Raw genomic sequence first — 230686 nt, 5'->3', positions numbered from 1 at the left:
GAACGAGACCGCGCCACAGGGCATAACCGCCCATGTCCGGCACGAGGCCCCATTTCAGTTCCATGATGGCCATACGTGTTTCAGGGTGCGCGATCCGAATGTCGGCGCCGCTGGCAATCTGCAATCCGCCTCCGAAACACACGCCGTGCATTGACGCGATGACCGGTACCGGCAGTTTGCGCCATTGCATCGCGACCTGCTGAAACTTGTTGGAATTGCCATAGGTACGCTCAGTCAGATCGGGTTCGTCCGGGCTTGGCGTGCGGGCAAAGCTCGCGGTGTCGAGACCAGCGCAGAACGCCTTCCCCTCGCCCGACAGAACCACCGCACGCAGGCCTTTCATGCTGTGAAGAGCCGAGCCGGCCTCGATAATCCGTTCAAACATTTCCGGATCGAGGGCATTCATCTTGTCACCGCGCGTCAGGCGAACCTGCGCGACGCCGTTTTCGGCCAGATCAATCGAGACACGATCATTGGCGGCCAGTGTGGGAGCATGAGACATAGGGGGTACCTCGATTGAGTGTTGCAGATTGTTTCCATGAAACTATCGCCGCGCTTTGAACTGGTCCAGCCTATATCACGATCAGACGAACCACGCGCCCTTATCAGCCATGTTTAAGTGCTCTTGGGCGCTCCAAACGAAAACGCGCTTGGCTCTGGCGGGACATCGAGGAAATAGCCGCCTTCTGGATGGGTGACCAATATCGCATCAAGCCCGTAGGTAGAAAGCTTCGCCCTGACCCGAGCCACATGGACAGCAACGCTATTGCTTTCCGGTTCAAAATCGAGCCTCCAGACGTCAGCCAGCAACTGCTTTTTTGTCATGGGCCGGCCCGGTGTTTCTGCCAACCGCCACAGCAATTCAAACTCGCGCGGATGAAAGCCGATCCACTTGGCCTCAACCCGCCCGTCACGATGAATAAGATCGAGGGTAACGTCGCCCGCTACGCGAAACCGAGGGATAAGCGTGTCACCGTCTGGAAAGATCGTATACGCTGCATTGGAGTTCACATATGCCCCCCTGCGCGCATCGAATACAGCGCACGATCAGTGATGATGAGATGATCAATCAATTCGATATCAAGAGCGGTGGCAATTTCATTCATCCGCTTGGTCGCTTCGATATCCAGCCGACTGGGCCGGCAATCTCCGGATGGGTGATTATGGGCAACGATCAACCCTTGCGCTCCCAGACCAAGAGCAAGCCCGAACAGATCGCGCATTCTGACCGATAAAAACGCGCTGCCGCCAGCGCCCAGTTGTGTATCGCTGAGATAGGTCCGCGCCCCATCTAGAAAGATCGCGTGAAAACGCTCTCGTTCAACCGGCTCGGTCAGGATCATACGGCGAAGGTAATCGATCATCGAAGCGCTGTTCTGGTTGCGCAAATCAGAAGTCGGATTGTTCGGCCGGTCCAAAACAGCACTCATAACTGGCTCCTGAGGCCTGCAGGCTTAGTCTTTGAATTAAAAGGAGCAAATGATTGCACACGCCAAGCGCGATACTCGCCATATCGTTTCTTTCGGCGGATATGAAACAAGAGACCTCCACCCATCAGGATCAACTGAAAATACGACGGACCGATCGCAAGAACAGCGTAGGCTAGCGGTGACACCGCATCGACGACGCCTCTCACCAAGTGGGATGCAAGCGGCACGATCTGGAAACCTGCGATCCATAAAGTGTAAGTTCGGTTGGCATTTAGCGCTATCGCAAGAAACAGGGCCAAAGCGACTAAATCGAGGGCTATGTAAATCGAACCGCTACCGCTAAATATCAGGGGTCCTTCGGCCCAAAATTCGAACGCCGAAAGCGGTAAAGTGAACAAAACCGCAAAAACCAACGTTACCGCTCTTTCCGGGGCGCTCCCCCATTTCAGTGCTGCCAGCATCAATAAGATGCTGGCAAGACGCTGAAATTCGACGCGATATTCTAATACTGTTTCGAACATCGCTGCCGATCTTATTAAGTTGGTTCGGTTACTGAAAATTGCTCATCATCTAGAGAAGCAAGGGCTTCTGGGCCGAACTCCGTTGGAATCTTTTCGTCGCCGCCCATCTTCTCACGAGCAACCTTGCTCAGCTCATCGTGAACACGCAGCAGGCTTGTGGACATTGCCATTGCCTGGCCTTCTGCCTGATTGAGGCGCATCAAAGCGCGCTGTCCGGTGTCCACTTCAACGCCCGGATTCTGGCGGGCGGCCAGCATCGCCTGTTTCAGGCGCGCAAAGGCGATCATGGATTCATCTGCAAGCGCTTCTGCTTCGCGGATCAGTTTTTTGAGGTTTTGGGCATCATTAAGTACGCGATCGGTCATCGGGAATCTCCTGCCCCCCATGCTCAGGCGGAGGGTTTAACTTCATCCACGGGGACGCGCGCTGTGCCGTCCATTGCCTCGCTCAATGCGACCGCTGCCGTAACGGACAGCACCACCGCGGCAAGAACGCCGAATGCGATGCTGATAATAGCAGCGAGGCGAAACAGAACGGCATGTTCGCCGTCGAGCACCCCGGGGACGACCTTTGGTTCGCCAGAACGCAGCCAAGGCGCCTGCTCGATCAGCGGGAGAACGTCGCTCATCACGAGCTCTCCCCGGTCGACCCGGAAATCCGTATCGCCGATTTTGCCTAAGTCAGGGACCTGATTTTTACTATATACAGATTCCGTGAAGTCCTTTTGCTCGCTGGCTGAAGGGTCGCTGTCCGCATCCTGTTTAGAGGGGGGGCGATCAGAGGGGGAAGAGCCCGCCTCTTCCCGTTCTGCCTTTGTCGAAGCCCTATAGATTTCAACAAGATCACCAAGGCTGCCTGCACTGTAGATATCTTTCAAGGCCCGGATATGCTGGTTAATCCGGGTCTCGGATACGCCGAGTTCCTGAGCGATCACCTTTATGGGCATTCGCCGGTCAATTCGTTTGATCACGGCCCGCTGCCTTTCGGTCAACGGCCGCGCCGCTTCGGGCGGCATCCGATCCTCCATCAAATAAAAAGCCTGTGCTATAAGTTAATGCATATTACACAACTTTGCTCCCTCCTTTTTAAAGAAGTTGCTTAGCCGTTGAATCCATAGGCTAAGTTTGCGGAGCCTTTATTCCCAATGACGATAGGTAACGCTTAACATTGCGCGCAGCCTGCCTCAGTCGTTGCTCATTTTCTACCATGGCAATTCTGACAAAACCTTCGCCCTTCTCTCCATATCCCACACCCGGTGCGACAGCGACTTGAGCCTCGGTCAGCAACTGTTTGGAAAATTCGAGGCTACCCATCTCCACCAGCTCCGGCGGAAGCGGCGCCCAGGCAAACATGGATGCTGCAGGCGCGGGGATATTCCACCCGGCTCTTCCGAATGCCTCAACCATGACATCGCGGCGCTTTTGATAAAGCGCGCGATTGCTAGCGATGATGTCTTGCGGACCGTTCAAAGCGGCACAGGCCGCAGCCTGAATCGGAGTGAATGCACCGTAATCGAGATAGGATTTCACCCGTGTGAGAGCCGCAATAAGCTGTTTGTTGCCAACGGCGAAACCCATCCGCCATCCGGCCATCGAATAGGTTTTGCTCATGCTGGTAAACTCTACCGCGACATCTTTTGCGCCCTCTACCTGCATGATCGAGGGGGTTGGCACCCCATCAAAATACAGTTCCGAATATGCAAGGTCAGAGAGGACCCAGACCTGATTTTCGCGCGCCCATGCGACCAGCCGTTCATAGAACGCCAGATCGACCGTTTCAGCCGTTGGGTTGGAGGGATAACTCACCACAAGGACGCTGGGCCGCGGCACAGTAAAATTCATCGCGCTTTCGAGGGCGCGCCAATATTCTTCGTCCGGGGTCGTCGGGACAGAACGAATGGTGGCCCCGGCAATTATAAACCCGAATGTGTGAATCGGATAAGACGGGTTGGGCGCCAGCACGACATCGCCCGGCGCGGTAATTGCATTGGCAAGACTGGCCAGCCCTTCTTTCGATCCCATCGTCACAACGACTTCGTTTTCAGGATCGAGATCAACGCCAAAGCGCCGTTCGTAATAACTGGCTTGCGCACGGCGCAGCCCGGGTATGCCTTTCGATTGCGAATATCCGTGTGCATCAGGTTTAGCGGCGACCTCGCACAGCTTGTCAATCACATGCTGCGGCGGCGGTTGATCTGGATTGCCCATCCCAAGGTCGATGATGTCCTGCCCGCTCTGACGCGCGGCATGACGCATCGCGTTAACTTCCGCGATTACATACGGCGGCAACCGCTTCATGCGATAAAATTGTTCGTCCATTGCGCATCCTACCCTCGTCCGCGCAATCAAACTGGCTGCGGACGTAATTTTGTATTTAAGCCATTAACGGTCGATGTGTGAAGGCGTTTTCGCTAAAGTTACAGCATAGTTGCACATCTTCGCGATTCCCTTGACCGGAATCGTCCCAATCAGGACAGTTTAACGTATGGCCAATGATAACAACGGCAGCCCCTTTGGCAGCAACGATGCGTTCACGTCATTCTTTGAAATGGGTGGAGAAAAATTGCGCGAATTGTTTGGCAATGGCCTGCCCGGCGCGGCGGGCAGCGCTGCCGACAGCATCAAATCGCTTCTTCCCGAGGGCATTTCAGCCGGAGAAATGGGCGATTGGGCCAAATCGAGCGCAGAGCTGCAAAAGATGTGGTTTGAATATGTCACGGATCAGGCAAAGAGCGCGGCCCAGAATGCCACCAAAGGCAAAAACCCGATTGATCCAGCCCAGTGGCTGATGATTTCGCAAGGCATGGTGAAACAATTCCCAACCGGTGCATTCGACGCTCAGGCCAAACTTGCCCAGGATTCGCTAGCCCTATGGAAAGGCGTGTTCGAACGATTTGTTGCGAAAGCCACACAAAGCGAGACCTCTGACAGCGGGGCCTCTGATAATGCAGGTAGCGCGCAGCTTCCCTTGAACGACCGCCGTTTTTCCGACCCCGCATGGCAAGAGCATCCTGCCTTCGCCTTGCTGCATCAAACCTATCTCATGCTGACCCAGTATTTTCAGCAATCGGTGCGGTCCCTGCCCGGCTTGGACAAGGAAAAGCGCAGGCAGCTGGAATTTGCAGTAACAGCACTCTCCGAAGCGATGAGCCCGGACAATTTCCTCCTGACAAACCCCGTAGTGATGAAACGCACTGTCGAAACGCGGGGGCAGAACCTTGTGCGCGGGATGCGCCATCTGATCACGGATCTGAAACGCGGTCAGCTGACCCACACCGATCCCGACGCCTTTACCCTTGGTGAAAATCTGGCTGCGACACCGGGCAAGGTCGTTTATGAGACCAATCTGTTTCAGCTCGTTCAATACAGTCCTTCAACGAAGGATGTTTATGAAGTGCCGCTCATCATCTTTCCGCCGTGGATCAATCGTTTCTACATTCTCGATCTGACGCCGAAAAAGAGCTTCATCAAATGGGCGGTGGATCAGGGGCTGACTGTGTTCGTAGTCAGCTGGAAATCGGCTGATGAAACCATGGCCGATACGGTGTGGGACGATTACATCCGATCACAGATTGAAGCGATCGACCACGTTCGTGACCGTTTGCAAGTGCCGCATGTGCACGCGATCGGTTACTGCGTTGCCGGCACAACGCTCGCGGCGACGCTCGCGCTGTTGGCGAGGCGCGATGAAGCCGACAAAGTGAAAAGCGCGACCTTCTTCACCGCTCAGGTCGATTTTGAAAAGAGCGGGGAGCTTAAGCATTTTATCGAAGACGGTCATTTGGAGATGATCGGCAATCTTTCGCAGAAAGGGTATCTGGACGGGCGGTACCTGGCGGCGACATTCAATGCGCTGCGCGGCAAAGACTTGATCTGGAATTATGTGGTCAACAATTACCTGCTTGGCGAAGAGTACCCGGCATTCGACCTGCTGCATTGGAATGGCGACGTCACCAATCTGCCTGCGAAATGGCATAACGACTATCTGCGCGATCTTTATAGAGACAACAAGCTGGTCGTGCCCGATGCGCTTTCGGCTGATGGCACGCCGATTGACCTTACGCTCGTCAAAACGCCCAGCTTTGTGCAGGCTGGCCGCGATGATCATATTGCGCCGGCAGAGAGTGTTTGGCGGATTACAGATCATTTTTCTGGACCGCTGGAATTTCTGCTCGCCGGATCGGGCCACATCGCAGGCGTGGTGAACCCGCCTTCTGCTGGTAAATACCAGTATTGGCTGGGCGATAGCGATGCGCCGTCGTTAAAGGCCTATATCGAAAGCGCGGAAGAACATCCCGGAAGCTGGTGGCCGCATTGGCTCGGATGGCTGGACAGCCAGGATGATGTTCGTGTGCCCGCAACCGGCAAACGCAAGCCCGGCGGACGCGGAGATCAGGTCATTGAAGATGCTCCCGGTCGCTATGTGCAAACGCGTTAGGGCATAATATCCATTAAAATCAGGGCTTAAGCCACAAATTGTGCACTGCACAAAAAATTCTTGACTTCGCTGCTGCAATGCCTATTTTGTGCACTGCAACATGAAGCGAGGAAATTATGGCAGACGCCAACACTCAATCGAAGATCGATGCAGCGACTGAAAAAGCGTATGAAGACGCTGCTGCTAAAACTGCAAGTGCAGCAAAGGTAGCAGACGCGGTTCAGGCAGATGCTCCGAAGCCAGCCCCGAAAGTGGCCGCTGTGAAAGAAGCAGTAAAAGCTCCGGCGAAACGCACTCCTGCGAAAAAGCCAGCGGCGAAAAAAGCTCCGGTGAAAAAAGCCGTTGTAGCCAAAACGCCTGCAAAGCCCGCTGCGAAGAAAACACCAGCCAAAAAGCCAGCTGCGAAAAAAGCACCTGCCTCGAAGGCTAAAATTGCTGCGAAAAAAGCAGCCCCCAAAACAACGACCACCAATCCGGTCACCAAACTTAAGGAAACCATCATGGCAACCGCAGAAAAGAACGATTTCACCGCCACCGCCAAGGAAATGGCCGCAACTGCACAAGAGCGCCTCAAAGCTGCTTATGGCAATGCAGGCGAGTTCGCCGGTGAATTCGGTGAATTCAACAAAGCAAACGTCGAAGCTGTCGTCGAAAGCGGCAAGATCCTTTTCTCCGGCGCACAAGAGCTGGCCAAGGACAATGTCGAAACCGGCAAGAGCGTTGTTGAGATCGTAACTGCAGACGCCAAGAAAATGGTTGCTGTAAAGTCGCCAACCGAACTCTTTCAGCTGCAGGGCGAGCTTGTACGTCGTAACTTCGACGCAGTCGTCGGCTACGGTTCGAAGCGCACCGAAGCTTGGGTCAAACTCTACAACGATGCGTTCGCACCAATTTCGAACCGCGTAAGCGTTGCTGCCGAGAAAATCTCGAAAGCCGCGTAAGAATTCCTTTCTGAACCGGGCCTCTCCTCTCTCCCAATCCCGGTTTATGAAATGGGCGCTAGGCGCCGGGCCGGATAGACCTATGGTTTATCCGGCCTTTTTCTATTCCCGGCTCTTGGCGCGAATGGAACATCTTACCGCACATCTCGTTAAGCCAACTTACGCTATGCGATGCGTGATGCCTCTTGCGATCACAGATACGAATCCCATAATGGAGCCTCATGGCACAGATCCGTCCCCATCTTGAACCAATCAGCCTGCCGGTTTTGCTGCGTCCGCTTTGCGCGGATGATGGTGATGGCGGGAAAGATGGCGATACCGGGACAGACGGGGAGGCCGGGATTGCGACGAAGACCCGCACAAAACCGAAAAAACCCAGCCAATACAAAGTTCTGCTTCTGAATGACGATTACACCCCGATGGAGTTCGTCGTTATGGTCCTTAAACGGTTTTTCTCGATGGATATCGAGCAAGCGACCCGAGTTATGCTGCATGTGCATCAAAAGGGCGTGGGAGTGTGCGGCATTTTCACTTACGAGGTCGCTGAAACCAAAGTGAATCAGGTGATGGATTTTGCAAAACAAAACCAGCACCCGCTGCAGTGCACACTTGAAAAGGCCTAAGGCAGACGTGTGAGCATGTTCGGCCATCCTGACCCCGATCCGATCGGCCCCGGTCAGGAAAGCGTCTGGGATTATCCGCGTCCGGCAATCTGCGAGCCGACACCGCGCAGAATCCAAATCATTCACAACAATATTGTGCTCGCCGATAGCACACAGGCATGGCGTACCCTCGAAACCAGCCATCCGCCGACGTATTATATCCCGCCTGCCGATGTGCGGTTGGAATGCCTTGAACCAAATGCAAAGCGCAGTCTTTGCGAATGGAAAGGCCAGGCGCGTTATTGGGATGTAGTCATGGATAGCGGCCGGCTGGCGGGGGCTGCATGGTCCTATCCTGCTCCAACACCGAGCTTTGCCGGTATCAAAGACCATCTCGCCTTTTATCCTGATCCGTTCGATCAATGTCTGGTCGATGGAGAAGTGATCACGCCGCAGCCTGGCCAATTCTATGGCGGCTGGATCAGTCAATATGAAGCAGGGCCATTCAAAGGCGGGCCCGGCAGCCGGTTCTGGTAAGACAGTCCCGCCATTGGCAAGAATACATGACCACGCGATAATTTCGCGCTATGGCGGTCGCACCAATCGAAATTGCGCAAAGCGAAGGGCAATGATCCAACCGTGCTGAAGTTCATCCCCAGTGTTGACCGGTATATTTTCCGGCTGGTGATCGTGCCGATGCTGGGCGTGTTTGCGCTCGCGGCTTCGCTGCTGACGCTCGACAAGATGCTGCGGCTGTTCGATTTTGTCGCTGTTGAAGGCGGCCCGATCGGGGTGGTCTTCAAAATGCTTGGCGCTTTGATCCCGGAATATGCCAGCCTCGCGATCCCATTGGGCCTGCTTCTTGGCGTCCTGCTCGCCTTTCGCAAGCTCGCAACCTCAAGTGAGCTGGATACGATGCGCGCAGTCGGTCTGTCCTACTGGCGGATGCTGCGGATGCCCTATGCGATCACATTGGTGTTGGTGGCAATCAATGTCGCGTTGGTCTTCTATGTCCAGCCGCTTAGCAATTATTACTATCAGCAGATGGAGTACGAGCTGCGCTCTGGCGCGCTCGGCGCCTCAATCAAAGTGGGAGAGTTCACCACTTTGGCAGACCGGATGGCGCTGCGGATTGAGGAAAGCGAAGATAACGGTCAAAAGCTGAAAGGCATCTTTGCCCGCGTCGCTAACGAGAAAAAACAGGTCCTTTCCATCAGCGCCCGCGAAGGCACATTCATGGCGACAACAGATGATCCCAATACGATCATCTTGCGGTTGTCCGAAGGCACCATCGTTCAGGATACCGGCAGCGAAACACCGCGCGTTCTGTCTTTCAGCCGCCATGATCTGCCGATCGATTTGCCAGCAATCGAAGATTTCCGCGCTCGCGGCGATGCGACACGCGAGTTTATATTGCCAGAGCTCCTGCGCATCGGTTGGAGCGAAACCAGTGCAGATGCCGAACGCGATGCCAGTCTGGCCACTTTCAATTTCCGTCTGGTCGAAATTGTGATGATGTTCTTGATGCCGCTTCTAGCCGTCAGCCTCGCGATACCGCCCAAACGATCAACGAGCGCGCTTGGCGTGTTTGTCTCGATCATCATGGTCGTCGCGTATCACAAGGTAAACCAATATGGGGAAGACGTCGCGACGCTTGGCCGGATTGATCCCGTTGTCGCGCTTTGGGGGCCGTTTGTGATCTTCGCCGCATTGATCATCTGGATGTATTACCGGGTTGCCTATGTCCCCGGCGGTCAGGCAATCGGAGCGCTGGAAAGCGTATTTGCGAAGATCGGCAAAGGCATCAGCAAACTCTTCAAGCGCCGAAGGCCCAAGACAGCCCTTCCCGAAGACGCAGATCCGCAATTGTCTCCGGCTGAATAGACGGCCATAGGCGTTTCATAATGCAGCTCGATTTTTTCCCTTCACGGTCGCTGACGCTCTATCTGGCAAAGATGTTTGTGGTGCGGATCCTTGCCGTGCTGGTCATGCTGGTATTGGTGCTGATGGCGCTCGATCTGCTGTCGGCAACCGGGCGCATCCTTACGCCGGAGGGGAACGGGCAAGGCGAAATTCTTAAATATGTTGGTCTGCGCATTCCGCAGCTCATTTCCCGCTTTTTGCCGTATTCGGTGTTGTTGGCGACGCTGATCACGCTGGTCACGCTCAACCAGAACAGCGAAGTTGTGGCCATGAAGGCCGCAGGGCTTTCCGCGCATCAGGTGCTGGCGCCGTTATTGCTGACCGCTGCTGTTGTCGCTGCCCTCAGCTTCGCTTTCAACGAACGGGTCGTGACCCGGGCCAATACAACTTTGAAGGCTTGGGATGCGGTTCAATATGGCCCCATCCCCGAAGACACTGGTGTTCGAACAAACGTCTATCTGACAGATGGCGTCAATATCCTCACGGCAGCTACGCTGGTTGGTAGCGGCGCGGCTATCACGCTGGACGATGTGACTTGGTATGAACGCGGGCCTAGCGGCATTATCCGCGAACAGATCCGGGCAAGCTCTGCGCGATATGCAGGACCCGGCTGGGCTCTGGAAAATCCGGTCCGCTTCGATGTCGGCAGCGCCGAAACCGAAGCAATCGATGAAATGGTAGTGGGCGCGGCTTTGACGCCCGAACAGATCGATTTGCAATCGGTGGACCCGGATGGCCTATCGTTCTGGGAACTGTCGGAGACAATTGACGAATTTGACGCAGTTGGCAGACGCACGTCCGAAATGCGGGCGAATTGGTGGCACCGGATTTCAGGGCCGCTCTCTTCGATTTTGATGCCGCTGCTCGGCTCTATCGCGGCATTCGGACTTGCACGGTCTGGCCAGCTATTTGTGCGCGCGATCATCGGGATGGCGCTTGGATTTGCGTATTTTGTGGTCGATAATGCGGCGCTGGCAATGGGCAGTTTCGGCGGGTATCCGCCATTCCTTGCGGCATGGGCGCCATTTTTCCTGTTTCTGCTCGTGGGTGAAACAGTCTTGATCCGAACCGAGGAATGAGCAGGGCAAATTGGTCTTTGCGCCTTGCGCGCCAGACAGATGCAGACGCGATGCCGGATATCGAAATCGCTGCCTCGGCAAAGTTTGCAGACGATCCTGATCTCGCCAATTTCGATTTCAGCGATCACTGGCAGGCAGATGAACTGCGCGGTCTGATCCGAAAAGGCCACTGCCTTGTCAGCTTTGTCGGTGATCAAATGGTCGGATTTCTTGCCGCACAGCCATTCCGGCGCGAATTGCATATCTGGGAGATGGACGTTCTTCCCGCCCATCAAGGCAAAGGCATTGGCGCAGGCTTAGTCCGAGCATGTCAGATAGATGCCCGCAATTCTGGCTTCAAAGCGCTCACGCTGACAACCTTCCGCGACCTCGCATGGAATGGTCCGTTCTACCGCAAGCTCGGGTTTGAAGAGGTGACTGCACTGGACGCACATCCCCGCCTGGCGGGAGAACTCGCTAATGAAGCAGATGACGGCCTACCCGCAGCGCGGCGCTGTGCAATGATCCATTTTCTCGATTGAATACACGCGGAGCCTAACGCTCAGCGTATCATGGTGCTGCGCGCAATGCGGCCTACCAGCGGGAACATTCCAGCATGATTGGCACCATCATAGGTCGATTGATCACCCAGCTCGCTTTTCAAGCGCCGGTGCGCCTCGGGCAGGTCATGATACGGCATAGACGGCATCAGGTGATGCAACGCATGATACCGCAAACCGACAGGCGCCCACACTTCGGCGATTCGGCCCGGCGGCGGCACATTGACGCTGTCCAGAAATTGAGCGGTCACTGTCATCGGTTCGCCTTCGTTTTCCCACAGATGCGCAACCAGAGTGCGCAGCTGATTAAGAACCGCCGTCACAGAAAAAATCGCCAGAGCAGTCAATAATGGGCGCCAGTCGAAAACGAGCGGGCTTAGCAGGACTGCAATCGCCCAGATGCTCGCTGCGGCCTCTTGCCAGCGGACCCGTTTGATCAGCTTGCCCGTCGGGGCCTTGCGCCGGAAATCGGGATTGATCGAAAGCGCCGAAAAACGCTGCCATACGAAATTGCGCACAGGCGGAATGAAAAGACCCAGCGGGACCAGTATTCCGAACCGAACGATCAACGCCAGTGGCGCGAGCAGAGCGACCAGCACGAAAACAGGCAGGCTCCACGGCTTCATCAAAGCCAAAGGAAGATATTCAGGGTCTTCGATTGTGCCGTATTGAGTCCGCTTGTGGTGGATCACGTGCACACCTTCATACATGAAACTTGGCGTGAGCATCGGGATGCCAACGATCAGGTTCCAGCCCAAACGGAAGCCGGGCAAAGCATCACTGCGAATATGTGTAAGTTCATGGATGAACATCAGCGCGCGATAAAGCGCGAGCGATGCCGCAATCCCGGCGGCAATGGCAATCGCAATGTTATCGGTGAGAATAGCAGTCGCAATGCCGCCATAGCCAATTCCGGCAGATATCAGCATGTCGGGCCAATAAATGCCCGGCTTCGCTTCGCCCAGATCCTTCGTCAGATCACGGGCCGCGCGCAGCATATCTTTATCATCTTCGGTTTGAAAATCGACACGCGTCGCGCGCCGCGCCAAAGGCGCGTCTTGTGCTGCGTCGGATGCAGGAATTGAGGCAGATTGTGGGTTCATCGGTTTCACTGTCGTTGGCTTTACCGTAAAAAAGGCGGCAGCGCCAAATTGGATATGTTGGCAAGAGTAATCGACTGACTTGCGCGTAGACCCGATAACGGGGCACATGTAACATCAATCAAAATAATAATACGGGATATATCGCGTGACGGACGCTCAAATAAGCATTGAGATGATCAAGGGCAAGCGTGGCCGCGCTCGGTTCGTGGATGTCGGACGGGATTTTGCCGCTAAAACCCCGAATTCGGTGCCGCAATTGCGCAGCGAACAGCTCGAACTGGTAAACCCGGACAAAAATCCATTCTTCGGGCATGCCCGCGCGCAGTTCATGATTGCTTACCGCAAAGGTATTCCGGTCGGCAGAATTTCAGCGCATATTGATGAGCTCGCTCTGCAAATGCCCGCCAGTCAGGGCTTTGGTCCGGGCACCGGGATGTTCGGATATTTCGATGCCGAAGACGAAAGCGCCGCCCATGCTCTGATCCAAGAAGCCGAAACTTGGCTACGCAGCCAAGGCATGACCCGGGTCGTAGGGCCCATTTCGCTGTCGATCTGGGAAGAGCCGGGATTGCTGGTGCATGGCCAAGATCACCCTCCGATGATCATGATGGGCCATCACCCTGCACATTATGCCGCGTGGATCGAAGCGAAAGGTTATCAGGCTGCGCAAACCTTGTTCACCTATGATCTGGATATCAGCAAGGAATTCTCACCGCTAATCCAGCGGATCGTGAAGTCGGGGGAGCGCAATGAACGGATCAATATCCGGCCCGTGCGCAAAGCACGCTGGGATGAGGAAGCCGAAATCGTCTTGTCGATCCTGAACGATGCATGGTCAGACAATTGGGGCTTTGTGCCTTTTACACCCGATGAAGTCGCCTATGCCGGCAAGAAATTGAAAACGATCATTCACGAAGATCTGAACATGATTGCCGAGGTCGACGGACGACCCGTGGCTTTCATGCTCACATTCCCGGACATCAATGACCCGTTAGCCAAGATCAACGGCAAACTTTTCCCGTTCGGTTGGCTCCATATGCTGCGCTGGATCAAAAAACCGCGCGGATCAGGAATGCGGGTTCCGTTGATGGGAGTGCTGAAAGAAATGCATAACACTCGCATGGCCAGCCAGCTTGCATTTATGATGATCAGCGCGATCCGCAAACATGCAGCAAGCACTTTTGAATCGACGCGGGGAGAGCTGGGATGGGTGCTCAAAGACAATCAGGGCATGATCGCAATCGCTGATACCATTCAAAGCGCGGTAAACCGGGAATACACGATCTACGAAAAATCGCTCTGACACGCGCGGTGATCCGACAAAAAAGGCCTCCACTTGGGAAAGTGGAGGCCTTTCGGGATCGTATCACCAGCCGCTTGGACGGGAGGGGGGTCTCGGCGGTGATAATAGCAAAATGCGCGCACCAAGATGCGGTTCCCGCAGTTTGAATTATTTTTCGAATTTTTTGATCCGAACCGATCTTTAACGTGACGCTGAAAGATCGGGCCTCCCCGCTCATGCCTGAATTCATCTGGAGTGGAGACGTCAGCGTTTCAACACGCTATGGACCTGAGCGACGGCCAGGCTATGCTAGGCTCACAAGTTCATAACAGCGAGAAATTATGTCTTTAGGTCAACAAGTTGCAGCAAACCTTCCATTCCTTCGCCGCTATGCGCGCGCATTGACTGGATCACAGGCGACCGGCGATGCCTTTGTCCGGGCAACGCTCGAGGCCGCGCTTGCCGATGAAGATTTGAAAGCATCGCTCGAAGGTGGACGCATTCCGCTATACCGCGCGTTCAACAAAGTCTGGGCCAGCGCCTATCTTGATGCGGATGCCGGCACAGCAGCAAGCGGTGAGCATGAAATCGGTGCCCAGGCCCGGCTTGGCGCGATCACACCGCTCAACCGTCAGGCATTGTTGCTTACGACGCTGGAAGACTTTTCTCCTGCACAAGCCGCCCAGATTATGGATATGGATGTCGCCGATATCGAATCGCTCATCGCCGAAGCGGTCAGTGAAATCGATCGCGAACAGGCGACTTCGGTGCTGATCATCGAAGACGAACCGCTTATCTCGATGCAGCTTGAAGACCTTGTCAGCGGTATCGGCCATGAAATCTGCGGGACGGCTGCAACGCGCACTCAGGCACAGCAAGTGGTCGAAGAAAAGATGCCGGGCCTCGTTCTGGCGGACATTCAGCTTGCCGATGGATCTTCGGGACTGGACGCGGTCGATGATATCCTTGCCATCGCAAAGGTGCCGGTGATCTTTATAACGGCGTATCCGGAACGCCTGCTTACAGGCGACCGGCCAGAGCCCACCTATCTGGTAACCAAACCATTTCAGGAAAAGACGGTGCGCGCCGCGATTAGTCAGGCTTTGTTTTTCGGGTCCACCCGCCCGCTTGATTGAGGGCTTTCAACCCTTGCCCTGATCCGTAGTTTGACGGATTTGAAACGCGCTGCGCTGCCGCACGGGAACACGCAAAGTGCAACGCACGCCGGTCTCGTCAAAATGCAGCTCCACGGGCTGCTTGAGCTCATGCGCGACGATTTTCTCAATCAGATCAAGGCCAAAGCCGCGCTTTTGCGGCGGTTCGACGATTGGCCCTCCCGTTTCCGTCCATTCGACCTCTACAAGATTATCGTCAATCAATCTCCACTGGATCGCAACTCGCCCGTCGGACGTGCTGAGCGCGCCGAATTTTGCAGCGTTGGTTGCGAGCTCATGCACGGCCAATCCGAATGACAGGGCATCATTGGGTGCAAGCTCAACCGCTGGTCCATCAACCGTAAAAGAACTGTCGGTGTTGCTGCGGAAATGCTGCAGCTCGGCCTCTATCACCTGGCTCATAGCGGTCGTCCCCCAATCGCTTCCGGTGAGAAGATCGTGAGTCGCGGATAAAGAGCGCACGCGCCCTTCCAGACTGTCAGCAAAATCGTCCAGATTGGTCGCGCGTCTGCGGGTTAGCGAAACGATCGATAGAACATTCGCCAATGTATTTTTGACCCGGTGATTGAGCTCGCGGCTGAGTGAATTCCGGATCGAATGCTGTTCTTCGTAAAACGCGAGCCTTTCGCGATCCTCATGGGCCTGCTGCGTTATCAAACGCGCCAGCAGCATAAGAAGAGACGCAAGCGCGAGCCCGAACAAAAGGGTCACCATTGATAATGGTGCCAGGACGCGGGTGGTGTCGGTTTCGACCACAAGCACCAATTCGCGATTGGCGATAACCACCGTCTCTTCGATATGGTGCGTCATCGGCCCTTCGGTGTGTCCCCCCGCAAGCCTGAGATCTTCGTCCACTAAGCCGTCGTAAAGCCGGACATCCAAATCGCCCGATGCCGTGCGCTGGATCGCCGCATCAAGGAAACGCGCCGCGTTAAAGGGGCTGTAGACATATCCGGCGAGGCTTTCATCGATATCCCTTTGCGAGGGTTCACCGTTATAGACAGGCATGAAGATCATGAATTCAGAGCCGGACCCTGCGCCATCAACAATCGGTTCAACCCTGCCAGAGGCGGTGGGCTGCACAGTGCGCCTTGCTTCGTCCATCGCTGCGGCGCGGACAGGATCGGTGTACATGTCCAGACCAAGGAGCCCGCGGGTGCGGGCGGAGTCGGGTGAAAAATATGTGACCGGCGCAGTGCGCCTGGGTGATGCGCCGATTTCGGGCCGGATATCTGGAAAATCAGGTTGGGACATGCGGGACTGTTCAAGAAATGCCGCCTCTCCTCCGCTGGGAACAACCGTTATCCATCCGATCCCCTCTGCGCCTTTGTAATCAAGGTTGACCCTTAGCTCGCTGACAAACTGGCGAAAAACCTTTGGGCTGACTTCGTCGACACTGGAAAACAGGGCGGCACCTGCGCGAAGATACGAAGAAAAACTGTTCCCCCGCCGCTCAAGCTCCGAAGCAATCGACTGTGCCTGTTCGCGCATCTGCGCTGTTTCGCTTACGCGTTCGCTGCGCTCGACCGAAAAAACGCTGAGCGCGGTGATGGCAGCTATGGCTGCGAAAATTGCGAGCGGAATGGCACGCGGGTAGTTGAGCAGCCAAAGGCGCACACGGCCCCGACCAATAAGCGGGCCGATTGGGGTTTCCCGAACCCCGGAACCCTCGGGCCGGTCATGGCCTTCGTGTTGCCTATCCGTTGTTTTGGCGTCCATGCTCACAATCTGCTAATCCGTCTGGACGGAACCAAACAGACACCGCATCGTTCCCATTACAGAGAATAAAATGCTCTGCACTCACCGCGAGCGGTATGGCCACGGGCCAGCAATAAATTAGGGATTTTGTCGAGCCAATGGCTTCGAAGAATAACGAAAAGGGCGAAGAAGCCCACAAAGACACGGACGGTGGTGAAACACCCGATTGGGCAGGCGGCTTGCGCCAGCTATACGATTCGGTTGTCGATGAACCCTTGCCAGACAGCTTTATGGATCTGCTCGCGCAGCTCGATGAGAGCGATACCGACGAAGGAAAAAAAGCCTGATGGCAGAGAAAAAACCTCTGCCAGAACGCACCCCGGCAGAAAGAGCAGCGTTTAAGCGCGAGCTAACCGAAGTCGTCCCCCATTTGCGTGCGTTTGCGCGCGGTCTTTGCGGGCGGCCCGATATGGCCGATGATCTTGTGCAGGAAACCATGCTGAAAGCGTGGGCCGCGCAGGATCGGTTTGAACCGGGCACATCGATGCGGGCGTGGACTTTTGTCATTCTACGCAACGCCTATCTTACCGATATGCGCCGCAACCGTTTCCGCGGCGAGTATGATGAAGGCGTCGCCGAACGCATCCTGACCGCGCCTGCTGGACAGGAAGAACCCATTCACCTTTCCGATATGCACCGCGCGTTGCTAACCCTGCCGCCAGAACGCCGCGAGGCATTGTTGCTCGTTGGTGCAGGCGGTTTCTCGTATGATGAAGCAGCCGAGATTTGCGGCTGCGCAGTTGGTACAATCAAAAGCCGTGTGGGACGCGCCCGCGCAACATTGAATTCAATGTTGGCCGACGGCGATATTCCCCAGCGGTCGATTGATGATGCAACCGCGCACCGCGCGATCCTTGAAGAACTCGATGAAGTCGCTGCCGGTAGAGGGATCGCCGCAGCAAAAAGTTAATCGGTTGCTGTATCCGCTCCGCCCTGATCCACAGCTGATGCCACGGCGACGTTCATGGTGACATTGGCCAGCGTGCGCATGATGTCGGGTATCATTTCAACCGCCACGAGCAACGCCAGCGGCTCTATCGGTATACCCATAGCCAAAGCGATCGGGCCGATCGAAACGACAAAGCTGATCGACCCCGGCAAACTCACTGATCCGATACTGATGATCACAGCGATCAGAATACCGACCACCATCAACGAAACTGGAACATCAATTCCAGCCAGCGCTGCAACGTAAAGCGCCACGGCCAGATTCATCGCAACACTGGTCGAACGGAAAATCGCAACGGCCAACGGCAAAACGAATTCGCTTGTCTCGGCCCGCAATTTCAAACGGGTCGCGCTGTCGAGCATGGCGGGAAGGCTGGCGAGCGAGCTTTGCGTTGATACCGCAACAGCCTGAGCCGGGGTGATCGCTTTGGCAAAACGAAGCGGATTGATCCCGCCAAGGGCAAACGCAATCACATATGCCAAGACCAGAATAAATCCGCCCATCGCGGAAATGATCAATATGTAATGTGCCAGCGCAGCGAATGCTCCGCCGCCGCTCCGCATGCCGACCCCAAACGCCAGCGCAAACACGCCGATCGGAGCGATCCACAAGACCCAGCCGATAATCATCAACATGGCGTTCGCAAGTGCATGGAAAAAACCAAGCATAGTTGCATTTTGATTGGCGGGCAATTTCGCGATGGCAATCGCAAACAGCGCAAAGAAAATGGTGAGCGGAAGCATCGCAGTCTCCGCCGCTGCGGCAATCATGTTGGGCGCGATAAGCGATGCGGCAAAGTCCAGAATACCCGGCACCTGTTGCTTGTCATCGGGCACGGCTGCCATGAAACCGCTGGCCGCTTCGGGGATTGGAACCGCTTGCAGGACCAACGGCATCACCAATGCAGTGAAAATTCCGCCCGCGATCAACACACCGAACACCAGCAGCAAGAATTTGACCGCCGCTGCGCCGGCTCTTGCCGCTGCGATCATTTGCGCAATACCCAGCACCAACAGGCTCGCAACGAGCGGGATGATCGTCATCTGCAATGCCCGCAGCCACAATGTCCCGACCAAAGCGATAAAATCCTGCAATCCTTGGGCGATCCCGCCCCCGGCCAGAACCACGCCAAAACCCAGCCCAGCGATCAAAGCAACAAAGGTCGCGATCACCGGAAGACGGATCGCTATCAGCTCAAAATTATCTTGCGATGCACGGTCAAAACCTGCCCGATCATTATTGCTCACTGAAACGAACCCCTGTTACGTGCAAATCTTTACGTTCACGCTCTTCACTTTGCGCGATAACCGCGCCAGAAGCGCCTGACAAATACGACCGATCATTGAAGGAGCTCTTTCGAGCATGGCACGCAAGTTCTTTGGCACTGACGGGATCCGGGGTCGCACCAATTCTGGCATAATGACAGCCGAAACAGCAATGAAGGTCGGGCAGGCCGCAGGGCGGCACTTCGTCCGCGGCGGCCATCGTCACCGCGTTGTGATTGGTAAAGACACGCGTCTTTCCGGCTATATGGTCGAAAGCGCACTGGTCGCCGGTTTCACAAGCGTCGGGATCGATGTGATTATGACCGGCCCCCTGCCAACCCCGGCAATCGCTTTGCTTACGCGGGAAATGCGCGCTGATATGGGGGTCATGATTTCGGCCAGCCATAATTTATACGCCGATAATGGAATCAAACTGTTTGGCCCCGACGGTTTCAAATTGTCCGACGCAGCCGAAGCTGAAATCGAACGTCTGATCGAAACCGAGATCCCCCTTGCCCCCGCGGAGAAGATTGGCCGCGCCCGCCGGATCGAAGACGCGCGCGGACGCTACATCCACGCGGTCAAGGATTCCGTGGCGAGCGAAGTGCGGTTTGACGGCCTGAAAGTGGTTGTCGATTGCGCGCATGGCGCCGCCTATCAGGTGGCCCCGTCGGCAATTTGGGAATTGGGCGCAGACGTTATTGCGCTGGGCGTGAATCCGAACGGCGTAAATATCAATGATGGCGTGGGATCCACCGCCATCGAAGCTCTCCAGGCCCGCGTCGTCGAAGAACAGGCGCATATCGGGATCGCTCTGGACGGAGATGCCGACCGCCTGATCGTAGTCGACGAGAAAGGCCGCGCGGTCGACGGTGATCAGATCATGGCTTTGATCGCGACGCGAATGCACGAAAAGGGTTCACTCAGAGGCGGCGGCATCGTTTCCACCGTCATGTCGAATCTGGGGCTGGAGCGGTATCTGGCCTCGAAGGGGCTTACACTTGAGCGCACCAAAGTCGGTGATCGCTATGTGCTGGAACGGATGAAAGAAGGCGGGTTTAATATTGGCGGCGAGCAATCGGGCCACATGATCATGTTGGACCATTCGACCACGGGCGACGGCACAGTTGCCGCTCTGCGGGTGCTCACCAGCCTGGTTCGATCCAAACGGCCCGCCAGCGAGATTTTGCATCTGTTCGATCCGGTGCCGCAATTGCTCAAGAATGTCCGATATTCCGGCGGAGCGCCGCTTGAAAACGAAACAGTCAAAGCGGTCATCGCCGAGGCCGAAGCCGAGCTGGAGGGCAAAGGCCGCCTCGTCATTCGTCCGTCAGGCACAGAGCCCGTTATTCGCGTTATGGCCGAAGGCGACGACCAGTCTCAGGTCGAAGCGGTGGTTGACCGCGTATGCGACGCTGTGCGCGCGGCGGCATAAGCGTAGCATCTGGTATGTTGGAAATGCGCCCCGATTGCGAACGCTGCGGCACCGATGTTCCTGCCGAGGCTCCCGGTGCATTCATCTGCAGCTTTGAGTGTACATTCTGTGCCACTTGTGCGGAGGAATTGGACGATCAATGCCCCAACTGCGGGGGTGAATTGATGGACCGGCCAACACGGGCCGCGAAACTTCACGAAGAATACCCACCATCCACCACCAGAAAGTTCAAAGGGTGAGCGAGACCCGCCCTCCCCGTATTCTGGCTATCGCCGGGTCGGATTCCTCCGGCGGAGCAGGTATCCAGGCAGACATAAAAACAATCACGATGCTCGGCGGTTATGCCATGAGCGCGATTACGACGGTCACAGCGCAAAACAGCGTCGGCGTTCAGGCAATCGCCCCCATGGGCGGAGCCATCGTGCGCGAGCAGATTGCCTCGTGCGTGAATGATATCGGGGTCGACGCTATCAAGATCGGGATGCTCCACGATGTGGAGATCATCACCGCCGTAACCGAAGGGCTCGCGCTGATTGATAACGCCGTGCCGGTTGTGCTGGACCCGGTTATGGTCGCAACCAGCGGCGCGACATTGATCGCGCAGGATGCAATCGCTGCGATGCGCGAAATGCTGTTCCCGCGTGCCGATTTGATAACCCCAAACCTGCCAGAGCTTGCGCATTTGCTTGAGCGCAGCCTCGATAATTCGTCACAAATGGCGGAGGCGGCGCAGGAATTGGGTGAAGACACAGGGGCGGCCGTGCTCGCAAAAGGCGGGCATACCAGCGATGCCCGCATCATCGACATTCTCTATGTACCCGATGCGCGTGCCGTTCAATTCGACCACGCACGGATCGATACGCGGCATACGCATGGTACGGGATGCACTTTATCCTCGGCAATCGCGACTTTGCTGGGCCATGGGCAGCCGCTTGAACATGCTGTGCGGCTTGGGCGAAACTTTGTCCGTGAGGCTATCGAGAACGCGCCCGGCTATGGGCTTGGCAACGGGCCGTTGGGCCATCAGGCAGTTCGCAAACTGTGATGGAGCCGGTGATCCGGGTCGACGACGCTGGATGATCAAAGGCGCGAGAATTCAGGCATCAAACCTGCGTGGCCTTGGCCTCATCACCTATGGCGAGTGTTGGCATAACAATCACCGCGCGCAGAGCGCCCGGGACGACTTGATCGAACAAGTCCCGCTTTAGCTTTTGAGGTCGTAAAATTCGGAAATGTGATCCCAGGCTTCATCTGCGGTTTCACACCAGCGGAACAGCTCCAGATCTTTCTTCGAAATCGTGCCTTCTTCCGCAATCGCATCAAAATCGACGACGCGGGTCCAGAAATCCTTGCCAAATAACAGGATGGGCACAGCCTTCATCTTGCCGGTCTGAATCAGCGTCAGCAGTTCAAAGAATTCATCAAATGTTCCGAAACCGCCGGGGAACACCGCAACAGCGCGCGCGCGAAGAAGAAAGTGCATCTTGCGCAGCGCGAAATAGTGGAAGTTTAGCGACAGATATGGCGTGACATACGGGTTTGGCGCCTGTTCGTGCGGCAACACAATGTTCAGGCCGATGGACTCTCCGCCTGCATCGCTTGCCCCGCGATTGCCTGCCTCCATAATCGAAGGGCCACCGCCGGTCGTGATGACAAACTGACGTTTGCCGTCCTCGATAATGGCTTTTTCCGTTATGAGCCGGGCGAGCTTATACGCTTCATCGTAATATTTGGCTTTTTCGGCCAAACGACCGGCGACTTTCTGTTCGAATTCGGTGCCATCTTTTGCGGCATCGATCTTGGCCTGCGCCTGCTCAGATGATGGAATGCGCGCCGATCCGTACATCACCATGGTCGATCCGACGCGGGCTTCATCCAGCAGCATTTCGGGTTTCAGCAATTCCAGCTGAAACCGGACCGGACGCAATTCATCACGCAGCAGAAAATCATGGTCGCGAAACGCCAGCTTATAGGCCGGGTGCTCCGTCTGGGGCGTTTTATCGGGCGCTTCTTCGGTGAAACGCGATTCTTCGCCCGCGTGGTAAAACTTATGATCGGTCAGGTCTTTTTCTGTCATGGCGAACCCCTAGGCGCGCGCAAGTGCATCGGCAAGGCGACGTTTGGCAGCGCATGGTTGAAAATGGATGCCCCGTGAGGATTCGAACCTCAATTGACGGAGTCAGAGTCCGTAGTCTTACCATTAGACGACGGGGCATTACGCGGGGGGATAAACGGCAACCCTCAGCGCGAGAGCGCGCCTCCTAGTTTCGCGTTGCAGCACAGTCAAGGCCCGGCTCGCTTGCTCTTGCTGCCCGCATGAGTTAGCTCTGGCCTCAGGTGCTCGTGCCATATTCGTGCGAGTGAGATGAAAGATACAGTATTATGGCGGCCGCTCATCCGCCGGACGCAGATAAAAAAGCTGGTAAGAAAAGGGGCCGCAGGTCCGGCAAAGTAGCTGATTTTCGCTACAAACGTCCCTTCCGGCATGATGGAAAAAGCGATTGCGCCAAAGGGCAAACCCGCGCGCATTGCCAATCCGAAAATCAGGGTTCACCCCTAAATCAGACACCGAATGGTAAGCCGCAGGCAGCGCATAACGGGCATCGTCCGGGTGAGGCCTATGCCGCGCTTGACCTTGGCACGAATAATTGCCGGCTTTTGATTGCCCGCCCTTCTGGCAAGGATTTTACCGTGATCGACGCGTTTAGCCGGGTTGTGAAACTGGGCGAAAATCTGGCGACGACGGGCAAACTGTCCGATGAAGCGATGGACCGCGCCTTGGGCGCTTTATCGGTTTGCGCTGACAAATTGCGCCGGCGCAAGGTGCGGCTTGCCCGATCCGTCGCGACCGAGGCATGCCGCCGCGCTGCCAATGGTCCGGCATTTATAGAGCGCGTGCGCAACGAAACCGGCATTGCGCTTGATATAATCACCGCTGAAGAAGAAGCGCGGCTGGCGGTTCTGGGCTGTCACATCTTGCTGGAACAGGGCGAAGGTCCGGCGATGATCTTTGATATCGGTGGGGGTTCGACAGAACTCGTGCTGCTGAAACCCGGCGGCAAAATTCCGCGAATCATTGATTGGCAAAGCGTGCCGTGGGGCGTCGTATCACTCACCGATACTGTCGGACGCGGGGAAAACAATCGCGATGCAAGAATGGCTCGCTATGCCAAGATGCGCGAAATCGTATCGGGCAGCTTTGCCCCTTTTGCGGATCGGATTGCCGATGCGGCCACCCAAGATGATATCCGTCTTTTGGGCACGAGCGGGACGGTGACAACCTTGGCGAGCTTGCATCTGGAATTGCCGCATTATGATCGCAAAGCGGTGGACGGTTTGATCGTTCCCTCGGACGCGATGCGCGATATCAGTGGCAGTTTGTCTGCAATGTCGCCGGAAGATCGCTGTACATTGCCGTGTATTGGCAATGACCGTGCCGATCTGGTTGTGGCCGGGTGTGCCATACTTGAATCCATTTTGGACCTGTGGCCAGCCGAACGGCTCGGCGTGGCCGACCGGGGAATTCGCGAAGGCATTCTGCGCAGCCTGATGGCGGCAGAACGGCAAAGCGAAAGGGCGCTCAAGGCGCTGCATGACAATCGAATAGGCAAGGCAGAATAATGGCGCGTTCCGGCCGGGATCCTGAAAAACGGGTCAAGACAGCAAAGAAGCGCAGCGAATCGTCGATCCGCTGGCTTCAGCGTCAGCTTAATGATCCATACGTCAAAAAGGCCAAGGCCGATGGCTATCGCAGCCGCGCGGCATACAAACTCATTGAACTGGATGACAGGTTCGGTTTGATTCGGGGGTCAAAGCGCGTGGTTGACCTTGGCATTGCTCCGGGCGGCTGGGCTCAGGTGGTTCGGGCAAAATCTCCCAAAGCGAATGTTGTCGGGATCGATTTGCTACCAACCGAGCCGATTGAAGGCGTCACCATTTTCGAGATGGACTTTATGGACGATGCTGCACCCGCAGCATTGGAGGATGCGCTGGAGGGTGCCCCCGATCTGGTCCTGTCAGACATGGCGGCGAACACTGTCGGCCATAAACAGACCGATCATTTGCGCACTATGGCACTGGTCGAAGCGGGAGCATGGTTTGCGACAGAGACGCTGGAAAAAGGTGGATCGTTCGTCGCAAAAGTGCTGGCAGGGGGAACAGACGCCGATTTGCTGGCTCTGCTCAAGAAACACTTCAAGACAGTCAAACATGCCAAACCGCCGGCGAGTCGCAAGGATTCGTCCGAATGGTATGTCGTGGCTCAAGGGTTCAAAGGGCGCGAATAATCGCGCCCCTTTGACAGATTATTCGGCGGGCGCTTCTTCGGTTTGCGCCGCTGCATCCTGCTCAGCTGCTGCTTCGCCTTCTGCCCCGGCTTCAGCAGCCGCGTCCTCTTCGGCGACAGGCGTGAATTCCGGAGGCGTAAGGCTGCCGCCATTTTCATTGAGGTACAGCGCAACTGCCGCGCGGTCTTCGATTTTGCCGAGACCGGCAAAGCTCATCGAAGTTCCGTTTACGTAACCTTTGGGTGATTTGAGCCACGCATCCATTTCTTCCCAGCCCCAGTTGCCACCGGCGCTTGAAAGCGCGGACGAATAGCCAAACCCGGCTTTGCTGGCGAAAGCTGCGCCCATGACGCCATGCAGATTGGGGCCGATTCCGTTAGGACCGCCCTGCGCGACATTGTGACAGGCCTGACACTTGGCAAAAACTTTCTCGCCATCTGCGGCCGACACCAATGAAATCGCTTCGGGAAGACTGATTTCCGCAGGTCCGTCTGCCGGTCCCTCTGGCTCCGCGATGAAATAACCGGGCTTTTCCGGCATCTCAGGACTGTCAGCGTGGAAAAATTTCCCGCTGAGAATCGAAAGGCCGAGGCCCAGACCTGCTGCGAACAGCACCCAGCCCGCTGCTGTGTTGAACATATCGCCACCGCCATTGGCGGCTACGGGCGTCGCTTCCGAAGAGTTTTTCTGTGTCATCTGTGCGGTCCATTAATGCCCGGCTCCGCTGCTTGCAAGAGAGATCGCAACATCTATCATTGCATAACGCGCAACCGGGCTTGCCGCGGCTGCTTTGCCGCACTAGCAAAGCGCGTATCATGCGCAGTTTTCCCGGACCAGCTCTCGCCATCGTAGATCAGCTTCGTACAGAAGCCGAAGCCGATCCGCCGCGCGCTATCGCATTTCAAGGATCGCCCGGCGCAAATTCGCATCGCGCCGCCAGAGAGGCGAGGCCGGATGCCCTGCCCCTTCCCTGCTTCAGTTTCGAAGACGCCCTGGAGGCGGTGAAAGATGGCCGCGCAGGTCAGGCGATTATTCCGATTGAAAATTCTCAACACGGCCGCGTCGCCGACATCCACTTTCTGTTGCCAGAAAGCGGGCTGACGATTGTCGGTGAATATTTCATGCCGATCCACCATGCTTTGATGGGTATCGGCAAAGGTCCGTTTGAGGTCGCGTACAGCCACCCTCAGGCGCTGGGTCAATCGCGCCTGTTCCTGCGGGAACGCGGCATTGTTCCGCTCAGCCACGCCGATACGGCAGGCGCTGCCGCCTTTGTTTCGGAAAAAGGCGATCCAAAACTTGCCGCGATCGCACCTGCAATTGCGGCCGAGCTGTACAATCTCGACATTGCCGAAACCAATGTCGAGGACAGTCATGATAATATGACGCGGTTTGTTATTCTGGCGAACGATGCAGCGGCGCAGCCGGTGTCACCGGACAAGCAGGCAATCACCACCTTCGTTTTCGAGGTAAAGAACATTCCGGCGGCCCTGTATAAGGCGATGGGCGGCTTTGCGACCAACGGCGTCAATATGACCAAGCTGGAAAGCTATCAAAAAGGCGCGAGTTTTTCCGCAACGATGTTTTATGCCGATATTATCGGGGCGCCGGGCAACCCGGCTGTTGACCGGGCGCTTGAGGAATGTGCGTTTTATTCCAAGGAATTGCGGATTCTGGGCACCTATGAACAGGCCAGAGCGCGCGGTTAGAGCGTTTGCTTTAATGCGCTGTTGCGCCGCGCCTTTAGCCGTGCCACCACCAACGATGGATGACCAACGCAGCCTCGTCTTTGCCTGTCGAAACGCGTGCTGATACAAGCGCGAGCGCCACAAATGCTGCGCTGGAAAGTTGGGACGATGTCCGCAGCGATAGCGACATACAATTCGAACCTGTCGATATTCCGCCGATCGAGCCGCGTGAGCCCAATTTTATAGAGCAAGCGCTCGATGCATTGTTTGGCTTCCTCGCAGAATTGCTGGCCCCTATCGGCGCATTGATCGGGGCGTCTTGGCCCGTATTGCAATGGGTTCTCTTGGCGCTCGCCATTGCGTTTGCGGGCTACATCCTTTTCCGAACGATTGGGCCGGTCAGCCGCAAACGGCGCGCTGAACAGGCAAACCGGGCTGCCCGCGGCGAACCCGAATGGGCTCCCAGCCGCAGTGAAACGCTGTCGCTGCTGGAAGATGCCGACCGGTTGGCGGCCGAAGGGCGCTATGCCGAGGCCACCCGGCTGCTGCTGCAACGCAGTGTTGGCCATATCGCTGCGGCCAAACCGGAATGGGTTGAGCCGTCGAGCACCGCAAGAGAGCTTGCCTCCCTGCCCGCTTTGTCTGACGCAGCCCGTCGGGCCTTCGGAACAATTTCCGAACGCGTGGAGCGCAGTCTATTCGCGCTGCGCTCACTCGATCAAAGCGATTGGGAGGCAGCGCGCGCAGCCTACACCGAATTTGCTCTCGTCAAAATCGGAAGCCGCGCATGACCGGCACCGCCTCGGCACGGCGATCCGCCTCTCCATTCAGCCGCGCAGGGGTGCTGGGCATCGTGCTGGTCGGCTTTGCCGCCTTTATCGCGTTGCTGTATTTCATCAGCGCCGGCGACACCGGTGATCGCGGCAATACCGGGGCTGCTCATGCCAGCGCGACAGGTTTGAATGGCTATGCGGGCCTTGTCAGACTGCTTGAGAATGAACAGTTCGACGTCACGCTGTCACGCACACCAAGCGGGCTCGAAACCACCGATCTTCTTATCCTTACACCGCCGCTCTATTCCGATCCCGAAGACATCGCGCAAATCCTGGAGGCACGCGATTATCTGGGGCCGACGATGGTCATTTTGCCCAAATGGTCGGCCAGCGGCCCGCCTAACAATTTGCCCGCCGAAACTGCCGATAAATTCAAAGACGGCTGGGTTGCACTTGGCAGCGCCAACACCCTCCAGTGGACCAGCGAGCTTCCGGCACCCTTTGCTCTGACGCAGAAAATCGAAACTCTGGAAGACGATGAAGTGCCGCAGTGGAGCGGGCTGGATCAAAGCGGAGAGGTGCCGACCAAGACCATCGCCTATGCCGAACAAAGCGCCCTGCATGACCCTTTGATCACCGATCAAAGCGGGCATATTCTTGCGCTAAGCGTGCTGGGCGAGGAAGACAGCGAATATTACAACAATGCCCATTGGACAGTCTTTGTCGTCGAACCCGATCTGGTGAACAATTACGGTCTATCCCGCCAAGAAAACGCAGCCGCAGCCATCGCGCTTGTCCAGCAGGCTGGATATGAAGGCGATTATTCTGCCGTTACCTTTGATTTGACTCTGAATGGATTTGGCGGCGCGGAAAATCTTCTGACGCTCGCGTTTCGACCGCCCTTTCTGGCGGCCACATTGTGCCTGATACTGGCGATGCTGAGCATCGCGTGGCGCGCATTTTTGCGATTTGGCCCTGCTGCGATTGGCGGTCCGGAAATTGCATTTGGCAAAAAACAGCTGGTGAGCAATGGAGCTGGCCTGATTGTCCGGGCCAGGCGGTTTGGTTTGCTTGCCGCGCCCTATGCCGATTTGTCTGCCCGGCGGCTGGCGAGCCGGCTTGGATTGATAAAGCATGATGCCGAAGCGATTGATGCGGCGCTCGCGGTGCGTTTGCCCGAAGAAGAACCCTATTCGCTTCGCGCAGATCGGTTGCGCGAAGCCCGATCATCCACCGAAATACTACGCGCCGCACAGGCGCTGAGAGAGCTTGAAGGGAAACTTGCGAAATGAGCATGAGCCTAGACGAATTGCGCACTTTGGCCGATGCGATCCGCGCCGAAATAGCAAAGGCCGTAGTCGGTCAAAATGAGATAATCGAACAATTGCTGGTTGCGATGGTCAGCGAAGGGCACGTGCTGCTGGAAGGCCCTCCGGGAACAGCCAAAACCTTTCTGGCGAACAGTTTCGCAGCGGCGCTGGGCCTTGATTTTGGACGGATCCAATTCACACCTGACCTTTTGCCGGGCGATATTCTTGGTTCCAACCTGTTCAATTTTCAGACCAGTCAGTTCACGCTAACGCGCGGCCCGATTTTCTGCGAGGTGCTGCTCGCCGATGAAATCAACCGGACGCCGCCCAAGACGCAGGCCGCCTTGCTCGAAGCGATGCAGGAACGGCGCGTCACACTGGATGGGGAAACACACCAATTGCCGCCGCGCTTTATGGTGGTCGCCACCCAGAACCCGATTGAGAACCAGGGCGTTTATCCTTTGCCCGAGGCACAGCTTGACCGGTTCCTGTTTAAACTCCTGGTCGAGTATCCTGATGAAGCTGAGGAAACCCGGATCGTTACCGATTTCGGTAAGCGCCAAGGGCCGCAGCGTCCGGCCGATTTGGGTGTCAAAGCTGTCGCCAACACCAATCAATTGGTCGCGGCCAGTTCCGCGCTTCAACATGTCACCGTAGCCAAAGAGATCACGCAATATGTCGTGCAGTTGATCAGAGCGACGCGTGAACACGCAGAACTCGCCGTCGGTGCCAGCCCGCGTGCCGCCGTCATGCTTGCCAATGCGGCTCGCGCGCGCGCCGCGCTGGCCGGACGCGCCTATGCCATCCCGGACGATGTCAAAGCGCTCGCCGTTCCTGTTCTGCGCCACCGTCTGACACTCAGCCCGGCTGCTGAAATCGAAGGGCGCGACATAGAGGCTCTGGTCGCTGAACTGGTCGAAAGCACCGAGGCGCCGCGTTAGTCTGATGGCGCTGCCCCGCCCCAACCTTCCTCTTGTGCCAACAGAGCGCGCAGCTTGGCTGATTGCGGCGTTTGCTCCGGTCGCGATTGTGATCGCGGCGCTTGCGCCGCAAATGTGGGTGGCCGCGCCGGCTGCAGCGATCGTATTAATCGCTCTCATCATTTTGGATGCGTTGCTCGCAGGGACATGCCGCGAATGGATCGTCCAGCTACCGGCCGATACAGAAGTTGGTCAGGCGACCCCGATCGAAGTGTTCGCCCGCTTTAACCGGCAGGCCGCCTTTGGTCCCGAGGCTGCCGTCGAATTTGATCCGCGCCTAGGCCAGTCTGGCCGTGCAAATCTCACGCTGCTTAAGGATGAAGACACAGACACGTATAGCGGTGCTTTTGATGTGTTTCCAACGCGGCGCGGAACGGCAACAATCTCGCGCGCCTGGCTGCGGTGGACAGGGCCTTTGGGCCTTGGCGCGCGGCAGACGATCCAGTCGCTGGATAAAGAGCTGCGCATCTGGCCAGACCTCTCCCCTGTTCGCAGCCGCGAATTGCAGACGTTTCTTCGCAATTCGCAAAACGGCCTGATCGCGCGCCGGATTCGCGGCGAAGGCACTCAATTTGAGGCCTTGTCGGAATACGAAGCAGGAATGGACCGGCGCCGCATCGATTGGAAAGCAAGTGCGCGGCACAACCACCTTTACGCTCGCGAAAATGAAAGCGAGCGCAACAATCAGATCGTCTTTGCGTTTGATTGCGGACAGGCCATGTGCGAACCGGTTGATGGCATGCCGCGCATCGATAGAGCCGTCTCTGCCGCGCTCACATGCGCTTATGTCGCTCTTAAAGGAGGCGATAAAGTATCGCTGTTCGGCTTTGCCCAGCGCCCGCAGGTCTTGACGCCATTCGCTTCAAACAGCCGATCTTTTCATCGCTTGCAGAGCGCCGCTGCCGCACTTGATTACGAAGCGAGCGAGCCCAATTTCACTCTGGCTCTGGCAACCCTGACAGCAAAACTTCAGCGGCGCTCGATGGTTGTGCTGTTTTCCGATTTCACTGATCCGACCGCGGCGGAAATGATGATCGAAAGCATTGGCAGGCTCGTCGAGAAACATCTCGTCTTGTTTGTCACGATTGCCGATAGCGAGCTTGAGACTTTCGTCAGCGAAGAACCCGGAGATATCGCCACACTCGCCCGCAGTGTCACCGCCGATACACTGGCGACCCAGCGTGCCGTGGTGCTGCAACGCCTGCGCCGTATGGGTGTCAATGTGGTTGAGGCACCATGGGATCAGATCGGATACCAGCTGATCGACCGCTACTTCGCGATCAAGAACAGCGAGGCCATCGGATGAGCGCTCCTTTAACCACTGCTGCGGGCGTAAAGCACCGGATCGGATCGTGGTTCGGCAGGGGCGAGATTGAAGCGCCTGCAGATATCGAAAGTGCGGCCCTGCGGTCGGACCGGTTCCGACTGGAGCGCGAAGGCGACTGGCGCAGGCTCGAAGATATTGTTGTCGCTATGGAAAAAGGCGGAACACGCAGGATCACCGATGAGGACCTGCTTGCTTTGCCGACCCTTTATCGGACCGCTGCATCAAGCCTTTCCGTGGCGCGCGAGACCACTCTTGATGCGGCGACACTGACGTATCTGGAAAGCCTCGTTCAGCGCGCCTGGTTTCAGGTTTACGGTCCGCGCAAAGGCTTATTTGGGTGGCTGCGCGAATTCTTTCTGGGCGGCTGGAGCCGGGCCGTGCGCGAAATATGGCTCGACGTGTGTATTGCATTATTCGTGATGGTTGCAGGCGCGCTGGTTGGTTGGCTTCTCGTTCTGCAGAATACCGACTGGTATTACCGCCTTGTACCAACCAATCTTTCAGATGGCCGTGTACCGGGAGCCAGCCGGGACGTCTTGCTTGAGACCATAGAAGTTGAAAACGAAACAGCCGGTTTATCGGTCTTTGCCGCTTATCTTTTCAGCATTAATGCAGGCGTCTGCATCCTCGCATTTGCTCTCGGGTTTGCGTTCGGTATCCCCTCGTTGCTTTTGCTGATTCACAATATGGCGATGCTGGGCGCGATGGTCTGGCTGTTTGCCAGCGCCGGATTGGGATGGGAATTTGGCGCTTGGTTAAGCGTTCATGGGACCACAGAATTGTTCGGCATCCTTTTGTCAGGGGCTGCGGGTCTGCACATTGGCCGCTCCATGGCCTTTCCCGGAGAACGCTCCATTCTAGACGCGGCTTCCGAAAGCGGCCGGCGCGGCGCGGTTGTTATGGTCGGTGTTGTCCTGATGATGGTTGTGGCCGCGATGCTCGAAGCTTTCCCGCGCCAATTGGTCGAAGGAGCCGCAAGCCGTTACCTGATCGGCGGCGCGTTTCTGCTGTTCTGGATTGCGTATTTCTTTGTCTATCAACCGCAACGCGCAGAAGATGGCCAATGAATCCAGCAGCCAAAGCGATATCGGTCGATCGCAAACGCGAACGCACATTGATCACGCCAGAGGGGCTGGCGATCCCGATGACAATCGCCGCGCGTGGATCGCGCATTGGCGCATTGATACTCGATTTTGTGTTTATCTCGCTGGCGCTGATGGCGGTGCAGATCATTCTGATGCTGATCCTCGGCGGTCTGTTCGAAGACGCCGCCAATGCGATGGAGCAGAGCGTTTCTGGTGCTGCAGAATTCCTGTTCATCATCCTCATTTTGCTCGGCTTCCTGGCCCGCTATGCGTATTTTCTGAGTATGGAATTGGGCCCGCGAGGCGCGACTTTTGGAAAACGGATTGTCGGTATCAGAGTGGCCTCCCGCAACGGCGGCAGGTTAACCCCCGAAGCGGTCATTGCGCGTAATTTGCTGCGGGATATCGAACTGTTCATGCCGTTCGTTTTCATCATGGTCGCCCCAAGCGGCGCGGCGGGCAATGCCGGGATCGCCGGGTTGATCTGGTTTCTCATCTTCATGCTGTTTCCCTTTTTCAACAAAGACGCTTTGCGCGCAGGGGATGTAATTGCGGGGACATGGGTGGTCGAAGCCCCGCGCACCAAACTTGCCCAGGCTCTTTCGACCCAGGGGGCCGCGGCCAAGGGATCAAGCGCAATCACAGGCGCACGCTATGCCTTTGGGGATGCAGAGCTTTCGATCTATGGCGAGCATGAATTGCAGACGCTGGAACGGATGCTGCGCGACAATCAAACCGATGCGCTTTCGGCGGTCCATGAAACCATCTGCCGCAAAATTGGCTGGGATCCGGGTGCAGGAGACGAGCGCGCATTTCTGGAGGCATTCTATGCTCAGCTGCGCGCCAAGCTCGAAGGCGATATGCGCTTTGGCAAACGCAAGGCCAACAAGTTCTCATGACGCAATTCGATATCCAGCCGGATGACCTATCAGGCCATGATGCGCTGGGTCCGCCGTGTCTTCATCTAATCAAGGTGCCTGAAGCGCGCGAATATACGTGGTTAAGTCTGAAAAACGGCCGGACTGCGCCTTTTCGCCCCGCCGTCCACCTTGATGAAGCGTTCGGATTTGCCCAATGCCGCGCTTTCGGCGACTATGGCGCTGACGAATACGACCTTTGTATGGAGAAACATCTCGCATGATCCGGCGGCGCGCTTTTATGGGTGGAACACTCGCACTTGGTGCATCGGCATGCCTTCCGCCGGATCAGAGCCCGCTGGGACGGTTGACGGCAAAGCTGCGCATTGCAGAGGCGGCGGCCAATGGCATGCTGGGTGCAGAGATTTATGATACAGCCACCGGCTATTGCGTCGGCCTGAACCGGGATAGGCGGTTCGGCCATTGTTCCTCTTTCAAACTGTCGCTAGCCGCGATGGTGCTGGCGCGGAATGCGGCGGGACAGGACAGTCTGGACCGGCGAGTAACATGGACGCGAGACGCGCTCATGTCTGTTTCTCCTTTCACGACAGAGCGGCTGGGCGAAGGCGCAACACTCCTCGAACTGGCCGAAGCCGTGCAGAAATTTTCCGACAATGCGGCTGCGAATATTCTGTTGCGTGAAGTGGGCGGACCGCAAGCAATGACAGGTTTCTGGCGCTCGATTGGCGATGAAACCAGCCGCCTCGACCGGATGGAACCTGCGCTAAACAACGTGCCCATCACGGAGGTCCGCGATACGACTACGCCCTCTGCCATGGCCCGCACCGTTGCAAAAATTGCCTTTGGCGATGTTCTGCCCGCATCCGAGCAATCCATGCTGCGCCAATGGATGACCGATACATCCACGGGAATGCGCCGTGTCCGTGCAGGGTTGCCGGATGAATGGCGTTCGGGCGACAAGACCGGCACCTCGATCTGGCCAGGCATGGGCAGCCTGTATGTTGATATCGGTTTTGTCGAACCTGAAAAACACCCGCCGATCACATTCGCGACCTATTTCCGGGCTCGTGAGACGCATAAAGGCATTGATCCGACGTCAGAAACAGCCTTGGCGCGGGTGGGCGAAATCATCGCTGATTTCGCCCGAAGAGACCGAATTCTGCCATTCTAGCAGCAAATTGCAGCGTCACTCCGCAGCGAAAATCGCAACTTCGTTTACCCCGTCGCTGGTCGCGCGGCCTCGGTACATGCCGGTTGTGTTAAAGCTGTAGAGCGCGTGGCCTTCCCGCGTCACCAGAATAACCCCTCCATCGCCGCCCAGATCCTTTACATCAGACATAACGATGTCCGCTTCTTCCTGAGCCGCCTCTAGGCTGAGTGGCATTTCGTAGGAGTGGATATAGTAGGATGGATTGCCTTCTTTGTCCTTGGGGACTGTCAATTGCGCGGCATTGAGATCAATCTGAAAGCGATAGCGCAACCGCGTGCAAATCTCCTGCGCCACGCCGACACGGATGAAGTATTCGCCCCACCCCGTTGCCGAAACCGCGCAGCTGCGATTATCGGCGTACGTTCCAGCTCCGATGACCGGCGCATCGCCGATCCGGCCCCAGCGTTTGCCCGTCATCCCGCCAGTTGATGTCCCCGCGGCGAGATTGCCGTCCATGTCGAGCGCCACCGCGCCCACTGTGCCGAATTTGTGATCAACATCCAGCGCCGACAGCTGATTTGCCTTCATCCGCTCCAGCGCGCTGCGCCGGGCTTCGGTTGCGAACCATTCCGGCGGCGCTGTTTCAAGCCCTTGCTCTCCTGCAAACTGTTCTGCGCCCTCTCCCATCAGGAATACGTGCGGGCTATCGGTTCGCACTTTGTCAGCGAGCAAGATCGGATTCTTGATCGTGGTTACGCCGGTTACAGCGCCCGCGCTGCGATCGCGGCCATCCATGATCGACGCATCCAGCTCGTTGCGCCCTTCCCATGTAAACACCGCCCCGCGCCCGGCATTGAACAGCGGGTTGTTCTCAAGCGGGATAATCGCCGCCTTCACCGCATCCATGGCACTGCCTCCATCCGCCAGCACAGCTTTGCCTGCGTCCAGCGCGCCTTGCAGAGCGGCCTCATAAGCAGCGCGGCGTTCTGGCGTCATCCGGTCAGGATCCAGCGTGCCTGCGCCGCCGTGAATTGCAATCGACCAGCGTGGATCAGAATCCTGCTCTGATGCTTTTGCCGAAAACAAATTCCCCGCCATCATTGCAGTAAACAATACAAATGTCAGGGCGAGCGAACGAAAATTACGCATTTCCAAAACTATACCTCTTTTCGATGTAAATATCTGTAATTTGTACCGGCGTTCTGTTTCAAATTCGACAGGATCCCCTACGCCGGTCAAAGAAATCTATTCTTACATTCCAATCAATCCAACAAAGGGGGTCCCAATGCAAATTGGTAACTACAAATTTGATCCAGAGCTCGCAATGCAGCTCGGCGAAAAGGCAGTGTATGCCATCGGAATTCTGATTGTCACATGGCTGCTTGCGAAAATGGCCCAATGGGCGTTTGCCAAACTGGTCGATAAAGTGTCCTTCCTCAATCGCGGCATCAGCGGCGGAAGCAGTATCGGGATGTCACTGGGCAAGATTGTCTCGCTGCTGATCTGGCTGTTTGGTCTGATTGCTGTGCTTCAAGTGCTGGAACTTAACGCTGTGGCAGAGCCGATCAACGGATTGCTGAACACGGTCATGGGATTCATCCCGAACCTTGTCGGCGCAGCCTTGTTGCTGATTATCGGCCTCATGATCGCAGGGATCGTGCGCGACATCGCTGTGACCGCAATGCAAACGGTAAACATCGACAAATGGGCCAACAAAGGCGGCGTCGAAGAAGTGACGGGCAACACCACAGTCAGCACAACTTTGGGCACTGTGGTTTACGCTTTGATCGCCATTCCGGTGGCGATTGGCGCGCTTGGCGTGCTCAACATTGCCTCTGTCTCCGGTCCGGCGACGGATATGCTGACCATCGTGTTGGCGGCAATCCCGAATATCATCGCTGCCGGTGTATTGCTCGGTATCGGCTATCTGATCAGCCGCTTTGTGGTCGATCTGCTGGCCGGATTGCTGGGCGGGCTTGGTTTTGATGGTCCAATCTCGGCATTGGGCCTGCTGCCTGCCGAAACCAAAGCATCCAGCGTGATCGCGCGCGTCGTACAGATCGCCATCATACTGTTCTTCGCCATCGCGGCGACACGGATGCTTGGCTTCCCTGAATTGACCGCCATTCTTGACGAAGTGCTTGCCCTTGGCGGCAGCGTGATCTTTGGCGGACTGGTTATCGCAGCCGGTTTTCTCATCGCAAATATGCTCGGCAAAATGCTGGCCGGTGCCGGCATGGCCGGAACAGTTGTGCGCTATGCCACCATGCTTTTGTTCGCCTTCATGGGTCTTCAATTCATGGGTGTTGGCCAAGAGATCGTGCAGACGGCCTTCAGCGCGTTGGTGATCGGCCTTGCTGTTGCGGGATCGTTGGCCTTCGGTCTGGGCGGACGCGAATGGGCAGCAAAGAAACTTGAACAGATGGATGCGACTGACGAAAGCTGATTACCGGCTCCAGATCCATCCTGTAAACTGGGCGCGGCGGACCATCTGCCGCGCCCTTTTTTGCGTTTAATTGCCGCTTCGATTGTGGTTAGAACGCGGGCATGATTATGCGCCCAGCCCGATTGAATGACGTGCCCGGCCTCGCATTGCTGGGCAAAGAGAGCTTTTGCGCCACGTTCGAGCACCTTTACAGTGCCGATGATCTCAACAAATTTCTGGCCACCGCGTATTGCGAAAAGACGATCCGCGCGCAAATCGCGATGCTGGGTATCAGTCACTGTCTGGCGCAAGAAAACGAAAGTCTGATCGGATTTTGCAAAATGAGCGCGCCCAGCGATTATGCGCACCACTCCGATGCGAAAAATCCGATAGCCTTGAACCAGCTGTATACCGCGCCTGATCGCACAGGCGAAGGGATTGGCGCTGCGCTGATGGATTGGGCGCTCAACCATGCACGCGTCGCAAACCATGATGCGATCCAGCTGTCGGTCTATTCTGAAAACTTCGGTGCACAGCGTTTCTATACCCGTTATGGCTTTACCAAGATTGCCGATATCACATTTGAAGTAGGCGAGCAGATCGACGAAGAGTTTCTGATGGAGCTCCGTCTTTAAGGGAGAGAAGCATGAGCGATTTTGGCGAAAGCAGCACCGCAGACGATGTCCTCGCGGGCCAAGACCTGTCGGGTAAAACAGTATTCATTACTGGCGGAAATTCGGGTCTGGGCCGGGAAACGGGCCGGGCTATGGCTGCAAAAGGCGCTCATGTTGTGCTGGCGGGACGCGATCAGGAAAAGCTCAACGCTGCCGTGACCGCAATCAAAGCCGATCACCCTGAGGCGCAGATTGAAAGCATCATATGCGATCTTGGCGCTTTGGAAAGCGTTCGGGCATGCGGCAAAGAAGCGCGAGACCGTTTCGACAAGATTGATGTTTTGATCAACAATGCAGGGGTCATGGCAACACCCAAAGGCGCCACCAACGACGGTCTCGAAACCCAGTTTGGCACCAACCACATAGGCCACTTCTTGTTGACCAAGCATTTGATGCCTTTGGTCGAAAAAGGGCAAGACAAACGGATCGTCAACTTATCGAGCCGGGGCCATCATATGGCGCCCGTTGACCTCGATGATCCCAATTTTGAAAACCGTGATTACAATGAATGGGTCAGCTATGGCCAATCGAAGACGGCCAACATTCTGTTTACAGTCGGGCTTGAGCAACGCTTTGGCGGCAAAGGGATCCACGCTTATGCTGTCCATCCGGGCGGCATTCGGACCAATCTCAGCCGGCATTTAAGCGAAGATCAGTCAAAAGCGCTGATTTCGCGGGTTACCAAAAGCGATCCCGGCTTCTCATGGAAAACCATACCGCAAGGCGCCGCGACGCAGTGCTGGGCCGCCACAGCAAGTGAATTGAGAGACCGCGGCGGCGTGTATTGTGAGGACTGCCACGTCGCCGAAGTGGATGAAACCTCGTCCACTGGCGGCGTTCGCAGCTACGCACTTGATAGCGCGAGCGCGGATCGGCTGTGGTCGATGAGCGAACAGATGGTCGGTGAAAGCTTCACCGCTTAGCGGGACTTCACGCCGCGATAAATTCGCCAAGCAATCTTATCGTGTCCTTGGATTCGCGTGTGGGCGTGATCGCCATGAAGACGTGCGGTGCGGCTTCGTATTCGTACAGTTTGGCATCCACGCCAGCTTCGCGCAGCGTGCCTGTAAAAGTCCGGCTGTCGATAATGAACAGATCATGCCGCCCTGTCCAAATCCGGGTCGGCGGCAGCAGGGCAAGATCCTCTTTAGTCGCATAGAGCGGGCTGCAGGCCGGGCTTGCCGGATCACGGTCCTCCGCCCAAATCGCACCGAATTCTCGCAATGCGTCGATTTTCAGCATGAAGTCGTGCGGCTCAACCTGCCGCATGGCATCGTCACGCATCGTCACATCGAGCCACGGCGCGAACAATGCCAGCTTGCCCGGCTGTGCATTGCCCGTCCTTGCAAGGCGCAAAGCAAGAGACAGCGCCATATGGCCGCCCGCGCTATCGCCGTTCAAAATGATGCGGGAGGGATCATGCGATGCTGCGATCCGTGCAAAGGCGGCATCGGCCAGCGCGTCCTGATCTTTATACGAATGCTCCGGCGCAACATGGTAGAGCGGGACAGTGACGCTGATCCCCAATTGGTCCACCAGCTCGGCGGCTAAAGGCCAGTGAACATCGAACATGGGCAGGATAAACCCGCCGCCATGAAAATAGAGCATGTGCCATGCACCAGGCCCGGATTTGGGATGAAGCGTGACAACCTTCTGCCCTTCAGCCTCCCAATGTTCGACCCGAAAACGCGTTTCGAACTTGGTAGGCATCGGCGCGTCATGTGGGAGCGAGCGGCCGTCAAGGAATTGCCCGATATCAACAGGATCAGTCGGAAAGACCGATTTGCGCTTTGACAATAGCCATTTGATACCGCGCAAAAGCATACTTGGCTTTGCACTGCGCAGTTCAATCGAGGTTTCGCTTAACATCCCAACACTCCCTTTCGCGCGAGCCTGACGCACGGCGAGCCAGAGTCAAGGATTCAGGCCGGTGATAATACCTTCATTCAGCCATTCCCCTACCATAGCGCCCACTTGCATTGCCGCTTTCTGGATGGTCGCCAGGCCCGCATCCTCCCCTGCAATCATCACAATTGCATCACCATAGGCCGCGCCGTTTTGCATGGCCGAAAATGCTCGCGCAGCCTCCGGCGTAGTCATTTGAAAGGTCGGAAGTTCCGCTTCGCGCGAAACGATGCAGCCTTTGGGTTGATCAAGCATGGGTGCCGGCCGTGCGTCATCAAAACCATCCTCCAGCGCGTTCCAGAGTCCGGTCAGGTTGGCCGAGACTTCGCGGGCCCGTGACAGGGGTTGAAACTGCAAGCGAAGCTGCATCCAGTCATCATCATCGAAGGCTGATGTTTGCTGACCAAAAGATTGCGCATCCAGCGGTGTCTGATCGGGTCCGCTCGATACGCGGAGCATCACCCATTCAAGCCATGCGAGCTCGGCCACTTCAGGGTTATTCGTGAACAATTGCGCACAGGTCATATCAAAGCCCGCACCGGCTTCATCGATAGTCCAGCCCGACGGAGGATGGGCAATCGCGTGATGCGCACAGGCCTGTTTGAATGGCCCTTCGCCAACATAACGGGCGGTGCGTTCAAACGTGTTTTCCAGCGCACCGACAAGAGCGGAGCGGTAATTGCCGCGATAGACTGCCATCCCGGCGGCTTGCGAATTGCTCCACCCTTCGGGCAGGGGCGCGTTCTCGTCCAAAATCGCGCGCATGAAAGCCGCCTGACGTTCGGCTAAATTCTGTTGCCTGCTCATGCCCTGAGCAATGCTTTGCCTGCGATGCCGCGCGCACGGTCAAGCTCGGTCAACAATTCGGCAATCGGGGGGATGTCTTCATCGCGCTCGATCATTGTTGCGACCGGTTGCGGCAACATCGCCATGGCCTTTGAATACAGATCCCACACGCCGTCCACGACGGGGCGATCATGCGTGTCGATGATCACAGGGCGATCCCTTGTCGCCGGATCGTGGCCAGCCAGATGGATCTGGCGCACCCGCTCCAGCGGCAAGCCAGACAGATAGTCATCCTGCGAGAAACCGTGATTGCGCGCGCTGACATAGATATTGTTCACATCCAGCAGCAGGTAGCATCCCGTCCTGCGGGTCATTTCACCAAGGAATTCCCACTCGCTCATCTCGTCTTCGGGAAATGTCAGGTAACTGGATGGGTTTTCGAACAGCATGGCGCGGCCCAGTTCATTTTGGGCCTGATCAATATTTGCACAGACGGCCGCCAACGCTTCCCGGGTTAATGGCATTGGCAACAGATCATGGCTGTTATGCGCGCTGGTCCGTGTCCAGCACAGATGATCAGAAACCCACAGCGGGTTGATCCGACGCTCAAGCCGTTTCAGCTTTGCAAGGTGGTCTGCATCCAATCCGCCAGCCGAACCAATCGACATCGAAACACCGTGCAGGATAACCGGATACCGCTCGCGCACAGCGTCAAGGATCCGCAGCTGTTTGCCGCCTTCGATCATGTAATTTTCGCTGATCACCTCAACGAAATCGACAGGGACAGTCGCTGTGAGGAAGTCCTCATGGTGCGTACGCCGAAGGCCAAGGCCAAAGCCGCCAAACGCGGTGATAGAGGTATGATGCTCCATAATTGCCTCTCATAGCAGAAGGTTAGAAATATCTAAGCCGCGAATGATTTTGGTCAGGCAGGACACCGAAGCGCCTGGTTGATGAGATATGCAGGCTCTGCGCGCGGCCATTCATAGGATCGAGTTCGGCGCTGTGTCCCGCTGCGTTACAATCAACACCAAGACAGCAAAGCGGCAAGATTATTTGACCCTAATGTAACCACATCGCACAATGGCGCGAATGGCATCATGTGTCCGGCAAAGCGCCGGGCGAACTGACAAGTTTTGGAGACAACCCATGAATGCCAAATCAATCGCAAACATCGCCGGCCTTGCCCTAACCGCAGGGATTGCAGCTGGTCTTGCCGCCACCCCCGTTGCCGCTCAAGGCGCCAAAGAGAAATGCTACGGCGTGTCCAAAGCCGGCAAGAATGATTGCGCCGCCGGTCCGGGCACAAGCTGCGCCGGCACCTCCACCAAAGATTACCAGGGCAATGCGTGGAAGTATGTCGACAAAGGCAGCTGCGTTACAATCAAGACACCAAAAGGTAACGGCTCACTGAAGCCGATCAAATAATAGAAAACCGCAGTGGCTGGGGCCCGTCAGGCAAAAAATCCGGGACCCCGCTGCTGACAATTCAGGAGGAATATTATGAGCGGAATTGTGACCATGTATAATCGTCTGGTTGGATTGCTGTCCGGCACGATAGTCGAGAGCATTGCGCAGCTTTTTGCGCGGATCGCGCTAGCCGGGATTTTCTGGCGTTCATACAAAACCAAAGTGGTTGAGGGAACGTGGCTGAAAATCGACGAGACGCAGTATTTCATTTTCGAGAACGAATTTTCCGGCCTGCCTATCCCGACCGATCTGGCGGTTCCAATGGCCACGTATAGCGAGTTTCTGTTTCCTATCCTGCTCGTTCTGGGTCTCTTTACGCGCTTTTCCGCTTTGGCGCTGATGGGTATGGCAGTGGTTATCCAGCTGTTCGTCTTTCCTGATGCCGCACACTTCTTTGGCTGGGCCATTACCGTTCTTGCCTTGGGCGCGTTCCTTGTAAGCCGCGGCGGCGGAGCCATTTCGCTCGATGCTATCACCGCCCGTTTCATGGCACCGAAAGCCGCGTAGCGTGGTTGCCGATGAGCCAACTTTCGCCCGCCTTATGGTGGCGACACAGGACGGTGATAAAGTCGCCGGCAATGTGCTGCTCACCGAGGTAGGCGTCTGGTTGGAGCGGTATTTTCGCCGCCGTGTCCCGCCCCATCAGATCGATGATCTGGTGCAGGAGGTGCTGATATCGTTTTATACCAAACGCGGGACATGGGATCCTTCCCGTCCGTTTCTTCCGTGGCTCGCGGCCATTGCGCGCTATCGCTGGGTCGATCATCTGCGCAAAGTGTACAAGCATGACAGCCAGGAACTGATGGAAGACGATGCGGTAGAAGACAGCGAAGAAGAAGTCGTCCTAGCCCGCGTGAGCCTTGATCGATTGTTCGGGCAAATCCCCGAAAAACAAGCCGAAGTGATCGAAATGGTCAAAATAGGCGGATTGTCCGTCCGCGAAGCCGCCGAGAAAACTGGCCAGAGCGAAAGCCTGGTCAAAGTCAATATCCATAGAGGCCTGAAAAAACTGGCATCTTTGGTTGAGGAAGCTGATTGAAATGACTGATTTTTCCACCCGCCCCCAATCCCGCGAAGACCTTATCGCGTCCATGACCGAAAACCTTGCTCCGGTGCGCCGGGTCAAACCGATCGAAGGCGTGCTGTTGATTGCGGCGGCGACTGCAATTGCGACAATCGGATCGATTGCGATTCATGAATTCTGGTGGGGCCTGCTCCACGGCGAGGCATCAGGTTATTTCCTGATCACGCACGGTCTTTTGCTGATTGTCGGACTCGCCAGCGCGGCTGGCATTATCGCCAGCGCTCAGCCCCGTGTCGGCTCACGCGGCAATGCACCTGCGTGGAGCTTTGCCATGTTGTCGATAGTACCGGCGGCTGCGATCATCAGCTTGATTTCGGCTGGCGGGTCAGGCGCGCGTTCAGGTTTTAACGATCCGGCTGCATGGCTCTGCACACAAGCGTCTCTGACGGCTGCTCTGGTGGTCGCTGCGGCCTCGATCCTGTGGCTTCGCCGCGGCGCGCCCGTATCGATTGAGCGTTCTGCGTGGCTGACCGGCCTTGCAGCGGGATCGCTGGGCACTCTGGCATATGGGATTACCTGTCCGGTCGACAGTCTGTCACATGTTGGCCTGTGGCATTTTGCACCGGTTGTGATTGCGGCAGTGATTGGACGTTTCGCAGTCCCTCCTCTGATCCGCTGGTGAGAATTGGAGTGAGCCGTCTTGCGGGCGGCTCACAGCCATTTCCAGCGCCAGAACAGAAACAGCTGAACGGCAATAATTGCAAAGCAGATGCCGGCCACAATCCAGAACGCATCACCGTCCTCGGTCCCTGGCATTCCGCCGACATTGATGCCCATCAAACCTGTTAAGAACCCCAGCGGCAGAAATATGCCCGCCACGATTGTCAGCATGTAGGTCGCGTGTTCATTCGACGCGAGGCTCCGCGCCCTAAGCTCGTCTTGCAACACAACGGCGCTTTCCTTGCTGATATCGATATCATCGAGATACCGCCGAAGGCGTTCAATCGATTCTGCAATCTCGCGGCGATCATGGTCTTCAAACCAGCCGGGGGCATCGCGCGAAATCCGCTCCAATGCCTCGTGCTGCGGCGACATATGACGTTTCAGCGCAAGACAATTGCGGCGGATCGAGGTGATCTTGGGAAGAATTTCGTCATGATCCTCCTCCACGTCGAGCGCTTCGAGTTCGTCGATTTGCAGGTTCATATCGACAATCGTCTGACCCATTCTGACAACAAGCTGTTCGACGATCTGCGTGATCGTGCCGCCGGCATCGGTTGGGCCATTGCCCACGTCGAGCATGTCCCGCACATCGCGCGGCGTCTGCATCGGCATTTTACGCAAGGTGATCAGCCGCGTACCGTCTGACCAAAGCTGCAGGGAGATCATGTCTTCCGGCTCTTCATTCGGATTGAAATTGATGCCGCGCAGCGTCGCAATCAGCGCGTTTCCTTCACGCAGGGCGCGCGGACGGGTCGAATCCGAAACCAGCAGCTCCGCCGTCACTTCGGAAATCCCGAGGTCAGAAACGAGCCACGGCTCCACCTCCACCGCATGCCGCCGCAGATGAAGCCAAAGGATCTCGCCCGGCGCCTCCGGCTGCCAATGGTCGACTTCCGATCTGCTGATAGGACGCGCCCCGCCTTTACCATCGAGCACGCGTCCGAAAATAATTGGGTCCATGCCTTCGGCGGCATCTGTATCAAATCGTTCCATTTGCGCATCATGCCCGACCTGTGCGTGCTTGTCATTGCCGCGTCATCAATGTGGGACTATATGGCGGTCATGTCTTCAATACGGCCTTGGCGCGATATCGAACGGCGGCAGTGCCGCCAGATCATGGTAGGGAATGTACCGGTGGGCGGCGATGCGCCGATCACTGTGCAAACCATGACCAACACCCCCACAGAGGATGCAGCGGCGACGATCGACCAGATCCGCCGTTGCGAAGACGTGGGTTGTGATATTATCCGCGTCTCCTGCCCCACAGAAGAGGCAACCGCCGCGTTTCCCTTGATCACGCGCGCCGCGAATATTCCGGTCGTTGCCGACATCCATTTCCATTACAAACGCGCGCTCGAAGCAGCGGATGGCGGCGCGGCCTGCCTGCGCATCAACCCCGGCAATATCGGGTCGGCCAAAAAGGTTGCCGAGGTTGTCCGCGCAGCGAAAGCCAATGGCTGCGCAATCCGCATCGGCGTGAATGCGGGCAGTCTGGAAAAGGATCTGCTCGAAAAATATGGCGAGCCCTGCCCAGAGGCTTTGATCGAAAGTGCGCTTGATCATATCAAGCTGCTCCAGGATCATGATTTTCACGATTTTAAGGTCGCCGTGAAAGCAAGCGACGTTTTCCTCGCGGTTGCCGCCTATCATGGTCTGGCAGAGACGGTCGATTGTCCGCTGCATCTCGGTATTACCGAAGCGGGCGGACTGATCGGCGGAACTGTCAAATCCTCGATCGGCATGGGCTCGCTGCTCTGGGCCGGAATTGGCGATACGATCCGCGTTTCGCTTTCTGCGGAGCCGGAAGAAGAAGTCAAAGTCGGCTACGAAATGCTGAAATCGCTCGGCCTGCGGACACGCGGCGTTCGCGTGGTGTCCTGCCCCAGCTGTTCGCGTCAGGGTTTCGATGTCATCCGTACCGTGGAAACGCTTGAAAAACGCCTTGAACATATCAAAACCCCGATGAGCCTTTCGGTTCTGGGCTGCGTTGTAAACGGTCCGGGCGAAGCGCGCGAAACCGATATCGGCCTGACTGGCGGCGGCAGCGGCAAACACATGGTCTATCTATCGGGCATGAAAGCCCACACGATCGAAGACGAAGATATGCTCGATCACATCGTTAAACTGGTCGAGGATAAAGCTGCCAAGATCGAGGCCGGCGAAGCCACCGCGTTTGATCCGCACGCAGCCGAAGCCGCCGAATGATCCGCCAGATTTTGACGCTAGGCGCAGCGATAATCCTAGCGGCGGCGATTGTCGGAGGTGATTGGTTTTTCAATCACCGCGCCGCGCATCATGATTATCCCGAAGCCGAAGCCTACATCGTCTCTGACGATGCAGAAGGCGATGTCGAGGCGGCTTTGCTCCGTGCCGCGGACACGGGAAAACGCGTGCTGCTCGTGATGGGCGCAAACTGGTGCCACGATAGCCGGGCGCTCGCCGGTTGGATGGAAAGCGAGCCGATAGCGTCGATGGTTGCCGATAAATACGAGCTTGTATTCGTGAATATCGGAATGCCTCAACGCGGCGACGGGCATAACCTTGGAATAGCGCGCAAATTCGGCGTCGAAGATTTGCCCGGCACGCCAAACCTGCTCGTGATTACGGCAGATGGCGAGCTTGTGAACGGGGACACAGCGACCACCTGGCGCAATTCGGCGAGCCGCAGCGAAGACGAAATCTTTGCAGAGTTGGTGATGCTCGCAGATAAAGGCGCCTAGGCCCTGCTGCACGTCGTCCACCACGCCGATTACATGGCACCGCAACCGGAACGCGGGACATTCAAGTTCGACAAATACTACCTCGTGATGGAGGCGCTGCGCGCGAGCGGCGCGGCTGTTACTGAACATTCGCCCGATCCCATGCCGCGCGAATGGCTCGAGGCGGTGCATGATCCCGATTATGTCGATCAAGTGTTCCGTGCGAAAGTCCCGCGCGAAAAAGAGCGCCGGATTGGATTCCCCGTCACAGAGCGCATTCGCGACCGTGTGCGGCATACAAATGGCGGGACGTGGCTGGCCGCGCATCTGGCCATGAAGCACGGATATGCTGCAAACAGTGCCGCCGGAAGCCACCATGCGCTTGCCGATACCGGGGCGGGTTACTGCGTGTTCAATGATCTCGCCGTCGCATCCAATCGCTTGATCGCGCAAGGTGACGCAAGCCGGATCCTGATCATCGACCTCGATGTGCATCAGGGCGATGGCACCGCCAGCCTGACTGCCGGACGCGAGGATATCTTCACGCTGTCATTTCACGCGGAAAAGAATTTTCCAGTGCGCAAGGCCCGCTCCACCCGCGATGTTGGCTTGCCCGACGGGGTTGATGATGACGGATATATGGAAGCGCTGGAAACGCATTTACCGAAAGTCTTCGCCGAATTCGATCCTGATCTGGTGCTGTATCAGGCCGGTGTCGATCCGCATGTGAATGACAAGCTCGGCAGGCTGTCCTTAAGCGATGCCGGGCTGTCGATGAGAGACCGATATGTCGTTCGGCAAGCGCGCATGCGCGGCCTGCCGATCGCTTCGGCCCTTGGCGGGGGATACGGTGATGACCAACGCGAAGTTGCCGGGCGGCACGCGCAATCCATGCTGGCGATGGCGGCAGAAAATGTCGCGGTGTCACAGCCTGGCAATTGATGCTACCGAGCAACCTGCACCCCGCAGGAGAAAAACATGGCCGATTTTGAGACCGATTATCTGATCATTGGCGCCGGCGCAGTCGGTCTGGCCTTTGCGGATACCCTGCTGGACGAAGACCCCGATTGCCATATTACAATCGTCGACAAACATGCGCGGCCCGGCGGTCACTGGAACGATGCATACCCGTTCGTCGCCCTCCATCAGCCGAGTTCTACATACGGTGTGAATTCGATGGAATTGTGCCCCGACCGTGTCGATCAACATGGCCATAATGCCGGCATGTATCCGCTCGCAAAACATGCAGAGATCCTCGCCTATTACAGTAAGCTGATGAGCGAACGCATGATCCCGAGCGGCCGCGTGGCCTATCACCCGCTCACCGAATATCGCGGCAAAAACGAAGCACAGCATTCGATCAAAGGCATCCTGTCCGGTGAAGAACGCAGCGTTACAGTGCGCCGCAAGCTGGTGGACGGTACCTATTTCAAAACTTCGGTCCCATCGACGCACAAGCCCGATTTTGAAATTGCCGAGGGCACGCGTTTCACGATCCCCGGCGATCTTCCCGGGCTTTGGAAAGACACGGGCAATCTTCCGGACCATTACATCGTGATGGGCGGCGGCAAGACCGCGATGGATACCGCTGTGTGGTTATTAGAGGCCGGTGTGTCCCCTGAAAAAATCGGCTGGGTCCGCCCGCGCGACAGCTGGATGTTCAATCGCAAGCTGCTGCAACCGGCGTATCACCGCATCGAAGGACTTATCGAATTCCAAGTCGCATTGGTCGAGGCAGCAGCCGCGTCAGAAACAGGCGATGCAATGTTCGAGGAGCTGGGCAGGCGCGGCACAATGCTTAGGATTGACGAAGATGTCATACCCAAGATGTTCCATTTTGCCGTCATATCCGAAGCCGAAATCGCCATGCTGAGGACGATTAAGACTGTCTATCGTCAAGGCCGCGTCACCAAAATCGAACCCGGCAAAATGCACTTTGCCCAGCAGTCGGTGGATGTGCCCGAGAACACGCTGTTCATAGATTGCACTGCCAGCGCAGTGCCGTTTGAAGCGCGTGGTACAGTGGCCAAATTCTTTGATGGCGATACGATCACACTACAGCTCGTTCAGGCGCCTTTTGTACCTTACAGCGCAGCTCTCGGCGCGTTTCTTGAGGCCAATTTCGATGCCGATGATGAAAAGAATGCCCTGTGTCCTCCGGCACCGCTCACCGATACGACGGACACATATCCCTATGCTGTGATGGCCAATCTGATGAGCACCGCGATTCTATCAAACAATGAAAAAACCAACGCTTTCAACGCGAAAAGCCGCCTTCACCCGACCGGACCCGCGATTGCGCGGATGATGGCAGAAGGCGACCCTCGGCTGGCAGCGCTCGGCAAAATTGGTCCAAAAATTCAAAGCAATATGCCTGGCGTTATCAAACTGGGCATGGCTGCGAAGGCTATTCACGAAGGCGTGTAATTCCCTATTCACGGGAACCTCATATTTGCGCTAGTAGTATTGTTGTTATGAACCGCCGTGATGTATTGAAAACCGGGATTGTGGCAGGCGCAGCGGCATCGCTGCCCGTCACACTGGCCGCTGCCCCGCGCAAAGGCTCCGAACGCGACCGCAAGTTGTTTGCATTGGCCAAAGACCAGCTTGACCGGGCTGGTGATGTCATATGGAAAAAAGACATTGTGGGAATCGCGGATTTCGGGGTCCATTCGGCGGAAAAACGGTTTCACTTCGTCAATCTCGACCGGGAGGAAGTGCAGAGCTTTCATGTAAGCCACGGCACAGGGTCCGATCCGGAGCATGATGGCTGGCTTAACCAGTATTCCAACGTCGAAGGCTCCAATGCGACGAGCAAAGGCGCGTATATCACATGGGAATGGTATGTCGGGCGCTACGGCACATCGGTTCGGCTTGGCGGGCTGGATTCTACCAATGATGCTGCCCTGCGCCGCTATATCGTCATGCACCGCGCCAAATATGCAGAGCCTGACCATATAGATCGCTGGGGCCGACTTGGCCGATCAAACGGATGCTTTGCGCTGGGCGAAGAGCAATTCCGGATTGCACTGCTTAATCTTTCAGGCGGGCGTTTGCTTTATGCAGACAGCCTTGGCTGGTCGGACGGATCGCTGACTACGCTTCAGCCAGAAGATCCAAGCGCGATACAAAGGTATGCGCCCGGAACCTTTTGAGAAAGCTGTTTCTGATCTGCGCGGCTTGGACGCTTAGCCTCCGACCCGCGGATCATCCTCGATCACGATAATTTCATCATCGATCACATTGCTGCGATTGCCTTCACGCGGTTTATCAAGGCTGGCCAGAACCGGCGCATCTCGGTCATAAATATCAGCGAAGGTCTGCATCTCGCCATTGATGTCGGACGCCATCGTGAAATAGGTGATGTAGGCGGGCAATTTATCCTCGATCATCACCTTGGTGTATTCACCAGATGTCGCGATCTCGACCGCCTCTTCCTTGCTCGCACCCTTGCCCAGAATCGCCATCGTAATCGCGAGCTCAAGGGCGCGCTCGGTACGGATGCAGCCGTGGCTCAGCGCGCGATTGGCATTACCAAATAGACCGCGCGAGGGCGTGTCATGGAAGAAAATCGCATGCGGGTTCGGCATTTCGAGCTTCATCCGGCCCAGCGAGTTGGTCGGCCCGGGCTGCTGGACGACTGTGATCCAGCCATTCGAACCTCTTGTCGCTTTGTATCCCTTTGCTTTCGCCCAAGCGGGATTGCTCAGCACGCGCTCGCCCAGCCCTTCGCCCTTTACGATGCTTTGGGGCACTGTCCATGTCGGGTTGAACACAATGCCAGATACCATTTCGGCAAGCTGCGGTGTCGCGGTGCGCCCTGGCTTTCCGACGATCGTTTTGTAGGTCGAAATAATCCGGTCACCAACAGTCAGCCGCAACTGATACTCGGGGACATTGGTGATCAGATACTTCTTGCCCAGATCACGCGAGAGCCACCGCCAGCGATCCATATTCGCGCGGATCAGCTTGCGTTTCTTCGACTCGCTCTCGGGCGTATTTGCAAGCGCATCCTTAAGCCGTGCATAATCCGGGTGCGTTGGATTAAGATCAGCCAGGGTGCCGGAAACGTCACCGCTCTCAAGCGCTTTGCTCAACAGATCGCCGGTGCGCAAAGTGTCGCGGTCAGGATCGACCACAAACCATTGTTCGCGCGCGCCCATGGGCGTGCGGCCATCGCGCAAATCCTCGACCAGCCAGACGAAATTCTTGGACGCGATTTCGCTCAGCTCTTCAGATGGCCCCGCGCGCATCGAAACTTTCAGCGCCTGCAGGTCATAATCCCTCGGATCGAGCCCCTCAGCGGCTATGTTTTCAATGACGCCAATCAGGCTTTGGACAGCGTCAAGGCTCCATTCCTGAACCAATGGCCCCGGAGGCGCCAGGTCACCCTGCACCACTTCACCGGAAACCATTTGCGGGAATGCTTCTTCGAAACTGGAATCTGCTGCTACCGGCGAGGCCTCTGCTGCGTCGGCCGCTTGATCCTGCGCCATTGCGCCGCTCGAAACCAATGAGGCAGCCGCAATGCCGCTTGCCAATTTGCCGGTCACTTTGATCATGACGTTACTTCTGTCCCTAAAACGCCGCACGTCGCGGCCGAGTACCTACGCGGTAACTATATCCCTGCTTGCACGCCTCTATCAACCAAGATTGCTATATCAGGCATGAATATCCGTTAAAAAGCTGGCTAAACGCGGCCAGAGCGTGACCTGATCGGCCCTTAGGCGTAAAGGGCATCCGATATGTCTGCATCTTCTTCACCGGGAATAGACCGGCTGTTGCCATTTTTCGCCGCGGCCGCAGGCGTCGGCTTTCTGTCGATGATGGATGCGTTTATGAAAGATGCGGCGCTGGCAGCCGGGACATACACCGCAACCGTTTTACGCTCTTTATTCGGAGCCGCGATCATCGCGCCGTTTTTCCTGTGGCAGCGCAAAGGCTGGCCGGGGCGCGACGTGATGAAATTGCATATCGAGCGCGGCATTATCTCGGCATTTATGGCGCTCAGTTTTTTCTATGCTCTGACAAAACTGCCGCTGGCAGAGGCGATCGCGATCAGTTTTATCGCGCCGCTGATCGCCCTATATTTTGCACGGGCGCTTCTGGGTGAGGAAATCCAGCAAAAAGCCATTCTGGCGAGCCTGCTGGGCTTTTTGGGCACACTGGTGATAGTCGGCGGCAAACTGGGCCGCAGCGAGATGTCGGATGATGTGCTTCTTGGTCTTGGCGCGCTGGCTTTTTCTGCCATCCTCTATGCGTATAATTTTGTGGTCATCCGGCGACAAAGCCAGGTCGCAGGGCCGGTAGAGGTCGCAACCTTCCATAGTGGTATTGGCGGACTGGTCCTGCTGCTGCTCGCTCCATTTTTCGCCGTGGCCCCTCCCGCAGCGGCGCTTTGGTCGATCGCAGCCGCAGGAGCCTTGACGGTGGCAGGGGCCATGGCAATCGCGTGGGCCTATGCCCGCGCCGAGGCACAGGCGCTGGTACCGATTGAATATACAGGATTTTTATGGGCGAGCGTGCTGGGCTGGGCGTTCTTCAGAGAGCCGGTTACTCTGCCCACAATTGCAGGGACGGCGTTGATCGTAACGGGTTGCTGGATTGCCACGCGTAAGCCGCGCGAAAACGTTGCCGCTACGGCCCTGTAATCCTTTGCCAGAAACCGACCTGTTTACAGGGGCAAACCCTTGACGAGAGGCACTCAAACTAGCAGGTGCTGCTGACAGAATTATCGTTCCGGGACGCTTCGCGATTCCGGAACTCAACTCCCGCACCAGCCTCTACTGGACCGGGACAGCCAAAGGATGGGATATCCCGATGACAGCTATCGGCAAAGACACGCTCAAAGTCCGCTCGACACTTTCAGTGGGCGGCACCGATTACGCCTATTATTCGCTCGCCAAGGCGGCAGAGCAGTTGGGCGATATATCGAGACTTCCGAATTCGATGAAAGTGCTGCTGGAAAACATGCTGCGCTTTGAAGATGAAGGCTTCACTGTCGGCAAAGAACACGCGCAGGCGATTGTCGATTGGCAGAAAAACCCCGTTACCGGAAACGAGATCCAGTATCGCCCGGCCCGCGTGCTGTTGCAGGATTTCACCGGCGTTCCATGCGTTGTCGATCTCGCCGCGATGCGCGATGCGATCAAGAAGCTCGGCGGTGACACCGCCAAAATCAACCCGCAGGTTCCGGTAAACCTTGTGATTGATCACTCTGTGATGGTCGACGAATTCGGCCATCCCAAAGCGATGGAAGCGAACATGGCGCTCGAATATGAGCGCAATGCAGAGCGTTATGACTTCCTGAAATGGGGATCGAAGAGCTTTGAGAATTTCTCCGCTGTCCCTCCGGGCACTGGCATCTGCCACCAGGTGAACCTCGAGCATATTGCGCAGGGCATCTGGTCCAGCAAAGATCCCAATGGCGAAATGGTCGCCTATCCCGACACCTGCGTCGGCACGGATAGCCACACCACCATGATCAATGGCCTTGGCGTTCTGGGCTGGGGCGTTGGCGGAATCGAAGCCGAAGCCGCGATGCTTGGTCAACCGATCTCGATGCTGATTCCAGAAGTCGTGGGCTTCAAACTGACCGGTGCGATGGCCGAGGGCGTCACTGCGACTGACCTTGTTCTGACATGCGTACAGATGCTGCGCGAAGTCGGCGTTGTGGGCCGCTTTGTCGAATTTTACGGACCTGGCGTTGCCAACCTGACCCTCGCCGACCGCGCAACCATCGCCAACATGGCTCCGGAATACGGCGCGACCTGTGGTTTCTTTGGCATTGATGACAAGACCATTGATTACATGCGCCTAACCGGCCGCACCGAAGAAAACATCGCGCTGGTCGAAGCCTATGCCAAAGAGCAAGGCATGTGGTTTGATCCGGAGCACGAGCCCGTGTTTTCAAACACACTCGAGCTAGACATGACTGCCGTTGTCCCAAGCCTTGCCGGACCAAAACGCCCGCAAGACCGCGTAATTCTTCCCGAAGTGGACGAATTGTTTAACAACGACCTCGCCAGGATTTACAAGAAAGCCGCCCCTGTGCGCACCGCAGTCGAAGGCAAAGACCACGACATTGGTGATGGTGATGTTGTGATCGCTGCGATCACCAGCTGTACCAACACATCGAACCCCGACGTGCTGATCGCCGCCGGACTGGTGGCCAAAAAAGCTAATGAGCGCGGCATGAAGCCAAAGCCATGGGTAAAGACGTCGCTGGCACCGGGATCGCAGGTTGTGACCGACTATCTGGTTAAATCGGGTCTGCAATCGGACCTGGATGCGCTTGGCTTTGATCTTGTTGGTTACGGCTGCACAACCTGTATCGGCAATTCGGGTCCGCTTGCACCGCCGATCAGCGCGGCCATCAACGGCAATGATATCGTCGCCGCCTCTGTCCTGTCCGGCAACCGCAATTTCGAAGGCCGCGTAAGTCAGGATGTGCGGGCAAACTTCCTCGCATCACCACCGCTGGTCGTGGCCTATGCTTTGCTGGGAACTGTCACAAAAGACATCACCACCACCCCGCTTGGTCAGGATCAGGATGGCAATGATGTCATGCTTGCCGATCTGTGGCCGACCAACGCAGAAATCGCGGAAAACCGGGCTGCCAATATCGATCGTTCGATGTTTGTTGACCGGTATGCCAACGTCTATGATGGCGATGAGCATTGGCAGGCGATCACGGTTGAGCCGTCGGACACGTATCAATGGCGCGCGGGCTCGACCTATGTCGCCAACCCGCCCTACTTTGACGGGATGGACATGACGCCTGCGCCGATCGAAGACATCAAAGGCGCAAAACCACTCGCAATTCTGGGCGACTCGGTCACAACCGACCACATCTCGCCTGCTGGTGCGATCAAGGAAGACAGCCCCGCAGGTGAATACCTGAAGGGCAATCAGGTACCGAAAAAGGACTTCAACTCCTACGGCTCGCGCCGCGGCAACCATGATGTCATGATGCGCGGCACCTTTGCCAATATCCGTATCAAGAACGAAATGGTCCCCGGCGTCGAAGGCGGCGAGACCACGTATAACGGCGAGCAGATGCCGATCTATGATGCGGCTATGAAGCATAAAGCCGATGGCACCCCGTTGATCGTGGTCGGCGGCAAGGAATACGGCACGGGATCAAGCCGTGACTGGGCCGCGAAGGGCACAATCCTGCTCGGCGTGCGCGCGGTTATTGTTGAGAGTTTCGAACGCATTCACCGCTCCAATCTCGTCGGTATGGGTGTGCTGCCCGTCCAGTTCAAAGGCGGCGATACACGCGAAACCTTGGGCCTGACATCGGATGATACATTCTCGATCAAAGGGCTCGGTGAATTGAATCCGGGTCAGGACATCGAAATCGAAGTCACCCGGCCTGATGGCACCACCTTCAGCTTCACCGCGCTTTGCCGCATCGATACCGCAAACGAGATGGAATATTACCGCAATGGCGGGATCCTTCATTACGTCTTGCGCAAATTGGCGGCATAAGGACCGCGATGAACCGCTTTCGCTTCTCTCTTACCACTGTCTTGGTTTTCGGGCTGTGCGCCTGCGCGCCAAGCAGTGCGGGAGACGATAAAAGCGGCGAAAGCACGCCAAGCGTACCGCCCGGTTTTGAACTGGCAGCAGCCAAGACGGCTACTGCAGATCGGCGTGGAAACGACGCCGGAATCCCGCGTGATTTCACAAATGACCGGTCACAGGTCGTTGATCTATCGGTTGAAGAACTTGCGGCTTTGTCGGCGTCAGATGATATCTGGTTGATCGATGTGCGCACCGATGAAGAGGTAGCGAATGGCATGGTGGCTGGGGCCACGCATATCCCGCTTGCCGCGTTTTCGCCCGGTCCAGACCTGATTGATCAGGCCAAGGGCCGTGAAATCGTTCTCTATTGCCGATCGGGACGTCGTTCAGCGATCGCCGCCAAAAACCTTTCTGGATACCTTGGTGAACCCGTGAAGCATCTGACCGGCGGCTTTAACGCTTGGAAGGAAGCGGATCGGGATACTCAATAACGCAGCACCGCTGCGCTTCATATCGGCCGATCAAACAGCGAAATCGGGACTAACAAATAACGATATAAAAAGGGCGGCTCCGCGAGATGCGAGGCCGCCCTTTTCTATTGGTTATGGACGAGGTCGTTAGACGCTCTTTTTCACTTTGAACTTGCGGCGTCCCAAGATCGCTGCGGCCGCAAGCCCGAACAGAGCCATCATCGGCGGTGCCGGTACTTCTGTTCCGCTGGTGGTCGCGCCAGATGTCGAGCCGCTTGAAGAGCTGGAGCTTGAAGACGAAGACGAAGACGAACTGCTGCTGCCCGATGAGCCGCTGCTGCCAGATGAGCTCGATGAGGACGAACTGGACGACGAAGTCGAAGAACTCGTGCTGCTAGTCATATCGCCTGAGGTGCCGCCACTGGTTGCACCGCCCGAAGAAGAACCGGAGCTGGAGCTCGACGACGAACTGCTCGACGAAGATGAACCACCGGTCGAAGTTGCACCGCCAGAAGTGTTACCGCCGCTTGTTCCACCGCTTGATGAACTGCTCGAGGATGAGCTGGAGCTGGAGCTGGACGAGGAGCCGCTCGAAGATCCACCAGTCGATGTCACACCGCCAGAAGTATTACCGCCGGACGTGTTGCCTCCTGAAGTGTTCCCGCCTGAGGTATTCCCGCCTGAGGTATTCCCGCCTGACGTGTTGCCACCCGAGGAGCTCGATGACGAGCTGGAGGATGAAGACGAAGACGAGCTGGAGCTAGAGCTGCTGGAGCTCGAAACATTGCCAGAAGAGCTGCTCACATTTCCGGATGAGCTGGATACGTTACCGGAAGAACTTGAAACATTGCCGGATGAGCTGGACACGCCGCCGGTGCTCGAAGACACGGTACCCGTGCTCGAAGACACAGTGCCAGTGCTCGACGACACAGTGCCAGTGCTCGAAGACACAGTGCCAGTCGAGCTGGATACGTCACCCGAAGTCGTCGAGGTCGTGCTTGAGATACCGCCGGAGCTGGACGAAACCTGACCAGTCGAGCTGGAAACATCGCCAGTCGATGTCGAAGTCGAAACCTGACCAGTCGAAGAACTGATCGTGCCAGTCGACGATGTTGTCGATGTTGAATTATCAATGTCGATGATAATGCCGCCGCTCGACGAGCCCGGGTCTCCGCTTGATGTCGACCCTCCGGTTGTTGTTGTGCTTACAACAGAAACATCACCCGAAGACGAACCGCCTCCGCCAAAGAAGCCCCCGAAGAAGCCGCCGCCGCCGCCAAAGCCGCCACCAAAGCCGCCGCCGCCGCCGATAATGATCGGGGCGCCGCCACCGCCGCCGCCGCCTGTGATTGGCGGAAGCGGAGGAAGGGGAGCAGGTGCATAGGCGACCCGCTGAATTGGTGGGCATTCATTTGCGTCAATATAAGCGCGCGTTGCACCAGCCGGAAGCGGCGCAGAGCCAGCAACCGTTTGAGCGCCCGAACCTACGCCTGGACCTGCACCGATGGGCTGACACTCGATCGTGCGCTCCACAATACGGCGACGGCGCTGTTCTGGGCGCGGCAATTCGCGAGCGCGCGTTTTGATGTAGCGCGGCCCGTCCACATATTGCGGCCCCTTGATGTAGCGCGGCTCCGCAATAGGAACACCTTTCCGGCTCTCTTCGACCAACTCGCCGTCGAGGTTCGTGGTGTATTGCGGCTCGTCGGTGTTGAGCGGCTCGGCCACGCGCACTGCGCCACCCTGGATAAGGGCGACACCGGCGACAGCGGCGGAGAGCTTTGCAGCAGCCAATTTGAGCGACATAAGTTCAGACCTTGCTTTCTGATGGTGTTGGAATGCGGCCCACCCGCACCTCCACCAATTCCAAGCCTGTCATGCGGGAGGAAAGCCGGTCGCCGCAATGCGGTTAACCATGAATTAGGGCCGTTAACGCGGCTAAGGCGCCCCAAACGGGCGGATTTCACCCCCGCTGTCCCGTTTTGATACCGATTAAACAGCCTAAGTTAGCCAAATCGTTATCCTTAAACCGGAAAACGCCTGATCAGCGCCGCGTGCGAATCTAGCCTTCAGCCCTGTTCCTGGTCACCAAACAGCCCGTCTTGAGCTGGTGGCTTGACCCTTGGAGGGGCCATTTCAAGATGCTCCCAACCGGCATCATTCAACACACGTCCGCGCGCGGTGCGCGCCAACAATCCCAGTTGAATCAGGTAGGGTTCAACCACATCCTCAACCGTATCGCGCGGTTCAGCCAAGCCCGCCGCCAACGTCTCAACCCCGACCGGACCCCCTTTGTAAGTGGTTGCGATCATTGCAAGATACCGGCGGTCCATCGCATCCAGACCAAGCCGGTCAATCTCCAGACGAGTCAAGGCATCATCCGCACCTGCGCGCGTGACGGTGCCTTCGCCAGCCACATGCGCAAAATCGCGCACGCGCCGCAGCAAACGCCCCGCCACTCGCGGGGTCCCGCGCGCACGGCGGGCGATCTCACGCGCTCCGCTGGCTTCGATTTCCAAGCCCAGCAGCTTTGCGCCGCGGGTTACGACCTGATCCAGCTCATCATGGGTGTAGAATTGCAATCGCACCGGAATGCCAAACCGGTCGCGCAGCGGCGTGGTGAGCAAGCCCTGACGGGTTGTCGCCCCGATCAGAGTGAACGGCGGAAGATCAATTCGCACGCTGCGCGCAGAAGGCCCCTCGCCGATGATAATGTCGAGCGCGCGGTCCTCCATCGCAGGATAGAGCACTTCCTCGACCACCGGATTGAGCCGGTGGATCTCGTCAATAAACAGCACATCATGCGGCTCAAGATTGGTCAGCAGTGCGGCAAGATCGCCCGCTTTGGCAATCACCGGCCCCGAGGTAGCGCGAAAACCCACGCCCAGCTCATTCGCGACAATCTGTGCCAGCGTGGTCTTACCCAGCCCTGGCGGTCCGAAGAACAGCGTATGGTCCATCGCCTCACCGCGCGATTTGGCGCTTTCGATGAAGACGCGCAAATTATCCCGCGCGCCTTCCTGACCGATAAATTCGGCAAGGCTCTTGGGCCGCAAAGCCTGATCGGGATCGCCGATTTGCCGGTCGGGCGAGTGGATGGGATCGATTTCGGACATCAGAACGGATTAAGCGTATAGCCCTGCTGCTGCAATTCGGCGTGGACGGTCATCGCGGAAAGATCCATATCGACCCCGTCGATCAGATGCTCTCGTTTGACCTGATAGACCGATGCGCTCTGGCCGCAGATGACGAACAGCACGCCCTTTTCAAGCATTTCGCTGACCATCGCGGCCGATGCGTTCGGGCCCATCTCGCGTGCACCCCGAGCTTTGTCCGTGATCAAATCGAGCACTGCCGTGCCGTGGACCACAACAACAATGCGGATATCCTCCGCATCTACCCCGGCGGCAACGTGCATGTTGATGAACCGCGCCGCGCTTTCAAATCCGCGATTGCGCGCGCCGTCATCGGCCTTCTTGGCAACGTCGAATGCAACCGCGAATTCAGTTCCGTCGGGAAACGACTCCACCCCCTCGACAGGCGCATGTGGGCCGAATTCTTCGAAGACCGGGCCGGTTTTGAAAGCCGACATATCGGCCTGTTGCGCAGCAAGGGGCGCGGCGCAAACGCTGATCATGGCGAGGATGAACTTCATTGTTTTCATTTGTCACCTAACTGCCGGGTGAGACCTTTTTCGAGAGTCCGAGTAAAAACGCAAACACGCCAATACCTGCGAATTGCAGCACCGGTATGATAAAAAACACCAGACCTCCCTGAGCATCCGGTCTGCCGATGTAGAACGTATCGATATAACCCCAGAGGCCGAATAGCGCCGCGATCGCGGCGGCAAGAGTCCATGCAGTTTGAGTGGAATCCATAAACGACGCCAGCCCGACAGGAGCAATGGCGACAATCAGGAACGGGATGGCCAGTGCAAACCAGCCGATGCTGTCCGGATCACCCTGATTGGTCATAATAGCTGCCACTATCGCGGCGTAGATAGCGGTCACGATTGCTGCCGATCTGTTCTTTATCATCCAGCCGCCCTTTTCAGCGCCACGCGGATCAAGTCGCCCTCTTTCGCTCCCTCGCCCAATTCCGCCTGCGCCCGCGCGACGGCCTGCGCCGCGACCGCTGGTTTAAAGCCGAGATTTTCGAGCGCGCTCAACGCGTCCGCACTGGCGCTGCCTTTGGGCAATGCGGCACCTGCCACACCAGAAATACCGCCGCCGGGTAATGCGCCGGCTTTGTCCTTAAGCTCATTAACGATCCGGCTTGCGAGCTTCGGCCCGACGCCATTCGCGCGCGCCACCGTCGCCGCATCGCCGCCTGCACAGGCATCGCGGACTTCGCCAATGGAAAGCGCCGACAGGATCGCAAGCGCCACTTTGCTGCCCACACCCTGAACCGTAGTCAGCAACCGGAACCAATCCCGCTCCGCGCTTTCGGCAAAACCGAGCAGCCGCATATCGTTTTCGGACACCTGAAGATCGGTGTGAACCGTACAGCCTTCGCCAACCTCGCCGAGGGCGGCGAGCGTTTTGGTCGAGCAATGGACCAGATAGCCCACGCCTTGAACATCGACGATTGCCCAGTCCTCGCCCGTCTCATCCAGCCGCCCTGATAGCTTTGCGATCATTCTTGGTGTCTCTTGGCCACGCTAAAATACATAATTTGTTCTGGCGCATACGAACCCGCAGCGCCAGACATTATGGACACCGGCCCACAGTTGCGACATGAGAGCGGCATGAGTGTGAATACCTTCGGGCGCGTCTTGCGCTTTACAACATGGGGCGAAAGCCACGGTCCCGGTCTTGGCGCGGTTCTGGATGGCTGTCCACCGGGATTGCCGCTGCGTGAAAGCGACATTCAACCCTTTATGGATGCACGCAAGCCGGGCCAGAGCAAGTACACAACGCAGCGTAAAGAGGCAGATGCCGTGCGCATCATGTCCGGCGTGTTCGACAATGCAGACGGCCAGCAGGTGACAACCGGCACCCCAATTCATCTGATGATCGAAAACACCGATCAACGTTCAAAAGACTATTCTGAAATCGCGCAAAGCTATCGCCCGGGACATGCCGATTATGTCTATGATGCGAAATACGGCATTCGCGATTATCGCGGAGGTGGCCGTTCCAGTGCACGCGAAACGGCAGCGCGCGTTGCCGCGGGCGCAGTCGCGCGGCTGATTATTCCAGAGGTTGAGATCACGGCGTTTGTCTGCGAGCTCGGCGGCGACCGAATTGATCCGGCCGCCACCGACTTTAAAGAGATTGGCAACAATCCGTTCTTTTGTCCTGATCCCGCGGCGGCAAAACGTTGGGAAGAACTGGTCGATAATGCCCGCAAAGACGGATCATCACTGGGCGCAGTGGTAGAATGCGTGGCGACAGGCGTTCCGGCGGGCTGGGGCGCGCCCGTCTATGGCAAGCTTGACAGCGATCTTGCCGCCGCCATGATGACAATCAACGCGACCAAAGGCGTGGAAATCGGCGCGGGCTTTGAAGCCGCGCGACTGACCGGCGAACAAAACGCCGATCCGATGTCACCCGGCCCCGATGGCAAACCTGTCTATGCCAGCAACCATGCCGGCGGCACAGCCGGCGGAATTTCAACCGGGCAACCAGTTGTTTGCCGGGTCGCATTCAAGCCCACCAGCTCGATCCTCACTCCGGTTGATTCGATCAATTCGGCAGGCGAGGCAACGCAGGTTCGCACGAAAGGCCGCCATGATCCTTGCGTAGGCATTCGCGGCACGCCGGTGGTCGAAGCGATGATGGCATTGGTGCTCGCCGATCAAAAAATGCTCCACCGGGCACAGTGCGGTTAGTGCAGTTAAAATCTCCGCGCTGCTACAGGCTCGCCAGCTTACACGTTTTTACTTAGACCATGAAACCAAAGGCTATTTTGATGTTCTTGCCGGGTGACAAACCGTTCAGGTATTCGTAAGGCTGTGGCGGGATCAGTAACTTTTGGAGAATTCGTATGAAAAGACTGCTGGCCCTTGCCTCATTCACCGTGATCGTGGCAACCGCTGCCAATGCGCACGACGTTTTGCACGGATCGCATGACGATCACGACCACGGCAAACAATGCGGACACGCCGCACTCGAACACGCCGGCCATGTCGATTATCTGCATGGCAGCCACTTGCATCACTCACATGATGGGCATGTTGACGAACACACCCTTCCGGTAAGCTCGAGCAATCCCAATGCTGAAGAGCTGGTCAAATCTGTCGGAGGCGAAGATCATATGCACGGCCACGAAGGCGAAGAGCATGATGTGGTTCAGCACGGCGCTCATTTCGATTACGTTCACGATGGCCGGTTGCACCATTTGCACGGCGATCACACCGATGATCATGGTTCTGTGAATGTTATGCAAAACACCTAATTTCTTGCCGCCAGGCCGCGCTTCACCGGCTCTGGCGGCAATTTTCACAAGCTCCGACAAACGGTGATTGCTTCGAGCCTCGCGGGTTGATAGCTAGGTAATTCGATCAACCTCCCCAGTTGAAACCCACAGGTATTACCATCCAATCACTATCCACTGACCAGCCCGGCAAGTGCTCCCAACTTTCGGGCGGCACCGGCGAAGATCACGTTTCGCACGCCGATTCACGAGAAAGCGGCATTGCCATCAATCCGCGCGCTCTGGCACGCGAACTGGCGGCATTTCGCACGCCGCGCACCTCGCGCAGCATATGGGAGGTCGCGTCAACTTTTGTGCCGTTCGCGGTCCTGATCGGCGTGATGCTGTTTGCGCTGCAGGCGGGATATTACAGCGCGCTGGCGCTCACCCCTTTTGCAGGGATGCTGCTGCTGCGGCTGTTTATTATTCAGCATGACTGCGGGCATGGATCATTCTTCAAAAGCAAGAAAGTGAACACCTGGCTGGGCCGTTCCATCGGGGTTCTGACACTAACCCCCTATGATTGCTGGCGGCGCAGCCATGAATTGCACCATGCCAGCACCGGTAATCTGGACGCGCGAGGATATGGCGATGTCGATACGCTGACCGTGCGCGAATACCGCTCAAAAGGCCGCTGGGGCCGGTTCAGCTATCGCCTGTATCGTCATCCGATCGTGCTGATGGGACTTGGCCCGGCATACCTTTTTTTGGTGCGGCATCGCCTGCCTATCGGGTTAATGAAGGCCGGCTGGCTTTATTGGATCAGCGCGCTGGGCACCAATGCAGTCACCGCGGCGGTCCTCATCGCGCTCGGCCTGATATTCGGGGCTTTTGTGACCACAATGGTGTTTTTGCCGGTGCTGCTAACGGCGGCTTCGGTGGGTGTGTGGCTGTTCTATGTCCAGCATCAGTTTGAAGACACGCATTGGGATAACCGTGAAGATTGGGACTATCACGCATCGGCCATTGGCAGCAGTTCATACCTGCACCTGCCCGCTGTGATGAACTGGTTCACGGGCAATATTTCGATCCACCATGTCCACCATCTGGTCAGCCGCATTCCGTTTTACCGGCTACCCGCCGCCCTAAAAGCGCATCCCGAACTGATGGAGGTCAATCGGGTTTCAGCCCGTGAGGCGGTAAGCACGATGTGGCTTACGCTGTGGGATGAAGATCGCCGCAAACTGATCAGTTTCCGCGAAGCATCGCGGCTTCCGGCCTAATCTGCCGCTAACCCGAAAAAACGTTTCACCGTGTTCGGGAACGATTTCAAATCGTTCCCGTTTTTGTGATTGAAAATTCCGATCTTCGCAATCGCACAAATCGTCTTTTGTGCGATGCAGCAATCGCTATGTGAGCTGCAACAGAGATTTCAATCCAACAACATTTTAGAACAAGGGAAATTACAATGGGTATTATCGGTTCAACCGTTCAACCGTTCACCGCCACGGCATTTCAGGCCGGCAAAGATTTTTTCGACGTCACTGAAAAAGACATCGAAGGTAAATGGACCGTATTCTTCTTTTATCCGGCCGATTGGACCTTTGTTTGCCCGACCGAGCTTGAAGACATGGGTGAAAAGTACTCTGTCCTTCAGGACATGGGTGTCGAAGTATACGGCGTCAGCACCGACACGCATTTCAGCCACAAGGCATGGCACGACAGCTCCGAGAAAATCGGCAAGCTGAGCTTCCCGTTCCTGGGTGACCAAATGCACAAATTGTCGAACCAGTTTGGCGTCCTGCGCGAAGGCGTAGGTCTGGCCGACCGTGCGACGTTTGTGGTCGATCCCGATGGCGTTATCCAGATCATGGAAATCACTTGCGAAGGCGTTGGCCGCAATGCCAACGAACTGACCCGCAAAATCAAGGCCGCACAATATGTCCGCGCCAATCCAGGTCAGGTTTGCCCCGCAGCGTGGGAAGAAGGCAGCGACACACTCGCACCTTCGCTCGACCTCGTCGGCAAAATCTAAGCCTTACTTTTACAACCTTCGCCGCGCGGGCTTCTCCCCCCTCCCTGCCCGCGCGGTTTAACACCCGAACCCTCCCCCAATTTGGGTTCAGGTCGCAAAAAGGGTCCGGCTCGCGCACGCTATCCCCCTCCCAAGCATGCAGCGAACCGGACCCGATTGCCCTTTATAAACGGCAATAGCGGGGACCGAAATTCAAGCAGACTTTCGCCAAAGGAAACACCATGCTCGACGCCAATATGCAGACCCAGCTCAAACAATATCTCGCCAATCTGCGCGAGCCGATCGAGCTTGTCGCATCGCTGGACGATAGTGAAAAATCGCAGCAAACCCGCGCGCTTCTTGCTGAAATCGCCGAGCTGCATGATGATGTTTCCGCACAGTTTGACGGCACACATGATCGCAAGCCGAGCTTCATCATTCGCCGCGCTTCCGATGCAAACAAGTGGGTGCGGTTTGCCGGTCTGCCGATGGGACACGAATTCACGTCTTTGGTGCTGGCTCTGCTTTGGGCAGGTGGTCACCCGCCAAAAGTAGACGCCGATCTGATTGAGCAGGTTCGCGCTCTCGAGGGCGATTTCGAATTCGAAATGTTCTTCTCGCTCAGCTGTCACAATTGCCCGGACGTGGTGCAGGCTCTTACGCTGATGGCATTCGAAAATCCGCGTATCACCGCGACTCTTATCGAAGGCGGCACTTTCCAGGACGAAGTTGAAGATCGCGGCGTGCTCGCGGTTCCTGCTACTTTCCTGAATGGCGAAAGCTTTTACAACGGCAAGATGGAACTGGCGGAAATCCTGTCCAAATTGGACAGCGGCGCAGATGCCAAGGCTGCCGAGAAACTGTCTGCTAAAGACCCCTTCGAGGTTTTGATTATTGGCGGCGGACCAGCCGGTTCAGCATCCGCAGTCTATACCGCCCGCAAAGGCTTCCGTACCGGAATCGCCGCAGAACGCTTTGGCGGCCAGTTGCAGGATACTCTGGGAATCGAGAATTTGCCCGGCACCAGCTACACCGAAGGCCCCAAACTTTCCGATAATCTGAAAGCCCAGGTGCGCGAGAACGAAATTGATCTGATGGATCTTGCCCTCGCGACGCAGCTAAAACCGGCAGGCCAGCCGGGCGGAATGCATGAAGTCACCTTTGCCAATGGCGCGGTGTTAAAAGCCCGCTCGCTCATCCTGTCGACCGGTGCCCGCTGGCGCAATCTCGGGGTTCCGGGCGAAGCAGAATACCGCAACAAAGGCGTTGCCTATTGCCCGCACTGCGACGGGCCGTTGTTCAAAGGCAAACGGATTGCAGTCATCGGTGGCGGAAATTCCGGCGTCGAAGCAGCAATCGATCTGGCAAAGATCGTTGGTCACGTGACGCTGGTGGAGTTTGATACCAAACTGCGCGCAGACGAAGTTTTGCAGCGCAAATTGCGCTCGCTCTCAAACGTAGAAATCATCACCAATGGTCAAACAACCGAGATTACAGGTGATGGATCACGCACCAATGGTCTGATCGTAAAAGACCGCGAGAGCGGCACAGAACAGACCATCGAACTTGAAGGTGTGTTCATCCAGATCGGCCTTGTACCGAACACAGAATGGTTGAAAGAAACCGGTTTGGAACTGTCCAAATATGGAGAGATCATCATTGATCAGCACGGCGCAACCAATCTGCCCGGCATTTACGCCGCTGGCGATGCGACCACTGTGCCGGACAAACAAATCGTCGTTGCTATGGGCGAAGGCGCAAAAGCCGGCCTTGGTGCATTCGATTATCTCATCCGCAATGAGCCGGTCGAGGACATCGCTCAGGCAGCGTGATCGCAAAAGCCAATCAATCAGAGCGCATTAATCGATTGGACTGATCAGAGCGCGTCCACCATACTCTTGCCATCACGCTCGGATAGACCGAGTCTTATGTGCGAGAGGAGAAACAAATGGACGCGAAAACTGGAGATATGAGCGGCGGATGCCCGTTTCACGGCGATGGAGGTATGCGCACTCTATTGGGCCGTACCAACCGGGACTGGTGGCCCGAGGCAACACAACTCGACATCCTGACCGAGGAAGGCAAAAGCGCCAATCCGTACGGCGAAGATTTCGATTATGCCGAGGCTTTCAACGCGGTCGATTACGCAGCTTTGAAAGCTGACTTGACTGCTTTGATGACCGATAGCCAGGATTGGTGGCCGGCCGATTACGGTCATTACGGACCATTTTTCATCCGCATGGCATGGCACGCAGCCGGCACCTATCGCACAGGCGATGGCCGCGGCGGTGCAGGCACAGGTCAGCAACGCTTCGCGCCTCTGAACAGCTGGCCGGATAACGGCAACCTCGACAAAGCGCGCCGTTTGCTGTGGCCGATCAAACAGAAATATGGCCGCAACATCAGCTGGGCCGATCTCTTCATCCTCACCGGCAACGTCGCAATCGAAAGCATGGGCGGTCCCGTCTTTGGTTTTGGTGGCGGTCGTAAAGACGTGTTCGAACCGGAAAGCGTATATTGGGGCACGGAAGAGCAGTGGGTGAACGAAGGTGTCGCCACGCGCATCCAGCCAACCGAAGGCCGGGCTCTCGAAAACCCGCTTGCCGCGATCCAGATGGGACTGATCTACGTCAACCCTGAAGGCCCGCAAGGCGATCCGCATGACGCCGAAGGCATGGCCCGCGATATGCGTCAAACCTTTGCCAATATGGCGATGAATGACGAAGAAACCGTCGCGCTGACCGCTGGCGGTCACGCCTTTGGCAAAGCGCACGGCGCGCAGCCATCAGAAACCTTCAGCGGTGCCCCTGAAAGCGAGATGCTGGAACAACAAGGTTTCGGCTGGCTGACCGATGATGAGGAAATCGGAAAAGGCCACATCACCACCTCTGGCATCGAAGGCGCTTGGACACCAAACCCGACACAATGGGGCGGCGACTATTTCCGTTTGCTGTTCAAATACGAATACGAGCTTGTCCAAAGCCCCGCCGGTGCGAACCAGTGGCAACCGATCAACCCGGACCCCGAAGACATGGCGCCCGATGCGCGTGATCCTTCGAAAAAGGTTCCGACGATGATGACCACTGCCGATATGGCGCTCAAACGTGATCCAGAATATCGCAAGATTTCAGAGCGTTTCCGCGATGACCAGTCTGCTCTGGATGATGCGTTTGCGCGCGCATGGTTCAAATTGTGCCACCGCGATATGGGGCCAAAGGTCCGTTATCTCGGCCCGGAAGTTCCTGCGGAAGATTTGATTTGGCAGGACCCGGTTCCAGCGGGAACACAGGTCTCCGATGCCGACGTCAAAGCTTTCAAATCTGCTGTTCTTGGCAGCGGTCTCACTGTGTCCGAGCTGGTAAAGGCGGCGTGGGCTTCGGCCTCGACCTACCGCAATTCGGACCATCGCGGCGGTGCCAATGGCGGGTACATCCGGTTTGATGCAATGAAGAATTGGGCCGCCAACGACAGCGAGGAACTGGACAAGGTGCTTGGCAAGCTCGATGAGCTGCGCGGGAGCATTTCGATGGCCGATGCGGTTGTGTTGGGCGGTGCGGCTGCGGTTGAAAAGGCAGCCAAAGACGCAGGCTACGATGTGACCGTTGACGTCACGACGGGCCGCGGCGATGCCACCGAGGACCAGTTCGATGCCGAAAGCTTTGAGCCGCTGGAACCGTTTGCCGATGGTTTCCGCAACTACCTCAAAACCAAAGCGAACATCCGCACCGAAGACATGCTGATCGATAAAGCACACTTGCTGGGCCTTTCGATCCCTGAATTGACCGTATTGGTCGGCGGGATGCGTGCACTTGGCGCAAATAGCGGCAACCGTCCGCATGGTGTGTTTACAGATCGTGCAGGTCAGCTGACGCCGGACTTTTTCACCAACCTCCTCGACATGAGCACGAAATGGGTTCCGGTCGATGACAGCGGTGACGAGGAATATGTCGGCACCGATCGGTCAAGCGGCGAAGAGCGTTTCCGCGCAACCCGCACCGATTTGATCTTTGGTTCCAATTCGCAGCTTCGCGCGCAAGCCGAAGTCTATGCCGAAGCCGGATCGGAAGAGAAATTCGTCAATGACTTCATCGCCGCTTGGACCAAAGTCATGGACGCTGACCGGTTCGATCTCAGCTACGCCAAGTATCACAGCTGAATGATCGCAAAAATGCCCTGATCCCATAAGGGATAGGGTCGCAAGAGACCCCCGGTGCCGCCCTATTCATAATAGGCTCGCCGGGGGTCTTTGCTTGCCCGCCCTGCATTTCTACCGCAAAAGCGCGCGATGGACGCAATCACCAACAATGCCCGGTTCTGGGCTGGAATCATCTTTGCCATCGCGGCAGCCGCTTTGATCGTGCAGCCGATGCTTGGCGATGGAACCTATCTGGAAAACTTGGGCGGAATGGTTCGTTTCTTCACGATCTGGGGTAACATCGCCGCCTGCTTTGTCATGGGCTGGATCGCATTTGGCGGAAACCTCTCACGCGCGTGGATGGCAGCGCTGGCGACCGCGCTCACAGTTATTGCTCTGGTCTATTGGGGCCTGCTGTCAGGCCAGCATCATCCGGTGGGTTTTGACCGGATCACCAATCAGGCTCATCATACCATCGTTCCGGCTGCAACAATCGCGTGGTGGCTACGATTTACGCCGCGCGCAGCCGCAATCCGCCCCATGATCCCAGCGATAATGATCCCCCCGCTAAGCTATGGCGCGTTCGCATTCGGGCTGGGTGAGCTAACGGGATTTTATGCGTATTTCTTCCTCGACCTGCCGATGCTGGGTTGGGGCAGTTTCCTGCTCAACAATGCGCTGCTCGCGCTGTTTTTCGGATGTTTGGGCGCGGGATTGGTCGCAGTGAAAAATGCCGTTTCACGCGATCGTGAACCAGTCGCTTTGACTTAAGAGAACCGTGCTTTTCTGACCGATCAACGGCGCCGTTTCAGCACGAGATAAAGCGCACCCTCTCCGCCATGGCGGATATGGGCGCGGCGAACCGCTGCGATGCTGTCTGCGTGATGACTGACGGCGAGCCAATCGAGCATTTTGGCGCGAATCGCACCGCGTTTATGCTGACGATCGGCGGGATCAACAGGCCGTTCTCGCCCAGCAATCACGAGCACAAGCCGCGCATCCATCGCCCGCGCCTGATCAAGGCCGCTGATGATCCGGCCATAAGCGCTGTCGAGCGTATGACCATGCATATCAAGCGTGTAATCCGGCGCGATCTGACCGGCCTTTAGCTTGCGATTCCAGTGCGAATCCAATTGCGATGAAAAAGCGCGCCCCGCGGGACGAGGCGGTTGAGGCGGCGCAGGGCGCATGAGCCCCGGCGCTGATTTTGGCCGCTTGGGTGCAACCGGTTTGGGCGGCGGTCTGACCGGTGCCGTTTTCGGATTGGCGGCGGCTTTCGGCAGGCTCGGCGGTGTTCGTCCGGCGAGCGGTGTTATGCTTTCTGCCAAGCGCGCCCAAGCGGTCTGCTCTTCGGCGCTTAGGCCGCGCGGGACGCTCATGGCTGATCGGCGCGGAGGCGCTCCGCGCTGGTTTTCGGCAGCAGGATTATGGCCGATCCTCTGCCGCTCATACCGCCTGCGATTGTGCGGGCATCATCGCCCGCGCCCCAGAACGTATCAAACCGGTTTGGCCCTTTGATTGCGCCGCCTGTATCCTGAGCGATCCACACGCCATCGGCCACATCACGGTCCAGATCGAGCACAACGGGCGCGCCATAGGGGACATAGCGCGGATCAACAGCCACCGCGTTGCGCGGACGGACTGGCACTCCGATTGAGCCTAGCGGCCCCTCACCTTCAAGCTCGCGAAAGAAAACCCAGCTTTCATTCAAACGCATCAGGTCGGCGCCATCTTCGGGCTCTTCACGCAGATACTGGATGATGCCTTGCATCGAACCGGGATACCGGCCGGGCCCATCGCCCAGCAGATCGCGCTGGCGCATTACCGCGCCAATGCCAGTGTAGGAATGGCCATTCTGTCCCGCATAGCCGATCCGGACGACCTCTCCATCTTCGCTAATCAGGCGGCCCGACCCCTGAATTTGCAAAAAGAAAAATTCGATCCCGTCGCGCGCATAACCAATTATTGGCGCACGGCCATCGAGAGCGCCCTGCTCAATCTCGGCGCGGGTAAAGTATTGCACGCATGACCCATCGGGCAGGCGGCGGCTTAAAGGCGGGCGGCCTGTGCGCTCGCTTTGCGCCGTGCCATCGCGCCAGCATCGCTCAAGATCGCGCGGCACGCCATAAACCGGCACATCATCCGCCGATTGGCGCGTACGGCCGCCGCGAATTTGCGGCTCGAAATATCCGGTGGCAAAGGCTGCGCCATCACCGACCCGGACCGGTACAAATTGCGAGGTAAAGAATTCTGCGGCCTGATCACGGGGCCAAGTCGCCGCGGCCCGGCACGGTTCCGACCAATCGGAAGGCTGGGTCAGGCCGGATAGATCTGTCCGGCGCGTTGCAACGGGGCAGGATAACAGGAATGCGTCGAGATCGGATCCGATTTCGGCCCGGTCAGCCCCGCCAAAAGAAACTGCACCAATAGGCGATGCACCCAAAAGCGCGGCCGTTGCTGCGATGGGACCAGCTGGCGGTGTTGAAATTGGGGTTGAGGGCGGAACGGATCCAGGAATGATACGACCGCATCCAGCCAACAGCAGCAGGATCGCCAATGCTGGCCCGATACGCATCCCATATTCCTATCTGTTGAAACCGCGCAAGCGGCCCGGCTTAACCTTCGTCAGTTTCGTCCAGAACCCAGTTAGGATCGCGGGCGCTGACATTACGTGAGAAAGTCCAGATGTCGCGGCTTTCAATCGCATCATCCAGAGAGCCGGCAACCACGTTGCCATCCTTGTCACGGGTTACCGTGGCGATATCGGCCACAAACAGCATCGAAATACGAGCCATCTTGCGGTCGAGCGATGCCGAATGAATGCGAGTTTCTTCGATGCGGATCAATTTGTTTGCAAGCGTATAACCGGCTTCTTCGCGGGCATCGAGCGCGGCGGCAAAGCCTTCATACACATCGTCATCGCACAATTCGCGCAGCGTATCACGGTCACCGGTCCAAAACGCCTCAAGGATCATGCCATAGGCACCCTTTGCGCCTTCGATGAAGCTGGGCAGATCGAATGACCGGTCCGAATCGCTGATTTCGCGAATTCCCCGCTCAACTGCAGGCATCACGCCATCCATTTCCACCACACGCGGCGCAGCGGCAGGAGCAGCAGCCTGAGATTGCGGAGATCCAGCCGATTGGTTTTCACCTGCGTCAAAACGCTGCGGGATCACCTCTTCTTCGTGGTCGGCACGGCGGCCAAGCACCGAATAAAGCCGCAGCCCCAGAAACGCGGCGATCATGGCGAGAATGACGATTTCGTAAATCACTATATTGGGTCCGCTTACCTTTGTGGCCATGAGGCTGGCCAAACTGCCTACAGGGCTACATCTGAGCGCGATCCATTCCCGCGCGCGTAGCCCTATATGTTTCTCTCGTGCCCTAAATAGGCATCAATTACAATTCGCCAACAGCCAATCGGTTGCACTTATTTGCGCGAACTGAACGTTTCGTCCGGTTGCGAGCACGCCCTGCGCCTGCTAGGCGCGCGCCGGAATATGAAGTACGCACTGTAACGATGCTTTGATGCAGAGTCAGGTGCAGTCAATGCAAGTTTACTTACAATCTTTCGAAAGATCACGAATATGGCCGACGAAGGCGACATCCTCCAAAATCTCGACAGCATGCCCAATGGCGCGGATAACCAGCCGACAGCTGCGATTATCACGCAATATGTGAAAGACCTTTCGGTTGAAAATCCCAACGCGCCGGCAGTTTTCCAATGGACCGATCAGCCCCAGGTTGATGTCCAGTTCAACATTGGCACCGAAGCCGTGAACGACGAAGTCCACGAAGTGACTTTGAAAATCAACATTGCAGCCACAGCCGAGGCAGGCGCAGCCTATCTCGTCGAGCTCGCATTTTGCGGCCTTGTCGGGATTCGCAATCTGGCTGAAGATCAATCGCATGCGTTTCTTTTTGCAGAGGCACCGCGCATCCTGTTTCCATTCGCCCGCCGCATCATTGCCGATGCGGTCCGCGATGCAGGGTTCCCGCCGCTGTTGATTGACCCGATTGATTTTAACGGACTGTACATGCAGCAACTTCAGGCAAAACGTCAGCAGGAAGGCTCCGCCGGTGCCCCTCCGCCCGCAGAAGGCAACGCCTAACCGCATGCGTGCGCGGGCCTGATTCATGAGCCTGCTAAAAAACGTCGGAACGATCGGTGGGTTGACGGCTGTCAGCCGGATATTTGGCTTTGTGCGCGATATTCTGGTCGCGCGCGTCCTTGGCGCAACTGCGATGGGCGATGCGTGGCAGCTTGCCTTTATGCTGCCCAACCTGTTCAGGCGTTTGTTTGCCGAGGGCGCATTTGCCAGCGCGTTCGTGCCGCTGTTCAACCGGCGCATGAAAGACGACGGCTCGCTGGATGAGGCGCAGAGCTTCGCCTCCAGCGTCCTGTCGGTTCTGTTGCCGATCCTGATCGTGTTTGGCGGTCTTGCGATGCTCGTGATGCCGTGGGTGATCGAGTTTTTCGCACCCGAGGGGCTCGGCGACAATCCCGGCAACCTTGAAGTCGCTGTGATGCTGGGCCGGATCACGTTCCCGTATCTGATGTTCATGAGTGTCGCCACGCTCGTCGCCGCAGTGCTCAATTCCCTTTCGCGTTTTGCCGCAGCAGCCGCAGCCCCTGTCCTGCTCAATATTTGCTTGATCGCGGCACTGGGCTTCGGATTGACACTGGACGGTGATCTTGAAGCCCGGCGCACCACGGCTCAGGCGATGGCCTGGGCGCTGTCGCTGTCTGGCCTGTTGCAGGTGGTGTGGCTGGGATATTTCATGCGCCGCTCCGGCTTCCAGCTTTCGCTGGCATTGCCTAAGGTTACACCAGGCGTAAAGGAACTCGGCATCCTGATGGTTCCGGCGATCTTCGGGGCCGGCGTGTATCAGATAAGCCGGTTTGTGGACTTGTTCTTCCTCTCCACTCTACCCGTCGGCAGTTACACTTATTTGCAGATGGCGGACCGTTGGAATCAATTGCCGCTCGGCATAATCGGGATCGCTTTGGGTACAGCGATCCTTCCGGCGTTATCACGCTATCTTTCAAAGGAAGAAGGCGAGGAAGCATCACGTTTGCAATCAAACGCGATTGAGCTGGCGATGCTGCTCACTGTGCCCTGCGCCGTCGCTTTGTTCTTTACCGGCACGGCGTTCGTACAGACATTTATGGCGGGTCAGGCCTTTACACAAAGCGATGCCCTGGTCACCGGAACTGTGGTTCAGGGGCTGGTTCTGGGACTCCCCGCCTATGTGCTTGTCAAAGTCCTCACACCCAATTTCTTTGCCCGCCGTGACACACGCACGCCCGTGTTCACAGCGGCAATTTCACTGGTCGTCACAATTACGCTCAACATCATCCTGGTTCCGCAGCTGGGCGTGACAGGTCTTGCCATTGCCGGCGCTGTCGGAGCGTGGTGCAACATCATCCTGCTTGGCGGGATATTGCATGTCAGACATTTCTACCGCCTCGAACCGCGGTTGCTGGGACGAATTGTCAGGATTACACTCGCTTCGGCTGCGATGGGCGCTGCGCTGTATTTCCTTATGCGTGAAATCGATGGGTGGTTTACCGCCAGTATTCTGGAAAAAACGCTCGGCATTGCGGCAATTCTGGGCGTAAGCGCGATCACATATGGGCTGGCCGCTGTAATTCTGGGCGTCCTCGACAAGGCGACAATTGCCCGCCTAATGCGCCGACAAGGTTAGATAGAAAGAAATACAATGAGAGTCGTCTCCGGCATTCAACCCACAGGCAAGCCGCACCTTGGCAATTATCTGGGCGCGATCGTCAATTATGTGAAGCTGCAGGATGAAGCGCACGCCAATGGCGGACAATGCTTTATCTTTCTAGCCGACTTGCACGCCATATCGCAGCCACATGATCCCGCCGAACTGACCCAGAATACCCGCGAAATGGTCGCAACTCTGGTGGCCTGCGGCGTTGATCCGGCAAAAACCGTCCTGTTCAATCAGGCTCAGGTTCCCGCTCATGCGGAATTGCAATGGCTGTTGAATGGTACGGCACGGATGGGCTGGCTCAACCGCATGACTCAGTGGAAAGACAAGGCAGGCAAGAACCGCGAAGGGCAATCGGTTGCGCTGTTCACCTATCCGGTGCTGCAGGCCGCAGACGTCCTGCTGTATCAGGCGACCCATGTGCCCGTAGGCGAGGATCAAAAGCAACACCTGGAGCTCGCCCGCGATATTGCGCAGAAATTCAACAATGATTTCTGCGCCGAAGACGCGCCGCTATTCACCCTGCCGGAACCTTATATCCCCCCGGCTGCGGCACGGATCATGTCCCTGCGCGATGGCACGGCCAAAATGAGCAAATCCGATCCTTCTGAAATGAGCCGGATCAGCCTGACCGATGATGCCGATACGATCATGAAAAAGATCAAGAAAGCCAAAACGGATGCCGAACCGCTTCCGAGCGAGGAAAAGGATTTGGAGCCTCGCGCAGAAGCGCGAAACCTTGTCGGCATCTACGGCGCACTGACCGGTAAGAGCGCGCAGGAAGTTCTCGATGAACATGGCGGACAGGGTTTCGGCGTTTTCAAACCGGCGCTGGGCGAAGTGTTGGTGGAAACGCTCGCGCCGATCAATGCGCGGTTTCTCGATCTGAAAGACGATCAGGAAGCGCTTGATGCGATTCTGGCGCGCGGTGCGGCTCGTGCGCGCGAACAGGGCCTGCCCACTCTGGATGCAACTTACAATGCGATGGGATTGGTACGCGGATAAATCGCGCGCGCCCTTTCATTCAATCTCGGTTCAGGCCTCTTCTTTACAGTCTCCTTTGCTAATGGCAGTCTGCGCGTTGGAGGTCGGGTGCACACCCAATTGGATGACTCAAAGGGGGGACGTGCGCGATAACATTGGTGAAAAAAAGCGCGCTTTCAATCGTCAGCGCGATCAAACAACAGGGTATGCCATGAAACAACCTCACAAAACCTCTCTCAAACGGTTCGTACTGCCAGTTTTGCTGGCCGCTGGCCTATCTGCTTGCGCACCGACTTTTAATGCCGATGTATCGCGCTTCGCGACCACGCTGCCTGCGCCGCAAGGCCAGACTTTTGCGGTTGTCGCCGATGATCCGAAACTTGCCGGCGGGCTCGAATTTGCGCTGTACGCCGATCTGGTGGCCGATCAGCTGACAAAGCTCGGTTATTCTGCTGCGGCGTCTCCTGCAGAGGCAACGATGCTGGTCCGTTTTGATTACGGCGTGGACAATGGCCGCGAACGTGTTCGTACAACCGGCGGCCGGTTTAACGATCCATTCTTCGGACCATGGGGCCGGGGCTTTGGTTTCCGCCGCGGCTTTGCCTTTGGTTTCCATGATCCGTTCCTCGCCGGGCCGGAAGTGCGCAGTTACACTGTCTATGTCGGCGACGTCGATCTGAAGATCGACTCGACCACTACAGGTGAGCGTTTGTTCGAAGGTCAGGCTCAGGCAGCCTCGCGTTCAAACCGTTTGCAGACACTTGTGCCAAATCTTGTCGACGCCTTGTTCACTGATTTCCCTGGGAATTCTGGTGAAACGCTACGGATAACGATCAAAGATGACGGAAAGACCGTGCGCGAGGTACAGTAATAGGGTACGGACTATACCGAACAGACCCTTGGACGGGACGTAAGGGGCGGCGCAAGGGATCAGCGCCGCCCTTTTTGATTCCAGGATCCGGTTTGTGATCGATAATGCAAAAGCGGCGAACGGGAATTAAAGTTTCGCGTGGCCGCCGGTTGAACCAAAGCCGCCAGCTCCGCGCTCGGTGGCATCCAATTCGCTGACTTCCCGCCATGCGGCCTGCACCACGGGCGCCAGCACCAATTGCGCCACGCGGTCGCCGCGTTTAATCTCAAACGGCTCGGTCCCGTGATTGATCAGCAGGACTTTCAGCTCACCGCGATAATCGCTGTCGATCGTACCCGGAGTGTTCGGCACCGTAATCCCGTGTTTGAGCGCAAGGCCCGAACGCGGGCGCACCTGAATTTCATATCCAAGCGGGATCGCAACCGAAAGACCGGTGGCCACTGGATAACGGGCACCCGGATCAATCGTCACATCTTCTGCCGAAACCACATCCATGCCTGCTGCGCCTGACGTTGCGTAGGCGGGCAGCGCAAGCCCCTTTCCATGAGGCAAGCGTTTGACCTCTACCGAGACGGGAGCAAATGTTGGCGCGCCCTCGGCACCAGCTTCGCGGCTCATTCGGCGGCCTCTGCTTTCAGGGATGCGGCAATCCGTTCGACCAGCGCCATGGCGACAGCGGCCTTGGGCATTTCATCCAGGCTCTCGGTTCCATCACCGCTGACAATATGGACGCGGTTGTCATCGCCGCCCATCACGTCGCCTGAAACATCATTGGCAACAATCCAGTCGCAGGCTTTGCGTTTGCGTTTCTTCTTGGCGTTATCGAGCACATTTTCTGTCTCTGCAGCAAATCCAATCACCAGTTCAGGCCGGTTTCCGCCCGCCGCTACATTGGTGAGAATGTCCGGATTCTCCGTCAGCATCAAAGCAGGCGGCGCAGAGCCGCGCTTCTTGATTTTTTCGCCAGTGTATTCCTTTGGCCGCCAGTCCGCGACGGCGGCCACCATCACCGCAACATCGGCAGGCAAAGCCTGTTTGACCGCAGCGCTCATATCCTGCGCGCTTTCGACATCAATGCGGTCCACCCCGGCGGGGGTTTTAAGCGATACAGGCCCTGCAACCAACGTCACTTTCGCGCCGAGCGCAGCCGCCGCAGCGGCAATGGCAAATCCTTGCTTACCGCTGGATCGGTTTGCGATATACCGCACCGGATCGATCGCTTCCCAAGTGGGGCCAGCGGTGACGAGGACGTGCCGCCCATCAAGCGGGCGATAGGCAGCGTCAACCGCGTACACTTCCCCGCCCAAGGCGTCTTCATCGGCGCTTTCAATCGGCGCGGGACCAACAGGAGCCGCCGCCTGCTCGCCTTTGATATGTTCGGGCTGTTCCTTACGATCGTCGACCTCGTGATTGATCGCTTCGGGGTCGATCGGAGGTGCCGATCCTGCCCCGCCTTTCTTGGCAAGCAACGGCCCGCCAAGATCAGGATTGAATTCAATCTCTTGTTCTTCGACCGGCGGCAAGTCTGCATCGGCGATCTCTTCATCCGGCAGCTCTTGGAGATCGGCAATTTCGGTTTCGATATCTTCGTGGCTGCGCTTGGCAGTAGAGCGCGGGATGATCCGCGATAACAATCCGCTGAGACCGGTCGCTGCGCCGTCATCTTCCGGTTCGATTGCTTCGACTTCGATCTGTTGATCATTCGCGGGCGCAGGAGGTGCAGATTCTTCGACTTCGATGCCGAAATGGGCGGCGATTTCGCGCCAGATTGCTTCTGGTTCTGGCAATCGGCCATAACCGAATTCACCGCAAGCCATCGGCCCTTCATCGGGATGCAAAACCTGAACGCCGGCCTGCTCTAACAGGGTGACGTTGCGCTGGGTCGCGGCGTGTTCCCACATCCGCACATTCATCGCAGGCACCGCCATAACAGGTTTATCTGTGGCGAGGATCAAAGTGGTGGCCAGATCATCAGCGATGCCGGCGCTCATTTTGGCCATCAAATCGGCGGTTGCCGGGCATACGACCACAAGATCCGCCTCGCGGCTAAGCTGAATGTGGCCCATTTCCGCTTCGTTTTTAAGATCGAACAGGCTGGTATAAACCTGATTTTCGCTGAGCGCAGCGAGCGACATCGGCGTTACAAACTGCTGCCCGCCTTTCGTCACAACGCAGGTAACATCGCCCCCACCCTTACGGATCAGACGAACCAATTCGCAAGACTTGTAAGCCGCGATCCCGCCGCCAACCACAAGCAGGACTTTAGGTGCCGCAGCGCTCATCGCGTCAGCCCTTCTGATTTCACTTTGGAAAAGCCGATCAAGCCAGTCATTTCCGTCCAAGTCTCCTGCACCCAAAATGGCGCTCTTTATATTTGCGGCAATAGCCTAGCCGCGCATCTGCGCCTCGCCAAGACTTATGGGCCAGGGCAACGCGCGAATTCCCATTCTGCCTTGGGGTGCAATGGTTAAATTTTCTTGAGCGCCGGCGCGCCTTGGTGAATAGAACGGTCAAACGAGGGGATTTGTGAGATGATTATCGCATTGCGCATCGGGCTCGCTTTGGGCGGGCTGCTTTTGGTATTTATGGGATTCGGTTTTCTGACCGACCCGGTCGCCGCGGCTGCCGATTTCGGGCTTTCGATCGAAGGTGCGCATGGCATTACGTCGATCCGCTCTGATATGACTGCATTTTTCGGGGTCGGCGGCGCGTGCTTTATCGTCGGGGCATGGCTGCGGCGCGGTGATCCTCTGGTCATTGGCGCGGCATTGATGCTCGTGACACTGGCAACGCGCCTCTTCAGCCTTGCAATTGATGGCGGCTTTGAAGGCTACATCATTCCCATGGCGGTCGAAGCTTTGCTGGGTATCTTTGGCCTGATCGGTGCCAAAGTCCTGCCGCAAACACGGTAAAAACCGTAAGGCCTTATCCCAGCCAGCCCATGCTGGACGCGCCCCACATGGCGCCCGCTCCGACGAGCAAGGCGACAAGATAGCCCAATCGCGATCCGCCGCCACTTTGGCTGCGATCTGTCAGCAGCTTGATTTCGGGTAAAGGCGCGGCTTCGGGTGCGCCGCCTTTGGGCGGGAAGCGTTCGTCGATCCGGCGGATCAGATCGGGCAGCCGCATCAAAGTTTGCGTGTCTTCCTTGATGCGTTCGGCAACGGCCGCCTCTGGCCCCAACTCATCGCGGATCCAGCTGCGTACATAGGGCGCTGCGGTGTCCCACATATTGATATTCTCGTTAAGCTGGGTCGCGATGCCCTCGACCATCACCATGGTTTTTTGCAGCAGCAGCAGATGCGGCTGTGTCTGCATGTCGAAATCACGGGTGATCGCGAACAAACCGTCAAGCATCTGCCCCACGCTCAGCTCTTTGACAGGCTTGCCCCGCATCGGTTCACCAACCGCGCGCAGAGCGGTCGCGAACTCGCCGACCGAGTGATAGCTGGGCACATATTGCGCTTCGAAATGGATTTCGGCGACGCGTTTGTAATTGCCCGTGGTCAACCCATAGAGGATTTCGGCAAGCCACTGGCGCGCGCGCCGATCAATCCGGCCCATAATACCGAAATCAATCGCGACAATTGTTCCGTCATCTTCAACGAACAAATTGCCTTGATGCATATCGGCATGGAAAAATCCCGCGCTGATCGCCTGGGTAAGGAACGAGATGACCAGTTTTTCGGCGATCGCATCCAGATCATGCCCGCGTGCCAGCAATTCATCGGTGCGGCTGATTTTTACCCCGTCGATCCACTCGATCGTCAGAACGCGGCCATTGGTCCGGTCCCAATCGATTTCAGGGATACGGTATCCACCGATGCCCGACATTTCCTCGGCCAATTCGGAGGCTGACGCCGCCTCGCGCCGCAGATCAAGCTCCGAATTGCTCCACCGCTTAAAGTTCGCAATTGTCAGGCGCGGGCGCAGTCGCGTCGCCTCGCCGCCCATCGCCTCAACATGTGCAGCGGCCCATTCATAGGTTTGAATATCGCGGGCAAATTTCTCCCGGATGCCAGGCCGAAGCACTTTGACAGCCACAGTGCGGCCGTCAGTCGTCACAGCCTTGTGAACCTGAGCAATAGAGGCTGCCCCGACAGGATCGGGATCAATCTCAGCAAACAATGCGCCGATCGGCTGGTCAAAGCTCGCTTCGATCTGGGCTTTGATTTCTTCAAACGGCACTGGAGGCAGGCTGTCTTGCAGGCTCAACAGATTGGAGGCGGCTTCCTCGCCGACCAGATCAGGCCGCGTCGCCAGCGATTGCCCCAGTTTGATCGCCGCAGGACCGATGGCGCGGAATGCGCCGGCATAATCGGGCTCGCCGCGCTTGCTTGTGAAAGTTGCCCAACGCGCAAGCTTGACCAGTCTTTTTACCGGTGTCGGCGCATTGGGATCATCTTCGATCCCCACCAGCGCACGGCGGCGCGCCAGTGTGGTGCCCCATCGCGCGAGGCGGGCAAGGTGAACAACAGGAGAAGTCATGGTCTAAATGCGCCTGGAAGCTCTTTCCGTTCCCGTCGGCTCAAATCTTCCAGCCCGAATGAATCGCTACCGCGCCGCCCAAAATCGGTTCGACCTTGGTGTTGGTAAAGCCGGCAGCACGGATCATGCTTTCAAATTCGGGCATCGTCGGGAATTTGCGGATCGATTCGACAAGATAGCGATAGGAGTCCGCGTCTCCGGCAATTGCCTGACCCATCCGGGGCAGCAACTTATCGGAATAAACGTCATAAATTTCCTTGAAACCGGACCATTCGGTTGTCGAAAACTCCATGCAATAAAACCGGCCACCGGGACGCAGCACCCGGTATGCCTCGGCCAAGGCCTTGTCTTTAAACGTCACGTTTCGAATGCCGAATACGATTGTGTAGGCATCAAAGCTGCTTGATGCGAAGCTGATTTCTTCGGCGTTCTGGCAGGTAAAGACCAGACTGCCGGTTTCATCGCTGGCCGGGCGGTCCATCGCACGTTCCGCCCCGACATCCAGCATGTCCTGATTGATATCGGCAACTGTAATATCCGCGCCGCGATCCGCCATGCGAAATGCAATGTCACCGGTGCCGCCTGCCATGTCGAGGATCTGCTCGCCCGGTCGCGGCTTCACACGCTTAACAAAACGATCTTTCCAACCGCGATGCATCCCGATCGACATCGCATCGTTCATAATGTCGTATTTGCTGGCAACACTTGAAAAGACCTCTCCCACGCGGCGGGTCTTTTCCTGAGGAGTTACATTCTCATAGCCGAAGCTGACGGTGTCTTGCGATGTTTCGTTCATGCAATGTGCCCTAGATGGAATTGTGCGCCGCGCAAAGGGTGTTAGAGGGTCAGCGATACGTATATCCAAATAGAGAGCCGCCCGCGAGCCCATATCAATGCCTGAGCTACCCGAAGTCGAAACCACAGTGCGCGGCCTTGCCCGGTTCCTCAACGGAGAGCGGATAACCCGTGTCCAGTTGAACCGCCCCAATCTGCGCCGCCCTTTTCCGCCCGATCTGGTTCAGGTGATGACCGGCGCAATTGTTACCAGCCTCAGCCGGCGTGCAAAATACGGGCTGCTTCATCTTGATCGCGGATCGGCGATGATTTTCCATCTTGGCATGAGCGGTCGCTGGCGAATTGATCCCGATGAACCGGACAAACACGACCATCTCGTGCTTGCAACCAAAGACCACCAATTTGCGCTGTGCGATCCGCGCCGGTTTGGATCAGTCGATCTGATTGGTGATGATGCGCTGGATCAATGGCCGCAATTCGCCGCTCTTGGTCCGGAGCCGCTTGGCCCGGGCCTGACGCCAGATCATTTGAAAACCGCGCTGAAAGGCAAGACGCAAAGCATCAAATTGTGCTTGCTGGATCAACGCATCGTGGCGGGCCTCGGCAATATATACGTATGCGAAGCGCTGTGGCGGGCCGGTATCAATCCGCGCAAAGCCGGCGGTAAAGTGACCAAGCCGCAGCTTGCGCGTCTGGTTCCTGCGATCAAAGACGTGCTGGAAACGTCGATCAAAGACGGCGGCTCGTCCTTGCGCGATTACGCGCAGCCAGACGGCGAATTGGGATATTTTGCCACCCGCTTTGATGTTTATGGCCGCACGGACGAGCCGTGCCGCAATATGGATGGCGGCGTTATCAGCCGGATTGCGCAAGGCGGACGCAGCACATGGTACTGCGCGAAGTGTCAGAAGTGAGGGAATTCTTGACGATTCGGCTGCTTAGCCTTATGTGCGCCGCTTTCCGGCTGTAAAACGCCGTTTTTCGAACACACCACAGATTTGATTCGGTCGCGCATTGCGGCCTCTTAAAAACGCGAGACAGAAACAACCTATGGCCAACACGCCGCAAGCCCGTAAGCGTATCCGTCGCAACGAACGTCGGACCGAAGTCAACACCGCCCGCATGAGCCGCATCCGCAGCCATGTTAAGAAGGTCGAGAGCGCCTGCGAAGCTGGCGACAAAGACGCCGCAGCTGCTGCATTGAAAGCAGCGCAGCCTGAAATGGCACGCGGTGTCGCTCGCGGTGTCATGCACAAGAACACCGTCGCGCGTAAAATGTCGCGCCTGTCGAAGCGCGTCGCTGCACTCTGATTCGCTTCGCAATGGCCGATTCGGCCATTCCTGACGCGTTTCTACAAATGAAAATCACTTAGGGCTGCTCCTTAACGGAGCGGCCCTTTTTGATTTTACAAATTGAGAGCCGGGATGCGCTGGGCCATTTTATTGAAAAGCCTAGGTTTCCTCGCGATTCGCAAGCCCTATATAGTGAAAAATGTGTTAAAACAGGCACTTGAACGCAAGCCTGCGGCATAGGACCGAGTCAACTGGATTATTTCAGGTTTTTGACAATTCCTCGCTTGCACAAAAGCCCGCAAGCCTCTTAATTCAGGCCTCACTCGGGGCGGGACAGCCTGAGTTTTAACAAGCTGAACGATAGGGGGCCCCTGAAGACTCACGTCTTTGGGCAGAGGATGCTTTTTCCTATCGAACAAGAAAATTTCACTCTGAAAGCGATTTCGGAGGCGGGAAAGTTGTGGGGACCGAATACGTGCATAATTTTGATAAGGCGCGGCCAACGCGTCGGAAAGCGGACGATGACCTGATGGAAGATTCAGAAGCAGTAAATCTCGCCGCGGACTGGTCCGACATCAGCCAGGGTCTTCGCAAAGATCTCGGTCATCAACTTCATAGCCAATGGATCAAGCCGATACAGGTCGGTGGGATCAACAAAGAGAACGGCACACTCGACCTTTTCCTGCCCACCGAATTTTCGGCGACCTGGGTCAAAGACCGTTTTCACGACCGCCTTCAGCTTGCATGGAAAATCGCGCGCAGCGAAGTTCGCAGCGTTAACATTCAGGTGCATCCGGGCCGCCGGCAGCTTCCAGAGCTGCGGCTGGACGATGGCCGCCGCCCCGCCAATGACGGAGCGAGCGCCATTGCGGTTGCAGCCGGAACAATCGGCGAAGCAGGTTTTACCAGCTCGGTCGGTCTTGACCCGTCGCTGACGTTTGCGGCTTTTGTAACGGGTGAAGCCAATGTGCTTGCCTGCAACGCCGCGCAGCGCATGGCCGCGACCGAACAGCCGCAATTTTCGCCGCTTTACCTAAAAGGCGCGACTGGCCAGGGCAAAACACACTTGTTGCACGCGATTGGCCACGCCTTCCTTCAGGCACACCCGCGGGCTCGCATTTTTTATTGCTCGGCCGAACGGTTCATGGTCGAATTTGTGCAAGCGCTCAAAGCCAACCAGATGATCGAATTCAAAGCACGCCTGCGCAGTTTCGATCTGCTGCTGGTGGATGACATCCAGTTCATCATCGGCAAAGCCTCGGCTCAGGAAGAGCTGCTGTATACGATCGACGCGCTGCTGGCCGAAGGCAAACGTCTGGTCTTTGCCGCCGACCGCGCTCCGCAGGCGCTCGACGGGGTCGAACCGCGCCTGCTCAGCCGCCTTTCGATGGGTCTGGTCGCCGATATTCAGGCCGCCGATATCGAGCTGCGCAAGAAAATTCTTGAATCGAAACTGTCGCGCTTTGCGCCGCTTTCGGTGCCAGAAGACGTGATCGAATTCCTCGCCCGGACCATTACGCGCAATATCCGCGAACTGGTTGGCGGTCTGAACAAACTGATCGCGTATGCGCAGCTGACCGGTCAGGAAGTTTCGCTCAACCTCGCGCAGGAACAGCTGACGGATATTCTGTCCGCCAATCGCCGCCGGATTACGATTGACGAAATTCAGCGCACGGTCTGCCAGTTCTACCGGATCGATCGCAGTGAAATGTCGTCAAAGCGGCGCGCCCGCGCCGTCGTGCGCCCGCGTCAGGTCGCGATGTATCTGTCCAAAGTGCTGACGCCGCGCTCTTATCCAGAGATTGGCCGCAAATTTGGCGGACGCGACCATTCGACGGTTATCCACGCCGTACGCCTGATCGAAGATCTGCGTGAACGTGACGCAGATATGGACGGCGATGTACGGAGCCTTTTGCGTCAATTGGAGAGTTAATCTCCACGCATCATCCACAAGTTGCGCAACCTTTTGTCGACAGGGCCATCAACAGCCCTGTCGACAGCTTGTACACATGATGCCAACAGCTTCTCCATGGCTAATGCACAGCCCCCGATAGCTGCGATTGATCTACCCGCGAGCCTGCCAGCAGCGGGCTTGCGCGGTGCATTGGGCCAATGCCCGCGTTGCGGCGAAGCGGTGCTGTTTCGCAAATGGCTGAAACCGGTCGATACATGCGGACATTGCCAGCAAGATTGGTCGATCCAGCAAGCGGACGATTTCCCCGCCTATATCGGCATATTTGTAAGCGGACATGTTCTGGCCCCGGTGGTCATTGCAATGATTGGCCGTTTTGGGATGTCGCCATGGCTGACGCTGGCGATTATCCTGCCGGTCGCGCTCATTATGTGCATCGCCCTGCTCCAACCCTCAAAAGGGGCCGTGATTGCGATATTATGGTGGTTCGGCGTTGGCGGATTCCGGCAAGAGCGGCGTGAGGATATCGCAAGCGAAGAGGATATTGCATGAGTTTAGGGCCGGCCCGTCTTGATCGCTTTGCCCGCCACATCGTGCTGCCGGAAATCGGCGGCGCGGGTCAGGTTGCGCTGGCAGGAAAGCATATCGCCATTATCGGGCTTGGCGGGATTGGATCCCCCGCTTTGCAATACCTTGCAGCAAGCGGGATCGGGCGCTTCACGCTGGTCGATGACGACACAGTCGATGTCAGCAATCTGCAGCGCCAGACGATATTTACATCGCGCGATGTCGGCCACGGGAAAGCGACAAGCGCGCGCCGCTGGCTCGCCAATTTTGATGAAGCCTTGAACGTCGATATATCCGATTCGCGGATCACCTCTGAAAACGCAGGCCGCTTGATCGAAGGCGCGGATCTGGTGCTCGATGGAACGGACAATTTCGCGACCCGCCTTGCCGTATCCGATGCCTGCGTCGCTGAACGTACGCCGGTCCTCTCTGCCGCCGTAGGTCGCTTTCAGGGTCAGGTTGGTGCGTTTGCCGGACACCTCGCCGAATATCCCTGCTACCGCTGTTTTGTGGGCGATGCGTTCGATGCTGAGGACTGCGACACCTGCGCCGATGATGGCATGTTGGGCGCGATGGCAGGATGGACCGGCAGCTTTGCCGCAATGCAAGCGATCAGAGTTCTGCTCCAGGGGATCAGCACCTTCGGCCAACCGGGCTGGGGGAAACTGCATATTCTGGACGGCATGAAGCCCGGAATGCGCACGCTGAACATCGCCAAGGATCCAGCCTGCAAAGGATGCGGAGTGATCGAATGAGCGATACTAAGGATTCCAATGACCTCGCCGAAGATCGGACCGATCTGGCCAAGGACCGCACCGATTGGGCCGAAGATCGGACCATGATGGCCAATGAGCGAACCTTTGCCGGATGGATGCGGACCGGTCTTGCGGCGGTTGGCATCGGGCTTGGTTTCAACGCGCTGTTTGGCACTCTGAAACCGGCATGGGTGCCCAAAGCGATTGCCACACTTTTTATGGCCATCGGCATCTTCATTTTCTGGGCTGCGCAGGACAAAGGCTGCGCGGTTCAAACACGGCTTGATGCGCATAAGGCAGAACCGATCAAGCGGATGAATATGCGGCTTATTGCAGGGTTTATGGGGTTGGCCAGCGCCGCGCTTATCGCGGCCATTTGGTTGATGAGTTTTCCCGACAGTTAAAGCTGCCCGGCTGAGTCCGGCGATTGTTGCCGAGTGTATCCGTCATGTTAGGCTGGCAAGCGGGAGGCAAAAGATGGTTGATTTTGACAGCAGGCTTGAGGCTATCGAGCGCAAAAACCGGTTTCTATCAAGAATAGCGATTGTGTTCGCATTGATCGCAGTGGCTTTGGCAATTTGGCACATTAGCCCTGCATCACCGGCGAAAGCGGCGGGAAAAATCGACGTTCTGCAACTTCGCACGCTCGAAATAGTCGATGCCACAGGGACAGTTCGCGCGCGTTTGGGAAGCGATCTGCCCGATGCGATCATAGACGGCAAAACCGTTGGGCGCGGCGGCGAAAAAGTCTCTGGGCTCATGCTTTACGATGGCACAGGGCAGGAAAGAGGCGGCTATGTAACCTTTGAGCCGTCTGGGAATATCGGCCTTACACTCGACACACGCAAAGGGCAGGTCGCCCTGTTCGCTGCCGGACCACAAAGCGGAGCGAACCTGCGTTTATGGGATGGAGAAGACGCGATTGAACTGCGCGCCGATCAGGATGGGACGCGCCTGACATCGGTTCAGGATGGTGTAGTGGCGGTCCAACTTCCTGTGATCGAAGCGATTGGACCGGAGGCTTGCAACGCCTATCGGGGCGCAAAAGGTAAGCTGCCACGTGAAGAAATTATCAAGGCTTGCACCGGACGTTTCCCATCCGAATTGTGCCAGCGATGCCTCGCAGAATAGGCGCGGTTGAGCCTATAACGCGTCGCAGGTTCCCTGATCAAAACAGTTGCGGCTTCAATTCCAATCAAGCACCTCGTCAACCCAGCGCGGCACCAATTGCCCTGCTGGCCCATGGCGCGCCTCGTGAAAAAAATGCGTGCCTTCGCTCGGCTCAAGGTTCAGCTCAAGCGTGCGTGCGCCGCTCTGCCGCGCCTCCTGTACAAACCCGGCGGCCGGATACACACCGCCGCTGGTGCCGATGCTGACGAACAGGTCCGCTGCACCCAGCGCGGCGTAGATCCGGTCCATCTGATATGGCATTTCGCCAAACCACACGACATCGGGGCGCAGGGTCGGGGCCTGGCAAACCGGGCATTGCGGGCGCTGGCCACCGGTGGCCGACATTGGCGCATCCCACGCGCTTCGTATCTCGCACGAGGCGCATAATGCACTTTTAAGCTCACCATGCATGTGCAGCACATCGCGCGATCCGCCACGTTCATGCAGATCATCGACATTCTGCGTAACCAGCAAAAGCTCGCCTGGAAATTCCCTTTCCAATCGCGCCAGCGCGCGGTGCGCATCATTAGGCTCTGCTTTGCTCAGCGCCGCACGCCGCATGTCATAAAAGCCCAACACAAGGTCTGGGTCGCGGGCGAACCCTTCGGGCGTGGCGACATCTTCTATACGGTGCTGTTCCCACAAGCCGCCTTCGGAGCGGAATGTATCGATCCCGCTTTCTGCGGAAATGCCTGCGCCTGTGAGGATGACGATGCGGTTTATCTCTGCCATGGGTGTGCTTGAAACACGGTAAGGGTGACAGGATCAATGGCGCAATTTGGCATTATTGGACACAAAGGACGGATGGGTCAGGCGATTGCCGCCGCGATCGAGGAAAAAGGACACGATTTCCGAGTCGGTGTGGATATGGGCGGCGACCCGAAGCCGTTGCTGGATCAATGCGATGTGGTGGTTGATTTTTCATCACCCGCCGCGCTCAAAACCAATCTGGAGGCCGCAAAAGCTGCGGGCATTCCGATCCTGATCGGGACAACCGGGCTGGAAGAGGAGCACTTCGTTTTGCTTGCCGAGGCATCAAAGGCGATCCCCGTTCTGCAGACAGGCAACACATCGCTGGGCGTCACGCTGCTCGCGCATCTTGTAAAGGAAGCCGCCGCGGCACTGGACCCTGATTGGGATATCGAAGTGCTGGAAATGCACCACCGGATGAAAGTCGATGCGCCTTCGGGCACCGCGAAATTGCTGGGAGAGGCAGCGGCTGAGGCGCGCGGTGTGGATCTGTCCGATGCGATGGATAGCGGGCGGCACGGCCAAACCGGCGCACGGCGTGAGGGCGCGATCGGCTTTGCCACCTTGCGCGGCGGCACGGTTGCGGGTGAACACAGCGTGATCTTTGCCGGGCTCGAAGAACGCATCACGCTGTCCCATTCGGCGGAGAACCGGATGATTTTTGCCCGCGGCGCAGTGCGCGGTGCCGAGTGGCTGCTTGGTAAAGCAGCAGGGCGCTATTCCATGGAAGACGTGCTGGATCTCTGATCGATGGAATGGCTCAGCATCCTTCTCTTCGGCATATTCATCGTCGCAGTGTATTTTGGCGCACAGAAAATTGGTGAATTGATCGGAGGCTCCGACAAACCGGGCAGCGCCTATTCCAAACAGCAAAAGGCGGAATGGGAAGAGCGCGCACGGCAATCGCGCGAAATTTTCGAAGCGGCAAATCCCGACAGCCCGCCGATTTCCGAAACCGAGCATTCCGAGTTCGCGCAATGGCTTGGTGCCCAATCAAAGCCAGCGATCAGGCTTGATCCCGCAGGGAGCGCGCCCGAGGCGAATGGCCAAGCCGGACCGGATGGTTCACGTCTTGGCGGCCCTGTTTGGTTGGAAGAGGGCCAGGCGTGGCCTCAATCGCGCAAAGGCAATCCGATGGAGTTCATCGCCCAACTCGATTTCAACCAACTGCCTGAACTGGAAGGTTTCCCCACCACAGGCGCGTTACAATTCTTCATCCCGGACGATGATGATCTATGGGGCATGGAGATGGATGAGCCCATCAAGAGCGATGTCGCAGTTTTATACCGCCCCGAAGGTTCCCCGCGTAATCGGCATCAACAAACCGCGCAGCGCCCGCCCGATGAAAGCATCACTCCGTTTTTGAATGAGACAGTCCGCCAAGCTGGTGTCGCGCTGGCAGGCGCGGCAATTGAGGATGTCATGCCATCCAACATTTGGGAGCTGGACGCCCGGATCGAAGGCAATCTGCGACGCCCCGGTTTCGAACGATGGGACGATCTGATTGAAGCCAATGAGGAAAAGCGCTCTCTGGTTCATCATGCAGGCGGCTATCCCTGTTTTGTACAATCAGATTTTCGCGGGCCCGGCAGCTTGGATGATTATGATACGGTCCTCCTGCGGCTGACATCGGATGATCATTTGCAATGGGGAGATGTGGGCGAAGCGCATTTCCTGATCCGTTCGGCAGATCTCGCTGCGCGGGATTTTTCGAAGGTGATCTTTTGGTGGGATTGTTCCTGATATCATGACCAAAGACCAGATTTTTGAATTCTTCCGCCGTCTTGCCGAAGACAATCCCGAGCCCGAGACCGAGCTGGAATATGGCAACGCCTATCAGTTGACCGTGGCCGTCGCGCTATCCGCGCAAGCGACCGATGTCGGCGTGAACAAGGCGACGCGCGCGCTGTTTGCAAAGGTGGAGACGCCGCAGCAAATGCTCGATCTGGGTCTGGACGGCCTGATCGAGCACATTAAGACCATCGGCCTGTTCAATTCCAAGGCGAAGAACGTGATCGCGCTCTCGCAATTGCTGGTGGACGAGTATGGCGGCGAAGTGCCCGGCACGCGCGAAGACCTCGTGCGGCTACCGGGCGTGGGCCGCAAAACGGCGAATGTGGTGCTCAATTGCTGGTTCAAACAGGAGACTTTCGCGGTCGACACGCACATCCTGCGCGTGGGCAACCGGACGGGTCTGGCCAAGGGCAAGACGCCCGAAGCGGTCGAAGCAAAGCTGGAAAAGCGCGTGCCGCAGCCGTTTCGCCTCCACGCGCATCACTGGCTGATCCTGCACGGTCGCTATGTGTGCAAAGCGCGCACGCCGGAATGCTGGCGATGCGGGCTGGTGGATTTGTGCAGTTTTCGTAAGAAGGTGACTGAAAGAAAGTAATCTGCTACCTGCTAACTGTTGAGAAAGTAAGCAAACAAAGTCTTGGGGCGCTATAAAATGAGCACTAGTGATAAATTAAAGGACTTCGGCGGGGTGGTTGCGGGATTCGGCATAATAGCTGTCCTATCTATTCTTGGAGTCGCTCTGCTTTATGGTGCTGCAGAATTCAGTGTCTGGGCGCTCGAATGGGCTCCAAGCATATTCGGTGTCGCTTTTGCGATCTGCTTGCTCGTCTTTCTCCCTTTATCCGCAATTGGATCTACTCGTGGATTTGCAGGAAATGGGTTCTACCTCGCATCCTATCTCTTTGGATTGGTCCTTTGGGTTCTAGCGATGGCCTTTGTCTACATAGAGTGGGGCTTGTTCGCCGTAATTATAGGCTTAGTGCTCGGCGGAATCGGCGTGGTGCCCATTGCAATTCTTGCAGCTATCTTGGAGGCCCAATGGACCGTTCTTGGCAACATAGCGGTCCTGATTGCGCTTACTATTGGACTACGCATTTTCGGTTATTGGTTGATCGAGAAAGCCGCTGAACGAGCAATCATGCTAGCGAATGAAAAAGCTAGGGCACAGCAAGCCACTCCAGCACGACGATTAGACTAGCCAAACTCAAACATCATCCGCCGAAATCATCTCCGCCCGGTCCAACTCACCCGTCATCGCCGCCACCGTCGTCGCCACCGCCGCATCGCCGCTCACATTGGTCGTCGTGCGCATCATGTCCATGATCCGGTCAACGCCAGCGACAAAGGCAATCGTCTCAAGCGGCACGCCGACCGCGCCGAAGACCAGCGCCATCATGATCAGGCCCGCGCCCGGAATGCCCGCTGCGCCAACCGCGCCCAGTGTGCCGAGGATCGAAATCAGGAAGTAATCGCCCCACGTCAGGTCCACGCCGAAAATCTGCGCGCCGAACAATGTCGCAAGGCCCAGATACATCGCCGTACCGTTCATATTGATCGTCGCGCCGAGGCTGATCACGAAGCTCGCGACCGAGTTCGACACGCCAAGGTTCCGGCGGGCACAGCGCAAAGTCACAGGCAGCGTCGCGTTGGAGCTGGCCGTGGAATAGCTGACGGCGATTGCGTCGATGATACCCCGGAAAAAGTCGATCACTGGCAGCTTGGCCAAAAACTTGATCATGCCGCCATAGATGATCGCGATGATCAACAGACAGCCGAGATAATTGAGCGCGACCAGCTTACCAAGCGCCGCCAGCGCATCAAAACCGAGCGTGCCCGCGACCCACGCCATCAGCGCGAAAACGCCAAACGGGGTCAGCTCCATCACCACCATGGTGACTTTCTGCATCACAACACTGCCGCTTTCGAAGATTTTGAGCACCGGTGCGCCCTCTTCTTTGGCCATCAGGATACCGATCCCGATCAACAGCGAAAAGATGATCAGCGGCAGCACGTTGACGTCCGCCATCACCTGAACCGGGCTTTGCGGGATCATCCCCATGATCATATCGCGCCACGTCGTTTCGCTTGGCGGCGGCGTATCGCCGACGTTCAGAGCGGTAGTGTCCACGCCAAGCCCCGGCGCGAGCACCGTGCCAAGGAACAGGCCGAGCCAGACCGCAATCTGGCCGCTCACGATGAACAACAGCATCGCCCGTCCGCCAACCGCGCCCAGTTTACGAATGTCTCCAATCGCGGCAACGCCTGCGACAAGGCTAAAGAAGATCAGCGGCACGACCAGCATTTTGATAAAGGCGACAAACACATCGCCGATAATCTTGATGCTCTCTGCTTCCGGCCCCCACAGCCGCCCGACGATAATGCCAAGGACCAGCGCGCCGATCACCCGCTGCCACAGCGGAATTGCAAACCATGTTTTCATTATCATTGATCCCCGGGAAAAAGGCTTACGTGTCGAGCGAAAGCGCGCCCAGCGCGGCTCTGGTGTAGATGCGGGCTAGCGTTTCAAGGTCGGGCATCGCCACAGCCTCGTCGCGCTTATGCATGGTGGCATTGCACAGACCAAATTCGATCACCGGGCAAACGCTACGCAGGAACCGCGCATCGGACGTTCCTCCGCTGGTTGAGGCTTCGGGTGTTATCCCGGTTTCGTCCTCGATTGCTTTGGCCAGCATATCGGAAAATGCGCCCGGCGCGGTCAGGAATGGTTCGCCGCTGATAACAGGGCGCGCGGTCCCGCCGTGCTTTTGGGCAATGGCAACGATTGTGCTGGAAAGCGACGCGCCCGAATGCAGATCGTTGAACCGGATCGAGATGCGGGCGGTTGCTTTTGCCGGGATCACATTATGCGCTTTGTTGGCGACGTTGAATTCGGTGATCTCAAGGTTGCTCGGCTGGAACCAGTCAGTGCCATCATCAAGGTGAAGGTTGTTCAGCTCGGACAGCATACCAACCATTTTGGGCATCGGATTATCGGCCAGATGCGGATAGGCGACGTGACCCTGTGTGCCCTCGACTTCCAGCCAGATATTGACCGACCCGCGCCGACCGATCTTCATCATATCACCCAGCCGGTGGACACTGGTGGGCTCTCCTACCAGGCACAGATCGGGCTGAATACCTTCGGCGCGCATATAATCTATCAGCGCGCGCGTACCGTGGAGCGCGGGCCCCTCTTCATCGCCGGTAATGATAAAGCTGATCGTGCCTGCGTCCTGCGGCACATCGGCCACCGCGGCGATCATGCTGGCGATGGAACCCTTCATATCAACCGCGCCGCGGCCATAGAGCAGCTCGCCGCGTTCTTCGGGTACAAACGGATCGCTGGTCCAGCCCCCTTCCCCGCCTATCGGACCGGGCGGCACCACGTCGAGATGCCCTGCAAAGGCAAAATGTTTCGAGCCTTCCGGCCCTTTGCGAATGGCGAAAAGGTTCTCGACCTGCTCTTCATCGCTGCCGATCTCGCCTTCCCCGCGCGTAAAACGGTGCACCGCAAAACCGAGCGGGAGCAGCATCGCTTCCATTTCATCAAAGACAGGGCCGCTCGCAGGGGTAATGCTGCGGGCGGCGATCAGGCGTTTTGCTAAGGAGATTGGATCAGACACGGATCATGCGTTAGCGGAGCAATGACGCGCTCGGCAAGTATGCTATGCATTGGCAGTGGACCTAATTGGATTTGCCATTGCCGTGATGCTGATTGAGCTGACCCCCGGCCCCAATATGGGCTGGCTCATCGCGCTTACCCTATCAGAGGGGCGCAAATCGGGATTGGCCACGATCTGGGGCATTTCGCTCGGCCTGGCGACCAACGCCGTGATCAGCGTTTTGGCGGCCAGTTATATTCTGAGGCAAAGCGCATTGCTGTCGCAGGGAATTGCATTTCTGGGCGCGGGAATGATGGCGTATCTCGCGTGGCAGGCGTGGCAGGACGCCGGAGAAAGCTCTCCATCCGCCACGCCGCCTGCGGGTGGACGGCGCAACATGATCGCCGGTTTCGTGATCAACCTGTTCAATCCCAAAGCGACATTGTTCTTTGTAACGGTGATGCCGCAATTCGTCTCGGACGGGCGGCCAAGCTATGGCGAGGGATTGACGATGGCCGCGATTAGTGTGGCAATCGCGACGGCGGTGCACCTTGCGCTTATATTGGGCGCAGAAAAAGTCCGCTACGTTTTGATGCATCGGCAACGTGCAAAGACAGTCCGCCGTATTCTCGCGCTCGGTATGCTTGGGGTCGGAGCCTGGTTTTTGACCAAAGCGTTCGTTTAACGACGCTCCGGTTCGGGCAACGGACCAGGCGCAAAAGCGCTTTCAAGCAGATCGGCGATACGTACGCCTGCCTGCTGCACCCGGCGCTTTGCAATCGGCACGCCTTTCACAATATCGTCTTGCGACAGTGCGGTTTTGCGCGGCAGCTCACCAGCGCATACGTTTTCGGTATCGAATGCCGTCGGATAGATGAAGCTGCGACTGATAGACCAGCTTTCCTGACCCCAATCGGCTGCGGAACCGCCGCCCAGATCGCTGCGTTCTGCGCCGGAATAGCGGCGAACCACGGGATCTGCCGGATCGCTGATCGCGCGTTCGGCCAGCGGTCCATCCCATATCCAATGCAGGTTCAGGCTTGGCACGATCCCATAATCGGTCTCTCGGTCATTGCCGCCGCGATCATCCTTGTCCCCCGAATGCAGCGGCATATGCACGTCTCCGGCAAAATGGACCATGAAAGCAAGCGCCTCCAGCCTGATGTGGTCGGGCAGGCTTTCATCGGCAAGGATGCGGTGATTGCGCTCAACCTGAGCGGTGACGCAATTTCCGCCCGAACAATTGGCGCGCGGATTGTAAGCCTCGCAGATCGGCGCTGTGCGGTAATGCCATGCCGCTGTATAGCCCCAGCGCCACCGGGCGCGGCGCACACAATCGGGCCATACACTTGCATCCTGAAGCGTCGCCAGATCACATTCGGGCGTGCCCAGCAGCGCTTCCGATTTCATCAACGCTTCGATCTTGGCGCGCGTTTCGGGTGAGACATTCACCTCGGCAATATCAGCTGTGGTGCGATGCGCGTAAAAACCCCACGCGTGAGCCTCTACGGGCATCATCATCACCAAAGCCAACAGGCTGGCAACGATTATTCCGCGCCGACGCTCTCGTATTGTTCGATGACCCATTGTTCTTCCTCTGACGCGGCGATCCATTCCTGTGTCCAGGCATGTTCCCACATGGCTTCCATATAGCTTTGCGCAAATCCCGGCACGCCAATGCCGTAGGTGATGAAACGCGAAACGACCGGAGCGAAGAAAATATCCGCAGCGCCGTACGTTCCGAACAGAAACGGCCCTGCGCTGCCATGCCGCGACCGCGCCTCTGCCCATAATTGCAGGACCCGGATGATATCGTCACGCGCTGCATCGGAGACATTCTGAAGCTGTACCCGGCGGCGCACATTCATGGGTAATTCGCCGCGCAGTGAGCCAAAGGAGGAATGCATTTCCGCGACCATGGCGCGGGCCATTCCGCGCGGGCCATCTTCTTTTGGCCAGAAACGGTCGCGGCCCACCTTGTCGCTAAGATATTCCATAATCGCGAGGCTATCCCAGATGACGGTTTCATCATCCCACAGGATTGGCACCTTGCCGTGCGAAGGCTGCATATCGCCTTCTTGTTTGGCCTTGTCCCATTGCTCGCCGGCCATCGGCACGATGATTTCATCGAAATGCAAGCCCGATTGCTTCATCGCCAGCCAACCGCGCAGCGACCAGCTTGAATAATTCTTGTTACCGATAATGAGTTTCATAATTCTGCTTGTTCCGCCAACAGCGCTGCGATGTCGCCACCTGCCTAGATATTCAGTCTTTCGCTGTCGAGCCTGAACGGGTTACTCTTTACACGAATCAAGTATAAGGCTTCAAAATATGCCTCTTCCCCCTTTCCATCTTGCCTTTCCCGTTCACGATCTTGGCAAAGCGCGCAGCTTTTACGGAGAGTTGCTGGGCTGCACCGAGGGGCGCTCTTCAGATGAGTGGATCGATTTCGATTTTCACGGGCATCAGATCGTCGCGCATCTCGCACCGGGAAAGGCGGGCGATGCGGCCAGCAATCATGTTGATGGCCACGGTGTTCCGGTCCCGCATTTCGGATTGGTGTTGTCGATGGCAGATTGGGAGGCTCTCGCTGAAACGCTGAAAGCCGCCGGCACCGAATTTGTGATTGAGCCCACTATTCGTTTTCGCGACCGGCCGGGCGAACAGGCGACGATGTTCCTGCGCGATCCATCAGGCAACGCGCTTGAATTCAAAGCCTTTGCCGATCCGGAGCAATTGTTCGCGCGGTGATGCGCGTTTCCTACCCCAGCGCGTCAGCTCCCAGAGCATCCTGTACCACCGCGACGCGCAGCGCATCGATTCCCATCCCTTTTTCGCTGCTCGTCAGGTGCAGTTCGGGATAGGCGGCAACATGCTTCTTCGCTTCATCGGCGACCTGATTGGCGACGCGCTCCAGATGGCTCGCTTTGATTTTGTCAGTCTTAGTCAGAACGATGCGGTACCCTACGGCTGCCTCATCGAGCATTTTCATCATCTCGCGGTCGACTTCTTTCATGCCATGCCGGCTGTCGATCAGCACCAGATTGCGCGCCAGCACCGCCCGGCCCCGCAGGTATGACCTCACCAACTTCTTCCATTTGTCGACGACAGCGACGGGTGCCTTGGCAAAGCCGTATCCGGGCATATCGACCAGCCGGAACTGCGTCGGCTCGCCCACTTCAAAGAAATTGAGCTCTTGCGTGCGGCCCGGCGTTACCGAAGCGCGCGCAATTGAACGCCGCTGTGTCAAAGCATTCAAAAGCGACGATTTTCCGACATTGCTGCGGCCGCAAAATGCAATTTCAGGCACCGTTGGCTCTGGCAGAAATTTCAGCTGCGGCGCGGACAACAGGAAATCGACGCGGCCCGACAACATGCGCGCGGCCGCTTTCTCGCGGCGCATGATCGCGCGTTCTTCAAGCTCGGCTTCGGTCAGCTCGGGCTTGCTCACGCTTCACCTTTGCTTTTCGCCTTGTCTGCCTCGGCCTTTTTCCGCGCCATCTCCTCTTTATCCTTTTTCGCCTGCGCTTTCAGCGCCGGGTGCTTGGAATAAAGATAGCTTTGCTGCGCCACGGTCAGAATGTTCGAAGTAACCCAGTAAATCAGCAAGCCTGCGGCAAATGGCGCCATCACAAACATGAGGATCCACGGCATCAGATTGAAAATCTGCTGCTGCATCGGGTCCATCGCCGAAGGGTTCAGTTTAAATGTGAGCCACATGGTCACACCCAAAAGGACCGCGAGCACGCCAATCCCGAGGAAACCGGGAACGTCGTACGGCAAATATCCGAACAGGTTCAGAATTGTCGCAGGATCAGGGCCGGAAAGGTCACGGATGTAAAGGAACGGTTCGTGCCGCATTTCAATGGCGAGCATCAGGACCTTATAGAGGGCAAAGAAGATCGGGATCTGGATCAGGATCGGCAGACACCCCGCAAGCGGATTGACGCCTTCTTCCTTGTACAGCTTCATGATCTCTTGCTGCTGCTGCGGCTTATCGTCTTTGTATCGTTCTTGCAGCGCTTTCATCTTGGGCTGCAATGCCTTCATTCCGGCCATGCTCGAAAATTGCTTTTGCGCAATCGGGAACATCAAACCGCGAATAATCACCGTAAGCAGAATGATTGCGACGCCGAAATTGCCGACAAGACCGTTCAGCGTGCGAAGCAACCAGAGGAACGGCTTTTCAATAAACTCAAACCAGCCCCACGAAATCGCCTTGCCGAAATAGGTGATGCCGCTTTCCTCGTATTCGTCGAGGATGATGCTGTCTTTTGCGCCTGCAAACAAACGGGTTGATTGGGTCAGGCTACCGCCCGTCGGGATGGTTTGGGCCTCATAGGTGATGCCGCTGCGGAACATTTCACCGCCAAGCGCGCGAAAGCCTGAACTGGCGGTTTCGCCTTCACCCGGAATGAGCGCAGACAGCCAATACCGGTCTGTAAAGCCAAGCCAATCGGTTGTGCCTTCGGGAATATCGCGGCCAATCTCGGCCAGTTCTTCGTAATTGTTGGGGTCATGCAACGTGTCGCCAAACACTCCGATCGGACCGGAGTGAACGATGAATTCGTCAGGCGAGGCATTCTTGCTGGTGCGATCAATCAGCGTGAAAGGTTGGATAATCGCCGCAGCCTCGGATGCGTTGGCAACCGACTGCGTTGCCGAAATCATATACTCTTCATCAATCGACAGCGCGATCGAATAGGTAAGGCCGGCCTCATCGGTCCGGGTCAGCGTGACAGGAGTGCTCGGTGTCAGAGACGCGCCATTGGCTTCCCAAACGGCGTTGCTCGGCATCCGCTCGCCGCCAACGACAAAGCCGAATTGCGCGAAATATTGGTCTTCGGTGCGCGCAGGCGCAAACAGTCGGACAGGGCCGCTGTCCTTGTCGACTGTCTGGCGGTAATCTTTAAGCACGATGTCATCGATCTGCGCGCCTACCAGATTGATCGATCCAGCCAGTTTCGGCGTATCAATCACAACCCGGTTCGGATCGGCCAACGCCGCAGACAGGTCGACCGGACCGGCCGGCATTTCCGCCCCATCCGGCAGATCGGCGGCGACTGTCGATGTGCCAGGAGCACCAGCCGCGCTCGTTTGCGCAGCGGGCTCTATTTGCTCTGTCGGCGCGGTGATCGCAGCCTCGGGATAAAAGGTCCGCATCGCAAAATCCCAGCCGATGATCAGCAGGCCGGAAAGAGCGACAGCGAGCAGGAGATTGCGCTGATTGTCCAAAGTGAAATCCCGTCAATTCTTCAATTAGTGTATTATATGGATAGTACACTGTCTATTACTAGGGGACCGGATCGTGCCCGTGACCACCCCATGGATGGCAGCGCCCTAGCCGTTTTAATGCCAGCCATCCACCCTTGAGCGCACCATATTTCGTAAGAGCCTCAATCGCGTACTGGCTGCATGATGGGACATAGCGACACGTCGGAGGCAAAATGACCGACGGACCCAGTTGCCAGAGCCGCGCGATAAAGATGAAAACATACTTCATGCAGAGCCCGTTTTTCTATTCCCACGGCGCGGTCTGCGGCCCCGTGGGGGATCGGAACGGCCCTCTCGCGCCCGGCTAAGAGCCTTGTCCAGCTCCTGAGCCATAGTGTGATAATCGCGCTCAACTCCGCCTGCGCGGCCGATCAGAACGTGATCGTGATCGGCCAAACCGCTTTGCGGCAAAGCCTCTTTGATCAGCTCGCGAAAACGGCGCTTCATCCGGTTGCGGATCACGGCATTGCCAATCTTTTTGGTGACGGTGATGCCGAATCGCATACCCTTCCCATCATTGGGTCGGGTAAGCAGCACGAAACCGGCCCGCGCATTACGCAGGCCTTTGTTCGCGGACAGGAAATCGGATCTTTTGGTGAGAATGTGCAGCATCATAAGCTAAACTAGCGGCCAAACCCGGAAAGCAGAAACGCAAACGGGCTCCCACAAGGGAGCCCGCAATGGGCGACTGCCCGTCACCGCATTTGCGGCGGAGCCAAACGGGCCAGATAGCCCGTGTCCAGCGCCAAAAGGCGCCAGAAAATTACGCCGAAAGGCTTTTACGACCGCGCTTGCGACGCGCACGGATTACCTTGCGGCCACCCGGAGTTGCCTTGCGTGCAAAGAAACCGTGCCGACGGGCACGCACGAGATTGCTGGGCTGAAAAGTCCGCTTCATATCGTCCTCGATAAATTAATAAGGTAAGCTGCCTTGCGAATTAAGCCTCGCCGGGCACTCACCAATAAAAAGCGGCCACCCCAAAAGGCAGCCGGGTCAGGCGCGCGCTATTATGATGCCCCTGTGTTTGAGTCAAGCGATCTCACGACGCAGCGACATGCAAAAGTGTCGCATCAGCGAAGGTAAACCGGGTCACATCACTATAGTCAATCATGGGCTTGGCATTGGTTGCGATGGTTTCCGATGCCGGTGTGATCGGCATTGGGGTCGCCGGAACTGGCGTGATCGGCATTTGCGGTAATGCTGGCACATTCATCAAAAGCTGCAGAACGGGGCGCGCAGCAGGCGTATTGGCGATGCGCCGGGCGCGGTTCGCCGCGATCCACGGCTGCATATCATCCGCACGCAGCCACAGCGCCTCTGAGTGCGGCACGGAATTGGTCATGGCGTAGAATTCGCGTGCGCGGCTCTCGCTCATTCCCATTTCGATATAATAGTCGAGATACAGGCGATTTTCCGGCGCATCGGGTGCAAAATCATCTGGCTGGCGGCCATAATTATCGAGCCATGAATGAACTGCGAACTGCGCGCCGGGCGCCATCGTGCGGTTTTGGCCCGCCAGAAACAGCTCTACCCCGCCTGACCGAGCCGAGCCGCCTTCGGGCACATGCGTATTTAATCCCGCAGCGCGGATGCGGCGGCCCAATTCGAGGTTGGCAATATCGTGGCTCGTCCCGCCTGCATCGACCATCTCAAGCACCGAGATCCGCGGAAAATCGCGCAGCATCGCATCAAACTGGGCCGGAGCGTCCGGACCGGTTGTTCCGATAATCGCCGCACGTTTGTTCCCAATGACACGGAATGGACCATAGTGAGCGATCGCTTGCGCTTGCGGCTGAGCGCGCATCGGCACCGCATATCGCGCAGCCGCATTGGCAGGCACCGTTTGCACCGTCTCCGATACGACTTTGCCATTTACAATGTTCGTCGTGACGGTGGTTACTGGTTCTAAGGCGCGGCCTCCGCGATCGGCAACGCGAACCCAGCGTTCAGCAACCGGATCCCATTCTTCTGTCCAACTGATCGTCGAAACAGTGCGCGCGCTGACATATCCGGCGCCATCGTTTGATTGCACGCTGTTACCCTGAGCCACAACAGCGGCGGGCAATAACAGCATCTGGAACAAGGCAATCAGGGCGGCGAGTTTTCTCATGCCGTCCGGAATAGGTTTCCATCACTTGAAAAAGTGCCAAGGTTTATGCTTGCGATTTTCTTTAGTAGTTGGACCTATGCGCTCGACAAGGCGCTATTAACCTTGCACAATTGGCCTCTCTGAGGGGCATTTTTCTGCGGCCTCGCGCAGAATAGGGGGCAATCGGGATTTCCCCCTATTCGCGTATAAATTTGTAAGCGGCGTGCCTGCTGCGGGGGAAATGTTCGATGGTCGCATTGGTGCGCACGGTTGCTTATCTCGGACTCGAGGCCCGGCGCGTAGAAGTGCAATGCCAAGTCGCCTCTGGCCTGCCCCGTTTTTCGATAGTGGGTTTGCCGGACAAAGCCGTAAGCGAAAGCCGCGAACGCGTGCAAGCGGCCCTCTCTGCAATGGGCCTCGCGCTGCCGCCCAAACGCATCACCATCAACATGTCGCCTGCCGACCTGCCGAAAGACGGGTCGCATTATGATCTGCCGATTGCGCTGGCTTTGTTGGCGGCGATGGGCGTTACCGATACCGAGCAGCTGGGTGACTGGATCGCGGTAGGCGAATTATCGCTCGACGGTCGGATCGTGGCGAGCCCCGGCGTCTTGATCGCGGCGCTCCACGCAAGCGAGATTGAAGCCGGTCTGATCTGTCCTGCAGAACAGGGCGCCGAAGCCAAATGGGCGAGCGGCGTGCCTGTTCTTGCGCCGCGCGATCTTTCCGCTTTGCTGGCGCACCTGAAAGGCACGCAAGTTCTGGAAGAGCCCGCGCGCGGCGAGATTGCAGCCATGCCGCCGGTCACTGATCTGAAACAGGTAAAGGGTCAGGAGACGGCCAAACGCGCGCTGGAAATCGCCGCAGCAGGCGGACACAATTTGCTGATGGTCGGCCCGCCGGGATCGGGGAAAAGCCTGCTTGCCTCATGCCTCCCGGGAATTTTGCCAGAGCTTACTCCGTCCGAGGCGCTTGAAGTGTCGATGGTGCAATCGGTGGCCGGGATGCTCGATGCAGGCCGCATCAGCCGCGCCCGCCCCTTTCGTGCGCCGCATCATTCGGCCAGCATGGCGGCGTTAACCGGGGGCGGCCTGAAAGTAAGGCCCGGCGAAGTGAGCCTCGCACATCTGGGGGTCTTGTTTCTTGACGAACTGCCGGAGTTTCAAAGGTCAGTGCTTGATTCCCTGCGCCAGCCTTTGGAAACGGGGAAGGTCGATGTTGCGCGGGCCAATGCCCATGTCAGCTTTCCGGCTCGGGTACAGTTGATTGCGGCGATGAATCCGTGCCGCTGCGGTCATGCCGGTGAACCGGGACACGTTTGCGCCAGAGGCCCGCGCTGCGCCAGCGAGTATCAGGCGCGGCTTTCCGGTCCGCTGCTGGACCGGATTGACCTGCATGTCGAAGTCGCCGCCGTCAGTGCGGCAGATCTGGGCCTGCCTCCCGCCGCCGAAGGGAGCCATGCTGTCGCAAACCGCGTCGCCGCGGCGCGTTCGCGGTGCAGCGAGCGCGGTGTACGTTCCAACGCGGAACTGGATGGAGAGCGATTGGAACGCTTTGCCGCACCCGACGAAGCCGGCCGAGCGTTGTTGATGCAGGCGGCAGAAAAACTGCGGCTTTCCGCGCGCAGTTATACCCGGATGCTGCGTGTCGCCCGGACTATCGCAGATCTGGCAGGCACCCAAAGCATCGCGCGAGCACATATTGCAGAGGCGCTATCATACAGACAGACCGTGGGACGCGGCTGAAAGCAGCGGCCATTTCAGCGTCGAATGCTGTTGTCCGAAAGGCTGGATATTGCCCCTGTGCTGGCGTAAGGGGCAGCAATAGGATCGCGGCAGCCAGCCGCTATGAAAGCCCATCGTTCTATGCCGTTTGATCCATCCTGGTTAATCCACATCGGAGCCGCATTGCTGTTGATCGCATACGCGATCCGTGATGAGCTAAAGCTGCGGGTTCTCATCATCGTGTCGACCTTCATCTACATCGCCTATTATTATCTGGCGGCCGACCCCCCGCTTTGGGATGCGATCATCACAAGCGCGCTCATGGTGGTTATCAATATCGTTGTGCTGGTGCAGATCACGCTTGAGCGGACACGGTTTCGCATGAGCGAGGATGAAAAAGCTCTATTCGAAGCGTTTGAAACCCTTACCCCCGGCCAGTTTCGCAGGATCGCAAAACTGGCAAAGTGGCGCCTTTCAGCCGAAGAAGACGGGGTTATTTTAACGCGGGAACAGGAGCCATCGGGTTCGCTCTTCTTCATCTTTGAAGGGATCATCATGGTAGAAAAGCGCGAACAGCGTTTTCGACTGCCGGAGGGCAATTTCGTGGGAGAAGTTGCGTTTGTTTTGAAACGTAAGACTACGGCAACCACCATCGCTCCTAAAGGCGTGCGTTTTGTGGAGTGGGACAGCGCAGCCCTACGCAAACTCAGCGAGCGACATCCAAATCTTGGCAATGGTCTGAACGCATTACTCACCCGTGATCTCGCGCGCAAAATCGGGGCGAGTTATCGTCCACCTGATGATGCGATTTCCACTGACAACCGCACAGAAAGCTTGCTTGAAAACGCCCAGCGATCTGATTGATGGTGCTGCGCCTAATCGCGCATTCACAAATATACACGCATGGCCGTATCCACCTTTGGTCTTAGCTTTCCAATCAGGGTCACCGAAAAATCCATGGCCGACCAGATGACTGACCCGATGGCTCGAAATGATGGAGCCGGCCCCGGCGGTGCGATCGAGCAACCGGGCTGGCTGGGCCGCATCCTTGAGGGGAAAACCGGCTCGCGCGCACTCAGCCTTGCTATCGCATTAGGGCTAGAGGCTCTGCTCATTCTGCTTTTGTTTATGATCGGTTGGACCTGGCGCGAAGAAACCGACATGGCCGAGACGGTTACGACGTTTAAAGCATCAGATTTTTCTGCCGAAGCATCCGAACCAGAGACACAGCAGGATGCCCCTGAGCCTGCCCAGACGCAACCGCAGCCGCAACAGGTTCAGCCAGTTACGCCGCCCCCGCCACCCCAACCGGCACCATTGCCGGAACCGCCTTTGCCTGTTCCCAATCCGCTCAACATCAACACCCAGCCCGCAGCTCCGCCTGCACCGGCTCCTGCGCCGACCTCTGCACCGCCGCAAACAGCCCCTCCGGTTGCCGCCCCCTCGCGCACGTATGGGCCGCCCAATACAGGATCAAATTCGCGCAGCAGCGACAGCCAGCGGGTCGGCACCGCGCCCAATGGCGAACCGCTTTACGCTGCGCGCTGGTACCGCGAACCCACCCGGCAGGAACTTCAAGGGTATCTGTCAACGGCGTCAAACCCGAGTACCGCGCTGATCGCGTGTCGGACTGTGCCCGATTTCTATGTCGATGATTGCGAACTGATCGGCGAAAGTCCGCAAGGATCGCAGATTGGCCGTGCGGTGCTCGCCGCGGCCTGGCAATTCCGCGTCAGGCCCGCCCTGATCGGCGGGCGGTCCCAGGTTGGATCGTGGGTTCGGATAAGAATTGATTACACGAACAACGCCCGGCGCTGATCAGCGTTCAAATTCGCGCACAACGGCGCAAAAATCCTCGCCATACGTTTCCAGCTTACGTGCGCCCACGCCTTGGATCGATCCAAGCGCGTCCATGGTAGTCGGACATTCATGGGCCATCGCGCGCAGCACGCTATCGTGAAATATGATGTAGGCCGGGATGCCGCGTTCGCTGGCTAGCTCCTTGCGTTTGGCCCTGAGTGCTTCAAACAAAGGATTGCCGACCGGATTGGCAACGTTCGTCTTGCGCCCACGCCGCGCTTTCTGCGGAGGCTCCGCGATGAGGACAGCGCGTTCATCACGCAGCACCTCGCGCGCTGCCGGGCCGAGTGCCATACCGCCATGATCGGTAGTGATCAGCATTTCATGCGCCATCAGATTGCGCATGACCGGGCGCAACATAGGAGCCTCTTCCTCGCCCAGAATGCCAAACACCGAAAGCTGATCATGGCCGCGCTGGCTGACGCGGTCATCGCCGCGGCCAAGCAGAACCTTTTCAATGTGGCCAAGTCCGTAACTTTGACCGGTGCGATACACCGCAGAAAGCAATTTTCGAGCGGTCTCTGTCACATCGATCACTTGCGGCGGATTTTCGCAATTGTCGCACGCTCCGCAGGCTGCATCGGGTTGTTCGCCAAAATGCCGCAACAAAATGGCCCGCCTGCAGGTGGGTGCCTCGACCAATCCCGCCAATGCGTTCAAGCGCGCCTGTTCGCTGGGCAGGCGTTCGGGCTCTACTTCGTCAAGGCGCTGGCGGGCCTTGGCGAAATCATTGGCGCTCCAGAACATCTGGGCTTCCGCAGGATCGCCATCGCGGCCGGCCCGGCCTGTTTCCTGATAATAAGCCTCGATGGATTTTGGCAGTCCCGCATGGATGACAAAGCGCACATCAGGTTTATCAATGCCCATGCCGAACGCGATTGTCGCAACCATGACCATATCGTCTGAACGGACAAATTCGGCCTGAACAGCGGCCCGCTGCTCAGGTGGCAATCCTGCGTGGTAAAAGCCCGCTTGCCGGCCCGTGTCAGCGATAGTCGCAGCGAGTTTTTCCGTGGCGGCGCGGCTCGTGGCGTAAACGATCCCGGCGCCGGGGTTCCGCGTCACAAAATCAGTGATCTGTTTTCCCGTATTCCCGCGCGCGCTGATTGCGTACCGGATGTTGGGACGGTCAAATCCGGCTACGATCAACCCTTCATCGGGAATACCCAGTTGGCGCACAATATCGCGGCGAGTCGTCTCGTCTGCTGTTGCTGTCAGAGCAAGCCGTGGGACATGTTCAAACCGGTCGAGCATCGGGCGCAATTGGCGATAATCGGGTCTGAAATCGTGACCCCACTCTGAAACGCAATGCGCCTCGTCAATCGCGAAAAGCGAGATGTCGGTTTGCGTCAGAAGTGATTGAAAGCCGCCGGTGTTCGCGCGTTCGGGCGCGACATAAAGCAGGTCCAGTTCGCCTGCCAGCAAAGCTTGCGCTGTCGCAGCATTATCCGAATCGGCAGATGTCATGGAGGCTGCGCGGATGCCGACCGCATTGGCCGCACGAATTTGATCATGCATCAACGCGATCAGCGGGGAGACGACAATGGCCGTGCCTGACCGGGCCAGCGCAGGAATTTGATAGCACAGCGATTTGCCCGCGCCGGTTGGCATCAATGCGCAGGTGTTATGACCAGCCATTACGCGATCGATAACTTCTTCCTGCTTGCCCCGGAATTCGGTGAAGCCGAATGTCGTACGCAGGATTGAATGCAAGTCTGCGCGGTCATCGACCGTCATGGCTGGTTTGACCCTTGGTGGATTGTATAGCGGGGAAGCGCCGCCCGGTAGTAAAGTTACCCGGCAGCCCGTTTCTTAGCCGCTTCGATATCAACAATATCGCCTGTGCCAAGGCCGCTACCCGCAATTGCCACAGTTCCGTCAGCGCGCTTGCCCAGATCACCGCGCTTTACCAACCATAGATCAAGATGGCTTAGAATGCGGCCGTCATGGGCCAGCATCGACACCGGACCGACCGGCAAGCGATCCCGCTCGTCAACCAGAACCGGGTCTTCGGTTACAAACTCGCCGCCATATTTCTGACCCCACTGCCGCAGTGCAACCATGGCAGGAAGCAGATCAAATCCCTTGTCCGTGAGGCGGTATTCGATCTTGCGGCGATCATCTGCGCACGGTTCACGTTTAAGAATGCCATGCTCGACCAGTTTGGCCAGACGGTTGGAAAGAATGTTCCGCGCGATCCCCAGTTCGGTGAGGAATTCCTCGAAATGCTTCAGCCCGTTGAAACTGGCGCGCAGGATCATGAATGACCAGCGTTCGCCCATGACTTCAAGAGCTTGCGGCAGGCCGCAATCAATAAGCTCGCGCAGTGGTTCTCTTAATTCGCCCATATTCGGTCCCTTCCGTGCAACCTTTCTAGCGCGTTTTGGCTCAATCGCAAATCGGCCCGCCACCAAAGTTCGGGTTCGCCGCAAAATAATTTAGGTTTTTAGTTGCAACTGAATATCGGATCATTTAGGTAGTGATTCGCAACTGGTTTCAATATGAAACTTTGCACCGCACAATAATAGCCTCTTTCTTGAATTTGCTCATACAAGGATACCGACGATGACCTCCTCCCTTTCCCGTACAAGTCGTCTTTCAATTTTCGCCTCCGCGCTGGTCTATACCGGTCTCATGCTTGGAACCGCGATTGCGCCTGCCCCTCTCGCCGCTGCGCAAAGCGGCCCGTATTATTCGGCGAGCCTCGCGCAATCGACGGATGAAGACCGCGCCGTTGCCGGCGGTGTTGCTTGGGCGTGCAAAGACACAGAATGTGTTGCGAACAAGGGCACATCGCGCCCCGTTAATGTTTGCCGCGGTCTGGCTCGTAAATTTGGCGAGATCACCAGCTTCACCGCCAAAGGCAAAGAGCTGAGCGATGACAAGCTGGCAAAGTGCAACGGCAACTGAACCGGCGGAATTACCTTATACGCGGATGATCCCCCGCGTTCCCCTCCGTCCTATACTCTCCACCACGGACGGATACCATTGCCCCTCGAAACCCATGTTCCCCAGCATGGTTTCGGGGGGCTTTTCAATTCGATCAAAGAAAGCCGGACGCTGCCAATTGCGCTTCGAGCGTTTCCGCATCAGTGAACAGATGGGCATCCCATCCGCGTGATCTGGCAGCGGCGATGTTGGCCGGATTGTCATCAGTAAAGAACAAACGGGAGCCGGGGCGGCCAGCACGCTGTTCTGTTATCTCGTAAATGCGCGGATCAGGCTTCGCGACCTTTTCGGTGCCGGAAACGATAATGTCATCGAACAGATCGAAAATTGGATAGACCGGACGAAAGCCTTCCCAGAATTCCTCACCGAAATTGGTGAGGCAATATAGCGGGACCTTGTTTGCGTGCAGCCGCTTGACCAGCTGGTGCGTTCCGGCGACCGGTCCGGGCACCGTTTCGTTGAAGCGATCGGCATAGGCACGGATATGCGGTTCATATTTCGGGAATTCGGCGATGCGCGCAGGCACCATATCGGCAAGCGCGACTCCGCGATCATGCTGAAAATGCCATTCCTCCGTGACCACATTGGTCAGAAACCAATCCAGCTCGTCCGGATCGGAAATCATTTTTTCAAACAGATTGCGCAGGTCCCATTGCACCAACACCCGCCCAACATCGAAAACAACGGCTTTTCCGAGATCGTTCATCACTTTATCCTGTTATAAACGGCTGCGGCCCGCACTCCTGTATGGAGGCGGGCCGCTTGCGTTTTGCTCGATCACCATCGGGCGACCGGCCAATTGCGTGTTTTATCCCTGACGGGCTTTGAAACGACGGTTGGTTTTGTTGATCACATATGTACGCCCGCGACGGCGGATTACGCGGCAATCACGGTGACGGTTTTTCAGCGACTTGAGGCTGTTGCGGATCTTCATTTCAGGTTCCTGCGAATAAAAAGGCACCGGAGGTTGTCTCCGATGCCGGAATTTCAAGGGCCGCGCCTAAGCGGACAAACGCGATTCGTCAACCGTTACCCCTGATTTCGGTAAGTTTCCGTTCCCACGCGAGCGCATGGCCAATAATCTCGTCCAAATCGGCATGTTGCGGCTTCCATGGTAGCGTAGCGCGGATGCGCGACGGATCCGATATCAGCGACGCGGGATCACCGGCCCGGCGCCCTTCAAACCGGCGATCAATCTTGCGATTGGTAACGCGGTCTACCGCGTCGAGGACTTCGGTAACGGAGAAACCCCTGCCATACCCGCAATTCATCGTCAGCGACCGCTCTGGCTGAGCGATCAAAGCCTCCAGTGCCAAAACATGCGCCGCAGCCAGATCGCTGACATGGATGTAATCGCGCACGCCCGTGCCATCTGGCGTATCGAAATCCGTTCCAAACACGCCCACAAATTCGCGCTTGCCCAGCGCCGCTTCGACCGCGACCTTGATCAAATGCGTTGCACCGGCGGTGGATTGGCCGGTCCGCGCGCGCGGATCGGCTCCGGCAACATTGAAGTATCGCAGCGCGCAATAATTGATCGGGTGCGCAGCGGCCGTATCGCCCAACATCTGCTCGGTCATCAATTTCGACCAACCATACGGATTGATCGGAACTCGGGGCGTATCCTCTGTCACCGCCGAAACATCGGGCGTGCCATAGGTCGCCGCGGTCGAGGAAAAAATGAAATGCGGCACCCCTGCGGCAACCGCTGATTCAAGCAAGGCACGGCTTTTTACCGTATTGTTGTGATAATATTTAAGCGGGTTCTCGACGCTTTCAGGCACCACGATGGAGCCTGCAAAATGCATGATCGCACCAATCGACTGTTCAGCGATGATCCGCGAGACAAGCTCGCCATCTTCGATATCGCCTTCGTAAAGCGGGACATCGTCCGGCACCGCAAACCGAAAACCGGTGGTCAGATTGTCGATCACCGCCACATGCCAGCCCGCATCTTTTAGCGCCAGAACCGCGTGGCTGCCGATATAGCCTGCGCCGCCCGTAACCAGCACGCACGGCCTATCAGATTGAGAAGCTGTTTCAGTCATAGCGGCATCCATAACTTCCCTTTGCGAACAGGCAAACGCAAACACGCAAGTTTACATCATGATTTTGGACAGCCGCACCCACCCAATGTAAGCTGCGCACCAGAGAGGACAGTTTCATGCCAAAGCTTTATCAGGTTTCGCCCCACCCCGTTGATCGCCCATTTCACCGCCCTGTTCACAGCAGTTTTCAGCGCCGTTTTCAGCGCGCATTCGTGCCGTTTGCGGCGCTGTCGCTGGTGGCGTGCGCGGGCACATATACCGGCCCGGTCGAGGTCACGCGCTTTGTCGCAGAGGACACCAGCCAGCTTGGCAAGGGCTCTATCGCGGTGGCAATCAGAACGGGCGAGGATGCTGACAGCGAAATTCTGGATACGATTTACAGCAATGCCATTGTGAGCGAACTTCAAAACCTCGGCTACACCGTCAGCCTCGACGAAAAGCCCGCCCAGCAAGCATTTGCCACCGTATCTGTGCGCCAGATCATCCGGTCTGGTGGCAATTCAGCCGCCGGTGTCAGCATTGGCGGGCAGACAGGTTCGTTTGGCTCTGGCCTGGGAATCGGTCTTGGCCTGGCACTGGGCGGCGGCAACAAAGACCGCGAGGCCACAACAATGGAAGTGCGCATTACCTCTGCCGAAACCGGTAAAGCCTTATGGGAGGGCCGCGCCGAGATCATCGCCAGCGTCGATTCCAAATACAGCGTTTCCACCGAGAATGCCCGCGCGCTCGCGGCGGCTCTATTTAAGGATTTCCCCGGTGGTAATGGCGAGACGGTACAGCTATCGGTCGATGAACTCGAAAGGACCCCATGACCGCCATCGCAATCGACGCCGCTTTTGACAGCGGCAATATCGAAATTCTCGCTATCGAAGGACACAGCGCGCGCCTTGCCATTCGGAAAGACCGCATGGCCGAGTTTGCGCAATGGTTTCATTTCCGGCTGACAGCGCCCTCTGGACAAGAGGTGCAGCTTAAAATCACTGGCCTGGGCAGCAGTGCGTTCCCCGGCGGCTGGCCAAATTACGATGCCTGCGTTTCCGAAGATCGGGAATATTGGGCACGGGCGGCAAGCTCTTACGATGAAAACGAAGAAGGCGGCACGCTCACCATCCGGTACACGCCGGCATCCAACACGGCATGGTTCGCCTATTTCGCGCCTTATTCCATGGAGCGGCATCATGATCTGGTGGCAGAGGCCGCATCTTGTGAAGGGGTTGACCTTGTCCGCCTGACCCAGACGCTCGACGGACAGCCGCTCGACATGCTGGAAATGGGCGAAGGCGACAAACAGGTCTGGCTCTATGCCCGCCAGCATCCCGGCGAAACGCAGGCGGAATGGTGGATGGAAGGCGCGCTGGAATGCCTGACCGATCCGAGTGATCCGGTGGCGCGCGGCCTTTTGAAACGCTGCCGGCTGCATATTGTCCCCAATTGCAATCCTGATGGATCACAGCGCGGTCATTTGCGGACCAATGGCGTGGGCACCAATCTCAACCGTGAATGGTCCGATCCGAGCGCGGAAAAATCGCCAGAAGTGCTCGCGATCCGGGCGAAGATGGATGAAACGGGCGTCGATTATGCGATGGATGTCCACGGAGACGAAGCGATTCCCGCCGTATTCCTCGCCGGATATGAAGGCATCCCCGATTGGACCGATGCGCATGGCGAACAATTCTATCGCTATCAGCGCATCCTTGATCGCCGCACGCCTGATTTTCAGACCAAGCTTGGCTATCCCAAAGCACCTGCGGGCAAAGCCAATCTGGGGATCAGCACCAATCTGGTCGCGCAGCGTTATGGTGCCTGCGCTATGACGCTTGAAATGCCTTACAAAGACCTCGCGGATTTCCCCGAGCCCGAACAGGGCTGGTCGCCGGAACGCTGCAAAGGGCTGGCGCGGGATTGCCTTGCTGCTTTGCTTGAATGGCTGGAAACCGAATAGCGCACGCTAAACATGATTTTACACCGAGTTCAGTAAAGCGACAGCGTCCAACCGTGCTATAGGGTGCGAAACGGCACAGGACGGGAGAATGCATATGACACAGCAGTTTACTTGGAACAGGCGCGGGATTTTGGCTGGCGCGGGGGCGCTTGGCGTCGCCGGCCTGTTACCGGCTCAGGCAAATGCGCAAGGTTTGACCAAAGCGCTCGGTCTGTCCTCCATCCTTGGCAAAGCAACCGACGGCGCACTCGATAAACTCGCGCAGCCGGGCGCGTTTTACGACGATGAAGAAGTGCGCATCGGGCTGCCGATCGTTGGCAATCTGGGCGGGCGCAGCGGCGGATTGCTTGGATCATTGTTGAATGCCGGAAACCGTATGGGCGTGCTGGGAGATATCACACGCACGATCAATGATGCCGCCGGGCTTGCCGCCGGCGAGGCAAAGCCGATTTTCCGGGACGCGATCAACGATTTGTCTTTTGAGGACGCGCCGGGAATCATCAGGCAAGCCGATGGCGGCACGCAATATCTGCGCAGTTCTTCGAATGAGCGCCTGCATTCCCGGTTTGAACCGCTCGTCGACACCGCTCTGGAGAAACTCGGCGTGTATTCCAGTTTCGATAGTCTGGCTCAAAATTATGATTTTATCAGCAACGCCGGATTGAACCGGGCCAGCATCAACCGATCCGTAACCGATCAGGGGCTCGACGGGATTTTCTCTTATATCGGCAGCGAAGAGCGGACTTTCCGCAAGAATCCGGCCGGCAATCTGGGCGGCGCACTGGGCGATCTTCTGGGGCAATAAGCCCTAGTCCAGATGCGCAGGCCCAAAAGCGTGCGGCAGCAGAGCTGATAATCTGATCTCGCGCACTTCATCCGAGCCAACACATAGTACCCGCGGGTCCGTGCCGCCAAGCTGCGCGATTTCGTTGAGCACCTGTCGGCACCGCCCGCACGGCGTAATGGGTGCGCCGTCACCTTTATCCAACGGGCCGACCACCGCGACTTCGATCAGGCCGCCGCGACGCCCCTCTCCCAAGGCTTTGGCGACCGCGACCGTCTCTGCGCACAGAGCCAGGCCATAGCTCGCATTTTCGACATTGGTTCCGGTGATCACCGCCCCATCATCAAAACGCAGAGCCGCGCCAACAGCATAATCGGAATAAGGCGACCATGAATGGGTTGCCGCCTCGCGCGCGGCCTCGATCAGTTTTGCATCACTCATTTCTGTACCACCACCCATTCGATTGGTTCTGAAGACGCTTCGCTTTCAAGCTGACTGTTCGCACTCCATAACAGCCATGGTCGCGGCGCGTAATCGGGGCGCGCTCGATCACGGCTCAGCCATAGGTCACGCGCCATGCTCAAGGCGGTGCCATGACGGTTCTCGAAACTCTCGCTCAATTTAAGGATCACCGATTTGCCCGAATGCATTTCAATCTGATTGACCAGCGTCAGAAGTTCGCTTTCGACAGCGGCATCGCTGACCTTGGGATCACAGCCATCCGCCAGGCGGTTTAGCGCGATTGCAGGCGGCAATTGATCCGCGCTGCGCGGCACCATGCGGGTAAATCGCGCACTTTGCGGATCAGCGCGCAGGCATGGATCGAACGGGTAAATTATCCCGACTTGCAAATCGGCGGCAAAGGCGGCTTTCAATCGCGCGGCAAAGCCGGGATCGGGCGCGCCGCCAACCGGCGCCAGTTCGAGATACACGAAATCCCCCCCAAGCGCCTTGATCGTTTCGAACCGGGTGCCGGCCGCACCGCTTGCGATCACCGCGCCTTGTTCCGGATAAAGCGCCTCATCTGGACGCCATTCACGCATGTCCCACCAGAACCACCCCGTAAACACGATCCCGATCAGCGCGGCCAAAGCGGCCAATCGCAGCATCCAGCGCGATGCGCCGCCTTTGCTTCGCTGTGAGCGAGCGGCAGTTTTGGCGCGCGCCATGCAGTATTTATCCTTTAATGTGGAGCACGCAGATCAGCGTGAACAACCGGCGGGCCGTGGCAAAATCGGTTTCGACTTTCCCTTCGAGCCGTTCCTGAAGCATTTCGGCCGCGTTGTTGTGAATGCCGCGGCGCGCCATATCAATCGTCTCGATCTCGGCCGGGGTCGCCTTGCGGATTGCCTGATAATAGCTGTCGCAAATGGCGAAATATTCGCGAATCGGCCGGCGGAACCGGGCAAGGCCGATCAACAGCGTCTCCAGCTCTTGTTCGGCCTCATCCCTGATCTGCATCACCAACCGGCCATCCCGCACACCCAGCTCCAACCGGTAAGGCCCATTGGCCCCGCGCTCTACACTTCGCACCGGTTTGAATGTGTTTTCCTCGATCAGATCATAGATCGCGACACGGCGTTCCTGTTCGACATCGGCATTGCGCCACAGGATCGTCTCTTCATCAAGAGCGATGTGGGCAATGCGAAACGTGTTCGCGGAATCGGTGGGCTGGTTGACCATCCAGACTGCCTTCGCAGATCGCGGGGTAACTATTCAAGCACTTCGCGATTCCATCCCCGCTATCCACAGCCTAATCTTGCCAAGTGAGGCGATTTTACCTCGCTTGATGCTTGCAAGCAGGCCCGATCACAGGTCATCAGGGCCTCATGGCCGAACCCACACCTCTTTCACTCGTCGACTCAGATTCGGATACCGCACGCAAACTGCCATCCAATCTGGATGCAGAAGCCGCTTTTCTGGGCGCTGTCCTGATTGATAATCGGGTGATCGAGGAATTGCCTACCCCGATCCAGCCGCATCATTTCTTTGAACCGCTGCATGAACGCATTTACGAACGCATCCTTACCCTGATCGAACGCAACGCAACCGCATCGCCGGTAACGCTGCGCCCGTATTTTGAGGCGGATGAAGCGTTGAAGGAATTGGGCGGGACCACATATCTCGCACAGTTGACGGCCAATGGAGCCGGGCTGCTCGCGCCGCGCGAACTGGCCCAGCAAATATATGATCTCGCGCTGCTGCGCGAATTGGTCAGCGTGGGCCGCGGTCTGGTCGAAGGCGCGCTGGACACGTCCGAAGAAACCAATCCGATGGACCGGATTTCCCAAGCCGAAGCCGCGCTTTTCAAAGTGGCAGAAGGCGCCGCATCCGGCAATGAAGCGTCCAGTTTTCGGGATGCCGCGCTAACCGCGATCAAAATGGTCGAAGCCGCGATGAATTCGGGCGGCGGGCTGTCCGGCAAGACAACCGGCCTGTCCACAATGGATCAAAAAACCGCAGGCTTGCACGATTCCGACCTTGTGATCCTCGCCGGTCGTCCGGGCATGGGCAAAACTTCTTTGGCGACCAACATCGCATTCAATTGTGCCGAAGCGCATCTTAACTGGGAGCGAGATGGCGGTGAGTTCAATTACGGCGCGCCCGCTGCCTTTTTCAGTCTGGAAATGAGCGCGGATCAGCTCGCGACCCGTATTCTGGCAGAGCAGGCAGAGATCAGTTCCGAGGCGCTCCGCAGTGGTAAACTGTCCCGCGAAGATTTTCAGCAATTGAGCTTTGCCAGCCAACGGCTTTCGGAATTGCCGCTGTATATTGATGATACTCCCGCGCTTACGATTGGCGGCCTTCGCACCCGCGCAAGGCGGCTTAAACGCCGGCATGATATCGGGCTGATTATCGTGGACTACCTGCAATTGCTGCAGGGTTCCGGCCGCGCCAATGACAACCGCGTGAACGAAATATCGGAAATCAGCCGCGGGCTCAAAACGCTGGCGAAAGAATTGTCTGTGCCCGTTATCGCGCTGTCACAGCTTAGCCGCGCAGTGGAACAACGCGAAGACAAACGCCCGATCCTATCCGATCTCAGGGAATCCGGCTCAATCGAACAAGACGCAGATATGGTCTGGTTTGTGTACCGCGACGACTATTATCTCGAAGCAATCCGGCCAGATTTCCCGACCGAAACAAGCCCGCCCGATGCTGTCGAAAAATACCGCGCCTGGGAAGAGCAATACGAGCAGGTCAAGAACAAGGCCGCAGTGAATGTCGCCAAACAGCGCCATGGCTCAACAGGGATTGTGCCGCTGCATTTCCACAGCGAGTTCACCAAATTCACCTCGCCCGTGACGAAGGATTATTCCGCTTGGGGCGAAGGCTAATTGTTGAGCCCGCGCGCCATCCGGTAATCGGCCAGCGCGATCCAGTATTCAAACCGCCAACGCATCCGGTTCCAGAAACTTGCCTCTTGGGTGTACCATTTGGGCGTGACGCGCATACTTGCGCCTTCGAGATGGGTGACAAATTCACGCAGACGCTCGGCCAGTGCATCATCCTCCACCCGCACCATCAATTCGACATTGATCCGCGCTGATCGTTTATCCAGATTGGCGCTGCCAAAATAGCTTACGCCGTCCGCGATCATCAATTTCATGTGCAATTTGCACGGCTGGAATTCAAAAATGTGCGCACCGGCGTGCAACAGGTTTTTATAAAGCAGGCGCGCAACGTCGATTGTCGCACGAATATCTGATTTGCCCGCCATGACCATCCGCATTTCCCCGCGCCGGGCGATTCTGGTCATCAAACGGCGCATACTGCGCGGCGGAGAGAAATAGGCGCTTACCGTATCCAGTCTTTTCGCGCCGATAAGATCCGATTTGAACTGCCACGCCCAGTGGCTTTTGCGGACCAGCGGACCGCCAACCAGCAATCGGACAGGACCATCGCCGCCGTCCCAGTCCTTGACCATGCTGCGCATCCGCCGAAGCTGTGAACTGTCGCTTTGAACCCAATCGCGTAGCAATTCGAACCAGTTCGTAAACCGCTCGACAACCGGCCCTTCGATCGCAATGCCCAAATCGCACCAGCCATTGTTGGATGGCGTCTCGAAATAATGATCGGAGATGTTGCTGCCGCCGGTCAAAACCCGCGCATTATCGGCGATCACGAACTTTTGATGGTTGCGGATCAGATAACGCACGCTCCATTTGGCGGAGAAGGTGTTGAACTGGCCGCCCGCCTCGACGATGGGATCAAAAAAATGGTCTGGTGCATCGCTGCCGAATGCATCGATGATCAAACGGACATCGACGCCGCGATTTGCCGCCTCCACCAACGCATCGCGGATTTGTGTACCTGATTTGTCATGCTGAAACATGTAATAGAAGATCGCGAGCGTGTGCCGCGCCTTCTCGATATGGTCTATCAAGGCGGCCAGCCGGTCCGATCCGCGAGGGTAGAATGTGAATGCATGGTCCTGAACGCTGAATTGAAAGCTTTCCGCATCCTCATAATTGCTGGTTGGCGTTTGCGCCGGATCGAGAGGTCTTTTTTGCGTCATAGATCACCAATGCAGCGGGTCTGTTTAAGTTGCAAATTCTTGACTCTGCGGCAGCGCGCACTTAAGTGCGATGCTCTTTCAGAAAACCAGAAGTTATGAGGCCCGCAGATGGCACGCGTTACCGTTGAAGATTGCGTCGACAAGATTCCTAATCGTTTCGACCTTGTATTGCTTGCCGCACAGCGTGCGCGCGAGATCTCCGGCGGTGCCGAACTCACTCTTGAGCGTGACCGGGACAAGAACCCGGTTGTGGCTTTGCGCGAGATTGCCGAGCAGAACCTCAAACCGAAAGACCTCAAAGAAGCGCTCGTTACCAGCCTGCAGAAAATCCTGCCTGACGATGAAGATGATGCCGATGAAATCGGCTCGCTCAGCCAGTCGGCAGAAGCTCTGCGGATCACCGCGAGCGCGCCAACCCGTTCGACCTCGATCGGGGCCGATTACGAAGGGTAATCGCCGCAAGCACACGCGATACACCGGGCAGAAACCTGTCCCGTTTTGATAAGGGCCGCCAGTTTGGCGGCCTTTTTCTTTTGCGTTCTATATCCTGACGCCATTAACGGTAATCTGGCAGCGTCGCGGCGGCCCCTTCAAAAGAGAATGCGTTACAAACCATGGCTTCGATAGCGGTTTACAGTGTCAAAGGCGGAGTCGGGAAAACCACCTTCGCGACAAACCTCGCCTGGTGCGCAGCGACAATATCCCGCCGTCAAACCCTGCTGTGGGACCTGGACCCCGCCAATGGCTCGGGCTTTCTGCTGGGTATCAACCCCAAGAAAAAGCGCGCCGCCCAATCCATTTTCACAGCCGAGCGCAACGCGGCAAAGGTGATCCAGAAAACAGCCTATCCGAACCTCGATCTGCTTCCCGCCGATGAAAGCATCCGCACGCTTGACCGGCAATTTGATCGGATCGGCAAGAAAAAACGACTGGCCAAACTGACACAGGCGCTCAGCAAGGATTACGACCGGATTATCTTTGATTGTCCGCCCGTGCTTAATGAAATCAGCGCGCAAGTGATGCGCGCCGCCGATCTGGTTATTGTGCCGCTCCCCCCGTCGCCATTATCGGCGCGGGCATTTGATGCCGTGGTCGAGGAAGTGCGCGGCAGCGGCAAGGGGCATCCGCCAATCCTGCCGGTCCTGTCGATGCTGGATATGCGGCGGACACTGCATAAGGAAGCGCGCGCGGCCAATCCGAACTGGCCCGTCATCCCGCTGGCAAGCGCGATTGAACAATGCGCGGTAGAGCGCCAACCGGTCGGCGCGTTTGCCCCCCGATCCCCCGGAGCGCGGGCCTTTGCACAGATGTGGACCGCCATAGAACGCAAGCTGGCTTCCAAGACAAAGTAGTTCTCTCTACGGTAAGGTCCGCAATCATCGACGGGCCGGCGGAGAATTTATGAGCGATATCACCGAGGGTATGGGCGCGGCCATTGAAGGCGCGCTCACCAGCCGCGCAGTTGAACCTGAACATGGTGAAGGCACGGTCGCCGGTGCCCGCGCCAGTGCCCGCGACGGGACTCGTGAAAGTGCGTGCCTGAATTGCGGCGCCGATCTGGTTGGCAATTATTGTCAGAATTGCGGGCAAAAGGTCCACGTCCACCGCACTCTATCAGCGATCGGCCACGATCTGCTCCACGGTGTGCTGCATCTTGATGGCAAATTCTGGAGCACGCTGCCGCTGCTCGCGTTTAAACCGGGCAAGCTTACGCGCCGCTATATCGAAGGAGAACGCGCCAAATTCGTCAGCCCGATGGCGATGTTCCTGTTCAGTATTTTTGCAATGTTTGCAGTGTTCCAGATGGTGGGCATCACCGCCCCATCCGACATTGATTTAAGCGGCGCTGTCGAGAAAACAGCCAGCGAAGTCCGATCCGAAGCCGAAATTGGCCGGGCAGAGATTCAGGCTCAATTGGACGCGATGGATGCCGATGATCCTGAACGCGAAGAGCTTGCTGCGCAGCTTGCCGCACTCGAAGCGGGGTTGAACAGTCTGGGTAAGGCGAGTGATGCGAACGCCGATGAAAGCTTGAACATGGAGATCAATCCGACCGGTTTTGAAGCATTCGATAAAGGCGTCCTGCAAAAGTGGAACGATAATCCCGGGCTGATGCTGTATAAGATGCAGGCCAACGCTTATAAATTCAGCTGGCTCTTGATCCCGCTCTCGATCCCATTCGTATGGCTGTTATTTGCATGGAAGCGGCGTTTCAAAGCCTATGATCATGCGATCTTCGTCACCTATTCCCTCGCCTTCATGTCGCTGCTGTTCATCGCCCTTTCGTTGCTGGGCACGGCGGGTATGCCGCTGGATTGCGTGTTCGTCCTGTTCGCGGTGATCGCGCCGCTGCACATCTACAAACATCTGCGCTATGCTTATGATCTGAGACGCTTCTCAACCATCTGGCGATTTTTGCTGCTGATGTTTTCCGTGCTTTTCGTGCTGCTTTTCTTTCTTCAGGCGCTGCTGATACTCGGCGCATTCTGAAACCCGATACAAAACGGGCGCGCAGATCAAAAAATCTGCGCGCCCGTTTGCGTTAGGGTTTGATCTTTTAGCGGAAGCTTAAGCGCCTTGCGGGGCTTCTCCGCTGCTAGACCCGCCAAACCGTTTGCCCGCCTTGGGAATTGCGCTGCCATGGGTTGGCTGCACTTTCACGGGGCCTTTTGGCTCATCAGGACGATCAATCTTGCCGTTTTCGAGCAGCTGGTTGATTTCGTCACCGGTCAGCGTTTCGTATTCCAGCATGGCCTGAGCAAGCAGGTGGAGTTTATCCTCCTGCTCCGTCAGAATTTCGGTCGCGCGTTTTAGACCGCCTTCAACCAGCTCGCGGATTTCCGCATCGATCAGCTTGTTGGTTTCGGCACCGGCCATCGTGCGTGAAGTTTGCCCCATGCCGAGATAGCCTTCTTGCTGGTCTTCGTATTGCAGCGGGCCGAGCTTTTCAGACATGCCCCATTTGGTGACCATGTTGCGCGCAAGATCGGTCGCATACTGGATATCGCCCGATGCGCCCGACGATACCTTGTCGTGACCAAAGATAATGTCTTCGGCCACGCGTCCGCCCATCGCAACCGCCAGGTTGGCGTGCATTTTATCGCGGTGATACGAATAATTATCACGCTCCGGCAGACGCATGACCATGCCCAATGCCCGCCCGCGCGGAATGATCGTCGCCTTATGGATCGGATCGGATGCGGGCTCGTTTACACTGACAAGCGCGTGGCCTGCTTCGTGATAGGCGGTCATTTTCTTTTCATCGTCGGTCATGACCATGGAGCGGCGCTCCGCCCCCATCATGACTTTGTCCTTGGCGTCTTCGAATTCTTGCATCGCCACCAGACGTTTGTTCCGGCGCGCGGCAAGCAATGCGGCTTCGTTCACCAGGTTGGCGAGATCCGCACCGGAGAATCCGGGTGTGCCCCGTGCAATCGTGCGCGAGTTTACATCAGGAGCCAGCGGTACTTTTTTCATGTGGACGCCGAGAATCTTCTCGCGGCCATCAATATCGGGGATCGGCACCACGACCTGACGGTCAAACCGGCCTGGACGCAGCAGCGCAGGGTCAAGAACGTCTGGACGGTTGGTTGCCGCGACGATGATGATGCCTTCATTGGCTTCGAAACCATCCATCTCGACCAGCAGCTGGTTCAATGTCTGTTCGCGTTCGTCGTTGGAGTTGCCAAGGCCACCGCCACGCGAACGGCCCACCGCGTCGATTTCGTCAATAAAGACGATACACGGCGCGTTTTTCTTGGCCTGTTCAAACATATCGCGCACGCGGCTTGCGCCGACGCCCACGAACATTTCGACAAAGTCAGAGCCCGAAATCGTGAAAAACGGCACGCCAGCTTCGCCAGCGATTGCGCGGGCCAGCAACGTTTTACCGGTACCGGGCGAACCGACCAGCAATGCGCCCTTGGGGATTTGCCCGCCGAGTTTGGAGAAACGCTGCGGGTCTTTCAGAAATTCAACAACCTCTTCCAGTTCTTCACGCGCTTCGTCGATACCGGCCACATCGGCAAAGGTCACTTTGCCAGAACGCTCGGTCAGCATCTTTGCCTTGGACTTGCCAAAGCCCATTGCGCCGCCGCCGCCGCCCTTTTGCACCTGACGCAGGGCAAAGAACGCGATGCCTAGGATCAGCAGGAAGGGAAGCGAGTTCAGCAAGATATAAAGCAGCATGTTGGGCTGTTCGCGCGGCTTGCCGGTGAATTTGACATCGTTCTCCTGAAGAATCTTTGTGATTTCAGGATCATTGGGAACCGGCACCGTCTGGAACGTGCTGCCATTGTTATAGGCACCCGTGATGATATCTTCGCCCAGAGCAACCTCTGCGACTTCGCCTTGTTCAACCTGATTTCGGAATTCAGAATAATTGATCTGGGTTCCCGGTGTCTGACCGGCATTGTTGAACAGCGAAACCACCAACAACAGGGCGAGAAAAATACCGCCCCAGATCATCAATTGCTTCACCCAGGGATTTTGGCCTTCGGGTGGCTGCTGCTGTGGATCGTTCGAGTCGCTCATAAAGGGAGTCCTTTCATGCCGGACAATGTAGGAATGCGCGGGTGAATGACAAGATAATGTGCACTACGCCGTTCGATGCTAATTTTCGAACACTGTAGTGCGAATTTTCGATCAAGCGCGAGGCGCAGCGCCATGATCGGCCTCTGCGCCGTAGGTCTTGAGAAAAACGGCAACCGCGCCCTTGATCCGATGGCGGCTTGTTTCTTCCGAAACGTCGGCTCCGAAACGGCGCTCCAGATCACCCATGCCCTTGCACATTGAGACAAACTGTTCCGCAGCCAGATCCGGATCATCTACGATCAGCTCACCGATGGATGCGGCATGGGCCAGAAACGCGCTAAAGGCATTTTTCATACGCCACGGGCCAGCCTTTAGAAAGGCCTCGCCAATGGCAGGCTCGCGCTCTGTTTCTGCGGCGATGCGGCGTTCGAACTGGATCATTTCCGGTCGAGACAGGAATGCCGCCATTCCTTCGCCGATCGCCATCAAACGGTTGCGGATGGAGCCGCGCGGCATATCATCGAGAGAGAAATATCCGCGCATCTTCTCACACTCGAGCTCAACAGCAGCGGTAAACAGGGCGCGTTTATCGCCAAAGTGATTGTAGATCGTGACTTTGGAGACCCCTGCATCGGCAGCGATCTGTTCGATGGAGCTCGCGGCAAACCCGGCATCGAAGAAACTGCGCGCAGCCGCCGCGACGATGGCCTGTCGTTTGACAGGATCGGACGGACGCCCCTGCTTTTTTACAGACGCTTTGGAACGCTTTTCCGGAATGACAGTTGACAAAATGAACGGCTCCGTTCAATTAAACGCGACCGTTCAATAATTATACGATTGTCTCGGGTAATCAACCCTTACCCCAATTTAAGGTTCCGCCCCGATGCTCTGGATTGCCATCCGCATGCTCACCGGAGACGCCCAGAAGTTTTATGGGCTGTTGTTCGGAATTGCATTTTCGACATTGCTCATAACGCAGCAGCTCACCATTTTTGTGAACCTTGTCGAACGCGGCGCCAGCGGCGTCTATAATGCGCCCGAGGCCGAGGTATGGGTGATGGATCCGGTCAGCCGCACCACAGATGTGAACTACGCCATGCCCTCCACCGCGCTTGATGAAGTGCGCTCTGTCCCCGGTGTGGAGTGGGCCAGCCCGTTTCTGCGTGCCGTTGCATCGGTCCGCACCAGCACCGGCGATCTGGAAGGGGTTGCGATTATCGGCGTCGACGATGCGACTTTGATCGGTATGCCGCAAAACATGGTGGTGGGCACCAAAGATGTCCTCGCACAGCCCGATTCCGTAGTGATCGACGATGGCGGGGTCTTCAACCTGTTCGAAAACGGTGAAGACCCGATCGGAGCGCGGCTAGAGCTCAATGACCAGCGCGCTGTCATCCGCGGCGTAGCGGACGCGATCCCCAGCTTCACCAGTCAGGTGACGCTATATACAAAGTATTCGCAGGCGCTGAATTACGTGCCGGGCACGCGCAATCGGCTAACTTTCGTGCTGGCAGGCATCACCGAAGGCGAAACCGCAGCGGCCGTGGCCAACCGGATCGAAAAACAGACCGGCCTAAAAGCCGAGACACGCGAGGAATTTGCCGAAGCAGGCGTCAATTTCATCATCCAGAACACCGGCATCCCGACCAATTTCGGCATCACTGTCGTTTTGGGATTTGTAGTCGGCGTGGCGATTGTCGGCCTGACCTTCAGCCTTTTTATCCGCGACAACATCAAACAATTCGGCGCGCTGAAAGCCATCGGAGTCACCAATTCCAAAATCGTCGGCATGGTCAGCGCACAGGCCGCTCTGGTCGGATTGATTGGATATGCGCTGGGTGTGATCGGAACCGTGACCTTTATCTGGGCATTCAGCGGCAACCCGTTTTTCAAAGGGTTTTATATCCCATGGCAGATCCCTCTGATCAGCCTGGCTGCCGTGATCATCATCCTCGCCATGACCGGTTGGATCGCACTTCGCAGCGTCCTTAAAACAGAGCCGGCGGCGGTGTTCCGGTGAACGCGGAAAGCGCGATCAGCGCACGCGGGATCGTCCGCGATTTTCAGGCCGGCCAATCGACCATTCGGGTGCTGCACGGCATCGACACCGATATCAAAGCGGGCGAGATGACCTATGTCGTCGGCGAAAGCGGTTCAGGCAAAACGACTCTGATTTCGATCATGTGCGGCATCCTGTGGCCGACCGAAGGCGACGTTCAAGTTTTCGGCACTGACATCTACAATCTGTCGGATAGCGAGCTGGTGAAATTCCGCCTCAACAATATCGGCTTTATCTTTCAGCAATACAATCTGATCCCTTCGATTGACGCCGCTGCAAATGCCGCCGTCCCCCTGATCGCCCAAGGCATGGCAATAGGTCCTGCCCGCGAAAAAGCGAAAGAGCTGCTCGAGAAACTGAATATCGGTGATCAGGCGAACAAGCTGCCCAACCAGCTATCTGGCGGGCAACAGCAGCGCGTGGCGATTGCCCGTGCGCTGGTTCACCAACCGCGGCTTGTGGTGTGCGATGAACCCACCGCCGCGCTGGATGCGAGCTCTGGCCGCCGCGTGATGGATTTGCTGCGCGATGTCGCCGTCGCGCCTGACCGTGCCTGCATCATCGTCACCCACGACAACCGTATTTTCGATCTCGCCGACCGCATCCTTGTGCTTGAGGATGGCCGTGTCACCCATGACGGCACTGATATGCCGGACGACCATTAATTGCCCCCGAACTTAGACTGGAACCCGAGGAAACCATGGCCCTGCTTCCCCAAAATGTGAGCTTTTCACGGCAGATTTTGCCGGTTCTCGCGCTGATCGGTTTAGTGATCGCGGCGTTTTATATCTTTGGCTCGCTGCCCGATCGATCCACCAGCGAACCTGAGCAGCAGCCCCCCAAGGCAACCGGTGAGCTGGCCGAAAACCCCCGTGTCGCCGGCACCGGTCTGGTAGAGCCATCGAGCGAAATTATCGACATTGGCTCTGCCCTCTCGGGCCTTGTCACTGATTTGCGTGTTCAGCCGGGTGACCGGGTTGAGAAAGGGCAGCCGCTGTTCCTCGTCGATAGCAGAGCCGCCCGCGCCCGCCTGTCCGAAGCCAACGCAGCCATCGCCGAAGCGCGCGCGGCCATCACCGAAGCCCGAACCGCACAAACCACTGCGAGCCAGCAGCTTGCCCTGTTTCAATCCATCGATGATCCAGCCGCTGTCAGCCGTTCCGAAGTCATCCGCGCCGAGGGTGAGGCGAATGCGGCCAAAAGCCGGCTTAGCGTCGCGCGCGCGCGGCTCGCGGCTGCACAAGCGTCCGCATCCAGCGCCCGTACCGAAATTGAACGGTTGACCGTGCGCGCACCGATCAGCGGCGAAATCCTCGCCGTGAACATCCGGCCCGGCGAATTCGTTGCGACGCAGGGCGGCGGCAATGCCGCTCCTTTTATCCAGATGGGGGAAACCAATCCCCTGCATGTGCGGGTCGATATTGACGAAAACGAAGCCGTACGGGTCCAGATGGGCGCCGATGCCGCAGTTTCGCCGCGCGGCGCAGCACAAGTTCAGGTGAAAGCCAGATTTGTCCGCGCCGAGCCGCAAGTTGTGCCCAAACGCCAGCTGACAAACAGCGCCGCCGAACGCGTCGATGTCCGGGTGCTTCAGGTGATCTATGCCCTACCCGAAAGCGACGCATTCCGCGTTGGTCAACAGGTTGATGCCTTTATCCCGGCGGTTGGCAATGACCCTGCACCAGCGGCGCAATCCGCCAATTCAGACGGTCAGGAGTAGGCACAGATGCGCCAGCTGCTTGCTTTATCGATAGCCGTGACATTGGGGGCCTGCGTCGCCGGACCGCCGCCTGAAATCGCAACCCCCGCGCCCGAACTGCCGCAGGATTTCACCTATAAGGGCGATGCGGCGACCAGTGCCCGCATCGCAGCATTGCTGCCGGTTGCAGACCCCGCCTATCAATCCCTTTCAAGCGCCGCGCTGGCCAATGGCCCCAGCCTCGCCGAAGCGCTTGCCCGCGTAGAGGCGGCGCGTGCAGGCGCACGCCGTTCAGGCGCACAGCGATTGCCCAATGTCGGTGTTGATGGTGCGGTCACCGGGACGCGCATCAACCCGAACCAGTTCGGCGATGCCGCCGGAGCCGCAGGGTTTATCGAAACAGAGCAAGTGTCATACGGCGCAAACCTGATCGCCAGTTGGGATGCCGATCTGTTTGGCCGGTTAAAGGCACAGGAACGCGCCGCCATTGCCCGCATCGACAGCGCAAGCGCATCGGCCAGTGCAGTGCGCATTGCCTTGCTGGCAGAGATAGCGGGCAGCGTGACCGATTGGCGCGTGATCGAGGCCCGCGGGGCGGCCATCCAGAGCGACGTCGATGCGGCAAGTCAGCTGGCCTCGCTTGCCAAAAAACGCGCAGATTCGGGCATCGCTCCGGGCTTTGACCGCGTTCGCGCAGAGGCCGCCGCCAGCGCATCCCGATCGCGTCTTGCCGCCTTGCAAAGCGAGCGCGTGCGGATTGTCGGGCGTTTGATCACATTGACCGGTCAAAGCGCGGCAGAAGTTACCGCCGCGCTTGGCGCAGCAGCGCCGCAGCTATCCGCCGCCCCTGCACCTGCAACGCTGCCATCCGATTTGCTGACCAATCGCCCCGATGTGCTGGCCGCTGCCAGTGAGCTCGCGGCGACCGATGCCGAGCTTGCCGCCGCGGCCCGCTCGCGTTTCCCCAGCCTGACGCTATCGGGTGTCCTTGGCTTGCTCGCTTTCAATCCCGGCGATTTCTTTAACGAGGATTCAATTGTCGGCACGTTGGCAGCAGGTGTGGCCGGACCGCTGATCGACTTTGGCCGGATAGAGGCAGAAATTGATGGCGCCGCCGCCAATAAAAAGACCGCTTTTGCCGCGTATCGAGGCGCTGTCTTTCAGGCTTTGGGCGATACAGAGGCAGCATACGGATTGATCGGGGCGAGCGATGCCGAAGCAGCCCTTGCCGAAAAAGAGCAAAGCGAATTGCAGCGTGCGGCGAGATTGGCCGACACACGCTACCGCGCGGGCCTTTCCAATTTTCTCGAAGTGCTCGAAGCCCGCCGCGCAGCCGATGCCAGCGGAGAACGCACAGCGGCCGCTTTGGGACGGGCACAGCGCGCGCGCATCCTGCTATGGCAAGCGCTCGGCGGGGATAATCCCGCGAACTAACCAAGCAACCGTTCGAACACCCAGAAACTGCCGGTGATCCCGATGGCGTAAGTCGCCGCGCGGATCGCAGGAATTTCTGCGCCGGGCAGTCCCCGCTTCATGGCGGCAAGGACCGCCATAAGCGCAGCGATGACCAGCAATTGCCCCGCTTCGACCCCGACATTAAAAGCCACCAAAGCGCTGGCAATTTCGCCTTGGGGTAAGCCGATATCGGAAAGCGCACCGGCAAACCCAAACCCGTGCAGCAGACCAAATGCGAACGCGGCCACCCACGGCATCCGGCGTGTCCATGTTGGTTGGTCAGGTGCACGGATTGCGCGGATAACCTCAACCGCGAGAAACACGATCGAAAGCGCGATGAGCGCTTCGACCGGACGGCTCGGCAGACCCGCATAGCCAAGCGTAGTCGCGACCAGTGTGATGGAATGCGCTGCGGTAAATGCCGTCGCCGCTTTCACCACAGCCCAGCCCCGGCGCACCAACAGGACCAGCGCGATGACGAACAGCAGGTGATCCCACCCGAACAGGATATGTTCGGCCCCGATGACGAAATAATCGCGTGCCACAGCCCATCTGTCCGGCTTTGCGGCGATGGTTGCCGTGGGCGTTTGCGCCGTAAGCCGAAAAGTCTGGACGGGCTGTGCCAGCGGGGCGACGCGGGCAATCGCATCAGCACTGCCGATAAGCTCGCTCAGGCCAAACGTCGCCTTTCCCAGATCGCCGTTGCAATCGAGCTGCGCAGTCCCGAGCAATGCCAGAGGCGCGGCGCGCTGAACCGGTTCGACCTTGAATTCGCAGTTTTGCGGGATAACCGGCTGCGCCAATCGCGGCGCAGTGCCGCGCGCATTTGCCGCCACGGGTATTTTCCATTCCAGCGCCCATTGCCCCGGCTCTCGTTCGGTCAGTTCGACAATCGCCGGGCGCAGCTCATCCGCCAGCAGCGGCGCTGCAAGCGATGCGAGCACCGCCATCAGGATGACGCGCCATGCGTGTTTCACCGATCAATCTCGACCCGATAGGCCTCGCGCAGGACGCCGAATGCGCGCTGTTTGCGCTCGGCGATTTCGGCGCTGCGCCAGTCATTGGCGAGTTGCTGGCGGAGCGCGTCAAAGCCCGCACCGCCAGAAACGCGCGCGCGGATCCGAACCAAGTGCCAACCAAAACCGGAGCGCAATGGCCCTTGCCAGCGGGCACCTGTATCGAGCGCTGCGATACCGGTGCCAAATTCCTCGCCAAACCGGTCACGGATAACCCGCTGCGAGGCGGCTTCCATGCTGGCAGGCAAGCTGATGGGTTGGCCAATGCCTTGCCAGTCTTGCGTGTCATTGATCCGGTTTAAAGCCGCGCGCGCCGCGGCAGAACTGCGGAAATACACCTGATCAAAATCGGTATCGAGGGCGGTCTGATACCGCTCGCTGTTATCCTTAAGAAACGCGCGCAACGCCGCGTCATCCGGTTCCGCATTCTCTGCTGCGGCTGCGGCTGCCATATCCATCTTGGACACCAATCGCTGCCGCACGATTGTATCGCCCTGATCAAGCCCCAGCCGCAACGCTTCGCGGTACAGCACTTCATCGCGAATGAATTGGTCGATCTGCGCGTCAAGTTCGGCATCCGTTGGTGCGCGGCCCATCGTGCGTTCGAATTGCAATGACAATTGCGCCTGCGCTTCGCGGTCCACTTGGATCACGCGGGAAGACGGATCGACAGCGGTCCCGCCGGTCCACGCGAAGAACGCATAGACCAGCGCACCTGCGATCATGAAATGGACGAGAGGTTCACGGGTCCAGCGTGGAAGGGTCACAGGCGCTTTCCGTTGCTCGGGCTTCAGGCGCTCGGTTTGAGCCAGATCGGCGAAGTGTAAGCGCGTTCCTGCGCGACGCTGTCAGCCATGGCCTCTTCGCTGAGCGTCAAGCCAAAGCGCACTGCATCGAACAATGACCAGCGCGGCGTCGGAATTTCGAGCACACGGACATAATAAAACGCGCGCGCGCCCGGCGTATAATCGGGATCGGTCCAAACACTGCGCAGTTCCGCTGCCCCGATATCATTCGTGTAGGTCGCATTTGCCCGGTCAACGGTGTCTCCGACCGCCGGAACCTTTCCGCCGGAACGCGCGCGGCTATCCATATCGCTCCACACGACATCATAGACCTGTTCGCGCATGTCGCCCGCGCTATCGAGATAACCTTTCACGATCTGCACCCGGTCCAGATTGGCCCCATCGGGATCTTTAAGCGCGCTGATCATAAAGCGCGGCGCCTCACCGCCATCTGTAAGCTCACCGCCCATCGGTACGCCTTCGCTGTAGCCTTTACGCACCCAGTCGGCGTCCCAATCGGCATCTTCAAAGCCAAAGCCGCCAAACACCCGCACGCTCATGCGCGGGCCGGTGGTGGCATACACTTCGCGCCGCTGGAACGCGTCGAAGATTTCCGCGCGCGTATTGCCCCGCGCCCATGCCGCTGCGTATCCGCCAGCAAGGTAATTCCAGCCAAACCGGCCCTGCCGCGTGCCAAGGTTTTGCGCAGTAACAGCCCGGTCTGTGATGGCGGGCTCATTGCCGGTGTGCTTGCCCCAGAAATTGTCTTCATCGCCCGTGGCCAGCGCCGTGTGGCTGTCTGTCGATCCGACCATCCCGAAAGCGTAGGGGTTCACGCCCAGCTGTTCTTCGAGCGAAAGACCGCGTTTCAACGCCTCACGGACATAGCTGCCGCCGAGCATTTCATCAGTCCGCCGCGCAGTCAGCGGCAGATTGCCCAATTCCCAGCCCGCAACGCCAAATCCCGCCATCTCATCATTCGGCGAAAGGAACGGATGCGTCTCGCTGTCACCTTTGATCTGGGTCACTTCGACCACTGGCTCGGCCTGCGCGCGTTTGGCCGCATAGGCCGCCGTCATGGGCGAACCATCGGGCATCGTCATTTCAAACATCAGCCCGTTGGACAGGTTCGAATTGTGCGGAATGGCCAGAACCTTGCCACCGGTCGCCTCGGAATAAGCGGCCATGTAATCCCACAATTGTTCCGCTGTGGTGGTCTGTCCGCGAAACGGGATAACCTGGCTGGTTTGGGCGCTGCCATCCCGGAACATCACAACCCGGTGCAGGTTGTTGCCATCCGGCATCCGTGTCCATTCAAAACCGGCCAAAGCGGTGAATTCACCCGGCTTGTTATACCGGTCAAGGGTATTCAGATGCGTGGTCCAGATGTCCCGCGTATTCTCTGCATTGGCTTCAGGATCGGCGAATGCTTCGGGCAGCGTGCCATCCGCCGCAGCGGTGATCAGCTCGGCAATCGCCAGCTGAGATTGCTCCGGGCTTTCATGCATCATGTCATGCCAGCGCAGCAGCGTTTCATCCTGAATCAAAAAGCGCGGCGCATCATACAGCCGCCGCGTCGCGCCAAGGCCATCGGAGTGGTCCGCGATCACCAGAAAATCGAGCGGGCGGGCCAGTTTCGCCTCTGCCCCCGTGGTCGAGGTGACAGCATCACCGCGAGCAAACTTCAAAGCCTCTTCCGGGCCAAGCCGCACTCCGAAACCGAACGCATCAACCGAATTGTCAGTGTGAAGATGCGTGTCGCCCCAATAGGGACGGTCAGGAAATTCGGCGAGCTCGATGGTGCCTGTCCCATCGCCGCTCTGCGCTTCGTCAACCGCGACCAAGCTATCGCACGCTGTCACTGCCAATGCCGAAATGCCTGCAAGTGCAAGCCTGGTCCAACCACGCATTATGCGCCTCTCCCCTTTTCTCTCTGTCGCGGAGTGTGCGCCTTAAACTTACCGTTCGTCAAGCAGAACGGCGCAGCAGAGCCGACCTTTCGCACCGGCAAACCACCTCATCGCGCTGATTAAGCAGTTCATGCGTAAAGGTAACGATGCCTGCTTCGGGCCGTGATTTGCTTGCCCGAAGCTCTTTCACTTCGCTTTGCGCACGCATCGTATCGCCGATAAAAACCGGTTTCGGCGTCACCACTTTATCAAATCCAAGATTGGCAATCAGAGTGCCCAGCGTCGTATCGCCAACTGACAATCCGACAAGCAGCGAGAATGTGAAAGTCGAATTCACCAGAATCTGGCCAAAGCCGCTTTCCTTGGCGGCTTCTATATCCAGATGCAGCGGCTGCGGATTGTGGGTCATGGTGGAAAACAGCAGATTGTCGGTTTCTGTCACTGTGCGCCGGATTTCGTGTTCGACCCGGTCGCCAACCTGCCATTCGTCAAAGAATTTGCCTGCCATGGTTTAGCCTTTCGTCCAGCCGGCGACCACATCGGCGCCGTTATCCGCGCTTGATCGCACTGCGCCGGGCGTCCGGCTGAAACGCGGTGCCGGCGCCGTATGCCACGCCCCATCATGTTCCACAAAAGCGCCGCGTGCTTTCATATGCGGATGCTCGCGCGCTTCATCCAATTGCATGACAGGCGCAAAACAGGCGTCTGTCCCCTCTAGCAATTCGCACCATTCATCGCGCGTTTTGGTTACGAACAAAGCCGCCATTTTCTGTGCATATTCATCCCAATTGGCCGGGTTCATCTGCCCTTCGGCAAGCTCTGCCGGAGCGCCCGATCTGGCGAGCAATTCGGCATAGAATTGCGGTTCGATCGCGCCCAGCGAGATTTCTTTGCCGTCTGCACATTTGAAACAGCGATAGAAATGCGATGCCCCGCCCAGCAAGCCTTTGCCGCGCTCTGTGGTGCGCACTGCAGATTTGGGCAATCCGAAAAAGAAACTCATCAGGCTGGTTGTGCCATCGACAATCGCGGCATCGACGACCTGGCCTTTGCCGGATCGTTCGCGTTCATACAGCGCGGCCATAATCCCGAATGCGCAATACATGGAACCGCCGCCAAAATCGCCGACCAGATTTTGCGGCGGAACCGCGGTTTCGCCTGCCTTGCCAATCGCATCGAGCGCACCGGTCAGCGCGATGTAATTGATATCGTGGCCCGCCGCCTGAGCCAGCGGCCCATCCTGACCCCAGCCGGTCATACGGGCATAGATAAGGCGCGGATTATCCGCCAGCAGCTCATCCGGGCCAAGCCCCAACCGCTCCATCACGCCGGGGCGCAATCCCTCGATCAGCACATCGGCCTTGCTTGCGGCTTCACGGCAAAACGCTTTGCCTTCTTCGCTTTTGAGATCCGCCGTTACGCGGTTGCGCGCACGTTCCACCACCGGATTCATCACGCCGCCACCGGGCCGATCAATCCGCACCACCTCCGCGCCCAGATCAGCCAGCAGCATGGCAACATGCGGCCCCGGACCAATCCCGGCAAATTCGATGACTTTAAGTCCGGTAAGCGGACCTGCGGGTGTGCTCATATCATGCTCTCCTCTTGGCTGGAGCTTCTGACGCGAGACGCGCGGGAGGGCAAGAGGCGCCCGGCGATCGTCAGTCTGATTTGTGCAAGGGTATGAATTGACAGCGGGGCAACCCGCGCAATACTGCCTGAAATCCCGCAATCTTGCGGTGCAAATGGCAGGTAAGCAAATCGTGGGCAAAGCCACAAAACGGGTCTTGGCAGCGGCATCTGGAGGCGGGCACTGGGAACAGCTCATGCTGCTGCGCGGGACTTTGGAAAAATACGATGTCCGCTTTGCCACGACCGATACCAGCCTGGCAGAACAGCATCAGGTGAAGAACGCATCGATATTGCCCGATTGCAATCAGGACACACCTTTTCGCGCTGCGCTGTGCGCTATGGCCGCGCTATGGACCGTAGCACGGCTGCGTCCGGATGTGGTTATCTCCACCGGGGCAGCGCCCGGTTTCTTCTGCATTGTTGCAGGCCGTCTGATTGGCGCCAAAACGCTATGGATCGATAGTGTCGCCAATGGGGAGGAATTGTCGATGTGCGGCAGGCTGTCCAAAACATTCGCGCATGAATGCCTGACCCAGTGGGAAAGCCTTTGCGGCGATCCGCAGCCCTCGTATCGGGGGGCGGTGCTGTGATCCTTGTCACGGTCGGTATGCAGCTGGGTTTTGACCGGCTCATCCGGGCTATGGATGCGCTTGCACCGACGCTCGGGATGCGGGTGGTCGCGCAGATCGGTGCGGGCACCTACAAACCCGAAAACATGGAAGCGCATAACAGGATTGCCGCCGCCGATTTCGAAGAACTCGTCCGGCAATCGCAGCTGATCATAAGCCATGCCGGGATCGGCGCAGTGCTGACCGCGCAAAGGTTCGGGAAACCGGTTGTCCTTGTGCCTCGCCGCGCCGACCTGGGTGAGCATCGCAACGATCATCAGATTGCGACAGTATCCAAACTGGCGAATAGAGCCGGGGTGCTTGTGGCGATGGATGAAACACAATTGGCCAGCCGGATTGACGATGGTTTGGCGATGAAATCATTTCCGGTGACGCCTTCCGAAAGCGCGCGACAATTGCACGCTGCTGTGACGAAATTCATTGAAACCGGGCAGTTATAGGGCGCTTTGTTCCTTTAGGTGCTTTTCAGCCCCTTTTGTAAAAAGAGTAAAAATCGCATCAAGGATAACGCGATTTTAAGGGCTTTGGTCGCATGAAACCCGCGTAAATTCGGGAATTGTAAGACCATGAACGCACCTTTTGATACCTCCACAGCGATTGGCGCTGATGCCACGAGCCAACCGTCACCCGATCACCAGATCGCCGTGATAGGGCTGGGCTATATCGGCCTTCCGACTGCCGCCGTTCTCGCCAGCTATGGCTGGAACGTATGCGGCGTCGATGTGTCTGAAAAGGTTGTTGAAACTGTCAATGCGGGCGGCGTTCACATCGAAGAGCGCGACCTCGATCAACTGGTCCGCAGCGCGACCGAAACGGGGCGTCTGACCGCTTCGACCACGGTCCCGACCGCGCACTATTACATGATAGCTGTCCCGACACCGCTAAGCGATAACAACACCCCCGATATCGGCTATGTCGAAGCCGCCGCGCGCGCGATCGCGCCGCAGATTTTGCCGGGCGCATGCATCATTATCGAAAGCACTTCTCCCGTCGGCACAACAGAAAAAGTCGCTGATATCATTGCCGGAATGCGGCCAGATATCAAAGTCCCCGCGTTCGGCGATGCCTCGGGCGGCGACATTGCTCTGGCCTATTGCCCGGAGCGCGTTCTGCCGGGTAAGATTGTCCATGAACTCGTCGCCAATGACCGGGTAATTGGCGGCATGACACCGGCCTGCGCCGAGCGTGCAGTTGGTCTTTACAAGAGCTTCGTCGAAGGCGACTGCCTGATGACAAACTCTCGCATTGCGGAGACCGTAAAGCTGGTCGAAAACAGCTTTCGTGATGTGAACATCGCTTTCGCCAACGAACTGTCGATGATCGCCGACGAAATTGGTGTTGATGTGTGGGACGTGATCCGGCTCGCCAATCGCCACCCTCGTGTGAACATCCTGCAACCGGGCCCCGGCGTCGGCGGCCATTGCATCGCCGTTGACCCGTGGTTTCTCGTGGCGGGCGCGCCCAAGACAGCAAAGCTTGTGCGCACCGCTCGCGAAGTCAACGATCACAAGGCACAGCATACAGAACAGCGCATCCGCGGTCTCTTAAGCGTAACCGCCGACTCAAAAATCGCGGTTCTGGGCCTCGCGTTTAAACCGGATATCGATGATTTCCGGGAGAGCCCGGCGCTGGAAATAGCGGAGAATCTCGCGAAAGATTGCGGCGATAGGATGCTGGTGGTTGAACCTTTTACCGATACCTTGCCGCATGGGTTCTCCGGCACGGGCGCAAAGCTCACGACGCTTGACGAAGCGCTCTTGGCAGCCGAGATTGTTGTGGTTCTGGTGGATCACACCGCCTTCAAACATCTCACCCCGTCCGATCTCGCCAACAAGATCACTCTCGATACGCGCGGAATGCTTAACCGATGACCAAAACTGGATCGCGGCCACGTATCTTGGTCACGTTCGGGACCCGTCCCGAAGCAATCAAGATGTTTCCCGTGGTTCAGGCCCTGCGCAAGACCGACCGGTTTGATGTTCGGGTCGCTGTTACCGCGCAGCATCGCGAAATGCTGGATCAGGTCATGGATATCGCGGGCATCACACCGGATATCGACCTCGATCTGATGCAGCCTGGGCAGAGCCTGGATGCTCTTTCAGCGCGTATAATCACGCGCTTTGGTGAAACGCTGGATGCAGAGCAGCCGGATCGGGTGCTTGTCCATGGCGATACGCTGACCACGATGATGGCGACGCTGGCCTGTTATTTCCGGCGCATCCCGGTCGGGCACGTCGAAGCCGGCCTGCGCAGCGGGGATATCTATTCGCCCTGGCCAGAAGAAGTGAACCGCAAAGTCACAGGCGCAGTGGCCGATCTGCACTTTGCCCCAACCGCAAATGCCGCTGCCGCTCTGCGCGCAGAAAACATCACCGAAAGCGCTATCCATGTCACCGGCAATACGGTGATTGATGCACTGCTTACCGCTCGTTCGAAAGTCGCCGCCGATCCTTCATTGGTGCCTGCCTTGGCGCCTTTGAAAGAGCGTTTTGCCGGAAAACGGATCATCGCGGTGACCGCGCATCGCCGCGAAAATTTCGGCGAAGGCATGCGCCAGATCGCTGCCGCGCTCAAACAGCTGGCCCAGCGCGGCGATATCGCCATTATCTATCCGATGCACCCCAATCCCAACGTGCTCGAAGTGATGCAGCCAGCTTTATCGGGTATCGCAAATATCGCTTTGATCGAACCGCTCGATTACCTCGGTTTTGTCGCGATGATGGAAGCATCGGATATTGTGCTGACCGATAGCGGCGGCATTCAGGAAGAGGCTCCAAGCCTGGGCAAGCCGGTGTTGGTGATGCGTGATACAACCGAACGTCCCGAAGGGGTTTCAGCGGGCACTGCCCTGCTAACCGGCGCGAACGAGGTATCAATTATTCGCGAGGTCACCCGGTTGCTCGATAGTGCAGACGCATATGAAGCTATGGCCAAAGCACACAATCCATATGGTGATGGCACCGCGAGCGAACAGATCGCGCAGATTATCGGCAAAGCACACTAAAAACGCCTGCTCACCCACCAGACGTAGGAGATTGACGCTCCTGAAACAGCAAAACTGAACCCCAGATCGGCGATCCAGTTCAACTTGAGCGGGCCAAACAAAAACCAGTCAATCTGGCTAAGCGATATCAATCGCATCATGACCAGCATGATCAGACCCGCCCCTGCTGCATTTGCAAGAGCGACAGCAACGTTCCGCTTTCCGTGAAGATAGCGGCCACGGCGAACGAACCACCAGGCACATAATGCCGCAATGACGCCTGCCAATGCCACGGCAATCGCGCCTTGGAAAACGCGCCTCGTGTTATAATTGCCCTGCGCACGAAGCATTTCCCGCAATTCGTCACGCATCACGTCTTCGACCTGATAAATCCGCGCTGCCGCCATCGCAGCGAACACCGCCGCAAGCCATACCCAGCTCAGGATATGCCATTGTTTTTGATGTGTCTTCGCAGCTGCCACCGCCGCAAGAAGCGTTGTCAGAAACACAATCCCGTAAATCGCACTGGCAATCAGGCTAAGATTGGACGCGCCAGTCATCATCGGGCCTTCATTCTCCTCAAATTAGCACGCCTCTGTCCAAATATCGGATTAGTCGCTGGCTTCAAGCGTGCAACTTTTGCGTATCTACACCTTGCAATGGATCATCGCCGGCCAACAAAGCCAAAGGTTTGGCAATCGTAAAAACTTGCCCGATTGGACTTTTGGCCGCGCGGCGCGTGTTGCGCTGCGGTGCAGTAAAGTCTAACCTCCTATGCATCGGGATGGAGTTTGGCGTGACGTTTGAAATTTCACAAGGTCGCGTTTTAGCGTGCATTGCTCTTTTTGCCGCCACCGGTTTGGTTGGCTGCGCCTCCTCGCCAGAGCCGGTGATTGGCGCATCTGTTATCGAACCGCGCACCGATCTGGGTCAGACAGGCTATTCTTTTGCGCGCTCGACGCTGTACCAATTGCGCCCCTCGGATAAAATTTCAGTCACTGTCTTTCGTGAGCCTGATTTTTCAATGGAATCGGTGCAAATCGGGGTCGAAGGCCATGTTTCGCTTCCGTTTTTGGGGTCCATTCCCGCTGCTGGCATGAGTGCCGAGCAATTCGAGCGCGACGTGACACAGCGCCTATCGGCGGCGGGCGTCAAAAGCCCCATGGTTAGCGTCAACATATCCGAATATGCGTCGCATCTGGTGACAGTCGAAGGCTCGGTGGAGAAACCCGGCGTTTATCCATTCCAGCCGGGCGCTCGCCTGTCGTCTGCACTTGCGATGGCATCAGGGCCAAGCCGAACAGCAGACACGCAACAGGTTGCGGTTTTCCGCGAACATTCGACCGGCATAATGGTCGCCAAATTCGATTACCAACAAATGGCGCGCGGTACGATGCTGGACCCAATCCTTGAACCCGGCGACCGCATTGTGATGGGCACAGATGGCCTGTCCGTATTTTGGCAAGATTTCCTGCGCGCAATTCCTGCGTTCGGCATTTTTAGTCCAGCTGTTCTGTAGGCTCAGATGAACGATCCTCAAATTTTTCAAGCTCCCGAACCGCGCGGATCAAGATCGTGGATCGACAGCTATCTGCCGCAAAATCAAATGGTGCATCATCAACCGCGCCAAAAACTGATTGATATGGCGGCCGTTCGCGGTGTCATCTTCAGGCAACGCTGGCTGATCGCAGGGATTATCATCGCTGCGGTAGTCACCGGGCTGATCGTAACATTGCTTGCCACGCCGATGTACGAGGCCCGATCGACGGTTCGGGTGGAGCCTTACGCATCGTATATCGTGGAAGGTCAAAATGTTGATCAGGGCATCGCACCGAGCCAGGTTTTTCAACAGCTGAATACCTATGTCGGTATCATCACCAGCCGCAACCTTGCCAATGTCGTGGCCGAGCAGAAAAACCTGGGTGAGCGAACAGATTTTCTCGGCCCGAACATCGACGAATCTCGGCCCGAGAATATGTCTGATGCACAATGGCTTGATGCCAAACAGAAGATGGCAGCGGCCAAACTTCACCGCTCGGTCAGCTCGGAATTTCCGACCAACAACTGGATCATTACGATAGTGTATCGTTCCGAAGATCCGCAAATCGCAGCGGAGATGGCGAATGCTTATTCCGATGCGTTTGTTGCGTCCGACACCAAAGATACCATTGCCGAAAATGAATATGCCAAGGAATATCTGAGAGAGCAGATTCAGCTAGTTCGGGGCCGGCTTGAAGAAGCAGAGCAGGCAGCCAATGGCTATGCGCGGCGCAGCGGGATCATTGTCCAGACCGGTCAGGATGAATTCGGCGCGAGCGGACAGACGCTTACGTCGAGCAATCTTGCGAGTATCAACACGCGTGTGGCAGCTGCAACTGCTGACCGTATTGCAGCCGAACAAAGATGGCGATCTGTTCAAAGCGTACCGGCATCGCAATTGCCCGAAGTTCAGAGCAATCAGGCCCTGCAAACCTTGATAAGTGATCGGACGCTTAAAGAGACTGAATTGACCGACTTGCGGCAACGTTACAACGACGAATTCCCCCAGATCGGGAATGTACGGGCGCAGATCGAAACACTTAACCGCCAAATCAACCGCAGCAGCTCGGATATCAAAGCGAGTGTCCGCAACGAATATATTGTCGCCCGGAACAGAGAGAACGCTTTGCGTCAGGAGCTGAGCGATCTGACAGGGGCAACTTTGGCCGAGCAGGACCGGCAGGTTGAATACAGCGTTCTCGAACGAGAAGCCGGTGCCTTACGCTTGCAATTGCAGGCTCTGCTTGCACGGTTCAACCAGGTTAGCACGGCGACTGACATTCAATCAGGGACGATCAATCCGCTGGACACTGCGATAGCTCCCGGCTCACCTTATTCGCCTAACCTGCTGCGCAACATGCTGATGTCGATTGTCTTCGGAATTGCATTTGCCGGTGCCTTGGCGGTGCTTCGCGAGTTGCTGGATGACCGGGTTCGCTCGCTTGATGATGTGGAAGAACGATTGGGTCTCCCGCTGCTTGGCCACACGCCTTTTGTTGAGGATGAAGACATTGGGACAGAAGGGCGCAATCGCTTTGGCTCTCTGATGGAATCCTATGCATCGATCCGGTCGACAATTGATTTCGCCCTGCCCCGTGATCGGAATGTCATTCAACTTACCAGCAGCGAAGCATCCGAAGGCAAATCGACCACAGCCATTATCCTTGCTGAATTGTTTGCAAGCCTGGGGCGCAAAACCTTGCTGATTGATGCCGATATGCGGCGCCCGTCTCTCGCGGGCCTGATTGACGTAAAGGACCCCGAATACGGATTTGTCGAGGTGTTGCTCGGTCATACAGACCTGGAATCTGCCGTAATCAAAGGCGTGCACGAAAACCTAGAGATCCTGCCGATCCGCGAGCTGCCCACCAACCCGTCTGAAATTCTCTCTTCAAAGCAATTGCGCGATTTCATCGACAAATACCGCGAAGAATACTCCCTGATCATCTTTGACGCGCCGCCTGTCCTGGGTCTGGCCGATGCACCGGCGCTCGCTGGCATGGTCGATGGGTCGATCTTCGTCCTCGAAGCAAACCGTGTGCGCTTCAGTCAGGCAAAAGTTGCCATCCGCCGCCTGCAAAGCGCAGGTGGCAACGTGTTTGGTACGGTGCTTACAAAGTACCGGGCTCTGGAGGCTGGCCAGTCGTACAACTACAATTACGATTATTACCAATACGGCAAAAGCAAATAGAACCACCAATGGTTCGGCAAGGTGCGATCCCTTTTACCTTAGCTGCGGCATTGTCGATCTTTCGCCCAGACTGGTCGCTAAGGCTGTCGATCCCGGTTAAGGTTTGTGTGTGACCACAGCGAAAGCCTTTTCTGTAATAATCCCTGCGCACAATGAAGAGGCGGTGATCGGGCGCTGCCTGACATTTCTACTCGCCGATGCGCCGGCGGAGCACGCTATGGACATTGTGGTCGTTGCCAATGGCTGTAACGACCGAACGGCTGAATTTGCCGAGCGGTTTGATGCTGTAGCAAAAGTCCTGACCTTATCCGAAGGGTCGAAGACCGCAGCGATTAACGCCGGATGCGCAGCGGCACGGCATTGTCCTCGCATCGTTCTGGATGCCGATGTGCTGTGCTCATACCTTACAGCCGCCGCCCTGGCAGATGCGCTGCATGAGCCGGGAGTCATGACAGCATCACCGGCCATCTCGCTGAACCTCCAAGGCGCAACCCGAATGATGCAGGCCTATTACAGGGTGTGGCTGCGCCAGCCTTACGCAATAGCAGGCAAAGGCGGCGCCGGATGTTATGGCTTATCCCGCGCGGCGATAGAAACGATCGGAGAATTTCCCGCCATCATCGCGGATGATATATGGATCCACACGCGTTTCCCCGACGCGCAAAAACGGTATCTACGGCACAACGCAGCGGGTGAGCCTGTTTGCACTGTCGTCTTTCCCCCCCGAACCGCATGGGAACAAATCAAAGTCGAGGCGCGGCGGCGTCTGGGGAATGCCGAAGTCTTACGTGACCATCCCAGCCCTTACAATTTGCACTCTGGCGGCTCGGCCGGATTGGGTCATGCGCTTACAAATGGTGCCTCTGCTTTCGATCTGATTGCGTTTTTCGGCATCAAATTCGCTGCGCGCCTGCGGGCCCTATGGCAAAGGTTGCAAGGCCGGACCACGCAATGGACCCGCGATCAGAGTTCGAGAAAGAGATGAATAGCAGCGTTTTGGAACCGTGCATCAGCATCCTGATCGTGGGCTACAATTCAAATGCGTTCATTGGCGATTGTCTGGACTCTATCGCGCACGCCTGCGCCGATATCAGCCATGAAATTCTGCTGATCGACAATGGTGATGGTTCAACCGAAGAATTGGTCCGCGAAAAGTTTCCCGACGTTTCGATTGTTCAAAGCCGCGGCAATATTGGTTTTGGCCCCGCTAACAATCTGCTGGCAAGCAAAGCGAGGGGCGCCAAATACCTTTTGGTCAATCCTGACATGGTTTTACCCTCGGGCTCGATCGAAGCCTTGCTACAAGGCAGCCGGGATCACCCCGATGCTGCGGCATGGGGCGGCGTAACCACCAATGCACAGGGACAGCCCGATTCCGGCAACGCTATTGCAATGCCATCAATCCTCGAATTTTTCAGCGTTGCACTTGGCCGATCACTGGTTGGCATCCGGCCAATCAAAGGCGCGCAAAGCGATGCACCCGTATCAATCTTGAGCGGTGCCTACGTCATGTTCGACAAGGCTGCATGGGACGTGGCCGGCGGCTTTGACGAGCGTTATTTTCTCTATTGCGAAGAGGTCGATCTGTTTTTCAGGCTGGCCCAGCGTGGCTATACATTCTGGCGCATCGCATCGGCACGCGGGCATCACAAGGCGGGCCATGGAGATGATGTCGGAGCGATGCGCTTGCTTTATAGAGCAGCCGGAACGATGGAGTTTACACGGACACACTGGTCCAGGCCCGGTTGGTATTTGGCGGCATTCCTCACCTGGATTGCAGCGATAGAACGGTATTTAGCCGGTCGCCTATTCGGCGGCTTTAGTCCGCGACTCAAAGCGATGAGCGACGGATATCGGCTTGTTGCCTTAAAGCCGGACCTTTGGCGTTACGGGTATGATCAGGAGCGGGGATTGCTCTCAAAAATTGGCAGCATATCAAAGGACGATCTGTGACCGGGAACGCAGATATTGAAGGTCACCCCACCAAAGCGCTCGCGATCAAGGCAAAGGGCGGTTTGGGCAATCGGATGCTGTCAGCGATAACCGGTCTTGTCTTGGCGAGGTTGAACAATCGCACAGCCTACATCGATTGGCGCGACGGTATGTACGTGCCCGCTGGCGAAAATCTGTATCCGATGTTGTTTGATGCAGATTGGATGGGTGATGTTGGCCAGCTTGACGATTGCACAGACGTGTGGCCGGCCGTCTGGTCTGGCAGAATGGCGTTGCATCCGACCGATGTGATCCACCGCGAATACCCGGCCCATCACAAAAACCCATTCATCTACAGGAAGTTGTCGATTGATCTTTTGCGCCCCGATCCGCCGCAGGATGTCGCCGTGTTCTGGTCATATCTGCCCAAATTGGAGCGCATCAGACGAAGGATCGCAACGCACCCAGACTTCGCCGGTCGCTCGTCGGCCCAGATCACGCGCGAGATGCTGGACAGGTTTTTTGTTCCCCGACCGGAGATTACAGGCGCGGTTGACCAGTTATTCCTTAACCTCGATGGCCCCACGATTGGCGTCCACATCCGTTTCACTGATCGCAAAGTGCCGCTGCACAAAATCGTAAAGCGGATTGGCGCGTTGAAAGATGCTTTACCAGCCGCAAACATCTTTCTCGCCACAGATAGCAAAGAAGCGCAGGATACAATCCTGGACCGCTTTCCGCATACCCTTTCGATCCAGAAGACACTGGCCGATAATGACGCAGCACTTCATGTCGCATCCAACAAGTTCACCGATCCGCTCGGCGAGGCACGCAACGCGGTGATTGATATGATGGCTCTCGCCCGGTGCGACTGCCTTATTCATAGCAGCCATTCGACATTCTCTTGCACCGCCGCTCTCGCAGGGCGGATACCGCGATCACGGCAAATCGATGTTGACCGTTTCAACCCCAAGGTTGCGATCAAACACTTCCTTCAGGCCCGAACCTGAAGCTCGAAAGGACACGAATGTTTTTGATGACCCTTGGCCGTGTGTGGCGCCGCACGAACCGGTTAATTTCGCGAGCATGGCTGAGCACGCAGGTTGAACCCAATGACTATCGGTTCGAACGCTTTGGCAAAGGCCATAATGCGTGGTGGACGTTAGCCGATATTCAGGCAGGCAAAGTCGCCTATTGCGGCGGGGTTGGCCGCGATGCGACGTTCGATTTCGAACTGGCAGAGCGCAAGGGGATGGACGTTCATGCCTTCGATCCGACGCCGAGTTCGATCGAATATATGGAAGCAGAGAACCAAGGGCGTATCCGGTTCCACCCATGGGGAATGCTCGATCGCGATCATGTGATCCGGTTTTACAGCTCACATAACCCGGCAGACAAAATCTGGTTCGTTGAGAACCTCCACGCAAGCGACATCTTTATCGAGGCCCACGTATTCACTGTTGCAACAATCATGGAGAAGCTGGGTCATGAACAGATCGAGCTTCTGAAAATCGACATCGAAGGCAGCTGGGGGCAAGTCCTGGGCCGCATGCTGGTGGATCGTATCTTTCCGCGAATCGTCTGTGTCGAATTTGATTCGCCCGCGCCGCTTCCTCGGGTCAGAAAGACGGTGAAAGCTCTGAAAAATGCAGGCTATGTGCTCGCTCAACGTGAGAAAGAAAACTGTGTGTTCGTCCGTGAGACAAGATGAAAAGCATTGGTTCAGCCGATATTGATCCGCTAAAAATGCGTTTGAGGATAAACCGTTTTCCTACATGAACCGGTTTGGTTATCTCGGTGTTTCATTTGCCAAGGAGCCAATAATGCAACCTGATCCGTTCAAGAATTCCAGCGACAGTCTGCTCACACCGGCGAAAACGGCGTTTGCGATCATTCCAAACGACACAACTGACCTGCCCACCGCCACCAAGGCCGTTTATGTCGGAAGCGGAGGAGCGGTAACTTTGCGCGCAGTCGATGCCGATGCCGACGTGACATTTACGAATGTGCCTTCGGGCTCAATTCTCCCGGTTCGCGTACAAGCTGTCCGCGAATCCAGCACCGCATCCGATCTTGTAGGCCTCGCCTGATGTTGCAGTGTGGTTTGGATATCTTTGCCACCGCGCTGCGCGGCGGAACAATCGGGTCTAGAGGCCTTCCGCTAAGCACGATGATACCATCTGCGGGCCAGACCTTTGGCTATGATGCGGGCGTTGACGCAGACTTTTACGTCGCGCCGGATGGGGACGATTCACAAGTCGGGTCACTAACTGCACCATTTGCCACGATCCAGACTGCGCTCAATGCTGCACAGGCCGCCGGAGGTGACCAGACCATAGCCCTGCGCGAAGGGACATATCGGGAGCAGCCGACGCTCACCAGTTCACTCAATAACCTGACAATAAAGCGCTATGGCAGCGAGGTTCCTGTGATCAGCGGCGCGAATCTGATCCCGGGTTTCACCCGATGTGTTTCCGATGATGAGCCAGCGATTGGCGGCAATTTCGATCAAATATGGAAAGCGACTGTCCCGGTAGGCGACTATCCCATCCAAGCCATGCACCGCACAATCATGCGACAGGACGGGAGCGCGCTTTCACTATGCGGGATTCGCAGACCGGAACGCACGGTTCCTGACCTCTTCTATGATAATATCGACCAGCTACAATCGCCCGAAGATTTTCCCGATTTATCGATTTCTCTACGCGCGGGTTTTTACGATACGATTAGCCATTCCGGCGTCATCGACCAATATAGCGACGCCCAGTTGGAACAAACAGTCGCTGCGCTTTATGAAAGCGGCAACAATGAGGCCTTTCTGGATGTAGTCGGCGTGTCTGATGGCGTGCTCAATCTGGATAACGCAATCGATGTCGAGCCCAGCGGACAAGGCGCCTACGCGCTTCTCAATGTCCTGCCATCAATCCAAAGCGGCCAGTGGGGCTGGAAAGACAATGATGATGGCACTGTCACTTTCTACGTCTGGCCGCACAGCCTGCCGATCCACGATGTGGAAATCTCCGTGCGATCGCGCGGCCTCGATCTGTCACGCAATACCAACAGTTGCGCGATCACAGTCGAAGGCATCACCTTTGAACTGACGAGAGGCCAGAACGCACAGGATAGCGCCCTGCGGATCAACAATGCGGCCGGTCTTTCAGGATGCGGCGCGGTCATCAGACAGTGTTTGTTCCGCCATATCGCAGATGGCCGCGCGCTAATGCAGAACATTTGCGAACAAGGCGTGGTGCTGGAGGATTGCACCTTCCGCGACAGCGTTTCCTTTGGATTGCAAACCAGCCCGTCGACGGTCTCGAACGCGTACAATTACGCAAACCGTTACAGGCGTCTGCGCTTTCAGGACATCTCTGGAACCGGGATGCGGTTATTCGGGGTCCGCGACACAATTATCGAGGATGTCGTTGCATACCGCACCAGCGCGGGCGGGCATGCCAACGCGCTCAACATCTATAACAATTCCGATAATGTCGTGGTGCAGCGCTTCATTGGAGGTTTCACCGAAAACACACAGCTTTACACAGGATACGGCGCCAACCAACTATCAAGCCGCCTCCATTTTCTGCACTGCATCTTTCCGCCCAATACAAATACGGGCCGCGGCTATGTCGACCAAAACGCCAACGCTGTCGCCTTGCCAGTGGCCAAACCGGGTAATGAAAGTCACTTCATTAATTGCTGGGTGCCGCACATCGCAGAACGGCTCCCGATCATGGATCAGGGAGGTGTTTCGCTTGGCCGAGATGTAATGGATTGGACCATCGCGAATTGCGTCATCCCGTTTATAAACGAGACGGGCGGGACCATTAATCGCAGCAACAATATCCTGACCAATGCGAGCGTCGCAGGAAATGTAAGCGAGGTGACCGTAAACCGCACCGATCTGCACACCAATCCTGATAAATATCAGTTCGAAGCTGAACTGGGATCGGCGCTCAATTCAATGACCGGTCTCAATATAAACGGGCTCATCACCGATCTCGAAACGGTTTTCCCAGGCGAAAGCTTTCGCAAAGATATCGCAGGACGCGATTGGGATCCATCTGCGCCGGGCATCGGTCCCTATGCTGGCGATTGGCCTATTGTCGAGGGACCGCCCCCGTCGCCAGATCCGGCGCAAGGAGCGCGTGACACATTGATCAGCGCCCTCAACGCGTCGGGCACAGGTAGCTATAACGATCTTTCCAAAGCTGTGAATGATGGAACATTCATTGCAATTGATGATAGCGCCAACAACAACGCGTTCACCCAGGCGGGCCCTGAAAAACAGCCCGTTATCGAAGCCGACGGGATTGAGCTGGATGGTGGTGACAAGATTACGCAAGCGATCGCTGGCGGGGTGTTTACAGTCGTCTTCGCCTTTACCAAAGGCGGCTTTGCGATAAGCGGAAAGACAATGATTTCCGATGAGGCAGCAGCAGTCTTGATTGCTCCGACAAGCGGATCGTCAAGCCTTCTGGCGGCCACCACCACGATCATCGATACCAGCGACAATAACGAAACCGTTTGCACCACGCGCGGCGAGTTGTTCACGGCCATGGATCAAATTGCAGGTCGAATGATAATTGTGGTCGATAGCCTTGATATGTCGGGTAAAGCCGGGCTTGCCATTGGCAGAGGCACCTCGAACGTTCGCGGCCGTTATCATGAAATAGCTGTGTTGGATCAGGCTGCTCTGGGCAGTGATCTGACCTCGGCAGTCAATGCGGCAAAGCTGGTAATGGCGGCGTGATTGCGCAATCTCAGCTGCGAAGTCTGCGAGCGCGCCGGATAAGCACTGCCGGGTCCCGGGCAACGCGTTTGATCTTGGCCAGAAAATCTCCGACTGGACCAAGTGAATTGACGGAGTAATTGCCCAGTTCCGGCCAAGACAGCTTGATCATTTCGTCAGGCAAACGCTTGGCAATTTTGTCTGGCGCTGACAGTCCCAGCATCGCGGTGATTGCTGGCACTGTCAGAAGCGGATTTTGGCGTATAACAGTCGGGTCGCAAGGGAATTGCGCCGATGCCCAACAGGCAAGCATCACCTCGATATATGCCATTTCATAGAGCTGGCGGGCGTCTTGCGTGTCAACATTTGCAAGCCACGCCTCGATCTGTTTGATTGCCAGTTCATGTTGCGGAAGACCGAATCTCGCGATCAGTTCAGGCGCGCTTGGCAGCGAGCCGTCATCGCCAGGGTTCCACATACAGCCGCGACAATTCTCGCCGCCAAGCCCGCCTACAATCGTATAGTCACCCTGTAACGGTGCAGTGCTGATGTGAAGCCGCGCATTCTGCCCAGAGACGCAGTGCCCCCCGCGAGCGATATAGGCCTCGCGCTCTGGATCGCCGGCGTACCTGCGCGGCAATTCGATATGCCTCAGGCCCAGCTCCTGCGCGATCTGCCGCGGTATCACTGTGTCAAAATCGAGCACTTCATCGGTAGTCAGTGTGAAAAAGGTGACTTCATTTTTGAACGAAGCCGATGCAGCCGCCACCATGCGGGTATCGAGCCCCGCTGTAAGAGCCAATGCCGGCTTTTGGTCGCTGTTCAAAAGCGCTTCTATTTGCGCTTCGACTGATTCCGTTACGATCTTCGCCGCGGCGCCTAACTCCACCGGAACGAATAGATCTTTGGCCCCGCGAAAACGTTGAACAGACCAGTCATCAAGATCGAGGTAATGGTTCGGCATAAGCCGTAAGGCGCCGCGATGCGCAGTGAGACCCGCCGGAAACCAGCCCGAGGCTTCCGTACCCATGTGGCGCACAAGCTCGGCATCAAAGCGCCTTTTGGCCGTATCGCAATCCAACAGGCCCGGCGCTGTTAACGCGATCCGGCGTTCGTCGAGCGCGTAAACGCAAGGGATATTGGCCAGGATATCGGTGTAGATGCGGCGGCAGTGCGGAACATCGAGAAGCCAGATAAACCGGCCCGCCAATCCAGCCAGAAACCGTTTGGCGAAACGATCAATATCCTCACCGGCAAGAAAATCAGATTGAAGCGTCCGATTGACAACGCTCCTGCTTTTCAGATCGATAGGAAATCCGATCAACGAACCGATCCGCTGACCATTTGCGCTGGTTACGTCAAAACATCCGATGCCAGACCCATGACTGATTGCGATCTGATCGTCATCGACGTCGATTGCATATTGCCAGTCAGCAAGTTCCATTTTCACAAGTTCCAACCGGTCAAGCGGGCTTCGCTTCAGGCAGTTCGTACGGCGCAGATCCCATCAGCGCATTCGCAGAGGTGCCGCCCAGACTCACCGCGATGCCAAGCAGCATAAAGAACCAGACCAAAGGTGAAAGCCAGATCGATACCGAGATCAGTCCCAGCGCGAACACAGCCAACGCAATGGCAACACCGCGCTCTAGACGAGCATCCAAGGGGCTTGAGCGAAGCGATCTCAAAACCAGCACAATCAGCGCCGAACCAACCATAAAAGTGAAAAGCAGAACCGGGACCACGCCAAAGCGCACCGCGGTCAGCAGCCAGAAATTGTCAAGCGAATCGCCCATCCAGACTGGCCGGGCCCAGTCAGAATATCCAATCCCAAACCATGGATTATCGATCACGTTCTGCGATCCGTGCTCCCAGATCATCACTCTGTTGTATGCACTCATGGCATTCAAGGATGCAAACCTGACCAGAAGGCTAAAGCTACCCGATTTTGTGCCAATTTCCGCTGCAAACAAACCGAACGCGGCAAGCATGAACAGGAACCGCCAGGAAATGTTCTCAACGCGCTCGGTCGCCCAATTATAGGCCAGCAAAAAACCCCCAGCAGCCAGCGCCAAAAAAGTCGCAGAGCTGACCGTTACAATGCTGCAAATTGCCGCAAAAACACCAGAGAATTTGGCTCGATCTCTTAATCCTGCCAGCCAATATAATGGCAAAAAGCTCGCAAGGAAAATACCCGCAAGAATAGGATGGGCAAACGGGCCCTGCGCGCGCAGCAGTCCAAGCCTTGGTGTCGAGCCATAATGAAATGGTGCACCAGTTATATTCGCGAAAATCGGTTGAAGAATATGGGTATGGGTCACCGCCTCTACTGCCAAGAGAATGCCCAGTGCTAGCAAACCCGGTAGGATCAGGAGCAAGAACACCCGCAACGCGCGCGGGCTTGAGATGGTCAAGCGGGCAAAGAAATACGCGAAACCGATATCAATCGCGTGCGCAGCACTGCCGGTTATCGCTTCATCGGTTTCCGATGTCATAGACATGGCCAGACATATCCAGCCAATTGCAGCGATCATCGCGATGTCCGGCCATCGAAATCGAAATGCCCCTTTGATCATGCTCAGCGCGATAAAGACTGCGGCCACAATCAAGAAAATCCGGTAGGGCGGAACTGTTGACCCCATCACCACCAGGTTAAGTTGTGGCGGCAATAACAGAACGTAGCCCAGCATCGCCGCGAAATAGGCCAGCTTGTCTGATACGCTGTGCGCATAGTTCATCGACGAAGGATTGGACACGTCCAAAGAGTTCGGAAATGAATTTGGAACCGTCGCCATGGCCGTGGTGTAGCCTGCTTGGCGTTGAGTTCAATAACGAAACACCAATTCTGCCGTTTGATAGGGCCTGCGCGGGCGTTTGAGATGGGTTTTGAATTAGCGCTCGCGAAATAGCCAGAAAAACGGCATTGCAATCCCGATGACCGCTCGGGATCAACATGAAACTGGTTCGTCTTGGCCAGCCACGAACGTGCGGCGCATGGTCAATGAAAATTCAGACGTCCTGCTATCTCTCGCAGTTCGCGGCGCGACGGTACTGGCCGGCTTTGCAGTCACATATCTGATCGGGCATAATCTTGGCGCGGCGGCGACCGGGCAGTTCGCGCTTGTCAGTCAAACCGCCATGATTTTGTCGGTCATTGGCCTGTTCGGGCTTGATGTGAGCGTTGTTCGCCATTTTTCAAAAACCGTCGCGGACAAGACATCTGTGGCGTTCAGCGCATTCGCCAAAGTGTTGGCATCAGGTTTTGGCTTGATGTGCATTCTCGTAATGGTCCTGTGGCTCGGCGGAGAACACATTTGGGAACCGCTGTTCGGGATAGCCGTCCCTCTCGAAATGTTAGGCGTATTATGCGCGCTCTTGGTAGCTCGAGGCGGCGTCCAATTGCTTGGCGCACTGCTGCGCTCTCAGCATAGCTTTACTTTGGGGCAGATAATCTCGGCGCTCGCCATACCACTGGCGACATCTCTAGCGCTGGTAAGCGGTATAGCGGCCACAGTTTACGAGGCGCTTTGGGCTGCGGCACTGGCAGGATTGATCGCGGCGGCTTTCGGTGTCGGGGCAATGATGCGCTATATCAGCCGGCGAACAGACGCCGCTCAGATCGGGATGAGGACGGTTTTCGCAACCTCTCTACCGCTTTGGGGTGTCGGGATCGCGCAAAACATCGGAGACTGGTACGGGCTTGCCGTATCGGCCCAGATGTTCGGCACTGTCGATGCCGGCCTGTACCGTGTGAGCGTGCAGATTGCAGGGGCATTGCAAATCGTTTCGCTCGCGATTTTCGCGGTGTATTCGGCAAAGATCAGCGCAGCCTTTCATGCTGATGACCGCAAACTGGCCGCCAGATTGGCCCGCGCGGCTTTGATAATCAGCAGTTTGACTGCGGCGCCATTGGTCATCATCCTGCTGTTCGGCGGTGAATTCCTGCTTGCGCAGATTGGTCCCGAATTCGTTGCAGCTTGGCCAATTCTTGCTGTTCTTCTGATTGGGCAACTGGCGCTCATCCTTACCGGTCCATCCGGAATGATACTCGCAATGTCCGGGAATGAACGCGCCAATCTTTGGATCACAATCACGAGCACTTTGACGCTGCTGTTGATCCTGCCGATCGCCGCGCATGCAGGCGGGCTGTTGGGGATCGCAATCTGCGTCCCGTGTGTGATGCTGCTGCGCAACCTGGCCGCATATGTTACGGTGCTACGCAAGGAACGCATCAATATCTGGACGGGGCAGGTGATTTCGCCGCGTATCTAAAAGGCACCAATTCACGAGCTGACGTGATATCCGAATTGATCCAAAGGCACCGGACAGAATTTTTGCAAGGTGCGATTGCCAGCGGCGAAATCATGTCTGTTCACCTTCTCAAAGGCGTCTGAAATGGGGCATGTGGCAGGCTTTGACCCAGTCAAGAAACGGTTTGCGGCGAACCTGATCGCGCGGCCAAGCACTTGCGGGCCTATTTTCATATCGGGGTTAATCGGGCTGTGTGAGAACAGATTGGCGTACCGATATGCAGCCACTTGTCTGGATGATGGGCTGACGCTTTGCGTCGCTGCGGGCGCATCCAGATCGGTTCGGTAAAACCCCATATATTCGCCCAGCTGGTCAAAGAATTCGGCAGGTCTTTGCTTCAGCAATTCGTATGGCAGAACACAGACGCGCCCACCAAAAAGGTTGGCATATGCCTCAACGGTTCGGCCATAATCGAGGGTGATCGGGTCAAAGAAATAAAATTGCGGAACCTCGTCTGGGTCGAAGAAGTCTTGCGGCGATGCGTTTCCGCCCATCTTGATATATTGCTTGTACAAAGAGGACGCTGCGCTGCGTTGGTGGCGGACCGTGAATAGGATGTGCGCCTCGGGATAAATATTACAGAGACGCGCGGCGGTTTCGACTGCGTCTCGTGAACCGAAGAACGGATTTCCGCATAGGGTTTCAGAGCTCAGAATGTTGATCCGGTCACTCGACAGCGGCATCACTCGGTCCAGGTCGCGGCGTACCAAATCACAGTCAAACACCAGAGGATGTGGCCTCTCGATCAGGTGCGAAATCTGCTCTGGCGTACCTAGGCTGTTAAATATTGCCGCATCCGAAAAAACCGATTTTTGCAGGAATGTCGTGGCAGTCTTGTGAAAGCCTGGATGAATGAAAAGTTTCACAGGATCGCCCTCCTAAAGAAAAGAATATCAATCACCTGACACGGCGGTGATTGTGATGAATTCCTCTTCATCCAATGAAAGATCGACTGGCAAGTTTTTCGATTGAGAGCCAACTTCAGCGATCATGGACAGCGCAATCTGATCCATGCTCTTTCGCACGTCTTTCCTCACAATGCGGCTCACATTTGCAAAGCCAGCATTGACCAGTGCAGTCTTTAGAGCATCGAATGTCGGAAGAGCAAAATGCCTCGGCGCTTCGAACCCGCGCCAGAAATTGCCATGCTCCGCAATTCCGCGCGCGCGCGCGTTCGGTAGCTCCATAAAAATGCTGCCCCCCGGCTTAAGCCACTTGGCGAAATTGGCGATTAAAGCACGCGGATCAGAAACATGCTCAATCACATGATTGGCTGTGATATGATCAAAAGACCGGCTAAATGCCTTATCTTCAATCGCATCGACCAGGCAGGCGGGCAGACCCCGTGACCGCACCAGATCCACCGCTTCAGGGTCGAAATCGACGCCCATCACCTCGTGCCCCAGCGATCTCGCCTTGGCCAGAAAATCTCCATTACCGCATCCATAATCGAGCACCGCAGACCGAGTTTCTGGCAATCTGCGATACTCCATTTCCAACCGCTCCCGGCGTACGGGAAACGCCGAGATCAAATGGGCACCCACTCGATCTACCAACGATGGCGAGCATGAAAAGCGCGCATTTATGTAGCCGTTACGTGCCCTTCCCCACAACTTTTGGAGCAGGCCTGAATGTCTGATCGGCTGAATTGACGTATCATGAGTATAATAGCCGGCATAAGCCTGCGCGATGGCATCACCATCAGGTCGCTTATCAAGCACCAGCGAAGCGCATTCATCACAGCGAGAAAACGCGAAGGTTTTGTCGCTGGCGCGAAAATACCAATCCTGCACTCCGTCAATAAACGCAGACAGTTCGGTTGAGCCGCAAAAGAGGCATTGCGTCTGGTCAACGAACCGATCGGCATGCACGCTTTTCGGCAAAGCCATGATTCTATCGCGTGCCAGATTGGTCAGACATCAGCGGCCGCCACCAGTGTTCATTATCAAGATACCAGCGCAGCGTTTGATGCAGGCCGTCATCGAAACTGTGTGACGCGCTATAGCCGAGCTCGGATCGCGCCTTGCTTTCATCTATTGCATAACGCCTGTCGTGCCCGGCGCGATCAGTGACAAAGGTTTTCAGACTGTCGCTGTTTTGCCCTTTCGCCGCCGGGGCAGACGGATATCGCGCATCAAGCCCATCAATGTCCGCAAACGCGAGATCAACTTCTCTGCAAACCGCATCGATTACGGCCATATTGGGCAATTCTGCGCCGCCGCCAATATTGTAGGTTTCGCCCGGCACCCCTTTTTCAAGGCATGCCTCGATACCGCGGCAATGGTCTTCGACGTGCAGCCAATCGCGGACATTCATACCATCGCCATATATCGGCAGCGGCTTGCCCGATAACGCATTCAAGAAGAACAGCGGAATCAGCTTTTCCGGATATTGATAAGGACCGTAATTGTTGGAACAATTGCTGGTTGTCACATTCAGACCATATGTGTGGTGGTACGCGCGGACCAGATGATCAGATGCCGCTTTCGATGCAGAATACGGGGAATTGGGGGCATAGGGCGTAGTTTCGCTGAACGCAGGATCATCCATCGATAGCGAACCGAACACCTCGTCGGTCGAGATATGGTGAAAACGATGATCGCGGCCATCACCATCAATCCACACCGCCCGCGCCGCTTTCAATAGGCTGTTCGTGCCAAGGATATTGGTGTCGATGAACGCATCAGGTCCGGTGATTGAACGATCAACGTGGCTCTCGGCCGCGAAATGAACGATCGTGTCGATCGCCTGTTCGCGCAGCAGCTTCTTAACCAAATCCGTATCGCGAATATCGCCAACGACAAGCTCGCATCGCGGCGCGCCATCGAGGGTCGAACGGTTGCCCGCATAGGTCAGCGCATCCAGCACGATAACAACATCATCGGGATGCTTTGCATTCCAGAAATGCACGAAGTTGCCGCCAATAAAGCCAGCGCCTCCGGTCACAAGTAGATTAGCCAAGGGCTTTTTCCTCTTTCAGCATCATGCGAAGATGAGTGCGCCAGTGGGCCGTACCGTGCGCCGGGTCATCCGCCAGTGCAGCGCGGGTTGTGCTGCAATCTAGCAATGAGAATGACGGTCGCTTTGCCGGTGTGGGGTAATCGCTCGTTGTTATCGGATTGATGCGGGGCAGGTTTTGAATAAGGCCAATCTCTGACGCTTCTTCGGCAATCGCAACGGCAAAATCATACCAGCTGGCGACACCCGCGTCGCTGTGATGGAATGTGCCTTGCGCCTCGCGCCCAATCAGACCCCAAATCACACGCGCCAAACCTGTTGCCCAAGTCGGCGCGCCGATTTGGTCTGCCACAACGCCAATCTCATCACGCTCATTCATGAGGCGGGTCATGGTGAGCACGAAATTAGCCCCGCCCGCTTCGTAAACCCAGCCTGTGCGAACGAGCACATCACTGGCGCGCAAATGATCTTCACCCGCGGCTTTGGTTCGGCCATAAACCGATAGCGGCGCCCGCTCATCATCAGGCCGATACGCACGTGCAGACTGGCCATCGAACACAAAATCGGTCGACACATGCACCAGCTTGCCGCCCGTATCATCCAGAGTTTTTGCCATAACGCCCACAGCATCTGCGTTTATGGCACGGGCCAGTGGTTCATCACTTTCGGCTTTATCAACGGCGGTGTATGCAGCCGCATTGATCACTATATCGGGGGCCTGTGACATAATCAGAGCCCGCAAAGCAGCCGTGTCGGTCAGATCACAACCTTCGCGATCGACCGCTACAATGGTTGCGTGATCCGGCGCGGTCCGCTGTAAAGCGCCGCCCAGCTGCCCCTTTGCACCTGTGATAAGAACTTTCATGAACACTCCACCACACCGGTCAGCGTCAGAGCCAATCCGCTGACAGGATGATGGCATTGCAGCACCGTCTTAAGGGGTCAATGGCTATCATGACCGCGCCTAGACACCGCCCGCAGGCTCCTTGTGACCAAAAAGCCCGCGATAGCCGTTTTGTTGATGCGGGCACTGGCCAAAATCGGCTCAATCCCGCATACTTGCGTCCGCAGCTTCGGGGTATCAAACCAGCGTATCGTATTATGACACAGGCCGAAGCCATTGATCGCTATTTCGCGCTATGTGTGCGCGGTATATTGGCAGGTGCGCCTATCCCCGCGTGGCCTGATGATCTGACCGGTGCGGATGTCATCGCCCTTGCGACACAGCGGCTGGAATATCACGGCATCGCGCTGTTGATCGCACAAAGCGACACAAAGGCACCCAATTGGCCCTCACCTCTTTCAAAGGCCTTGTCCGATCAGGCACGCTTGCAGGCGATTTGGGAAAGCGACCATGCGGCCGCAATCACACGGCTTATTGATCGTCTTCATCACGCAGACTTTCAGACAATCATGATGAAGGGCACCGCGCTCGCCTATTCTGTGTATCAAGATCCAGCCTTGCGCCGACGCGGCGATACCGACTTGTTGATTGAGAGCATGAGCCGCGAAAATGTGCGGCGTATCTTCCTCCAATGCGGCTTTCAATCTGGCCGCGACAAGCGCGCCTTGCAGGAAACGTGGGTCTGTCATTCGCGATCAGGCTTCACGCATCAAGTCGATCTGCATTGGGATGCCAGCTCCAGCATGGCGATTGCAGCAGCCATCGGGCGCGATCACCCACGCCAACGGACGATGCCCTTGCCGCGATTATCCTCGCAAGCTGTGGGCACAGGGCCCATCGACAGCTTTATTCAAATCTGCATCAATCGGACCGGGCACGAGGCGTTCGGCTATCATATCGAAGACGGCAAGGTGTTGGACGGCGACAGGTTGATCTGGGCGCTTGATCTCCATTATCTGGCCGCAGACTTCACGCCGCAGGACTGGCAAAATCTGGCCCGCATTTCCAAAAATTGGGGGGCGGCAAAAGCGGTTGCCTCGGCACTGGATTTCGCCAGTCAGATGCTAGGCACCCAATGCCCGCCGGACGGCCTTGGCAAGCTGGAGGAAGCCGCCAACGAGGACGGGATCATTTGCATTTATTACGCGTCCTCCACTTCCACTGTGCACCGGTTCAAAATGGACTTTGCCGCTGCGCCGACATTTTCGGCAAAGCTGAAACTGATCACAGAGCGGGTGCTGCCCGACCGGACATTTATGGGCGAGCGCTATCCCGAAAGTGATCACCTGCCTTTGGCCGCCCTGCACTTGCGCAGAATGCTTGACGCAGCGGCAAGAATGTTGCTGGGCCGATCACGATGACATTTGAGTTCCTCTGGCAGCGCGCAAAGCAGTTTCGCGCCGAATTGCTATTGATCAGCGGCCTCACTCTGCTCGGCTCACTTGCGACCTTGGCAATTCCTTGGCTCGCTGGACAGGTGATCGGCGGCATGGTGACGGGCCAAAGCCAAAGCCTAGATCAAACCCTTTATCTGCTGATCCTCGCGCTGGTCGCCATGACAGGATTAAGCATCCTCTCAACAATCGCGTCATCTGCGGCGTCGCTCAGAATCCTCACCGGCTTGCGCCAAGAAATCTACGATCACGTCAGTCTCATGCCGATGTCTTTTCATGAAAAGCGCAGCAGCGGCGATCTGCTCGCGCTGATGACATACGAGGTCGGCAATCTCAGCAGCTTTTTGGCAACGACACTCGCTACCGCACCGTCGATGCTGCTGACGGCGGGCGGTGCTGTAATCGTATTGTTCCTGATTAACCCTTACGTCGCAGTCTTGATCCCTATTCTCCTCCCGTTGTTTTTCGTTGCCATGAAGCTTGTCGGCCGCCGCCTGCGTATCCTTGCACGCCAAGCCCGCAGAGCCGAAGTCGCTGTTTTTGCGACTGCGGAAAGCGACCTTGCGATGATCCCCGCGATCAAGGCATTCGCAAGCGAAGAAGATCATCGGACACGGTATTCGAAAACTGTTCTGACATCGCAGGCGATCGCCTTTCGAAAAGCCCGGATCAGAGCGTTCATATCCCCCATCGTCGCACTGATTTCTGCATTGGCCGCTATCGCCGTGCTTGCTCTTGGCAGCACCGCGCTTGCGAGCGGGGAACAAAGCCCCGGCGAATTGTTTGCGTTCTTGCTTTACGCCGCATTGCTCACGCGTCCAGTGGGCGGATTGGCCGATATTTACGGGCGATACCAAACAGCGCGCGGCACTCTTTCCAGGCTCCAATCTGTGCTCGAAATGGAATTGGAAAGCGGCCACAATTCAGGCATCACGCCGGATCGGGCAAACGGGCGGATTGAATTGCAAAACGTCCATTTCACATATCCAGGGCGCCCCGCCGTGCTCTGCGGTCTGGATCTGCAAATTCAACCGGGTGAGATCATCGCACTTACCGGCGATAACGGCGTTGGCAAATCAACCCTCGTGAAATTGCTGTTGCGATTTTATGCACCTGACAGCGGCCAGATTCTGCTCGACGGGCAAGATATCGGCGCGCTGCAAATTCAAAGCCTGCGTCGCCAATTTGGCTATGTCCCGCAACGTGCACTGCTGTTTAACGGTACAATTGCTGACAATATCGCATTCGGGCAAGACCGGCATTCTGACGACAACAGCGCAGCGGCCATCGCTCGCGCGGTCAGGCTTGCCCAGGCAGAACGCTTCATTTCCGATTTGCCACAAGGATTGGAAACAGAAATCGGCGATCACGGCATCCGTTTGTCAGGCGGCCAAGGCCAGCGCGTGGCGCTGGCCCGTGCGCTATACCGCGATCCGCCAATCTACATTCTGGATGAAGCGACCAGCATGTACGATCTCGATAGCGAAGCCGCATTTGTCGAAGATTGTATCGAGGCTCTGAAAGGCCGCACGGTCATCATCATAACCCACCGGCCAGCCAGCCTCGCACTGGCTGACAGAGTGCTCAAGGTTTCGGCGGATGCTGTGACCGATGTAACCGGAGCGCTGTGATCGGCGGTTGACGTTTCACTCCGGCTGCGGCGCGATCAATTCTCGGTCTTTCAGATCAACCAGCAGCGCGCGGATGTCTGTTTCGATAACACTGCGCGGCGCGTCAAATTCTGCTTCGATGGCGTCGGACAGGCTTGATAGGCTTTGCGATGCCTCGCCAAACAATTCCCAAATGCGCCCACCAACCAGATCAAGGCCAAAATATTGGCCGCTCGCCAAATCGAGCAACACAGTCTCACCGCCAACCTGTTTGGCGACCACATCATCTGAAGCGGCAAATCGGTCATTCAGTTGCATCGGCAGACATCCCTTCTAACGCTTCCAATATCGCAGCCCGAACCTGCGGCAAAGCCGAATATTCGCGGGGGTAATCGAGGGTATATACCGGCACTCTGTCAGCCAGATCCGCGAGCCGATCAAAATGCCCGCGGAGCCTTGGCCGATCCTCAACATCAAGAATAAAAGCATGAGGCATCAAGGCTGGCAAAGCAGCAGCGGATCGTAATCGATGGACCGAAATCTCAGCGCCATGATCATCGCCGAGCAAAAAAATGGCTGATACACGCTGCGAACCGCTTGAAAACGGCAGACCTTCGGTTGCTTTCAAAGGTTGCTTGCCGCCCTCGACCGAAATCTCAATGGTTTCCCCCAGCAAGTGTTCGGCGCTATCCCTGAACAGGCGGAGCGCAGAGGCTTTGGATCGCAGCCGGAATTCATCTCCGCTCTGGGCAAGATCGACGACGTCTTCAGTCATGTACGGATTGCCGTGTTTGGCAAGAAAGCCCGCAAGCGTCGTTTTGCCGCTGCGTGAATTGCCCAGCATCACAGCTGCGCCGAAATCGGTGCGAACCCCGCTGCCATGAAGAAACAGGCCACCAGCGTGATTTCCCAAGAGCGGCTGGATCGAATTTTCAAACAGCCTGCGCTCGATGCCTCTTTGCGCGTCCGGCACCGGCCAAGCCACGGCCGTGGTCAAAGCGTTATCGATCAGAAAATCAGCTTCTCCGGGGAAGCGCAGCAAAAACCCTGAGGCTTCCCGGTGGAACTCACACAGACATTCATGATCCGGAGACAGCCACCTGTCATAGGCAGCAGTCCCAAGCGCAGCCTGAGGTCTGGGGGAGCAGACTTTCAGATTAGTCATGAACCGCATAACGCCTTAGGACGCTGCGAACAAAATCCCGCGTCGCCTGATCGCTTGGCATCAGATCTGGCCGGTCCCGCATGACCTCTGCCTCTATTTCCGCAGCTGTGCGCTGACCGTCGACCAGCGACACGATATAGGCAAATGCGGTGCCTTTCTCGCTAAGCTCAATCGGTGCGTTCCCGGCAGATGTCAGATCACGTTTCGCAAGGGCCGCATTTGCCCAAGTCGACTGTTTTTGAACCGGCGCGCCGCCGGGAGGCGTAACATTCCAGGCAAGAAATTGCCCGTCAGATCGCGCCCGAAAAGCGATGCCTATCCGGTCGCCTTGTTCGACCTGGAATGGCTCTGTAACTGGAAAGAATGCCTGCGATCGTTTTATGCTTTGCGCATCTAATGGTGAGTTCGTCATCCACACGCCGCCGCCGAGATGGGCGCTAAACCATCCTGCCAAGCCATCAAATCGGCAAGCGCGTGCCGCGAGCAGCTCAGCTGTGAAAGAGAAGTAATCCGATACGGCATCACTCAACTCTATCTCGCCCAATTCGAAGCTATCGCTGCACAATTCCTCCGCCGCAAAATCGTGCGCGTATTTGGAATTTCTCGCCTGCTCATCGATCCAGTGAAAAGGATCAGGAATGCCGTCTTTGGACCAAGCAGAGGCCTCGTCCAAACACGTGTCAGATGACACCCCTGCGAGGTGCAACCGGATCCGGTCTGGCATCAAAACACCGCCCGGCTTCAGCATCCGGCTGGCGGCGTCACGCATCATATCAACGATGCCGTAATCAATGCCGAAATATCCGATATGATCGCAGATCAGCGCATCGACCGGTTCATGGAGGTCTGTGTAAAATGTTGTATCCGCGACGCAGGTATAGCGCTCGCTTAGGCCGGCTTTGCGAACGGTCTCTTTTGCAAGATGGATCGCGTCGCTGCTGTCGATGCCCCACACATGCGCTGCACCAGCCTCAAGACAAAAGATGCCTAAAACACCCACGCCGCAGCCGAGATCTGCGACCGTGCTGCCAACTGGGAGGGAGCGCGATATGGCCGCGCGATACAGATCGCTGCGGTGCGGCAGGCGGAGATATTGAATATGTTCCGAAAGATAGCCTACCATTGAAAATCACTTAATTTCAATGACTAAGCCCTCTGCGGTGGCAGTAATAGCGAACCTGAAAGATCCACTCACATCATTGTAGATTTGCCGCCATCCAGACTTCCGCCGGAATCATTTGTCCCGCCAACGCTGCCGCCGGTCAAATTGCGAACGGAGCCATAATCTGTCAGCTTTGGTGAAGCGTAAGTTGTTTTCTTTTGCAAGATCATCAGCCTTTGGTGGTCGGAATGTACGAAATATTCTTTAAGAATTGCGCTACCGAATAGGCTCCCCAATACGGCCGACCCCATGAATCGTCAATGTTTTCACCCTCGCGCAGAGCGCAGAATGCGGTGAACCGTTTGGCATCTATTATGGGGGCGAGCTCTTCACCCGCTGCTTTCTCGCATAGGGATCGTATGGACGCATCGTGCTTTCGCTCGGGAAAGCTCGCTTTGTCTTCCCGGTCTGTCACGCAGTCGGGCATCAATCCGCGCATAGCCTCCCTATGCAGCCACTTGGTCCGCCCACCGCGAAATTTGAGATCTTCCGGCACAGAGCAACAAAACTCGATGAATTGCCGCGTGAACATAGGGCTGCGCCCTTCCAATCCGATGTTGGCCCGCTGGCGATACATCAAATCAAAAGCCCGCTGGTTCGGCAGGGAATCGAGCGTCCTGACATTGGCAGTGTGCACTTCATCGACAGGAAGATCCGCGAGATATCGCCGTTTCGCAGCACGAACTTTCTCTGCGAATTCATCGTTCAGGAATTGGACGCCTTCATAGTGTAATCGAGCGTAATCCGGGCGTGACCGTTTAAGAGCCAGCCGCAACGGGTCTGGCAGAGCAGACAACATCAGCTTGCGGATTGCAAATGGCACCGCGGACCGCACACCATAAAGCCCGATATCCCGGCGCAAATTTTCGATAAAGCGCGCCGGTGCACGGGCTCTGATAGCCTGATGATAATACCCATAGCTGCCATCAAGCCATTGATCGCCGCCCATTCCATTGAGCACAACGCGGGCTCCGCTGCTGGCGATCAACTGCTCCATATGGATCGAGTGCGCGGCATTGGTGTAGGTTGGAAGATCGCGCGCCTGCGCCGCTTCTGCTGCGAACCATTCAAGCGGCGGGCGAAAAAGCTCGCTTTCATAAAGCTTGGTATCAGTAAAATCGGCCACCGCGCGTGCAAATTGGATTTCATCGGATGCACCACCTTCCTCTCCGCGCAGAGAGTATGCCGCAATGCTCGGTGCTTCGATCCCGCCTTGCGCGATCATCGATTGCGCAAGGCAATACACCGCCGAGGAATCCAGCCCGCCGCTCACTTCGATAGCGAGTGGCAAATGCGTTCGCGAAGTCCGCCGGATGGCATCACTCAAGACATCTCGATAGTGCGCGATATAATCTGCATCAGATCGAAACTTTGTGATCGGGCGCTCAGGCAGACTATAATATCGGAACTCGCGAAATTTGCCTGATAGCGGCCGCGAAAGGCAATGCGCGGCCTTCAATCGGCGCACATCTTTCCAACCAGTCCGCTCGATCGAATGGACCTCGGCGATCATTGCCTCGGCAAGAAATTCGTAATCGCATTGGGGTGTCCCGGGCAGCGCCGCCAGCACAGCCGCAATACTTGAACCTGCGGCAAAAATGGTCCCATCATCGAAGTAATAAAGCGGGCGAAGACCTTGATGATCGCGCGCGCAAAACAGGATTTGCCGGCGCAAATCGGCGATCACAAAGGCAAATTCACCTTCGATCCTGATTGCACATTCATCGCCCCATTCTTCATATGCGCACAAGACGAGCTCCTCGTCCGAGCGGTTACGCAATATTGCGCCGCGCTCGAGCAGGTCACGCCTCAGCTCTGCATGATTGGTCAGAAACCCGTCAAAAACCAATGCGATGTCGGACGATAGCGAGGTGCAAGGTTGAACTATGCCCAGAGATTCCGCCGTGGTGGCTAAGGCGCAGGCGCTTAGAGCCATTGCACCGTCCGCCCAATCGCCAGCAGAATCATGCGGAGTTTGCTCGAGCACGGCGGACATCGCCTGCACAGTTTTTTGCGGACCCGGTCCATCGCAAAGAACAGCAGCAATTCCGGTCATCGTGTCTGTTCTCCCTTATGTCAGCTGGCTCTGACCGCGCATGTGTGGCACTACTTCGGCGATGGACCCTGCGCAATTACCACAAGAAATGCCCGGCTCTAAAGCAGTCCCGGCCCTGGGCCAGAAGCCTGCGCTTCGCGATATCGGTTGGCTCGCGCATTACAGCTTGCGCGGGTCCTGGCAGCTTATCAAAGCGCGGATTGCATTCCGCAACTTCGCTGCAAGCGATCTTGTCCGGCGGAACAAGGCCGCTCGCACGGTAACATTGGAGGGTATCGGCACAGATCCAGTTCATCTGGCGCGGATTGCCTATGTCCTACCGCGGCTATCGCACCGGCTGCCATGGCGCAGCGATTGTCTGATCCAATCGATGGCCGCACAAGATTGGCTCGCTGCATCCGGGCTTGAAAGCGAGATTCAGATCGGGGTCGAAAAACCCGAAAATGGCGCATTCGCAGCACATGCGTGGCTGATACACAGAGGTGCGGTGGTGACCGGGGGTGATGTCAGCAAATACGCCGTTTTGTTCGCGCAAGACCCCGGCCCTTAGGCAAGCGGACTTGCTCACATCTGCGACGATTCGCTCTGTGTGCAACCAAAGTTTACCTTTTGCCGGTACATGTTTGGTTGTATTTTCGCGGTAAAGAGTACAGACCCGAGCTCAGAGACATCAAAGAGGCACCAATGATCAAACAGATCGCGACAAAATTTGCCGTAACGGTGGCCGCAGCTGGCTTGGCATTGTCGCCCATCGCGGCTCAAGCCAACACCCGTGCTGGCGACAGCGGCTCCATTTATGGGGCAGAGGCATCGTCGGCCGGTGCAATCTTTGGCGCTGTTTACGATGATGATGATGAAGTTGCTGGCCTTTGGGGCCGTCTTTCCGGTGTCATCGCGGGCCTGCTCGCTGCAACTGTGATTATCGGTGTCCTCTCGATTGCCGATGATAGTGATGATCAGTCACCGGGCACTTAAACCCGGCGAATTTCAGCCCGTTCGATGCGATCGACGCGCATAAAATCCGAGGGCCGAAAGGGCACCCGAAATCAGTCTCAACTGTCGCTCGCAGTGTTTGCGACACTGTTGCTGATTGCGGTCATCATTGGCGGCGGCGGCGTGCGCTATGGCATCGCCAATCTTATCGTCCAACTCTGTGCTCTCCTGCTGCTCGCTGTGCGCGGCGACAGCGTGCTCGGGTTCTGGAGGCAGGCTCCGCTATCGCTCAGGGCGGTGCTTGGACTTTCGATCTGCGTACCTCTCATACAGATTATACCGCTTCCTGAATCAGTCTGGTCCATTCTGCCCGGGCGCGAGCTGGTTCAGCAATCCTTTGCGCTGACCGGCCGAAGCGGATGGGCTCCGATAAGCGTTGATCCGGTACGCACAGCGGTTGCTTTAACGGGAATGATTGTCCCGATTGCGGTCGTCACAGCGGGCTGGACCGCAAAGCGCCGACACTTGGTTTTACTAGGATGGGTGGTGGTCGGCCTTGGCCTTTTGAATGTCTGCATCGGTATTCCGCAAGTCTTGTCCGGGGGCACCGCAGGAAGGATCTATGCCGGGCCTAGCGCTACTGGCATTTTGTACGGCACATTTGCCAATCGAAATTCAACAGGGCTCTTGCTGGTCAGTGCATTGTCGCTCGCCGCGATGCTGCCTGCTCCCAAACCTCATCACTTTGTTCTGCCCGCGCGAATAACGATCTGCGCTCTATTAATGACAGCGATTATTCTGACCCGCTCCCGCACGGCCTTGGTCCTGGCCGCTATTCCAGTCGCTCTTGTGCTTCTCAAAATGGTTGTCGAGCGGCGCAATGGCAAAAGCGGCCCTCGCCGATCAAATCTGTTTCTGGCGAGTGCTGTCTTGCTTGGCCTTGGCGCGGTCACGGCGGTTCTCACCATCGCGCCGGGCCGCGTGAACGACACTGTGGAGCGTTTCCAAACGCAAAGCGACGCGCGCAGCTACATTTGGGAAGATAGCCTCTATTCCGCCTCGCGATATTGGCCTGTTGGCGCGGGCATGGGTACGTTCGACGAAGTATTCCAAACAGACGAATCTTTAGAAAACGCGACTGAACGGCGCGCAGGGCGCGCGCACAATGACTATCTGGAAATCGCAATCGAAGCCGGGCTTCCGGGCCTCATATTGATCGCGCTGTGGCTGATCCTGACCGGCTGGTTCGCATGGCGTGCACGCCACTCCCAATTACGCTGGATGGCATGGGCTGCTGCTTCGATCTTGCTGGCAATCGCGCTGCAATCCATCACCGATTATCCGCTGCGCAATCAGGCCATGCTTGGCATTGCGGCCTTTGCTTTGCTGCTGCTGGCGCGGATAGCAGAGCGTCCCGAGGAAGAGGCCAGCCCATGATTGCCCGGATCATCTGGCAGGTCTTTCTGCTTTTGGCAGCGGCCGTCACAATCTCGCTTCAGCTGGACCGCCAGTCGGCATTGGTACCGGCCTTGGCGGATGCCGTCCCGGCCCCTGCGCGCGGGTTTGCGCAGGCGCAATTGACCGCGCGGGCGCTGCAAAGCGGCCCGCCCGCCCTTGCCGTGACAGAAGCCAGACGCTTGGTTGAAAAGCGGCCAATCCCAGCCGAACCCTTGCGATTGCTTGCACAGGCGCAATTTGCCGCTGGTCAGAATGACGCGGGGTTCCTGACCATTCAAATCGCGGCAAAGCGCGGCTGGCGTGATCCGGCGGCGCAAGAATCCATGCTTCGCCTTGCCTTGGCGGCTGGAGACGAGGCCGAAGCGGCCAAGCGCTATATTGCGATGTTTTTGCAGAACCGGACAGAGGATGCGTTGCTGGAAGAGTTTGGCAATGCGCTATTCGGAACGGCTGAAAGTGAGGCGGCACGAACATTGACCGAAATAGTCAGCGGGAGCGACCGTTGGCCTGAGACCTTTCTGCAACGCGGCGCGCGGGTTCTGCCGCCGCGCTCCTTTGTTCAGATCGTTCGTTCCGCACATGCAAGCGGCGCAGCGTTTAATTGCGAAACTCTCAAAGCCGTGGCGCCAAGAGTCACCGCGCGAGACCCAGAGGCAGGCGCAATGATCGACGCGCTTGTCGCGGGGTCTTGCCCATAGGGGCGCAATAACCCCGCAAGACTGGCCACACAGGAAACGCCTCAGGCGATTTGCCTGCATTGATCCGGCGCTACACAGTCAACGATCAGCCTTGCCCGGCGAGCTCGGCAGTCTTTTTGTCCTGTAATGCCTTCAATGCCACCGATGCGCGCCAATAGGCAAAGATGGCCAGCGGCGTGAGTGACGCGATCACGAGCAGGGAATAACGAAGCGATTCATCGCCGTATTGCGGCGCGAACATATCCGAAATCACACCGACCAGGGTCGGCCCAATACCAAGACCGATCAAGTTGATGACCAACAAAGTGATCGCGGCCCAGACCGCGCGCATTCTCATCGGCGCTAAAGTCTGGATAAGCGCAAAGGTTGGACCGAGGTAGCAGGATTGAAAAAGCACAGCCAAAAAGTATGCGCCGACCGCCCAATACGCGTTCTCGGACAGGTAAAACCAGATCAAAAATGGCAACGCGATCGTTTTGAGGCCAGCGATCATCAATGGCTGCGCATGCAATCCAATCCGATCCGAAAGGCGGTTCGCCAGCCAACCGCTGCCCAGTCCGCTTGCGATCCCGGCAAGCGCCAGAAGCGGGGCGACAAAGTTGCCAACCTGCAGAGTGTTAAGACCGAACGAGCGGATCAGATAGGCCGGGGTCCAGCCAGTTAAAGCATAACCGATCATCGAAGTCAGTGTGACGCCGGCGATCAACCAGACCGCTGCCCGGTTCATGAATATGGATCGAAAACCATCGCTGATCGGCGGTGTTTCAGTCACTTCGACTGCGCCCGGTTCAGCTTTCCGCATGGGCTCGGTCGCGAACACTTTGACGATAATCGCAAGGATCACGCCGGGCAGACCGATCGCGATGAAAGCAACGCGCCAATCGAAGAAATAGGTGAGATTTCCGCCGAACATCTGGCCCGCAGCAGCGCCGAGTGTAACACCGAGCGAATAGATCGACAGGGCTAGCGCGCGCTTATTTGCCGGAAACATATCCGCGATGATCGAGTGGCTGGGCGGGCTTGAGCCTGCTTCTCCGATCCCCACTCCGATGCGGGCAAGAAGAAGATGGGTAAAGTTTTGCGCCAAACCGCAGGCAGCAGTCATCGCGCTCCAGAGGGCCAAGGCGATTGAGATAATATTGACGCGATTCATCCGGTCCGCGAGGGCCGCCACCGGAATGCCCAGCGTCGCGTAAAAAATCGCAAACGCAAAACCGGAAAGTAACCCAAGCTGCGTGTCGCTCAGCAGCAGATCAGCTTTTATATCTTCCAGCAGGATCGCAAGGATCTGCCGGTCCATATAGCTGAAGAAATACGTAACGGTCAGCAAAACCAGAGTCGTATTGCGTGCCTTGGCTGTCAATTCCCGACCGGCATTGTCGAGCGTCGCCGTTGCAGTGTTCACCTGCGCGGCTCCTCTATGTTGTGTGAGAAAGAAAAGGACCGGGACTCTCGCCCCGGTCCTGTTGACCCGTGATTAGAAACGAGTGCGGAGAGACAGCCTGTAATTCCGTCCAATCGCATTGCCGATGAACGGATTAAAGCCGAGCGGCAATTGCGCAGCAGCAGGCGCTTCGTTTGTGAAGTTTTCGATTGAGCCCTGCAATTGCACCTCGGCGCCGGCAACATCGAGGTCGAGTGTGACCGCGATATCGTGCTGCGTATAGGATCCGCTCACGATGCCATAATCGGTCGGACCCTGCGATGTTTGGAAGCAGGGATCGACGTTGAGACAGCGATCATCGAACACACTGTCGATATGGGTCACAGAGTAACGCACATTGACCGGATCGAAATTGAGGTTTGCAAAACCATTCGCCCGCCATTCCGGCAGAGTATCGGGATCCCTGAAATAGTTGCCGAAGCCAACTGCATCATAGGATGGTTGAACCACTACGCCGCGCAATTCGAAATCATCGAACTCGTATTTCAGGTTGTAGACAGCATTTCCGCCAAACGAGAACATCAAGGTCTCGCCAATCGGAATATCAACATTCAGCGCGAAATCGAGACCGGCGATATCAACGTCAGGTCCGTTGACGAAATCCGTTCTGACGCGGCTGATATCGATACCCGTTGTGTTTTGGTCGCACTGATTGCCGCTGAACGTGATCAGATCAACCAGCGGGCTGGAACAATCAACCGGAAGCGTGCCGGTGGTTTGCCCGTTGGCGACCAAGCTGGCAATCGCATCGCCGGGTGTCGTTGTGATCCGGTCCTTGAGATTGATGGCCCAATAATCGGCGCTTAAGGTGACGCGAGTTCCGCCTCCAAAGCCTGTGCTGATGATTGCACCGACATTGTATGTAAGCGCAGTTTCTGGTCCCAGATCGTTGGGATTGCCAAAGATATCGAGGGATTTGAAGTTACCGCCAGCGGCAGTGAACCCTTGAAGCGCTGTGACGCTGTTCGCATCCACATTGGACGCCAACGGTCCGCGGAAGGTGGTGCCCACTGATCCGCGAAGGGTCAGCCAATCGGTCGCCTCGAACCGCACCGATCCTTTCGGATTGATCGTGGAGCCAATCGGATCGCCATAATCCTCAAACCGAATGGCACCGCTCAATTCCAACCGATCACTTATCGGCGCAGCAAGCTCTGCAAACACCGCGTAAACGCTTTGCTGCAGATTGACCGGCCGAAAAACTCCGAGGAATATGAACGGTCCGACACCTTCGGTAGGAGTGCCTACGCAGCTAAGATCACCTTCGATGAAACACGGGTTGATGTTCGCATTGGATTCGTCGTTTACCGGCCGGGTGCTGTAATCGTTGTCACGATATTGAGCGCCCACAGCAAAGGCGAGCGGACCACCCCCCAGCTCCACTCCGGTTTCACCGGAAAGAACAACGTCAAAGACAAACTGGGTTTCTTCTTCGGTTACGCCGTTGTTGATCTGGATAAAATTGACGAGCTCAGCCGAATTTTCGGCACCCGGAACGTAAAACGGGTTGGTGATATTCAATGCAGGGTTGCGCGGCCCGGCATTGGTGAACGGATTAAAGAACAGGCAGCCATTGGCCCCCGGCGTGTTGCCGGTACAATTTGGACCGCCCAGACCGTTGAGCGCAGACTGAAGCCTTGACCCCACGATACCCTGAGAGGTCTGGCGACGCTTTGATTCCCAAAATGTGCCGTCGATATCAAGCGTCAGGCTGTCATTCAGTTCAATGTCGAAACCGCCGCTGACACGCCAGCCATCATTGACTGCAAATCCGTCGCTGGCGCCGCGTTCGGGATCCAATGGATTACCCAGATAGCCAAACGGACGGAACAGAACATTGGTCACAGCGACGATAGGCGCAGTTGCCGAAGATTGCGGCAAACCGACTTGGTCAAGGAACGCTGGCAGACCAGGGTTGGCCGGCGAAGTGGTGAATGCAGACAGGAAACCTGAACCGTTCGGGCCTTGGGTTGGCGGGAAAGCAGGTGACTGATTGAAAGACTTCACTTCTGTCCGCGCCCAAAGCGCATCCACCTGAAACGTCACGCTATCGCTTAGATCAGTGGTGAACTGCGCAAACGCTTGATAGCGGTCTGTGTCTTCTGTGATGTTGTCATACGGAACATACGTGAACCGGCAAATTCCCCCATCCTGAAATCCGCCAAGCTGTGTGCACCCGACATCGGGCCGCACCTGCGTGTTTATTCCTGCGCCTGTCGTATCGAAATAGGTCACAGCCACAAGACCGGGCGTGCTCAGCGCCGAGTAAGCGGACGGATTAACAGCATAATCGGTGGCGGTGTAATCGCGGGCTGTCGTCGGCAGTTCCGAGCGTTTCTGCCAACCGGCACCAACCACCAGATTGGCGTTGCCCATTTCGAAACCGGCAAGACCGCTGATGTTGTAATCGTTATCCGACCCGCTGATGAAGGTATAATCACCTTTCAATTCAACGCCGGTGAACTGGCTTCGCGTGATGAAGTTCGCCACACCCGCAATCGCATCAGAACCATATGTCGAGCCTGCACCATCCTTCAGAATCTCGATCCGTTCGAGTGCAAAAAGAGGCATAAACTGCGTATCCGCAAATCCCTCACCAGGAGTTGCGATGGTCCGCTTACCATTCAAAAGCGTAAGCGTCCGTGTCGCGCCCAGACCGCGCAAGTTGATAGAGCCAACTCCGCGAAAGCCCTGTGCTGACGTAGAAAACTGATTGGAATCACCCAAAACTGCGCCAACCGATGGCAAATTCTTGATAAACTCAAGAGGGCTATCGACGCCTTGTTGCGCAAGATCATCCGCCGTGAAAACATCAACCGGCAGCGCTGCGTCTTCGGGCGTTCCCCGGATGAGAGACCCGGTCACAATAATGTTATTATTGCCCGGCTGAGCTTCCGCGTCCCCCGCAGTTTCGGCCTGAGTCTGTGCCATCGCGGCGGCTGGTGCCGCCATCATTGCAATACAAAGGACGCTGCGCGCTATGGTGCTTTTGAGTTGAGTTTTCATTTTCCCTCCCAGGATGATGCTTCATTCCTGGTCGGGAGATCCCCCATCTTTACCCGCGTCGGTTTCCCCGATCGCGCGAACGATGTTTCTTTATATTTTGGCCCCTCCCGACCGATTGTCATACTGCGCTTATGAAAAACGGATTGCAAGTCGTGCCGCTCGCGCCGGTTAGCGCCGCTGTTTGATCAGCACCAATCACAGCCTGCGGCTGCTCGAAAAATGGCTCGGCGCCGCTTGGTTGCGGGCAAACAGATTGAACACCTATTTCGCCTATTTCGCCAATGCCTTGGCCGTGCTGTTCACCACTGCACCGAGGCCAAACAACATTGCAAAGAACCAGATTATCAGGCCCGCAATCGGGATCAAAGTAAGCGCGAATATCACCAAAGCTCCCAGTCCGGGCCAAAGCAGGCGCGCGCCAATCCCTGCCGCGTCTTCTTTGGCATTGGTGAGAAACCGGCGCGCGCTGTCTCCCGCGAAATAGGCAGTCGCAGCCAGTGCAATCGGTGTAATGGCAATGCTCGCTGTGAGCAGTAGCAATGCAATCGGCGCGGCCACTGCTGTCCAAAGGAAAAGGACGCCAAGCAGCGGCACGATTACCGCAATCAAGAGGCCCAGACCCAGGCTCTTCCACGGTTGTTCCCGCATCATCCGGGATGTTGCCCGCATAAGCGCCGGTGCAGCGAAGACGAGCGCCAGCACAACCACAAAATAGCTGATGAGGATCGAGATACCCAGCATGAGAAACATCGATCCAGCCGCCTTGCCGAACTCCTCTGCACCATAAGTATCATCGACCGGTAGAATGCGTGTCTCGCCCTCAACTACAGCACCCGGCCGCATGACCAGATTTTCGCTACGATATTCCAGATCACCGGCAATGCGGGCATTGGGGCCAATCTCGATCGTATCGCCAGCCAGACGTGCAGATCCTCCGATCGCGGAATTCACGATGATGCTGCCACTTGTCACCCTAAGATCGCCTGGAACCGGCGCATCGATCCGTACGCTGCCTCCCATCAGAACCGCCGATCCGCCAAGTGTGAAATCGGGGCCGATTTCAATGTCACCGCCGGCAGCAACAATATCGTCCGCGATCGCGCCTCTCGCAAAATCGATCTCACCGCCGGCAGCAATCAAATCATTGGAGCTGACGTCGCGGACTGAGATTTCCCCGCCAGCGATAATGAGATGGTCGGCTTGTGCGCCCTGCACCGTCACTGTGCTGCCAGCAGCGAACACGTCATCGGTTGATTTGGCATCGAGCTGCACGTCCTGATCTGCGGCAAAGACCATATCCTGTTCAACCTGCGGCGATTGAGCCCCGTCTTGGTCTGGGGCGGTTTCCTGCGCCGACGAGAACGGAGCGAGCAATACCAACGATATGGATAGCAGCCCCAACAGAATATATGATCGTACCTGCAAAAATTTCGTCGCCATTTGGGCCTCCCACAGTCTCGCAGTGTGGGAGACTGATCGAACGAAGCAAAGACCGGCACCCGTAAACTCCCTTAGGGAATTGGCGCTGTAGCAGCGCTAATCGATGAGGATCAGTTTCCGTATTTACGGGAGCCAATCATTTGCACGCTGTTATCGTCGAACCTTCGGGAGCTGGTATTGGAGGACAAGGTTGCAGCAGCGCTCGAATTGATCGACGTCCACAAATCTTTCGGACAGCAACCAGTGCTCAATGGGCTTTCGATGCAGGTGTCTGAAGGGGAGATAGTCGGGCTGTTTGGCCGCGATGGGGCGGGCAAGACTATAGCTTTCTATTGTATTCTCGGCCTGATGAAGCCCACCTCCGGCAGGGTCGTGTGGCGCGGAGATGATATCACGCGGCTGCCGTTCTATCGCCGCGCGATTTTGGGGTTGGGCTACCTGCCAGAACAAAGTTCGATCTTTCGCGGCATGACTGTTGCCCAGAACATCGAGGTGATGTTGGAAACGGTTGAGCCTGACCCTGTTCGGCGCAGCGAAAGGCTGGAACGCTTGCTGGCGGACCTGCGGATCGCGCACCTGCGCGATGCCTCGGCAAAGTCGCTTTCGGGAGGCGAGCGGCGGCGCTGCGAAGTGGCAAGAGCGCTCGCGCTGGAACCTGCCATCATGATCCTGGATGAGCCGTTTGCCGGGATCGACCCGCTCACCATCGCGAGCATAAAAGAGATGATCCTGTCCATGAAGGCCCGCGGTATAGGGGTGCTGTTAACCGATCAGAATGTGCGCGAAATGACTGCAATTATCGACCGCGCCTATGTGATTGACGCAGGTACGACGATTTTCTCGGGCACGCCGTCTGCAATGTTGCGGGATGACGCTGTGATTGCGCATTATCTGGGTCGCAAGGACGACTGAACCGCTCGCGCTCAAACGTGCGAACGTCACTCTTGCTCGCTTTGGTCGGCTGTCTCTTCGGATGGACCCTCTGCTGGTTCTATCGGCACAGTACGCAGGGGCGTTTCTGGCAAATCGACTTTGACGCCGCCCTCCGGCGCTCTGGTCCATTCAGACGAAGGCACGGTGGGTTCCGGTTCTTCTTGCTGCATTCCGAAATAGGCCAGTAAAGCTATCATTACGATTACCGAGGCGGCGCCAATGATCGCAATTCTGTTGCCAGCTGCCTTACCTGGTTCTTCCATTTGTCCTCTCCGTTCAATGATGCATAAAAAGCGGCAATTCGGGATCTGTGATCATGTCACGCGTCACGCCGCCAAGCAGATTCTGGCGCAGGCGGGAGCGACCATACGCCCCCATCACAATAAGACCGGCTTCGCGTCCGCGGGCCGCGTTCGTGATACATTCCGCTATGTCGAGCTCATTTCGATGCATCTCGACCAACTCGCTTTCGATCTCATGGCGCGAAAGATATTCTGCGCCGCTGATCGCCGGCAAATCGTATGGTTTGCCTGGTTCATCTTCATCAACACTGACAAGGTGTACCGACTGCGCGCGCTGCAATATCGGAACGGCGGCCCGCAAGGCGCGCGAGGCCTCTGCCGATCCATCCCACGCTACGATCGCGGGTCTTGAACAATCGAAGCCGTTTTGCTCGCTGGGGACCACCAGAACCGGCGTATGCGCATGCACTGCCATGTCTGCGACCAATGACGAATGATGGTTATCGTGTGCAAAAGGATCGCAAGCGCCCAGCACGAGCAAGTCGAAGGTGTTGACCATCGAGAGAATGCGCGCATCCGCTGGCCCCTCGACGGTTACCCAATCCCACCTGACGTCTTCACTCTTGAGCCGCTCTTCGAGTTTCTGACGGAATTCGCCCGCAACCGCCCGCATCTCCGGCATCATATCGGCAACAGACATCCCGTAAACGTCGATCGGGATGGAGTAGATGTAAGCTATCGGTTGAAGAAAAGTAATATGAGCGCCGAAGCTTCTGCCTAGATCAAGAGCGGTCTGGACCCGCGCCTCAAGACAGGGATCATCGGCCACATGAAGCAAGATCGATTTCATTTAATCGCCCCTCCCGGCTTTGTTCAGCTGGAGGTATGACGGAGGCGGGCTAGGCGGGCACTACGGACATATCCTGAGGGCAGCTTGCACCGGCCTGATGGTCTCGCGCTACTCCTCGGTCTCGCCCAATCCTGCCGCGAAAGCGATGCGCAGTAGGTCTGACAAATTGTTGACTTCAAGTTTGCGCATCAGATTGGCGCGGTGGATTTCAACGGTCCGCGCGCTTATGCCGAGATCGTATCCGATCGTCTTGTTGGGGTAGCCTGTGACCAGTCCATCAAGCACATCTCGCTCGCGCGCGGTCAGGCCATTCAGCAACAGCTTTGCCTCTTCGCGCCTAGTGCTGCGTACATTCGAATTCTCAATTCTGTCGAAACCCTCAGCGACCGCTTCGAGCATGGTTTCCTTGGCAAATGGCTTTTCGATGAAATCGATCGCTCCCGCTTTCATGGCTTTCACTGCGACATCGACATCGCCGTGACCGGTCATGACTATCACGGGAAAGGGGAGGCCGCGGTTCTTGAGCTCCTGCTGCACTTCGAGGCCGTCCATTTCGGGCATCTGGACATCCAGCAGCACACAGCCTGGTTCAAGCGACCGCGATTCCTTGATGAAGTGCGCACCATCGACGTAGGATTCCACCTGATGGCCCGAAGTCTTGAGCATGAAACCGACTGATCGGCGGACTGAATCGTCGTCATCGACCAGATAGATTGGATAATCAGCCATCGTCATCTCCTTGCGATGCCAAAGGAAGGGTAATGTGAAAGGCGGTTCCGCCCAGTTCAGACGGCTTGGCCGCGATCTTTCCGCCATGCGCAGTGATAATGGTGTGGCAAATTGACAGGCCCAATCCCATCCCGCTTTCCTTGCTGGTGTTGAACGGGTGAAAAAGCCGGTCTGCGATATGAGGCTCCAGTCCGGGGCCGCTGTCAGCTACGATCAGTTCGACGAAGCCCGGTTTTCCCGGCCATGAACTGATAATCAATCGCTTGTGCGGCGATTCCAGCATCGCCTCGAGCGCGTTGCGGATCAGGTTGAGAACAACTTGCTGAATTTGAACCGGATCGACGAGAACTTCGTCAAGATCCGGATCAAGCACCGTCTCAAAATCGACTTTCTTGCCATCGCCATTCATCAGGGCGAGCGCCGACGCCTCCTTCACCAGCCTGCTGAGACTGACAATGTGGCGTTCGGTTTCGCCCCGCGATATGAAATCGCGCAACCGGTGAACTATCTGTCCAGCGCGCAGTGCCTCTTGCGCACATTCGTCAAGCGCCTCCCTGACGAGCGCGAGATTTTCCTCGCTCGGATCTTTTAGCAAATCGCTGGCGGAATTCGCATAATTGGTAACTGCGGTCAGCGGTTGGTTGAGCTCGTGCGCCAGCGATGTCGCCATGCCGCCGATTGAAGAGATACGCGAGACATGGGCGAGTTCGCTTTGCAGAGTATGCAGCTCGCGCTCGGTCTCCCGGCTTTCCGTCAGATCGCGGATAAACGCGACATACCCTGATGTGCCATCGACCTTTATCTCGCTAAGCGAAAGGTTGATCGGAAAGGTAGTTCCGTCGCTGCTGCGGGCTGTCGTGACGCGCCCGATCCCGATAATTTGCGGGATTTGGGTCTCTTGATTGCGGCGCATATAGCCACCGCGTCTTTCCCGGTCGGGGGACGGCATGAGCAGGGCGATATTTTTGCCCAAAACCTCCGCTTCGCAATAGCCGAACATCTTTTCGGCTCCCTTGCTAAAGGATCGAATCCGGCCTTCTTCGTCGGCAATAACCATCGCATCGGGAACGGTGTCGATTACGGCATGTAATTCAACCCCCTTCCAAAGCGACATAAAAGGCTTCGCGCCTTTCGCTGAAGTGTCTGTGCCTCTGATACAACCCTCCACAGTCTCTTCAGCACGGTTAATGGTCCGGATAGTATACGGTTATTTACGCATTGAAGGCCATTCTATTCTCTCGTCAACGGATCGGATGACGAGAACCTTGATGATCAATGGGCACCCGCGATTGGACCGCGACAGGACTACGATGCGCGCCATGCAGTTCGATGGAGGTGGCAGCGGGCTCCACATGATTGAGCGGGCGATCCCTGAACCGGGCCCGGACGAAATCCTGATCGAAGTCGCTGCGTGCGGCGTTTGCCGAACCGATCTTCACATTCTTGACCGCGATATTGAGGGCAAAATCCCCATCGTTCCTGGCCATGAGATCGTCGGCAAAGTGATCGAAACAGGCGAAGATGTCAGCCGGTTCAGCCTTGGAGATCGCGTCGGCGTGCCATGGCTCGGTTCTACATGCGGCCAATGCCGCTACTGCATGACCCACATGGAGAACCTGTGCGACGATCCCGGATTCACCGGCTTCACCGTGGATGGAGGTTACGCAACGCATGCGGTGGCGCGGGCCGATTACTGTATCGCTCTGCCGCCCGGTCTTGACGATGCCCACGCTGCACCGCTGCTATGCGCAGGTTTGATTGGATACCGGGCATTTTCACTCACCAATGATGCGCATCGGATCGGCCTCTATGGCTTTGGCGCATCGGCGCACATCATCGCGCAATTGGCCACGGGCCTTGGCTGCGAGATCGCCGCATTCACAAAACCTGGTGATGTAAAGGGGCAAGGTTTCGCACTTTCTTTGGGGTGCATATGGGCTGGCGGTTCGGATGAAGCCGCGCCTTTCGAACTGGATGCGGCGATCATCTTCGCGCCGGTTGGCTCGCTTGTCCCGACCGCGCTCGCCGCCATCCGAAAGGGCGGTACTGTCGTATGCGCGGGGATCCATATGAGCGACATTCCTGCGTTCCCCTACGCGCTGATATGGGGGGAGAGACAAGTCCGCTCAGTAGCCAACCTTACCCGTGCTGATGGGGAGTCGTTCTTCGCTGCGGTTGGCGAGATCAAGGTTGAAGCACAGGTCGAGCGGTTTGCTCTTGAGGATGCGAATGTCGCATTGGACCGGCTCAGGCGCGGCGACATCGTCGGTGCGGCGGTGCTGATAATGCAGACAGATCAGGAGCGGGGGGAGTGATGAAAAAACTAAGCAAGGTAGCCGCCTGTCTGCTGCTGACATTCCTCACAGTCCTGCCCGCAAATGCTGCGCCGCCGTGGACGGTGGCTCAGGCGGAAACCCTTGAGGATTGGATCGAGCGTTCTTCCGGAGAGGCGATCGACCTGCCAGAAGCAATCGAAAATGATTTGCGCGCTTCGATCGCTGCGGGCGAAAGTGCGGGGCTCGATCTGGCTGCGCGCAATGCTGCGCTTGAACTGATGCGAGCATGGCGCGGGCGATGCTGCGGGGAGCGAAAGCCAGCATGGTGGCACATCGATGGCGCGCTGTCGGACAAGCAATTGCTGGACGGGCTCGATCAAGCATTGCTCACAGGCACGCTGGATCCGTTCTTGCGCTCGATCCGACCGGCGCACCCGGACTATTCCGCTTTGGCAGACGCATTTTCGAACGAGGCCGATCCTGTTCGCCGGACGCTGCTGGCCAAGAATCTGGCTCGCTGGCGGTGGCTGCCACCCGATCTCGGAGAACGGTATTTGCTGGTCAACATTGCAGCTCAAAAAGTATCGCTATGGGAGCGCGGCTCAATGGTGCTCGAATGGCGTGTGATCGTCGGGAAGCCGGCGACGCGGACTCCGGTCTTCACAGCCAGAGTAACCGGCGTGGTGCTTAACCCATGGTGGGAAATACCCTCCAGCATCGCCGCCGAAGGGATTGCAAGATTCGTGCGGCGCAGCCCGAAAGCAGCACGCGCACGGGGCTACATCTACCAGAACGGACGGTATCGGCAGATGCCCGGCGATAACAACGCGCTGGGCCGAATGAAGCTGGAGATGCCCAATCCCTACACCGTGTTTTTGCACGACACATCGAACCGCGAATTGTTCACCGAGCCCAAGCGCGCTTTCAGTCATGGCTGCATCAGGGTTGACCGCGCGATCGAATTCGCGGCTGTGCTCTTGAACGATCGGGAATGGAATATCGCTGCGGTTGAGTCACAGGTCGCGTCTGAAAAGACCATAACGGTGCCTCTGGCGCAGCCGATACCGCTTTACGTTACCTATTTCACGGCCGGACCTGATCCCGAGGGATCAATCCGTTTTTACGAGGACATCTATCGCCGCGACGGTGTAAACCTGCCGCCTGCAAGCGCGCAGCTTTCTACGGACGTTTACGGATCGCAGGCGGTTACCGCACCGGTCAGTCTTGATACCAGTGTAGGAGCTGCATCGTGTCTGAGTTGATTTCACAATTACCCGACAAGGACCGCAAAACACGCCTCTGCCCCCGATATTCGGCTGTGATGCTGGCCGAAAAGACGCCCTGATACTGTGCCGGGTGATCTAGCCGCACCTCAGGTGGAATGGCACACGATCACGCCTCGCGAAGCATTAGCAGCGCATAATGTAGATCTGGACGGGCTTTCCTCTGAAGAAACGCAAGATCGGCGCAGCAGGTTTGGCCCGAACATCCTGCCGGAGACTGCAACTGCGGGGCCGCTGCTGGTTTTCCTGCGTCAATTTCGCAACCCGCTCATCTACCTTCTGCTGTTCGCCGGGATCCTGTCGCTGGTGCTCGGCGATCGCTGGGACGCGGCCTTTATTTTCGGCGTCCTGTTTCTGAATGCCGCGATCGGAGCGTTTCAGGAGGTCAAAGCCGATGCCAGCGCGCGGGCGCTTAGATCCTTGGTCCCGCAGACGGCACGGATACGCCGTGATGGCGCGATCCGTGAGATCGAATCCGAAGCGATAGTGCCCGGAGACATCGCTGAACTCGAAAGCGGTATGCGGATCACCGCCGATATGCGGCTGATCGAGGCTGTCGGGCTGGAAGCCGACGAATCCACGCTGACCGGAGAGTCCCTGCCGGTTCACAAGAAAGCAGAGCTGTCTTTGGCTTCCGCAACCCCCGTCGCAGACCGGATCAACATGCTGTACGCCGGATCGGGGATTGTGAAGGGACGGGCCGTGGGCCTTGTCACCAATACAGGATCGCAAACGCAGCTAGGGGCGATCAACCGGACCCTGGGCGAGGCAAGCGCCGGTGCGTCCGCCATTCCATTGGTCCGGCGTATGGCCACCCTCGCCCGCCAGATCGCGATCATCGCAATCGGCCTTATCCTAGCGCTCGGTGCGGTGCTGGCATTGCAAGGAGAGGGGTGGCGCGAGATCATCCTGCTTTCCATCGCGCTTGCGGTGGCGGCGATCCCCGAAGGTCTGCCCGTTGCCGTGACAGTGGCACTATCAGCCGCAGCCAGCCGCATGGCCCGGCGCAATGTCATCGTCCGTGCGTTGCCCGCTGTCGAAGGGCTTGGCGCGTGCACTCTCATCGCCAGCGACAAGACCGGAACGCTCACCCTCAATCGTTTGACGGTAGAGCGCGTAGTGACGCCAGACGGCAGGGAGATGGGCCGCACGCAATGGCGCGATGAACAAGCGGACGAGACATTGCGCGCAATTGGCGAGGCCGCCGGCCTCTGCAACGAATCCAAACTCACCGAACACGGCAGCCCGGTCGGTGATGCGGTCGATGTCGCCTTGCTTGAATTTTCACGCGAAACCGGCGCTGAAATCGATCGTATGCAGAACGCGCAAAGGCTTTCGATCATTCCCTACGAGCCTGTCCTAAAATTCGCAGCGGTGGAGGCCGAATGGAATACGCGTGCGATCACAATCGTCAAAGGCGCGCCTGAGACCATTCTGCCAATGTGCGACAATATCGGGAAGCAAACCCTAGCCATTCCGGAGGAGCTGGCGGCGCGGGGATATCGGGTTCTTGCACTGGCAAAGGGGACCGAACAATCGACTGACGGATATATCCGCGATCACCTTGAGAACCTTGAACTGTTGGGATTTGTGGGTTTGACCGATCCGCTGCGCCGCGGCGTTGTAGAGGCGGTGGTTAAATGCCGGGAAGCAGGAATTGCCGTGGCGATGATCACTGGCGATCATCCTGCGACGGCGCTCGCCATTGCCCGGCAATTGGGCATGAATGCCGATCAGGCCAGCGTGATCACAGGCGGCGAACTTTCCGCCTTGGGGCGCGATGAGGCGGCCTTTTCCAAAAAAGTGCTGGGCAAGACTATTTTTGCAAGGACCGAACCCGAACAAAAGCTGAGGATTGTGCGCGCATTCCAGCAATCGGGCCATACCGTTGGCGTCACCGGAGACGGAGTGAATGATGGCCCCGCATTGCTGATGGCTGATATCGGGATCGCGATGGGCCGCGGAGGGACCGATGTGGCGCGCGGGGCGGCCGATCTGGTGCTGGCGGACGACAATTTTGCGACGATTGTGGCGGGCGTTGAGGAAGGGCGCGTTACGTTTGCAAATATCCGCAAGATTGTACTGTTCATGCTCGCGACGGGTGCTGCAGAAATTTTGATGTTCCTGCTCGCATTATCGGTCGGGCTACCGATGCCGCTGACACCGGTGCAGCTGCTGTGGCTCAATCTCGTTACCAATGGTGTGCTTGATGTTACGCTTGGCTTTGACCGGGGTGACGGGGACGAATTGAAGCACCCGCCCCGGCCAAAACTTGCGTCGCTGATGGACCGGGATGCGCTGATCCTGATGTTGCCGGGCGCAATTTTGATGACGTTGATTTCGGTTTGGGTGTTGCAGGATCGATTAGCGGCGGGGATGGCGATCAACGAAGCCCGCAATCACGTGCTGCTGATGGTGGTGACATTCCAGATCGCGTTCCTGCTTACGATCCGCAATCTTTCTCTACCATTCTGGCGCTGGCACTCGCCGGAGAATGGGTGGATGTTTGTGGGTATGGCGACAGCGATCCTGCTGCAGGCAGGTGCCATGTCGCTGCCTTTGCTTCAGCGTTTTCTTGGCACTGGTCCTGTCGCACCCGAGTTCTTTTGGCTCTGCTTGCTCGCCGCGCTCGCAGTGCTGCTGGTTACCGAAACGTCGAAGCAATTCCTCAATCGGCAGGAAAGGACATCAGGAACCGTCCTCAGCAGAAATGCCGAAAAGTTTGGTTAGGATGCACAAATTTGCGGATCAAACCAAAGGCAGTTCGAGGGTGCGCAACGATTGAACAAATCCGTTCGTCCGCGTCTGTTCGTCTGAACCCGCACCTTGCGGAGCCAACCCGCCGTCGCCGTGCCCCAGCTTGACTGTTTTGATGCCGATGGATTGGCTGCCTATGTCGATGCCTACGCCGGCGCCTACGCCGATGCAGTGACGCGCGGCGCAGTGAAATGATCGCGGTGGATCGCATCGTGATCCGTGCATTATGTTCGGCTACTTAGGGAAGATTCCGTATGCTGCGCTGCGGCAGGCCAGGGTAAATTCTTCGCTCCTACCCCCCCTAAGGAGATGTTGAACATGGCTGATGAAATGACCCTCGCGAAGCAGTCTCGCGAGCATACTGATCTGACCGACTATTTGCGTGAGCCGTTCAGCCGGCTTCGCGGTGAGATGGACCGGATGTTCGATGAGTTTCCGCCGCGTTTTCCTGCCGTTCGCTTTGGCACACGTTACCTCGCATCGGTTCCTGTCCCGGCGGTCGAGATGACCGAAACCGATAAAGATTACCGGATCTCTGTCGAGGTCCCCGGTATTCCGCATGAGGACATCGATCTCGCCATAGAAGACGATATGCTCGTGCTCAAAGGTGAGAAAAAGGAAGAGCGGGAGGAAAAAGAACGCGATTATTCGATATCCGAGCGCAGCTATGGATCTTTCGAACGTCGGATTTCGCTGCCGCAGGATGCGCTCGCTGACAAGATCGAAGCCAATACGGAAAACGGTGTGATCAAGATCATCGTTCCGCGAAATGAAAAGGCATCGCCAGAGCGTCGCCGGATTGAAATCCACACTTCGTAGAAAACGCTCAGCGTTATTTTGATCCATTCTTGAACCAGATGGCGGTCTTGCGACCCGACCGCCGGTGCCATCCTGTCTCGCCCACCCCCCTGCGGGGCAGGATGGCCTTTCTATACCGATAGCGCGGCCAGATCAGGTGCAACAGCCACGTGTCGCCGCCGGTGAACCTAGCGAAAGCGGGGCGTAGGCATTGCATGAAAGGAGCCCTCTCCATGCTATTGTTTGGCAAGAAATTCTTGACCGCCGCGGTCTGCGGACTGACGCTGGTGACGGCGGGATGCACCGCCATGCGCAGCACTCCGTATCAACCATTGCAGTCGGCCAGCCGGGTTTCTGGCGGATACTCCGACATTCGGATCGACGCAGAGCATTACCGCGTCAGCTTTGCCGGAAACCAGCTTACCTCTCGCGAACGGGTGGAGAGCTATCTGCTGTTCCGCGCCGCAGAGCTGACGTTGCTAAAAGGATACGACTATTTCGTGATCGAGGACCGCGAAGTCGAACACCAGATTGAGCGTCAGATCCGGCGCGATCCGCTATATGATCCATGGTTTTCGCCCTATCACACCTATTGGCGCCCTTATTGGCGGTATTACCGCAACGGACGCGGCTGGTATCACTGGTACCCCTATTATGGAGATCCGTTTTGGGCGGGGCGTTACGATGTCCGCACGATCGACCGGTTCGAGGCGACCGCCGATATTCGATTGGGCCGGGGTGCGCTTCCCACCGATAACCCGCGCGCCTTCGATGCCCGCAAAGTCCGCGACGATATCGAGCCGCAGATCGAATATCCCTGACATTAACGCGGCGAAACGCGGCTTCCATCGGTGATTGCACTGCTGGGGTTCACGATGACCTCAGCGCCTTCATCAAGGCCGCTCAGCAATTGCGCATGGGCATCATTGAACTGCCCCAGCTTTACCGTGGCGGCACGCGCGCGGCCATTCTCGATTGCAAAGACCTGCCATTCGCCATCTGGCCCGCGAAACAGCGCCCCTATCGGCAATCGCAATGTCTCATCTTCGCGCCAAAGCTGGATCGTCGCATCCACCTGGTAGCCATGTCCGAGACGCTCGGCTTGACCCGCAGCCAGATCCTCGAATGCGATAATCACGTTTACACGCTGTTCCTCGATCCCCAGCGCCGATACCTTCAACCGCCCGAACGGTTCGATGCGCTCTACCCTCCCGATCAAGGCATCGGGCCCGCCCCATTGCGTGATTTCCACGCGGTTACCGGGCTTTACCCGAACAGCTTCCCGAGAAAGCAGATCGACAACGACCTCGATCGAGCCGGGATTGCCGATCGTCGCCAGCGCAGTGCCCTCGGCGATTACCCCTTCGCTTTCATTGATTATGGAAAGCACCTCTCCGCCGGCTGGTGCACGAACAGGTACCACACTGCCCGAAGCGCCGCCGCTGGGATTGGCGATTATCGTACGCAGCCGCGTGACCTCCGCACGGGATTGTGCGAGCGCGGACTCTCCGGTCGCGACCTGTGTTCGCGCCGCTTCGAGCTGGGCCTTTGGCAGGAAGCCGCGCTGGGACAAGGCCTCGGCCCGTTCAAGATCGCGGCGCGACTGACCAAGCGACGCCGCGATCCCGGCTTCGGCAGCGCGAGCGGCGACGAGAGCAGCGCGCATTTCATCCCGGCTACGCTGGTCGAGCGGACTTGACGGGCGCCCGTGCATACGCGTGATCAAAGTACCGCGATTGACCACATCACCCGGCTCAAGTTCAATCCGGGCAAGATAACCGGTCACCGGGGCTGAGATGACGTAATATTCCTCCGCCCGCGTCACCCCGTCATCGGTGACCCCCACCGCCATCGGACCGCGCGTCACTTCGTCAGTGTCCACCAGCAGGGGCTGCGGCCACAAGGCATAGACCAAACCGACGAGCAGCAAGCCTGCGATAAGCAGCGCCCAGCGCCAACGTTTGATCAGATCCCGCATCAGTCGCGCGCCTTCAAAACGCGGACCATATCGAGCTGCAAAACCCGCCGAGCTACAATCACCGCAGTCAACAAAGCTGCCAGCAATACGACGATCACCGCAAACGCATATGTCGATTTCTCCGGTGCGAACGGCAAACGGAAGAGATCCGAGCTGAACATCATCACCATGAATTGTGCCAGCCAATATCCGACGGTCAAACCGACCGGCACGGCAATAATCACCAACAGAGCAATCTCGCCGATCAGGACAATCGCGACCTCGCTGCGATGGTATCCGAGTACCCGCAATGTCGCCAATTCGTGCGCTCTTTCCGAAAACAGAATTCGCGCGCTGTTGTATACCACGCCGACCGCAATCGCCGATGCAAACGCGATATAAAACACCATCATGGTGTTGATATTCTGATCAATCAGGTCGGAAAATCGCTGCATTTCCAAGTCCCTGTCGCCAATGCTCAATGTTACCGGCATCGCCTTAAGCTGGGCGAGCAAGGCTTCACGCTTGGCCGGATCGATAAGCAGCAATACCGCCCCGACCGAGGCGCTATCGCGCGTCAGGTCGGCAATGGTCTGATCGGTCGCGTAGGCTCTGGCGCCGATGAATTCATCGACCATCGCGCCCACTGGCAGCATTGCCTCGCTCCGACGTCCGCCAAGCATTTTGACTTGTACGCTTTCGCCCGCCTGCACGCCCAGTTGCTGCGCCAACTGACGGCTGAGCATCAGGCCGCCTGGCGGCATCTCAATCAGTTTCCCGTCCCGATCGATCCGGGCTGTAAGCAGTGATTTTGGAATAGTCGCCTCAAGCGCGGTGCGCTCGCGCCGGTTGCCATAACTCAGCTCTACGCTCAGCCCGTTTATCGGCTCTGCTCGCAAGACGCCGGGCATCTGCCGCAATGCGTATAACACGTCCTCATTGCGCGGTTCGGTGAAGGTCACCGAGATATCCTGGCGCTGGGAACGAAAGAAATAGGAATCGAGCATGAAATGGCTGGAATCGATGAATTGTAACACTGAAAACAGCAGCCCCATCGATATCGCGACGCCGCTAATCGTAATGGCAGATCGAGCTGGCCAGCGCGCAATGTGGCGCACGATCATGTGGCCGGTCGCAGACAGCCCTGCCCGCTGCCCGATCCGCTCTACCATGCCCGCACGGTAGACCGGCGGCGGAGGCGGTGACATGGCCACTGCCGATGTAAGCCGCACTGCCGCCGCAACGCCGCTCAGCGCACCGAATGCCGCCGATCCTACGGCCAATGCCGCGGCTCCCAAAAAGACGCTCGGGGCAAAGCTGAAACGGAGAAAAGGGAAATGAAACAGGCCGGCATATATCTCTGTCATGGCACGCCCCATCCATACGCCTGCCGCAGACCCGATGATCGTCGCAAGCATGGCAATGGCAAAGGCGAACTTCAGGAAATGCCAGCCTATAGCGGCGTTCGAATAACCAAAGGCCTTGAGCAGCCCGATCTGCGATCGCTGGGTTCGGATCATTCGGCCAAGCACGATGTAAACCAAAAATGTCGACACAATCAGGAAAACGGGCGGGATGACCTGAACCATCGCTTCCAACTGGTCTAACTCGCTTTTCAGGAACATGTGGCTGGGATGATCTTCGCGGCCATAGGCGCCCGTGCCGCCATAGGGCTCAAGCAGGCTATCGATTGCGCGGATCACATCGCCTTCGGAGGCGCCGCGTTGCAGGGTAACGGTTAGCGTGTTGATCGCTTCGGTGCGATCCGTCGCCGCCTCCAGCGCCTTGCGGCCCATCCAGAAGATGCCAAAGCGCCTATCGTCCGGCACGATATCACCCGGAGCAAGCGCGTTGATGTAATTGGGGGCAAAGCCGATTCCCACGATCCTGAGCCGCTGTTTGCGGCCATAGATGATCGCATCGACCTCGTGGCCGAGCTCTACATTATTGGCGATCGCAAACGCTTCATCGACGATCACCTCGCCGGGGTTACCATCAGTCGGCAACCGACCCTGCTTCAACGTGACAAGATTGATGCGGTCCTGACCGCGCTCGTCAACCGATTGGAGCAAAGCGCGCACAGCATCGACGCGGTCGGGATAATCAAGGATCGCATATTGTATGATTGAGCCTTGCGCTTGCTGGACCCCATCGATGCCCGCGGCCCGGTCCACTACGCTGCGCGGGGCGCGGGTCATGTTGGCCGAGACATCGGCAAAGTGATTTTGAGCGTAATAGGCGTCGCGCGTGACCGTTAGCGAACGATGCACGCCTACCGAAAGGATAAAGGTGGCCGATCCGGCGGCAAGGACAATGGCAATCGCCAGCGCCTGCCCGCGCATACGCCACAGGTCGCGCACAAGCTTAAGATCGAGCGCCCTCACCAGCTGATCTCCGCCGGGCTGATCCTTTGCGAATTGGTTTCGATCCGTGCGATCTGTCCATCAAGGAAATGGAACACCCGGTCGGCCATGGCGGCGATCCCGGCATTGTGCGTGATGATGATCAGCGTCGTATCGAGCTTCGCGTTTGCGCTCTCAAGCGTTTCCAGCACCTTTACGCCGGTAGCGCTGTCGAGCGCGCCGGTCGGCTCGTCACAAAGCAGCACGCCGGGCTGCTTGGCGATCGCGCGTGCAACGGCCACGCGCTGCTGCTCACCGCCTGAAAGCTGAGCCGGAAAATGGCTGCGCCGGTCGGCAAGACCAACCAGTTCCAGAGCCTCTGCAGCCGACATCGGATTGTCCGAGATATCGGTAACAAGCCTTACGTTTTCCTCGGCAGTCAGGCTCGGGATCAAATTATAGAACTGAAAGATAAAGCCGATCTGCGCCCGGCGAAAGCGGGTGAGGCTGCGCTCGTCAAGCGCTGTCAGCTCGATTTCATCATAATAGAGCTGGCCGCTGGTGGGCCGGTCCAGACCGCCGATAATGTTGAGAAACGTGGATTTTCCGCTGCCCGACGGGCCTAGCAGGACGAGCACCTCACCTTGGTGGATCGCAAAATCGACGCCGCGCAGCGCGTGAACCTCGGTCTCCCCGGTAATGTAGATCTTGCGCAAGTCGCGGCCACTGAAAGCGGCCATCTTTTGGCCTGTCTCGCTCTGTTTCAAGCCCGCTAGCATTATAATGACATATCACGCCGCGCATGGGCGAATGTACGCAATGTTCCGGAGTGCTGCGCCCAGGAAGCACAGCGCGCACGGCGCGCTTTTTTCTGTCAGACATCCAGATTTATCAACGCAACCAGCCCGACCAGATAGAGGGTTACCGCCACCAGGGAATCCTGTCCCATGCGCAGAACCGTCCGATCCCGCCGCTCGATCAGACCGATTACAAACACGCCTGTCATTGCCAGCGCCAATATGCCCGCCAGTGCCTCAAACGTCCCGGCCAGCTCAATCACCGGCGGGCCGGGTGCGAACAAGTCGATGGCGAAAATGATCGCCAGATTGAACAGGTTCGATCCGAAGATTTCGCCAACTGCGAGTTCATAACGATGGCGCCGCATCGCGCCGGTAATCGCGCTAAGTTCGGGCAGCGATGTCGCAGCGGCGACAAACAGCACCCCGACCAGCCCCTTACCCATACCGGTGCGCGCTGCGATATCATCTGCCGTCATCGCCAGAACTGCCCCGGCTGACAAGATGACGGCTGACAACATGACAAGCATGATTGTCATTGTGCGACCGCTGATTTCCTGCCGTTTCGTGTCGCCTGAATCGCCCTGATCCGGCGGATTGACCACCATCCACATCGGGCGCCGCTCCGATCGGTCGGCGACCCTGATGGCCAGCAGTCCGGACAGGAAAATGACCGTCGATCCAATTCCCACCGCACCCGCAAGCAGCCTGTCTCCAAAAAGAATGGCTGCGATCACCAGAGCAAGCAGCATCATGCCGAGAACGCCTTGAATCAAGGTCGCCGGCTTTGCCACAACCGAAGTGAGCGGGCGCGCGCCCAGCACCATATCGGCAACCGCAAGCAAGAGGATATTGAAGCTGGCGCTGCCGAGAATATTGTTAAATGCCAGCAAGGGCGCCCCCAATGCCGCCGCGCTCGTCGCCGTGCCCAATTCAGGCAATGACGTAATACCGCCAAGAACAAGCATCCCGGCAAACCCCTGACCCAGCCCCGTGCGCTCACTTAGCGCGATGACATAACGGGGCAATCGCGTCCCGGCCCACCAGACCGCACCTGCAGCGGCAAGGAAAATCAGTACAAGCTGCCACAGAGCGCTCATCGCACTGCGTCGGAAGTCGGCGTGAACTCGTCAGAGACCATCCCCTCGCCAAGAATACCGCTGCGATAGTCGCCTCGCCGGGATGCATTTGCTTGCGGAGGTTTACCTAATGAGATGGAGGTGAGCACGCACTATCCTCTCGCTCATGATGATCATTCACGCGCCGCCCACTTTTGAGCCGTGGCTTGATGGCCTCCCACGCAATTCTGCAATCGCTGCCAATCCGGTAGATGCTTTCATCGGGCAATTCACGCCAGTGTTCGTGGCTGATCGGTTCGGATGCGAGTATGATAGCGCGGTAATTCTCACGCGGGTTGTGATGGACATGCGGGAAACCGCAAATTTCGCAGTCATGGATACCGTCACGCTCAACAAACTGGAGCGGCCGGCCCAGCCGCGTACCGATCAATTCGTTGCCATCGGTCATGATGATATTGAGCCCGATCCGGGCCTCGGGATCGATTTCAAGACTGCGCTCGACAATCCACTGCACACTTTCCCGAACACAATCAAAGGCCGGACGCTCAGGATGCGCCAACTGCCGGGCTCGCACCAGTTGGAACATATGCTCGCTGTCGGTTTCCCCTTTGATCAAGCCCCGCCGATCAGTCGGGATCTCTGCCAAAAGCAGCGGCCGCAATTGCTCGAAATTCGGGATCGTCCCGTTATGCGCGAAGGCCCAGCCACCGTCTTTGAACGGATGAGTGTTGGCAATATCCGGCTCTCCAACAGTCGCCCGCCGGACATGCGCGAGCACCTGACGGGAGTAAATGCGCGCCGCCGCTTGCTGAAAATGCGCGCCGCGAAACGCGGCCCATGCCTGCTTCTCGATATGGGGGCCTTCGCCTTCGAACGTGGCGACGCCCCAGCCATTCGCATGGCTTTTTCCCGAGCTATCGCTTTGGCTTTGCACCATCAACGCGTTCTGCGCGTGCACCAGGGTACATTCGACTTTGGTCGGTTCGGTCGCAAAAAATCCATACAGGCGGCACATGGCCAAGCCTTTTCCGGTCAAAGCATACGGCCAGCTATCCGCAATATTCCTGAGGTGCGAATATGAGCGATCCTGTGAGCGAGCTATTCGATGAGTTCCGCCATGACCATCAGACGATGGGACGCGGGCTGTTCGCTATCGCAAAGGCGCTGCGCGCTGAAGATGACCAAGCCGCTGGCAGCGCAGCGCGCGCGATCGACCGCGCGGCGGGTGCGCACATCAAATTCGAAGAACTGTATTTCTATCCCGAATTGCGCGCCTTGCTCGGCAATCAAACCGTTGACCGCTTCGCCCAAGAACACAGCGAAGGGCTCGCCGCGATGGTCCGTCTCACAGCGCTTGAAGAGAGCGCGCGGCTATCGGATGCGGAGCGCAAGCATCTGCTCGATCAGATCGAGACCATGCGGGCCCATACGGACGAATGCGGCGAGCATTTCGGTGCGCTTGGCCGAATTCCCCGCCAGCAGCAGGAAAGCCTGCTCGCCGCACTCCGCAAGCTGCGTTCTGAAGCACAGCTGTGGACACAGCTGGCGACAGGCAAGCCGAGCGAATGACCAGCACGGTGATCCATGATGCGAGGCAAATTGGACAAAACCGGCTGACATTCCATGCCGATCGGCACCCTCGGCTCAACGCGCTTCAACTCCAGCAGATCGAAACGGTCCGGGCCGAGATTTTGCGCGCCCGGCCAACGCTCGACACCGTGCCACCATTCGGCACGCTCTGCACTCGGGGGTTCGAGGATTTGCCCTCGCTCGTGATCGAGGACCACAGCGCCATCCAGCTTGCGATGGCAGGCGGAGCAAACCAAAACCTAAGCTACCGCGCGGCCATGCTCGCAAGAGCGGGAGACCTGTTGGTGGTTCACGGCCAGCGGGACAAAAACTTCGAGCGATATTGCCGTGAGCGGGTCGGCCTTGGCTCAATCGGGGTGTCCGCAATCGACATTACCGATCCGACCGTCTCTTTGGCCAGCGCCGCACTTGCCGATGGCCATTTGATGGCACACGCGATCAGTGTCGCACAGTCGGCAGGCGGACTGAACATTCTGCCATATATGGCGACTGGCGGAATCTGGCGGCTTGCCGCAGAGATTGCCAGCGCAGCCCAAAAACCCGTGCGAATTGCAGGTCCGGGCCCAAATCTGATGCGGGCTGTTAATGACAAGCTATGGTTTGCACGCTGGGCGAGCCGACTGCTTAGGAGAGACGCGGTCCCGCACGCGCGCGATACGCATGGAATGGGCGCTCTGGTGGGCCATCTGCGCCGCTTCATGACGCAGCATCGCAAGGTTGCGATCAAGCTATCTCATAGCGCGGCCTCAATGGGGAACATCGTGCTCGAAAGTTCGGCTCTCAATAACATGACCGCCGCTGAGATAGCAGAGCATCTAAAGCAGAGGATGGAACAGCGCGGCTGGCTCGATCCATTTCCGCTGCAAGTAACAGCGTGGGAGGGGCCGGTGATTGCCAGCCCTTCGGCGCAATTGTGGATCCCCCTGCCCGCAGACGGCCCCCCAATCATAGAAGGCATCTTCGACCAGCTCACTATAGGCGAAATCGCGCGCTTCGCAGGCGGAATGCCAAGCGAGCTGGGCGAATCAATCAAGGCCGAAATGGCGCATGAGGCCGCGATGCTGGGGCGGCTGTTCCAAAGCCTCGGCTATTTTGGCCGGTGCAGTTTTGATGCGCTGGTCATTGGCGAGTGCGAGGCCGGCGGCGAGCTGCATTGGGTGGAATGCAACGGGCGCTGGGGCGGGATTTCCATCCCGCTGACCCTCGCCAACCGTTTGGTCGGGGATTGGCGCGATCACGGCTTTCTGGTTTTCAGCCATCATGACCCAAGTCTTGCCGAGATCGGCGTCAATCAATTCGTTGATCGATACGATCACGTCCTTTTGCGGGCAGGCGAAGAGAACGGCGCGGTCCTGCTCGCGCCTGGCACATTAAGGCATGGCCGCATCGACATGTTGATCCTGGCACAGGATCAGCCCGGCGCTCTGGCAATAGCGGACGAATTCATGGGAGCGGGCGAAGACCCCGAGATCAGGAATACTCCTTAACGACCCAGTCCGGACCGGAGATTAAGCTGGAAACTCCATACCTTTGTACCGGAGAGTACCATGAGCACGACGATCCTCCCCGTCTTTGACAAGAGCCTGAACACTACGGCGATCTGGCTCGGGGAAATTATGGACGAGATCGGACCCGACCGCGCATTTGCCTGGCGCGTTCTGTCTGTCGTTTTGCAAAGGCTGCGCGATCATCTTCCGCTTGAGCTGCTGGCGCATTTTGGCGCTCAACTTCCTCTGGTGGTTCGCGGAACGTATTATGACGGGTTTGACCCAACCATATTACCCAGATCCGATGAAAACGCCGATGGCTTTCTCAAGGCCGTAGGAGCCGAGTTAGGCAAAAGCCGGGGCATCGATCCCGCATTGGCTGCCGGATCGGTGTTTGGCGTTCTGGGCAGGCATGTCTCGCAAGGCCAGATCGACAAGATCATCCGCACGCTGCCACGGGATATCCGCGCCCTGTGGACCGAATTGGCGACCAGCGAAAACTGAACCTTGCAAGCTCAAAATCATCCTCGCTTACGGGAGGTTCCCTATATCTGATCGGCGCTGACCTGAGCATGTTGTCAATCGTCCAAAGGCCCCCTTCCTTGGAGATAGAAATGAACATCAGCCCTCAGGGACTGCGAGCCATCGATGATGGTCCGCCTCCTGTCAGCCGCCATACAGCGCGGTCTGCGATCGAACATCGGCCGCACACGCCAAACCGCCGACCGCACATTCTCGCATGCGTCGATGACTCACCGCGAGCCGATGCAGTGGCCTATCATGCGCTAACGGTGGCGAGCAGCCTCGGATTGGAAGTCACGTTCGCGCGGGTCATCGAACAGTCTGGCCAATCAGCCGTTCCCGCCGACCCCATCGAATGGCAATTGCGTTGGGAAACGCAGCGCTCGCAGTTGCATGATCTTGAGCATCGATTTGACAACGGCGTCAAAACCGCAGGTGTGGTCCTTGTCGGCGATCCTTGCGACGAGTTGATCGATTGGAGCGAAGTCAACGGGGCCACCTTGCTGGCGCTTTCCACCGGCACACGAAGCGAAACGAACGGCATGGGGCCAACCACAATGCGAGTGCTTCAAAGCGGAACGACATCCTTGTTGCTTGTACCGCCGCAGGCTCAATCCAGCGCACATCGATACCGCCGGATTATGGTGCCGATTGACGGGTCTTCGCGGGCCGAAAGCGTGCTCCCGATTGCCCGGCGCATTGCGCGATCGCACGGAGCCGAATTGTTGCTCGTCCATACCGTTCCCAAGGCCGGGGCATCACAGGGCTTTCAAGGGAAAAATGTCGGGACACTGCACGCGGAAATCGAACGCCAGAACAAACAGAACGCAAAATCCCAACTCGAACAATTGACCGCGCGTGTGGAAGACGATGGCATCACCGTCCAATCGGTATTGCTCGGCCCCGCCGACCCGCGTCATGCGACCTGCCAGCTGAGTAAGGACCGCGAGGTTGATCTGGTTGTAATGTCCTCGCACGGGGCCACCGCATTAAGCGATATCCCCTGCGGAAGCGTGGCTGAATATCTTGCCACGCATTGCTCGATGCCGGTGCTTATGGTCAGGCCGAATCTTGTGACTGATTTCGGTGCGGGCCGGTTCGATACCAATGGTCAATCCGTCTTTCGTTTCGGCTAGTGGCTGAAGCAGCCGAACCTGTCTCGTCGCTTGAGCTGGCAGGGCAAGAGCTGGCCGATCGGCACAGCCTCTCGCGCCAGCGCGCGGCGCCTATCGGGCTGTTGCAGGACATGAAATCAGCCGAAAAATGGCTGGAAGAGGTTCGGCAGGCCTGCCGCAGACCTGACCCGGAAGCGGCAAAAGCCGCCGAGTGGTTGCTCGACAATGATTACCATGTCAGCCGTGCCCTGAGGCAAGTCGCAAAGGGCGTACCGCCAGGATTTTACAGGCGATTACCTGCACTTGCGGATGAGGGTTACTCTGGCCCGAGGATCTTTCACCTTGCCCATGAATTGCTCCTTGCCAGCCGCTTGCAGATATCACTCTCCCATGCAGAGCGGTTTGTCCGTGCCTACCAGCGCCGTCATTCGCTATCGATTGCCGAGCTATGGGCTTTTCCGACAATGCTGCGGATCGCCTGCATCGAAATCCTTGCGGCGGCGCTTGCTCAAGTACTCGAAGATCGCAGCAAGGTGGGCTTTCCTGTTTCCCGTTACGCGGCGCATTCGCACTCGCTTGAATCGACCGACCGTATTGCCCGCTCGATTGTCACCCTGGCTGAGCTTGCCTCCATCCCGTGGGACGAGTTCTTCGAGCACACCAGCCATGTCGAGGAAATCCTGAGACGCGACCCCAGCCGAACCTATCGAATGATGGATTTCGAAACGCGGGACCGGTATCGAACCGTGATCGAAGAGATCGCCTGCTGGGCCGACGCCAGCGAAATCGATGTCGCGCGTGAAGCCATTGCCAAAGCGTCGTCACGCGGGACGGAGGATGTCGCGCACCATGTCGGCTATTGGCTGCTCGACCAAGGCAGGCGCGAGTTGGAATGGCATTTTGCAGCGCGGCCCGATGCAAGGCGCAAACTCAAACGAGCCCTGCTGGCAACGCCCGGCCCGGTGTTCGCCGTGCTTATGGCCTTGTCGGGCCTGTTCTGTGCCGTTCTGCCCGTTTTGTATCTGGCCCAGGTGGGTGCGAGCATAGAGGGCTGGATCGCGGCAATTTTGCTAAGCCAGATACCCGCTTCGATATTGGCCATAACGATTGTGCACTGGCTGATAACAAAATTCACCGAGCCGCGCGTCCTTCCCAAACTGGAAAGCAAAGATGGCCTGACCCCGGATATGCCGACCACGATAATCGTGCCGGCCGTGATCGCATCACGAGACGAGGTTGGATCGATCACCGCCCGCCTGGAGATGCACTGGCTTTCCGCAACCGACGCGCAATTGAACGTCGCGTTGCTGGCCGACCTCGCCGACGCCCAGCGTGCGGAACTGCCGGAAGACAAGGACATAATTGGTGCGCTTGAGCAAAAGATCGGTCAATTGAACGCGCGATATGGCAAGGAATCGCATCGGCCTTTCCATCTCCTGATGCGGCCGCGCCTGTTCAACAACAGCCAGAATTGCTGGATGGCGTGGGAACGCAAGCGCGGCAAAATCGAACAATTCAATCGCATGGTCATCGAAGGGGATCGGACCCCGTTTTGTATCGTGCTCGGCGATACAGCGGCGCTGGAGCGGACCCGTTTTGTAATCACTGTCGATGCCGATACTATCCTGCCTGCTGGATCAGTCGCAAAGCTGGTAGGCACTTTGGCGCACCCCCTGAACCAAGCAGCCTTCGACGAGACTTCTCGCGTGATCCGCGGATACACGCTGATTCAGCCGCGCGTGGAGATTTCACCAAGCAGTGTCGAAAAGTCCCTGTTTGCCCGTCTCTTCACCGGGGAAACAGCCATCGATATTTACAGCCGCGCAGTCTCGGATGTTTATCAAGACCTATTCGGACGCGGCATCTTCGTCGGCAAGGGTATCTATGATCTGTCCGGTTTTCACCGAAGCGTCGATGGCCGCGTGCCGGAAAACGCGATCCTCAGTCACGATCTGTTCGAAGGAGTTCTAGGGCGCGCTGGATTGGCGACCGACATCGTTTTGTACGAGGATTTTCCCGAGACATACTCGCAATTTGCCAAACGGTTGCACCGCTGGATCAGAGGCGACTGGCAATTGCTCCCGTGGATCGGGAGAAAGGTTCCCGGCTCCGGCCACACGAAAATACGCACACCGATTGGCGCGCTGGGTCGCTGGCAAATACTCGACAATTTGAGGCGAAGTCTGGTCGCACCCGGTTTGGTGCTTCTTGCGATTGCAGGCTGGCTGATCTTGCCGGGCAGCCCGTGGTTCTGGACATTGCTTGTACTGCTCGCGCCCGCCGGGCAATTGTTTATCGATCTTGTTACCGGCCTCGCCCGGGGCCGGCGGCTAAAAGTGGCCATCGGATTTTGGCGCAGGCTTTCCGATCAGGCCGGGCGTTGGCTCCTCGTCATTGCGTTCATGCTGCATGAAGCCGCGCTATCGCTGGATGCGATCTTCAGGACGCTCTGGCGGATTTATATCAGCCAGAGCAATTTGCTGGAATGGACCTCGGCTGCCCATGTAACGCAGGCGCACCAGACCGGCAGGGATCGCGCGCGGGTGTGGCAACAAATGGCTTATGCTCCGCCGCTCGCAGCTTCGATCGGCCTTGCGACATTCCTGCTGCGACCAGAGGCGCTGTGGCCTGCGATGATCTTGCTTGTCCCATGGGCATTGGCGCCCGAGATAGCGCTCCTTATCGAGCGCCCAAAACGCAAGAGAACCGATAACAAAGCCAAACTCGACACGCCGTACCTTATGCGATTGGCGCGCAAGACTTGGCTCTATTTTGAAACTTTTGCAGGTCCGAGCGACAATTGGCTGCCGCCTGACAATTACCAGGGCCCTCCGCACGAGGAAATCGGGCATCGCACCTCACCAACCAATATCGGGATGCTCTTGCTTTCGACCGCAAGCGCATGGGATCTGGGCTTTATCGGACGAGCAGAATTGGTCGCAAGATCCAAGAACGTGCTCGAAAGCCTTGAGCGGCTGGAGCGCTATCGCGGCCACTTTCTCAACTGGTACGAAACGCATCATCTCAGACCGCTCGAGCCGCGTTATGTATCGACGGTCGATAGCGGCAATCTGGCGGCATCATTTATCGCCTTTGCACACAGCCTCCGGGATGCAGGAACCCGCAAAACCTTGGAGGAGCAGCGGTGGGAGGGGCTAAAGGTTGTAGCCGACCTGATCGCCGAGCATTCGGCCGGGCTGGATAAAAGCGGTGCTTTCACAAAACTTCTCGGCGAGCTTTGCGAGCGCGCGCAAAGGCATCACGAGGGTAGCAGCGAGCTGCTCTGCAAATTGCGGAACCTCTGCCACCACGATCTACCGCGCGTTGAGGAGGCAGGCACAAAGATCATGGACACAGCGGCGCGCGCAATGCCGGAGCAGGTCCGCGATCTGAATGTCTGGTTGGACCGGCTGCACCATCACTTGCACACGATGTTAAACGACGCAGAACAGGATCAGGCCCATGGCGACGCGCTGCGCGCTCTCGCGGATGAATTCGATGCTCTGGCATGGAACATGGACTTTTCATGGCTCTACGACACCGAGCGCCGGCTCTTTTCCATCGGGTACAATGTCAGCACCGCGAAAATCGATCCGCATCACTACGATCTGCTTGCATCCGAAGCGCGCATCGCAAGCTTTTTCGCGATCGCCAAGCGCGATGTCGCAACCGAACACTGGTTCCATCTTGGTCGGCCCGTCACGCGGGCGAATGAAGGTGTGGCGCTGGTATCGTGGAATGGCTCAATGTTCGAATATTTGATGCCGCGCCTGTTGATGCCAGGAGCCCCGGAGACGTTGCTGGGCGAAAGTGATCGCGTAGCGGTTTCGATCCATCAGAACCACGGCAAGCAAGCAAACACGCCGTGGGGCATCTCTGAATCCGCCTTCTCTGCAAGGGATCCCGAACACCGGTTCCGCTATCAGGCTTTTGGCGTTCCCGGCCTTGGGCTGCGGCGCGGATTGGCGCGGGATACCGTCATCGCGCCCTATGCCTCTGCGCTCGCATTGGCGATAAACCCGGTAGAGGCACAAGCCAATCTGAAACGGCTGGAGGCCATAGGCGCAGCCGGGCGCTACGGGTTTTGGGAAGCGGTCGATTTCACGACAGAACGAGTTCCCTCCGATCGGAAGTTCGCGCCTGTGAATGCATTCATGGCGCATCATCAGGGAATGATCCTATGCGCCATTGCCAACATCTTGAATGGCGACAAGCTGGTCGAACGGTTCATGCGTGACCCGCGTATCCGGATGACAGAGTTGCTGTTGTCGGAACGCGTGCCGCACGAATTGCCCGCTGAAATCCGGCGCCTCGAACTTGTTGATACGGCTGAACAAGACGCAGCGCAGCCGCGTATTCGCTATAGCTGGACGCCCGCCAACCGAAATCGCACCGAAGCGCACGTGCTTGGTAATGGACGGCTATCAACACGCATTTCCGCTGCGGGCGCTGGCGGCCTTCGCTGGAATGGCCAGTCGATAACGCGATTTGTCCCAGATGCGACACTCGATGCCGAGGGCATGTGGTTTTACCTTCGCGATGAACGTAGCGAGCGCGTGTGGTCCGCGACGCAGCAGCCAACCGGGGTCGATGCCGACGAGGAGCACATCACCTTTCATTCACACAAAGCCCAATTTCACCGGCAATATCACGAGATTCATACCGACCTCGAAGTCACCGTGGGAGCAAATGAAGACATTGAGCTTCGGCGATTGGTTCTAACCAATCAGAGTGAACGCAATCGCCGGTTGCGGCTTACGACCTATGCCGAAATCGTGCTGGCCCCGCCATTGGAGGATGAGCGTCACCCCGCCTTTAGCAAGCTCTTCGTGGAAAGTGAGCATCTGCCTGAGCCGGGCGCAGTGCTGTTCACTCGGCGGGCCCGTAGACCCGAAGACACGCCGCCGGTCGTGCTGCAATACATAATCGGCCCCGACGGGATTGTGACGGATTTCGCGTTCGAGACGGACCGCAGGACATTCATTGGCCGCAATCGGTCCCAGAAAGGCCCGCTGGGGGCATCCCGCCCCCTCTCAAACAGCCAGGGATGGACTCTCGATCCCGTATCCGTGTTCCAATTATCGTTTGATCTGAAACCTGGAGAGACGGCGCAATATTGTCTCGTCACAATAGCGGCGAGTTCTCGAAAGGTGGCGCTGGATGTGCTGGAACGGCACGCTACCCAATCGTCCGTCCGGTGGATTTTCGACGATGCAGAGGCGGACATGTCCAGAGCCATCCGGCGCGCCCGGATCGATCCTGCAGATTTGCCGCAAGTCCAGTCGCTCAGCTCGCTTCTGGTGTATCCGCAGGATGCTCTGCGCGCTCCGGCGGCCGTGATCCGAAGAAACCGGTTTGGCCAATCCAATCTGTGGGGATTGGCGCTGTCTGGCGATTTCCCGATTCTGCTCCTGCGCCGGGAAATCGGCGAGGAAGGCGTGCTCGATACGATCATCGGTGCGCATCAGCTTTGGCGACGGGCGGGGCTCGAAATCGATGTGGTGATCCTCCAATCGCTGGGTTCGGCCTATGTAGAGCCGCTGCGCGATGAGCTAAGGCAATTGCTGCAGGAAATTGGCGCGACCGAGATGCTTGGCCGTCCTGGCGGTATCCACTTGGCTTTTGCAGACCAGATCGGCAGCGACCAGGTTCGCCTTTTGGAAAGCATGGCGTGGGTCATCCTGAGCGGCTCGGCAGGCTCGCTGACTGACCAGCTTGACGCGGCCCCTCCGGCGCAGCTCGACGCGCCGCCGATTATCCCGTCGCACGATTTTGAACCCGAACGAGAACGAGACCTGCGGCGCCCAGATGATCTGCTGTTCGACAATGGCTTTGGCGGTTTCACCCCGGATGGGCGGGAATATCTGATTCATCTGGAGCCGGGGCAATCCACACCAGCTCCGTGGGTCAATGTGTTGGCCAATGAGGGTTTCGGCACGCTTGTGACAGAGGCTGGCGGCGGATTTACGTGGTCACAGAATAGCGGCGAATACCGTCTGACCCCGTGGACCAATGACGCGGTATCGGACCGCCAGACCGAGGTCGTCTACCTGCGTGACGAAGAAACCGCGCAGGTCTGGTCGGTAACGCCCGATCCAGCCGGACGCGACGCTGTCTGCCAGATCATTCATGGGGCAGGCTACACCGAATGGCGGCAGTCGAGCCGCGGGATCGAGCAAGTCTTGAACGTCTCAATCGCGCACAAGGCCGCGATAAAGATCGCACGGCTTTCTCTTCGCAATCCAGGTGCCGGCCCGCGGCTTATCACCGCAACATATTACGCAGAATGGTTGCTCGGATCCCTTCCCGGAATTGCGCGCCGACACGTCCACACCCGCTTCGATCACTCTGCACAAACGATCCTTGCGACAAATCCGTGGTCGGCCGAGTTCACCGGTCGTGCAGCGTTTCTCACCGCCAATCTCGATCCGCACGGCTTTACAACCGACAGACAAGAGTTTTTGGGGCGGATCGGAGATATCGCGCAACCGGCAGCGCTAAAATGCTGGGGCCTCAGCGGTGCTGAGATTGCGGGCGGCGATACCTGCGCCGCTTATCAGGTCCATGTCGATTTGCCTCCGGGAAAGTCTGTCGACGTTGAATTCCTGCTTGGCGAAGCGGAAAACGAAGCTGCCGCTATCGATCTGGCGCGCGAATGGCGTACGCCGGGCCGCACCGCAAGTAACGAACAAGAGCGAAAATCCTATTGGGACGGGCTGCTGGGGTCCATTGAGATCACGGCCCCGGACCCGGCAATGAACGTGATGGTCAATCGCTGGTTGCTATACCAGAGTCTATCGTCCCGCATTCTTGCCCGCAGCGGGTTTTATCAGGCCAGCGGCGCAATCGGTTTTCGCGACCAGTTACAGGATGCGCTTGCATTTCTGCATGCAGACCCGGAGCGGACGCGGGCGCATATCCTTGATTGCGCAGCCCACCAGTTTGAAGAAGGGGACGTTTTGCATTGGTGGCATCCGCCGCTGGGCCGAGGCGTCCGCACCCGGTGCTCGGACGACTTGCTGTGGCTGCCTTATGCGGCTGCGCATTATGTCAATACGACCGGCGACACTTCGATCCTCGACGAAGAGGTACCCTTTCTTCAGGCACCGCCGCTTTCGCATGAAGAGCATGATCGCTACGCACTCTTCGACGCCAAATCGGAACCGCGCCCTCTGATCGACCACTGCGAGCGCGCATTGGAAAATGTCACGCTGGGTCGGCACGGCCTTCCGCTGATTGGGGCCGGAGACTGGAATGATGGAATGGACCGGGTCGGGGACGAAGGACGCGGCGAAAGCGTATGGCTCGCATGGTTTGCCTCTGTCTGCGCCGCTTCCCTTGCCCATTGTGAACGCCGGATTGGTCGCACACAACAAGCCCGCCATTGGGCTGGCCGTGCGTCTATCTGGCGCCGTAATGCCGAGGCGCAAGGTTGGGACGGCGAATGGTATCGCAGGGCCTATGATGACGAGGGAACCCCATTAGGCTCGCTGGAAAATGCCGAATGCCAAATCGATTCCATCTCGCAGTCCTGGTCCGTCTTTGCCGGACCACTTACCCATCGAAGCAGAGCAGCAATACAGGCGGCGTTTCGCGAACTGTCCGATGATGATGCAAAGATCATGCGTTTGCTCTGGCCCCCTTTTGACAAGTCCGCGCATGACCCCGGTTATATTATGGCGTACCCGCCCGGCGTCCGCGAGAATGGCGGACAATACTCTCATGCTGCTGCATGGCTGGGATTGGCTTTGGCGCGCACAGGCCAAGGGGAAGAGGCGCACCGGATTTTCGACGCGCTGAACCCGGTCCGCCATTCACTGGATCATGCCAAGGCCACACTTTATCGGACCGAACCCTATGCCGTGGCGGCCGACATATGCTCGGTCGGAGCGCTTCGCGGACGCGGCGGGTGGAGTTGGTACACAGGCGCAGCGGCGTGGACATGGCGTCTCGCAGTCGAAGGCATATTGGGCCTGACACTGCGCGATGGGAAACTGCATATCGCGCCGTCGCTGCCCGATGGCTGGGACGGTTACGAAGCGCGCCTGAGCCGAGGTGGCGGCATGATCGATCTGCGCGTCGTGCGCACCCCGCACGCGCACGGGCGCACCACTGCTCGCTTGCAGGTGGACGGCCAAACAACCGATCTCAGCCTCATCGAATTTCCTCCACGCGGAGAAGTCCGCAAAGTCATCGCCACAATTGGCGAACAGACTGCCGATCAGGCGGAGATCGAAAAAGAAGTATTGGGAGGCCAAAGCGCATGAAGCATTGCGAAAGCATCCGCTGGTTCGAAAACCTCACGCGCGCCGATATTGGCGAGGTCGGCGGCAAAAACGCGTCGCTGGGAGAAATGATCGGCGCGCTTGACGGAAAAGGCATACGTGTTCCGCCGGGATTTGCGACAACCGCCTCGGCTTATCGGCGGTTTCTAAAGCAGAATCGGATCGATGATATCATTACCCGGCAGCTTGTTCAGTTTTCGCAAGGCGCATCGACATTGTCAGAGACGGGCGAAACGATCCGCCGGGCAATACTGGCAGGCCAGTGGCCCGAGGACAGCGCCGCCGAAATAGTCGCATCCTACCGCGAACTGCAAAATCGCTGCGCCAGCGACCAAATGAGCGTTGCCGTTCGCTCAAGCGCGACGGCAGAAGATTTGCCGGATGCCAGCTTTGCCGGACAACAAGAGACCTTTTTGAATATCACCGGGGAGGCCGCGTTGCTTGATGCCTGCCGGCGTTGCTTCGCCTCGCTCTACACCAATCGCGCGATCGCCTATCGCGAAGCCAAGGGTTTCGACCATCAGGCTGTGGCACTATCAGTTGGGGTTCAGATGATGATCCGCTCCGATCTGGCGGGCGCCGGTGTGATGTTCTCGATCGACACGGAAACCGGGTTCGACAAAGTGGTGCTGATCAATGCAGCATGGGGCCTGGGTGAAAGCGTCGTGCAAGGATCTGTTGAGCCAGACGAATATCAGATTTTTAAGCCGCTGCTCGGCGATCATACGCTTGTGCCGATCATCGAAAAGCGGCTTGGCTCGAAACAGCGCAAGCTTGTCTATGCGGACGGCGATGAGGCAACGCGCACGGTCATTACTGAAACACCGGAGAGAACACGGTTTGTCTTGAACGAAGGCGAAATCCTCCAGCTGGCCCGTTGGGCTGTTATCATCGAGAACCATTATGGCTGCCCGATGGACATGGAATGGGCCAAAGACGGGCCCGGCGGCGCGCTGTTCATCGTGCAGGCTAGGCCAGAAACGGTTCGGGGTCAGGACGATGTAAGCGCGATTCATTCTGTCACGCTTGAAGGCAAGGGACGCGCGTTGACAGAAGGCGCGGCGATTGGATCTGAAGCCGCCAGCGGCAAGGTCTGCATCATCCACAATGCCAGCGACATTGATCGGCTCGTGCCGGGATCGGTTTTGGTGACAGGGATCACGGATCCCGATTGGGTGCCCGTCATGAAGCGCGCCGCTGCCATCGTCACCGATCATGGTGGGCGCACGTCGCATGCGGCCATTGTCAGCCGCGAACTGGGCCTGCCTGCAATTGTCGGTTGCGGCGATGCGACCCAGAGACTGGTAGACGCGCAGGAAGTGACTGTCAGCTGCTGCGAAGGGGATCGAGGGCTCGTGTATGAAGGCTTCGCCGAAATCCGCCACGAACGGATCGATCTGGCCTCTGTGCCGCAAACACGGACGCAGGTGATGCTGAACCTTGCCGATCCAACTGCCGCGTATCGCTGGTGGAAACTGCCTGCAGATGGGGTGGGCCTGACCCGGATGGAGTTCGTCATCTCGCATCTGATCAAGGCGCATCCAATGGCGCTGCTTCAGCCTGAGCGGGTCAAGGATCGCGGCGCGCGCGAAGCGATCGAGCGTTTGGTGATGGGGCACGAAGGATACACCGACTTTTATGTAAACAGCCTTGCGCGCGGACTCGCCCGTATCGCAGCATTGCTTCACCCGAAACGCACAATCATCCGGTTCAGCGATTTCAAGACCAATGAATATGCAGATTTGATCGGAGGCCAGTTTTTTGAACCGGTAGAGGAAAACCCGATGCTCGGATTCAGAGGAGCCTCGCGCTATATTTCGCCGCTCTTTCGGCAAGCATTTGCGCTCGAATGCCAGGCGATCAAGCGTCTGCGCGATGATTTGGGATTTGATAATGCTGCGGTCATGATCCCGTTTTGCCGGACCATAGGCGAGGCCGATCTGGTCCTTGAGGAAATGGCCAGAAACGGCCTTGAACGGGGGCAGAACAACCTTGAAGTGCTCGTCATGTGCGAAGTTCCAAGCAATGTCGTGCTCGCCGGTCAATTCGCCTCGCGGTTCGACGGATTTTCAATCGGGAGCAATGACCTTACCCAGCTCGTGCTCGGAATCGACCGCGATTCCGAATTGCTGGCCGATCAATTCGATGCACGCGATCCAGCCGTTAAGTGGATGATCGCCCACGTCATCGCCGAGGCGCATGCAAACGGCACCGCTGTCGGGCTGTGCGGCCAAGCGCCCAGCGACCATCCCGATTTCGCGGAATTTCTGGTTGAGTGCGGGATCGATTCCATTTCGGTCACACCCGACAGTTTTATCGCTGTAAAAGAGCATGTGGCGGGCGCCGAACGCCGTGACCGGCCAAGCCGGAAAACGGGCTGATCGAGGGGAACCGGATTAGTTGGGAACGACACCTTTAGAACGGCGCACCCGATTAAGCAGCGTCACGACTTGCGCATCGGTGATCTGGCCAAAGTCTGCATAGTGAACGCCAACAGACTGAAAGGCGCGCGGGGCATGAAGGCAAATAATTTGATCACAAAGAGGTCTGATTTTCGTCAGCGTATCTTGCGCGGCAACCGGTACAGCAAGAATGACCCTCGCAGGTGAAGCGCGGGCGATCGCCTTAAGCGCGGCTTTGACCGTATTTCCAGTCGCAATGCCATCATCAACGACAATCGCCGTCCGGCCTTTCAAGGGGACTGGGTGTTCAATCCCATATGCGATGCGCCGCCTGCCGATTTCTGCGATATTCTGTTCAAGTACGCGCTGTAGATACGCGAGGTCGGCGCCTACTGCCTGAGCCATATCCTTATCTATGACCACATATGGATCGGTTCCATCGGCCACTGCACCGATCCCGAATTCAGCATGACCGGGCGCGCCGATTTTTCTGACCATTATGAGATCAAGCGGAGCATCCAACTCTTTTGCAATCTCAAAGCCAAGCGGCACGCCGCCGCGCGGCAGAGCGAGAACGACGGGATCTGGTAGATCGAGTTCAAGCAAGGCCTGAGCAAGCTGACGGCCAGCATCCTGCCGATCCGCAAATTCGGCCATGCCAAAAATCATATCGCTCCCTTTCAAACCGAGAGCGCTAAGATCGGCATATGAGCAGCCGGCCGGTATACGTAAGGTTCCTTGCTTCAGCGCCTCGCGCCTACTGGCAGAGTGGGGTTACCGCTCAGGAAGATACCCGCCATGATGAACATCGCGACGCTCACTCTTAATCCGACGATCGATGTCGCATATTCGCTCGACCGATTTGTCCATAGCGACAAGCTGCGGACGGCCGAACAGAAAGCCGATCCCGGAGGCGGCGGTATCAATGTCGCGAGGGTGTTCGTGCGGCTCGGCGGAAATGCCCGCTGCGTCTATATGTCCGGTGGATCGACTGGCGCCGCGCTCGATGCCTTGCTCGATCTGCACCAGATTGTTCGCGAGCCGGTGTCCATCGAAGGCGAAACGCGCATCAGCGCAACCATGTTTGAACAATCGAGTGGCCACGAATATCGCATTGTTCCAGCTGGCCCAGTGATCAGCGAAGCGGAATGGCACACCTGCCTTGATCGACTGTCATCGGTCGAGTGCGACTACCTTGTCATAAGCGGCTCGTTGCCGCGCGGGATACCCGCCGATTTCTATGCCCAAGTGGCTTCTGATGCAAAGCAGCGCGGCGTTCGAACCGTGCTGGATAGCTCAGGAGATGCACTCAAAGCGGCGGTCGCGGCGGGCAAGCTTGAGATGGTCAAGCCCAACCTCAAGGAATTCCAGCAGCTCATCGGCGAAGATATCTCCGATCCGATCCTGATCGGCAAAGCCGCGCAGGATATCGCCAGAAGCGGGAGCGCCAGGCTCATCGTTGTAAGTCTAGGCGAGCGCGGCGGCATTCTGGCCAGCGCCGAGCATGTGATAGAATGCGCAGCACCGAAGGTCGCATCTGTAAGTTCAGTCGGCGCAGGGGATAGCTGCGTCGCGGCGATGGTGCACTGCCTTGCCGCTGGAAAAAGCAATGAGGAGGCATTTCGATATGGCATGGCCGCTGGCGGCGCAGCATTGCTGACACCCGGAACCGATTTGGCCCGCCCCGCAGATATCCGGCGGCTGTTCGAGCAGTATGTCTCCGAAACCTAGGCGGCGCCTTGGCACTACGAGTATCTCCGTAATTACGCAGAGCGCGTGCCGCTTCATGTTGATTTGCGCAGGATACGCGAACGGAGCAGTACCATGGCTGAGCTTATGAAGGCGGCGATTTTCATCGAGCCTGGTCGGATCATTCTTGGCGAGAAGCCGATCCCTGATGTGGGGCCGCTGGATGCTCTGATCAGAGTCACCACCACAACGATCTGCGGCACTGATATTCACATTCTCAAGGGCGAATACCCGGTCGAGAGCGGGCTTACGATCGGTCACGAACCGGTCGGCGTCATCGAGAAACTCGGCTCTGCCGTCATCGGCTATGAAGAAGGGCAGCGTGTGATTGCAGGCGCAATTACGCCCTCGGGAACATCTTATGCCTCTATGTGCGGATGCCATGCGCAATGCGGCGCGCAGGGCAAGCACGGTTTTAAAGCCATGGGCGGTTGGCGGTTCGGGAATACGATTGACGGTGCGCAGGCAGAATATCTGCTTGTACCTGATGCAATGGCTAACCTTGCGCCGGTCCCCGACGGGCTGACCGATGAGCAGGTTTTGATGTGCCCTGACATCATGTCGACCGGCTTCAGCGGAGCGGAATCGGGCAAGATTACTATCGGTGACACCGTCGCCGTGTTTGCTCAGGGCCCAATCGGCCTGTGCGCGACGGCCGGCGCGCATATGATGGGCGCAACCACGATTATCGGGGTTGAGACATTGCCAGAGCGGCAGGAAATGGCGCGTCAAATGGGCGCAACTCACATTGTTGATTTCAACAAAACCGACCCCGTCGATGAAATCATGAAGATCACCGATGGACGCGGTGTCGATGTCGCTATCGAAGCGCTCGGTCTGCAAGAGACATTCGAAGGCGCATTGCGCGTGATCAGGCCGGGCGGCACGCTGTCATCGCTGGGCGTGTATTCCGACAATCTCACCCTGCCGCTCGATGCCATTGCAGCGGGCCTCGGCGATCATACGATCCGAACAACGCTTTGCCCTGGCGGCAAAGAGCGGATGCGCAGGTTGATGGACGTTGTTGCATCCGGGCGGGTCGATGCCGGCAAGCTGGTGACGCATCACTTCCCGCTCGATTCAATCGAAGACGCGTATGAACTGTTCTCCCATCAACGCGATGGTGTGCTCAAAGTCGCCATCAGACCCTGAATTGCGCGGCCCATGCAGCGAAAGGCGCACATAAAATGGCTACACAACCGCCAGACCGTCCCGACAAGATCGAGCCCGCAGCTCCGCCAGAAATTGTGCCTCCATCGCCAGACGAGGCACCCGACCGGCCAGCCGAAACGCCTTCCCCTCAGCCCGATATCGAACAGCCCGGCGCACCTCCGCAAGAAAACCCTCCGCCCGAATAGTCCGAGCGTTCCGCAATCAGGCATTGCGTTTCAGGGCCTCAGGATCTTACCCACCAGAACGCAATGCTCGCCGCGAGCGTGACCATGCTGGATAACAGCGCGAGGGCAGCTGGTCTTGAACCAGCCCCGCCGGTCACCCTCGTTATGCCGAGTTTTACCGACATATTGGCGAGAATGGTGCCCGCCAATGCTATCGAGGCGATCCACGGGCCGACGGCCCCTTCCGGCAAGCCTCCCGCCGTCACAATCGCCACATCGACATCCATCGAACCCATCAGGAACAGCATCACCGCGATGCCTTCCTCGCCAAACTGCTCCAGCCCCCACCGCGCAGCCAGGGCGGCCAGCGCGACAAAGGCGAGAAACCCGATAGCAGGCAAAAGCGCGATCGGATTGCGCGGGATTTCGGTGCGTTCACCAACAGAGCTGTCGCGCCATAACCATGCCCCCGCGATCCATGAGACAATCAAAGGCGGAGCAATGATTATGATGAACGACGGAAAGAAGCGCGGCGCCAGAACCAGCACCAGCAAAACCACGCGAAGATACATCACCGCGCTGGCGAGCGCGATCCCGGTGCATTCGGCGCTACCGCTGCCTTTCTGGCGCAGTCGCTGCGCGAGCGATTGGGTAACGGCAGTCGAAGAATAGGCCCCGCCTATGATGGCCGTGAGCACCGTGCCGCGGTGAGCACCAAGTTTACGGTCGGCGATGTACCCCAGAAACGAAAACCCGGTGACAAGGATCACCACCAGCCACAATTGCTGCGGGTTCCAGGCCTCCAGTGGCCCCATATTGTGGTCTGGCAAGAACGGGCGAACAGCCAGTGCGATAACAGCGAAGCGTACCGCAGCCTTCAGATCCGCTTCGTCCAGACTGGCGATCCACCTGTGCGTTTCGGCCCGAAAGGCGAGCACAAGGGTGACAATAGCCGCGAGAGCAACTCCGATTTCCGGCGATCCAAATCCCGCCACGAATCCGAGCGCAAGCGTAGCTATTGCGGCTATTGCGCTGGTCGCATCGGGCCGCCCTTCACCATCAACCTGCCTGTGATAGCCCAGCAGAATGATAAGGCCCGCCACCGTCACAATCGCGGCTCCGACCCATTCCGCCTGCTGCGCCGTCAACCAACCTGCCACGCCGCCGCAAAGACCCAGCAGAATGAAAGTCCTGACCCCTGCGACACGCTGCCCTGATTCGCGATCGCGCAGCCTCCAACCGCGTTCGACGCCGATCAATACGCCGGTCGCGAATGCACCTGCCATCGGCAACCAGGCATCGAATGCTGCGCTCACAAAGACGATCCGGTTTCCGGTCGGCCCAAAAGTTGGTGAACCCCGCGAAGCAATGGCGCGGCGATGTCGATCTGATTGCTTGGATGCGGGACGGCATTACAGCTGATGAAGCGGGCGGCATGATTTCCAATCTTTCCCGCACCATAAGTCTGCGATGTGAGCGCATGGACAGTGATATAAAGAGCCTTTGCAGATGATTTGCTTGCCACACGGTCCAGTATCGCCGCCATCGTTGCGCCGCTTGAGACGATATCATCGACAATCACCGGCGTCATGTCCGAATGGAGGCCTTCAAGCGATCCTGTGATCTGCACATCGCGATCTCCGCGTCGGACCTTGTCCAACACCGCAAAATTACATTCAGCATGCCGGGCAATCCGGCGAATCCACGGAGCGCTCTCGCGGTCCGGCCCGATCAGAAAAGGGTGTGCGACATGGCTCGCGATCCAGTCGCCAATCGGCCCGCTCGCTTGCGCCGCAATCGCCGGAATGTCGAACACTTCATCGAGGCTGGCGATGCGGTGCAGGTGCGGCTCAAGCGTGACCAGCCAGTCGAAATGCCGCGAAAGAATCGCTGCGAAGCTTTGAGCGGAAACGGCTTCTCCTGACTGGAATGCGCAGTCCTGCCGCATATAGGCAAGGTAGGGCGCAACCAGGCCAATCTCAGTTCCGCCTTGCGCCCGCGCAGCATCCGCCGCCAACAGCAGTGTTACCAATCGGTCATCCGGGCGATCCAGTCCGCACAGCAGGATGACCTTTCGTCCGCGCACGGGCGTATGCAAACGGAGATAGCTCTCGCCATCGGGAAAGCGGCGATGCTCAATCTCGCCTTGTCCAATTACAGGATCGTCAAGCAAACGCTGCGTTAGATCAGGCGCGGCATGAAGCGGAAACAGAAGCGCGCTCATTCACAGACCCCCTCGATCATATCCTTGTTTTCCAGATAGTAATCGACCGCGTATTCAAGCTCTCCCACGCTTTCGCCATGCAGCGTGATCAGCGGCTGGCCAGCGGAAACAGCATCCCCGAGATTGACGTGGATTTCAAGCCCGGCAGCCGGTGATAGCGGGGCCCCTGCAAGTTTCGCCAGCCGCGCAATCCTGCGGTTGTCGATGCCCTTGATACGTCCAGTTCGTCCAGCGCAAAGCACATGCTGAAATTCGGATTGCGGCGGTCTGAAAAACCCGCCCTGCGCCTCGCAGATTGCGACGAATTTGGACATTGCCCGGCCATCATCGAGAATTGCGGTCGCGGCCTCTTTGCCTTTGCCTGCGCTGGAGGCCCCGCCCATTTCGAGCATCATCCCTGCCAGACGCAAAGCGCGTTCACGCAGTTCGCGCGGTGCATCGCGCTCGCATTCCAGCACCTCCAGAACGTCCTTTGCCTCCAACGCCGGACCAATGCCATCTCCCACCGGCTCCAGCCCGTCTGAAAGGGCAACCTCAACGCGCACACCGAAAGCATCCCCGATGCCGATGAGAAATTCGGAAAGCTCGGCAGCATCTGCCGGAGAGCGGACCTTCGCGGTCGGCCCGACCGGGATGTCGATCAGGACATGAGTAGACCCGGCTGCGATCTTCTTCGACATGACCGACGCGACCATTTGAGAAGTACAATCCAGTTCCAGCTCGCGTTCGACACGGATGATCATGTCGTCCGCTGGCGATAGCCGGACGCTTCCGCCCCAGATCATACAGCCCCCCTCTCGCTCTACGACCCTGCGCATATCTTCATTGCTGAGATCGACATGCGTCATGGTCGCCATCGTGTCCGCCGTTCCGGCCGGAGACGTGATCGCGCGTGAAGATGTCTTCGGGATCACCAAGCCCGCCGCAGCGGCAATGGCGACCACGATCGGAGTTGTGCGATTCCCCGGCAAGCCGCCAACGCAGTGCTTGTCGACAATGACGTCTCCCGGCCATGAAAGCCGATCGCCGATCGACACCATTGCCTGCGTCAACGCGACTGCCTCCGATAGATCCGGCGATTGGCTCGCCAGCGCCGCGATGAACGCGGATATTTGCACGTCGGAATAACGACCCTCGACGATATCTGTGAAGACGGCTTTCGCTGTTTGCCGGGTAAGGCGATGTCCGTAAACCTTGCTGCGCAATCCGCTCATCGAATCCACGTTGCGCGGATGGTGAAGGGTCACTTTGTCGCCTTCTGCGATGCCCAGCCGCCGCCATGTCGTTTCCGAAAGACCGATCTCGTCGACCGATACAAGCTGCCCCTCGTCCTGATATAATCTTGCAATGGTTTTCTGATCACCGACCCGCAATTCCACGCGGGTCCGCTCGCTCAGCCCTTCCGACCGCGCAACGGTGCATTGCGTATGCACGATCGCAATCGGTTCATGCTGTGTCTCCAGCCTCAGCCGTTTTGCCTTGAGTGGAACGAGCTTGCGCACGCGGTCCTTTTTGCTGATCACTTCGCTCTTGCTCATGCCAGCTCAACGCGCTCTTGATGTTCGGGCACGCGGGCTTTCCAGCCTAGTTCCTCGGCGATCTTTAGGCGAAAATTGTCAGACGCTTCTGCCTCGCCATGGACGACAAAGCATTCCTTCGGTTGGGACACGAAACTGCCTAGCCACCGGAGCAATTCATGCTGATCAGCATGGGCGGAAAGCATGTCGAGCTCCACAACCTCGGCGCGCACCGGAACGTAGTCTCCGTGAATCTTGATCATCTTTTCACCCCTGAGCAAGGCCGCGCCGCGTGTCCCGCCGGCCTGATACCCCGCCATGACGATTGTGCTCCGGTGATCCGGCGCATATTGCTTTAGCCGGTGAAGAATGCGCCCGCCGGTTACCATTCCGCTGGCCGAAATGATGATCTTTGGGCTCGTAATGGTATCGAGCCTCTTCGAATCCTCCACCTCGCGGGTATAGATCACATCGTCCCACGCATCGCGGCATTGGGCTATGCTTAGCCGATGATCATCCGTATGCTCGCAGAACAGTTCGGTCGCGCTGATCGCCATCGGGCTATCAAGATAGACCGGCACATCGGTGAAGCGGCCACGTCGGCGGATCGCCGAAATGTGGTAAAGCAGCGCCTGAGCTCGCCCGATAGCGAAGGACGGTATGATCACACTGCCGCCGCGATTTACTGTTCGCTCTATTACGTCTTCAAGCACCTGTTGCGGCGCAACATCGGGATGCAGCCGATCGCCATAAGTGGATTCAACCAGCAGATAGTCCGCCTGCGGTATGGGCTCGGGATCGAACATCAAGGGATCGCCGTAGCGGCCCAGATCTCCGGAAAAGACGATACGCCTGCCATCTGCGACCATATCGACCGTTGCCGCTCCCAGAATATGCCCCGCATAGCGAAAGCGAATGCTGCAACCTTGGGCGATTTCAATACGCTCGCCAAATGGCGTCGGTGAAAAGCTTTTAAGCGCATGGTGCGCATCGGCTTTGGTGTACAGTGGCAGTGCGGGACGGTGCTTGCTGAAACCGCGCCGATTGGCATACCGGGCATCGGCCTCTTGCAGATATCCGCTGTCGGGAAGCAGCAAACCGCACAGCGCGCGCGTGCCATTGGTGCAAATGACCCGTCCTGCAAAGCCGCTCTTTACCAGCAACGGCAGGTATCCCGAATGGTCCAGGTGCGCGTGAGTGAGGACGACTGTGTCGATGCTGGCAGGATCGATAGGCAGATCATGCCAATTGCGTGCCCTCAGCTTTTTATAGCCCTGAAACAGTCCGCAATCGACGAGAATTCGGCTTTGTGATGTTTCCACCACGAATTTGGAGCCGGTTACCGTGTCTGCGCCGCCCAGAAATGTGAGACTAACAATATCGGACCTCCCCGCATCCATCCTGCATCAGCTTCGGTATCGTTAAAGCCTCACAGGCCGATGCAGGATATCAGTAAATCTCCCGAGGCGTTTCAAACCCAATAGACTGGCGCAGATTTTGTCAGCGCAGGCGGATTTGCGTCCGAGTTTCAACCTGACATTGCTCACGTATATTTCCTGATACGGCTATGCCTGCCCGCCCCCTAATCTGCTGGGGGGAAAGCGCATGATCGAGATTACGGGTGCCGGATTTGAAGAGCTGCTGCCGCTCATTGCTATCGGCTTTTTTGCGCAGCTGATCGACGGTGCATTGGGCATGGCTTTCGGGGCAATCGCCACGAGCTTGCTGGTCGGCTACATGGGAGTCCCCCCTGCACAGGCATCCTATCGGGTGCACGTGATCAAGTGTTTCACCACGGCCGTTTCCGGGCTGAGCCATGCGATTAGTGGCAATATCGACAAGCGGCTTTTCCTGAAGATCGTGTTTCCCGGAGTGCTGGGCGGCGCGATTGGTGCCTATGGGCTGACTCAGTTTGATGGCGACACGGTTAAACCCTTCGTCTTCACCTATCTCGCACTTCTCGGCCTGGTCCTGATCTTCAAGGGTTTTAAAGGGAAGCCCAAAAAGAGATCCCCGAAAGCGGTCTTGCCCTTGGGTCTGGTTGGGGGATTGCTCGATGCCATCGGCGGCGGAGGTTGGGGCCCCGTCGTAAGCTCCGGTCTGATGCTTCAAGGGTCAGAGCCGCGCAAAGTTGTGGGGTCTGTAAACGCCGCCGAATTCTTTATCGCGATTGCTGTATCGGGCGCGTTCATCAGCCAATTCGGCATTGAGCAAGTGACCGGGGCCGCATTGGGATTGCTGATCGGAGGGATTTTGGCCGCGCCATTCGGCGCCCTTGCCGCCAAATTCCTTCCGGCAAACGTCATGTTTGTGTTGGTCGGCAGTGTGCTCACGGCGACGACAGGATACTGGCTCTACGCCAGTTTCCTCTGACGCGTTGGCCGAATTAAGTAGATTTCCTGATTTCCGCAAAACGGCCGCTACGCGATATTGGCTTTGCGACCCGAGGGCTGAAAGTTTAGCCCCAACTCTAGGCGGCCTCAGGGCCGCCTTTTTTTAGCTGATCCTCCCGCTCGATTCAGCAGCGATGCAGAGCGCCGGTCCGGCGCAGCGTTATCCGCACAAACCCGTATAGTCAGGATGACCCCATTATGGCGCAATCGAAACGATACCTCGAACAGCGAAAGGTACAGACGTTCGATGCGAGCCGCCCGCGAGAAAGCGTTGATATTAAGACGCGCACTGGCTCTGCTTGTTGCGATAATGGCCGTATTCAGCTGCCCTGCGCAAGCCGCTGCCGATGAAGCTATCGTGCTCCGCCTCGACGGCGCAATCGGCCCGGCGGCCGCATCCTATATCGCCGATGGCCTGCAAGAGGCGAAACTGGCCAATTCGGAACTGGTGGTCATCATGATGGATACGCCCGGCGGCCTAGACACCTCTATGCGAGAGATCATTCGCGCGATTATCGCCTCTCCCGTACCCGTCGTCACCTATGTTCACCCCAGCGGGAGCCGCGCGGCCAGCGCAGGGACTTACATCCTTTACGCAAGCCATTTTGCCGCAATGGCTCCCGGCACTAATCTGGGCGCAGCGACCCCGATCCAGATCGGCGCCGTTCCCGCGCCAGCACCGGAAGAAAGCGAGGAAGGAGACGGCGATAACACTTCAACCAATGTCGCCGATCGCAAAGCAATCAACGATGCAGCAGCATATATTCGTTCACTGGCGGAGATGCGCGGACGAAACGCGGATTGGGCCGAAGAAGCCGTCCGCGGCGCTGCGAGCCTATCAGCCGATGCGGCGCTTGAACGAGGGGTCATCGATTTCGTTGCAACAAATCTGCGTGCTCTGCTGGATCAGCTTGATGGCCGCAGCATCACCGTGGATGGCGGTACCCGTCAGATCGAAACAAGCGGGATTTCCATCCGAGAGGTAGAACCAAGCGTACTCAATCAAATCCTCGCAACCATCACCAACCCCAACATCGCTCTGCTTCTCCTGATGATCGGTGTCTATGGCTTGATCTTCGAGTTTCTTAACCCGGGGGCGCTGGTCCCCGGCACAGTCGGAGCAATCTCGCTTCTGATCGGCATGTATGCGCTTGCGGTTCTGCCGGTGGACTATGTCGGCATTGGTCTGATCGTACTCGGGATCGGCTTGATGGTCGCAGAAGCCTTCGCCCCGTCCTTTGGGGCATTGGGGATTGGCGGGATTGCATCCTTCACATTCGGAGCGGCGATGATGTTCGACACTGATATGCCTGCCTTTCAGGTGAACTGGTCGGTAATCGCCGCAGTCGCCGTATTCAGCGCAGGCTTTGTGATCTTGGTGGCACGCGCAGGCCTGAAATCATTTCGTCACCGAATCGTCTCTGGCGCGGAGGAATTGATCGGGGCCAAAGCGACTGTGCTCGATTGGCAAAACGGGCGAGGCCATGTTTTCGTCCATTCGGAACGCTGGAATGCCGATGGTCCCGAAGGGCTTGGCGACGGCGACACCGTCATCATCGATAAAGTGACGGGATTAAGGCTGGGCGTGTCGCGCTCGGAAAATGCACACACCTGAATTTGAGGAGATGGTGATGGAATATCTGGATTATGGCTTCTTCGTTCCACTCATTGCTCTGGTGCTGGTTTTCCTGTGGGCTGCGATCAAGATCCTGCGCGAATATGAGAGGGCAGTCGTGTTCACCCTGGGCAGGTTTACCGGCGTCAAAGGGCCGGGTCTGATCCTGCTGATTCCGTTTGTGCAACAGATCGTACGTACAGACCTGCGCACTGTCGTGTTGGATGTTCCGACGCAGGACGTGATTTCCAAGGATAACGTATCGGTTAAGGTCAACGCTGTGGTCTATTTTCGCGTGGTCGATCCGGAAAGCGCGATCATCCAGGTTGAGAATTTCATCGACGCCACGAGCGAGCTGGCACAGACGACACTGCGTTCGGTTTTAGGCAAGCACGAGCTGGATGAAATGCTGTCGGAGCGGGACAAGCTCAACGAGGACTTACAGGAAATTCTCGACAAGCAGACCGATGCCTGGGGCATCAAGGTAGCCAATGTTGAAATCAAGCATGTCGATATTGATGAATCCATGGTCCGAGCGATCGCGCGCCAGGCCGAGGCCGAACGCGAGCGCCGGGCCAAAGTCATCAACGCAGAAGGCGAACATCAAGCCGCAGCGAGGCTGCGCGATGCAGCACTGGTTCTGGCTGAAGCCCCCGAAGCGATGCAGCTGCGATATCTTTCGACGCTGAACGTGCTCGCCAACGAGCAAAACAGTTCGACGATCGTGTTCCCTTTCCCGATCGAATTTGGCGATCTGTTCAAGATCACGCGGAGCAAGTGAAAACCGTATCGCCTCTAAAGGCGTGTGCGCTGTTGCTGGTCCCGCTAGGCCACCTTGTCGACCCCGACCATGTAATTGTGGCCGTAAGCGTCTGAGCATTTTGGGCATGTCGTGTAGAAGATGTAGCTCTCCTCGACTTTCTCCCCCTTATCCGCGAGCTCGCGCGAAAAAGCATCCAGCAAGACCGGAGCCTCTTCATACGGTGCATCGAATACCCGGGTTCGAAAGTGTCCCGATAATGTGACCATCTCTTCGCCTGGTACATCGCCATCGACCGCGAATAGATGCTCGCCTTTTTCAGATGATAGATCGCGGCTGAGGACTAGAAAATGCGGTACATCCATTGCGCCGGAATCGGCGATCGCCTCAAACACGCGGCCAAACACGATATCCATATCGAGCGGAACATGATCCTGCGCGCGGGTAGTGGCGCGGACGAATTTCTTATCGTCGAAATGAAGGCTTTGGCGATCCCACCCCTCAGGATGAAAGCGCGGACAGCAGCCGGTAGTGTTGTCGAGAGGATCAATTTCCGGCGTCGCATTTAACGGCAAATCTGCCTGCAAAGCGGTTCCCATGACTGGCTCCTTTTGATGGGGCCGCAAGGATGCACACCGCTTTGCCGCGCTGCCATAAGGAATGGTCCGTAAGGCGGTGTGCGAAACTGCCCGCCCTCAGGAGATATACGGATTGGCTTGATCGAGCCTGAAACGGCATTCCTTAGGCCAGCCAACAACGGGACTTCCAAGGGGACGCCAGATGTTTCGCTCCGTGACAATCGGGCATGTAAACGAGACCGCGATCCGTCTCCACTGGTCGTTTCTGGCGCTTCTGGCGATCCTTGCGGTAACAGTCTTTCTGTCTTTGGGTCCGGAAGCGGCAGTCCAAATCATGGCCCTGCTTACCTTCATTTTTGCCTGCGTCGTGCTCCATGAATTCGGCCATATCACTATGGCGCGAAAGTTCGGTATTCGCACCCCGGAAGTGCTGGTGCTGCCGGTCGGCGGTTTGGCAAAGCTGCAAAGAATTCCCGAAGAACCGCGCAAGGAGCTGGCGATTGCAATTGCTGGTCCGGCGGTGAACTTCGTATTGTTCGGCCTTCTGTCCCTCGCCCTTGGACGATCACCGGAACCGGCCGCGATAGCGCGCATGACCGATCCGGATGCGAACCTGCTGGAGCAGCTCGCGCTGTTCAATCTGGTGGTGGGTCTATTCAATCTACTGCCCGCTTTTCCGATGGATGGAGGGCGGATATTCAGAGCTTTGCTGGCCTTTTTCGTGCCGCACCGGATCGCCACGGCCATCGCTGCAAAGGTTGGGCAAGCGCTCGCAATCGGCCTTGCGCTGATCGGCTTTTTCACGGGCGCTGTGCTTCTGGTGTTCATCGGGGCGTTCGTTTTCCTTGCAGCCACACAGGAAGCCCGGATTGTGATGCTGCGCCATGCGATCGGAGGCACACCCATAGGCACCGTCATGGCAAGCGATCACCCACGCTTCCACCCGTGTGATCGGATCGGGATGGTGGCTGAGACCTTGCCTCACACCGATGCTGCGGAATTTCCGGTGCTTGACGATGACGGGGTTCTTGTCGGTATCATCTCGCAAAAGAACCTGCTTGAAATGTTGGCGAAATCTGGCCCGGCGGCCCGTGTCAGCAGCGCCATGCGCAGAGATATTCCGATACTGTCCATATCGAAGCGAGCGCGCGAAGCCGCAATGCTGATCGAAGGCGGCGCTCCGGCGGTTGGCGTAATCGATCGCAATGGCCGCCATCTCGGCCTGGTCACATTACCGAACCTGTTCGACAAGCTGGCCATAGAAACCGCGATGGATGTTCGCAGACGCCTTGGCAAAAGCTGGCGTAAGAGCTGGGGCAACAGGTGACAGATCACCTAAGGATGGCGGGGCCAGTTCTGTTCGCCCTGAATACCAGCCGCGATTTCGCAGAGCGAGTTGCGATCGATCTCGGCGTTTCGATTGCCCGTCATGAAGAGCGCGATTTCGAACGAGGCGAGCACAAGGTACGCCCGTTAGCCCCCGTTGGCCGGCGGGATGTGTATGTGGTGCAGAGCCTGCACGGTGAGCACGGAGCGACCGCCAATGACAAGCTTATCCGTCTGCTGTTTTTTATTGGCGCGCTCAAAGATGCAGGTGCCGCGAGCGTCACTGCGATCTGCCCCTACCTCGCCTACAGCCGTAAGGATCGCCGGACTAAACCAGGCGACCCGGTTAGCAGCCGCTACATTGCCGCCCTGTTTGAAAGTGTCGAAACCGACCGAGTTATCACACTTGAAGTGCACAATATCAGTGCTTTCGAAAATGCGTTCCGCTCCTGCCGGTCTGAGCACCTCTCACTGGCCCGGATCTTTGCGCAGCACCTCGAACCCATACTTGGAGCCGGCGCGGTTGCGGTGGTGTCACCCGATGCAGGCGGCAACAAGCGCGCCGAATTGCTGCGTCATGAACTCGAAGCAATCCTGGGCCGCGGAGTAGGCAAATCAATCATGGATAAGCATCGCAGCAAAGGGATCGTATCCGGCACTCTCTTCGCCGGCGATCTAACCGGCTCTACGGCGATTATCGTGGATGATCTGATTAGCAGCGGCACAACGATATTGCGGGCATGCAAAGCAAGCCGGGCTGCTGGTGCGAACAAGGTGATCGCGATTGCCGGGCACGCGATGTTTACGGCAGATTCGCCGCTTTGGGGTGATGACGCTCCCGATGCAGTGATCGTTACAGACACCATCCCGCTTGCAATCGACCTGTCAAAAGAGGCGAGGAGGCGCGTGCAAGTGATCGAAACCGCGCCGCTGGTCGCCAGTGTCGTGGAGAGGCTGCAATCAGGCGAACCCATCAGCGAGCTGCTGCCTTATGATTGATGGGAAGGTGCCAATGCCTCGTTCGCAAGATTAAGGTAGGCCAAAGCCTGACGCGGCCATTTTTCGGGCGTGCGCGGTGCCTCGTCGCGCAAATGTTCAATCATCAATCGCGCCCGCATACAGGCGCGATAGACACGATAGAATTGCAACAGTGTTTCAGATGGTCGGTCACCCAACCGATCCGCCAGCCCTTCGATCAGAGCAGCGGCGATCCCCTGCCCGCCGAGCTTCTCGCATTCGAGCCCGAGGAAGACGATCTCGTCGAACGGATCACACCATCTCAGGCGCTCGTCAAATTCAATCCGATCAATGATCAGCACTTCATCGCCGATATAGATATGTTCCGGTTTCAGATCGCCGTGGCCGTCTACAATCCAGCCGTTTGCCAACCGGGTGCCCACTTGCGCCCATTTCTTCGCAACGAAAGTATCGAGCGCGGCAAGTGGGTGATCGATCAGGTTGCGCGGCAAAGCGAACCGCGGGTCCGAAAGGCTTTTCCTGATCGCGCCGATCTTCTCCTGCCATAGCGCCTTAAGCCGGTTACCGGTCACTGCGACCGGAGATTGGGTCAAATAGAATTGCGCGAGGGTTTCACACACTCTTCCCAAATCATGAGCCTGCAAACTGTGTTGCTTGATCAGCCGGTCGAGCGCCGCGCTATTGTCCAAACGCCGCATCACAACGACCCAGTCAATCTTCTCCCCCTTTCCCCCCAGCGCAAGCAGTCCGTGCGCCCCGACGGTGATTGGAAGCGCCTCAAGATAGACGCCGGGTGCCAGTTTCTGATTGATCTCAAATTCGGCTTCGCAACTGCGGCGACGAGCGGACACCGAACGAAAATCCAGAAAATCCAGCTCAATCGGGCGTTTCAGCTTGTACACACGCTCGCCCGCCAGAAACACAAGAGACATGTGCGTTTCGATAGTTTGGACGGTGCGAGGTGCGTGTGGGTACGTGCCAGGATCAGAGAGAAACTGGACGATTTCGGAGTGTCGCTCTGCGCCGTTGCGATCGAGCCGATTGACGCGGCCTTTCGGCAAATTTGCGCAATTCACCGTTCGAAGGCATCGATGACGCTCACGATATCGTCGGCGGGTTTATTGACCACGTCCCTGTCGATTTCTGCAACGATGCTGTCCTTGAGTTTGGCGGCTATGTGCTTGCGGATCTCTCCCAGAGCTGATGGCGCGGCGAGCACAATCAAACGTGCATCCTTACCGTGGACGGCTTTCTCCAGGTTCTTTGCCGCCCGCGCCACAAAACTTTTTTCCGCTTCCTCATGCAAATCCGCGCCGGACATAGCGCTTCGCCTTGAGCCCAAACTTGAAAAGCTGCGCCCGGGCCTGTCTGAACCTTGCACAGAGGAACGATGGTTTTCGGCTCGCTCGTGGAGGATTGTTGCGAGGACAGGTTGTCTGACGTCTCCTTTATTACGGAATAACAGCATCTGTCGGCCGTCGAGAGCCAGAATATATGTTCCGTGCGGGATCATCATGGAATTTTGCCTCCAAAGTCAGACAGACGAAGCGAAATCTCACGAACAATTATCTTGGCTTCGCCGGATCTTTATCAGGCGATAATCCGATTGAGACGGCGGCTCACTAAGGATTGCTACGGAATACAGAGCGCCCGATTTGCGCCTGAGCGCACAAGATTGCGGGACTTTGCGTAGTTACAGCCCGCGCTTGAACCGGTGAGAAGACAGCTGCCGAACTTGGCGTTCTGGAGTTCTCTCTTCGTGCAACCAACAATCCACAAACCTGTAATTTCAACGCGCTCGGCTGCTATGCAGGATTACGAAACCGCGCGCCGTGATTGGAACTGGGACACTTTTCGTTCGTGGCTTGACTACCTGCCGGGCCAGAAACTCAACATCGCTTATGAAGCGGTTGATCGGCATGTCTTACACGGCCGCGGCAACAAGGAGGCGCTGCGATGGTTTGGAAAATCGGGCGAGCGCAAAAGCTACACCTACGCAGACCTGAAGCGAGAGACTGACCGTTTCGCGCGTATGCTTACCGATCGGGGTTTCGGCCCGCGAACACGGGTATATTCTTTGCTGGGGCGCGTTCCCGAGCTCTATATCGCGGCACTCGGCACCTTAAAGGCTGGCGCGGTATTCTGTCCGCTCTATTCAGCCTTTGGCCCTGAGCCGGTGCGTTCGCGTATGGCCATTGGAAAAGCAGAAGTGCTGCTGGCAGGCCCGCGCGACTACGCCAAAAAAGTCGCACCAGCCCGCGGTAGTCTTCCAAATCTCAAAATGGTTCTGCTTACGCCCAGCGGCACTGCACCTGCGCCAGACACGGTCGATCTGGCAGAGGTATTGGCCAACACACCTGCACAATTCGAATGCGCGCAAACTGATCCCCAAGACATGGCGTTGCTCCACTTTACCAGCGGAACGACCGGCACGCCAAAGGGGGCAGTGCATGTCCATGAGGCCGTAATTGCGCACAACGCGACGGGCCGGATCGCGCTCGATCTTCACGAGGACGACATATACTGGTGCACCGCGGATCCGGGCTGGGTTACCGGCACATCTTACGGGATCATCGCACCGCTATGTGCGGGCGCTACGATGATCGTCGAAGAAGCGGAATTCGATGCCGAGCGCTGGTATGCGTTGCTTGAGCGTGAGAAAGTGACCGTCTGGTACACCGCGCCCACCGCTATCCGCCTGTTGATGCGTGCCGGGGCTGATTTGCCGAAGCAATACGACCTTTCGCGCCTCCGATTCCTCGCAAGCGTCGGCGAACCACTCAACGCCGAGGCTGTCACGTGGAGCGCAAAGGTGTTTGGCACACCGTTTCATGACAATTGGTGGCAGACAGAAACTGGCGGGATCATGATCGCAAATTATGCGGCGATGGATGTGAAGCCCGGTTCGATGGGCAAGCCTTTGCCCGCAGTTGATGCAGCCATAGTCGAAATTGACAATGGCGGTATCATCATCATCGATGAACCGAACATTCCGGGCCAGCTTGCCTTGCGCGCGGGCTGGCCTTCGATGTTCCGCACCTATCTTGATGAGCAACAACGTTACGACAAGACGTTTCGCAAGGGTTGGTATCTTACCGGCGATCTCGCCATGCGCGACGAGGACGGGTATTTCTGGTTTGTCGGGCGGGCCGATGATGTCATCAAATCGGCTGGACACCTGATCGGACCATTCGAGGTTGAAAGCGCGCTGGTTGAGCATATTGCGGTCGCCGAAGCCGCCGTGATCGGAATTCCTGACGAGCGCGCGGGCGAGATCGTCAAAGCCTTCGTTACGCTTCATCACGGCTTTGAGCCGACCGATGAGCTGCGCAAGGACCTGCTCGGCCATGCACGAAAAAAGCTCGGCTCGGCCATCGCACCGCGCCAGATCGAGATTGCCGATGACTTGCCCCGGACACGATCCGGCAAGATCATGCGGCGGCTGCTTAAAGCGCGCGAGATCGGGCTTCCCGAAGGTGATATTTCGACACTGGAAACACCAACATGAACGCGCCGGACACCAAGGTGCGGCTAACGCGCGAACACTGCAGGCACCTGCTGCATCAGATGCTGCGGGTCCGCCGGTTCGAGGAGAAATGCGCCGAGCTCTACACGCAGGAAAAGATCCGCGGGTTCCTGCATCTTTATATCGGCGAAGAAGCAATCGCGGTTGGGATCATGCAGGTGCTTGAACCTGAAGACGCAATCGTAGCGACCTACCGCGAACATGGCCACGCCTTGGTTCGGGGTGTTTCTGCCGGGGCCATCATGGCCGAAATGTTCGGCAAACAGGAAGGGTGCAGCCGCGGGCGCGGCGGATCGATGCACCTCTTTGATGCGCAGACCCGCTTTTATGGCGGCAATGCGATAGTCGGCGGGGGCCTGCCAGTGGCGACCGGGCTCGCCCTCGCCGATGCTCTATCGGGAAAAGCCCATGTGACAGCCTGCTTTTTCGGAGAGGGCGCGGCTGCCGAAGGCGAATTTCACGAAGCGCTCAATCTGGCGGCGCTGTGGCATTTACCGGTGTTGTTCGTGTGCGAGAACAATCTCTACGCCATGGGCACGGCGCTTGATCTGACCGAAGCGGAGACCGACATCAGCGCCAAAGCGGCCAGTTACAAAATGCCATCCGAAGCGGTCGATGGCATGAATGTTGTCGATGTCGAAGCCGCCGCACGCAAAGCCGCTGCGGCAATCCGGGAAAGCCGCGGGCCATACTTTCTTGAATGCCGAACCTACCGTTTCCGCGCGCACTCAATGTACGATCCGCAGCTCTACCGAACAAAGGAGGAAGTGGAGCAGTGGAAAGGGAAAGGGCCGATCAAGCGCTTTCAAAAATGGGCGTTGGATGCCGGTGAATTGCGCGAAGCCGATGTCGCCGAGATCGAGCAGGCGATCGCGGCCGAAATCTCGGAGGCGGTTGAATTTGCCGAAGCGGGTAGTTGGGAACCGGTCGAAAACCTGACCCGCGATGTCGGGGCGGAGCGCCGCGCGTGACACAAATCAGCTATAGGGAGGCCGTGCGCGGCGCGATCCGCCGGGCGATGCAGCAAGATAAGCGCGTCTTCCTGATGGGCGAGGATGTTGGCCATTATGGCGGCTGCTACGCGGTGTCCAAGGGGCTGCTGGAGGAATTCGGGCCCGACCGGATCCGCGACACCCCGCTTTCGGAAAGCGCGTTCACCGGAGCCGGGATCGGGGCGGCAATGGGCGGAATGCGGCCCATAGTCGAAATCATGACCTGCAATTTTTCGCTGCTCGCACTCGATCAGATCATGAACAACGCCGCGACCATTCGGCATATGTCGGGCGGGCAATTCAACGTGCCGATAGTCATCCGGCTGGCGACCGGTGGAGGCAGGCAGCTCGCCGCGCAGCATTCGCACAGCCTAGAGGGGTGGTACGCCCACATTCCCGGCATTCGCGTCCTCGCCCCGGGGACTGTCGAAGACGCCGGAGGAATGCTGAGCGCTGCATTGAATGATCCTGACCCGGTGCTGATCTTCGAAAATGCGTTGTTGTATAATGACACCGCCGAAATCGATGAACCGGTGGATGTGGACATCGACCACGCAGCGGTCCGCCGTGAAGGGAACAACATCAGCCTGATTACCTATGGCGGGTCTTTGGGCAAGACTCTCGCCGCTGCCGAGCAGCTGGAGGCCGATGGCATTTCGGCCGAAGTGATTGACCTTCGCGTCCTTCGACCGCTCGACGATGACACAATCCTTGCAAGCATTGCCAAGACCCGCCGATGCGTGATCATCGATGAAGGCTGGCGGTCGGGCAGCATTTCCGCCGAAATCATGGCTCGTATTATCGAGCAAAGGTTCTGGGATCTCGACGCGCCGCTTGCCCGCGTTTGCAGCGAAGAGGTTCCGATGCCCTATGCAAAGCATCTGGAAGAGGCCGCGCTGCCCAGCCTCCAAAAAATCGTAGCTGCCGCGCGGGCGGCGGTTGGGCGCTGACAATGGGAACCTTTGTCATGCCCTCGCTCGGCGCCGATATGGCAACAGGAACGCTGGTGGAATGGCTAAAGCAGCCCGGCGATGAACTGCGACACGGCGATATCATCGCCGTGGTCGAAACAGACAAGGGCGCAATCGAAGTCGAAGTGTTCGAGGACGGTAGGCTTACCGAATTGTTGGTCGAGCCCGGCAGCGCAGTCCCGGTCGGGACGGCGCTGGCCCGCATTGGTGAAGAAAGCGCGCAAGGTTCTGCAACAGCGCCCAAGGTGCAATCAACACACCCTTTGCCACCTCAGCAGCCGGCATCCACGCCAGCGGGCGAACCTGGCTTAGTTCACGCAGAGGGGCTGCGCGTTTCACCTGCCGCGCGGCGATTGGCCACCGAACTGGGGGTTGATCTTGTGTCGGTAAACGGCAGCGGGCCCGACGGAGCGATCGTGCGTGATGATATCGTCGCAAAAGCACGCACCCGCACGCCGCAAAGCCCGGCAAAAAAGGCTGCGGCAAAGCCAGCGGCAAGCGGTGCGCCAAGCGCTGCGCCCGATCTCGCCCCCATGCGCCGCGCAATCGCCGCCGCAATGATGCGATCCAAACGCGAGATCCCTCATTACTACCTCACACATCGGTTCGACGTATCACCGACGCTTCAATGGCTAGAGCAATGCAATGCCGAAAGGCCGCCGCCAGAACGACTGCTACTCGCTCCGCTGCTGCTCAAGGCGCTCGCGCTGGCGCTGGATACCTTCCCCGAATTCAACGGTTTCTATGGTGAAGAGGGCTTCACGCAAAGCGCAGACATTCACGTTGGCACTGCGATATCCATCCGCGGCGGTGGTCTGGCTGCGCCCGCCATTCGAGAGACCTCGTCGCTGACGTCCCGCGAGATAATGATCAAGCTGCGCGACCTTGTCGCCCGCACACGGAAAGGTGAGTTTCGTTCCTCGGAAATCGCCGATGCGACCATCACAGTTTCCAGCTTGGGAGATCGCGGCGTGGAAAGCCTGCTACCGGTTATCTATCCCCCGCAAGTCGCGATCATCGGGTTCGGCAGCGTCGAACGGCGGCCTTGGGCGACGGGCGATGCCATCGCCATACGCCCGGTTCTGACTGCGACTTTAGCGGGTGATCACCGCGCCAATGATGGACATCGCGGCGCGCTGCTCCTGCGGCGGATAGAAGAGATCCTGACCAAGCCGGAGGCCCTATGAAGCGCGCAGATGCCCGCTCGGTGATCCTGGAAGAGATCGAAAGTATCGCTCCCGATGTCGCCCCCGTTTCAATCGGCGATGATGAGGATATTCGCGAGGCGCTTGACCTCGATTCAATGGATATCTTCAATCTGATCGCCGCCCTGCACCTTCGCCTGAATGTGGCCATACCAGACCGTGACGTGGCGCAATTCGTGACCATCGGCGGCGGTGCCGCTTGGCTGGCCGACAATATCCGATCCGCCTAGTGCCTAAAATCTCATTGGGATCCGAATATTGATGGCCATGTCCGGGCTGTCATCGGTTAGGCCAATACCAACATTGGTTACCAGCGTAAGCTGATCGCTCAGCGCGAAGGTTGCCCCAAAATTAGCCAGCGCAACATTGGCCTGACTGCCCACAATTCGGCGCCATTCCTCACCGTCTAATCTGATCCTCGTGCGCTCAACCAGGCGCTGGCTGTATGACATCGATATGCTTGACTGATCGTTCAAAGCGAAGGCCAGTCCGGCCCCGAATTGAAACGCATTGCCAACATCAACGCGCCCAGGCTGATCGCCAGGATTCTCGTCGATATCACCGAAACTACGGGGGATGTTGTAGAAATAGGTCATGTTGCCAAACACGATCATCGGATCGAGTGTCTTAAGCACAGAAACGCCCGCCGACACCCCATAGACACCGCTTCCTGTTGCCAGGTCTTCCGGCACTTGCAAATTTCCCTCGCTGTTCGGGACTTCGATAAATTCCACACCAAAGGGATCTCTGCCTGTGGGGAATTTCCCCCGCGCACTGAAAACAATGTCAGGTCTGCCCTGCGTTTCCCGAGCGATCCGGTAGCTTGCCCCCACGCTGACGTCTCCGAGACCGCTGGCATCCACTGTTTCCTCGATCAATTCGCCCGCAGCGCCGCCAGCCCCGCCCGACTGGAAATTCGAGGTTCGATACAGAAACGGGACACTCGCATCGAATGTCAGCTTGTCATTGACCCCGTATCGAATGGTGGGGTCGAAGGTCAAAATATCGGCGGTAACCTGATCGATGCTGATCGTACCCAGAAAGATAGCATCAAGCGCCAGAAAGCCATCGAGATTAATCCGTGCATCATCGAAATGGGTGTAGCCAAGGCCGAGTTCGAAGCTGAGGCGGCTACCAAAGCTTCCTTGCTGCTGTTCGGTCACATCGGCAACGGCTTGAGTCTGCGCCGGCTCTTTCAGCGTATCGCCTTCGTCTTCCTGATCGCCCTTATTTATATCTGGTATTTGCCCGGAAACAGATTGGGTCACTTCAGTTTGCGGCAGGACAAAAGCCCAGGCCGGATCGGCAGGACGCGCAAAGCCTGAGGGCGGACGGTACCGGCCTCGCATTGTCACGAGATCATCGGGTGCCAAAGGCTCGCCTTCGATACGCGGCAGCCGGTTCGCAAGATCGGAGAGGGTGGAAAGCCTGGCTTCGAGCGCGTCGATGCGAGCTTGGGATTCCGCATCGCGCCGCTCAAGGTCGCTGACCTTTCCGCGCAATTCATCAAGCTCAATCGCAGCCTCTAACTGGCTGTCCGGCGCCGTCGGATCGGCAGTTTCCTGAGCCAATAGTGCCGCCGGCGTCCCGGTAACGGCCAACAGGCAACCCCCGGTCAACAATGAATATTTGATCACATTAAAAGCCATAGTCCCAACCTTTCTGATGTCTCTTTCTGCGGAGGATGGACGCTACGGATTGAGCAGGGTCCACAAGGTGACTGGATCGGGCACGCCTGTTTCAAGAAGCTCGCGCGCGCGCTGAAATTTGAGAAATCCATCCTTGAGAGCAGGGGAATATTGGGCATCTTCCGGCCCTGCGTAGAAGCCAAGCTGGGTCAACGCCGCCTGCGCCCGCCGCAGGATCGTTTCGTACACAAATGCCCGGTATTCGCCGTTCCCCACCTCAAGCATCGGTGAAAATTCAGCGACTCTCAGTGGCCGAAAGCTGGAAACCATCCGCTGCAACACGTTGGTGATCAGCTCGCTTTCATTTTGCTGGCAATGCGTACCCAGAATAAGGTCGAACGCTGCGGCGTTATGCCAAGGAGACAGATCGAACGTATTTGGCTCGTAGAGGTTGGCGGCACTGAGGTATCCTTCGGCAAAGCCGATAAATCGCTGATATTCCAACGACCTCTTGTCCTCTTGTGCGGCAAGAAAATCGCTGCACGTGAGAATACCCGGACCCTCCACTGCGAAACGTTTGTCCTGCGCCTGCGCCTGCGCGAACCCAGGCATCGCGGCCATCGCGGCAGCAGCTGCGGCGATGTATTTGATGGTTGAACTCATCATGATTGACCCCTTCGTCAGTTTAAAATCCAAACCCGCGCATGACGGTGATGGCTTCGCTCATCCGTGCAGATGTGCCCGTGTCACCCAATCCCGAGCCAATCAGAATATCGGTGCTGTTGCGGACGATATTGGAATGAGTGTTGAGGACGGTCTGTTGCAGCAGAGTGGAGGTATCGCCGCCAATCGACTGGATTGAACTGTCCAGCCCCGCTCCCCCTGTCAGCATCATCCCGATCTGGTTGTCAGCCACCCGGAACTGTAATGTGTCACCATCATCAAACGAAAAGCCGGAGCCTTCCTCGATTGGAGTCAGTCCGCGCAGCTGCAACTCCTGCAATTCCGAAGCAGGCAGCAAGGCTATGCTCAACCTGTTAGAAGTGCGATTATCGGCGCCTGCGATCACATTCGCCTGCGCCACGCCGCGTTGTGTATCCAAGCCGCCGACACCGATCACATCGCTCGGGACGATATAGGGGACATAGCCTTCGTGCGCGCCGGTTACATCCATGGCGGGATCGCCATCGCGCACCCAGCCGACCAGCAATTGCGGGACGGCCCCGCCCTCTCCAGCGGCAAAGTCGATTGAGAACATCAGCCGAGCAGTCGTGGTAATTCCAGCACCATCTTGCCAGCTGGTAATCATCGAAATACCGAAATAGCTGATCTGATCGCTGCGAATGAACTTGCCTCGGATCGAACCAAGCTCTTCATCTGCGATCGGTTCACCAAGCGATTGGAGATCGGCCAGATCAGCAAGCGGCGTGGCTTTGGCGAAGGCGGCAGAGGGCATGCTGACCGCTGCGAGAAAACAGGAGATAGACGCCACACTCGCAATACTGGAGCGACGCAAATGGCGATTGTTTATACTGGACAGGGACATTGGTTTGACCTTTCCTAAAGTGAGAAATCGAACCCCAGATTGATGCCGAATTCCGCCGCTGCCGCTGCCGGTAAATCGGCATGGGTGGCGAGTAGCCGTTTGGCTGAAATGGGTGATGGCGGATTGAAGAGTTCGGCTTCAGCGTCGAAGCGATCATCCAGAACGATGAAGATGACGTCGTTCCATGCATCTTCGAATGCTTTGCGAGTCATCATCCGGTTACCGAGCGCCGGATCGGCGATGGCGATCTTGTCATCAAAAGCAGCGCGGATAACGACAAAGTGTTTGTATCCGCGGATATCGAGCAGCGCGATCATCGGAACACGCAGATCCAACAGTTTCGGGTATTCGACCTGATATCCCTCAGCCTGCATGCCGAGGGTCTGTGCGTAAGTCTTCATATCGAGCAGCGAGAAGCCTTTTTCCCGCACGAGGTCAGGGTCGGCTATCTTGAGCATGTTGACGAGCACTTGCTGCTCTGTCGTATCGTAGCCGAATGCGTGATTGAAAACGGTTGCGAGAACTGCGGCACCGCAGCTGAAATCCGCCCTTTGGCGCACGACATTATCGAACTTGCGCTCTTTCCAGCTGCGGACTGAAACGCGTTCAATCTGTGTACCTTGAGAAAGCTGCCCCAGCCATAATGGTGTCTGGCTGGCCGGCGCTGTCATGCACCCTCCGGTTGCCAGCACGCTCACCAGTGCAAATATTCCTGCGAGTGCTTTCGGTCCTGCTTTTGCGCTGTGCATAATGAACTCGAATGGTGCGAAAAAAGGAGGGGGAGGTGCCAGGCACCTCCCCCAGCGGAAGTAGGCGTTTAATCGGGGTCGCCGCCTCCACCGCCGTTCCCATTGCCGCCGCTTGCGCCTTGCGACGAAGCGATGGTCAGAGAGTTCAGCTGCTGGTTGCCAACACCGGATGCGAAGTTGATGCCGATGTTACCCGAAGCACCTGCAACCGTCGGACCAGCAACATAATTGATGCTGTCTTGTTGCTCGACGCTGCTGAGGAATGCTGATTGGACAAGGCCAGCATTGGCCTCTGCCAGCACGGCATCAGTCGCCACGGCCAACGTCATCAGGTTCGACTGCTGGTTGAAAGTACCCGCAGCGGCATTGACTCCGATATTACCGGAACCGTTCACCGAACCTCCAAGGACCGAATTGCGATCACGGAAGTTATTGTTGTCACCGCCTTGTTCAGGATCATCTCCAGGCGCGGTGAAACCAGGTGTAGCAGCCTGACGTACGCCAAGCAGCGATTGCAGCGACGTGGTTGATGCCTCTGCCCAGCCACCTTCGGCATCCTCATTGGAATCCGAGGAGACCGCAAGCGTTGCCGCATTCATCTGCATGTTGAAATACCCGGCGCCGAGGTTCACGCCAAGGTTTCCGCTCGAGTCCAGATCGAAAGTATCAACCGTGTTGATGATCGGCGCGAAATACCCCGCGCGGATTTGCGGTTGCATCATGCCATCGATGAGGTTGTCGTTAGGATCGTCACCTGCTTCGCTCCAGCCCGGACCAAACACAGGATCAACGAAACCGTTCTCCGCATTGATCTCGTTTTCTTCACGATAGTTGACGAGATTTCCGGTCAGCAATTGCTTGGCATCGGTTACCGCTACAGCAGAGCTATCGATATCGATATCCCCATCGATCCGAACCGTGCCGCGCAGCGCCACGTTCTTGGTATAGGTAACGTCTGTCGTCACGCTGGTGTCGATGTTGTTGGCATAACGCAGATCAACTTCGACACCGCTATGGCCATCATCTTGAGCGAAAGCGGGCCCAGCGATCAATGCTGCAGTCCCTGCGGTTGCTAGTAGAAATTTCTTCATTTCGTACTCCTTTGGTTGGTCAATTGCTGTTTCCCGAAATGGAAAGAGCAAACGTATTGGCAGAGGAATTCCTCTCGCCGCCGATGACGTTCACCTGAAGCAAACCGCTGCCACCAAGGAACGCATCGCCAGCTATGTCGATCGTGTCGTTCCGGGGGCTGAGGTCTAATTCAGCTGCCGCTCTCGGTCCTGTCGGGGCGCGGGACTGGGACAAAGCCAGATCCGTCAATGCGCCGCCATTTCCGATGGCCAACCCGAACAGGTTGGCAGATTGATTGTTCGCGCCGGCGCTGATGTTCACACTGGCGAGTCCGTTAAGGTTCGACATTGCGCTGGCGCCGATAATGATTTGCGTGCTGCGATCGCCGACATCACCGGAGCCACCGAACTGATCGAGCGTAATTCCGGCGAGGGAAATCTCCCCAATGGCGAGGGCTGCTGCGCCCGCCTGTTGATTGCCAGAACCCGCGGCGAGATTGATCGCAATCCGTCCGGTCGCGCCCTCTGCCTGACCAGCCGCGACTTCAACGGTATCTTGCGCCTCGGCCAGATCCTGCGCGGCCAATTGTGCAGGGGCGGTCACAGCTGAAATTGCGAATATAAGGCAAAGCGAGCAGGAGGTTTTCATTGCCCGCCTCCGGTCGCGTTTCGCACAATCGCGCCGACTGAAGGGATCTGGGCGATCGCACTAGAGATCGCGCCGCTGCTGCCACCACCGCGCTGTTGGGAAATGCCTGCGCCAAGTGCGGTTTCGGTGTTGCGCAAATCACCAAGACTGCTGAAAGTCCGGGCAACCACGGATTCCTGCGTGCTGCCGAAAATCGAAGCCTGCTGATCATTTGTTAGCGGTTCCAGCCCACGCGCAACGCTTGCCAGGATAATCGCGTCAGGACCGGTTCTCACACGGAGCGGCTCAGCCTGGGCTGGCCGATGAAGGGCGTTCCCATACGGCACATCGCGCAGGACAATAATCGTGCCCTTGTGCTCGATATCATCGGTGGCCGATGGCTGAGCGGCCAATGGCGCGTGCAAACAACCGGCAGCCAACAGGCAGGCAAACCCGAATGAAAAACTCGTGACGTGAGCCGATTTTTCAAATTCTCTCATCACTCAGGCTCCGAATAAGATACAAACGATCATCCACGCCTCACGAAGCATCAAATCCGCTTCGAAAGGTACGTATTCACAACCCTGAATTATTTTTGATTTTTATTGTTCAATTATTAACTAAATCGATTCGTTTCGATTCGCATCGTCAGATCAGACTAATTAAATTTGACTATACACCTAAATTTTCACTGTTATTTTTGGTCCAGCTGAATCATCCGATTTGATAGGGATGGACTACGCGCCACATCTCCTCGCGCGTGGAGACATTCAGCTTGTCATAGCAATGGCGCAGATGGGCGCGGACAGTATTGACAGACAGGCCCTGCAATTCGGCCGCCTCCGATGCCGAGTGCCCATTCAGGATCAGCCGCATCACATTCGCTTCGGACGGCGTCAGACCGAATGCAGCCTCGAAGCTGGCAAAATTGAGCGATTTCGCATCGTCAGTATCCTTCAAGACAAGCCCGACGATCTTCGGATCGAATGAATTTGTCTCGAGGAGAATGTGCCCTTCGCCAAAAGCCTTTTTGAGAACCAGTGCCTCGCGCTTGGTGCCGACTGAAAGCAATCGGTCGAGGTTTGCCTGCTCCTCTTTGACCGCGCGCAGCATCCCATTCACCAAAACGATGCCCGTTGCCTTATCAGCCACAAGCGACTTCGCTTTGGCATCAGAGGCAAGCCATCGCCCTTGCCTGTCCACGAACGCACGGGATTTGCCATCGAATGAACGCCAGCATTCGCAAGCCGCATCGACCAGACGCGTCAAAGACGGGTCGGCCATGATATCAGCATCAAAACAGGGTTGATCGACCGGCTTTCTTGCAGGCTCGGTCGAGGATGGAACAGGCTGGAGGTAATTTTTCAACATAACAGATGGAACCTCGCATGAAAATTTGGGCACGTGTGTGGTGTTCACGAAGGGCGTGACCGCCCGCAGAGCCTCAATTGGCAGAGTTTTGCCATCAATGAGCATACGGTCATGTCCCTATGCGCAGCTGATCACGCGGGGCGATCAATCTAACGGCCAATCGCATCAACTTGCCATGTCGCCAGCCACGCGAGCGGCGAAGCAGGCCGCGAGATTGTGCCACTCGTCCAGTTCAACCACGCCGCGCACCTGACATATCTGCCGGTCGATTTGAGGGTCGTCAGAACCGGCGCGATTGTAAATTTTGGCATCGGGCCAGGCCGGCTTTTCTTGCGAGTTGAATTGCCGGAATCGCAGGACGGCATTCTGTCAAAGCGGGCCCGATCTCCCCCGATGAAATGCGGTTAAACACTGCCCTTAAATGTCAAAAATCCCTTTCGAGAGTCCGTATGAAAGCGGCGTCTTTGTCCGGGCGTGATTGCCAAGATTGGCGGCTGCCAGTTTACATTTTGCCCTGCCAGGTTGTATCAAGATGTAAAAAAGTGGCGCTCGCCAAGGATCACGCACGGGAGATGAGTGGCATGAAAACTGATTTTCCGATCATCGGAATTGGGGCGTCCGCTGGAGGCCTAGACGCACTCAAATCATTCTTTGACAACGTCCCTGAAGATATGGGCGCGGCCTTTGTCGTCATTCAGCATCTCGATCCTTCCCACCAAAGTATGACCGCCGAAATTCTGGATAAGCATACCAAAATGCCGGCGAAACAGATCGAGCATGGCGCAACGATTGAACCCAATCATGTCTATGTGATCCCCCCGAACGCCAGCCTGACTATAGCTGACAATACATTCGAATTGGGCGAGGCTGTTCGCACCCATGGCGTGCGGATGCCGATCGATATGTTTTTCAGTTCGCTTGCATCGCAGCGCGAACATGGCGCGGTCGGGCTAATCCTTTCCGGCACAGGCAGCGATGGCAGTGCGGGCATTCGCGAAATCAAAGGGGCAGGAGGAATTACCCTCGCCCAAACGCCCGAGACCGCCCAATTTGATGGAATGCCAAGCGCTGCAATAGCAACGGGCATGGTTGATATCGTCTGCCCGGTCGAGGACATGCCTGCGCAGATCAAGGACTTCCTTGTTCATCAACATATGCGTCACGAGGCAGGGCAGGATCCCGATGCGATCCTTGCCAATGATACCGAAAGCCTGACGTCGATCATAGCTTTGCTGCAAGCACGCATTGGACATGATTTCAGGGGCTACAAGACCGGAACTCTGGGGCGGCGCATCCTCCGCCGGATGGGTTTACGCGGCATCGATTCCTTGTCCGATTACCTCTCTTACCTCAAGGATGACGCCAAAGAAGCCGAGGAACTCTATCGCGACCTGCTCATCAATGTGACGTCCTTCTTCCGCGATCCTGCAGCGTTCGAAACGCTGGATACCAAAGTTCTTGCGAAAATGGTCGCGGCAAAACCGGACCGCGAACCTATCCGCGTCTGGGTTCCAGGCTGCGCCACCGGGGAAGAAGCCTATTCAATCGCTATGCTTTTGATCGAGCATTGCGAAACTGCACACAAAGACTGTCCGATACAGGTGTTTGCCACCGACATCGATGAAGATGCGCTGGCGGTAGGACGGACCGGAATGTACGCGTCCAATCTGCTTGCGCATATCCCGGAAGAGCGGATCAATCGCTTTTTTATCAAGCAGGACGGATCGTATTTGATTAGAAGCGGGCTGCGCGAAACGGTCACTTTTGCCGAGCAAAATGTGATCAGCGACCCTCCGTTTTCAAAACTCGATCTGGTGAGTTGCCGCAATCTGCTGATCTATCTGCAAAACACATTGCAGGACAAAGTCATCGGGTATTTTCATTTCGCGCTTAATGATGGCGGCATCCTGTTCCTTGGTCGCTCCGAAGGGACAAGCCAATTGTCGGGTTTGTTTGAGCCGGTCGACAAAACATCACGGATATTCCGCAAGCTCGCGACCGAGCGTAGTCTTGGCGTCAATTTTCCAGTCAACAATCTGCGTACACGCGGCGTGAATGTCGGAATTCTGCCAGCCGGTCGCCCGAAAGAAACGGCGAGGATCCGTGAAATTATGCAGCAACAATTGCTGCGCAATTTCGCCCCGGCCGCGGTCTTGACCAACGCCAAACATCAAGTGTTGTATTTCATGGGGCCGACGTCGGATTTCCTAGAGCAGCCAAGCGGCCTGCCAACTCAGGATCTGCTGTCCCTAGCCCATCCGGAATTACGCAGAGAGCTCCGAACCGGTTTGAAAAACGCCATCGGTTCTGCGGGACCGGTAATCATTAACGACGTCTCACTTCAGCATGGTTCAACTCATGCAAAAACGCGGATTTCGATCAAGCCAATGGCTGTATCGGGTGAAACGGAA

At 57.3% G+C, this 230686-nt stretch carries 222 protein-coding genes and 1 tRNA gene (2 of these 223 running past the window's edge); 126 read left to right on the top strand and 97 right to left on the bottom strand.

The window, feature by feature from the left end:
* From FGU71_RS07905 to FGU71_RS07875, 7 genes are all read right to left on the bottom strand, one after another.
* Positions 1 to 502, bottom strand: the 5' portion of a protein-coding gene (locus FGU71_RS07905; RefSeq protein WP_142788063.1) for a crotonase/enoyl-CoA hydratase family protein. 317 nt of this gene lie to the left of the window's left edge; the window shows 502 of its 819 coding nt (coding positions 1-502); the start codon lies at positions 500 to 502; its stop codon lies off the left edge, out of view.
* A 113-nt stretch (positions 503 to 615) separates the two neighbouring features.
* Positions 616 to 1011: a winged helix-turn-helix domain-containing protein gene (locus tag FGU71_RS07900; RefSeq protein WP_142788062.1), complete on the bottom strand. Its 396-nt coding sequence runs from the start codon at positions 1009 to 1011 to the stop codon at positions 616 to 618.
* Complete coding sequence (locus FGU71_RS07895; RefSeq protein WP_142788061.1) at positions 1008 to 1430, bottom strand: JAB domain-containing protein; 423 nt, start codon at positions 1428 to 1430, stop codon at positions 1008 to 1010. The genes FGU71_RS07900 and FGU71_RS07895 overlap by 4 nt, the downstream gene beginning before the upstream one ends.
* Entirely contained in the window at positions 1427 to 1951 is a 525-nt protein-coding gene (locus FGU71_RS07890) for a hypothetical protein (RefSeq protein WP_142788060.1), read from the bottom strand. Before FGU71_RS07890 ends, FGU71_RS07895 begins: the two co-directional genes overlap by 4 nt.
* 14 nt (positions 1952 to 1965) lie before the next feature.
* Entirely contained in the window at positions 1966 to 2316 is a 351-nt protein-coding gene (locus FGU71_RS07885) for a hypothetical protein (protein WP_234035689.1), read from the bottom strand.
* Positions 2317 to 2339: 23 nt separating this feature from the next.
* On the bottom strand, positions 2340 to 2921 hold the full coding sequence (locus FGU71_RS07880; protein ID WP_234035688.1) for a hypothetical protein: 582 nt from the start codon (positions 2919 to 2921) through the stop codon (positions 2340 to 2342).
* 148 nt (positions 2922 to 3069) lie between these two features.
* The gene (locus FGU71_RS07875; protein WP_142788059.1) at positions 3070 to 4269 is read right to left on the bottom strand and encodes an LL-diaminopimelate aminotransferase; all 1200 of its coding nucleotides are present in this window, start codon (positions 4267 to 4269) and stop codon (positions 3070 to 3072) included.
* Positions 4270 to 4435: 166 nt separating this feature from the next.
* On the opposite strand from FGU71_RS07875, the gene FGU71_RS07870 reads away from it, so the two are divergent.
* The 7 genes from FGU71_RS07870 (at position 4436) to FGU71_RS07840 (ending at position 11454) form a co-directional block, all read left to right on the top strand.
* Entirely contained in the window at positions 4436 to 6388 is a 1953-nt protein-coding gene (locus tag FGU71_RS07870; RefSeq protein ID WP_234035687.1) for a PHA/PHB synthase family protein, read from the top strand.
* A gap of 116 nt (positions 6389 to 6504) precedes the next feature.
* Entirely contained in the window at positions 6505 to 7329 is an 825-nt protein-coding gene (locus FGU71_RS07865; RefSeq protein WP_142788058.1) for a phasin family protein, read from the top strand.
* A 221-nt stretch (positions 7330 to 7550) separates the two neighbouring features.
* Positions 7551 to 7952, top strand: a complete 402-nt coding sequence (clpS, locus tag FGU71_RS07860; RefSeq protein WP_234035686.1) for an ATP-dependent Clp protease adapter ClpS — start codon at positions 7551 to 7553, stop codon at positions 7950 to 7952.
* A 15-nt stretch (positions 7953 to 7967) separates the two neighbouring features.
* Positions 7968 to 8468, top strand: a complete 501-nt coding sequence (locus tag FGU71_RS07855; protein ID WP_142789040.1) for a DUF427 domain-containing protein — start codon at positions 7968 to 7970, stop codon at positions 8466 to 8468.
* Positions 8469 to 8573: 105 nt separating this feature from the next.
* Entirely contained in the window at positions 8574 to 9815 is a 1242-nt protein-coding gene (locus tag FGU71_RS07850; RefSeq protein ID WP_142789039.1) for an LptF/LptG family permease, read from the top strand.
* 20 nt (positions 9816 to 9835) lie between these two features.
* Positions 9836 to 10933 (top strand): LPS export ABC transporter permease LptG, encoded by a 1098-nt coding sequence (gene lptG / locus FGU71_RS07845; RefSeq protein ID WP_142788057.1) that lies wholly within the window; start codon positions 9836 to 9838, stop codon positions 10931 to 10933.
* A complete protein-coding gene (locus tag FGU71_RS07840; protein ID WP_142788056.1) occupies positions 10930 to 11454 on the top strand; it encodes a GNAT family N-acetyltransferase in 525 nt (174 codons plus the stop codon). Before lptG ends, FGU71_RS07840 begins: the two co-directional genes overlap by 4 nt.
* Before the next feature lie 20 nt (positions 11455 to 11474).
* On the opposite strand, the gene FGU71_RS07835 is transcribed toward FGU71_RS07840, so the two are convergent.
* Positions 11475 to 12575: a fatty acid desaturase family protein gene (locus tag FGU71_RS07835; RefSeq protein WP_142789038.1), complete on the bottom strand. Its 1101-nt coding sequence runs from the start codon at positions 12573 to 12575 to the stop codon at positions 11475 to 11477.
* A gap of 145 nt (positions 12576 to 12720) precedes the next feature.
* Here FGU71_RS07835 and FGU71_RS07830 point away from each other — a divergent pair, with 145 nt between their 5' ends.
* Positions 12721 to 13878, top strand: coding sequence for an N-acetyltransferase (locus FGU71_RS07830; protein WP_142788055.1), 1158 nt, complete (start codon positions 12721 to 12723; stop codon positions 13876 to 13878).
* A gap of 320 nt (positions 13879 to 14198) precedes the next feature.
* Positions 14199 to 14993 carry a response regulator gene (locus tag FGU71_RS07825; protein ID WP_142788054.1) on the top strand — a complete coding sequence of 265 codons (795 nt, stop codon included), beginning with the start codon at positions 14199 to 14201 and terminating at the stop codon, positions 14991 to 14993.
* Between the two features lie 6 nt (positions 14994 to 14999).
* On the opposite strand, the gene FGU71_RS07820 is transcribed toward FGU71_RS07825, so the two are convergent.
* Positions 15000 to 16751 carry a CHASE domain-containing protein gene (locus tag FGU71_RS07820; protein ID WP_142788053.1) on the bottom strand — a complete coding sequence of 584 codons (1752 nt, stop codon included), beginning with the start codon at positions 16749 to 16751 and terminating at the stop codon, positions 15000 to 15002.
* Between the two features lie 137 nt (positions 16752 to 16888).
* Between FGU71_RS07820 and FGU71_RS07815 the strand changes: the two genes are divergently transcribed.
* Together FGU71_RS07815 and FGU71_RS07810 are read left to right on the top strand one after the other, a co-directional pair.
* Positions 16889 to 17077: a NepR family anti-sigma factor gene (locus tag FGU71_RS07815; protein ID WP_142788052.1), complete on the top strand. Its 189-nt coding sequence runs from the start codon at positions 16889 to 16891 to the stop codon at positions 17075 to 17077.
* Positions 17077 to 17700: a sigma-70 family RNA polymerase sigma factor gene (locus FGU71_RS07810; RefSeq protein ID WP_142788051.1), complete on the top strand. Its 624-nt coding sequence runs from the start codon at positions 17077 to 17079 to the stop codon at positions 17698 to 17700. Before FGU71_RS07815 ends, FGU71_RS07810 begins: the two co-directional genes overlap by 1 nt.
* Here the strand turns inward: FGU71_RS07810 and FGU71_RS07805 are convergent.
* Positions 17697 to 18986 carry a dicarboxylate/amino acid:cation symporter gene (locus tag FGU71_RS07805; protein WP_234035685.1) on the bottom strand — a complete coding sequence of 430 codons (1290 nt, stop codon included), beginning with the start codon at positions 18984 to 18986 and terminating at the stop codon, positions 17697 to 17699. The genes FGU71_RS07810 and FGU71_RS07805 overlap by 4 nt on opposite strands.
* A gap of 115 nt (positions 18987 to 19101) precedes the next feature.
* Between FGU71_RS07805 and glmM the strand changes: the two genes are divergently transcribed.
* The 3 genes from glmM to thiD are packed head-to-tail and all read left to right on the top strand — an operon-like array spanning position 19102 to position 21484.
* On the top strand, positions 19102 to 20439 hold the full coding sequence (gene glmM, locus FGU71_RS07800) for a phosphoglucosamine mutase (RefSeq protein WP_142788050.1): 1338 nt from the start codon (positions 19102 to 19104) through the stop codon (positions 20437 to 20439).
* A 14-nt stretch (positions 20440 to 20453) separates the two neighbouring features.
* On the top strand, positions 20454 to 20678 hold the full coding sequence (locus FGU71_RS07795; RefSeq protein WP_142788049.1) for a DUF1272 domain-containing protein: 225 nt from the start codon (positions 20454 to 20456) through the stop codon (positions 20676 to 20678).
* On the top strand, positions 20675 to 21484 hold the full coding sequence (gene thiD, locus FGU71_RS07790; protein WP_142788048.1) for a bifunctional hydroxymethylpyrimidine kinase/phosphomethylpyrimidine kinase: 810 nt from the start codon (positions 20675 to 20677) through the stop codon (positions 21482 to 21484). Before FGU71_RS07795 ends, thiD begins: the two co-directional genes overlap by 4 nt.
* A gap of 159 nt (positions 21485 to 21643) precedes the next feature.
* Here thiD and FGU71_RS07780 read toward each other — a convergent pair whose 3' ends face one another.
* Entirely contained in the window at positions 21644 to 22516 is an 873-nt protein-coding gene (locus tag FGU71_RS07780) for an LOG family protein (RefSeq protein ID WP_142788047.1), read from the bottom strand.
* 64 nt (positions 22517 to 22580) lie between these two features.
* Positions 22581 to 22654: transfer RNA gene (locus FGU71_RS07775), tRNA-Gln, on the bottom strand.
* Between the two features lie 167 nt (positions 22655 to 22821).
* Here FGU71_RS07775 and FGU71_RS07770 point away from each other — a divergent pair.
* Both FGU71_RS07770 and FGU71_RS07765 read left to right on the top strand, forming a co-directional pair.
* Positions 22822 to 24060 carry a Ppx/GppA phosphatase family protein gene (locus FGU71_RS07770; protein WP_142788046.1) on the top strand — a complete coding sequence of 413 codons (1239 nt, stop codon included), beginning with the start codon at positions 22822 to 22824 and terminating at the stop codon, positions 24058 to 24060.
* Complete coding sequence (locus tag FGU71_RS07765; protein ID WP_142788045.1) at positions 24060 to 24725, top strand: RlmE family RNA methyltransferase; 666 nt, start codon at positions 24060 to 24062, stop codon at positions 24723 to 24725. Before FGU71_RS07770 ends, FGU71_RS07765 begins: the two co-directional genes overlap by 1 nt.
* A gap of 18 nt (positions 24726 to 24743) precedes the next feature.
* On the opposite strand, the gene FGU71_RS07760 is transcribed toward FGU71_RS07765, so the two are convergent.
* Positions 24744 to 25421, bottom strand: coding sequence for a c-type cytochrome (locus FGU71_RS07760; protein WP_142788044.1), 678 nt, complete (start codon positions 25419 to 25421; stop codon positions 24744 to 24746).
* Between the two features lie 119 nt (positions 25422 to 25540).
* On the opposite strand from FGU71_RS07760, the gene FGU71_RS07755 reads away from it, so the two are divergent.
* From FGU71_RS07755 to bla, 9 genes are read left to right on the top strand one after another with little or no spacing between them, the layout of a single operon-like run.
* Entirely contained in the window at positions 25541 to 26434 is an 894-nt protein-coding gene (locus FGU71_RS07755; protein WP_142788043.1) for a prephenate dehydratase, read from the top strand.
* Between the two features lie 59 nt (positions 26435 to 26493).
* Positions 26494 to 27204, top strand: coding sequence for a hypothetical protein (locus FGU71_RS07750; protein WP_234035684.1), 711 nt, complete (start codon positions 26494 to 26496; stop codon positions 27202 to 27204).
* Positions 27201 to 28478 carry a DUF4350 domain-containing protein gene (locus tag FGU71_RS07745; protein WP_142788042.1) on the top strand — a complete coding sequence of 426 codons (1278 nt, stop codon included), beginning with the start codon at positions 27201 to 27203 and terminating at the stop codon, positions 28476 to 28478. Before FGU71_RS07750 ends, FGU71_RS07745 begins: the two co-directional genes overlap by 4 nt.
* Positions 28475 to 29437 (top strand): AAA family ATPase, encoded by a 963-nt coding sequence (locus FGU71_RS07740; protein WP_185960236.1) that lies wholly within the window; start codon positions 28475 to 28477, stop codon positions 29435 to 29437. Before FGU71_RS07745 ends, FGU71_RS07740 begins: the two co-directional genes overlap by 4 nt.
* Positions 29438 to 29441: 4 nt before the next feature.
* Complete coding sequence (locus tag FGU71_RS07735; protein ID WP_142788041.1) at positions 29442 to 30782, top strand: DUF58 domain-containing protein; 1341 nt, start codon at positions 29442 to 29444, stop codon at positions 30780 to 30782.
* On the top strand, positions 30779 to 31870 hold the full coding sequence (locus FGU71_RS07730) for a stage II sporulation protein M (RefSeq protein ID WP_142788040.1): 1092 nt from the start codon (positions 30779 to 30781) through the stop codon (positions 31868 to 31870). Before FGU71_RS07735 ends, FGU71_RS07730 begins: the two co-directional genes overlap by 4 nt.
* Positions 31867 to 32787, top strand: a complete 921-nt coding sequence (locus FGU71_RS07725) for an RDD family protein (RefSeq protein ID WP_142788039.1) — start codon at positions 31867 to 31869, stop codon at positions 32785 to 32787. Before FGU71_RS07730 ends, FGU71_RS07725 begins: the two co-directional genes overlap by 4 nt.
* Positions 32784 to 33029, top strand: a complete 246-nt coding sequence (locus FGU71_RS07720) for a hypothetical protein (RefSeq protein WP_142788038.1) — start codon at positions 32784 to 32786, stop codon at positions 33027 to 33029. The genes FGU71_RS07725 and FGU71_RS07720 overlap by 4 nt, the downstream gene beginning before the upstream one ends.
* A gap of 17 nt (positions 33030 to 33046) precedes the next feature.
* Positions 33047 to 33937: a class A beta-lactamase gene (gene bla, locus FGU71_RS07715; protein ID WP_234035683.1), complete on the top strand. Its 891-nt coding sequence runs from the start codon at positions 33047 to 33049 to the stop codon at positions 33935 to 33937.
* A gap of 15 nt (positions 33938 to 33952) precedes the next feature.
* Here bla and FGU71_RS07710 read toward each other — a convergent pair whose 3' ends face one another.
* Complete coding sequence (locus FGU71_RS07710) at positions 33953 to 35017, bottom strand: isoaspartyl peptidase/L-asparaginase family protein (protein WP_234035766.1); 1065 nt, start codon at positions 35015 to 35017, stop codon at positions 33953 to 33955.
* Between the two features lie 184 nt (positions 35018 to 35201).
* Here FGU71_RS07710 and FGU71_RS07705 point away from each other — a divergent pair, with 184 nt between their 5' ends.
* The 3 genes from FGU71_RS07705 (at position 35202) to FGU71_RS07695 (ending at position 37938) form a co-directional block, all read left to right on the top strand.
* On the top strand, positions 35202 to 36362 hold the full coding sequence (locus FGU71_RS07705; protein WP_142788035.1) for a mechanosensitive ion channel: 1161 nt from the start codon (positions 35202 to 35204) through the stop codon (positions 36360 to 36362).
* Between the two features lie 101 nt (positions 36363 to 36463).
* Positions 36464 to 36976 carry a GNAT family N-acetyltransferase gene (locus tag FGU71_RS07700; protein WP_142788034.1) on the top strand — a complete coding sequence of 171 codons (513 nt, stop codon included), beginning with the start codon at positions 36464 to 36466 and terminating at the stop codon, positions 36974 to 36976.
* 11 nt (positions 36977 to 36987) lie between these two features.
* Positions 36988 to 37938 (top strand): SDR family NAD(P)-dependent oxidoreductase, encoded by a 951-nt coding sequence (locus FGU71_RS07695; RefSeq protein ID WP_142788033.1) that lies wholly within the window; start codon positions 36988 to 36990, stop codon positions 37936 to 37938.
* 7 nt (positions 37939 to 37945) lie between these two features.
* Here FGU71_RS07695 and FGU71_RS07690 read toward each other — a convergent pair whose 3' ends face one another.
* From FGU71_RS07690 to bufB, 3 genes are read right to left on the bottom strand one after another with little or no spacing between them, the layout of a single operon-like run.
* Entirely contained in the window at positions 37946 to 38884 is a 939-nt protein-coding gene (locus FGU71_RS07690) for an alpha/beta hydrolase (RefSeq protein WP_142788032.1), read from the bottom strand.
* A gap of 45 nt (positions 38885 to 38929) precedes the next feature.
* Positions 38930 to 39727 (bottom strand): HvfC/BufC N-terminal domain-containing protein, encoded by a 798-nt coding sequence (locus FGU71_RS07685; RefSeq protein ID WP_142788031.1) that lies wholly within the window; start codon positions 39725 to 39727, stop codon positions 38930 to 38932.
* On the bottom strand, positions 39724 to 40578 hold the full coding sequence (gene bufB, locus FGU71_RS07680; RefSeq protein ID WP_142788030.1) for an MNIO family bufferin maturase: 855 nt from the start codon (positions 40576 to 40578) through the stop codon (positions 39724 to 39726). The genes FGU71_RS07685 and bufB overlap by 4 nt, the downstream gene beginning before the upstream one ends.
* Before the next feature lie 277 nt (positions 40579 to 40855).
* Here bufB and FGU71_RS07675 point away from each other — a divergent pair, with 277 nt between their 5' ends.
* From FGU71_RS07675 to FGU71_RS07660, 4 genes are all read left to right on the top strand, one after another.
* Positions 40856 to 41134 (top strand): BufA1 family periplasmic bufferin-type metallophore, encoded by a 279-nt coding sequence (locus FGU71_RS07675; protein WP_142788029.1) that lies wholly within the window; start codon positions 40856 to 40858, stop codon positions 41132 to 41134.
* 75 nt (positions 41135 to 41209) lie between these two features.
* Positions 41210 to 41683 (top strand): DoxX family protein, encoded by a 474-nt coding sequence (locus tag FGU71_RS07670; RefSeq protein ID WP_142788028.1) that lies wholly within the window; start codon positions 41210 to 41212, stop codon positions 41681 to 41683.
* Between the two features lies 1 nt (position 41684).
* Positions 41685 to 42215 carry a sigma-70 family RNA polymerase sigma factor gene (locus FGU71_RS07665; protein ID WP_142788027.1) on the top strand — a complete coding sequence of 177 codons (531 nt, stop codon included), beginning with the start codon at positions 41685 to 41687 and terminating at the stop codon, positions 42213 to 42215.
* A 1-nt stretch (position 42216) separates the two neighbouring features.
* A complete protein-coding gene (locus tag FGU71_RS07660; RefSeq protein WP_142788026.1) occupies positions 42217 to 42882 on the top strand; it encodes an NrsF family protein in 666 nt (221 codons plus the stop codon).
* A gap of 29 nt (positions 42883 to 42911) precedes the next feature.
* Here the strand turns inward: FGU71_RS07660 and FGU71_RS07655 are convergent, their stop codons facing one another.
* On the bottom strand, positions 42912 to 43916 hold the full coding sequence (locus FGU71_RS07655) for a zinc transporter ZntB (RefSeq protein WP_142788025.1): 1005 nt from the start codon (positions 43914 to 43916) through the stop codon (positions 42912 to 42914).
* Positions 43917 to 43985: 69 nt separating this feature from the next.
* Here FGU71_RS07655 and ispG point away from each other — a divergent pair, with 69 nt between their 5' ends.
* From ispG to FGU71_RS07630, 5 genes are read left to right on the top strand one after another with little or no spacing between them, the layout of a single operon-like run.
* Positions 43986 to 45128, top strand: a complete 1143-nt coding sequence (gene ispG, locus FGU71_RS07650) for a flavodoxin-dependent (E)-4-hydroxy-3-methylbut-2-enyl-diphosphate synthase (protein WP_142788024.1) — start codon at positions 43986 to 43988, stop codon at positions 45126 to 45128.
* On the top strand, positions 45125 to 45643 hold the full coding sequence (locus FGU71_RS07645) for a thioredoxin family protein (RefSeq protein ID WP_142788023.1): 519 nt from the start codon (positions 45125 to 45127) through the stop codon (positions 45641 to 45643). Before ispG ends, FGU71_RS07645 begins: the two co-directional genes overlap by 4 nt.
* A 33-nt stretch (positions 45644 to 45676) precedes the next feature.
* Positions 45677 to 46564, top strand: a complete 888-nt coding sequence (locus FGU71_RS07640; protein WP_185960234.1) for a histone deacetylase family protein — start codon at positions 45677 to 45679, stop codon at positions 46562 to 46564.
* Between the two features lie 36 nt (positions 46565 to 46600).
* Complete coding sequence (locus tag FGU71_RS07635) at positions 46601 to 48049, top strand: NAD(P)-binding protein (protein WP_142788021.1); 1449 nt, start codon at positions 46601 to 46603, stop codon at positions 48047 to 48049.
* A 47-nt stretch (positions 48050 to 48096) separates the two neighbouring features.
* The gene (locus FGU71_RS07630; protein WP_142788020.1) at positions 48097 to 48777 is read left to right on the top strand and encodes a murein L,D-transpeptidase catalytic domain-containing protein; all 681 of its coding nucleotides are present in this window, start codon (positions 48097 to 48099) and stop codon (positions 48775 to 48777) included.
* Positions 48778 to 48810: 33 nt separating this feature from the next.
* Here FGU71_RS07630 and FGU71_RS07625 read toward each other — a convergent pair whose 3' ends face one another.
* Positions 48811 to 50184 (bottom strand): L,D-transpeptidase family protein, encoded by a 1374-nt coding sequence (locus FGU71_RS07625; protein WP_142788019.1) that lies wholly within the window; start codon positions 50182 to 50184, stop codon positions 48811 to 48813.
* A gap of 183 nt (positions 50185 to 50367) precedes the next feature.
* Between FGU71_RS07625 and FGU71_RS07620 the strand changes: the two genes are divergently transcribed.
* The 4 genes from FGU71_RS07620 (at position 50368) to FGU71_RS14110 (ending at position 55651) form a co-directional block, all read left to right on the top strand.
* Positions 50368 to 51273, top strand: coding sequence for a DMT family transporter (locus FGU71_RS07620; protein ID WP_142788018.1), 906 nt, complete (start codon positions 50368 to 50370; stop codon positions 51271 to 51273).
* A 169-nt stretch (positions 51274 to 51442) separates the two neighbouring features.
* Positions 51443 to 54115, top strand: coding sequence for an aconitate hydratase AcnA (gene acnA / locus FGU71_RS07615; protein ID WP_142788017.1), 2673 nt, complete (start codon positions 51443 to 51445; stop codon positions 54113 to 54115).
* Positions 54116 to 54123: 8 nt separating this feature from the next.
* Entirely contained in the window at positions 54124 to 54642 is a 519-nt protein-coding gene (locus FGU71_RS07610; RefSeq protein WP_142788016.1) for a rhodanese-like domain-containing protein, read from the top strand.
* A 145-nt stretch (positions 54643 to 54787) separates the two neighbouring features.
* Complete coding sequence (locus FGU71_RS14110) at positions 54788 to 55651, top strand: hypothetical protein (protein WP_185960233.1); 864 nt, start codon at positions 54788 to 54790, stop codon at positions 55649 to 55651.
* 1039 nt (positions 55652 to 56690) lie between these two features.
* Here FGU71_RS14110 and ruvB read toward each other — a convergent pair.
* Genes ruvB through ruvA form a run of 4 tightly spaced genes read right to left on the bottom strand, consistent with a single transcriptional unit; the run spans position 56691 to position 59260 of the window.
* On the bottom strand, positions 56691 to 57737 hold the full coding sequence (gene ruvB, locus FGU71_RS07595) for a Holliday junction branch migration DNA helicase RuvB (RefSeq protein ID WP_142788015.1): 1047 nt from the start codon (positions 57735 to 57737) through the stop codon (positions 56691 to 56693).
* Entirely contained in the window at positions 57737 to 58285 is a 549-nt protein-coding gene (locus FGU71_RS07590) for a DsrE family protein (protein WP_142788014.1), read from the bottom strand. Before FGU71_RS07590 ends, ruvB begins: the two co-directional genes overlap by 1 nt.
* Positions 58286 to 58292: 7 nt before the next feature.
* A complete protein-coding gene (locus FGU71_RS07585; RefSeq protein WP_142788013.1) occupies positions 58293 to 58658 on the bottom strand; it encodes a hypothetical protein in 366 nt (121 codons plus the stop codon).
* Positions 58655 to 59260, bottom strand: coding sequence for a Holliday junction branch migration protein RuvA (gene ruvA / locus FGU71_RS07580; protein WP_142788012.1), 606 nt, complete (start codon positions 59258 to 59260; stop codon positions 58655 to 58657). Before ruvA ends, FGU71_RS07585 begins: the two co-directional genes overlap by 4 nt.
* 108 nt (positions 59261 to 59368) lie before the next feature.
* Here ruvA and aroC point away from each other — a divergent pair, with 108 nt between their 5' ends.
* The 7 genes from aroC to FGU71_RS07545 all read left to right on the top strand — a co-directional run bounded on the left by aroC (position 59369) and on the right by FGU71_RS07545 (position 67898).
* Positions 59369 to 60454: a chorismate synthase gene (gene aroC / locus FGU71_RS07575; protein WP_142788011.1), complete on the top strand. Its 1086-nt coding sequence runs from the start codon at positions 59369 to 59371 to the stop codon at positions 60452 to 60454.
* A gap of 155 nt (positions 60455 to 60609) precedes the next feature.
* Positions 60610 to 61020: a hypothetical protein gene (locus FGU71_RS07570; protein ID WP_199799164.1), complete on the top strand. Its 411-nt coding sequence runs from the start codon at positions 60610 to 60612 to the stop codon at positions 61018 to 61020.
* Positions 61021 to 61139: 119 nt separating this feature from the next.
* Positions 61140 to 62261, top strand: a complete 1122-nt coding sequence (locus FGU71_RS07565) for a fatty acid desaturase (RefSeq protein ID WP_142788010.1) — start codon at positions 61140 to 61142, stop codon at positions 62259 to 62261.
* Positions 62262 to 62446: 185 nt separating this feature from the next.
* Positions 62447 to 63013 carry an alkyl hydroperoxide reductase subunit C gene (gene ahpC / locus FGU71_RS07560; RefSeq protein ID WP_142788009.1) on the top strand — a complete coding sequence of 189 codons (567 nt, stop codon included), beginning with the start codon at positions 62447 to 62449 and terminating at the stop codon, positions 63011 to 63013.
* A gap of 221 nt (positions 63014 to 63234) precedes the next feature.
* Complete coding sequence (gene ahpF / locus FGU71_RS07555; protein WP_142788008.1) at positions 63235 to 64824, top strand: alkyl hydroperoxide reductase subunit F; 1590 nt, start codon at positions 63235 to 63237, stop codon at positions 64822 to 64824.
* 116 nt (positions 64825 to 64940) lie between these two features.
* A complete protein-coding gene (gene katG / locus FGU71_RS07550; protein ID WP_142788007.1) occupies positions 64941 to 67148 on the top strand; it encodes a catalase/peroxidase HPI in 2208 nt (735 codons plus the stop codon).
* Positions 67149 to 67277: 129 nt separating this feature from the next.
* On the top strand, positions 67278 to 67898 hold the full coding sequence (locus FGU71_RS07545) for a Pr6Pr family membrane protein (protein ID WP_142788006.1): 621 nt from the start codon (positions 67278 to 67280) through the stop codon (positions 67896 to 67898).
* Between the two features lie 23 nt (positions 67899 to 67921).
* Here FGU71_RS07545 and FGU71_RS07540 read toward each other — a convergent pair whose 3' ends face one another.
* Genes FGU71_RS07540 through FGU71_RS07530 form a run of 3 tightly spaced genes read right to left on the bottom strand, consistent with a single transcriptional unit; the run spans position 67922 to position 70402 of the window.
* Positions 67922 to 68506, bottom strand: coding sequence for a Smr/MutS family protein (locus FGU71_RS07540; protein WP_142788005.1), 585 nt, complete (start codon positions 68504 to 68506; stop codon positions 67922 to 67924).
* Positions 68503 to 69702, bottom strand: coding sequence for a murein transglycosylase A (gene mltA / locus FGU71_RS07535; protein ID WP_142788004.1), 1200 nt, complete (start codon positions 69700 to 69702; stop codon positions 68503 to 68505). Before mltA ends, FGU71_RS07540 begins: the two co-directional genes overlap by 4 nt.
* Positions 69703 to 69742: 40 nt before the next feature.
* A complete protein-coding gene (locus FGU71_RS07530; RefSeq protein WP_142789033.1) occupies positions 69743 to 70402 on the bottom strand; it encodes a Tim44/TimA family putative adaptor protein in 660 nt (219 codons plus the stop codon).
* A 315-nt stretch (positions 70403 to 70717) separates the two neighbouring features.
* Between FGU71_RS07530 and secB the strand changes: the two genes are divergently transcribed.
* The 4 genes from secB to FGU71_RS07510 all read left to right on the top strand — a co-directional run bounded on the left by secB (position 70718) and on the right by FGU71_RS07510 (position 74724).
* A complete protein-coding gene (gene secB / locus FGU71_RS07525; protein WP_142788003.1) occupies positions 70718 to 71242 on the top strand; it encodes a protein-export chaperone SecB in 525 nt (174 codons plus the stop codon).
* A gap of 25 nt (positions 71243 to 71267) precedes the next feature.
* Complete coding sequence (murJ, locus tag FGU71_RS07520; protein ID WP_142788002.1) at positions 71268 to 72839, top strand: murein biosynthesis integral membrane protein MurJ; 1572 nt, start codon at positions 71268 to 71270, stop codon at positions 72837 to 72839.
* 15 nt (positions 72840 to 72854) lie between these two features.
* Entirely contained in the window at positions 72855 to 73874 is a 1020-nt protein-coding gene (gene trpS / locus FGU71_RS07515) for a tryptophan--tRNA ligase (RefSeq protein WP_142788001.1), read from the top strand.
* Positions 73875 to 74064: 190 nt separating this feature from the next.
* Complete coding sequence (locus FGU71_RS07510) at positions 74065 to 74724, top strand: DUF4136 domain-containing protein (protein ID WP_142788000.1); 660 nt, start codon at positions 74065 to 74067, stop codon at positions 74722 to 74724.
* Positions 74725 to 74850: 126 nt separating this feature from the next.
* Here the strand turns inward: FGU71_RS07510 and dut are convergent, their stop codons facing one another.
* Both dut and FGU71_RS07500 read right to left on the bottom strand, forming a co-directional pair.
* Positions 74851 to 75342: a dUTP diphosphatase gene (gene dut / locus FGU71_RS07505; protein ID WP_142787999.1), complete on the bottom strand. Its 492-nt coding sequence runs from the start codon at positions 75340 to 75342 to the stop codon at positions 74851 to 74853.
* Positions 75339 to 77006 (bottom strand): bifunctional phosphopantothenoylcysteine decarboxylase/phosphopantothenate synthase, encoded by a 1668-nt coding sequence (locus tag FGU71_RS07500; RefSeq protein ID WP_142787998.1) that lies wholly within the window; start codon positions 77004 to 77006, stop codon positions 75339 to 75341. The genes dut and FGU71_RS07500 overlap by 4 nt, the downstream gene beginning before the upstream one ends.
* 249 nt (positions 77007 to 77255) lie before the next feature.
* Here FGU71_RS07500 and FGU71_RS07495 point away from each other — a divergent pair, with 249 nt between their 5' ends.
* A complete protein-coding gene (locus tag FGU71_RS07495; RefSeq protein WP_142787997.1) occupies positions 77256 to 77636 on the top strand; it encodes a hypothetical protein in 381 nt (126 codons plus the stop codon).
* Positions 77637 to 77649: 13 nt separating this feature from the next.
* Here the strand turns inward: FGU71_RS07495 and ubiB are convergent, their stop codons facing one another.
* Together ubiB and FGU71_RS07485 are read right to left on the bottom strand one after the other, a co-directional pair.
* On the bottom strand, positions 77650 to 79212 hold the full coding sequence (gene ubiB, locus FGU71_RS07490) for a 2-polyprenylphenol 6-hydroxylase (protein ID WP_142787996.1): 1563 nt from the start codon (positions 79210 to 79212) through the stop codon (positions 77650 to 77652).
* A 40-nt stretch (positions 79213 to 79252) separates the two neighbouring features.
* Positions 79253 to 80008, bottom strand: a complete 756-nt coding sequence (locus tag FGU71_RS07485) for a class I SAM-dependent methyltransferase (protein ID WP_142787995.1) — start codon at positions 80006 to 80008, stop codon at positions 79253 to 79255.
* A gap of 97 nt (positions 80009 to 80105) precedes the next feature.
* On the opposite strand from FGU71_RS07485, the gene mutM reads away from it, so the two are divergent.
* From mutM to FGU71_RS07450, 7 genes are all read left to right on the top strand, one after another.
* Complete coding sequence (gene mutM / locus FGU71_RS07480) at positions 80106 to 80921, top strand: bifunctional DNA-formamidopyrimidine glycosylase/DNA-(apurinic or apyrimidinic site) lyase (RefSeq protein ID WP_142787994.1); 816 nt, start codon at positions 80106 to 80108, stop codon at positions 80919 to 80921.
* Between the two features lie 136 nt (positions 80922 to 81057).
* Positions 81058 to 81318 (top strand): 30S ribosomal protein S20, encoded by a 261-nt coding sequence (rpsT, locus tag FGU71_RS07475; protein ID WP_142787993.1) that lies wholly within the window; start codon positions 81058 to 81060, stop codon positions 81316 to 81318.
* A gap of 511 nt (positions 81319 to 81829) precedes the next feature.
* A complete protein-coding gene (gene dnaA, locus FGU71_RS07470) occupies positions 81830 to 83233 on the top strand; it encodes a chromosomal replication initiator protein DnaA (protein WP_142787992.1) in 1404 nt (467 codons plus the stop codon).
* 96 nt (positions 83234 to 83329) lie between these two features.
* The gene (locus tag FGU71_RS07465) at positions 83330 to 83764 is read left to right on the top strand and encodes a DUF983 domain-containing protein (RefSeq protein ID WP_142787991.1); all 435 of its coding nucleotides are present in this window, start codon (positions 83330 to 83332) and stop codon (positions 83762 to 83764) included.
* Entirely contained in the window at positions 83761 to 84534 is a 774-nt protein-coding gene (locus FGU71_RS07460) for a HesA/MoeB/ThiF family protein (protein WP_142787990.1), read from the top strand. Before FGU71_RS07465 ends, FGU71_RS07460 begins: the two co-directional genes overlap by 4 nt.
* The gene (locus FGU71_RS07455) at positions 84531 to 84938 is read left to right on the top strand and encodes a YidH family protein (RefSeq protein WP_142787989.1); all 408 of its coding nucleotides are present in this window, start codon (positions 84531 to 84533) and stop codon (positions 84936 to 84938) included. Before FGU71_RS07460 ends, FGU71_RS07455 begins: the two co-directional genes overlap by 4 nt.
* Positions 84939 to 85011: 73 nt before the next feature.
* Positions 85012 to 85665, top strand: coding sequence for a hypothetical protein (locus tag FGU71_RS07450; RefSeq protein ID WP_142787988.1), 654 nt, complete (start codon positions 85012 to 85014; stop codon positions 85663 to 85665).
* A gap of 54 nt (positions 85666 to 85719) precedes the next feature.
* Here FGU71_RS07450 and FGU71_RS07445 read toward each other — a convergent pair whose 3' ends face one another.
* The gene (locus tag FGU71_RS07445; RefSeq protein WP_142787987.1) at positions 85720 to 86436 is read right to left on the bottom strand and encodes an NAD-dependent deacylase; all 717 of its coding nucleotides are present in this window, start codon (positions 86434 to 86436) and stop codon (positions 85720 to 85722) included.
* Between the two features lie 36 nt (positions 86437 to 86472).
* Between FGU71_RS07445 and dapB the strand changes: the two genes are divergently transcribed.
* Genes dapB through FGU71_RS07425 form a run of 4 tightly spaced genes read left to right on the top strand, consistent with a single transcriptional unit; the run spans position 86473 to position 89446 of the window.
* Complete coding sequence (gene dapB / locus FGU71_RS07440) at positions 86473 to 87201, top strand: 4-hydroxy-tetrahydrodipicolinate reductase (RefSeq protein WP_142787986.1); 729 nt, start codon at positions 86473 to 86475, stop codon at positions 87199 to 87201.
* Positions 87202 to 87204: 3 nt separating this feature from the next.
* On the top strand, positions 87205 to 88197 hold the full coding sequence (locus FGU71_RS07435; RefSeq protein ID WP_142787985.1) for a YwqG family protein: 993 nt from the start codon (positions 87205 to 87207) through the stop codon (positions 88195 to 88197).
* Between the two features lie 4 nt (positions 88198 to 88201).
* Positions 88202 to 88843, top strand: a complete 642-nt coding sequence (gene nth / locus FGU71_RS07430; RefSeq protein WP_142787984.1) for an endonuclease III — start codon at positions 88202 to 88204, stop codon at positions 88841 to 88843.
* Between the two features lie 57 nt (positions 88844 to 88900).
* Positions 88901 to 89446, top strand: coding sequence for a hypothetical protein (locus FGU71_RS07425; RefSeq protein WP_142787983.1), 546 nt, complete (start codon positions 88901 to 88903; stop codon positions 89444 to 89446).
* A gap of 6 nt (positions 89447 to 89452) precedes the next feature.
* On the opposite strand, the gene FGU71_RS07420 is transcribed toward FGU71_RS07425, so the two are convergent.
* Together FGU71_RS07420 and dapE are read right to left on the bottom strand one after the other, a co-directional pair.
* Positions 89453 to 90688 (bottom strand): dicarboxylate/amino acid:cation symporter, encoded by a 1236-nt coding sequence (locus FGU71_RS07420; RefSeq protein ID WP_407644400.1) that lies wholly within the window; start codon positions 90686 to 90688, stop codon positions 89453 to 89455.
* A gap of 25 nt (positions 90689 to 90713) precedes the next feature.
* Positions 90714 to 91871, bottom strand: a complete 1158-nt coding sequence (dapE, locus tag FGU71_RS07415; RefSeq protein ID WP_142787982.1) for a succinyl-diaminopimelate desuccinylase — start codon at positions 91869 to 91871, stop codon at positions 90714 to 90716.
* 55 nt (positions 91872 to 91926) lie between these two features.
* On the opposite strand from dapE, the gene FGU71_RS07410 reads away from it, so the two are divergent.
* Positions 91927 to 92535, top strand: coding sequence for a LysE family translocator (locus FGU71_RS07410; protein ID WP_142789031.1), 609 nt, complete (start codon positions 91927 to 91929; stop codon positions 92533 to 92535).
* Here FGU71_RS07410 and FGU71_RS07405 read toward each other — a convergent pair.
* Together FGU71_RS07405 and FGU71_RS07400 are read right to left on the bottom strand one after the other, a co-directional pair.
* Positions 92532 to 93437: a S1/P1 nuclease gene (locus FGU71_RS07405; RefSeq protein WP_234035682.1), complete on the bottom strand. Its 906-nt coding sequence runs from the start codon at positions 93435 to 93437 to the stop codon at positions 92532 to 92534. The two genes, FGU71_RS07410 and FGU71_RS07405, sit on opposite strands and share 4 nt — an antisense overlap.
* Positions 93398 to 94063 carry a glutathione S-transferase family protein gene (locus FGU71_RS07400; RefSeq protein WP_142787981.1) on the bottom strand — a complete coding sequence of 222 codons (666 nt, stop codon included), beginning with the start codon at positions 94061 to 94063 and terminating at the stop codon, positions 93398 to 93400. The genes FGU71_RS07405 and FGU71_RS07400 overlap by 40 nt, the downstream gene beginning before the upstream one ends.
* 118 nt (positions 94064 to 94181) lie before the next feature.
* Here FGU71_RS07400 and FGU71_RS07395 point away from each other — a divergent pair, with 118 nt between their 5' ends.
* Complete coding sequence (locus tag FGU71_RS07395; protein WP_142787980.1) at positions 94182 to 94601, top strand: VOC family protein; 420 nt, start codon at positions 94182 to 94184, stop codon at positions 94599 to 94601.
* A gap of 10 nt (positions 94602 to 94611) precedes the next feature.
* On the opposite strand, the gene yihA is transcribed toward FGU71_RS07395, so the two are convergent.
* From yihA to FGU71_RS07365, 6 genes are all read right to left on the bottom strand, one after another.
* Positions 94612 to 95253 carry a ribosome biogenesis GTP-binding protein YihA/YsxC gene (gene yihA, locus FGU71_RS07390; protein WP_142789029.1) on the bottom strand — a complete coding sequence of 214 codons (642 nt, stop codon included), beginning with the start codon at positions 95251 to 95253 and terminating at the stop codon, positions 94612 to 94614.
* A gap of 44 nt (positions 95254 to 95297) precedes the next feature.
* The gene (yidC, locus tag FGU71_RS07385) at positions 95298 to 97085 is read right to left on the bottom strand and encodes a membrane protein insertase YidC (protein ID WP_142787979.1); all 1788 of its coding nucleotides are present in this window, start codon (positions 97083 to 97085) and stop codon (positions 95298 to 95300) included.
* Positions 97086 to 97143: 58 nt separating this feature from the next.
* Positions 97144 to 97353, bottom strand: a complete 210-nt coding sequence (gene yidD, locus FGU71_RS07380; protein WP_142787978.1) for a membrane protein insertion efficiency factor YidD — start codon at positions 97351 to 97353, stop codon at positions 97144 to 97146.
* Entirely contained in the window at positions 97350 to 97739 is a 390-nt protein-coding gene (gene rnpA / locus FGU71_RS07375; protein ID WP_407644399.1) for a ribonuclease P protein component, read from the bottom strand. Before rnpA ends, yidD begins: the two co-directional genes overlap by 4 nt.
* Before the next feature lie 148 nt (positions 97740 to 97887).
* The gene (gene rpmH / locus FGU71_RS07370) at positions 97888 to 98022 is read right to left on the bottom strand and encodes a 50S ribosomal protein L34 (protein ID WP_142787977.1); all 135 of its coding nucleotides are present in this window, start codon (positions 98020 to 98022) and stop codon (positions 97888 to 97890) included.
* Positions 98023 to 98164: 142 nt separating this feature from the next.
* Positions 98165 to 99235, bottom strand: coding sequence for a hypothetical protein (locus tag FGU71_RS07365; RefSeq protein WP_142787976.1), 1071 nt, complete (start codon positions 99233 to 99235; stop codon positions 98165 to 98167).
* A gap of 227 nt (positions 99236 to 99462) precedes the next feature.
* On the opposite strand from FGU71_RS07365, the gene FGU71_RS07360 reads away from it, so the two are divergent.
* From FGU71_RS07360 to FGU71_RS07350, 3 genes are all read left to right on the top strand, one after another.
* Positions 99463 to 100959 (top strand): YifB family Mg chelatase-like AAA ATPase, encoded by a 1497-nt coding sequence (locus FGU71_RS07360; RefSeq protein ID WP_142787975.1) that lies wholly within the window; start codon positions 99463 to 99465, stop codon positions 100957 to 100959.
* Positions 100960 to 101079: 120 nt separating this feature from the next.
* Complete coding sequence (locus FGU71_RS07355) at positions 101080 to 101802, top strand: cyclic nucleotide-binding domain-containing protein (RefSeq protein WP_142787974.1); 723 nt, start codon at positions 101080 to 101082, stop codon at positions 101800 to 101802.
* A 93-nt stretch (positions 101803 to 101895) separates the two neighbouring features.
* A complete protein-coding gene (locus FGU71_RS07350; RefSeq protein WP_142787973.1) occupies positions 101896 to 102756 on the top strand; it encodes a hypothetical protein in 861 nt (286 codons plus the stop codon).
* Here the strand turns inward: FGU71_RS07350 and recQ are convergent, their stop codons facing one another.
* Entirely contained in the window at positions 102757 to 104535 is a 1779-nt protein-coding gene (gene recQ / locus FGU71_RS07345) for a DNA helicase RecQ (RefSeq protein ID WP_142787972.1), read from the bottom strand.
* 56 nt (positions 104536 to 104591) lie between these two features.
* The gene (locus FGU71_RS07340; RefSeq protein ID WP_142787971.1) at positions 104592 to 105146 is read right to left on the bottom strand and encodes a winged helix-turn-helix transcriptional regulator; all 555 of its coding nucleotides are present in this window, start codon (positions 105144 to 105146) and stop codon (positions 104592 to 104594) included.
* Positions 105147 to 105363: 217 nt separating this feature from the next.
* Between FGU71_RS07340 and FGU71_RS07335 the strand changes: the two genes are divergently transcribed.
* Positions 105364 to 105708 (top strand): CC_3452 family protein, encoded by a 345-nt coding sequence (locus FGU71_RS07335; protein ID WP_142787970.1) that lies wholly within the window; start codon positions 105364 to 105366, stop codon positions 105706 to 105708.
* A 133-nt stretch (positions 105709 to 105841) separates the two neighbouring features.
* Here FGU71_RS07335 and FGU71_RS07330 read toward each other — a convergent pair whose 3' ends face one another.
* From FGU71_RS07330 to galE, 3 genes are all read right to left on the bottom strand, one after another.
* On the bottom strand, positions 105842 to 106453 hold the full coding sequence (locus FGU71_RS07330; RefSeq protein ID WP_142787969.1) for an HAD family hydrolase: 612 nt from the start codon (positions 106451 to 106453) through the stop codon (positions 105842 to 105844).
* 102 nt (positions 106454 to 106555) lie between these two features.
* On the bottom strand, positions 106556 to 106681 hold the full coding sequence (ykgO, locus tag FGU71_RS07325; RefSeq protein WP_007165381.1) for a type B 50S ribosomal protein L36: 126 nt from the start codon (positions 106679 to 106681) through the stop codon (positions 106556 to 106558).
* Between the two features lie 88 nt (positions 106682 to 106769).
* The gene (gene galE, locus FGU71_RS07320) at positions 106770 to 107795 is read right to left on the bottom strand and encodes a UDP-glucose 4-epimerase GalE (protein ID WP_142787968.1); all 1026 of its coding nucleotides are present in this window, start codon (positions 107793 to 107795) and stop codon (positions 106770 to 106772) included.
* A gap of 116 nt (positions 107796 to 107911) precedes the next feature.
* Here galE and FGU71_RS07315 point away from each other — a divergent pair, with 116 nt between their 5' ends.
* The 3 genes from FGU71_RS07315 to FGU71_RS07305 all read left to right on the top strand — a co-directional run bounded on the left by FGU71_RS07315 (position 107912) and on the right by FGU71_RS07305 (position 110542).
* The gene (locus FGU71_RS07315; RefSeq protein ID WP_142787967.1) at positions 107912 to 108607 is read left to right on the top strand and encodes a DUF4136 domain-containing protein; all 696 of its coding nucleotides are present in this window, start codon (positions 107912 to 107914) and stop codon (positions 108605 to 108607) included.
* Positions 108604 to 109737 carry a M14 family metallopeptidase gene (locus tag FGU71_RS07310; protein ID WP_142787966.1) on the top strand — a complete coding sequence of 378 codons (1134 nt, stop codon included), beginning with the start codon at positions 108604 to 108606 and terminating at the stop codon, positions 109735 to 109737. The genes FGU71_RS07315 and FGU71_RS07310 overlap by 4 nt, the downstream gene beginning before the upstream one ends.
* A gap of 94 nt (positions 109738 to 109831) precedes the next feature.
* Positions 109832 to 110542: a DUF4197 domain-containing protein gene (locus FGU71_RS07305; protein ID WP_185960232.1), complete on the top strand. Its 711-nt coding sequence runs from the start codon at positions 109832 to 109834 to the stop codon at positions 110540 to 110542.
* Positions 110543 to 110545: 3 nt separating this feature from the next.
* On the opposite strand, the gene FGU71_RS07300 is transcribed toward FGU71_RS07305, so the two are convergent.
* From FGU71_RS07300 to FGU71_RS07290, 3 genes are read right to left on the bottom strand one after another with little or no spacing between them, the layout of a single operon-like run.
* Positions 110546 to 110962 (bottom strand): cytidine deaminase, encoded by a 417-nt coding sequence (locus FGU71_RS07300; protein WP_142787964.1) that lies wholly within the window; start codon positions 110960 to 110962, stop codon positions 110546 to 110548.
* On the bottom strand, positions 110959 to 111690 hold the full coding sequence (locus FGU71_RS07295) for a glycoside hydrolase family 25 protein (RefSeq protein ID WP_142787963.1): 732 nt from the start codon (positions 111688 to 111690) through the stop codon (positions 110959 to 110961). Before FGU71_RS07295 ends, FGU71_RS07300 begins: the two co-directional genes overlap by 4 nt.
* Before the next feature lie 7 nt (positions 111691 to 111697).
* A complete protein-coding gene (locus FGU71_RS07290; protein WP_142787962.1) occupies positions 111698 to 112204 on the bottom strand; it encodes a UPF0262 family protein in 507 nt (168 codons plus the stop codon).
* A gap of 146 nt (positions 112205 to 112350) precedes the next feature.
* Here FGU71_RS07290 and FGU71_RS07285 point away from each other — a divergent pair, with 146 nt between their 5' ends.
* Positions 112351 to 113859 carry a replicative DNA helicase gene (locus tag FGU71_RS07285; RefSeq protein ID WP_142787961.1) on the top strand — a complete coding sequence of 503 codons (1509 nt, stop codon included), beginning with the start codon at positions 112351 to 112353 and terminating at the stop codon, positions 113857 to 113859.
* Here the strand turns inward: FGU71_RS07285 and FGU71_RS07280 are convergent.
* Positions 113856 to 115040, bottom strand: coding sequence for a phospholipase D-like domain-containing protein (locus FGU71_RS07280; protein WP_142787960.1), 1185 nt, complete (start codon positions 115038 to 115040; stop codon positions 113856 to 113858). The two genes, FGU71_RS07285 and FGU71_RS07280, sit on opposite strands and share 4 nt — an antisense overlap.
* Positions 115041 to 115148: 108 nt before the next feature.
* On the opposite strand from FGU71_RS07280, the gene rpoZ reads away from it, so the two are divergent.
* The 3 genes from rpoZ (at position 115149) to FGU71_RS07265 (ending at position 117530) form a co-directional block, all read left to right on the top strand.
* The gene (gene rpoZ / locus FGU71_RS07275; protein ID WP_142787959.1) at positions 115149 to 115493 is read left to right on the top strand and encodes a DNA-directed RNA polymerase subunit omega; all 345 of its coding nucleotides are present in this window, start codon (positions 115149 to 115151) and stop codon (positions 115491 to 115493) included.
* Positions 115494 to 115654: 161 nt separating this feature from the next.
* Positions 115655 to 116392, top strand: coding sequence for a ParA family protein (locus FGU71_RS07270; RefSeq protein ID WP_142787958.1), 738 nt, complete (start codon positions 115655 to 115657; stop codon positions 116390 to 116392).
* A 49-nt stretch (positions 116393 to 116441) separates the two neighbouring features.
* Entirely contained in the window at positions 116442 to 117530 is a 1089-nt protein-coding gene (locus tag FGU71_RS07265; protein WP_142787957.1) for a DUF3667 domain-containing protein, read from the top strand.
* 78 nt (positions 117531 to 117608) lie between these two features.
* On the opposite strand, the gene ftsH is transcribed toward FGU71_RS07265, so the two are convergent.
* Entirely contained in the window at positions 117609 to 119573 is a 1965-nt protein-coding gene (ftsH, locus tag FGU71_RS07260) for an ATP-dependent zinc metalloprotease FtsH (RefSeq protein ID WP_142787956.1), read from the bottom strand.
* A 111-nt stretch (positions 119574 to 119684) separates the two neighbouring features.
* The gene (locus FGU71_RS07255; protein WP_234035681.1) at positions 119685 to 120362 is read right to left on the bottom strand and encodes a TetR/AcrR family transcriptional regulator; all 678 of its coding nucleotides are present in this window, start codon (positions 120360 to 120362) and stop codon (positions 119685 to 119687) included.
* Positions 120363 to 120456: 94 nt separating this feature from the next.
* On the opposite strand from FGU71_RS07255, the gene FGU71_RS07250 reads away from it, so the two are divergent.
* From FGU71_RS07250 to FGU71_RS07235, 4 genes are read left to right on the top strand one after another with little or no spacing between them, the layout of a single operon-like run.
* Entirely contained in the window at positions 120457 to 121593 is a 1137-nt protein-coding gene (locus FGU71_RS07250; RefSeq protein ID WP_142787954.1) for an ABC transporter permease, read from the top strand.
* Entirely contained in the window at positions 121590 to 122297 is a 708-nt protein-coding gene (locus FGU71_RS07245) for an ABC transporter ATP-binding protein (RefSeq protein ID WP_142787953.1), read from the top strand. Before FGU71_RS07250 ends, FGU71_RS07245 begins: the two co-directional genes overlap by 4 nt.
* A gap of 35 nt (positions 122298 to 122332) precedes the next feature.
* Positions 122333 to 123352: an efflux RND transporter periplasmic adaptor subunit gene (locus FGU71_RS07240; RefSeq protein WP_142787952.1), complete on the top strand. Its 1020-nt coding sequence runs from the start codon at positions 122333 to 122335 to the stop codon at positions 123350 to 123352.
* A 6-nt stretch (positions 123353 to 123358) separates the two neighbouring features.
* On the top strand, positions 123359 to 124765 hold the full coding sequence (locus tag FGU71_RS07235) for an efflux transporter outer membrane subunit (RefSeq protein ID WP_185960231.1): 1407 nt from the start codon (positions 123359 to 123361) through the stop codon (positions 124763 to 124765).
* Here FGU71_RS07235 and FGU71_RS07230 read toward each other — a convergent pair.
* The 5 genes from FGU71_RS07230 to FGU71_RS07210 are packed head-to-tail and all read right to left on the bottom strand — an operon-like array spanning position 124762 to position 130088.
* Positions 124762 to 125763 carry a HupE/UreJ family protein gene (locus tag FGU71_RS07230; RefSeq protein WP_234035680.1) on the bottom strand — a complete coding sequence of 334 codons (1002 nt, stop codon included), beginning with the start codon at positions 125761 to 125763 and terminating at the stop codon, positions 124762 to 124764. The genes FGU71_RS07235 and FGU71_RS07230 overlap by 4 nt on opposite strands.
* Entirely contained in the window at positions 125760 to 126569 is an 810-nt protein-coding gene (locus FGU71_RS07225) for a peptidyl-prolyl cis-trans isomerase (RefSeq protein WP_142787951.1), read from the bottom strand. The genes FGU71_RS07230 and FGU71_RS07225 overlap by 4 nt, the downstream gene beginning before the upstream one ends.
* Before the next feature lie 23 nt (positions 126570 to 126592).
* Positions 126593 to 128497: a DUF3604 domain-containing protein gene (locus FGU71_RS07220; RefSeq protein WP_142787950.1), complete on the bottom strand. Its 1905-nt coding sequence runs from the start codon at positions 128495 to 128497 to the stop codon at positions 126593 to 126595.
* 58 nt (positions 128498 to 128555) lie between these two features.
* Complete coding sequence (locus FGU71_RS07215) at positions 128556 to 129005, bottom strand: MaoC family dehydratase (RefSeq protein WP_142787949.1); 450 nt, start codon at positions 129003 to 129005, stop codon at positions 128556 to 128558.
* Between the two features lie 3 nt (positions 129006 to 129008).
* Entirely contained in the window at positions 129009 to 130088 is a 1080-nt protein-coding gene (locus FGU71_RS07210; RefSeq protein ID WP_142787948.1) for a CaiB/BaiF CoA transferase family protein, read from the bottom strand.
* A gap of 154 nt (positions 130089 to 130242) precedes the next feature.
* Between FGU71_RS07210 and FGU71_RS07205 the strand changes: the two genes are divergently transcribed.
* The 4 genes from FGU71_RS07205 (at position 130243) to wecB (ending at position 133762) form a co-directional block, all read left to right on the top strand.
* On the top strand, positions 130243 to 130719 hold the full coding sequence (locus FGU71_RS07205) for a glycosyltransferase family protein (protein ID WP_142787947.1): 477 nt from the start codon (positions 130243 to 130245) through the stop codon (positions 130717 to 130719).
* The gene (locus FGU71_RS07200; protein ID WP_142787946.1) at positions 130716 to 131198 is read left to right on the top strand and encodes a glycosyltransferase; all 483 of its coding nucleotides are present in this window, start codon (positions 130716 to 130718) and stop codon (positions 131196 to 131198) included. Before FGU71_RS07205 ends, FGU71_RS07200 begins: the two co-directional genes overlap by 4 nt.
* Positions 131199 to 131324: 126 nt before the next feature.
* Entirely contained in the window at positions 131325 to 132629 is a 1305-nt protein-coding gene (gene wecC / locus FGU71_RS07195) for a UDP-N-acetyl-D-mannosamine dehydrogenase (protein ID WP_142787945.1), read from the top strand.
* Positions 132626 to 133762 carry a non-hydrolyzing UDP-N-acetylglucosamine 2-epimerase gene (gene wecB / locus FGU71_RS07190; RefSeq protein WP_142787944.1) on the top strand — a complete coding sequence of 379 codons (1137 nt, stop codon included), beginning with the start codon at positions 132626 to 132628 and terminating at the stop codon, positions 133760 to 133762. Before wecC ends, wecB begins: the two co-directional genes overlap by 4 nt.
* Here the strand turns inward: wecB and FGU71_RS07185 are convergent.
* Complete coding sequence (locus FGU71_RS07185) at positions 133759 to 134304, bottom strand: hypothetical protein (protein ID WP_142787943.1); 546 nt, start codon at positions 134302 to 134304, stop codon at positions 133759 to 133761. The genes wecB and FGU71_RS07185 overlap by 4 nt on opposite strands.
* Positions 134305 to 134537: 233 nt before the next feature.
* Here FGU71_RS07185 and FGU71_RS07180 point away from each other — a divergent pair, with 233 nt between their 5' ends.
* The 8 genes from FGU71_RS07180 (at position 134538) to FGU71_RS07145 (ending at position 144153) form a co-directional block, all read left to right on the top strand.
* On the top strand, positions 134538 to 135260 hold the full coding sequence (locus tag FGU71_RS07180) for a polysaccharide biosynthesis/export family protein (protein WP_234035679.1): 723 nt from the start codon (positions 134538 to 134540) through the stop codon (positions 135258 to 135260).
* A 6-nt stretch (positions 135261 to 135266) separates the two neighbouring features.
* On the top strand, positions 135267 to 137471 hold the full coding sequence (locus tag FGU71_RS07175; RefSeq protein ID WP_142787942.1) for a GumC family protein: 2205 nt from the start codon (positions 135267 to 135269) through the stop codon (positions 137469 to 137471).
* Positions 137472 to 137580: 109 nt separating this feature from the next.
* On the top strand, positions 137581 to 138456 hold the full coding sequence (locus tag FGU71_RS07170) for a glycosyltransferase (RefSeq protein WP_142787941.1): 876 nt from the start codon (positions 137581 to 137583) through the stop codon (positions 138454 to 138456).
* Positions 138423 to 139424: a glycosyltransferase family 2 protein gene (locus FGU71_RS07165; protein WP_234035678.1), complete on the top strand. Its 1002-nt coding sequence runs from the start codon at positions 138423 to 138425 to the stop codon at positions 139422 to 139424. The genes FGU71_RS07170 and FGU71_RS07165 overlap by 34 nt, the downstream gene beginning before the upstream one ends.
* Positions 139421 to 140413, top strand: a complete 993-nt coding sequence (locus FGU71_RS07160; RefSeq protein ID WP_142787940.1) for a nodulation protein NodZ — start codon at positions 139421 to 139423, stop codon at positions 140411 to 140413. The genes FGU71_RS07165 and FGU71_RS07160 overlap by 4 nt, the downstream gene beginning before the upstream one ends.
* 17 nt (positions 140414 to 140430) lie before the next feature.
* A complete protein-coding gene (locus tag FGU71_RS07155; protein WP_142787939.1) occupies positions 140431 to 141114 on the top strand; it encodes an FkbM family methyltransferase in 684 nt (227 codons plus the stop codon).
* A gap of 112 nt (positions 141115 to 141226) precedes the next feature.
* Positions 141227 to 141493, top strand: coding sequence for a spike base protein, RCAP_Rcc01079 family (locus FGU71_RS07150; RefSeq protein WP_142787938.1), 267 nt, complete (start codon positions 141227 to 141229; stop codon positions 141491 to 141493).
* Between the two features lie 14 nt (positions 141494 to 141507).
* A complete protein-coding gene (locus FGU71_RS07145) occupies positions 141508 to 144153 on the top strand; it encodes a hypothetical protein (protein WP_142787937.1) in 2646 nt (881 codons plus the stop codon).
* A 10-nt stretch (positions 144154 to 144163) separates the two neighbouring features.
* Here FGU71_RS07145 and FGU71_RS07140 read toward each other — a convergent pair whose 3' ends face one another.
* Both FGU71_RS07140 and FGU71_RS07135 read right to left on the bottom strand, forming a co-directional pair.
* Positions 144164 to 145576, bottom strand: a complete 1413-nt coding sequence (locus FGU71_RS07140; protein ID WP_142787936.1) for an asparagine synthetase B family protein — start codon at positions 145574 to 145576, stop codon at positions 144164 to 144166.
* Positions 145577 to 145595: 19 nt separating this feature from the next.
* Positions 145596 to 146924: an O-antigen ligase family protein gene (locus FGU71_RS07135; protein WP_142787935.1), complete on the bottom strand. Its 1329-nt coding sequence runs from the start codon at positions 146922 to 146924 to the stop codon at positions 145596 to 145598.
* Positions 146925 to 147063: 139 nt separating this feature from the next.
* Between FGU71_RS07135 and FGU71_RS07130 the strand changes: the two genes are divergently transcribed.
* On the top strand, positions 147064 to 148401 hold the full coding sequence (locus tag FGU71_RS07130) for a lipopolysaccharide biosynthesis protein (protein WP_142787934.1): 1338 nt from the start codon (positions 147064 to 147066) through the stop codon (positions 148399 to 148401).
* 11 nt (positions 148402 to 148412) lie between these two features.
* Here the strand turns inward: FGU71_RS07130 and FGU71_RS07125 are convergent, their stop codons facing one another.
* The 4 genes from FGU71_RS07125 to rfbD are packed head-to-tail and all read right to left on the bottom strand — an operon-like array spanning position 148413 to position 152263.
* Positions 148413 to 149306: a sulfotransferase gene (locus FGU71_RS07125; protein ID WP_142787933.1), complete on the bottom strand. Its 894-nt coding sequence runs from the start codon at positions 149304 to 149306 to the stop codon at positions 148413 to 148415.
* A gap of 27 nt (positions 149307 to 149333) precedes the next feature.
* The gene (locus tag FGU71_RS07120; protein WP_142787932.1) at positions 149334 to 150329 is read right to left on the bottom strand and encodes a class I SAM-dependent methyltransferase; all 996 of its coding nucleotides are present in this window, start codon (positions 150327 to 150329) and stop codon (positions 149334 to 149336) included.
* Between the two features lie 4 nt (positions 150330 to 150333).
* Complete coding sequence (gene rfbB, locus FGU71_RS07115; protein WP_142787931.1) at positions 150334 to 151401, bottom strand: dTDP-glucose 4,6-dehydratase; 1068 nt, start codon at positions 151399 to 151401, stop codon at positions 150334 to 150336.
* A complete protein-coding gene (rfbD, locus tag FGU71_RS07110) occupies positions 151394 to 152263 on the bottom strand; it encodes a dTDP-4-dehydrorhamnose reductase (protein ID WP_142787930.1) in 870 nt (289 codons plus the stop codon). Before rfbD ends, rfbB begins: the two co-directional genes overlap by 8 nt.
* Positions 152264 to 152499: 236 nt before the next feature.
* Here rfbD and FGU71_RS07105 point away from each other — a divergent pair, with 236 nt between their 5' ends.
* Positions 152500 to 153663 (top strand): nucleotidyltransferase family protein, encoded by a 1164-nt coding sequence (locus FGU71_RS07105; protein ID WP_185960230.1) that lies wholly within the window; start codon positions 152500 to 152502, stop codon positions 153661 to 153663.
* Positions 153660 to 155327 carry an ABC transporter ATP-binding protein gene (locus FGU71_RS07100; RefSeq protein ID WP_142787928.1) on the top strand — a complete coding sequence of 556 codons (1668 nt, stop codon included), beginning with the start codon at positions 153660 to 153662 and terminating at the stop codon, positions 155325 to 155327. Before FGU71_RS07105 ends, FGU71_RS07100 begins: the two co-directional genes overlap by 4 nt.
* Positions 155328 to 155342: 15 nt before the next feature.
* Here FGU71_RS07100 and FGU71_RS07095 read toward each other — a convergent pair whose 3' ends face one another.
* The 5 genes from FGU71_RS07095 to FGU71_RS07075 all read right to left on the bottom strand — a co-directional run bounded on the left by FGU71_RS07095 (position 155343) and on the right by FGU71_RS07075 (position 159689).
* Positions 155343 to 155624, bottom strand: a complete 282-nt coding sequence (locus tag FGU71_RS07095) for a PqqD family protein (protein WP_142787927.1) — start codon at positions 155622 to 155624, stop codon at positions 155343 to 155345.
* Positions 155611 to 156471: a hypothetical protein gene (locus tag FGU71_RS07090; RefSeq protein ID WP_142787926.1), complete on the bottom strand. Its 861-nt coding sequence runs from the start codon at positions 156469 to 156471 to the stop codon at positions 155611 to 155613. Before FGU71_RS07090 ends, FGU71_RS07095 begins: the two co-directional genes overlap by 14 nt.
* Positions 156464 to 157594, bottom strand: coding sequence for a methyltransferase (locus FGU71_RS07085; RefSeq protein ID WP_142787925.1), 1131 nt, complete (start codon positions 157592 to 157594; stop codon positions 156464 to 156466). Before FGU71_RS07085 ends, FGU71_RS07090 begins: the two co-directional genes overlap by 8 nt.
* 68 nt (positions 157595 to 157662) lie before the next feature.
* Positions 157663 to 157797, bottom strand: a complete 135-nt coding sequence (locus tag FGU71_RS14105) for a lasso RiPP family leader peptide-containing protein (RefSeq protein WP_185960229.1) — start codon at positions 157795 to 157797, stop codon at positions 157663 to 157665.
* Between the two features lie 5 nt (positions 157798 to 157802).
* A complete protein-coding gene (locus FGU71_RS07075; protein WP_142787923.1) occupies positions 157803 to 159689 on the bottom strand; it encodes an asparagine synthetase B family protein in 1887 nt (628 codons plus the stop codon).
* 88 nt (positions 159690 to 159777) lie between these two features.
* Between FGU71_RS07075 and FGU71_RS07070 the strand changes: the two genes are divergently transcribed.
* The 4 genes from FGU71_RS07070 (at position 159778) to FGU71_RS07055 (ending at position 162778) form a co-directional block, all read left to right on the top strand.
* Positions 159778 to 160239, top strand: coding sequence for a lasso peptide biosynthesis B2 protein (locus tag FGU71_RS07070; RefSeq protein ID WP_185960228.1), 462 nt, complete (start codon positions 159778 to 159780; stop codon positions 160237 to 160239).
* A 134-nt stretch (positions 160240 to 160373) separates the two neighbouring features.
* Positions 160374 to 160664 (top strand): hypothetical protein, encoded by a 291-nt coding sequence (locus tag FGU71_RS07065; RefSeq protein ID WP_142787921.1) that lies wholly within the window; start codon positions 160374 to 160376, stop codon positions 160662 to 160664.
* Between the two features lie 93 nt (positions 160665 to 160757).
* Positions 160758 to 162059: an O-antigen ligase family protein gene (locus tag FGU71_RS07060; RefSeq protein ID WP_185960227.1), complete on the top strand. Its 1302-nt coding sequence runs from the start codon at positions 160758 to 160760 to the stop codon at positions 162057 to 162059.
* Entirely contained in the window at positions 162056 to 162778 is a 723-nt protein-coding gene (locus FGU71_RS07055) for a tetratricopeptide repeat protein (protein WP_142787919.1), read from the top strand. The genes FGU71_RS07060 and FGU71_RS07055 overlap by 4 nt, the downstream gene beginning before the upstream one ends.
* Before the next feature lie 85 nt (positions 162779 to 162863).
* Here FGU71_RS07055 and FGU71_RS07050 read toward each other — a convergent pair whose 3' ends face one another.
* The 3 genes from FGU71_RS07050 to FGU71_RS07040 all read right to left on the bottom strand — a co-directional run bounded on the left by FGU71_RS07050 (position 162864) and on the right by FGU71_RS07040 (position 168668).
* Complete coding sequence (locus FGU71_RS07050) at positions 162864 to 164183, bottom strand: spinster family MFS transporter (protein WP_142787918.1); 1320 nt, start codon at positions 164181 to 164183, stop codon at positions 162864 to 162866.
* Between the two features lie 72 nt (positions 164184 to 164255).
* The gene (locus tag FGU71_RS07045) at positions 164256 to 167228 is read right to left on the bottom strand and encodes a TonB-dependent receptor domain-containing protein (protein ID WP_142787917.1); all 2973 of its coding nucleotides are present in this window, start codon (positions 167226 to 167228) and stop codon (positions 164256 to 164258) included.
* 270 nt (positions 167229 to 167498) lie between these two features.
* Positions 167499 to 168668: a bactofilin family protein gene (locus FGU71_RS07040; protein WP_142787916.1), complete on the bottom strand. Its 1170-nt coding sequence runs from the start codon at positions 168666 to 168668 to the stop codon at positions 167499 to 167501.
* A gap of 177 nt (positions 168669 to 168845) precedes the next feature.
* Between FGU71_RS07040 and lptB the strand changes: the two genes are divergently transcribed.
* Positions 168846 to 169580 carry an LPS export ABC transporter ATP-binding protein gene (gene lptB, locus FGU71_RS07035; protein WP_234035677.1) on the top strand — a complete coding sequence of 245 codons (735 nt, stop codon included), beginning with the start codon at positions 168846 to 168848 and terminating at the stop codon, positions 169578 to 169580.
* A gap of 26 nt (positions 169581 to 169606) precedes the next feature.
* Here lptB and FGU71_RS07030 read toward each other — a convergent pair whose 3' ends face one another.
* From FGU71_RS07030 to FGU71_RS07015, 4 genes are all read right to left on the bottom strand, one after another.
* Positions 169607 to 169864: a hypothetical protein gene (locus FGU71_RS07030; protein ID WP_142787914.1), complete on the bottom strand. Its 258-nt coding sequence runs from the start codon at positions 169862 to 169864 to the stop codon at positions 169607 to 169609.
* Between the two features lie 13 nt (positions 169865 to 169877).
* A complete protein-coding gene (locus tag FGU71_RS07025) occupies positions 169878 to 170693 on the bottom strand; it encodes a universal stress protein (protein ID WP_142787913.1) in 816 nt (271 codons plus the stop codon).
* A gap of 108 nt (positions 170694 to 170801) precedes the next feature.
* Positions 170802 to 171422 carry a response regulator transcription factor gene (locus FGU71_RS07020; protein ID WP_142787912.1) on the bottom strand — a complete coding sequence of 207 codons (621 nt, stop codon included), beginning with the start codon at positions 171420 to 171422 and terminating at the stop codon, positions 170802 to 170804.
* Positions 171415 to 172536 carry a two-component system sensor histidine kinase NtrB gene (locus FGU71_RS07015; protein WP_142787911.1) on the bottom strand — a complete coding sequence of 374 codons (1122 nt, stop codon included), beginning with the start codon at positions 172534 to 172536 and terminating at the stop codon, positions 171415 to 171417. The genes FGU71_RS07020 and FGU71_RS07015 overlap by 8 nt, the downstream gene beginning before the upstream one ends.
* 139 nt (positions 172537 to 172675) lie before the next feature.
* On the opposite strand from FGU71_RS07015, the gene FGU71_RS07010 reads away from it, so the two are divergent.
* The 5 genes from FGU71_RS07010 to FGU71_RS06990 all read left to right on the top strand — a co-directional run bounded on the left by FGU71_RS07010 (position 172676) and on the right by FGU71_RS06990 (position 179357).
* On the top strand, positions 172676 to 173737 hold the full coding sequence (locus tag FGU71_RS07010) for a zinc-dependent alcohol dehydrogenase family protein (protein WP_234035676.1): 1062 nt from the start codon (positions 172676 to 172678) through the stop codon (positions 173735 to 173737).
* Positions 173737 to 174960, top strand: coding sequence for a L,D-transpeptidase family protein (locus FGU71_RS07005; protein WP_142787910.1), 1224 nt, complete (start codon positions 173737 to 173739; stop codon positions 174958 to 174960). Before FGU71_RS07010 ends, FGU71_RS07005 begins: the two co-directional genes overlap by 1 nt.
* 87 nt (positions 174961 to 175047) lie before the next feature.
* Positions 175048 to 177711: a cation-translocating P-type ATPase gene (locus tag FGU71_RS07000; protein WP_142787909.1), complete on the top strand. Its 2664-nt coding sequence runs from the start codon at positions 175048 to 175050 to the stop codon at positions 177709 to 177711.
* Positions 177712 to 178056: 345 nt separating this feature from the next.
* Positions 178057 to 178557: an Hsp20/alpha crystallin family protein gene (locus FGU71_RS06995; RefSeq protein WP_185960226.1), complete on the top strand. Its 501-nt coding sequence runs from the start codon at positions 178057 to 178059 to the stop codon at positions 178555 to 178557.
* Between the two features lie 212 nt (positions 178558 to 178769).
* A complete protein-coding gene (locus FGU71_RS06990) occupies positions 178770 to 179357 on the top strand; it encodes a CC0125/CC1285 family lipoprotein (protein ID WP_234035675.1) in 588 nt (195 codons plus the stop codon).
* Between the two features lie 2 nt (positions 179358 to 179359).
* On the opposite strand, the gene FGU71_RS06985 is transcribed toward FGU71_RS06990, so the two are convergent.
* From FGU71_RS06985 to FGU71_RS06965, 5 genes are all read right to left on the bottom strand, one after another.
* Positions 179360 to 180514: an efflux RND transporter periplasmic adaptor subunit gene (locus FGU71_RS06985; protein WP_142787907.1), complete on the bottom strand. Its 1155-nt coding sequence runs from the start codon at positions 180512 to 180514 to the stop codon at positions 179360 to 179362.
* Positions 180514 to 182877 (bottom strand): ABC transporter permease, encoded by a 2364-nt coding sequence (locus FGU71_RS06980; RefSeq protein WP_142787906.1) that lies wholly within the window; start codon positions 182875 to 182877, stop codon positions 180514 to 180516. Before FGU71_RS06980 ends, FGU71_RS06985 begins: the two co-directional genes overlap by 1 nt.
* Positions 182874 to 183575 (bottom strand): ABC transporter ATP-binding protein, encoded by a 702-nt coding sequence (locus tag FGU71_RS06975; protein WP_142787905.1) that lies wholly within the window; start codon positions 183573 to 183575, stop codon positions 182874 to 182876. The genes FGU71_RS06980 and FGU71_RS06975 overlap by 4 nt, the downstream gene beginning before the upstream one ends.
* Positions 183576 to 183709: 134 nt before the next feature.
* Positions 183710 to 184732: a sodium:calcium antiporter gene (locus FGU71_RS06970; protein WP_142787904.1), complete on the bottom strand. Its 1023-nt coding sequence runs from the start codon at positions 184730 to 184732 to the stop codon at positions 183710 to 183712.
* Between the two features lie 106 nt (positions 184733 to 184838).
* A complete protein-coding gene (locus FGU71_RS06965; protein ID WP_234035674.1) occupies positions 184839 to 185669 on the bottom strand; it encodes a class II glutamine amidotransferase in 831 nt (276 codons plus the stop codon).
* 119 nt (positions 185670 to 185788) lie between these two features.
* Between FGU71_RS06965 and FGU71_RS06960 the strand changes: the two genes are divergently transcribed.
* From FGU71_RS06960 to ppsA, 6 genes are all read left to right on the top strand, one after another.
* Positions 185789 to 186280: a hemerythrin domain-containing protein gene (locus FGU71_RS06960; protein ID WP_142787903.1), complete on the top strand. Its 492-nt coding sequence runs from the start codon at positions 185789 to 185791 to the stop codon at positions 186278 to 186280.
* Positions 186277 to 187788, top strand: coding sequence for a preATP grasp domain-containing protein (locus tag FGU71_RS06955; RefSeq protein WP_142787902.1), 1512 nt, complete (start codon positions 186277 to 186279; stop codon positions 187786 to 187788). The genes FGU71_RS06960 and FGU71_RS06955 overlap by 4 nt, the downstream gene beginning before the upstream one ends.
* Positions 187789 to 187848: 60 nt before the next feature.
* A complete protein-coding gene (locus tag FGU71_RS06950; protein ID WP_142787901.1) occupies positions 187849 to 188292 on the top strand; it encodes a DUF2267 domain-containing protein in 444 nt (147 codons plus the stop codon).
* A gap of 110 nt (positions 188293 to 188402) precedes the next feature.
* Positions 188403 to 189446, top strand: a complete 1044-nt coding sequence (locus FGU71_RS06945) for a universal stress protein (protein ID WP_185960225.1) — start codon at positions 188403 to 188405, stop codon at positions 189444 to 189446.
* Complete coding sequence (locus tag FGU71_RS06940) at positions 189446 to 197692, top strand: GH36-type glycosyl hydrolase domain-containing protein (RefSeq protein WP_142787899.1); 8247 nt, start codon at positions 189446 to 189448, stop codon at positions 197690 to 197692. Before FGU71_RS06945 ends, FGU71_RS06940 begins: the two co-directional genes overlap by 1 nt.
* The gene (gene ppsA, locus FGU71_RS06935; protein WP_142787898.1) at positions 197689 to 200091 is read left to right on the top strand and encodes a phosphoenolpyruvate synthase; all 2403 of its coding nucleotides are present in this window, start codon (positions 197689 to 197691) and stop codon (positions 200089 to 200091) included. Before FGU71_RS06940 ends, ppsA begins: the two co-directional genes overlap by 4 nt.
* Before the next feature lie 15 nt (positions 200092 to 200106).
* On the opposite strand, the gene FGU71_RS06930 is transcribed toward ppsA, so the two are convergent.
* A complete protein-coding gene (locus FGU71_RS06930; RefSeq protein ID WP_142787897.1) occupies positions 200107 to 200769 on the bottom strand; it encodes a phosphoribosyltransferase in 663 nt (220 codons plus the stop codon).
* Positions 200770 to 200910: 141 nt separating this feature from the next.
* On the opposite strand from FGU71_RS06930, the gene FGU71_RS06925 reads away from it, so the two are divergent.
* The 3 genes from FGU71_RS06925 to FGU71_RS14100 all read left to right on the top strand — a co-directional run bounded on the left by FGU71_RS06925 (position 200911) and on the right by FGU71_RS14100 (position 203219).
* Complete coding sequence (locus FGU71_RS06925) at positions 200911 to 201843, top strand: 1-phosphofructokinase family hexose kinase (RefSeq protein ID WP_142787896.1); 933 nt, start codon at positions 200911 to 200913, stop codon at positions 201841 to 201843.
* A 93-nt stretch (positions 201844 to 201936) separates the two neighbouring features.
* The gene (locus tag FGU71_RS06920; protein WP_142787895.1) at positions 201937 to 203013 is read left to right on the top strand and encodes an NAD(P)-dependent alcohol dehydrogenase; all 1077 of its coding nucleotides are present in this window, start codon (positions 201937 to 201939) and stop codon (positions 203011 to 203013) included.
* A gap of 35 nt (positions 203014 to 203048) precedes the next feature.
* Complete coding sequence (locus FGU71_RS14100) at positions 203049 to 203219, top strand: hypothetical protein (protein ID WP_185960224.1); 171 nt, start codon at positions 203049 to 203051, stop codon at positions 203217 to 203219.
* A gap of 38 nt (positions 203220 to 203257) precedes the next feature.
* Here the strand turns inward: FGU71_RS14100 and FGU71_RS06915 are convergent, their stop codons facing one another.
* From FGU71_RS06915 to FGU71_RS06900, 4 genes are read right to left on the bottom strand one after another with little or no spacing between them, the layout of a single operon-like run.
* Positions 203258 to 204514: an MgtC/SapB family protein gene (locus FGU71_RS06915; protein WP_142787894.1), complete on the bottom strand. Its 1257-nt coding sequence runs from the start codon at positions 204512 to 204514 to the stop codon at positions 203258 to 203260.
* Positions 204511 to 205422: a ribose-phosphate diphosphokinase gene (locus FGU71_RS06910; protein ID WP_142787893.1), complete on the bottom strand. Its 912-nt coding sequence runs from the start codon at positions 205420 to 205422 to the stop codon at positions 204511 to 204513. The genes FGU71_RS06915 and FGU71_RS06910 overlap by 4 nt, the downstream gene beginning before the upstream one ends.
* Positions 205419 to 206960 carry a thymidine phosphorylase family protein gene (locus tag FGU71_RS06905; RefSeq protein WP_142787892.1) on the bottom strand — a complete coding sequence of 514 codons (1542 nt, stop codon included), beginning with the start codon at positions 206958 to 206960 and terminating at the stop codon, positions 205419 to 205421. The genes FGU71_RS06910 and FGU71_RS06905 overlap by 4 nt, the downstream gene beginning before the upstream one ends.
* A complete protein-coding gene (locus FGU71_RS06900; RefSeq protein WP_142787891.1) occupies positions 206957 to 208339 on the bottom strand; it encodes an MBL fold metallo-hydrolase RNA specificity domain-containing protein in 1383 nt (460 codons plus the stop codon). The genes FGU71_RS06905 and FGU71_RS06900 overlap by 4 nt, the downstream gene beginning before the upstream one ends.
* Before the next feature lie 205 nt (positions 208340 to 208544).
* On the opposite strand from FGU71_RS06900, the gene FGU71_RS06895 reads away from it, so the two are divergent.
* The 3 genes from FGU71_RS06895 (at position 208545) to FGU71_RS06885 (ending at position 211728) form a co-directional block, all read left to right on the top strand.
* Positions 208545 to 209312, top strand: coding sequence for a sulfite exporter TauE/SafE family protein (locus tag FGU71_RS06895; protein ID WP_142787890.1), 768 nt, complete (start codon positions 208545 to 208547; stop codon positions 209310 to 209312).
* A gap of 330 nt (positions 209313 to 209642) precedes the next feature.
* The gene (locus FGU71_RS06890; RefSeq protein ID WP_199799162.1) at positions 209643 to 210947 is read left to right on the top strand and encodes an NfeD family protein; all 1305 of its coding nucleotides are present in this window, start codon (positions 209643 to 209645) and stop codon (positions 210945 to 210947) included.
* 16 nt (positions 210948 to 210963) lie between these two features.
* Entirely contained in the window at positions 210964 to 211728 is a 765-nt protein-coding gene (locus FGU71_RS06885; protein ID WP_142787888.1) for a slipin family protein, read from the top strand.
* Positions 211729 to 211772: 44 nt separating this feature from the next.
* Here FGU71_RS06885 and FGU71_RS06880 read toward each other — a convergent pair whose 3' ends face one another.
* Positions 211773 to 212306, bottom strand: a complete 534-nt coding sequence (locus tag FGU71_RS06880) for a hydrolase (RefSeq protein ID WP_142787887.1) — start codon at positions 212304 to 212306, stop codon at positions 211773 to 211775.
* Between the two features lie 181 nt (positions 212307 to 212487).
* Between FGU71_RS06880 and FGU71_RS06875 the strand changes: the two genes are divergently transcribed.
* The gene (locus FGU71_RS06875) at positions 212488 to 213612 is read left to right on the top strand and encodes a site-2 protease family protein (protein ID WP_142787886.1); all 1125 of its coding nucleotides are present in this window, start codon (positions 212488 to 212490) and stop codon (positions 213610 to 213612) included.
* Positions 213609 to 214610 carry a ribose-phosphate diphosphokinase gene (locus FGU71_RS06870; protein WP_199799161.1) on the top strand — a complete coding sequence of 334 codons (1002 nt, stop codon included), beginning with the start codon at positions 213609 to 213611 and terminating at the stop codon, positions 214608 to 214610. Before FGU71_RS06875 ends, FGU71_RS06870 begins: the two co-directional genes overlap by 4 nt.
* Here the strand turns inward: FGU71_RS06870 and FGU71_RS06865 are convergent.
* Both FGU71_RS06865 and FGU71_RS06860 read right to left on the bottom strand, forming a co-directional pair.
* Positions 214601 to 215521: a hypothetical protein gene (locus FGU71_RS06865; RefSeq protein ID WP_142787885.1), complete on the bottom strand. Its 921-nt coding sequence runs from the start codon at positions 215519 to 215521 to the stop codon at positions 214601 to 214603. The two genes, FGU71_RS06870 and FGU71_RS06865, sit on opposite strands and share 10 nt — an antisense overlap.
* Before the next feature lie 140 nt (positions 215522 to 215661).
* Positions 215662 to 216102, bottom strand: coding sequence for a host attachment family protein (locus FGU71_RS06860; protein ID WP_267901825.1), 441 nt, complete (start codon positions 216100 to 216102; stop codon positions 215662 to 215664).
* Between the two features lie 294 nt (positions 216103 to 216396).
* Here FGU71_RS06860 and acsA point away from each other — a divergent pair, with 294 nt between their 5' ends.
* From acsA to FGU71_RS06835, 5 genes are read left to right on the top strand one after another with little or no spacing between them, the layout of a single operon-like run.
* Complete coding sequence (gene acsA / locus FGU71_RS06855) at positions 216397 to 218097, top strand: acetate--CoA ligase (RefSeq protein ID WP_142789019.1); 1701 nt, start codon at positions 216397 to 216399, stop codon at positions 218095 to 218097.
* A complete protein-coding gene (pdhA, locus tag FGU71_RS06850; protein ID WP_142787883.1) occupies positions 218094 to 219086 on the top strand; it encodes a pyruvate dehydrogenase (acetyl-transferring) E1 component subunit alpha in 993 nt (330 codons plus the stop codon). The genes acsA and pdhA overlap by 4 nt, the downstream gene beginning before the upstream one ends.
* The gene (locus FGU71_RS06845; protein ID WP_142787882.1) at positions 219083 to 220057 is read left to right on the top strand and encodes an alpha-ketoacid dehydrogenase subunit beta; all 975 of its coding nucleotides are present in this window, start codon (positions 219083 to 219085) and stop codon (positions 220055 to 220057) included. The genes pdhA and FGU71_RS06845 overlap by 4 nt, the downstream gene beginning before the upstream one ends.
* 2 nt (positions 220058 to 220059) lie before the next feature.
* Entirely contained in the window at positions 220060 to 221265 is a 1206-nt protein-coding gene (locus FGU71_RS06840; protein ID WP_142787881.1) for a dihydrolipoamide acetyltransferase family protein, read from the top strand.
* A complete protein-coding gene (locus FGU71_RS06835; RefSeq protein ID WP_142787880.1) occupies positions 221262 to 221513 on the top strand; it encodes an acyl carrier protein in 252 nt (83 codons plus the stop codon). The genes FGU71_RS06840 and FGU71_RS06835 overlap by 4 nt, the downstream gene beginning before the upstream one ends.
* Before the next feature lie 3 nt (positions 221514 to 221516).
* Here FGU71_RS06835 and FGU71_RS06830 read toward each other — a convergent pair whose 3' ends face one another.
* The 8 genes from FGU71_RS06830 to FGU71_RS06795 all read right to left on the bottom strand — a co-directional run bounded on the left by FGU71_RS06830 (position 221517) and on the right by FGU71_RS06795 (position 228380).
* Entirely contained in the window at positions 221517 to 222932 is a 1416-nt protein-coding gene (locus tag FGU71_RS06830; protein WP_142787879.1) for a transporter family protein, read from the bottom strand.
* Positions 222933 to 222974: 42 nt separating this feature from the next.
* The gene (locus FGU71_RS06825) at positions 222975 to 223577 is read right to left on the bottom strand and encodes a peptidoglycan-binding domain-containing protein (protein ID WP_142787878.1); all 603 of its coding nucleotides are present in this window, start codon (positions 223575 to 223577) and stop codon (positions 222975 to 222977) included.
* 19 nt (positions 223578 to 223596) lie between these two features.
* Positions 223597 to 224367 (bottom strand): hypothetical protein, encoded by a 771-nt coding sequence (locus tag FGU71_RS06820; protein WP_142787877.1) that lies wholly within the window; start codon positions 224365 to 224367, stop codon positions 223597 to 223599.
* A 104-nt stretch (positions 224368 to 224471) separates the two neighbouring features.
* Complete coding sequence (locus FGU71_RS06815) at positions 224472 to 225128, bottom strand: C39 family peptidase (RefSeq protein ID WP_185960223.1); 657 nt, start codon at positions 225126 to 225128, stop codon at positions 224472 to 224474.
* Between the two features lie 146 nt (positions 225129 to 225274).
* Positions 225275 to 226297: a hypothetical protein gene (locus FGU71_RS06810; protein WP_142787875.1), complete on the bottom strand. Its 1023-nt coding sequence runs from the start codon at positions 226295 to 226297 to the stop codon at positions 225275 to 225277.
* 19 nt (positions 226298 to 226316) lie between these two features.
* Positions 226317 to 226925: a hypothetical protein gene (locus FGU71_RS06805; protein WP_142787874.1), complete on the bottom strand. Its 609-nt coding sequence runs from the start codon at positions 226923 to 226925 to the stop codon at positions 226317 to 226319.
* Positions 226922 to 227404, bottom strand: a complete 483-nt coding sequence (locus FGU71_RS06800) for a hypothetical protein (RefSeq protein WP_142787873.1) — start codon at positions 227402 to 227404, stop codon at positions 226922 to 226924. Before FGU71_RS06800 ends, FGU71_RS06805 begins: the two co-directional genes overlap by 4 nt.
* Before the next feature lie 214 nt (positions 227405 to 227618).
* Entirely contained in the window at positions 227619 to 228380 is a 762-nt protein-coding gene (locus FGU71_RS06795; protein ID WP_142787872.1) for a helix-turn-helix transcriptional regulator, read from the bottom strand.
* A gap of 476 nt (positions 228381 to 228856) precedes the next feature.
* On the opposite strand from FGU71_RS06795, the gene FGU71_RS06790 reads away from it, so the two are divergent.
* Positions 228857 to 230686: the 5' portion of a chemotaxis protein CheB gene (locus FGU71_RS06790; RefSeq protein ID WP_185960222.1), read on the top strand. 2199 nt of this gene lie beyond the right edge of the window; the window shows 1830 of its 4029 coding nt (coding positions 1-1830); its start codon is at positions 228857 to 228859; its stop codon lies off the right edge, out of view.

This window comes from Erythrobacter insulae (genome assembly GCF_007004095.1).
In the GTDB taxonomy this organism is placed as follows: Bacteria; Pseudomonadota; Alphaproteobacteria; order Sphingomonadales; family Sphingomonadaceae; genus Erythrobacter; species Erythrobacter insulae.
The sequence above is the reverse complement of the archived record's forward strand: the minus strand, read 5'-3'. Positions and strand labels throughout refer to the sequence as shown.

Bases quoted from the DNA above. Each gene is read 5' to 3' on its own strand.
- FGU71_RS07165 (WP_234035678.1), top strand. From the start codon at position 138,423: ATGGACCCGCGATCAGAGTTCGAGAAAGAGATGAATAGCAGCGTTTTG.
- ykgO (WP_007165381.1), bottom strand. From the start codon at position 106,681: ATGAAGATCCGCAACAGCCTCAAGTCGCTGAAAAACCGTCACCGTGAT.
- FGU71_RS07780 (WP_142788047.1), bottom strand. From the start codon at position 22,516: ATGACAGAAAAAGACCTGACCGATCATAAGTTTTACCACGCGGGCGAA.
- FGU71_RS07305 (WP_185960232.1), top strand. From the start codon at position 109,832: ATGACACAGCAGTTTACTTGGAACAGGCGCGGGATTTTGGCTGGCGCG.
- FGU71_RS07770 (WP_142788046.1), top strand. From the start codon at position 22,822: ATGGCGGCCGCTCATCCGCCGGACGCAGATAAAAAAGCTGGTAAGAAA.
- FGU71_RS07695 (WP_142788033.1), top strand. From the start codon at position 36,988: ATGAGCGATTTTGGCGAAAGCAGCACCGCAGACGATGTCCTCGCGGGC.
- FGU71_RS07310 (WP_142787966.1), top strand. From the start codon at position 108,604: ATGACCGCCATCGCAATCGACGCCGCTTTTGACAGCGGCAATATCGAA.
- FGU71_RS06920 (WP_142787895.1), top strand. From the start codon at position 201,937: ATGGCTGAGCTTATGAAGGCGGCGATTTTCATCGAGCCTGGTCGGATC.
- FGU71_RS07400 (WP_142787981.1), bottom strand. From the start codon at position 94,063: ATGAAACTCATTATCGGTAACAAGAATTATTCAAGCTGGTCGCTGCGC.
- FGU71_RS07645 (WP_142788023.1), top strand. From the start codon at position 45,125: ATGATCCGCCAGATTTTGACGCTAGGCGCAGCGATAATCCTAGCGGCG.
- secB (WP_142788003.1), top strand. From the start codon at position 70,718: ATGGCCGACGAAGGCGACATCCTCCAAAATCTCGACAGCATGCCCAAT.
- FGU71_RS07120 (WP_142787932.1), bottom strand. From the start codon at position 150,329: ATGGCTTTGCCGAAAAGCGTGCATGCCGATCGGTTCGTTGACCAGACG.
- FGU71_RS07895 (WP_142788061.1), bottom strand. From the start codon at position 1,430: ATGAGTGCTGTTTTGGACCGGCCGAACAATCCGACTTCTGATTTGCGC.
- acsA (WP_142789019.1), top strand. From the start codon at position 216,397: ATGCAGGATTACGAAACCGCGCGCCGTGATTGGAACTGGGACACTTTT.
- FGU71_RS07020 (WP_142787912.1), bottom strand. From the start codon at position 171,422: ATGGCTGATTATCCAATCTATCTGGTCGATGACGACGATTCAGTCCGC.
- FGU71_RS06995 (WP_185960226.1), top strand. From the start codon at position 178,057: ATGGCTGATGAAATGACCCTCGCGAAGCAGTCTCGCGAGCATACTGAT.
- FGU71_RS07660 (WP_142788026.1), top strand. From the start codon at position 42,217: ATGACTGATTTTTCCACCCGCCCCCAATCCCGCGAAGACCTTATCGCG.
- FGU71_RS07840 (WP_142788056.1), top strand. From the start codon at position 10,930: ATGAGCAGGGCAAATTGGTCTTTGCGCCTTGCGCGCCAGACAGATGCA.
- FGU71_RS07735 (WP_142788041.1), top strand. From the start codon at position 29,442: ATGGCGCTGCCCCGCCCCAACCTTCCTCTTGTGCCAACAGAGCGCGCA.
- FGU71_RS06905 (WP_142787892.1), bottom strand. From the start codon at position 206,960: ATGAGCAAGAGCGAAGTGATCAGCAAAAAGGACCGCGTGCGCAAGCTC.
- mltA (WP_142788004.1), bottom strand. From the start codon at position 69,702: ATGCGTATCGGGCCAGCATTGGCGATCCTGCTGCTGTTGGCTGGATGC.
- FGU71_RS07700 (WP_142788034.1), top strand. From the start codon at position 36,464: ATGATTATGCGCCCAGCCCGATTGAATGACGTGCCCGGCCTCGCATTG.
- FGU71_RS07590 (WP_142788014.1), bottom strand. From the start codon at position 58,285: ATGAAAACAATGAAGTTCATCCTCGCCATGATCAGCGTTTGCGCCGCG.
- FGU71_RS06925 (WP_142787896.1), top strand. From the start codon at position 200,911: ATGATGAACATCGCGACGCTCACTCTTAATCCGACGATCGATGTCGCA.
- FGU71_RS07045 (WP_142787917.1), bottom strand. From the start codon at position 167,228: ATGAAAACTCAACTCAAAAGCACCATAGCGCGCAGCGTCCTTTGTATT.
- FGU71_RS07725 (WP_142788039.1), top strand. From the start codon at position 31,867: ATGAATCCAGCAGCCAAAGCGATATCGGTCGATCGCAAACGCGAACGC.
- ppsA (WP_142787898.1), top strand. From the start codon at position 197,689: ATGAAGCATTGCGAAAGCATCCGCTGGTTCGAAAACCTCACGCGCGCC.
- bla (WP_234035683.1), top strand. From the start codon at position 33,047: ATGGGTGGAACACTCGCACTTGGTGCATCGGCATGCCTTCCGCCGGAT.
- FGU71_RS07755 (WP_142788043.1), top strand. From the start codon at position 25,541: ATGCGCAGTTTTCCCGGACCAGCTCTCGCCATCGTAGATCAGCTTCGT.
- FGU71_RS07280 (WP_142787960.1), bottom strand. From the start codon at position 115,040: ATGACGCAAAAAAGACCTCTCGATCCGGCGCAAACGCCAACCAGCAAT.
- FGU71_RS07330 (WP_142787969.1), bottom strand. From the start codon at position 106,453: ATGAACGATCTCGGAAAAGCCGTTGTTTTCGATGTTGGGCGGGTGTTG.
- FGU71_RS07630 (WP_142788020.1), top strand. From the start codon at position 48,097: ATGAACCGCCGTGATGTATTGAAAACCGGGATTGTGGCAGGCGCAGCG.
- FGU71_RS07465 (WP_142787991.1), top strand. From the start codon at position 83,330: ATGGCTAATGCACAGCCCCCGATAGCTGCGATTGATCTACCCGCGAGC.
- FGU71_RS07365 (WP_142787976.1), bottom strand. From the start codon at position 99,235: ATGAGAAAACTCGCCGCCCTGATTGCCTTGTTCCAGATGCTGTTATTG.
- glmM (WP_142788050.1), top strand. From the start codon at position 19,102: ATGGCACGCAAGTTCTTTGGCACTGACGGGATCCGGGGTCGCACCAAT.
- FGU71_RS06885 (WP_142787888.1), top strand. From the start codon at position 210,964: ATGGAATATCTGGATTATGGCTTCTTCGTTCCACTCATTGCTCTGGTG.
- yidD (WP_142787978.1), bottom strand. From the start codon at position 97,353: ATGAAGTATGTTTTCATCTTTATCGCGCGGCTCTGGCAACTGGGTCCG.
- FGU71_RS07290 (WP_142787962.1), bottom strand. From the start codon at position 112,204: ATGGTCAACCAGCCCACCGATTCCGCGAACACGTTTCGCATTGCCCAC.
- murJ (WP_142788002.1), top strand. From the start codon at position 71,268: ATGAGCCTGCTAAAAAACGTCGGAACGATCGGTGGGTTGACGGCTGTC.
- FGU71_RS07750 (WP_234035684.1), top strand. From the start codon at position 26,494: ATGACCAACGCAGCCTCGTCTTTGCCTGTCGAAACGCGTGCTGATACA.
- bufB (WP_142788030.1), bottom strand. From the start codon at position 40,578: ATGGAGCATCATACCTCTATCACCGCGTTTGGCGGCTTTGGCCTTGGC.
- FGU71_RS07585 (WP_142788013.1), bottom strand. From the start codon at position 58,658: ATGATAAAGAACAGATCGGCAGCAATCGTGACCGCTATCTACGCCGCG.
- FGU71_RS07460 (WP_142787990.1), top strand. From the start codon at position 83,761: ATGAGTTTAGGGCCGGCCCGTCTTGATCGCTTTGCCCGCCACATCGTG.
- FGU71_RS07185 (WP_142787943.1), bottom strand. From the start codon at position 134,304: ATGATGACTGGCGCGTCCAATCTTAGCCTGATTGCCAGTGCGATTTAC.
- FGU71_RS07350 (WP_142787973.1), top strand. From the start codon at position 101,896: ATGGCCGACCAGATGACTGACCCGATGGCTCGAAATGATGGAGCCGGC.
- FGU71_RS07855 (WP_142789040.1), top strand. From the start codon at position 7,968: ATGTTCGGCCATCCTGACCCCGATCCGATCGGCCCCGGTCAGGAAAGC.
- FGU71_RS07875 (WP_142788059.1), bottom strand. From the start codon at position 4,269: ATGGACGAACAATTTTATCGCATGAAGCGGTTGCCGCCGTATGTAATC.
- FGU71_RS07360 (WP_142787975.1), top strand. From the start codon at position 99,463: ATGGTCGCATTGGTGCGCACGGTTGCTTATCTCGGACTCGAGGCCCGG.
- FGU71_RS07405 (WP_234035682.1), bottom strand. From the start codon at position 93,437: ATGGGTCATCGAACAATACGAGAGCGTCGGCGCGGAATAATCGTTGCC.
- yihA (WP_142789029.1), bottom strand. From the start codon at position 95,253: ATGCGCCGCGAGAAAGCGGCCGCGCGCATGTTGTCGGGCCGCGTCGAT.
- FGU71_RS07510 (WP_142788000.1), top strand. From the start codon at position 74,065: ATGAAACAACCTCACAAAACCTCTCTCAAACGGTTCGTACTGCCAGTT.
- acnA (WP_142788017.1), top strand. From the start codon at position 51,443: ATGACAGCTATCGGCAAAGACACGCTCAAAGTCCGCTCGACACTTTCA.
- FGU71_RS07620 (WP_142788018.1), top strand. From the start codon at position 50,368: ATGTCTGCATCTTCTTCACCGGGAATAGACCGGCTGTTGCCATTTTTC.
- FGU71_RS06955 (WP_142787902.1), top strand. From the start codon at position 186,277: ATGACCAGCACGGTGATCCATGATGCGAGGCAAATTGGACAAAACCGG.
- rnpA (WP_407644399.1), bottom strand. From the start codon at position 97,739: ATGATGCTGCACATTCTCACCAAAAGATCCGATTTCCTGTCCGCGAAC.
- FGU71_RS07670 (WP_142788028.1), top strand. From the start codon at position 41,210: ATGAGCGGAATTGTGACCATGTATAATCGTCTGGTTGGATTGCTGTCC.
- FGU71_RS06970 (WP_142787904.1), bottom strand. From the start codon at position 184,732: ATGAGCGCTCTGTGGCAGCTTGTACTGATTTTCCTTGCCGCTGCAGGT.
- FGU71_RS07450 (WP_142787988.1), top strand. From the start codon at position 85,012: ATGGTTGATTTTGACAGCAGGCTTGAGGCTATCGAGCGCAAAAACCGG.
- FGU71_RS06800 (WP_142787873.1), bottom strand. From the start codon at position 227,404: ATGAGAGAATTTGAAAAATCGGCTCACGTCACGAGTTTTTCATTCGGG.
- FGU71_RS07175 (WP_142787942.1), top strand. From the start codon at position 135,267: ATGAACGATCCTCAAATTTTTCAAGCTCCCGAACCGCGCGGATCAAGA.
- FGU71_RS07795 (WP_142788049.1), top strand. From the start codon at position 20,454: ATGTTGGAAATGCGCCCCGATTGCGAACGCTGCGGCACCGATGTTCCT.
- FGU71_RS07070 (WP_185960228.1), top strand. From the start codon at position 159,778: ATGCCCGGCTCTAAAGCAGTCCCGGCCCTGGGCCAGAAGCCTGCGCTT.
- FGU71_RS06890 (WP_199799162.1), top strand. From the start codon at position 209,643: ATGGCCGTATTCAGCTGCCCTGCGCAAGCCGCTGCCGATGAAGCTATC.
- FGU71_RS07885 (WP_234035689.1), bottom strand. From the start codon at position 2,316: ATGACCGATCGCGTACTTAATGATGCCCAAAACCTCAAAAAACTGATC.
- FGU71_RS07825 (WP_142788054.1), top strand. From the start codon at position 14,199: ATGTCTTTAGGTCAACAAGTTGCAGCAAACCTTCCATTCCTTCGCCGC.
- FGU71_RS07005 (WP_142787910.1), top strand. From the start codon at position 173,737: ATGAAAAAACTAAGCAAGGTAGCCGCCTGTCTGCTGCTGACATTCCTC.
- FGU71_RS07435 (WP_142787985.1), top strand. From the start codon at position 87,205: ATGGAATGGCTCAGCATCCTTCTCTTCGGCATATTCATCGTCGCAGTG.
- FGU71_RS07095 (WP_142787927.1), bottom strand. From the start codon at position 155,624: ATGCAACTGAATGACCGATTTGCCGCTTCAGATGATGTGGTCGCCAAA.
- FGU71_RS07455 (WP_142787989.1), top strand. From the start codon at position 84,531: ATGAGCGATACTAAGGATTCCAATGACCTCGCCGAAGATCGGACCGAT.
- aroC (WP_142788011.1), top strand. From the start codon at position 59,369: ATGAGTGTGAATACCTTCGGGCGCGTCTTGCGCTTTACAACATGGGGC.
- mutM (WP_142787994.1), top strand. From the start codon at position 80,106: ATGCCTGAGCTACCCGAAGTCGAAACCACAGTGCGCGGCCTTGCCCGG.
- FGU71_RS07105 (WP_185960230.1), top strand. From the start codon at position 152,500: ATGACACAGGCCGAAGCCATTGATCGCTATTTCGCGCTATGTGTGCGC.
- FGU71_RS07015 (WP_142787911.1), bottom strand. From the start codon at position 172,536: ATGTCGCTTTGGAAGGGGGTTGAATTACATGCCGTAATCGACACCGTT.
- FGU71_RS07220 (WP_142787950.1), bottom strand. From the start codon at position 128,497: ATGCGTGGTTGGACCAGGCTTGCACTTGCAGGCATTTCGGCATTGGCA.
- FGU71_RS06860 (WP_267901825.1), bottom strand. From the start codon at position 216,102: ATGATCCCGCACGGAACATATATTCTGGCTCTCGACGGCCGACAGATG.
- ubiB (WP_142787996.1), bottom strand. From the start codon at position 79,212: ATGACTTCTCCTGTTGTTCACCTTGCCCGCCTCGCGCGATGGGGCACC.
- FGU71_RS07730 (WP_142788040.1), top strand. From the start codon at position 30,779: ATGAGCGCTCCTTTAACCACTGCTGCGGGCGTAAAGCACCGGATCGGA.
- dnaA (WP_142787992.1), top strand. From the start codon at position 81,830: ATGGAAGATTCAGAAGCAGTAAATCTCGCCGCGGACTGGTCCGACATC.
- FGU71_RS06900 (WP_142787891.1), bottom strand. From the start codon at position 208,339: ATGGATGCGGGGAGGTCCGATATTGTTAGTCTCACATTTCTGGGCGGC.
- wecC (WP_142787945.1), top strand. From the start codon at position 131,325: ATGAACGCACCTTTTGATACCTCCACAGCGATTGGCGCTGATGCCACG.
- FGU71_RS06950 (WP_142787901.1), top strand. From the start codon at position 187,849: ATGAGCACGACGATCCTCCCCGTCTTTGACAAGAGCCTGAACACTACG.
- ahpF (WP_142788008.1), top strand. From the start codon at position 63,235: ATGCTCGACGCCAATATGCAGACCCAGCTCAAACAATATCTCGCCAAT.
- clpS (WP_234035686.1), top strand. From the start codon at position 7,551: ATGGCACAGATCCGTCCCCATCTTGAACCAATCAGCCTGCCGGTTTTG.
- FGU71_RS07500 (WP_142787998.1), bottom strand. From the start codon at position 77,006: ATGAGCGCTGCGGCACCTAAAGTCCTGCTTGTGGTTGGCGGCGGGATC.
- FGU71_RS07740 (WP_185960236.1), top strand. From the start codon at position 28,475: ATGAGCATGAGCCTAGACGAATTGCGCACTTTGGCCGATGCGATCCGC.
- FGU71_RS07210 (WP_142787948.1), bottom strand. From the start codon at position 130,088: ATGAGCACACCCGCAGGTCCGCTTACCGGACTTAAAGTCATCGAATTT.
- FGU71_RS07545 (WP_142788006.1), top strand. From the start codon at position 67,278: ATGGACGCAATCACCAACAATGCCCGGTTCTGGGCTGGAATCATCTTT.
- FGU71_RS07425 (WP_142787983.1), top strand. From the start codon at position 88,901: ATGAGCACTAGTGATAAATTAAAGGACTTCGGCGGGGTGGTTGCGGGA.
- FGU71_RS07485 (WP_142787995.1), bottom strand. From the start codon at position 80,008: ATGAACGAAACATCGCAAGACACCGTCAGCTTCGGCTATGAGAATGTA.
- FGU71_RS07890 (WP_142788060.1), bottom strand. From the start codon at position 1,951: ATGTTCGAAACAGTATTAGAATATCGCGTCGAATTTCAGCGTCTTGCC.
- FGU71_RS07085 (WP_142787925.1), bottom strand. From the start codon at position 157,594: ATGGTAGGCTATCTTTCGGAACATATTCAATATCTCCGCCTGCCGCAC.
- FGU71_RS06880 (WP_142787887.1), bottom strand. From the start codon at position 212,306: ATGGGAACCGCTTTGCAGGCAGATTTGCCGTTAAATGCGACGCCGGAA.
- FGU71_RS07655 (WP_142788025.1), bottom strand. From the start codon at position 43,916: ATGGAACGATTTGATACAGATGCCGCCGAAGGCATGGACCCAATTATT.
- FGU71_RS07760 (WP_142788044.1), bottom strand. From the start codon at position 25,421: ATGACACAGAAAAACTCTTCGGAAGCGACGCCCGTAGCCGCCAATGGC.
- FGU71_RS07445 (WP_142787987.1), bottom strand. From the start codon at position 86,436: ATGGCAGAGATAAACCGCATCGTCATCCTCACAGGCGCAGGCATTTCC.
- ahpC (WP_142788009.1), top strand. From the start codon at position 62,447: ATGGGTATTATCGGTTCAACCGTTCAACCGTTCACCGCCACGGCATTT.
- katG (WP_142788007.1), top strand. From the start codon at position 64,941: ATGGACGCGAAAACTGGAGATATGAGCGGCGGATGCCCGTTTCACGGC.
- FGU71_RS07150 (WP_142787938.1), top strand. From the start codon at position 141,227: ATGCAACCTGATCCGTTCAAGAATTCCAGCGACAGTCTGCTCACACCG.
- FGU71_RS07745 (WP_142788042.1), top strand. From the start codon at position 27,201: ATGACCGGCACCGCCTCGGCACGGCGATCCGCCTCTCCATTCAGCCGC.
- FGU71_RS07295 (WP_142787963.1), bottom strand. From the start codon at position 111,690: ATGGCGCGCGCCAAAACTGCCGCTCGCTCACAGCGAAGCAAAGGCGGC.
- FGU71_RS07810 (WP_142788051.1), top strand. From the start codon at position 17,077: ATGGCAGAGAAAAAACCTCTGCCAGAACGCACCCCGGCAGAAAGAGCA.
- ftsH (WP_142787956.1), bottom strand. From the start codon at position 119,573: ATGAGCGACTCGAACGATCCACAGCAGCAGCCACCCGAAGGCCAAAAT.
- ispG (WP_142788024.1), top strand. From the start codon at position 43,986: ATGTCTTCAATACGGCCTTGGCGCGATATCGAACGGCGGCAGTGCCGC.
- FGU71_RS06810 (WP_142787875.1), bottom strand. From the start codon at position 226,297: ATGAAGAAATTTCTACTAGCAACCGCAGGGACTGCAGCATTGATCGCT.
- FGU71_RS07625 (WP_142788019.1), bottom strand. From the start codon at position 50,184: ATGATCAAAGTGACCGGCAAATTGGCAAGCGGCATTGCGGCTGCCTCA.
- FGU71_RS07765 (WP_142788045.1), top strand. From the start codon at position 24,060: ATGGCGCGTTCCGGCCGGGATCCTGAAAAACGGGTCAAGACAGCAAAG.
- FGU71_RS07675 (WP_142788029.1), top strand. From the start codon at position 40,856: ATGAATGCCAAATCAATCGCAAACATCGCCGGCCTTGCCCTAACCGCA.
- trpS (WP_142788001.1), top strand. From the start codon at position 72,855: ATGAGAGTCGTCTCCGGCATTCAACCCACAGGCAAGCCGCACCTTGGC.
- galE (WP_142787968.1), bottom strand. From the start codon at position 107,795: ATGACTGAAACAGCTTCTCAATCTGATAGGCCGTGCGTGCTGGTTACG.
- dut (WP_142787999.1), bottom strand. From the start codon at position 75,342: ATGAGCCGCGAAGCTGGTGCCGAGGGCGCGCCAACATTTGCTCCCGTC.
- FGU71_RS07235 (WP_185960231.1), top strand. From the start codon at position 123,359: ATGCGCCAGCTGCTTGCTTTATCGATAGCCGTGACATTGGGGGCCTGC.
- FGU71_RS07265 (WP_142787957.1), top strand. From the start codon at position 116,442: ATGAGCGATATCACCGAGGGTATGGGCGCGGCCATTGAAGGCGCGCTC.
- FGU71_RS07340 (WP_142787971.1), bottom strand. From the start codon at position 105,146: ATGGGCGAATTAAGAGAACCACTGCGCGAGCTTATTGATTGCGGCCTG.
- FGU71_RS07300 (WP_142787964.1), bottom strand. From the start codon at position 110,962: ATGAGTGATGCAAAACTGATCGAGGCCGCGCGCGAGGCGGCAACCCAT.
- FGU71_RS07140 (WP_142787936.1), bottom strand. From the start codon at position 145,576: ATGGAACTTGCTGACTGGCAATATGCAATCGACGTCGATGACGATCAG.
- FGU71_RS06875 (WP_142787886.1), top strand. From the start codon at position 212,488: ATGTTTCGCTCCGTGACAATCGGGCATGTAAACGAGACCGCGATCCGT.
- FGU71_RS07690 (WP_142788032.1), bottom strand. From the start codon at position 38,884: ATGTTAAGCGAAACCTCGATTGAACTGCGCAGTGCAAAGCCAAGTATG.
- FGU71_RS07835 (WP_142789038.1), bottom strand. From the start codon at position 12,575: ATGAACCCACAATCTGCCTCAATTCCTGCATCCGACGCAGCACAAGAC.
- FGU71_RS07155 (WP_142787939.1), top strand. From the start codon at position 140,431: ATGTTTTTGATGACCCTTGGCCGTGTGTGGCGCCGCACGAACCGGTTA.
- FGU71_RS07685 (WP_142788031.1), bottom strand. From the start codon at position 39,727: ATGAGCAGGCAACAGAATTTAGCCGAACGTCAGGCGGCTTTCATGCGC.
- rpmH (WP_142787977.1), bottom strand. From the start codon at position 98,022: ATGAAGCGGACTTTTCAGCCCAGCAATCTCGTGCGTGCCCGTCGGCAC.
- FGU71_RS07705 (WP_142788035.1), top strand. From the start codon at position 35,202: ATGCAAATTGGTAACTACAAATTTGATCCAGAGCTCGCAATGCAGCTC.
- FGU71_RS06895 (WP_142787890.1), top strand. From the start codon at position 208,545: ATGATCGAGATTACGGGTGCCGGATTTGAAGAGCTGCTGCCGCTCATT.
- wecB (WP_142787944.1), top strand. From the start codon at position 132,626: ATGACCAAAACTGGATCGCGGCCACGTATCTTGGTCACGTTCGGGACC.
- FGU71_RS06975 (WP_142787905.1), bottom strand. From the start codon at position 183,575: ATGGCCGCTTTCAGTGGCCGCGACTTGCGCAAGATCTACATTACCGGG.
- FGU71_RS07315 (WP_142787967.1), top strand. From the start codon at position 107,912: ATGCCAAAGCTTTATCAGGTTTCGCCCCACCCCGTTGATCGCCCATTT.
- FGU71_RS06945 (WP_185960225.1), top strand. From the start codon at position 188,403: ATGAACATCAGCCCTCAGGGACTGCGAGCCATCGATGATGGTCCGCCT.
- ruvA (WP_142788012.1), bottom strand. From the start codon at position 59,260: ATGATCGCAAAGCTATCAGGGCGGCTGGATGAGACGGGCGAGGACTGG.
- FGU71_RS07010 (WP_234035676.1), top strand. From the start codon at position 172,676: ATGACGAGAACCTTGATGATCAATGGGCACCCGCGATTGGACCGCGAC.
- FGU71_RS07395 (WP_142787980.1), top strand. From the start codon at position 94,182: ATGCCTCTTCCCCCTTTCCATCTTGCCTTTCCCGTTCACGATCTTGGC.
- FGU71_RS07030 (WP_142787914.1), bottom strand. From the start codon at position 169,864: ATGGAAGAACCAGGTAAGGCAGCTGGCAACAGAATTGCGATCATTGGC.
- FGU71_RS07285 (WP_142787961.1), top strand. From the start codon at position 112,351: ATGGCCGAACCCACACCTCTTTCACTCGTCGACTCAGATTCGGATACC.
- FGU71_RS07135 (WP_142787935.1), bottom strand. From the start codon at position 146,924: ATGGCGACGGTTCCAAATTCATTTCCGAACTCTTTGGACGTGTCCAAT.
- FGU71_RS06795 (WP_142787872.1), bottom strand. From the start codon at position 228,380: ATGCTCATTGATGGCAAAACTCTGCCAATTGAGGCTCTGCGGGCGGTC.
- FGU71_RS07820 (WP_142788053.1), bottom strand. From the start codon at position 16,751: ATGGACGCCAAAACAACGGATAGGCAACACGAAGGCCATGACCGGCCC.
- rpsT (WP_142787993.1), top strand. From the start codon at position 81,058: ATGGCCAACACGCCGCAAGCCCGTAAGCGTATCCGTCGCAACGAACGT.
- FGU71_RS07335 (WP_142787970.1), top strand. From the start codon at position 105,364: ATGACCTCCTCCCTTTCCCGTACAAGTCGTCTTTCAATTTTCGCCTCC.
- lptG (WP_142788057.1), top strand. From the start codon at position 9,836: ATGCAGCTCGATTTTTTCCCTTCACGGTCGCTGACGCTCTATCTGGCA.
- nth (WP_142787984.1), top strand. From the start codon at position 88,202: ATGACCAAAGACCAGATTTTTGAATTCTTCCGCCGTCTTGCCGAAGAC.
- FGU71_RS06805 (WP_142787874.1), bottom strand. From the start codon at position 226,925: ATGAAAACCTCCTGCTCGCTTTGCCTTATATTCGCAATTTCAGCTGTG.
- FGU71_RS07570 (WP_199799164.1), top strand. From the start codon at position 60,610: ATGAAAAGACTGCTGGCCCTTGCCTCATTCACCGTGATCGTGGCAACC.
- FGU71_RS06990 (WP_234035675.1), top strand. From the start codon at position 178,770: ATGCTATTGTTTGGCAAGAAATTCTTGACCGCCGCGGTCTGCGGACTG.
- FGU71_RS07635 (WP_142788021.1), top strand. From the start codon at position 46,601: ATGGCCGATTTTGAGACCGATTATCTGATCATTGGCGCCGGCGCAGTC.
- FGU71_RS14100 (WP_185960224.1), top strand. From the start codon at position 203,049: ATGGCTACACAACCGCCAGACCGTCCCGACAAGATCGAGCCCGCAGCT.
- FGU71_RS07055 (WP_142787919.1), top strand. From the start codon at position 162,056: ATGATTGCCCGGATCATCTGGCAGGTCTTTCTGCTTTTGGCAGCGGCC.
- FGU71_RS07205 (WP_142787947.1), top strand. From the start codon at position 130,243: ATGGCAGGTAAGCAAATCGTGGGCAAAGCCACAAAACGGGTCTTGGCA.
- FGU71_RS07250 (WP_142787954.1), top strand. From the start codon at position 120,457: ATGCTCTGGATTGCCATCCGCATGCTCACCGGAGACGCCCAGAAGTTT.
- FGU71_RS06835 (WP_142787880.1), top strand. From the start codon at position 221,262: ATGAAGCGCGCAGATGCCCGCTCGGTGATCCTGGAAGAGATCGAAAGT.
- pdhA (WP_142787883.1), top strand. From the start codon at position 218,094: ATGAACGCGCCGGACACCAAGGTGCGGCTAACGCGCGAACACTGCAGG.
- FGU71_RS07610 (WP_142788016.1), top strand. From the start codon at position 54,124: ATGAACCGCTTTCGCTTCTCTCTTACCACTGTCTTGGTTTTCGGGCTG.
- dapB (WP_142787986.1), top strand. From the start codon at position 86,473: ATGGCGCAATTTGGCATTATTGGACACAAAGGACGGATGGGTCAGGCG.
- FGU71_RS06910 (WP_142787893.1), bottom strand. From the start codon at position 205,422: ATGAGCGCGCTTCTGTTTCCGCTTCATGCCGCGCCTGATCTAACGCAG.
- FGU71_RS07720 (WP_142788038.1), top strand. From the start codon at position 32,784: ATGACGCAATTCGATATCCAGCCGGATGACCTATCAGGCCATGATGCG.
- FGU71_RS06815 (WP_185960223.1), bottom strand. From the start codon at position 225,128: ATGACAGCGCCGGCCAGCCAGACACCATTATGGCTGGGGCAGCTTTCT.
- FGU71_RS07215 (WP_142787949.1), bottom strand. From the start codon at position 129,005: ATGGCAGGCAAATTCTTTGACGAATGGCAGGTTGGCGACCGGGTCGAA.
- rpoZ (WP_142787959.1), top strand. From the start codon at position 115,149: ATGGCACGCGTTACCGTTGAAGATTGCGTCGACAAGATTCCTAATCGT.
- FGU71_RS07420 (WP_407644400.1), bottom strand. From the start codon at position 90,688: ATGAAAACATGGTTTGCAATTCCGCTGTGGCAGCGGGTGATCGGCGCG.
- FGU71_RS07100 (WP_142787928.1), top strand. From the start codon at position 153,660: ATGACATTTGAGTTCCTCTGGCAGCGCGCAAAGCAGTTTCGCGCCGAA.
- FGU71_RS07870 (WP_234035687.1), top strand. From the start codon at position 4,436: ATGGCCAATGATAACAACGGCAGCCCCTTTGGCAGCAACGATGCGTTC.
- FGU71_RS06960 (WP_142787903.1), top strand. From the start codon at position 185,789: ATGAGCGATCCTGTGAGCGAGCTATTCGATGAGTTCCGCCATGACCAT.
- FGU71_RS06820 (WP_142787877.1), bottom strand. From the start codon at position 224,367: ATGCCCTCTGCCGCCTTCGCCAAAGCCACGCCGCTTGCTGATCTGGCC.
- FGU71_RS07355 (WP_142787974.1), top strand. From the start codon at position 101,080: ATGCCGTTTGATCCATCCTGGTTAATCCACATCGGAGCCGCATTGCTG.
- FGU71_RS07040 (WP_142787916.1), bottom strand. From the start codon at position 168,668: ATGGCGACGAAATTTTTGCAGGTACGATCATATATTCTGTTGGGGCTG.
- FGU71_RS06865 (WP_142787885.1), bottom strand. From the start codon at position 215,521: ATGTCTCTTGTGTTTCTGGCGGGCGAGCGTGTGTACAAGCTGAAACGC.
- FGU71_RS07540 (WP_142788005.1), bottom strand. From the start codon at position 68,506: ATGAGCGTCCCGCGCGGCCTAAGCGCCGAAGAGCAGACCGCTTGGGCG.
- FGU71_RS07270 (WP_142787958.1), top strand. From the start codon at position 115,655: ATGGCTTCGATAGCGGTTTACAGTGTCAAAGGCGGAGTCGGGAAAACC.
- FGU71_RS06985 (WP_142787907.1), bottom strand. From the start codon at position 180,514: ATGCGGGATCTGATCAAACGTTGGCGCTGGGCGCTGCTTATCGCAGGC.
- FGU71_RS06930 (WP_142787897.1), bottom strand. From the start codon at position 200,769: ATGGCCGAATTTGCGGATCGGCAGGATGCTGGCCGTCAGCTTGCTCAG.
- FGU71_RS07865 (WP_142788058.1), top strand. From the start codon at position 6,505: ATGGCAGACGCCAACACTCAATCGAAGATCGATGCAGCGACTGAAAAA.
- FGU71_RS07130 (WP_142787934.1), top strand. From the start codon at position 147,064: ATGACCGCTCGGGATCAACATGAAACTGGTTCGTCTTGGCCAGCCACG.
- FGU71_RS07710 (WP_234035766.1), bottom strand. From the start codon at position 35,017: ATGATGGCGGGGAATTTGTTTTCGGCAAAAGCATCAGAGCAGGATTCT.
- FGU71_RS07025 (WP_142787913.1), bottom strand. From the start codon at position 170,693: ATGAAATCGATCTTGCTTCATGTGGCCGATGATCCCTGTCTTGAGGCG.
- recQ (WP_142787972.1), bottom strand. From the start codon at position 104,535: ATGACGGTCGATGACCGCGCAGACTTGCATTCAATCCTGCGTACGACA.
- FGU71_RS07075 (WP_142787923.1), bottom strand. From the start codon at position 159,689: ATGACCGGAATTGCTGCTGTTCTTTGCGATGGACCGGGTCCGCAAAAA.
- FGU71_RS07640 (WP_185960234.1), top strand. From the start codon at position 45,677: ATGGCACCGCAACCGGAACGCGGGACATTCAAGTTCGACAAATACTAC.
- rfbD (WP_142787930.1), bottom strand. From the start codon at position 152,263: ATGAAAGTTCTTATCACAGGTGCAAAGGGGCAGCTGGGCGGCGCTTTA.
- FGU71_RS07065 (WP_142787921.1), top strand. From the start codon at position 160,374: ATGATCAAACAGATCGCGACAAAATTTGCCGTAACGGTGGCCGCAGCT.
- FGU71_RS07090 (WP_142787926.1), bottom strand. From the start codon at position 156,471: ATGACTAATCTGAAAGTCTGCTCCCCCAGACCTCAGGCTGCGCTTGGG.
- FGU71_RS06840 (WP_142787881.1), top strand. From the start codon at position 220,060: ATGGGAACCTTTGTCATGCCCTCGCTCGGCGCCGATATGGCAACAGGA.
- FGU71_RS07240 (WP_142787952.1), top strand. From the start codon at position 122,333: ATGGCCCTGCTTCCCCAAAATGTGAGCTTTTCACGGCAGATTTTGCCG.
- FGU71_RS07495 (WP_142787997.1), top strand. From the start codon at position 77,256: ATGATTATCGCATTGCGCATCGGGCTCGCTTTGGGCGGGCTGCTTTTG.
- ruvB (WP_142788015.1), bottom strand. From the start codon at position 57,737: ATGTCCGAAATCGATCCCATCCACTCGCCCGACCGGCAAATCGGCGAT.
- FGU71_RS06825 (WP_142787878.1), bottom strand. From the start codon at position 223,577: ATGATGAGTTCAACCATCAAATACATCGCCGCAGCTGCTGCCGCGATG.
- FGU71_RS07815 (WP_142788052.1), top strand. From the start codon at position 16,889: ATGGCTTCGAAGAATAACGAAAAGGGCGAAGAAGCCCACAAAGACACG.
- FGU71_RS06830 (WP_142787879.1), bottom strand. From the start codon at position 222,932: ATGGCTTTTAATGTGATCAAATATTCATTGTTGACCGGGGGTTGCCTG.